220 protein-coding genes and 3 pseudogenes (1 of these 223 cut by a window edge) are annotated in these 230,686 nt (G+C 44.0%); 25 read left to right on the top strand and 198 right to left on the bottom strand.

Annotation, left to right across the window (positions count from 1 at the left end):
* The 23 genes from GT674_RS01100 to GT674_RS00995 all read right to left on the bottom strand — a co-directional run.
* Nucleotides 1-164, bottom strand: partial view of a glycosyltransferase gene (locus GT674_RS01100; RefSeq protein ID WP_161283965.1) — the 5' portion only. 874 nt of this gene lie to the left of the window's left edge; 164 of the gene's 1,038 nt are visible here — the first part of the coding sequence; the start codon lies at nucleotides 162-164; the stop codon falls past the left edge of the window.
* Nucleotides 165-192: 28 nt separating this feature from the next.
* The gene (locus tag GT674_RS01095) at nucleotides 193-1,059 is read right to left on the bottom strand and encodes a DUF6625 family protein (RefSeq protein ID WP_330585431.1); all 867 of its coding nucleotides are present in this window, start codon (nucleotides 1,057-1,059) and stop codon (nucleotides 193-195) included.
* On the bottom strand, nucleotides 962-1,171 hold the full coding sequence (locus GT674_RS18195; protein WP_373091300.1) for a DUF6625 family protein: 210 nt from the start codon (nucleotides 1,169-1,171) through the stop codon (nucleotides 962-964). The genes GT674_RS01095 and GT674_RS18195 overlap by 98 nt, the downstream gene beginning before the upstream one ends.
* A gap of 8 nt (nucleotides 1,172-1,179) precedes the next feature.
* On the bottom strand, nucleotides 1,180-2,430 hold the full coding sequence (locus tag GT674_RS01090) for a nucleotide sugar dehydrogenase (protein WP_161283963.1): 1,251 nt from the start codon (nucleotides 2,428-2,430) through the stop codon (nucleotides 1,180-1,182).
* 21 nt (nucleotides 2,431-2,451) lie between these two features.
* Nucleotides 2,452-3,501: an NAD-dependent epimerase/dehydratase family protein gene (locus GT674_RS01085; RefSeq protein ID WP_161283962.1), complete on the bottom strand. Its 1,050-nt coding sequence runs from the start codon at nucleotides 3,499-3,501 to the stop codon at nucleotides 2,452-2,454.
* A gap of 11 nt (nucleotides 3,502-3,512) precedes the next feature.
* Nucleotides 3,513-3,893, bottom strand: a complete 381-nt coding sequence (locus GT674_RS01080; RefSeq protein WP_161284101.1) for a hypothetical protein — start codon at nucleotides 3,891-3,893, stop codon at nucleotides 3,513-3,515.
* Between the two features lie 47 nt (nucleotides 3,894-3,940).
* Nucleotides 3,941-4,522 carry an acyltransferase family protein gene (locus GT674_RS01075; protein WP_161283961.1) on the bottom strand — a complete coding sequence of 194 codons (582 nt, stop codon included), beginning with the start codon at nucleotides 4,520-4,522 and terminating at the stop codon, nucleotides 3,941-3,943.
* Entirely contained in the window at nucleotides 4,522-5,709 is a 1,188-nt protein-coding gene (locus GT674_RS01070; protein ID WP_055247114.1) for a radical SAM protein, read from the bottom strand. Before GT674_RS01070 ends, GT674_RS01075 begins: the two co-directional genes overlap by 1 nt.
* Nucleotides 5,710-5,734: 25 nt before the next feature.
* A complete protein-coding gene (locus GT674_RS01065) occupies nucleotides 5,735-6,934 on the bottom strand; it encodes a glycosyltransferase (protein ID WP_161283960.1) in 1,200 nt (399 codons plus the stop codon).
* A gap of 323 nt (nucleotides 6,935-7,257) precedes the next feature.
* The gene (locus GT674_RS01060; protein ID WP_243149009.1) at nucleotides 7,258-8,400 is read right to left on the bottom strand and encodes a glycosyltransferase family 4 protein; all 1,143 of its coding nucleotides are present in this window, start codon (nucleotides 8,398-8,400) and stop codon (nucleotides 7,258-7,260) included.
* 285 nt (nucleotides 8,401-8,685) lie between these two features.
* Nucleotides 8,686-9,909, bottom strand: coding sequence for a zinc ribbon domain-containing protein (locus tag GT674_RS01055; protein ID WP_161283959.1), 1,224 nt, complete (start codon nucleotides 9,907-9,909; stop codon nucleotides 8,686-8,688).
* Nucleotides 9,910-10,233: 324 nt separating this feature from the next.
* A complete protein-coding gene (locus tag GT674_RS01050) occupies nucleotides 10,234-12,486 on the bottom strand; it encodes a DUF2298 domain-containing protein (protein ID WP_161283958.1) in 2,253 nt (750 codons plus the stop codon).
* Nucleotides 12,467-14,455: a hypothetical protein gene (locus tag GT674_RS01045; RefSeq protein WP_161283957.1), complete on the bottom strand. Its 1,989-nt coding sequence runs from the start codon at nucleotides 14,453-14,455 to the stop codon at nucleotides 12,467-12,469. Before GT674_RS01045 ends, GT674_RS01050 begins: the two co-directional genes overlap by 20 nt.
* Before the next feature lie 81 nt (nucleotides 14,456-14,536).
* Nucleotides 14,537-15,235: an N-acetylmuramoyl-L-alanine amidase gene (locus GT674_RS01040; RefSeq protein WP_243149008.1), complete on the bottom strand. Its 699-nt coding sequence runs from the start codon at nucleotides 15,233-15,235 to the stop codon at nucleotides 14,537-14,539.
* A 118-nt stretch (nucleotides 15,236-15,353) separates the two neighbouring features.
* Entirely contained in the window at nucleotides 15,354-16,085 is a 732-nt protein-coding gene (gene sigE / locus GT674_RS01035; protein ID WP_161283956.1) for an RNA polymerase sporulation sigma factor SigE, read from the bottom strand.
* 12 nt (nucleotides 16,086-16,097) lie between these two features.
* Complete coding sequence (locus tag GT674_RS01030; RefSeq protein ID WP_161283955.1) at nucleotides 16,098-16,946, bottom strand: sigma-E processing peptidase SpoIIGA; 849 nt, start codon at nucleotides 16,944-16,946, stop codon at nucleotides 16,098-16,100.
* Nucleotides 16,947-17,149: 203 nt separating this feature from the next.
* A complete protein-coding gene (gene thrS, locus GT674_RS01025; protein ID WP_161283954.1) occupies nucleotides 17,150-19,111 on the bottom strand; it encodes a threonine--tRNA ligase in 1,962 nt (653 codons plus the stop codon).
* Between the two features lie 425 nt (nucleotides 19,112-19,536).
* Nucleotides 19,537-21,198 carry an alpha-glucosidase gene (locus tag GT674_RS01020; RefSeq protein WP_161283953.1) on the bottom strand — a complete coding sequence of 554 codons (1,662 nt, stop codon included), beginning with the start codon at nucleotides 21,196-21,198 and terminating at the stop codon, nucleotides 19,537-19,539.
* A 3-nt stretch (nucleotides 21,199-21,201) separates the two neighbouring features.
* A complete protein-coding gene (locus GT674_RS01015; protein WP_161283952.1) occupies nucleotides 21,202-22,038 on the bottom strand; it encodes a carbohydrate ABC transporter permease in 837 nt (278 codons plus the stop codon).
* A complete protein-coding gene (locus GT674_RS01010) occupies nucleotides 22,038-22,934 on the bottom strand; it encodes a carbohydrate ABC transporter permease (RefSeq protein WP_161283951.1) in 897 nt (298 codons plus the stop codon). Before GT674_RS01010 ends, GT674_RS01015 begins: the two co-directional genes overlap by 1 nt.
* Nucleotides 22,935-22,949: 15 nt before the next feature.
* A complete protein-coding gene (locus tag GT674_RS01005; protein ID WP_161283950.1) occupies nucleotides 22,950-24,428 on the bottom strand; it encodes an ABC transporter substrate-binding protein in 1,479 nt (492 codons plus the stop codon).
* Between the two features lie 203 nt (nucleotides 24,429-24,631).
* Nucleotides 24,632-25,612: a LacI family DNA-binding transcriptional regulator gene (locus GT674_RS01000; protein WP_161283949.1), complete on the bottom strand. Its 981-nt coding sequence runs from the start codon at nucleotides 25,610-25,612 to the stop codon at nucleotides 24,632-24,634.
* Between the two features lie 176 nt (nucleotides 25,613-25,788).
* Nucleotides 25,789-29,547, bottom strand: a complete 3,759-nt coding sequence (locus GT674_RS00995) for a phosphoribosylformylglycinamidine synthase (RefSeq protein WP_161283948.1) — start codon at nucleotides 29,545-29,547, stop codon at nucleotides 25,789-25,791.
* Nucleotides 29,548-29,742: 195 nt separating this feature from the next.
* Between GT674_RS00995 and GT674_RS00990 the strand changes: the two genes are divergently transcribed.
* Complete coding sequence (locus tag GT674_RS00990) at nucleotides 29,743-30,609, top strand: LysR family transcriptional regulator (RefSeq protein WP_161283947.1); 867 nt, start codon at nucleotides 29,743-29,745, stop codon at nucleotides 30,607-30,609.
* An 88-nt stretch (nucleotides 30,610-30,697) separates the two neighbouring features.
* Here the strand turns inward: GT674_RS00990 and GT674_RS00985 are convergent, their stop codons facing one another.
* The 5 genes from GT674_RS00985 to yedF all read right to left on the bottom strand — a co-directional run bounded on the left by GT674_RS00985 (nucleotide 30,698) and on the right by yedF (nucleotide 33,084).
* Complete coding sequence (locus GT674_RS00985; RefSeq protein WP_161283946.1) at nucleotides 30,698-31,534, bottom strand: Mrp/NBP35 family ATP-binding protein; 837 nt, start codon at nucleotides 31,532-31,534, stop codon at nucleotides 30,698-30,700.
* Between the two features lie 73 nt (nucleotides 31,535-31,607).
* Nucleotides 31,608-31,955, bottom strand: a complete 348-nt coding sequence (locus GT674_RS00980) for a metal-sensing transcriptional repressor (RefSeq protein WP_161283945.1) — start codon at nucleotides 31,953-31,955, stop codon at nucleotides 31,608-31,610.
* A 54-nt stretch (nucleotides 31,956-32,009) separates the two neighbouring features.
* Nucleotides 32,010-32,237 (bottom strand): hypothetical protein, encoded by a 228-nt coding sequence (locus GT674_RS00975; protein WP_161283944.1) that lies wholly within the window; start codon nucleotides 32,235-32,237, stop codon nucleotides 32,010-32,012.
* Entirely contained in the window at nucleotides 32,234-32,470 is a 237-nt protein-coding gene (locus GT674_RS00970; protein ID WP_161283943.1) for a DUF3343 domain-containing protein, read from the bottom strand. The genes GT674_RS00975 and GT674_RS00970 overlap by 4 nt, the downstream gene beginning before the upstream one ends.
* Nucleotides 32,467-33,084 (bottom strand): sulfurtransferase-like selenium metabolism protein YedF, encoded by a 618-nt coding sequence (gene yedF, locus GT674_RS00965; RefSeq protein WP_161283942.1) that lies wholly within the window; start codon nucleotides 33,082-33,084, stop codon nucleotides 32,467-32,469. The genes GT674_RS00970 and yedF overlap by 4 nt, the downstream gene beginning before the upstream one ends.
* A 300-nt stretch (nucleotides 33,085-33,384) precedes the next feature.
* On the opposite strand from yedF, the gene GT674_RS00960 reads away from it, so the two are divergent.
* Nucleotides 33,385-33,957: a xanthine phosphoribosyltransferase gene (locus GT674_RS00960; RefSeq protein WP_161283941.1), complete on the top strand. Its 573-nt coding sequence runs from the start codon at nucleotides 33,385-33,387 to the stop codon at nucleotides 33,955-33,957.
* 82 nt (nucleotides 33,958-34,039) lie between these two features.
* Here GT674_RS00960 and GT674_RS00955 read toward each other — a convergent pair whose 3' ends face one another.
* The 50 genes from GT674_RS00955 to GT674_RS00710 form a co-directional block, all read right to left on the bottom strand.
* Nucleotides 34,040-35,476, bottom strand: coding sequence for a substrate-binding domain-containing protein (locus tag GT674_RS00955; protein ID WP_161283940.1), 1,437 nt, complete (start codon nucleotides 35,474-35,476; stop codon nucleotides 34,040-34,042).
* A gap of 1 nt (nucleotide 35,477) precedes the next feature.
* Nucleotides 35,478-36,095: a hypothetical protein gene (locus GT674_RS00950; protein ID WP_192925955.1), complete on the bottom strand. Its 618-nt coding sequence runs from the start codon at nucleotides 36,093-36,095 to the stop codon at nucleotides 35,478-35,480.
* 64 nt (nucleotides 36,096-36,159) lie between these two features.
* A complete protein-coding gene (locus GT674_RS00945) occupies nucleotides 36,160-36,879 on the bottom strand; it encodes a type 1 glutamine amidotransferase (protein WP_161283939.1) in 720 nt (239 codons plus the stop codon).
* Nucleotides 36,876-38,213 carry a MurT ligase domain-containing protein gene (locus GT674_RS00940; protein ID WP_161283938.1) on the bottom strand — a complete coding sequence of 446 codons (1,338 nt, stop codon included), beginning with the start codon at nucleotides 38,211-38,213 and terminating at the stop codon, nucleotides 36,876-36,878. The genes GT674_RS00945 and GT674_RS00940 overlap by 4 nt, the downstream gene beginning before the upstream one ends.
* 63 nt (nucleotides 38,214-38,276) lie before the next feature.
* Nucleotides 38,277-38,621: a LytR/AlgR family response regulator transcription factor gene (locus GT674_RS00935; protein ID WP_161283937.1), complete on the bottom strand. Its 345-nt coding sequence runs from the start codon at nucleotides 38,619-38,621 to the stop codon at nucleotides 38,277-38,279.
* A 74-nt stretch (nucleotides 38,622-38,695) separates the two neighbouring features.
* Complete coding sequence (locus GT674_RS00930) at nucleotides 38,696-39,025, bottom strand: LytR/AlgR family response regulator transcription factor (RefSeq protein ID WP_161283936.1); 330 nt, start codon at nucleotides 39,023-39,025, stop codon at nucleotides 38,696-38,698.
* 160 nt (nucleotides 39,026-39,185) lie between these two features.
* A complete protein-coding gene (locus tag GT674_RS00925; protein WP_161283935.1) occupies nucleotides 39,186-39,722 on the bottom strand; it encodes a bL17 family ribosomal protein in 537 nt (178 codons plus the stop codon).
* 93 nt (nucleotides 39,723-39,815) lie between these two features.
* A complete protein-coding gene (locus GT674_RS00920) occupies nucleotides 39,816-40,775 on the bottom strand; it encodes a DNA-directed RNA polymerase subunit alpha (RefSeq protein WP_161283934.1) in 960 nt (319 codons plus the stop codon).
* 99 nt (nucleotides 40,776-40,874) lie between these two features.
* The gene (gene rpsD, locus GT674_RS00915; protein WP_161283933.1) at nucleotides 40,875-41,468 is read right to left on the bottom strand and encodes a 30S ribosomal protein S4; all 594 of its coding nucleotides are present in this window, start codon (nucleotides 41,466-41,468) and stop codon (nucleotides 40,875-40,877) included.
* A gap of 18 nt (nucleotides 41,469-41,486) precedes the next feature.
* Nucleotides 41,487-41,882 (bottom strand): 30S ribosomal protein S11, encoded by a 396-nt coding sequence (gene rpsK, locus GT674_RS00910; protein ID WP_005428565.1) that lies wholly within the window; start codon nucleotides 41,880-41,882, stop codon nucleotides 41,487-41,489.
* A 167-nt stretch (nucleotides 41,883-42,049) separates the two neighbouring features.
* Entirely contained in the window at nucleotides 42,050-42,418 is a 369-nt protein-coding gene (gene rpsM, locus GT674_RS00905; RefSeq protein WP_022214197.1) for a 30S ribosomal protein S13, read from the bottom strand.
* 286 nt (nucleotides 42,419-42,704) lie between these two features.
* Nucleotides 42,705-42,818, bottom strand: coding sequence for a 50S ribosomal protein L36 (gene rpmJ / locus GT674_RS00900; protein WP_003497809.1), 114 nt, complete (start codon nucleotides 42,816-42,818; stop codon nucleotides 42,705-42,707).
* A gap of 126 nt (nucleotides 42,819-42,944) precedes the next feature.
* Entirely contained in the window at nucleotides 42,945-43,571 is a 627-nt protein-coding gene (locus GT674_RS00895) for a response regulator transcription factor (RefSeq protein WP_161283932.1), read from the bottom strand.
* Between the two features lie 39 nt (nucleotides 43,572-43,610).
* The gene (locus GT674_RS00890) at nucleotides 43,611-44,903 is read right to left on the bottom strand and encodes an ATP-binding protein (protein WP_243149007.1); all 1,293 of its coding nucleotides are present in this window, start codon (nucleotides 44,901-44,903) and stop codon (nucleotides 43,611-43,613) included.
* Nucleotides 44,876-46,531, bottom strand: coding sequence for a histidine kinase N-terminal 7TM domain-containing protein (locus GT674_RS00885; RefSeq protein WP_161283931.1), 1,656 nt, complete (start codon nucleotides 46,529-46,531; stop codon nucleotides 44,876-44,878). The genes GT674_RS00890 and GT674_RS00885 overlap by 28 nt, the downstream gene beginning before the upstream one ends.
* A gap of 63 nt (nucleotides 46,532-46,594) precedes the next feature.
* A complete protein-coding gene (locus GT674_RS00880) occupies nucleotides 46,595-47,440 on the bottom strand; it encodes a TPM domain-containing protein (RefSeq protein WP_161283930.1) in 846 nt (281 codons plus the stop codon).
* A gap of 30 nt (nucleotides 47,441-47,470) precedes the next feature.
* Nucleotides 47,471-48,559 carry a hypothetical protein gene (locus GT674_RS00875; protein WP_161283929.1) on the bottom strand — a complete coding sequence of 363 codons (1,089 nt, stop codon included), beginning with the start codon at nucleotides 48,557-48,559 and terminating at the stop codon, nucleotides 47,471-47,473.
* Nucleotides 48,552-49,175, bottom strand: coding sequence for a DUF4428 domain-containing protein (locus tag GT674_RS00870; RefSeq protein ID WP_161283928.1), 624 nt, complete (start codon nucleotides 49,173-49,175; stop codon nucleotides 48,552-48,554). The genes GT674_RS00875 and GT674_RS00870 overlap by 8 nt, the downstream gene beginning before the upstream one ends.
* A gap of 58 nt (nucleotides 49,176-49,233) precedes the next feature.
* Nucleotides 49,234-50,073, bottom strand: a complete 840-nt coding sequence (locus GT674_RS00865) for a hypothetical protein (RefSeq protein ID WP_161283927.1) — start codon at nucleotides 50,071-50,073, stop codon at nucleotides 49,234-49,236.
* Between the two features lie 321 nt (nucleotides 50,074-50,394).
* Nucleotides 50,395-50,613, bottom strand: a complete 219-nt coding sequence (gene infA / locus GT674_RS00860) for a translation initiation factor IF-1 (RefSeq protein ID WP_005428560.1) — start codon at nucleotides 50,611-50,613, stop codon at nucleotides 50,395-50,397.
* A 22-nt stretch (nucleotides 50,614-50,635) separates the two neighbouring features.
* On the bottom strand, nucleotides 50,636-51,391 hold the full coding sequence (gene map, locus GT674_RS00855; protein ID WP_161283926.1) for a type I methionyl aminopeptidase: 756 nt from the start codon (nucleotides 51,389-51,391) through the stop codon (nucleotides 50,636-50,638).
* A gap of 3 nt (nucleotides 51,392-51,394) precedes the next feature.
* Nucleotides 51,395-52,039, bottom strand: coding sequence for an adenylate kinase (locus tag GT674_RS00850; RefSeq protein ID WP_161283925.1), 645 nt, complete (start codon nucleotides 52,037-52,039; stop codon nucleotides 51,395-51,397).
* Between the two features lie 276 nt (nucleotides 52,040-52,315).
* Nucleotides 52,316-53,632 carry a preprotein translocase subunit SecY gene (secY, locus tag GT674_RS00845; protein WP_161283924.1) on the bottom strand — a complete coding sequence of 439 codons (1,317 nt, stop codon included), beginning with the start codon at nucleotides 53,630-53,632 and terminating at the stop codon, nucleotides 52,316-52,318.
* Nucleotides 53,632-54,072, bottom strand: coding sequence for a 50S ribosomal protein L15 (gene rplO / locus GT674_RS00840; RefSeq protein WP_118698077.1), 441 nt, complete (start codon nucleotides 54,070-54,072; stop codon nucleotides 53,632-53,634). Before rplO ends, secY begins: the two co-directional genes overlap by 1 nt.
* A 42-nt stretch (nucleotides 54,073-54,114) precedes the next feature.
* A complete protein-coding gene (gene rpmD, locus GT674_RS00835) occupies nucleotides 54,115-54,297 on the bottom strand; it encodes a 50S ribosomal protein L30 (protein WP_161283923.1) in 183 nt (60 codons plus the stop codon).
* Nucleotides 54,298-54,310: 13 nt separating this feature from the next.
* Entirely contained in the window at nucleotides 54,311-54,820 is a 510-nt protein-coding gene (gene rpsE / locus GT674_RS00830) for a 30S ribosomal protein S5 (RefSeq protein WP_118252533.1), read from the bottom strand.
* Between the two features lie 17 nt (nucleotides 54,821-54,837).
* On the bottom strand, nucleotides 54,838-55,206 hold the full coding sequence (gene rplR, locus GT674_RS00825) for a 50S ribosomal protein L18 (protein WP_161283922.1): 369 nt from the start codon (nucleotides 55,204-55,206) through the stop codon (nucleotides 54,838-54,840).
* A gap of 17 nt (nucleotides 55,207-55,223) precedes the next feature.
* Nucleotides 55,224-55,763, bottom strand: coding sequence for a 50S ribosomal protein L6 (gene rplF / locus GT674_RS00820; protein WP_161283921.1), 540 nt, complete (start codon nucleotides 55,761-55,763; stop codon nucleotides 55,224-55,226).
* A gap of 227 nt (nucleotides 55,764-55,990) precedes the next feature.
* Complete coding sequence (rpsH, locus tag GT674_RS00815; protein WP_161283920.1) at nucleotides 55,991-56,392, bottom strand: 30S ribosomal protein S8; 402 nt, start codon at nucleotides 56,390-56,392, stop codon at nucleotides 55,991-55,993.
* Nucleotides 56,393-56,581: 189 nt separating this feature from the next.
* The gene (locus tag GT674_RS00810) at nucleotides 56,582-56,767 is read right to left on the bottom strand and encodes a type Z 30S ribosomal protein S14 (protein ID WP_005424988.1); all 186 of its coding nucleotides are present in this window, start codon (nucleotides 56,765-56,767) and stop codon (nucleotides 56,582-56,584) included.
* A gap of 14 nt (nucleotides 56,768-56,781) precedes the next feature.
* Nucleotides 56,782-57,321 (bottom strand): 50S ribosomal protein L5, encoded by a 540-nt coding sequence (gene rplE, locus GT674_RS00805; protein WP_044925691.1) that lies wholly within the window; start codon nucleotides 57,319-57,321, stop codon nucleotides 56,782-56,784.
* A gap of 21 nt (nucleotides 57,322-57,342) precedes the next feature.
* On the bottom strand, nucleotides 57,343-57,654 hold the full coding sequence (gene rplX / locus GT674_RS00800) for a 50S ribosomal protein L24 (protein ID WP_161283919.1): 312 nt from the start codon (nucleotides 57,652-57,654) through the stop codon (nucleotides 57,343-57,345).
* A gap of 11 nt (nucleotides 57,655-57,665) precedes the next feature.
* Nucleotides 57,666-58,034 carry a 50S ribosomal protein L14 gene (gene rplN, locus GT674_RS00795; RefSeq protein ID WP_019162495.1) on the bottom strand — a complete coding sequence of 123 codons (369 nt, stop codon included), beginning with the start codon at nucleotides 58,032-58,034 and terminating at the stop codon, nucleotides 57,666-57,668.
* A 13-nt stretch (nucleotides 58,035-58,047) separates the two neighbouring features.
* Entirely contained in the window at nucleotides 58,048-58,302 is a 255-nt protein-coding gene (gene rpsQ, locus GT674_RS00790) for a 30S ribosomal protein S17 (protein ID WP_008707264.1), read from the bottom strand.
* A 22-nt stretch (nucleotides 58,303-58,324) separates the two neighbouring features.
* Nucleotides 58,325-58,534, bottom strand: coding sequence for a 50S ribosomal protein L29 (rpmC, locus tag GT674_RS00785; RefSeq protein WP_118039832.1), 210 nt, complete (start codon nucleotides 58,532-58,534; stop codon nucleotides 58,325-58,327).
* Nucleotides 58,524-58,961, bottom strand: a complete 438-nt coding sequence (rplP, locus tag GT674_RS00780) for a 50S ribosomal protein L16 (RefSeq protein ID WP_019162497.1) — start codon at nucleotides 58,959-58,961, stop codon at nucleotides 58,524-58,526. The genes rpmC and rplP overlap by 11 nt, the downstream gene beginning before the upstream one ends.
* A complete protein-coding gene (gene rpsC / locus GT674_RS00775) occupies nucleotides 58,961-59,617 on the bottom strand; it encodes a 30S ribosomal protein S3 (protein ID WP_005424980.1) in 657 nt (218 codons plus the stop codon). Before rpsC ends, rplP begins: the two co-directional genes overlap by 1 nt.
* A gap of 11 nt (nucleotides 59,618-59,628) precedes the next feature.
* Nucleotides 59,629-60,018 carry a 50S ribosomal protein L22 gene (rplV, locus tag GT674_RS00770; RefSeq protein WP_005424978.1) on the bottom strand — a complete coding sequence of 130 codons (390 nt, stop codon included), beginning with the start codon at nucleotides 60,016-60,018 and terminating at the stop codon, nucleotides 59,629-59,631.
* Between the two features lie 95 nt (nucleotides 60,019-60,113).
* Nucleotides 60,114-60,395, bottom strand: a complete 282-nt coding sequence (gene rpsS, locus GT674_RS00765) for a 30S ribosomal protein S19 (RefSeq protein ID WP_008707255.1) — start codon at nucleotides 60,393-60,395, stop codon at nucleotides 60,114-60,116.
* A 15-nt stretch (nucleotides 60,396-60,410) separates the two neighbouring features.
* Nucleotides 60,411-61,256: a 50S ribosomal protein L2 gene (gene rplB / locus GT674_RS00760; protein WP_161283918.1), complete on the bottom strand. Its 846-nt coding sequence runs from the start codon at nucleotides 61,254-61,256 to the stop codon at nucleotides 60,411-60,413.
* 65 nt (nucleotides 61,257-61,321) lie between these two features.
* A complete protein-coding gene (rplW, locus tag GT674_RS00755; protein ID WP_161283917.1) occupies nucleotides 61,322-61,621 on the bottom strand; it encodes a 50S ribosomal protein L23 in 300 nt (99 codons plus the stop codon).
* Complete coding sequence (rplD, locus tag GT674_RS00750) at nucleotides 61,621-62,241, bottom strand: 50S ribosomal protein L4 (protein WP_161283916.1); 621 nt, start codon at nucleotides 62,239-62,241, stop codon at nucleotides 61,621-61,623. The genes rplW and rplD overlap by 1 nt, the downstream gene beginning before the upstream one ends.
* A gap of 22 nt (nucleotides 62,242-62,263) precedes the next feature.
* Nucleotides 62,264-62,896, bottom strand: coding sequence for a 50S ribosomal protein L3 (rplC, locus tag GT674_RS00745; protein WP_161283915.1), 633 nt, complete (start codon nucleotides 62,894-62,896; stop codon nucleotides 62,264-62,266).
* Nucleotides 62,897-62,982: 86 nt separating this feature from the next.
* Nucleotides 62,983-63,300, bottom strand: coding sequence for a 30S ribosomal protein S10 (gene rpsJ, locus GT674_RS00740; RefSeq protein WP_161283914.1), 318 nt, complete (start codon nucleotides 63,298-63,300; stop codon nucleotides 62,983-62,985).
* Nucleotides 63,301-63,719: 419 nt separating this feature from the next.
* Nucleotides 63,720-64,793 (bottom strand): hypothetical protein, encoded by a 1,074-nt coding sequence (locus tag GT674_RS00735; protein ID WP_161283913.1) that lies wholly within the window; start codon nucleotides 64,791-64,793, stop codon nucleotides 63,720-63,722.
* Nucleotides 64,794-64,957: 164 nt separating this feature from the next.
* The gene (locus tag GT674_RS00730) at nucleotides 64,958-65,212 is read right to left on the bottom strand and encodes an HPr family phosphocarrier protein (RefSeq protein WP_161283912.1); all 255 of its coding nucleotides are present in this window, start codon (nucleotides 65,210-65,212) and stop codon (nucleotides 64,958-64,960) included.
* Nucleotides 65,209-66,156: a DNA-binding protein WhiA gene (whiA, locus tag GT674_RS00725; protein ID WP_161284096.1), complete on the bottom strand. Its 948-nt coding sequence runs from the start codon at nucleotides 66,154-66,156 to the stop codon at nucleotides 65,209-65,211. Before whiA ends, GT674_RS00730 begins: the two co-directional genes overlap by 4 nt.
* 20 nt (nucleotides 66,157-66,176) lie before the next feature.
* Complete coding sequence (gene rapZ, locus GT674_RS00720) at nucleotides 66,177-67,058, bottom strand: RNase adapter RapZ (protein WP_161283911.1); 882 nt, start codon at nucleotides 67,056-67,058, stop codon at nucleotides 66,177-66,179.
* Complete coding sequence (gene murB / locus GT674_RS00715; protein ID WP_161283910.1) at nucleotides 67,046-67,975, bottom strand: UDP-N-acetylmuramate dehydrogenase; 930 nt, start codon at nucleotides 67,973-67,975, stop codon at nucleotides 67,046-67,048. Before murB ends, rapZ begins: the two co-directional genes overlap by 13 nt.
* Before the next feature lie 56 nt (nucleotides 67,976-68,031).
* Complete coding sequence (locus GT674_RS00710; protein WP_161283909.1) at nucleotides 68,032-68,757, bottom strand: tRNA threonylcarbamoyladenosine dehydratase; 726 nt, start codon at nucleotides 68,755-68,757, stop codon at nucleotides 68,032-68,034.
* 207 nt (nucleotides 68,758-68,964) lie between these two features.
* Between GT674_RS00710 and GT674_RS00705 the strand changes: the two genes are divergently transcribed.
* From GT674_RS00705 to GT674_RS00685, 5 genes are read left to right on the top strand one after another with little or no spacing between them, the layout of a single operon-like run.
* Complete coding sequence (locus GT674_RS00705; protein ID WP_161283908.1) at nucleotides 68,965-69,381, top strand: stage V sporulation protein AB; 417 nt, start codon at nucleotides 68,965-68,967, stop codon at nucleotides 69,379-69,381.
* Between the two features lie 59 nt (nucleotides 69,382-69,440).
* Entirely contained in the window at nucleotides 69,441-69,911 is a 471-nt protein-coding gene (locus tag GT674_RS00700) for a SpoVA/SpoVAEb family sporulation membrane protein (RefSeq protein ID WP_161283907.1), read from the top strand.
* A complete protein-coding gene (locus tag GT674_RS00695; protein ID WP_161283906.1) occupies nucleotides 69,908-70,981 on the top strand; it encodes a stage V sporulation protein AD in 1,074 nt (357 codons plus the stop codon). Before GT674_RS00700 ends, GT674_RS00695 begins: the two co-directional genes overlap by 4 nt.
* A 12-nt stretch (nucleotides 70,982-70,993) precedes the next feature.
* Nucleotides 70,994-71,350 (top strand): stage V sporulation protein AE, encoded by a 357-nt coding sequence (gene spoVAE, locus GT674_RS00690; RefSeq protein ID WP_161283905.1) that lies wholly within the window; start codon nucleotides 70,994-70,996, stop codon nucleotides 71,348-71,350.
* A 30-nt stretch (nucleotides 71,351-71,380) separates the two neighbouring features.
* Nucleotides 71,381-72,022 carry a stage V sporulation protein AA gene (locus tag GT674_RS00685; protein WP_161283904.1) on the top strand — a complete coding sequence of 214 codons (642 nt, stop codon included), beginning with the start codon at nucleotides 71,381-71,383 and terminating at the stop codon, nucleotides 72,020-72,022.
* 87 nt (nucleotides 72,023-72,109) lie between these two features.
* On the opposite strand, the gene GT674_RS00680 is transcribed toward GT674_RS00685, so the two are convergent.
* Nucleotides 72,110-72,313, bottom strand: coding sequence for a hypothetical protein (locus GT674_RS00680; protein ID WP_161283903.1), 204 nt, complete (start codon nucleotides 72,311-72,313; stop codon nucleotides 72,110-72,112).
* A gap of 286 nt (nucleotides 72,314-72,599) precedes the next feature.
* On the opposite strand from GT674_RS00680, the gene GT674_RS00675 reads away from it, so the two are divergent.
* Nucleotides 72,600-73,100: a QueT transporter family protein gene (locus GT674_RS00675; protein WP_161283902.1), complete on the top strand. Its 501-nt coding sequence runs from the start codon at nucleotides 72,600-72,602 to the stop codon at nucleotides 73,098-73,100.
* A gap of 63 nt (nucleotides 73,101-73,163) precedes the next feature.
* On the opposite strand, the gene GT674_RS00670 is transcribed toward GT674_RS00675, so the two are convergent.
* The 15 genes from GT674_RS00670 to GT674_RS00605 all read right to left on the bottom strand — a co-directional run bounded on the left by GT674_RS00670 (nucleotide 73,164) and on the right by GT674_RS00605 (nucleotide 90,045).
* Entirely contained in the window at nucleotides 73,164-73,883 is a 720-nt protein-coding gene (locus GT674_RS00670) for a SigF/SigG family RNA polymerase sporulation sigma factor (protein ID WP_161283901.1), read from the bottom strand.
* A 9-nt stretch (nucleotides 73,884-73,892) separates the two neighbouring features.
* Nucleotides 73,893-74,318, bottom strand: coding sequence for an anti-sigma F factor (gene spoIIAB, locus GT674_RS00665; protein ID WP_161283900.1), 426 nt, complete (start codon nucleotides 74,316-74,318; stop codon nucleotides 73,893-73,895).
* Nucleotides 74,302-74,646, bottom strand: coding sequence for an anti-sigma factor antagonist (locus GT674_RS00660; RefSeq protein ID WP_161283899.1), 345 nt, complete (start codon nucleotides 74,644-74,646; stop codon nucleotides 74,302-74,304). The genes spoIIAB and GT674_RS00660 overlap by 17 nt, the downstream gene beginning before the upstream one ends.
* A gap of 312 nt (nucleotides 74,647-74,958) precedes the next feature.
* Nucleotides 74,959-76,176: a hypothetical protein gene (locus tag GT674_RS00655; protein WP_161283898.1), complete on the bottom strand. Its 1,218-nt coding sequence runs from the start codon at nucleotides 76,174-76,176 to the stop codon at nucleotides 74,959-74,961.
* Between the two features lie 32 nt (nucleotides 76,177-76,208).
* A complete protein-coding gene (locus GT674_RS17055; RefSeq protein WP_005424949.1) occupies nucleotides 76,209-76,361 on the bottom strand; it encodes a hypothetical protein in 153 nt (50 codons plus the stop codon).
* A 12-nt stretch (nucleotides 76,362-76,373) separates the two neighbouring features.
* The gene (locus GT674_RS00650; protein WP_161283897.1) at nucleotides 76,374-77,675 is read right to left on the bottom strand and encodes a bifunctional folylpolyglutamate synthase/dihydrofolate synthase; all 1,302 of its coding nucleotides are present in this window, start codon (nucleotides 77,673-77,675) and stop codon (nucleotides 76,374-76,376) included.
* A gap of 130 nt (nucleotides 77,676-77,805) precedes the next feature.
* Nucleotides 77,806-79,824 (bottom strand): LTA synthase family protein, encoded by a 2,019-nt coding sequence (locus tag GT674_RS00645; protein WP_161283896.1) that lies wholly within the window; start codon nucleotides 79,822-79,824, stop codon nucleotides 77,806-77,808.
* A gap of 15 nt (nucleotides 79,825-79,839) precedes the next feature.
* Nucleotides 79,840-82,494, bottom strand: coding sequence for a valine--tRNA ligase (locus GT674_RS00640; protein WP_161283895.1), 2,655 nt, complete (start codon nucleotides 82,492-82,494; stop codon nucleotides 79,840-79,842).
* A gap of 210 nt (nucleotides 82,495-82,704) precedes the next feature.
* Nucleotides 82,705-86,544 (bottom strand): FtsX-like permease family protein, encoded by a 3,840-nt coding sequence (locus tag GT674_RS00635; RefSeq protein WP_161283894.1) that lies wholly within the window; start codon nucleotides 86,542-86,544, stop codon nucleotides 82,705-82,707.
* Nucleotides 86,538-87,251, bottom strand: a complete 714-nt coding sequence (locus tag GT674_RS00630; RefSeq protein WP_161283893.1) for an ABC transporter ATP-binding protein — start codon at nucleotides 87,249-87,251, stop codon at nucleotides 86,538-86,540. Before GT674_RS00630 ends, GT674_RS00635 begins: the two co-directional genes overlap by 7 nt.
* A gap of 310 nt (nucleotides 87,252-87,561) precedes the next feature.
* A complete protein-coding gene (locus GT674_RS00625; protein WP_161283892.1) occupies nucleotides 87,562-87,744 on the bottom strand; it encodes a small, acid-soluble spore protein, alpha/beta type in 183 nt (60 codons plus the stop codon).
* A gap of 82 nt (nucleotides 87,745-87,826) precedes the next feature.
* Complete coding sequence (locus GT674_RS00620) at nucleotides 87,827-88,012, bottom strand: PspC domain-containing protein (RefSeq protein WP_161283891.1); 186 nt, start codon at nucleotides 88,010-88,012, stop codon at nucleotides 87,827-87,829.
* Between the two features lie 145 nt (nucleotides 88,013-88,157).
* Nucleotides 88,158-89,024 (bottom strand): DUF4097 family beta strand repeat-containing protein, encoded by an 867-nt coding sequence (locus GT674_RS00615; RefSeq protein WP_161283890.1) that lies wholly within the window; start codon nucleotides 89,022-89,024, stop codon nucleotides 88,158-88,160.
* Nucleotides 89,021-89,725 carry a DUF1700 domain-containing protein gene (locus GT674_RS00610; RefSeq protein ID WP_161283889.1) on the bottom strand — a complete coding sequence of 235 codons (705 nt, stop codon included), beginning with the start codon at nucleotides 89,723-89,725 and terminating at the stop codon, nucleotides 89,021-89,023. The genes GT674_RS00615 and GT674_RS00610 overlap by 4 nt, the downstream gene beginning before the upstream one ends.
* Nucleotides 89,722-90,045 (bottom strand): PadR family transcriptional regulator, encoded by a 324-nt coding sequence (locus GT674_RS00605; protein WP_161283888.1) that lies wholly within the window; start codon nucleotides 90,043-90,045, stop codon nucleotides 89,722-89,724. Before GT674_RS00605 ends, GT674_RS00610 begins: the two co-directional genes overlap by 4 nt.
* Before the next feature lie 260 nt (nucleotides 90,046-90,305).
* Here GT674_RS00605 and GT674_RS00600 point away from each other — a divergent pair, with 260 nt between their 5' ends.
* Entirely contained in the window at nucleotides 90,306-91,715 is a 1,410-nt protein-coding gene (locus GT674_RS00600; RefSeq protein WP_161283887.1) for an RsmF rRNA methyltransferase first C-terminal domain-containing protein, read from the top strand.
* Nucleotides 91,716-91,750: 35 nt separating this feature from the next.
* Here the strand turns inward: GT674_RS00600 and addA are convergent, their stop codons facing one another.
* Entirely contained in the window at nucleotides 91,751-95,455 is a 3,705-nt protein-coding gene (gene addA, locus GT674_RS00595; RefSeq protein WP_161283886.1) for a helicase-exonuclease AddAB subunit AddA, read from the bottom strand.
* A gap of 1 nt (nucleotide 95,456) precedes the next feature.
* Nucleotides 95,457-98,783, bottom strand: coding sequence for a helicase-exonuclease AddAB subunit AddB (addB, locus tag GT674_RS00590; protein ID WP_161284095.1), 3,327 nt, complete (start codon nucleotides 98,781-98,783; stop codon nucleotides 95,457-95,459).
* Between the two features lie 139 nt (nucleotides 98,784-98,922).
* Here addB and GT674_RS00585 point away from each other — a divergent pair, with 139 nt between their 5' ends.
* The gene (locus tag GT674_RS00585) at nucleotides 98,923-99,360 is read left to right on the top strand and encodes a hypothetical protein (protein ID WP_161283885.1); all 438 of its coding nucleotides are present in this window, start codon (nucleotides 98,923-98,925) and stop codon (nucleotides 99,358-99,360) included.
* Between the two features lie 23 nt (nucleotides 99,361-99,383).
* On the opposite strand, the gene GT674_RS00580 is transcribed toward GT674_RS00585, so the two are convergent.
* The 11 genes and pseudogenes from GT674_RS00580 to GT674_RS00530 form a co-directional block, all read right to left on the bottom strand.
* Nucleotides 99,384-101,486, bottom strand: coding sequence for an NAD(+) synthase (locus GT674_RS00580; RefSeq protein ID WP_161283884.1), 2,103 nt, complete (start codon nucleotides 101,484-101,486; stop codon nucleotides 99,384-99,386).
* A 34-nt stretch (nucleotides 101,487-101,520) separates the two neighbouring features.
* Nucleotides 101,521-102,399, bottom strand: coding sequence for an Hsp33 family molecular chaperone HslO (gene hslO, locus GT674_RS00575; RefSeq protein ID WP_161283883.1), 879 nt, complete (start codon nucleotides 102,397-102,399; stop codon nucleotides 101,521-101,523).
* Between the two features lie 17 nt (nucleotides 102,400-102,416).
* Complete coding sequence (locus GT674_RS00570; RefSeq protein WP_161283882.1) at nucleotides 102,417-103,175, bottom strand: class I SAM-dependent DNA methyltransferase; 759 nt, start codon at nucleotides 103,173-103,175, stop codon at nucleotides 102,417-102,419.
* A 107-nt stretch (nucleotides 103,176-103,282) separates the two neighbouring features.
* Nucleotides 103,283-104,389, bottom strand: a complete 1,107-nt coding sequence (locus tag GT674_RS00565) for a PsbP-related protein (RefSeq protein WP_161283881.1) — start codon at nucleotides 104,387-104,389, stop codon at nucleotides 103,283-103,285.
* Between the two features lie 198 nt (nucleotides 104,390-104,587).
* Nucleotides 104,588-106,651 (bottom strand): HelD family protein, encoded by a 2,064-nt coding sequence (locus GT674_RS00560; protein WP_161284094.1) that lies wholly within the window; start codon nucleotides 106,649-106,651, stop codon nucleotides 104,588-104,590.
* Between the two features lie 222 nt (nucleotides 106,652-106,873).
* Nucleotides 106,874-108,724 (bottom strand): ABC transporter ATP-binding protein, encoded by a 1,851-nt coding sequence (locus GT674_RS00555; protein WP_161283880.1) that lies wholly within the window; start codon nucleotides 108,722-108,724, stop codon nucleotides 106,874-106,876.
* The gene (locus GT674_RS00550; RefSeq protein ID WP_161283879.1) at nucleotides 108,721-110,883 is read right to left on the bottom strand and encodes an ABC transporter ATP-binding protein; all 2,163 of its coding nucleotides are present in this window, start codon (nucleotides 110,881-110,883) and stop codon (nucleotides 108,721-108,723) included. Before GT674_RS00550 ends, GT674_RS00555 begins: the two co-directional genes overlap by 4 nt.
* Nucleotides 110,880-111,386 (bottom strand): MarR family winged helix-turn-helix transcriptional regulator, encoded by a 507-nt coding sequence (locus GT674_RS00545; protein WP_227239370.1) that lies wholly within the window; start codon nucleotides 111,384-111,386, stop codon nucleotides 110,880-110,882. The genes GT674_RS00550 and GT674_RS00545 overlap by 4 nt, the downstream gene beginning before the upstream one ends.
* Nucleotides 111,387-112,190: 804 nt before the next feature.
* Nucleotides 112,191-112,364 (bottom strand): DUF4250 domain-containing protein, encoded by a 174-nt coding sequence (locus GT674_RS00540; RefSeq protein WP_161283878.1) that lies wholly within the window; start codon nucleotides 112,362-112,364, stop codon nucleotides 112,191-112,193.
* Nucleotides 112,365-112,415: 51 nt separating this feature from the next.
* The gene (gene clpB, locus GT674_RS00535) at nucleotides 112,416-114,998 is read right to left on the bottom strand and encodes an ATP-dependent chaperone ClpB (RefSeq protein WP_161283877.1); all 2,583 of its coding nucleotides are present in this window, start codon (nucleotides 114,996-114,998) and stop codon (nucleotides 112,416-112,418) included.
* A gap of 222 nt (nucleotides 114,999-115,220) precedes the next feature.
* Nucleotides 115,221-115,496 (bottom strand): annotated as a pseudogene (locus GT674_RS00530) (TIM-barrel domain-containing protein); the annotation flags it as partial.
* A 743-nt stretch (nucleotides 115,497-116,239) separates the two neighbouring features.
* On the opposite strand from GT674_RS00530, the gene ltrA reads away from it, so the two are divergent.
* Nucleotides 116,240-118,168: a group II intron reverse transcriptase/maturase gene (gene ltrA, locus GT674_RS00525; RefSeq protein ID WP_227163054.1), complete on the top strand. Its 1,929-nt coding sequence runs from the start codon at nucleotides 116,240-116,242 to the stop codon at nucleotides 118,166-118,168.
* 97 nt (nucleotides 118,169-118,265) lie between these two features.
* Here ltrA and GT674_RS00520 read toward each other — a convergent pair whose 3' ends face one another.
* The 5 genes and pseudogenes from GT674_RS00520 to GT674_RS00505 all read right to left on the bottom strand — a co-directional run bounded on the left by GT674_RS00520 (nucleotide 118,266) and on the right by GT674_RS00505 (nucleotide 124,363).
* The gene (locus GT674_RS00520) at nucleotides 118,266-119,990 is read right to left on the bottom strand and encodes a glycoside hydrolase family 31 protein (protein ID WP_243149005.1); all 1,725 of its coding nucleotides are present in this window, start codon (nucleotides 119,988-119,990) and stop codon (nucleotides 118,266-118,268) included.
* 14 nt (nucleotides 119,991-120,004) lie between these two features.
* The gene (locus tag GT674_RS00515) at nucleotides 120,005-121,672 is read right to left on the bottom strand and encodes a glycoside hydrolase family 13 protein (RefSeq protein ID WP_161283876.1); all 1,668 of its coding nucleotides are present in this window, start codon (nucleotides 121,670-121,672) and stop codon (nucleotides 120,005-120,007) included.
* 103 nt (nucleotides 121,673-121,775) lie between these two features.
* Nucleotides 121,776-121,886 (bottom strand): annotated as a pseudogene (locus tag GT674_RS17870) (carbohydrate ABC transporter permease); the annotation flags it as partial.
* Nucleotides 121,887-122,074: 188 nt separating this feature from the next.
* Nucleotides 122,075-123,082 (bottom strand): LacI family DNA-binding transcriptional regulator, encoded by a 1,008-nt coding sequence (locus tag GT674_RS00510; protein WP_161283875.1) that lies wholly within the window; start codon nucleotides 123,080-123,082, stop codon nucleotides 122,075-122,077.
* Nucleotides 123,083-123,130: 48 nt separating this feature from the next.
* Nucleotides 123,131-124,363, bottom strand: coding sequence for an MYG1 family protein (locus GT674_RS00505; protein ID WP_161283874.1), 1,233 nt, complete (start codon nucleotides 124,361-124,363; stop codon nucleotides 123,131-123,133).
* Between the two features lie 233 nt (nucleotides 124,364-124,596).
* Here GT674_RS00505 and GT674_RS00500 point away from each other — a divergent pair, with 233 nt between their 5' ends.
* The gene (locus GT674_RS00500) at nucleotides 124,597-125,046 is read left to right on the top strand and encodes a DUF5684 domain-containing protein (protein WP_161283873.1); all 450 of its coding nucleotides are present in this window, start codon (nucleotides 124,597-124,599) and stop codon (nucleotides 125,044-125,046) included.
* A gap of 177 nt (nucleotides 125,047-125,223) precedes the next feature.
* Entirely contained in the window at nucleotides 125,224-125,349 is a 126-nt protein-coding gene (locus GT674_RS17585; protein ID WP_264475281.1) for a hypothetical protein, read from the top strand.
* A gap of 15 nt (nucleotides 125,350-125,364) precedes the next feature.
* On the opposite strand, the gene GT674_RS00490 is transcribed toward GT674_RS17585, so the two are convergent.
* The 3 genes from GT674_RS00490 to rsmH all read right to left on the bottom strand — a co-directional run bounded on the left by GT674_RS00490 (nucleotide 125,365) and on the right by rsmH (nucleotide 128,642).
* Nucleotides 125,365-125,913: a DUF2318 domain-containing protein gene (locus GT674_RS00490; RefSeq protein WP_161283872.1), complete on the bottom strand. Its 549-nt coding sequence runs from the start codon at nucleotides 125,911-125,913 to the stop codon at nucleotides 125,365-125,367.
* A gap of 10 nt (nucleotides 125,914-125,923) precedes the next feature.
* On the bottom strand, nucleotides 125,924-127,357 hold the full coding sequence (locus GT674_RS00485; RefSeq protein ID WP_161283871.1) for an urease accessory protein UreH domain-containing protein: 1,434 nt from the start codon (nucleotides 127,355-127,357) through the stop codon (nucleotides 125,924-125,926).
* 229 nt (nucleotides 127,358-127,586) lie between these two features.
* Complete coding sequence (gene rsmH, locus GT674_RS00480) at nucleotides 127,587-128,642, bottom strand: 16S rRNA (cytosine(1402)-N(4))-methyltransferase RsmH (RefSeq protein ID WP_161283870.1); 1,056 nt, start codon at nucleotides 128,640-128,642, stop codon at nucleotides 127,587-127,589.
* A gap of 261 nt (nucleotides 128,643-128,903) precedes the next feature.
* On the opposite strand from rsmH, the gene GT674_RS00475 reads away from it, so the two are divergent.
* A complete protein-coding gene (locus GT674_RS00475; protein ID WP_161283869.1) occupies nucleotides 128,904-129,464 on the top strand; it encodes an ECF transporter S component in 561 nt (186 codons plus the stop codon).
* Between the two features lie 23 nt (nucleotides 129,465-129,487).
* Nucleotides 129,488-130,618, top strand: coding sequence for a pyridoxal-phosphate-dependent aminotransferase family protein (locus GT674_RS00470; RefSeq protein WP_161283868.1), 1,131 nt, complete (start codon nucleotides 129,488-129,490; stop codon nucleotides 130,616-130,618).
* Nucleotides 130,619-130,706: 88 nt separating this feature from the next.
* On the opposite strand, the gene GT674_RS00465 is transcribed toward GT674_RS00470, so the two are convergent.
* The 7 genes from GT674_RS00465 to GT674_RS00435 all read right to left on the bottom strand — a co-directional run bounded on the left by GT674_RS00465 (nucleotide 130,707) and on the right by GT674_RS00435 (nucleotide 135,780).
* The gene (locus GT674_RS00465; RefSeq protein ID WP_161283867.1) at nucleotides 130,707-131,327 is read right to left on the bottom strand and encodes a C39 family peptidase; all 621 of its coding nucleotides are present in this window, start codon (nucleotides 131,325-131,327) and stop codon (nucleotides 130,707-130,709) included.
* 40 nt (nucleotides 131,328-131,367) lie between these two features.
* Complete coding sequence (locus GT674_RS00460; RefSeq protein ID WP_161283866.1) at nucleotides 131,368-131,835, bottom strand: PTS sugar transporter subunit IIA; 468 nt, start codon at nucleotides 131,833-131,835, stop codon at nucleotides 131,368-131,370.
* A gap of 32 nt (nucleotides 131,836-131,867) precedes the next feature.
* The gene (locus GT674_RS00455; protein WP_161283865.1) at nucleotides 131,868-132,410 is read right to left on the bottom strand and encodes a TIGR00730 family Rossman fold protein; all 543 of its coding nucleotides are present in this window, start codon (nucleotides 132,408-132,410) and stop codon (nucleotides 131,868-131,870) included.
* Between the two features lie 46 nt (nucleotides 132,411-132,456).
* Nucleotides 132,457-132,738 (bottom strand): hypothetical protein, encoded by a 282-nt coding sequence (locus GT674_RS00450; protein ID WP_161283864.1) that lies wholly within the window; start codon nucleotides 132,736-132,738, stop codon nucleotides 132,457-132,459.
* Nucleotides 132,739-132,770: 32 nt separating this feature from the next.
* On the bottom strand, nucleotides 132,771-133,631 hold the full coding sequence (locus tag GT674_RS00445) for a YitT family protein (protein ID WP_161283863.1): 861 nt from the start codon (nucleotides 133,629-133,631) through the stop codon (nucleotides 132,771-132,773).
* Between the two features lie 171 nt (nucleotides 133,632-133,802).
* On the bottom strand, nucleotides 133,803-134,402 hold the full coding sequence (locus GT674_RS00440; protein WP_161283862.1) for a 50S ribosomal protein L25: 600 nt from the start codon (nucleotides 134,400-134,402) through the stop codon (nucleotides 133,803-133,805).
* Nucleotides 134,403-134,610: 208 nt separating this feature from the next.
* Nucleotides 134,611-135,780: a cation diffusion facilitator family transporter gene (locus GT674_RS00435; RefSeq protein ID WP_161283861.1), complete on the bottom strand. Its 1,170-nt coding sequence runs from the start codon at nucleotides 135,778-135,780 to the stop codon at nucleotides 134,611-134,613.
* A gap of 171 nt (nucleotides 135,781-135,951) precedes the next feature.
* Here GT674_RS00435 and GT674_RS00430 point away from each other — a divergent pair, with 171 nt between their 5' ends.
* On the top strand, nucleotides 135,952-136,728 hold the full coding sequence (locus tag GT674_RS00430; RefSeq protein ID WP_161283860.1) for an NYN domain-containing protein: 777 nt from the start codon (nucleotides 135,952-135,954) through the stop codon (nucleotides 136,726-136,728).
* 151 nt (nucleotides 136,729-136,879) lie between these two features.
* Here the strand turns inward: GT674_RS00430 and GT674_RS00425 are convergent, their stop codons facing one another.
* From GT674_RS00425 to GT674_RS00330, 20 genes and pseudogenes are all read right to left on the bottom strand, one after another.
* A complete protein-coding gene (locus GT674_RS00425) occupies nucleotides 136,880-137,374 on the bottom strand; it encodes a threonine/serine exporter family protein (RefSeq protein WP_161283859.1) in 495 nt (164 codons plus the stop codon).
* Nucleotides 137,335-138,099: a threonine/serine exporter family protein gene (locus tag GT674_RS00420; protein ID WP_161283858.1), complete on the bottom strand. Its 765-nt coding sequence runs from the start codon at nucleotides 138,097-138,099 to the stop codon at nucleotides 137,335-137,337. The genes GT674_RS00425 and GT674_RS00420 overlap by 40 nt, the downstream gene beginning before the upstream one ends.
* Nucleotides 138,100-138,238: 139 nt before the next feature.
* A pseudogene (gene hcp, locus GT674_RS00415) lies at nucleotides 138,239-139,747 on the bottom strand (hydroxylamine reductase); the annotation flags it as partial.
* A 109-nt stretch (nucleotides 139,748-139,856) separates the two neighbouring features.
* Nucleotides 139,857-140,963 (bottom strand): alpha/beta hydrolase-fold protein, encoded by a 1,107-nt coding sequence (locus GT674_RS00410; RefSeq protein WP_161283857.1) that lies wholly within the window; start codon nucleotides 140,961-140,963, stop codon nucleotides 139,857-139,859.
* A gap of 26 nt (nucleotides 140,964-140,989) precedes the next feature.
* The gene (locus tag GT674_RS00405) at nucleotides 140,990-141,796 is read right to left on the bottom strand and encodes an alpha/beta hydrolase (protein WP_161283856.1); all 807 of its coding nucleotides are present in this window, start codon (nucleotides 141,794-141,796) and stop codon (nucleotides 140,990-140,992) included.
* Between the two features lie 28 nt (nucleotides 141,797-141,824).
* Nucleotides 141,825-142,706 (bottom strand): AraC family transcriptional regulator, encoded by an 882-nt coding sequence (locus GT674_RS00400; RefSeq protein WP_161283855.1) that lies wholly within the window; start codon nucleotides 142,704-142,706, stop codon nucleotides 141,825-141,827.
* 73 nt (nucleotides 142,707-142,779) lie between these two features.
* Entirely contained in the window at nucleotides 142,780-143,562 is a 783-nt protein-coding gene (locus GT674_RS00395; protein WP_161283854.1) for an alpha/beta hydrolase, read from the bottom strand.
* 33 nt (nucleotides 143,563-143,595) lie between these two features.
* A complete protein-coding gene (locus GT674_RS00390; protein ID WP_161283853.1) occupies nucleotides 143,596-144,960 on the bottom strand; it encodes an MFS transporter in 1,365 nt (454 codons plus the stop codon).
* Between the two features lie 19 nt (nucleotides 144,961-144,979).
* The gene (locus tag GT674_RS00385) at nucleotides 144,980-146,182 is read right to left on the bottom strand and encodes a GDSL-type esterase/lipase family protein (protein ID WP_161283852.1); all 1,203 of its coding nucleotides are present in this window, start codon (nucleotides 146,180-146,182) and stop codon (nucleotides 144,980-144,982) included.
* Between the two features lie 41 nt (nucleotides 146,183-146,223).
* Nucleotides 146,224-147,120 (bottom strand): Nif3-like dinuclear metal center hexameric protein, encoded by an 897-nt coding sequence (locus GT674_RS00380; protein WP_161283851.1) that lies wholly within the window; start codon nucleotides 147,118-147,120, stop codon nucleotides 146,224-146,226.
* 397 nt (nucleotides 147,121-147,517) lie between these two features.
* Complete coding sequence (gene truA / locus GT674_RS00375) at nucleotides 147,518-148,258, bottom strand: tRNA pseudouridine(38-40) synthase TruA (protein WP_161283850.1); 741 nt, start codon at nucleotides 148,256-148,258, stop codon at nucleotides 147,518-147,520.
* Nucleotides 148,259-148,262: 4 nt separating this feature from the next.
* A complete protein-coding gene (locus GT674_RS00370; protein ID WP_161283849.1) occupies nucleotides 148,263-149,066 on the bottom strand; it encodes an energy-coupling factor transporter transmembrane component T family protein in 804 nt (267 codons plus the stop codon).
* Nucleotides 149,059-149,946, bottom strand: a complete 888-nt coding sequence (locus GT674_RS00365) for an energy-coupling factor transporter ATPase (RefSeq protein WP_161283848.1) — start codon at nucleotides 149,944-149,946, stop codon at nucleotides 149,059-149,061. The genes GT674_RS00370 and GT674_RS00365 overlap by 8 nt, the downstream gene beginning before the upstream one ends.
* Complete coding sequence (locus tag GT674_RS00360) at nucleotides 149,937-150,782, bottom strand: energy-coupling factor transporter ATPase (protein WP_161283847.1); 846 nt, start codon at nucleotides 150,780-150,782, stop codon at nucleotides 149,937-149,939. Before GT674_RS00360 ends, GT674_RS00365 begins: the two co-directional genes overlap by 10 nt.
* 13 nt (nucleotides 150,783-150,795) lie before the next feature.
* Nucleotides 150,796-151,401 carry a ribosome biogenesis GTP-binding protein YihA/YsxC gene (yihA, locus tag GT674_RS00355; RefSeq protein ID WP_161283846.1) on the bottom strand — a complete coding sequence of 202 codons (606 nt, stop codon included), beginning with the start codon at nucleotides 151,399-151,401 and terminating at the stop codon, nucleotides 150,796-150,798.
* Between the two features lie 64 nt (nucleotides 151,402-151,465).
* On the bottom strand, nucleotides 151,466-153,781 hold the full coding sequence (lon, locus tag GT674_RS00350) for an endopeptidase La (protein ID WP_161283845.1): 2,316 nt from the start codon (nucleotides 153,779-153,781) through the stop codon (nucleotides 151,466-151,468).
* Between the two features lie 18 nt (nucleotides 153,782-153,799).
* The gene (gene clpX / locus GT674_RS00345) at nucleotides 153,800-155,104 is read right to left on the bottom strand and encodes an ATP-dependent Clp protease ATP-binding subunit ClpX (protein WP_161283844.1); all 1,305 of its coding nucleotides are present in this window, start codon (nucleotides 155,102-155,104) and stop codon (nucleotides 153,800-153,802) included.
* Between the two features lie 74 nt (nucleotides 155,105-155,178).
* A complete protein-coding gene (gene clpP, locus GT674_RS00340) occupies nucleotides 155,179-155,760 on the bottom strand; it encodes an ATP-dependent Clp endopeptidase proteolytic subunit ClpP (RefSeq protein WP_022214226.1) in 582 nt (193 codons plus the stop codon).
* 50 nt (nucleotides 155,761-155,810) lie between these two features.
* Nucleotides 155,811-157,097, bottom strand: coding sequence for a trigger factor (gene tig, locus GT674_RS00335; RefSeq protein ID WP_161283843.1), 1,287 nt, complete (start codon nucleotides 157,095-157,097; stop codon nucleotides 155,811-155,813).
* 190 nt (nucleotides 157,098-157,287) lie between these two features.
* On the bottom strand, nucleotides 157,288-157,845 hold the full coding sequence (locus GT674_RS00330; protein WP_161283842.1) for a DJ-1 family glyoxalase III: 558 nt from the start codon (nucleotides 157,843-157,845) through the stop codon (nucleotides 157,288-157,290).
* Between the two features lie 130 nt (nucleotides 157,846-157,975).
* Between GT674_RS00330 and GT674_RS00325 the strand changes: the two genes are divergently transcribed.
* Complete coding sequence (locus tag GT674_RS00325; RefSeq protein ID WP_161283841.1) at nucleotides 157,976-158,431, top strand: CYTH domain-containing protein; 456 nt, start codon at nucleotides 157,976-157,978, stop codon at nucleotides 158,429-158,431.
* Here the strand turns inward: GT674_RS00325 and GT674_RS00320 are convergent.
* From GT674_RS00320 to rplM, 7 genes are all read right to left on the bottom strand, one after another.
* The gene (locus GT674_RS00320) at nucleotides 158,428-158,874 is read right to left on the bottom strand and encodes a transporter (protein ID WP_161283840.1); all 447 of its coding nucleotides are present in this window, start codon (nucleotides 158,872-158,874) and stop codon (nucleotides 158,428-158,430) included. The genes GT674_RS00325 and GT674_RS00320 overlap by 4 nt on opposite strands.
* Nucleotides 158,875-158,992: 118 nt before the next feature.
* A complete protein-coding gene (locus tag GT674_RS00315) occupies nucleotides 158,993-160,549 on the bottom strand; it encodes an ABC-F family ATP-binding cassette domain-containing protein (RefSeq protein ID WP_161283839.1) in 1,557 nt (518 codons plus the stop codon).
* A 145-nt stretch (nucleotides 160,550-160,694) separates the two neighbouring features.
* On the bottom strand, nucleotides 160,695-161,993 hold the full coding sequence (locus GT674_RS00310) for a dicarboxylate/amino acid:cation symporter (RefSeq protein WP_161283838.1): 1,299 nt from the start codon (nucleotides 161,991-161,993) through the stop codon (nucleotides 160,695-160,697).
* Between the two features lies 1 nt (nucleotide 161,994).
* Nucleotides 161,995-162,846 (bottom strand): dTDP-4-dehydrorhamnose reductase, encoded by an 852-nt coding sequence (gene rfbD, locus GT674_RS00305; protein ID WP_161283837.1) that lies wholly within the window; start codon nucleotides 162,844-162,846, stop codon nucleotides 161,995-161,997.
* 151 nt (nucleotides 162,847-162,997) lie between these two features.
* A complete protein-coding gene (locus GT674_RS00300) occupies nucleotides 162,998-164,056 on the bottom strand; it encodes an FUSC family protein (RefSeq protein WP_161283836.1) in 1,059 nt (352 codons plus the stop codon).
* A gap of 654 nt (nucleotides 164,057-164,710) precedes the next feature.
* Nucleotides 164,711-165,103, bottom strand: coding sequence for a 30S ribosomal protein S9 (rpsI, locus tag GT674_RS00295; protein WP_161283835.1), 393 nt, complete (start codon nucleotides 165,101-165,103; stop codon nucleotides 164,711-164,713).
* A gap of 16 nt (nucleotides 165,104-165,119) precedes the next feature.
* Nucleotides 165,120-165,548: a 50S ribosomal protein L13 gene (rplM, locus tag GT674_RS00290; protein WP_161283834.1), complete on the bottom strand. Its 429-nt coding sequence runs from the start codon at nucleotides 165,546-165,548 to the stop codon at nucleotides 165,120-165,122.
* A 355-nt stretch (nucleotides 165,549-165,903) separates the two neighbouring features.
* On the opposite strand from rplM, the gene GT674_RS00285 reads away from it, so the two are divergent.
* Complete coding sequence (locus GT674_RS00285) at nucleotides 165,904-166,467, top strand: TetR/AcrR family transcriptional regulator (protein WP_161283833.1); 564 nt, start codon at nucleotides 165,904-165,906, stop codon at nucleotides 166,465-166,467.
* Nucleotides 166,468-166,591: 124 nt separating this feature from the next.
* Nucleotides 166,592-168,559 carry an oleate hydratase gene (locus GT674_RS00280; RefSeq protein ID WP_161283832.1) on the top strand — a complete coding sequence of 656 codons (1,968 nt, stop codon included), beginning with the start codon at nucleotides 166,592-166,594 and terminating at the stop codon, nucleotides 168,557-168,559.
* Between the two features lie 153 nt (nucleotides 168,560-168,712).
* On the opposite strand, the gene GT674_RS00275 is transcribed toward GT674_RS00280, so the two are convergent.
* From GT674_RS00275 to GT674_RS00180, 20 genes are all read right to left on the bottom strand, one after another.
* A complete protein-coding gene (locus GT674_RS00275; RefSeq protein ID WP_161283831.1) occupies nucleotides 168,713-169,435 on the bottom strand; it encodes an FUSC family protein in 723 nt (240 codons plus the stop codon).
* An 18-nt stretch (nucleotides 169,436-169,453) separates the two neighbouring features.
* Nucleotides 169,454-171,730: a formate C-acetyltransferase gene (gene pflB, locus GT674_RS00270; RefSeq protein WP_178637702.1), complete on the bottom strand. Its 2,277-nt coding sequence runs from the start codon at nucleotides 171,728-171,730 to the stop codon at nucleotides 169,454-169,456.
* A gap of 163 nt (nucleotides 171,731-171,893) precedes the next feature.
* Nucleotides 171,894-173,168 (bottom strand): SLC13 family permease, encoded by a 1,275-nt coding sequence (locus GT674_RS00265; protein ID WP_243149004.1) that lies wholly within the window; start codon nucleotides 173,166-173,168, stop codon nucleotides 171,894-171,896.
* A 110-nt stretch (nucleotides 173,169-173,278) separates the two neighbouring features.
* On the bottom strand, nucleotides 173,279-174,187 hold the full coding sequence (locus GT674_RS00260) for a LysR family transcriptional regulator (protein WP_161283829.1): 909 nt from the start codon (nucleotides 174,185-174,187) through the stop codon (nucleotides 173,279-173,281).
* Nucleotides 174,188-174,384: 197 nt separating this feature from the next.
* Entirely contained in the window at nucleotides 174,385-174,915 is a 531-nt protein-coding gene (locus GT674_RS00255) for a EutP/PduV family microcompartment system protein (protein ID WP_161283828.1), read from the bottom strand.
* A gap of 18 nt (nucleotides 174,916-174,933) precedes the next feature.
* Nucleotides 174,934-175,365 carry a BMC domain-containing protein gene (locus tag GT674_RS00250; protein WP_161283827.1) on the bottom strand — a complete coding sequence of 144 codons (432 nt, stop codon included), beginning with the start codon at nucleotides 175,363-175,365 and terminating at the stop codon, nucleotides 174,934-174,936.
* Between the two features lie 10 nt (nucleotides 175,366-175,375).
* On the bottom strand, nucleotides 175,376-175,741 hold the full coding sequence (locus tag GT674_RS00245; RefSeq protein WP_161283826.1) for a BMC domain-containing protein: 366 nt from the start codon (nucleotides 175,739-175,741) through the stop codon (nucleotides 175,376-175,378).
* 244 nt (nucleotides 175,742-175,985) lie between these two features.
* Nucleotides 175,986-176,777: an urease accessory protein UreD gene (locus GT674_RS00240; RefSeq protein WP_161283825.1), complete on the bottom strand. Its 792-nt coding sequence runs from the start codon at nucleotides 176,775-176,777 to the stop codon at nucleotides 175,986-175,988.
* Between the two features lie 3 nt (nucleotides 176,778-176,780).
* The gene (ureG, locus tag GT674_RS00235; protein ID WP_161283824.1) at nucleotides 176,781-177,389 is read right to left on the bottom strand and encodes an urease accessory protein UreG; all 609 of its coding nucleotides are present in this window, start codon (nucleotides 177,387-177,389) and stop codon (nucleotides 176,781-176,783) included.
* A 63-nt stretch (nucleotides 177,390-177,452) separates the two neighbouring features.
* A complete protein-coding gene (locus tag GT674_RS00230) occupies nucleotides 177,453-178,148 on the bottom strand; it encodes an urease accessory protein UreF (RefSeq protein WP_161283823.1) in 696 nt (231 codons plus the stop codon).
* Between the two features lie 11 nt (nucleotides 178,149-178,159).
* The gene (locus tag GT674_RS00225) at nucleotides 178,160-178,639 is read right to left on the bottom strand and encodes an urease accessory protein UreE (protein ID WP_161283822.1); all 480 of its coding nucleotides are present in this window, start codon (nucleotides 178,637-178,639) and stop codon (nucleotides 178,160-178,162) included.
* A 25-nt stretch (nucleotides 178,640-178,664) separates the two neighbouring features.
* A complete protein-coding gene (locus tag GT674_RS00220) occupies nucleotides 178,665-179,171 on the bottom strand; it encodes an AmiS/UreI family transporter (protein ID WP_161283821.1) in 507 nt (168 codons plus the stop codon).
* A gap of 22 nt (nucleotides 179,172-179,193) precedes the next feature.
* Nucleotides 179,194-180,915: an urease subunit beta gene (gene ureB, locus GT674_RS00215; RefSeq protein WP_161283820.1), complete on the bottom strand. Its 1,722-nt coding sequence runs from the start codon at nucleotides 180,913-180,915 to the stop codon at nucleotides 179,194-179,196.
* A 23-nt stretch (nucleotides 180,916-180,938) separates the two neighbouring features.
* Nucleotides 180,939-181,307 carry an urease subunit beta gene (ureB, locus tag GT674_RS00210; protein ID WP_161283819.1) on the bottom strand — a complete coding sequence of 123 codons (369 nt, stop codon included), beginning with the start codon at nucleotides 181,305-181,307 and terminating at the stop codon, nucleotides 180,939-180,941.
* A gap of 12 nt (nucleotides 181,308-181,319) precedes the next feature.
* Complete coding sequence (ureA, locus tag GT674_RS00205) at nucleotides 181,320-181,622, bottom strand: urease subunit gamma (protein ID WP_161283818.1); 303 nt, start codon at nucleotides 181,620-181,622, stop codon at nucleotides 181,320-181,322.
* A gap of 341 nt (nucleotides 181,623-181,963) precedes the next feature.
* A complete protein-coding gene (gene trpS, locus GT674_RS00200) occupies nucleotides 181,964-183,034 on the bottom strand; it encodes a tryptophan--tRNA ligase (RefSeq protein ID WP_161283817.1) in 1,071 nt (356 codons plus the stop codon).
* Nucleotides 183,031-184,545: a citrate/2-methylcitrate synthase gene (locus GT674_RS00195; protein WP_161283816.1), complete on the bottom strand. Its 1,515-nt coding sequence runs from the start codon at nucleotides 184,543-184,545 to the stop codon at nucleotides 183,031-183,033. Before GT674_RS00195 ends, trpS begins: the two co-directional genes overlap by 4 nt.
* Nucleotides 184,546-184,806: 261 nt before the next feature.
* Nucleotides 184,807-185,040, bottom strand: a complete 234-nt coding sequence (locus GT674_RS00190; RefSeq protein WP_161283815.1) for a hypothetical protein — start codon at nucleotides 185,038-185,040, stop codon at nucleotides 184,807-184,809.
* 183 nt (nucleotides 185,041-185,223) lie between these two features.
* Nucleotides 185,224-186,843: an ATP-binding protein gene (locus GT674_RS00185; RefSeq protein WP_243149003.1), complete on the bottom strand. Its 1,620-nt coding sequence runs from the start codon at nucleotides 186,841-186,843 to the stop codon at nucleotides 185,224-185,226.
* On the bottom strand, nucleotides 186,819-187,172 hold the full coding sequence (locus tag GT674_RS00180) for an arsenate reductase family protein (protein ID WP_161283814.1): 354 nt from the start codon (nucleotides 187,170-187,172) through the stop codon (nucleotides 186,819-186,821). The genes GT674_RS00185 and GT674_RS00180 overlap by 25 nt, the downstream gene beginning before the upstream one ends.
* Before the next feature lie 330 nt (nucleotides 187,173-187,502).
* Between GT674_RS00180 and GT674_RS00175 the strand changes: the two genes are divergently transcribed.
* Genes GT674_RS00175 through GT674_RS00165 form a run of 3 tightly spaced genes read left to right on the top strand, consistent with a single transcriptional unit; the run spans nucleotide 187,503 to nucleotide 189,267 of the window.
* Nucleotides 187,503-188,036, top strand: a complete 534-nt coding sequence (locus GT674_RS00175) for a DUF3877 family protein (protein WP_161283813.1) — start codon at nucleotides 187,503-187,505, stop codon at nucleotides 188,034-188,036.
* A gap of 15 nt (nucleotides 188,037-188,051) precedes the next feature.
* Nucleotides 188,052-189,026, top strand: coding sequence for a choloylglycine hydrolase (gene bsh, locus GT674_RS00170; RefSeq protein ID WP_161283812.1), 975 nt, complete (start codon nucleotides 188,052-188,054; stop codon nucleotides 189,024-189,026).
* A 16-nt stretch (nucleotides 189,027-189,042) separates the two neighbouring features.
* Nucleotides 189,043-189,267: a hypothetical protein gene (locus GT674_RS00165; RefSeq protein ID WP_161283811.1), complete on the top strand. Its 225-nt coding sequence runs from the start codon at nucleotides 189,043-189,045 to the stop codon at nucleotides 189,265-189,267.
* 80 nt (nucleotides 189,268-189,347) lie between these two features.
* Here GT674_RS00165 and GT674_RS00160 read toward each other — a convergent pair whose 3' ends face one another.
* The 14 genes from GT674_RS00160 to GT674_RS00095 all read right to left on the bottom strand — a co-directional run bounded on the left by GT674_RS00160 (nucleotide 189,348) and on the right by GT674_RS00095 (nucleotide 206,314).
* Nucleotides 189,348-190,331: an AraC family transcriptional regulator gene (locus tag GT674_RS00160; protein ID WP_161283810.1), complete on the bottom strand. Its 984-nt coding sequence runs from the start codon at nucleotides 190,329-190,331 to the stop codon at nucleotides 189,348-189,350.
* A gap of 14 nt (nucleotides 190,332-190,345) precedes the next feature.
* Nucleotides 190,346-191,764 (bottom strand): arabinose isomerase, encoded by a 1,419-nt coding sequence (locus GT674_RS00155; protein WP_161283809.1) that lies wholly within the window; start codon nucleotides 191,762-191,764, stop codon nucleotides 190,346-190,348.
* A 105-nt stretch (nucleotides 191,765-191,869) separates the two neighbouring features.
* The gene (gene rhaB / locus GT674_RS00150; RefSeq protein ID WP_161283808.1) at nucleotides 191,870-193,273 is read right to left on the bottom strand and encodes a rhamnulokinase; all 1,404 of its coding nucleotides are present in this window, start codon (nucleotides 193,271-193,273) and stop codon (nucleotides 191,870-191,872) included.
* A 161-nt stretch (nucleotides 193,274-193,434) separates the two neighbouring features.
* The gene (locus GT674_RS00145) at nucleotides 193,435-194,130 is read right to left on the bottom strand and encodes an L-ribulose-5-phosphate 4-epimerase (protein ID WP_022214484.1); all 696 of its coding nucleotides are present in this window, start codon (nucleotides 194,128-194,130) and stop codon (nucleotides 193,435-193,437) included.
* Nucleotides 194,131-194,149: 19 nt separating this feature from the next.
* Nucleotides 194,150-194,995, bottom strand: coding sequence for an L-ribulose-5-phosphate 3-epimerase (locus tag GT674_RS00140; protein ID WP_161283807.1), 846 nt, complete (start codon nucleotides 194,993-194,995; stop codon nucleotides 194,150-194,152).
* Nucleotides 194,996-195,014: 19 nt separating this feature from the next.
* Complete coding sequence (locus tag GT674_RS00135) at nucleotides 195,015-196,529, bottom strand: FGGY-family carbohydrate kinase (protein WP_161283806.1); 1,515 nt, start codon at nucleotides 196,527-196,529, stop codon at nucleotides 195,015-195,017.
* 24 nt (nucleotides 196,530-196,553) lie between these two features.
* Complete coding sequence (locus GT674_RS00130; protein ID WP_161283805.1) at nucleotides 196,554-197,948, bottom strand: DUF4340 domain-containing protein; 1,395 nt, start codon at nucleotides 197,946-197,948, stop codon at nucleotides 196,554-196,556.
* Complete coding sequence (locus GT674_RS00125; RefSeq protein ID WP_161283804.1) at nucleotides 197,948-199,384, bottom strand: GldG family protein; 1,437 nt, start codon at nucleotides 199,382-199,384, stop codon at nucleotides 197,948-197,950. Before GT674_RS00125 ends, GT674_RS00130 begins: the two co-directional genes overlap by 1 nt.
* 14 nt (nucleotides 199,385-199,398) lie before the next feature.
* Nucleotides 199,399-200,262, bottom strand: coding sequence for an ABC transporter permease (locus tag GT674_RS00120; RefSeq protein ID WP_161283803.1), 864 nt, complete (start codon nucleotides 200,260-200,262; stop codon nucleotides 199,399-199,401).
* Nucleotides 200,259-201,200, bottom strand: coding sequence for an ABC transporter ATP-binding protein (locus tag GT674_RS00115; RefSeq protein ID WP_022214489.1), 942 nt, complete (start codon nucleotides 201,198-201,200; stop codon nucleotides 200,259-200,261). Before GT674_RS00115 ends, GT674_RS00120 begins: the two co-directional genes overlap by 4 nt.
* A 161-nt stretch (nucleotides 201,201-201,361) precedes the next feature.
* Complete coding sequence (locus tag GT674_RS00110; protein ID WP_161283802.1) at nucleotides 201,362-202,504, bottom strand: substrate-binding domain-containing protein; 1,143 nt, start codon at nucleotides 202,502-202,504, stop codon at nucleotides 201,362-201,364.
* 71 nt (nucleotides 202,505-202,575) lie between these two features.
* Nucleotides 202,576-203,823 carry an ABC transporter permease subunit gene (locus GT674_RS00105; protein WP_161283801.1) on the bottom strand — a complete coding sequence of 416 codons (1,248 nt, stop codon included), beginning with the start codon at nucleotides 203,821-203,823 and terminating at the stop codon, nucleotides 202,576-202,578.
* Nucleotides 203,823-204,809 (bottom strand): ABC transporter permease, encoded by a 987-nt coding sequence (locus GT674_RS00100; RefSeq protein ID WP_161283800.1) that lies wholly within the window; start codon nucleotides 204,807-204,809, stop codon nucleotides 203,823-203,825. The genes GT674_RS00105 and GT674_RS00100 overlap by 1 nt, the downstream gene beginning before the upstream one ends.
* Nucleotides 204,809-206,314 (bottom strand): sugar ABC transporter ATP-binding protein, encoded by a 1,506-nt coding sequence (locus tag GT674_RS00095; protein WP_161283799.1) that lies wholly within the window; start codon nucleotides 206,312-206,314, stop codon nucleotides 204,809-204,811. Before GT674_RS00095 ends, GT674_RS00100 begins: the two co-directional genes overlap by 1 nt.
* 376 nt (nucleotides 206,315-206,690) lie before the next feature.
* Here GT674_RS00095 and GT674_RS00090 point away from each other — a divergent pair, with 376 nt between their 5' ends.
* Nucleotides 206,691-207,557 (top strand): helix-turn-helix transcriptional regulator, encoded by an 867-nt coding sequence (locus GT674_RS00090; protein ID WP_161283798.1) that lies wholly within the window; start codon nucleotides 206,691-206,693, stop codon nucleotides 207,555-207,557.
* Between the two features lie 131 nt (nucleotides 207,558-207,688).
* On the opposite strand, the gene GT674_RS00085 is transcribed toward GT674_RS00090, so the two are convergent.
* The 13 genes from GT674_RS00085 to GT674_RS00025 all read right to left on the bottom strand — a co-directional run bounded on the left by GT674_RS00085 (nucleotide 207,689) and on the right by GT674_RS00025 (nucleotide 224,121).
* Nucleotides 207,689-208,804, bottom strand: a complete 1,116-nt coding sequence (locus GT674_RS00085; protein ID WP_161283797.1) for a substrate-binding domain-containing protein — start codon at nucleotides 208,802-208,804, stop codon at nucleotides 207,689-207,691.
* 110 nt (nucleotides 208,805-208,914) lie between these two features.
* On the bottom strand, nucleotides 208,915-209,895 hold the full coding sequence (locus tag GT674_RS00080; RefSeq protein ID WP_161283796.1) for an ABC transporter permease: 981 nt from the start codon (nucleotides 209,893-209,895) through the stop codon (nucleotides 208,915-208,917).
* An 11-nt stretch (nucleotides 209,896-209,906) separates the two neighbouring features.
* Nucleotides 209,907-211,421: a sugar ABC transporter ATP-binding protein gene (locus GT674_RS00075; protein WP_161283795.1), complete on the bottom strand. Its 1,515-nt coding sequence runs from the start codon at nucleotides 211,419-211,421 to the stop codon at nucleotides 209,907-209,909.
* Between the two features lie 20 nt (nucleotides 211,422-211,441).
* Nucleotides 211,442-212,419, bottom strand: coding sequence for an ABC transporter permease (locus GT674_RS00070; RefSeq protein ID WP_161283794.1), 978 nt, complete (start codon nucleotides 212,417-212,419; stop codon nucleotides 211,442-211,444).
* Nucleotides 212,420-212,575: 156 nt separating this feature from the next.
* Nucleotides 212,576-213,568, bottom strand: a complete 993-nt coding sequence (locus GT674_RS00065) for a substrate-binding domain-containing protein (RefSeq protein ID WP_161283793.1) — start codon at nucleotides 213,566-213,568, stop codon at nucleotides 212,576-212,578.
* Nucleotides 213,568-215,352, bottom strand: coding sequence for a cache domain-containing sensor histidine kinase (locus GT674_RS00060; protein ID WP_161283792.1), 1,785 nt, complete (start codon nucleotides 215,350-215,352; stop codon nucleotides 213,568-213,570). Before GT674_RS00060 ends, GT674_RS00065 begins: the two co-directional genes overlap by 1 nt.
* Nucleotides 215,349-216,968, bottom strand: coding sequence for a response regulator (locus tag GT674_RS00055; protein ID WP_161283791.1), 1,620 nt, complete (start codon nucleotides 216,966-216,968; stop codon nucleotides 215,349-215,351). The genes GT674_RS00060 and GT674_RS00055 overlap by 4 nt, the downstream gene beginning before the upstream one ends.
* Nucleotides 216,969-217,609: 641 nt before the next feature.
* Entirely contained in the window at nucleotides 217,610-218,611 is a 1,002-nt protein-coding gene (locus GT674_RS00050) for an aldo/keto reductase (RefSeq protein WP_161283790.1), read from the bottom strand.
* 42 nt (nucleotides 218,612-218,653) lie between these two features.
* On the bottom strand, nucleotides 218,654-219,583 hold the full coding sequence (gene pfkB / locus GT674_RS00045; RefSeq protein WP_161283789.1) for a 1-phosphofructokinase: 930 nt from the start codon (nucleotides 219,581-219,583) through the stop codon (nucleotides 218,654-218,656).
* 1 nt (nucleotide 219,584) lies between these two features.
* On the bottom strand, nucleotides 219,585-220,637 hold the full coding sequence (locus GT674_RS00040) for a galactitol-1-phosphate 5-dehydrogenase (RefSeq protein ID WP_161283788.1): 1,053 nt from the start codon (nucleotides 220,635-220,637) through the stop codon (nucleotides 219,585-219,587).
* An 18-nt stretch (nucleotides 220,638-220,655) separates the two neighbouring features.
* The gene (gene xylB / locus GT674_RS00035; RefSeq protein WP_161283787.1) at nucleotides 220,656-222,176 is read right to left on the bottom strand and encodes a xylulokinase; all 1,521 of its coding nucleotides are present in this window, start codon (nucleotides 222,174-222,176) and stop codon (nucleotides 220,656-220,658) included.
* Between the two features lie 62 nt (nucleotides 222,177-222,238).
* A complete protein-coding gene (locus GT674_RS00030; protein ID WP_161283786.1) occupies nucleotides 222,239-223,252 on the bottom strand; it encodes a LacI family DNA-binding transcriptional regulator in 1,014 nt (337 codons plus the stop codon).
* Between the two features lie 17 nt (nucleotides 223,253-223,269).
* Entirely contained in the window at nucleotides 223,270-224,121 is an 852-nt protein-coding gene (locus tag GT674_RS00025) for a class II fructose-bisphosphate aldolase (protein ID WP_161283785.1), read from the bottom strand.
* A 296-nt stretch (nucleotides 224,122-224,417) separates the two neighbouring features.
* Here GT674_RS00025 and GT674_RS00020 point away from each other — a divergent pair, with 296 nt between their 5' ends.
* Nucleotides 224,418-224,861, top strand: coding sequence for an RbsD/FucU family protein (locus GT674_RS00020; protein ID WP_161283784.1), 444 nt, complete (start codon nucleotides 224,418-224,420; stop codon nucleotides 224,859-224,861).
* Between the two features lie 107 nt (nucleotides 224,862-224,968).
* Nucleotides 224,969-227,725, top strand: coding sequence for a C1 family peptidase (locus GT674_RS00015; RefSeq protein ID WP_161283783.1), 2,757 nt, complete (start codon nucleotides 224,969-224,971; stop codon nucleotides 227,723-227,725).
* Here GT674_RS00015 and GT674_RS17705 read toward each other — a convergent pair whose 3' ends face one another.
* The gene (locus GT674_RS17705) at nucleotides 227,726-229,855 is read right to left on the bottom strand and encodes a hybrid sensor histidine kinase/response regulator (protein WP_302025099.1); all 2,130 of its coding nucleotides are present in this window, start codon (nucleotides 229,853-229,855) and stop codon (nucleotides 227,726-227,728) included.
* Nucleotides 229,765-230,451 (bottom strand): hypothetical protein, encoded by a 687-nt coding sequence (locus GT674_RS17700; RefSeq protein ID WP_161283782.1) that lies wholly within the window; start codon nucleotides 230,449-230,451, stop codon nucleotides 229,765-229,767. The genes GT674_RS17705 and GT674_RS17700 overlap by 91 nt, the downstream gene beginning before the upstream one ends.
* Between the last annotated feature and the right edge of the window lie 235 nt (nucleotides 230,452-230,686).

Genomic DNA, 230,686 nt, shown 5'->3' with positions numbered 1-230,686 from the left:
TATTTAAAATATCTTACTGCGTTTCCGAGCTTGTTCTTTCGTCCTTTATTCGCCGTATAGACCAAAGCTTTCCATGACAAACCCGTTGACTGTTCAAGTCCCTTTATAAAATCTTCTGCTTCTTCTTTATTGCTATCAAACATTGCAATATTTCTTATTTTCATAATTCCTCCACAAATTGAATAAGTAGCATTACAGTGGTAAGAATTTCCTTTTTCTAATTACTTTTTCCAAATATTTTATAATACCTAATCGAAATGCTCTCTTAACCTTCATCTTTCGGAAATTCCCACTAAACCACTTTTCATATTTTTTCTTTTCTTCAAAACTTATCGCCGGATATTTGTCAGTATAATTTGCATATTGATTCGGAAAGATCTTAAAGTGATTTACATCATCTGTACAAATCGAAAATTTTCGCTTTGCAAAATGAGCATATACAGTTGGAATTCTATTAGTACCTGAGCACAAATAAAGTTTTCCTTTATCATACTCAAAGAATATATCATCCAGTTTTTTATTATCATAACAAAAAGTAAAATCGTATGTGAAAGGTGGTATATCCGCTAAAACACCTTTTTGGATTCCCATCGGCCATATATACATTTTTTCTTTATCGTACTTAATAATCCGCTCAATTCCGCAATGTTCATCAAAAAAACATGGGTGCTTTGTTCTAAAAACAAAACGATAATCAAATGCCTTTCCTTGTGGTAAAACTCTCAAATACAAATCATTCATTGATTTACAATTTCGGTACAGAGATAAATGCCCTTGATTATATATTTTATCATATTTATTCAAAATATCTTCTGTTAGAAAGTATCTTAAGTCTCCGAATACTAAGTCTAAATCTGCATATCCCCAAAAATCATAACCTTCAAAATAATCTTTAAACGCATTCCCATACACCGGTTTATAATCACATAACTTATACGGAGCATCTAGCACAATAGGAAAATCAAACAGCTGCTGAATTCGTTCTCGTATGTTGTCTAGGGTCATATAAACAATCTTCAGATTGTTTGCCCCCCCCCCGTATATTTTTAGCGCTCTCATCCGTAAATAGAACAAAATCAATACTTGAATTATTCCTAATTGAATTAATCCAAAAATCTATTGTATTTGGCAATTTTCCCATATATACAGAACATATACATATCTTTTTCATATTTTTTCTCAATCTCTCTGAAAAATATCTCTAGTGTAAACCTTATCCTTCACATCATCCAAGCACTTGTCATAGCGGTTCGCTATGATGGCCTGACTCTTTTTCTTGAACTCGTCCAAATCATTAACCACTACTGATCCGAAGAACTTCTCGCCATCTTTCAGCGTCGGCTCATAGATGATCACAGTTGCACCCTTAGCCTTGATGCGCTTCATGACCCCCTGAATGGAACTCTGGCGGAAGTTATCACTGTTGCTCTTCATGGTCAGTCGGTATACACCAACAACAACTTCTTTTTCCTTGCTCTCATCCCAGCTGTCGTTTGCTTCATAGGCCCCAGCAATCTCAAGCACACGGTCGGCGATGAAGTCTTTACGGGTTCTATTGCTCTCGACGATAGCTTCAATCAGGTTTTCCGGTACATCGGCGTAGTTCGCCAGCAGCTGCTTGGTGTCTTTCGGCAGGCAGTATCCACCGTAGCCAAAGGACGGATTGTTATAATGAGTACCAATACGAGGATCCAGGCAAACACCGTTGATGATCTGCTGAGTGTTCAGCCCCTTCATCTCAGCATAGGTATCCAGTTCGTTGAAGTAGCTGACACGCAGTGCCAGATAGGTGTTGGCAAACAGCTTAACCGCCTCTGCCTCAGTAAAGCCCATGAACAAAGTATCGATATTCTCCTTAATAGCACCTTCCTGCAGGAGTTCTGCAAAAGTGTGTGCAGCCTTTACCAGTCGAGCATTATCAACATCGGTGCCGACGATGATACGAGAAGGATAAAGGTTATCGTATAGAGCTTTGCTCTCGCGCAGGAACTCCGGACTAAAGATGATGTTGTCGCAGTGGAACTTCTCACGAACACTTGCTGTATAACCAACCGGAATAGTGCTCTTGATAACCATAATGGCTTCCGGATTGTATTCAATGACCAGTTTGATTACAGCTTCAACTGCACTGGTGTCAAAGAAATTTTTCTTGCTGTCGTAGTTTGTCGGTGCAGCGATAACTACAAAATCAGCATCACTATATGCTTCCTTAGCATCCAAAGTCGCCGTCAGATCCAGCTCTTTTTCTGCCAGATACTTTTCGATATATTCGTCCTGAATAGGAGACTTCTTGTTATTAATCAGTTCCACTTTCTCAGGGATGATATCCACAGCAGTCACCTCGTGGTGCTGAGATAACAGCGTAGCAATAGAAAGACCTACGTAACCAGTACCAGCCACAGCAATTTTTAAATCTTTAAACTCTCTCATTTCTCTATCCCTCTAATTCTTTTATTTATAAAACTCAGCGTACCACTCAGCGAACTTCCTCAGACCAGCCCGCAGACTTGTACTCGGCTTGTATCCAAAGTCACGCTCCAGTGCGCTGGTATCTGCATAGGTCACAGGCACATCACCAGGCTGCATCGGAACCAGTTCCTTGTGTGCCTCGAAGTCATAATCTTCCGGTAGCACCTTTGCACGAACCAGTTCTTCACTCAGAATCTGCACGAAATCCAGCAAGTTTTCCGGATTCTGATTGCCAATATTGTAAACGGCATACGGCGGAATCGGCAGACCATCCTCACCATTCTTCTTGTCCGGAGCCTTCTTCATAACACGAACTACGCCCTCGACAATGTCATCTACATAAGTAAAGTCACGCTTACAGTTGCCATAATTGAAGATCTTGATGGTTTCACCCTTCACCAGTTTGTTGGTGAACCCAAAGTAAGCCATATCGGGACGGCCTGCCGGACCATACACGGTGAAGAAACGTAGGCCAGTGGACGGAATATTATAGAGCTTCGAATAGGCATGAGCCATCAACTCATTAGATTTCTTGGTGGCTGCATAAAGGGAAACCGGATTATCAACTTTATCATCCGTACTGTACGGAACCTTCTTGTTGGAACCGTAGACAGAGGAAGAAGAAGCATACACCAAATGCTCCAGACTCTCGCAATGGCGGCAAGCTTCGAGGATATTGAAAAAGCCGACCAAGTTAGATTCCACATAAGCATCCGGGTTGGTGATGGAGTAGCGCACACCAGCCTGTGCCGCAAGATTAACAACCACAGACGGCTTGTACTTCTCAAACAGCTCAGTGATCAGTTCCTTATCGGCGATATTGCCTTTTACAAAAGTAAATGTGGGATACTTGGCCAGCTCATTCAGGCGGAACTCTTTCAGTGCCACATCATAGTAGGCATTCATGTTATCGATGCCGATTACCATCGCAGAAGGAGCTTCCTGATAGATTCGTTTCACAAGGTTAGATCCTATAAAGCCCGCCGCGCCTGTGACTAAAATTGTTTTTTTATCTAAAGTTACTGTGCTCATATTTTTACTCCTCAATTTCTTATCTTCATAAATTTATTCGGATACAGGAAGAACTCTAACCACTTCGTTTTCTTCATAATCCAAGCTGCAATGATTGGACCTAAAAAGCTAATTCCTAGTCCCAGCACCACATGAATCACAGAACTTCCGATATCCAACTTCAGTAAGACTGATCTCATTGGTGCCGCAAACAACGTATGCATCAGAAAAATCGGCATTGTGTATTTTGCAAGAATATCCATGCCTCTGCCAAATCTTCTTTCAACTCCCGCTACCATCAAGATGACCGCTACGCAAGCCAATAATCCCATTGTGAAAGGAATCACGCCACCACTAATTTCCGCCTTATACACCACCACACTCAAAATCATAAACAACAATCCGCATATCATTCCTTGCACTTTTCTGCCCTTCAGCTGCACATTAAATACACAAATGCTCATACCGAGCACAAACCAAATTTCGTTTGAGAGAACTGTTGATACTGCGTAAACGCCGTACCCCCCCCAGTTAAAATTAGACCTTTTGCAGCTAATGCAACTACCAATCCAACTGCGGCTGCTTTCACACTGTTAAAAGTCGGTGTAACAAGAAAGATGAAGAACAATGCGTACAAATACCAGTACGGGGCCGCGGGTTCGAAAATTAAAGTATCAATAAACCCACCAACTCTCCCATTTATGCTACCTGAAAACAATTTCTTCAGCACCCATGTAGCAGTCGTAAAAGTCACATAGGGTACGCCGAGTGCTAACGCCTTTTTCGCCACATTCTTGCACCAGCTACTAACACCGTTTACCTTGCTGTACTTCTGATACAAATATCCGCTACAAATAAAGAACAGCGGCACATGAAAGTAGTAAATCGTCGTTTCAAACCACTCATACAAATCATTTTCAGGCAGAATACTTGCCTTTGTCATACTTTGGAAGAAATGGCCCAGTACAACCAATATACAGGCAATGACTTTTACATCATCGACCCATTTTTCTCTTGTTCTTACCGCTGTCTTTTCACTCATTACTTTGTCTCCATCTGCTGTGCGATATCGGCATCCACAATTTCCTCGCCGGTCTTATGCTTCAGCTGCTCTTTACTCGCCTCACTCAGACCGTTGTTAATCACACAGTTCATATCGCAGGTGCTGCACTTATCCAGATCCTCTTTGGTGACCTTGCCATCACGGTAGTCACGGCAAATCTTCAGCTCATACATGCTGTACGGATGTTTGGTGAACAGAGCCTTGAACTTGTGAACCAGAACCCAAGTAGCGGGCTTCCAGATGTACTTGTGCATCGCAGGACTTACGCTGCCGATCATCCAGCAGTCACGGTCGCAGCAACGAACCTTTGCACGAACTTTCTCTGCTTCCGGGCTGTTCCACAGCTCGTCCCAAGTCTGGTTGTTCAGGTTGCCCATGACCTCTTTGTCCTTGGTGCCATTGCAAGGCATAACATCGCCATACGGATCGATGAAGAAGGTATCGAAACTCATGTCGCAAGGCAGCAGACGCTTCTGGCCGTAGATGTAGTTGATCAGACCGTGATTAAAGTATGCACGGAACCACTTCTTCGGGCTGTTGCTACGGAGCAGTTCGTTGACCAGATTTTCAAAGTTCTTTGCGACCATCGGACGGTCGTGGATGATGTTCTTGGCCTCAACGAAATAGAAGCTGTTGTGCAGGGAAGCGGTTGCAAACTCCATGCCCATCTCGTTGGAAATCTTGTACAGCGGAACCAGGTCAGGAGCATTCTTGTCCTGAACGGTCATACCGAAGCCAACGTCCTTCATACCCATCTCACGCAGTTTTTTCAGTGTGCCGTAACCACGCTGGTAGCCGTTCTGCAGACCACGGATCTCATTGTTGGTCTGCTCCAGACCCTCGATAGAGATTCGAATACCGATCTGCGGGAACTCCTTGCACAGGTCAACGATACGATCTGTGAAGAAACCGTTCGTGGAAATAACGATACGGTCAGACTTCTTGTACAGTTCACGCACGATGTCCTTCAGGTCGGTACGGATGAACGGCTCGCCGCCGGTGATGTTGGTGAAGTACATCTTCGGCAGTTTCTTGATGGTTTCGATGCTGATCTCCTCTTCCGGCTTGGAAGGTGCCTTATAACGGTTGCACATGGAGCAACGAGCATTGCAGCGGTAAGTGACGATAACCGTACCATTCAGTTTCTTTTCGTTATTGTTAGCCATTTTTCTAATACCTCTATCTCTCTTTTTATCTATAAACCTTCATAATTTTCTCGTAATACTCATCGATGGTATCGAAGCTGATGTTCTTACAGTTCGCACTGTACTCCGCACACAGCTTCTTATCACCCCAGAGCTTCTCGATCTTCTTCTTCAGATCTTCGGCATTACCGCTCTCAAACAACTCGCCGGTCTTACCAACCTGAATCAGTTCCGGGATGCCGCCGATGTTCGCTCCCAGCACCGGTGTGCCATACATCTGGGATTCCATTACGGAGAACGGGCAGTTCTCATACCACTCAGACGGGTAAATGGAGAACCGTGCCTCACGGATCAGCTTTTCCAGTGCCTCGCCTTTCTGGAAGCCAACGTTCTTGATGTTCTTAATACCATTTACTGTCTCTTCCAACGGACCAGTGCCGGCGAAGATGAACTGCACATCCGGCAGCTCCTTACAGACCTTGATGAGTGTGCCGATGCCCTTCTCCTCAGAGAAGCGGCCGAAGTAGAGGACGTAATCCTTCTTCGGAGTCTCTTTCCACTCCACCTTGTCGATGAAGTTATGCATTGCCACAGTCTTTGTCGCAAACAGCAGGTTGCTGTCCATCTTGCTCTTCATGAACTCGGAGCAACAGATCATGGTGTCAATGTACTTATAGGTACCTTTCCACTTCCAGAACTCAGCCTCCATCATGCCGATGGCAGATTTTGCCGTGGAACCGTGGATGCACTTGCCTTTCATGCAGTTCACGAAATGGCCGCCGAGGCACTTCTCACAGTTCTGGTGGGTGTTCGGATTGTTCAGCATGTGGTTCGGGCAGACCAGCTGGTAGTCATGTGCCGTGAAGATGATCTTACAATCTCTTCCGGTCTCCTTGCGCCACTTCACGATTTCCAGGATGATGGAAGGTGTCAGCTGGTAGTTAAAATTGTTCAGATGACAGACATCCGGCTTGAAGTCGTCCAGAACTTTTCTCAGCTGTACTCTTGCTTCCTTGCTGTAGATGGTCTTGATCGGGTAGGTCAGCTTGCTCAGTTTGCTGCCGCCGTGGAAGTCCATATCAGATGTATAAGCATTGACACGGTTGCCCACGCAGCGGCCTTCGTGTTCCATACCGAAGTACTGAACCTCGTGTCCATGCTGCTCCAGTGCCTCACCCAATTTGAATATATACGTCTCGCTGCCGCCGTTTCGGTGCAGAAATTTATTCAAAATCAGCGTCCTCACGTTGTATTTCTCCTTATTCTATGTTCTATTTCACTACCTCTGTTCAGATGAAGCACTTCCAATGTGTTATTCATAAACCAGAGTGCTCCATACAAACGCAGGTAGTGATACTGAAAGTCCTTATGATAAAATCATCTGCTGTTTCTGAACCTGGGTAGCGAAATAAAAACCGCTCTCGCAGCTCTACCTATCTCTCAAAAAGTGCCGTAAATACGCTATTTTTCCGGCATTTTCACTATGTACATCTCACCACCTGCGTTCGGTTAGAGGAGATTATTTATCATCAAAATTTTCATTCTTCTCTCATTCCTTCAGCCACTTCCTCATCTCTGATACAGTTTCAATGTCTTCTCTACCACATCATCCCAGTTATATTTTCTGCAGATAAATTCCTCGGCCTGTGCTTTATAGGTTTCTACCATTTCCGGATGGTCGCAGGCGTTCTGTAATTTTGCTTTCAGATCACTGACATCCGATTTTCTGAACAGTAGTGCCTTGTCTTCTACCACCTCTGCGCATTCCGGTATGTCGGATGTCAGGCAGCAGTTTCCGTAACTCATCGCTTCCAGGAGGCTTAACGGCATGCCTTCAAGGTCGGACGGAAGTGTGTAGATATATGGATTGCTGTATAGCTCTTCTAATATCTCTCCCTGAACAAAGCCGGTAAAAATAATCCTGTCATCGTCTTTTGCCAGACTCTTCAATTCATCCATGAATGCCTGTGTGTCGGAGCTTCCTCCGGCGATGACGAGTTTCTTATCTGTCTTCGTCTGTTTAAATGCTTCTATTAAATAGCGCTCACCTTTTTCCGGGACGATTCTTCCTAAGTAAAGAATGTAACTGTCCTTGGTGAGTCCCCATTTCTCGGTGATCTGGCGGGCTTTCCGTGGTTTTGCTTTATTTACACCGTTTGGAATAAACCGGGTGGTCCTTCCATATGTATTTTGAAAATAATCCTGAACGCCTTTGCTGAGTACGATGATCTCATCGGCAAAGCGGACAGCATTTTTTTCTCCGCTTCTGATATACCAGCTTGCAAATTTTCCCCACTTGGCTCTCTGATGATCGAGACCATGCACGGTGACGATCACTTTCTTTCCAAACAGTTTCGGGAGCCAGCACATAAAGGCCGGGCCTTCTGCATGGATATGTACAACGTCATAGTTTCCAAGAGCTGCCCGAAGGCTTGCGGATACGGATGCTGTCATGGCAGCAAGCCCGCGTTTATCTATTGTAAAGACTTCCTGTAAAGTGACGCCTTTGTATGTCTTAAGTTTTGTACCGTCGAATTCGCTTCCGGCTACGTTGTGTCCTTTTCGGTTATAACAGGTTACAGAATGGGATTTCTTCGCCATTCTGGTTGCCAACTCTTCCACAACAATTTCAATCCCGCCTTCTCTAGATGGGATTCTTTTATGTCCCAGCATAGCAATCCGTAAATTTTCTCTGCTATGTTTCTTCTTCATATCTTCTGGTAATTTTCCTGTGTTTCTTTGATGAACAGCAGGATTTTCTCCTCATTGTTGTTTCAAGTCTTTTTTTATATAACTTCGAACACTTTCACCATCTGACAGACGGCGGACTTCCCGGATTCCCCGTGGACTCCGGCGGGCGGTGTTCTGCCCGAAAGCAATATCCTGTAGATATCACTTTCTCTGTGATTTCTCACACACTCTATATGCAGAACGCATCCGACTGGAAGGGTTCTTTGCATACATTTTATACAGACAAATATCTCCGGATTTTCTGTTTTACACACAGGAACCTGGAGTCTTTGAGACTGTCTTCTCTTTGTTTTGCTCAAATCCTTTCAGGCATTTCTTTCCAAGATTTCGAGCTGTATTCAGATAACGGTTTCCTCTGTGTCCATTTGGACAGAAGAATTCGTTTTCTTTGTTTTTGATTTTTTCTCCACAGATACTGCAGACGGAGCTGATCTCATGCTGCTGCAGTTCGACCACCACGATTCCCTCCTGCCACGCTTTGTATTTGATCTTCTCGCGAATCGCAGTGCTTAGATGAATCGGTGAATGGTTTCCTGCCTTTGTCATGATAATTTTGCTGTAATCTCTGTCAAACTCCGGCAGGACGATGATTTTGGCATTGTTATTTTTGCAGTATTCTATAACTTGTCTACTTATGCTGTGAGAATAAAAATCGTTGAGATTTCTTAGTTTTTCCCAGTACCTTGCATTGGCGCGGGGATTATTTCCGGCACCTCCGGACACCTGAGATTTTTTTAGTTTTGCTTCAACTGTTTTACAGCGATGGCTGTATTCTGCACCGCCTCTGATGAAGCGAGTTCCTTCGCTGTTTCCTTCCGAATCCAAAATGCAGCAGACTGTGCAGGCATCCTGATTGCAAAAAACTACTGCACAGATTTTTTCTTTTGCGTTCATCCGTTCTTTGGCGGTTCTTCCGTCTTCGACCGGAGTTTTCCATGGAATATGCATCTCTGTCTGATTTCTCTTAAGAACCAGAGAGGGCGACATCATAACTCCTTTTTCCGGTATGGAATTCCCATGCAGGCGAAGCCTTGTCCATTTCCAGGCTGTTCCATTCCAGATCTTCAGGGTGATTTCCTTATTGTTGAAATCCCTGTACATTCCTTTATAGAAGGTTACGGACTCTGTAAACTGCTGCGTCCGTCTGTTCTGTGCTTCTCTTGTACGGTAGCTTCTGGCTGCTGCAATTGCGGCATTGATTGCTGCCCTGCGAAAATACAGCGGAACTTTTGTCCATGGAAGGGGATTTGGTACAGGCTGTTTATCTCTTCCTATGATCGTCATCTTTTCCAGTGTACGAAGTGCTTCCATTGCTCCCGGAGTACTGTCGATAAACGTATCCAGATACAATTCATAATAAAAGCCTAAAATTTCGTTATAAAGTTCCTGCGTCTGTCTGAGCCAGTCTGTATGTCTGCAGAAAACATTAAATTTCTTTACTGTGATTGAATAACAGGAAGTTTTTTCCATGCAGGTACCTCTGCTGATTTTTCATGAAGTATGTAACTTTGCGAAATAAAAACGAACTCTGAAAAAAGTTTTTGCTAAAAAATGCAAAAAAATTTGGGCAGAATTGCCAAGAAGTGTATCAAAACGACTGACTTTAAGTCATTTCTGTACCTTTACACATGAATTTGTGTATGTTAAAATAAGATGATCTTTGAAAAAAAGACAAAAACTTCGCAAAGTTACATACTTCACGAAGTTTTTTTGTGTGAATTTATCTTTTATTTTCTACAAAAAGCAGGTACCTTTTTCTGTTCGTCACAGAAAAACAGCACCTGCTTTTATATTTTACTTCTCGATTTTTACAATATAGGTTTCATAATTCGGATCCTGGTATACAATTTCGCCAAGGCTCTCCAGTCCTGCATTGTTGAGGTTTTCACCGTATTTTTCTCTTTCGCAGGAACCTACAAAGATATAGGAAATGTCATATTTCTTGATCAGTTCCTGGACTCTCTGGGTATCCGTAGAGGTATAAATGCTCTCGATCTCGGCAGATTTCTCATTCAGATCGGCCACATCATTTCTCCACAGCCATTCGTGTACATACCAGCCCATCACGGTAGAAAGTCCGGTCATTGCGGAAACTCGTTCATAGTTGGAGTAGCTGTCGCCGTTTGCCTCCAGAACCACAGGGGAATCCTGAATGTTTTCTTTCAGCCATCGGATCGCACCGGCATCTTCCACGAAATCTGTTTCCAGAAATGCCGTTGCATTCAAACCTTTGTACTGGGACGGATCCAGAACCTGTCCAAACCAGGAATCCACGCTTCGTCCAAAGTATCCACAGGTCCACAGAAGAAGTACAAGTCCGATCACCCCGACTGCCTTGAGGATTTTTTTGCAGTTTATGAATAACAGCCGGAAGATCACATATGCCATCGTCATTCCAAACATGATATAAGCCTGATAGGTCAGCTTGAACATGGTATTGGCACGGGCATTTCCATTCTCATAGATATCGCGGACATATACCAGCTCCGGGATTACAACCAGTCCGATCGCACACAGTCCCATGATCACCGCAAACAGATCCGGTGTGCGGACTGCCTTCATCAGGCGGTAGAGGGATTTGTGCTCCAGTTTTTTCAGTTTCTCGATAATAAGCGAGATCACAAACACAAGTGTCAGGATCGTCGGAAGTCCCCACAGGATCAGAAGCTGATGTGGCAGGGAATGGTTCTGTGCCAGTCTTACGCCCTGTACCATGGTTGTGAACTGCAGGGTGAACGGCAGAATGATCACCGTTGCGATGGCAAAGATTTCTATTGCCTGTGCTATCGTTACTGCAAGGATCCGTCTGATATCGCCTTTCAGACAGATGATGTTCATAAACAATACTGTTCCGCCGGTCACGACATAGTAGATGACAAAATCCCAGTAGTTTGTCCAGTGGAACATTCCAAGGAGCATTGCTGCCGCCAGGATCTGCGGCATCAGAAGCTGTTTCATCCAGAATTTCCGACGTCCCAGTTTCTCCACAGACGGTGTTGTGTTCCGCACCTTCTTTGTCCATGCATACAGAAGTCCCAGAAGCAGAAGGACAAACATGATGTTTACCACATGTGCATGAAGGTCTCCCAGTACGAAGGAGTAGCACGGAAATTCATGGATCGTCTTGTCCGGCACATCCGGGTTGAATCCGATATAACGAGTAGCATCCGGGAACCAGTATCCGCTCACTTCCTCGCCCTTTAATTTCTGGATGAGTGGGAGGATCTGTGCATAGACCACATAATGCATATTTCCGGCAATGGAAACCGCCAGTCCTGCAAGGAAACCTGCAAGTGTCGGAAGCTGTTTCTTCCAGCCTGTAACTTTCCTGCCCTGTAAGTCTGTTGTCATCTGACGCACCAGGGAAAACGGAAGTACAAAAGCAAAGCCTGCAACAAAGGTACGCATCAGGTTATAGGTAAGCTCCACCTGTGTGCCGGAAAGCTTTGTCAGAAATACTGCAAAGTACTGGCCGCCGTAATAGTAATTGATCTTGCCCTGAGAATACCAGAGGTCGGTTGCCGGAAGTGTCTTGCTGCGCATCATTGCTTCCATAAAGCCATAGTCCATAAACTTCTCTGTTCCATGGGCTGCCGGATGAAATCCTGCCAGATAGGTCCACAGAAGAAATGCCGCAAAAAACAGGATTTCTTCTATATAAACAAGATCCAGTCTGTCGATTGGAAGACATTCGTATCCATTTCTCCGCTGTTTCTCGTATGCAAGGATGCAGATGATTCCATACACCAGTGCAATGCCCACGCAGGCAGCTGTCGTAAATTTCAAAATCTTGACAGATACCAGAAACCAGGTCAGAAAGCCTGTGATCGTAATGGAAACAACCTTCGAAAACATCCATCCTTTGTCTTCAAAGCTTCGAAAAAGTCTTCCTGTAACTGCCATACCCACGCATCCAAGCACGGCGGCAAGGAGATACCATGTCCAGAATGTCCACACATCTCCTTTAAGGAGAAAGGCAGACAACGCGACAAGAAGTACTGCCGGTATGACTTTTATGATTGTTTTTTTAACTGTTTGAGGTTTCATAAATTCTTATTCTCCCATCCTCTGATTGGTACACCAGATGGAATGCTTTTGCAATAACATCTTCTCTGCATTCTGTTTCTTCGAATTTCATTCCATCTTCGAATAAAATATAGGTGATTTTTTCCTGTTTTACAAGTGATTTCACAGTATTTTCATCGGTTGAGCTGTAGATCGTTTTGGCAATCTCTGCCCGGCCGTAGGTATCATATCCGGCAGACCATGCATAGTAAGGCCAGCCCATGTACATCATGACTCCTGCCATCGTCACCTCGTTGATGCTGTACTCCGGTGTCAGGATCAGATCCTTACTTGTGAGGTTGTCTGCAAGCCACTCCGTCAGGGCACTGTTCATATTTACGGTGACTCTTCGACCGGGTCCATTATCGCGTACAATGATCACAAAATCATAGATTCCTGTGATCGTCAGACAGACTGCAAGCAGCACTGCCGCCGCCTTCTGCCAGATACCTCTGCCAAACAGCTGAACCACTGCCCATCCCCAGAACATTGCCACAAACGCATAGGAAATCATGATATATTTATGATTTACTGCGATATCCGGTGTCAGGGACATACAGAATGCAAAAATCAGCGGGAACAGAAAGCTTATGAGGATAACCCGCTGTCTTCGGTCTCTCAGGAAGTACAGAATTACCAGTGCCCCAAGAAAGAAGATTCCGCTCATCTGGAGAAGGTACCACAGTACCCCCGGCAGCGACTTATTCTCTGCCAGGAATCCCCAGTAAAAGGAGGTCTCCACGACATTTCCCCAGATAAACAGTCTTGCCTGAAGCTCTGCAAATATAACTGCTGCCGCCGCTGTTACCAGATAATCGAGTTTTCCATCCGAAAATGCGGCAAATCCAAACAGGATCAGAAGACCTCCGATAACCGCTGCCCCATTCCAGAAAGAGGTCATTCCCAGCAACATTCCGGCAAATAGTGCATTCTCCAGGTTCCGGCTCTTCCAGGCATCTCTGCTGAATACTCTGCCAATAAGCCAGTGCCAGCCTTTTTCCCTGTGTGCACATCCGGCCTCTACCCAGTCCAAAAACATCCACAGCACCAGGGCGACGATCAGAAGTCCGAACGCCAGATGTCTCTGATTCAGATAGACATTGAAATTCCAGAGTCCCCAGTTTTCGTTCGGTGTGTAGCCAATAAAGCTCATATTGGTTTTGAAGGTTTCTGCCAGGTCTCCTGCCACAAGATGCTCGATCACAAACTGAAAAAATGTCAGTGCGCTTCTGAAAAAGAAAAACAGGATCGTACATACGGAGGCTGTCAGGCTTCTGGTAATACGAAGTGCCAGATTGTAAAGCATGATGAGAAATGCCAGCAGTGCCAGGATGCTGACCAGGTTATAGGCCAGATCCAGCCGCAGTCCGAGGAATTCGAGATTTCCTACCAGGAACTGGAACATAAAATGATATTTTACATCCTGCCCTCCAAAATGCGGATACTGAGTCGGGAAATTATTTCCCAGCGAAAAGGAGCGGATCATCGCTGTATGCGGTGCGTAATCTCCGTAAACAGTATAGCCGGAATAAAGGACACCGTCCTTTATGTAAAATACATAAAACATGATCCAGCTGATAAACACGGCAAGGATCACAAAGAAAATTACTTCCACACGAAACTGTTTCGTATCTCTGATCAGTTCACGCTCATATCCAGACAGTATGGTATTGTCTCTCCGATACCTCATGGTATACAGAAAAATCAAAAAGACAAGTGAGAGTGCCATCACGAACACATTCCCGTAAAAGAGCGGTTTCTGTGCTCCGAGTGCACTCGCTGCCCAGGAGATCATATAGGTGCTCCATCCGAATATCAGAATTCCGGTCCCGAATGCGCCACAGCTCAGTATCCAGAATTTATTGTTCTTTCCGTCTCCCGATGCAAAGAACATCCCTGCTGCTTCTTTTCCGATCAGTACTGCCAGCAAACAGTAAATAATTCCTAACATAAATACACCCTCTGTATTTCTTATCTTCTGCATTGTTTCTAATCCAGTATAACAGAATACGAAATTAATAGCAAAAAAATTTTACCACTTCTGTAAATAACTATTGATTCCCTCTGCCAGTGCGGCGGCTACTTTTTCCTGATATTCTTTTGTCTGCAGAAGTTCTGCCTCTTCCGGATTCGTGAGAAATCCGCACTCCGCTATGACCAGGATGCTCTTGCTCCTCTTCAGCAGATAGTAGCTGGTGTTTCCCTTGATTTCCCGCGGCCGTTCCACCTCGAGCATCACATTCAGTCTTTCCTGGAGAACCGCAGCCAGTTCTTTTCCCTCCAGTGAGGTTTCATAGTAAAAAACCTGCGGGCCTTTGACTGTCGGGTCATGATAGCTGTTCTGATGAATGCTGACCGTCAGTACCGGAGCGGTCTCATCGATCAGGGCAATTCTTCGCTGCAGATCCTGTGCCTTTTTGTTCTGTGCAGACTCGTCATAAAGTCCCTTGTCTTCTTCTCTGGTCAGGACGACTGTATATCCCTTTTCTTCCAGTTTTTCTTTGAGAAGAAGTGTCACGGACAGGTTGATATTTTTTTCTTCCAGTCCGTCTATCCCGATCATTCCCGGATCACTTCCCCCGTGCCCCGGATCCAGCACGATTACATTTTCTTTCTTTTCGACTTCTTCAGAATTCATCCACACGGATACTGCGGCAGCCTGCCTGGACAAAAAATAAAAGCTTATCAGCAACAGGCATGCCATGATCAATTCCATCCTATATTTTCGCAAAAAAGGACACATCCTCTCGCATATTCTTTCTATATATATGCCAGGATGTGTCCGCTTATAAACAGAATTCGTAACTGTTCAGTATCCTCTCTATCTTCTGAATAGTTACCAGAATTACTTATTCATATTTTATGATTTCTTTCTTCAAACGTTTCATGATACGTTTTTCAAGTCGGGAGATATACGACTGGGAAATTCCAAGAAGATCTGCAACTTCTTTCTGTGTTTTTTCTTTGCCGTCTGCATTATTGAGTCCGAAGCGAAGCTTGATGATCATCTGCTCCCTCGGAGAAAGTTTATTGATTGCCTTACCGAGAAGGGTGATCTCTACTTCATCCTCCATCTTCCTTGATATCACATCATCCTCTGTCCCCAGAACATCCGAAAGGAGAAGCTCGTTTCCATCCCAGTCCACATTCAGCGGCTCATCAATGGATACCTCCATCCGGGTCTTGCTGTTCCGTCGAAGATACATCAGGATCTCATTCTCAATACATCTGGATGCGTAGGTCGCAAGCTTGATATTCTTGACCGGATTGAAGGTATTGATCGCCTTGATCAGTCCTATAGTCCCAATAGAGATCAGATCCTCCACCCCGACTCCTGTATTGTCAAATTTCTTCGCAATATAGACCACGAGTCTCAGATTATGCTCGATCAGAAGGGATCTTGCCTCCTGGTGCTGGTCGGTTTCCAGCTTACTGATCACATATGCCTCTCTCTTTGGATCCAAAGGTGCCGGAAGTACGTCACTTCCACCTATATAATAGACATCTCTTGATCTTGTCAGTACCAGTCTCTGAAAAAGCTGAAACGGGTTATAATCCACACTTGCTGCTGATCTTCTCATAATATGCTCCTCCTAACGCAATAATCTGGAATTCAACAATAGCCTGTATTCCCTCCCCAAAGCGGTAGATTTCGATGTCAGTGCAAAAACCGGTTCTGCTATATGGATCACATTTCCAGGAGTATGGATGCACAGGTCATCAAGCATCACTGCCAGAAGCATCTGCGGGTCGTTCCCTACTGTCGTAAGTGACAGATAATGTGGTTTCAGAGCTGCGATCTCTGTATTTGTCAGTTCCTTCGGATTCTCATGGAAGCTTCTCAGGATTTCTGCATCCTCCTTTGTCAGAAGCTTATACAGAAGCTCCGGTTCAATGATCGACACTGGTTTGCCATTCAACGGATCTGTAAGAAGGTTTCCACTGTCGTAAAGCCCGTAAGCTGACTGTACTCTTCCCTGACACCCAAGTGTCACAGGATAAATATTCTTCCGGCCCGCCCGGATCGAGTCTGCCGCAAAAAGAAAAGCACTGCTGCCTGTGTATACCACAAAAACACACAGCAGAAATATCCTGAGCGTAAGTGCTCTTTCTCTTGAAACAGCCTCCCAGAAGCCGCCGCACAGAAATGCGGTCAGATATAACATCAGAAACGCTTTGAGAAGAAGCGCTTCCTTCTGGATCTTAAGTCCGATCCGAAGCATCAGAAGTGCACAGAAGCCATGAAGAACAACTGTCAGCACCGGAGTATTTTCCGAAGGGATACAGAGGATCAGGCAGGAACCAAAAGCCCCCAGGATGGCGGCAGCCAGACAACGTCTGTGACTGGTGCGGCATCTTAAGAATCTTGCCACCAGCTCGAGGAGAAGATAATCCATCAAAAGATTTGCTGCAAAAACAACGTCTATGTAGATCTCCTGCATATGATCCTCCCCAAAGAAAATGGCATCCTGTAATATATAAAAAAAGACCCTCTGCACTTATATAAATCCTTCACTTTGGTAAGTGATCTCATTATATAAGACAGAGGGTGCAGATTTTGTCAAAACAGGAACTCAGTTCTGCAGAACTTCTCGCGTCTTATCGACAGCATGAAAGAAGTTTTGCGTTATGAGGAGATTTTTTATTATTTTTTCTCTTCCTGGACTTCGATCTTACGGATTGTTTTGTTTTTGATTTCTTCTTTGATCGCTGCAATGAATTCTCCGAGTTCTTTCATTCCCTCATCGCCAAGGTAACGGCTTCTTACGGAAACTTTGCCCTCTTCCTCTTCTTTTGCACCGACTACGAGCATGTACGGTACTCTCTCAAGACGTGCTTCACGGATTTTGTATCCCATCTTTTCGGAACGTCTGTCAACGGAGCAGCGGATGCCTGCTTCTTTCATCTGTGCTTCTACTTTGTCAGCATAAGCGTTGAATTTCTCGGAGATCGGGATCACACGAACCTGCTCCGGACACAGCCATGTCGGGAACATTCCTGCGTATTTTTCGATCAGCCATGCAAGTGTTCTTTCATAGCATCCCATGGATGTACGATGAATGATACACGGACGTTTTTTGTCACCGTTTTCGTCGATGTAGTACATATCAAACTGTTCAGCAAGAAGTGCATCCCACTGGATTGTGATCATGGTATCTTCTTTGCCATATACGTTCTTTGCGTTGATGTCGACTTTTGGTCCGTAGAAAGCTGCTTCTCCGACATCCTCTGTGAATGGGATGTTCAGTTCTTCGAGCATCTGACGAATATCTTCTTCTGTCTCATTCCATACTTCCGGATCACCGATGTATTTTTCTCTGTTGTTCGGATCCCATTTGGACAGATGGTAGGTTACATCCTCCTCAACTCCAAGTACCTGCAGGCAGTACTGTGCAAGTGCGATACAGTCTTTGAATTCTTTTACCATCTGGTCTGGTCTTACGATCAGATGTCCCTCAGAGATTGTAAACTGACGAACTCGTGTCAGGCCGTGCATCTCACCGGAGTCCTCGTTACGGAACAGTGTGGATGTCTCGCCGTAACGCAGCGGCAGATCACGGTAGCTGTGCTGTTCTGCTTTGTATACATAGTACTGGAACGGGCATGTCATCGGACGAAGTGCAAATACTTCTTTGTCTGTCTCTTCATCACCGAGAACGAACATTCCGTCTTTGTAATGATCCCAGTGTCCGGAGATCTTGTAGAGGTCGCTCTTTGCCATCAGAGGAGTCTTGGTTCTTACATAGCCACGTTTTGTCTCCTCATCTTCGATCCATCTCTGCAGTTCCTGCATCATGATAACACCGTTTGGCATGATAAGCGGAAGTCCCTGGCCGATCACGTCTACTGTTGTGAAGATTTTCATCTCACGGCCAAGTTTGTTGTGGTCACGTTTCTTGGCTTCTTCCATCTGCTCCAGATGTTCTTTGAGCTCGTCTTTTGTTGCATAAGCGGTTCCGTAGATACGTGTCAGCATGGCGTTCTTTTCGCTTCCTCTCCAGTAAGCGCTGGAAGAAGAAAGAAGTTTGAAGGCTTTCACGCCTTTTACACTCATCAAATGCGGGCCTGCACAGAGGTCTGTCCAGTCTCCCTGTGAATAAAAGGAGATTTCTTCTCCCTCCGGAAGATCCTCGATCAGCTCTACCTTGTATGGCTCGTTTTTCTCCTTGAAGTATGCGATCGCATCTTCTCTGGATTTTGTAAAGCGCTCAATCTTTGCACCTTTCTTGATGATCTTCTTCATTTCTTTCTCGATTGCATCGAGGTCCTCGCGGGAGAATGGCTCGTGAGCAAAATCGTAATAAAATCCTGTATCAATAGAAGGTCCGATAGCAACCTTGGCTTCCGGATATAAGTTCTGTACTGCCTGAGCAAGTACATGGGAAGCGGTATGACGAAGAACGGCAAGTCCTTTCTCGTCTTTGGCTGTGAGAATGTTCAGTTCGCAGTCGCTGTCGAGAACGGTACGAAGGTCTACAACCTCTCCGTTTACTTCTCCTGCACAGGCTGCACGTGCCAGTCCTTCGCTGATGTCATAAGCGATGTCGATAACTGATTTTGCTTCGGAATACTCTTTTTTGGATCCGTCTTTCAGTGTGATGATCATAATCTTTGAACTCCTTTTGTAATGAATAAAAATTGTAAGTTTTCCACAGGGACGAGTAAATAATTCTATAAAGTAAAAAAGTCCCTTACAATACATCTCTGTACTGTAAGGGACGAATGATCTACTCGCGGTTCCACCCTGCTTGCTGTATCTGTACCTCATCGGACAGACTCAGCCACTCTTATAAGATGATAACGGAATCACCGGACCGGATTAGGGCCACTCGGAGATGGTCTTCGACTGCTTCCCGCTGAAATACTCTCAGCAAATGTACTTCTCTCTGGAGCCTTCCACAGTTTACTCTTCTCTTCAACGTGTTTCTTTATTCTGTAACCCATTATATCCGCACGTTTTCCGTTTGTCAATGGGTGATTTTGTTTTTTGGTAAGACCAATTGTTGTTGTAACTTCCCACGAGTTTTTCTATCAACGCACCATAACTGCCTGATAAGGCTGCAGGGACGTCCTATTGAATTCACTGTAGTTATTGCAAAGGAGCTCTCCTTCTATAATATCTGCCTTCTGGATTTCATCGGACATATTAATCCAAATCTGGATTTTTTCACCATTTTCTGCGATACGCTCAAAAGCGATCACAGACTCCACCGCATTCTCAATCTCACGGACTTCACCGTAGATCAGGCATTCGCGGTTGGCTTCATCCTTACGGACCTGAATCAGATTTCGATAATAATACAGAAGAGAGTTTTTATCCTGGCTCTGCTTCTCTGCACAGATGGATGCATAGTCATCATTGCATTTAAGCCATGGTGTTCCGGAAGTAAATCCACCATGTTCTTCCTCATTCCACGGGAATGGCATTCTGCTGTTGTCGCGGCTTCTGTCATTGGCAAATTTCAGGGACTGTGCTACATCAAAGCCTGCCCGCAAAGCTCTTTGATACTGATCCCTGGTATTCAGATCGTCGTATTCTTCGATACTGTTGAATGTACCATTTACAGAACCAAGTTCTTCTCCCTGATAAATAAATACAGTTCCGCGAAGTCCCATCAGCAGGGCTGCAAGGGCACTTCCCTGAAGGAATCTTAAATGCAGATCATCTTTCGCAGCAGCTTTTTCACGGAAATATTTATTGAGCGAGCGGGACTGGTCATGGTTTTCCAGATAAACTGCTCCCCAGCCCTGAGTCTGCACACTGCACTGACTTCTGAACAGAAGTTTCTTGAGATCGCCGAAAGTCCACGGTGCCTGATTATACCAGTTTGGACCACAGAGATCAATATCGGCATAGCTGAAGTCAAATACCATAGAAAAATATCCATCTTCGCCTATGAACTCTGCCAGGTTCTCATAAGGGACTCCCGGAGCCTCTGCAACCGTCATGATTTCAGGATCGCTGAGGCACTTACGATTCATCTCACGAAGGAACTTATCAATACCCTTCTGGTTCTGTCCTGTCTTTTCTACTCCGATCAGGCCGTCTGTGTTATCCGGCTCATGTGATTTCAACGAATCTGCCTTTTTAATATAAGTGATCGCATCAAAACGAAATCCACTGACTCCTTTTTCTATCCAGAAATTTAGGATGTTATAAACTTCTTCCCGAAGCTGCGGGTTCTCCCAATTGAGATCAGGCTGGCTCTTGTCAAAGGTGTGATAATACCAGGTATCTTCTCCCACATTCTCCCACACGGAACCGCCGAAGCAGCTTCGTGTGTTGGAAGGACGTTCTTTGGACTGCACAAACATATAATAATCTCTGTACTTTGAATTTGGATCCTTCAATGCCTCCTGAAACCATTTATGCTGGTCAGAGCTGTGGTTCAGCACCATGTCGACAATAACGCGAATACCGGATTCATCTGCTTTTTTGAGAAGAAATTCCATATCTTCCATCGTTCCGAAGCATGGATCTATTCCATAATAATCAGCAACATCATATCCATTATCTTTCATGGGTGACGGGTAAAAAGGACAGATCCAGATAAAATCAATTCCCAGTTCTTTCAGATAAGGGAGTTTTTCCACAATTCCTTTTATGTCTCCGATTCCATCACCGTTTGTATCTTTGAAGCTTTTCGGATAGATCTGATATCCTACTGCTTCTTTCCACCATATTCTTTTCATAAATTACCCCTTTACTGCTCCTGCTGCGATTCCTTCGATGATATTTTTCTGAAGGAAAATGAACACGATCAGGATTGGAATGACACAGATTAATACTGCCGGGAAGATGAGTTCCCATGGATTTCCGTACTGTCCGGAAAGACTCTTTGCATAATACAGGCTTAAGGTCAGTGTCTTGCTGTCATTGTTTCCGATAATCAGAAATGGAAGAAGGTAATCATTCCAGATCCACATAGCATTTGTGATCACAACCGTTGCAGTGATTGGTTTTACCAGTGGAAATACAACATTGAAAAACAGCTGGAAGATATTTGCACCGTCGATAACCGCCGCTTCTTCCAGAGAAAGTGGAACGCTCTTAAAAAATCCGTGATACAAAAAAACAGTCATGCTCAGCCCGAAGCCGCCATACATCAGGATCAGTCCGAAGGTATTCTTAAGCCCCAGTGCTTCCATCAGGTTTACCAGCGGATACATAACGGACTGGAACGGAATCAGCATTGCTGCGGTAAAGCAGAGGAACAGAAAGCTGCTTGCTTTGGTCTTGTTTCTTACCATCATCCAGGCAGTGAGGGATGATATCACAACGATCAGTGCTACTGCTACCACCGTGATGATGAGTGTATTTACTACAGATTCTCCAAGTCTGATCTGTGCCGCCGCATTCTTGAGATAAGAGAAATCAAAAGAAGACGGAACGGAGATTGGAGATCCGACAATTTCTTTCTGACTCTTGAATGAGTTCACGATCAAAAAGTAGATTGGGAATAACGTATAAATACTCAGAAGAATCAGAATTGCATACATTACGCCCTGTTTTATTCTTTTGTTTGCAGTCATTATGCCTCAATCTCCTTTCTCTTAGTAACAATAACCTGAACGATGGACACAACAGCGATCAGGATAAAGAAAATAACCGCCTGTGCCTGTGCCATACCGTAGTTTGGCGGTGTGTTTTCTCTGGTTGTCAGAAGGATCTGCAGAGAAAGCATTCTCGTGCCGAAGTCTCCGCCGGTGAGGGCAAGGTTCTCGTCCAGCATCTTGAAGCTGCTGGAAAGTGTCAGGAAAAATACGATTGTAAATGCCGGCATCAGCATCGGAACTGTGATATGACGGAATTTCTGCCATGCAGTTGCACCGTCGATGGAAGCTGCCTCATAGAGATCTTCCGGAATGTTATTAAGGCCATTCAGATAGATCAGCATCAGATATCCGGCTGTCTGCCAGGTTGCCATGATTGCCATGGCAAAAACTGCTTTATTTGGATCCTGGAGCATATCGCACAGGAATGGAATATGAATCGGTGAATCCTCACCAAACAGCATCAGGGAGTATACATTCTGGAAAATGAAACTCCAGATAAAGCCCATTGCAAGACCTCCCAGAAGGTTCGGGAAGAAAAATACGGTACGGAAAAATCCTTTGCCTTTACCGACTTTTCTTACCATCAGTGCCATTCCAAGGCTTACGATATTTTTGGCCACAACAGCTACTATCGTAAACTTAATGGTATAGATAAAAGAGGTGATAAACTTCTGTGAATGGAACACTTTGATATAGTTTTTGAATCCTACCAGTGCACCATACCAGTGCTCAGAACCTTTGAAATAGGAACCTCTCCATGCTGTAAAGGAATACGCCATACCCATGATAAATGGAACCAGAATAACCACAACGAACAGGATGGCCGCCGGAATATTCAATATCTTGAACCATTTTTTGTAATATTTCTCCATGTTTCTCTCCCTTCCTTACCATTCATCCATGCCGGATTTCCAGTATGAAATACATTCATCCGCAATATCATTTAATTTATCTTCGGACCATGGATCCGGATTTGTAAACAAATCTTCCATGATATATTTTCCGTAGCTTTCCAGCCCCCAGGAAGATGGTGCTGCATCAAACGGGTTTGCCAGAATACAGTTATCACGTTTATAAGTGATCAGATCGTTGGACAGTGGGTTCTCCAGTACTGTGTCCTCGTCAGCATTGAACGGTACAAATGCAAATTTATTTACAATGTAATCCAGGCCTGTCTCTGAGGTATTCAGCCAGAGAAGGAAATCTTCTGCATCTTTCTTTTCCTGCTCGGTAGCTTTCTTGTTAACAATGTAATACTGAGATACGAACTCCGGAACAGAACGGTTCATCTGATCCACTGTCAGCCCGTCCACATGAATATCATCATCAGAGAAATTCAGCTTCATCGGAAACATGACCAGACGTTCCGCAACCTCTGGGGCAATATTCGCAATATTGCTGTAAGTCCAGTTTCCGTTTTTTATAAAGATTGCTTTGCTTTCTGCAAAGGTCTGTACTGCCTGGTCATAACCGGTCACGGTAGAATTGATGAACTGTGATCCTCTCTTTGTTGCCCCTTCCGGTCCTGCTGCATAATTGGAAAGGAAATCCAGTTCCTCTAAGGATTTCACGATGGAGGATTTCATCAGATCTGCTTTGTCCGGGGCGGATTCACGTACATCGTAAACATTCTCATATACGGTACTGATCGGATAGTTTCCGAAATGATTTCCGTATGTCCATTTCTCTGCACCTGCGATGGAAAAGACTCCGTTCAGATTCTCGGTAAGATCTGTTTTATCGGACTGTGTCTTGTAGCTGCTGCCATTCAGAGTAAAGCTCTCAGATCTGCCATCGTTGATGTAATCATTCAACGCCGTAACCATCTGCTGGAATTCTTCATAGTCTGCTTCTTTGTAATCTGCAATAAATGCATCCAGGTCTGTTGTTCCAAGAATATCCTCCAGCATCTGACGATCTGCGATCAGGCCATATCCCTCGATGTTGTATGGGATTCCATAGTTTCCTTCACCCTCAAACTGAAGTTTCAGGGCATCCGGTACACTCTCATACAAGGCCTTGAGTTCTGGATTGGAAATCTCATCGACTCCTTCCGCATATCCTGCCGATTTCCATTCCTCAAAGGCAATCGCATTAGAAGAAAATACCGTCGGATATTTCTTTGATTTCAATTCGGAACGCATAGTCTCAGAACCTTCTGTTGTTCCTACTGTAAACACTTTCACTTTCTTACCGGTCTGTGCTTCGTATTCATCAGCCAGATCGTTCAGACTATCTGCAATCTCTGATTTCTGGTTAAAAAAGTACACATCATAATCCTTATTTACCTTGCCGCAGCCGGTCACGGTGACCGCAGCTGTACCTGCAAGCAGACACACGCCAAGTGCCTTTATGGATCTTTTCATCTCCCGTCCTCCTTTTGTGTTTCGTTTTCTGTTTCTTGAAACATGTTTCATAATAGTTATTTTTTTAGGCACAGTTTCTGTAACTGAACTATGCCTTGTTTTTGAAACATGTTTCATTCGTTGCTATTAAACTACCACATTTTTGATCTGAAGTCAATCCTTTTTATTGTTTTGTTGAGAAACTTTTGGGGACTCCTATAATATCATGTCGTGCTTCCCTTTTTGAGTTCCACCGGGATCGTGATGTATCTTTCCTGTGGCATCTCTCCATCGATCAGCCTGAGTATCGTATCAACAGCCCTGTTTCCTATCTCGTGTAACTGTTGGTGGATCGTGGTGATCTCCATAATATTGGTTCTGGAGACATACGTTCCATCATAGGCGATCACGGCAAACTCCTCCGGGACTTTCTTTCCAATCTTCACAGCAGCCTTGAGAAAAGCACTTGCCGGCATATCTGCTGCCATGATACCATCAATCTCCGGGTTTTCTTTCAGGATCAGACTCGCCATCTCAAAGTAATTCTGGAAGTCAAAGGAGTTCCACTTGATATCCACTTCCCGGGTCTGAATGCCCTCTCTTTCCAGTGTTTCCCTGAGTGCCCGGTGACTCTTGTAGGAAAGAACCCTGTCCGTATCCGCCTCACTTCCGATATGGAGCACGTACCTGCATCCACTTCGAATAAATTCCTCCGCCGCAAGCCGTCCTCCCATCTCATGATCAGACACAACCACCGGTACCTCATCATTTACATAATAGTCCAGCATGACCAGCGGCTTCCCGAATTCTGCATAAGCTTCCGGTTTCTGATTGTTTACACCCATGATCACTCCATCCACGATATTGGAACGGAGTATCTTCATGTATTCTTTTTCTCGCTCCGGATCATCTCCGGTACTGCACAGCATGAGTTTACAATCGTTTTTGTACAGTTCGTCTTCGATATGTCTCGCCAGTGAAGAAAAATACGGATGACGGATATCCGGAACCAACATTGCCACGATTCCTGCCTTCTGCTTGAACATACTCCTTGCCAGTTCATTTGGAATATAATTCAGTTCCTTCATAGCCTGTTCAATCTTCATCCGCGTCTCAGGTGCTACATTTGCTGTCCCATTCAGCACTCTGGAAACCGTACATGCTGCCACATTTGCCCTTTTTGCTACATCACGAATACTTGCCATTTGTTCACTTCCTGTCCTGATTCTTTATATGATCCTGTTTTTTATACTATAAGCATTTTTATATTATGAAACATTTTTCATTCTACCAGTACGATACCGAATTTTTTTATTTTCGTCAAGACACAAATTAAGCCCCCGCCATATAAGCGAGGGCCTGATTGATTTACTAACTCTGATTATTTAAAGTACTCTACACCGGACTCGAAGATCTGGATATCCTGCTCGCCGTAGATGTTAACAGCCACACCGTCACCGCGGCGTTCGCTGTGTGCCATCTTACCGAGGATACGTCCGTCAGGGCTTGTGATACCTTCGATATTCATGTAGGAACCGTTTACGTTCCATTCTTCGTCTGCACTAAGTTCTCCAGTTGGAGTTACATACTGGGTTGCAACCTGTCCGTTTGCAAACAGTTTTGCAAGCCATTCATCGTTGGCAACAAAACGTCCTTCACCGTGGGATGCCGGGTTACAGTATACACCGCCAAGCTGTGCTTTCTGAAGCCATGGAGACTTGTTGCTGACAACCTTGGTGTAAACCATCTTGGAGATATGACGTCCGATGGTGTTGAAGGTCAGTGTCGGAGAATCTTCTTTCTGTCCACAAATCTCACCGTATGGTACAAGACCAAGTTTGATCAGGGCCTGGAAACCATTACAGATACCAAGTGCAAGACCATCTCTCTCATTGATAAGCTTCATGACTGCTTCTTTGATCTTTGCATTCTGGAATGCAGTTGCAAAGAATTTTGCAGAACCATCCGGTTCATCACCAGCGGAGAATCCGCCAGGGAACATGATAATCTGTGCCTGGTCGATCGCTTTGGTGAAGAGTTCCACGGAATCGTGGATGTCTTCTGCTGTCAGGTTCTTGAATACTTTGACATCAACCTCTGCTCCTGCACGTTCGAAAGCACGTGTGCTGTCGTATTCGCAGTTTGTTCCCGGGAATACAGGAATGAATACACGAGGTTTTGCAACTTTATGTTTGCATACATAAATGTTTTCTGCGTGATACAGTTCATCCTTTGCCTGTTTTTCGTTGTCTTCACCGGAAGCTGTCTTGAAGACTCTTTCGAGAGTTCCTTTCCATGCTTCTTCGGCTTCTTTTTCTGTAATCACGGTATTGCCGTAGGAGAATTTACCGTCATCTGTAACTTCACCGATCAGTGTATAGGTAATGGAAAGTTCTCCAACTTTGTCTGCCGGAACTTCCATGATGATATCGCCAAATCCTGGTGCAAAGAAGTCTCTTGGATCCAGATTGTGTTCGATCTTCACTCCGAGTGCGTTACCGAATGCCATCTTGGAAACAGCAGCTGCAATACCATGACGATCCAGCGCGTAAGCGGAAACAACTTTTCCAGCCTGGATATCGTTGTGGAGTTTTTCGTACTGATCCATGATTCCAGCGTAATCCGGAAGATCGTACTGATCACGCGGTGCACGGAGCCATACAAGTTTGTTTCCTGCTTTTTTGAGTTCAGGAGTGATCACATCCTGGATCTTAGCTACATCAACTGCAAAGGAAACAAGTGTCGGAGGTACATCGATCTCGTTAAAGGTACCGGACATACTGTCTTTACCACCGATGGACGGAAGGCCAAATCCCATCTGTGCCGCATAAGCACCAAGGAGTGCAGAGAATGGCTGACTCCATCTCTTTGGATCTTCGGTCATACGACGGAAGTATTCCTGGAATGTGAAGCGGATCTTCTTGTAATCACCACCTGTAGCTACGATTCTTGCTACAGATTCTGTTACTGCATAAGCAGCTCCGTGATATGGACTCCAGGATGAGAGATATGGGTCAAAGCCGTAGCTCATCATGGTAACTGTATCAGTCTTTCCGTTCTGTACCGGAACTTTAGCAACCATACTCTGAGTCTCTGTAAGCTGATACTGACCGCCGTATGGCATAAATACGCTTCCTGCACCGATAGAACCGTCGAACATTTCGACAAGACCTTTCTGGGAGCATACATTGAGGTCAGCAAGTGTCTCCAGCCATTTTGCCTTAACATCGGCAACGTCTGGTCTTTCTTCGAAGAGGTTTCCTTCCTTGTTCGGAATTTCAACCTCTACTGTTGTTTCCTGATGTGCTCCATTAGTGTCAAGGAATGCACGGGAAATATTTACGATTTCTTTGCCTCTCCATGTAAGAACAAGACGTGGCTCCTCAGTAACGACTGCAACCGGGATTGCTTCGAGGTTTTCTTCGTTTGCAAAGCCAAGGAATTTGTCAACATCTTTCGGATCTACAACAACTGCCATACGCTCCTGGGATTCAGAGATTGCGATCTCTGTTCCGTCAAGGCCGGCATATTTCTTCGGAACTTTGTCAAGATCTACGCGAAGTCCGTCTGCAAGCTCACCGATGGCAACGGATACACCGCCTGCACCAAAGTCGTTACATTTTTTGATGATATAGCTGACTTCTTCACGTCTGAACATACGCTGGATCTTACGTTCTGTAGGTGCGTTACCTTTCTGTACTTCTGCACCGCAGACTTCGATGGAAGCTTCTGTATGTACCTTGGAGGAACCTGTTGCACCACCGATACCGTCACGGCCGGTACGTCCGCCAAGAAGGATGATAATATCTCCCGGATCGGAGTTTTCACGGATAACGGCACGTCTTGGAGCTGCACCCATAACGGCACCGATCTCCATACGTTTTGCAACATAATCCGGATGATAGATTTCTTTTACATAGCCTGTAGCCAGACCAATCTGGTTACCATAGGAACTGTAACCATGAGCAGCTCCTCTGACAAGTTTTTTCTGAGGAAGTTTTCCTTTCAGAGTTTCTTTGACAGATACTGTCGGGTCAGCAGCACCGGTTACACGCATTGCCTGATATACATAAGTACGTCCGGAAAGCGGATCACGGATCGCACCGCCAAGACAGGTCGCAGCACCACCAAATGGCTCGATCTCTGTCGGATGGTTATGTGTCTCATTCTTGAAGTTGATGAGCCACTCTTCTTCCTTTCCGTCTACGTCTACCGGAACAACGATACTGCAGGCATTGATCTCATCGGACTCTTCCTGATCAGCCAGTTTGCCTTCGGATTTGAGTTTCTTCATTGCCATAAGAGCAAGATCCATCAGGCAGACAAACTTGTCGTCGCGGCCTTTGTAAAGGACTTCTCTGTCAGCAAGATATTTCTCGTATGTTTTTACGATTGGTTCTTTGTAATCTCCTTCATCAAACTTCACATCGGTAAGCTCTGTGGAGAAGGTTGTATGACGGCAGTGATCGGACCAGTAAGTATCCAGTACACGGATTTCGGTCATGGAAGGATTACGTTTCTCTTCATTTTTGAAGTAGTTCTGGATGTGCTGGAAATCCTTAAATGTCATTGCAAGATTCAGGGAATCGTACAATGCTTTAAGATCTGCTTCTGACATTTCTTTGAATCCGTCAAAAATCTTAACATCTTCCGGTTCCGGGAATACGGCAACGAGTGTCTCAGGTTTCTCAAGTCCTGTCTCACGGGAGTCTACCGGGTTGATGCAGTGATGTTTGATGGCATCAAATTCTTCGTCTGTTATATTTCCTTCTATTACATAAGTAGTTGCAGAACGGATGATCGGCTGTGAATCTCCATCAAGGAACTGTACGCACTGTACAGCAGAATCTGCTCTCTGGTCGAACTGACCCGGAAGATATTCTACAGAAAAGATTCTGGAACCTTCTGCTGCCTCAAATTTCTCAAGATAAAGATCATCTACCGGCGGCTCTGCAAATACGGTTCTGCATGCTTTTTCAAAAACTTCATCTGAAATATTTTCTACGTCATAACGGATCAGCACTCTGACATTGGATGCTGTTTTGATTCCGAGATAGCTGCTGATCTCATGTTTTAATTCTTTTGCCTGTACGGCATAGGCTGGTTTCTTTTCTACATAAACGCGTCTTACGTTACTCATAAGAAACTCCTTTCAGATAATATTCATTCGTTGTTTTGTTACTGTTCGCAAATTTCTTTGCAAACAGTAACTCTGGTGTTTGGGATAGAATAGTTGTTTTTTTACAATATCTATAGTATCATAACAAATATCATTAGTAAAATTAATATATCTTATATTATTTATTAGTTACAATAATCAATAAGGAGAGAATCTATGGATATCAATCTTGAATTATACAAAGTTTTTTATTATGTAGCTACGACCTTAAGCTTCTCGGAGGCCTCCCGTCAGCTTTTTATTTCCCAGTCAGCCGTAAGTCAGTCTGTCAAGACTCTGGAAAAAAAACTTGGACACACCCTCTTCATCCGAAGTACCAAGAAAGTCCTTCTCACACCTGAGGGGGAGCTTCTTCTCCGGCATGTCAAACCTGCCATACAGATGCTGGATGAGGGGGAATCTCTTCTTTCAGGAGATACTCTTAAAGGACAGCTCCGCATCGGAGCCAGTGATACGATCTGCCGTTATTTCCTGATCGAATATTTCCGTAAATTTCACCAGGCTTATCCGGATGTCCGGGTCAAAGTCACAAACAGCACCTCGATCGGCTGTGTGGAACTTCTCGAAAAAGGACAGGTTGACCTGATCGTATGTAATTCGCCCAACTCCCGGCTCGGAAGTCACACCCGCGTCCAGGTATTAAAGGATTTCCATGATATTTTTGTCGCTGATCCAAACTGCTTTGCCTTCAGACATCTGCCCTGTTCGTTCAGTGATCTCATGCAGTATCCGATCCTGATGCTTTCTTCCAAAAGCACCACCAGCGAGTATCTGTATCACACGTTTGCACTCCATGATCTGAAACTGCTACCGGAAGTTGAACTCAACAGCAACGATCTTCTTATGGATCTTGCCCGTATCGGTCTCGGTATTGCCTGTATTCCGGACTATATGCTGAGCCCGGCAGATTCGCTGAAACCGATTCCCATGACAGAGGTACTTCCTTCCCGACAGCTGATTATGGTTCAGAATGACAATCTGCCGGTTTCCCAGGCGGCTGAACGATTTCTTGAGTTATTCTGAAAAACAGAGCCGAGTTTTTTGCACAAAAAATCCCCGATGGTCACCAAAGAAGTTCTCTTCTGTGACTGTCGGGGAGCTTATTGTAACCTTATTTCGGCATTACTTCGATTGCCTTTTCGATATACTCATTATTGATCTGGGCAAATTCTCCAGAATCTGCCTTGGATGCATATTCCATGTCGATCGGCATCTTGCCTACAACCGGAATATTCAGCTCAGCAGCGATCTCATCGATATGACTCTCACCAAAGATCTTGAGTTCTTTGCCGCAGTCCGGGCATTTTACATAACTGTAGTTCTCTACGATTCCAAGTACCGGGATCTTCATCATTCCGGCCATGTTGTATGCCTTCTTCACAATCATCTTGACCAGATCCTGCGGTGAGCTTACAATTACGATTCCGTCGATCGGAAGAGACTGGAATACGGTAAGCGGTACATCGCCTGTTCCTGGCGGCATATCTACAAAGAGATAGTCGATCTTGTCCCATACTACATCTGTCCAGAACTGTTTGACCATGTTTGCAAGAACAGGTCCTCTCCAGATAACCGGAGTGTCCTCTGTCGGAAGCAGGAGGTTGATGGACATAACCTTGATGCCATTTGCAGTTTCCATCGGATAGATTCCATTGTCATCTGCCTGAGCTGCACCGGTAAGTCCATACATCTTCGGAATGGATGGTCCTGTGATATCCGCATCCAGGATACCTACCTTGTAACCCTTTGCTGCCATCGCGTTTGCAAGAGATCCTGTAACGAAAGACTTACCAACGCCGCCCTTACCGCTGACAACACCGATCACGTGTTTTACATCAGAAAAAATATTTGCCGGTACAAGGAAATCCTGTGGATTGCTCTTGCCCTTGCTTGCACATCCTTCACAGCTTGACTTATCGCATGAGCTGTTGTTGCATTCTTTTGCCATTTTGTATACTCCTTTATTTTCCGGTCATGGAGCCTGTCTACCGGGCTGCACGGCCTGTATTTTCCAGTTATCGCTATTTCATAAAACGGTCAATCGCACGTTCCAGTTCCTTAATGGCATCCTTGTCACCGTGCTCTACCGCATCCACAATACAGTGTTCAATATGATCCTGAAGGATGATTTTACCTGTATTATTGATAGCTGATTTGACTGCTGAAAGCTGAATCAATACCTCGGAACAGTCCCTTCCGCTCTCGACCATTCTCTTGATAGATTCCAGATGACCGATTGCTCTGGAAAGCCTATTCAAAACCGATTTTGTCTGTGCATGGCTGTGATGATGACCATGTTCTCCATGGGAATGTTCGACTACAGTCCCATCTTCCAGTACATGCACATGGGTTTCCTTTGTTTCACTCATGTCTGCTCCTCTCAGGTGTAAATATAATCCCAAAACCATATTATAACACAGCCGCTAAATCTCTGTAAAGGAACATCTCTGTTTTATCTGTGATGTTGTGATATCAAAGACGATGGTCCCATCGGCAAGAACCGTCTTGTCATAGGAGACATCCTTTCCCTGAAACTTCTTTCTGATATATTCCTCCGGGTCTTTGATTTCTACTTCCTCTACAAATACGTCACGCATCTGATTTCTGGGACATTTATTAAAAATCTCCCAGATCACCTCATATTCTTTCATAATTCCAGACTCCATTTTCCCTCAATCTCATCTGCAAATTCTGCTTCTACTGCCGCCAGTTCTCCTTTCTGTTCCAGCGGCACAGCCCATGCAAGGCCGCAGCTTGCAGAAATTTCTCTTGGTACGGGAAGCAGTCTTCCTGCGATCCCATTCTGTTTACAGTATTTCTCTACTGCCATAGCACCGCTTGTGCTGTAAAAAGTCAGAAGATATCTCGGAATCTTTCTGATCATGGTTTCACTACTTTGGACGCTTTTGCAAGAGTTTCTACGATATCATACATATTTGTAACTTCTCCGACTTTAAGCTTATCTGTCAGTCCATAATAGTTCAGACAGGTTCCACAGGTTTTGATCTCCACGCCCTGTGCTTCCAGACTCTTTATATCATCAAGAGAATCTGAACCCTCTGTCGTCAGAGTTGCACCGCCATTATAAAAAAGAATGGTCTTTGGAAGCTTTTCAAGCTGAGTCACTGCAAAAATAAATCCCTTCATCAGGACTTTTCCCAGTTCATCATTTCCTCTTCCCATGATTGCGGTATCTACCGCGATCACAAAGTCACCCTTGACATCCGGGATACATTCTGCGGTTTCTTCTCCTCCTTCAGCTGGTTTCCGATCTTTTACACGAATGACAACCTGAAATTCATTGTCGGATTTTTTCTCTGAAAGTACTTCTGCTCCTGCATGTTTCCCCATTCTGGTGAGATTCTGCACTGCGGTCTCATTATCCACCAAAACTGTGATCTCAGCATCTCCCAGAATGCCATCCAGAACCTTCTTGGTTCTGACAACCGGGATCGGACACTGTTCGCCTCTTGCATCTACTGTATATTTCTGTTCCATAAGAGCAACCTCCCTGTATTCATTTTGCGATACTTTCCTGCATTTACATTGTTTTTATTGTACCAGACCTTTTGTTTTTTTGCAAATCTGCCTTCCACACAATCTCCGGCTTTTCTTTCACAAAAGAATACCGCCTGCCACATTCACAGCGAAACATCTTGCGGAATATTATCTGTAAACATTAAACAAACTTTTTATTTCTTTATAAAAATTTGTCGAAAAGAATTGAACTTCTTCCAAGAATAGAGTATCATAAATATAATTTTACATAAACGAGAATTTAGTTAAAGGAGATAAAACATGCAGCTTTTAAAAGACCGTATACTGAAAGACGGAATTGTAAAACCAGGAAATATTCTGAAAGTAGACAGCTTTCTGAATCATCAGATGGATATTGACCTTATCAATGAGATTGGAAAAGAATTCAAAAGACGTTTTGCAGACTGTCCGATCACCAAAATTCTTACAATCGAGGCATCCGGTATCGGAATCGCATGTATCGTAGCACAGTATTTTCATGTACCTGTAGTCTTTGCCAAGAAGGCACAGAGCCTGAATCTCGATGGAGAGATGTACTGTTCCAAGGTAGAATCTTTTACTCACAAGAAGGTTTACGATGTTATCTTATCCAAGAAATTCCTTGGACCGGAAGATCACGTTCTCCTGATCGACGATTTCCTTGCCAACGGATGTGCACTGCTTGGCCTGCTTGATATTGTCAAAGAATCCGGTGCAACTCTTGAGGGTGCCGGAATCGTGATCGAGAAAGGCTTCCAGCATGGTGGCGAGAAGATCCGTGAGATGGGCGTTCGTCTGGAATCTCTTGCGATCATTGATTCTATGACCGATGATTCTCTTACCTTCCGTGACTGATCCTCAACGCAGTTTCCATATCCATGTACAAAAACACAGCCGAAACAGAGTTTGTTCCGGCTGTGTTTTTGTGTATACTATATTATTTTTTTGCTTTTTCTGTCGGGGTCGGAGAAATCTCCTCCGGTGCTTCTGTCGGTTCCGGTGTCTCCGTTGGCGTAATAGCCTCCGGTGTCGGCGTCACTGGTTTCTCAGTTGGTGTCAGTGCTGCCTCCGTCGGTGTGACTGGTTCCGGTGTTGGAGTCTCTGTCGGATCCGGTTCTACTTCCTTCTCTGTATAATAACCATTGTCGATCAGAATTTCATAATTATCTCTGTCTATCATCTGAGGATCACAGAGATAAGTTCCTATGATCTTCACACCGTTATCATACTGCTCGTAGTCATTTACCTCCGGATCATCCTCTCCATGGAGATATACATTTACCATCTCTTCACACTGAGCCGCAAGCTCGCGGGAATCCATAAACACACTGAAAGCCTGTGTACCCATCGCAATTCTCTTGACCGCATCTTCCTTGCAGCCATTTCCCGTGATAAACGGCCAGATATCCGTTCCCGGGACGACTCCTGCCTCCAGAAGTGCCTCCTGTGCTGCTCCTGCCGCATCATCAAATCCGGTACAGATGATATCCGGTGCTGCTCCATCCGGATAAAACTCCTCCAGAATTTCTGCCGCTCTGGACTTTGCGGTGGTTTTACTCCATCTTAAGATACCTGTATCATCAAAGGAAATCTTTCCTGATCTGCATACCAGAGTTCCGTCATCCAGATACTCCTGCAGTACTTCCATCAGTCCATTGTACAAAAACAGTGCCTGTGTGTCATCCAGTGAGCCCATAAAGAATTCTATGGTTCTGGATTCCTTTGCCTCGCGAACCTTATCCAGTTCCTGGGCATCTACGATCTGCTTTCCTATTATCTGACCGACCTGACGTCCGCCAAACGTCACATAATACTTGACTGCACTGGTATTCATGATCAGATCATCGTAGGAAAATACCGGAATGTCAGCCTCCTTCACGGTCTCAAGGACACTCCCAAGACTATAAGGATCTACCGGTGTGATAACAAATGCAGAGACCTCTTCTGCTGTCAGATCCTGAATCTGGGAAACCTGTCTGGATACATCATTCTCTGCATACTCGATCACAGGCTCATATCCGTCCGCCTCCAGTTCACTCTTGAACTTATCTGCATCTCTGCTCCATTTTTCTTCATTCGGAAGGAGAACCGCAATTTTTTCTCTCGGCTCTTCCACAGGAGCACTCTCTTCCTCTGCTTCATTGCTCTGTGTGGATGCCTCTGCATCCTCAGAAGAGTCTGCTTTCTTCTCTGTATCCTTCTCCTCCTCAGGTGTCGGAGTTACCGTCAGTTCTTCCGCCTCACCGGCTCCCTCTTTCTCAGTCTGTGCACTTTCACTTGCTGCTTCTGTTGCCTTGTTTTTGGAACCACAGCCTCCAAGTATGGAAGTGGTCAGAAAAACACCTAATAAAATATATGCTGTCTTTTTTTTCATGTTAAATTCCTTTATATTCCTTTGCCAGAAGTTTAAGATAATCCCGGTACGCCGCTGCCGTTTTCTTTGGCTTGACGATCGTGATATCCCTGCCCATTGCAGTGAGCCATCCAAAAAACTGTGGTCCTGCAATCTGAGGCGCTGTAACAGATATATAGCCGGATTCTTTGTTCTTATAAGTTCCATAAGAGCCAAAATATTCCTGCACTTCTTTCTCTATCGTCTCTCTGCAGAGAAGCTTCATAGGTTTCTCGACATCCTGGATCTCATTCTCATCCAGAGTAAAACGCCTCACCAGTATTTCCTTAATAACCGGTTCTGCCTTCTCTTCTCTCCTGGCCGGTCGAGGCTCCGACTTCGGTACTGTCTCATTCTTTTCGGCAGCAGTCTGTCCGGCAATGTAATAGCCTCCCGGTCTTCCTCTCTTGTATTTGACATCCAGCCCGAAATCTCTCAGTGCATCCAGATCATCATAGATGCTCTTACGCTCTGCATTGATTCCACATTCTGCCAGCTTATCAAGAATTTCCTGCATTGTCACTGCACGATTCTCCCCGGTCTCACACAGAAGATGTTCCAGCACCAGTATTTTTGCTTTCTGATTACGTGATTTCGCCATTTTTATCCCCTTGTCCGCTCTTATATACCTGAATTATATCCTCACCATATGTTGAATACAAGTACTATTTGAGGAATCTGTGACAGATGTAATCGTTAGCTTCTTTTTCCTGACTGTCATCAAGCGGAGTAAGTTCTGTCTGTTCTCCGTATTTTTTCTGCAGGGCATGCAGGATCAGCCAGTCTGCCAGCTGTGGATTCTTAGGGAGCAGTGGCCCGTGAAGGTAAGTTCCGATCACATTTTTGTATACAACGCCCTCATAACCGGATTTCCCATCATTTCCAGAACCATGCAGAACCTTCCCCAGAGGCTTGTTGTTATTGATGCAGGTTCTTCCGCCATGATTCTCAAATCCAACGACCGGCATATCAAACAGCTCACTCTGAAGAATGATATTGCTGATCAGACGTCCCTCTCCCTGTTCTGTATACATATCTACCAGTTCCAGTCCTTTGATCATTCCCTGGTCTGTCTTATAGTAGTTTCCCAGAAGCTGATAGCCTCCGCAGATTGCAATGACTACGCCGTTATTTTCCACATATTCCTTAAAGTCCTTCTGGATCTCCTTCAGTTTCTCACAGACCAGCATCTGCTCTCTGTCAGAACCACCTCCGAGAAGTACAATATCAAGCCTGGAAAAATCAATCTTGTCATCCATCTCATATGCGATGGTTTCTGCTTCGATTCCTCTCCACTGGCATCTCTTCATCAGACACTGGATATTTCCTCTGTCCCCATAGAGATTCAGAAGATCCGGATATAAATGTCCTATCGTCAGTTTCATTTCTGCTCTCCCTCCAGCTTCTTCAGTATATTTCTGGTACTGAACAGTGCGGTATAATTTACCAGCACATACAGATTCCCGGTTCCGTCAGCCACTCGGCTGCGGACTGCCTTCTCAATATCTGCTTCCAGCATGGAAGGAATGTCTACATATTTCAGACGAAGCCGCATATCCTGACAGCGGATTCCACTGACCGTGATCGAACGGATGCTTTCTTCCCTGAAACGGTCAAAATCTACATCCCAGAGCCAGGAAATATCGATTCCATCCTGAGCATTGTCATTGATGGCAATGATTACATCCTTTGGCTCGCTGTCCTGCATGACAGCAGAAATATTCTGGTTAAATCCGGCCGGATTCTTCGCAAGATTCAATGTAACGCTGGTTCCCTGAATACGGAACTGCTCCATACGGCCATTCTCCGGATTAAATTTCTTGAGCATATTCTGGAAGTGCTCTGCCCCGAAACCAGCTGTACGGATTCCTGCATAAGCAGCGAGAATATTGTACACATTATAAAATCCCTTATAATTCGCAATAATCTTTTTATCCTCGACACGGAAAGAAAGCTGATCGCCCACCTGGACATCAGAGGCATCGTATTTCGGAACCGGTCTGGAGAAACCACACTTTGGACATTTATAGTCACCCAACTGACTATAATGATAAAAGCTGTACTGCAGTCTCTCACCACAACGCTTACAGAAACGTCCCTCGCGGATCTCATTTGTCTTGCTTTTCATGACAGGTTTGCTGATTCCATAATAAATACTGTCGTTTCCACTGTCCATGGCAAGGTATGCTGACAGTGCATCATCTCCATTTACTATGAGCTTCATCTTCGGAACCTTGCGGATCATTTCTTCCAGGATGTTCATAGTAATATCAATTTCTCCATAGCGGTCGAGCTGATCACGGAAAAGGTTTGTCATTACCATATAATCCGGTTTAATCTGAGGAAAAATATATCTTGTGGATGCCTCATCTACCTCAATACAGGCATAATCGGCCTTAATATGTCCATTCAGACCTGCTCCAAGGACAAATGCTGCCACAACACCATTCAGCATATTGGAGCCTGTATGGTTACAGATCACCTTCTGTCCTTCTGCCTCCAGTGCCGCACAGAGCATATTATTGGTCGTTGTCTTTCCATTTGTGCCGCAGACTACAAAAATGTCTTTCTTAACCTCTGATGCCAGTTCCTTAAGTACCGGAGGATAAATCTTGAGAGCGATCTTTCCCGCCCAGGTTACCCCCTGACGGCCCATCTTCTTGCAGGCAAATCCAGCTGCCTTGGCAGCCCAGACTGCCAATATTCTTCTAATATTCATATGATCTATTCCTTTTTGCTTTTGCTTTATCGTTCCTACTGATTTTACGACAATTTCAGGAATTTAGCAACCATCTTCCTCCGCAATGTCATTATTCCCCAGATACTTCCTGTACTGCTTCTGTGCTTCTTTCATATAGGTTCTTGAAATTGGAACTGTAAAGTCCTTCATAATAAATCCATCTGTTTTCATTCCTATTACTTTACTGATATTTACAAAAAAGCTCTGATGGCAACGGAGAAACATACTGTCTTTAAGCTGTTCGTCAAAATCACTGAGTTTTCCTCTGCAGTGAATTTCGCTTCCATCATCCAGATAAAAAGTTACGGTATGAAGACTACTGGATATGTACTGAACCTCATTATGTTTGATCGTATAAAGCTGTGAACGATATTTGAAACATATCACACGTTCTTTACGAATAAACTCACTGTATTTTCTGACATTTATATACAGAAACTCAAGAACCTTCTTCAGTTTCTCTACATCGACCGCTTCAGAAGATACTGAAATGCAAATACATCAAAGGCTTCTCTGTAATACTTTTCTGTTCCCGTTACAAAAATAATCCCCGCTGATTTGTTTAACTTCCTGATTTCCGCGGCGATTCGGATTCCATTATCATCTGGAAATTCAGTCTCCATAAAAATAACCTGAAACTGATTTGGATTCTCCACCACCTGGTCAATCAACGACTGTCCCTGTGTGAAGCTTGTGATTTCCGCATCTGGAAATGATTTTCTTATATGTGTTTCAAGAATTTCCATATCTCTTTCATTTCCATCACAAATAGCAATCGAAAGTTGATCCATAAAAGCAATCGTTCTCCTTCTGATAAATATTTTTCTTTTAGAATCTTATTATATCATATTTTTGCTATTACTTTTACCCCCCCGCCCCATTTTTTTTTGCTAATTGTGAAAAAAAAGAGAAGATATCCCGTTACGGATATCTTCTCTGATTTCTGTCAAATTATACTAACTCGATCAGAACTTCCATTGCTGCGTCACCTTTACGCGGTCCGATCTTAACGATTCTTGTGTAACCACCGTTACGACCAACATATTTCGGTGCGATTTCTTCGAACATCTTCTTTGTCATATCGATGTCCTTTGTGTTTTTCTTCTTTCCTGCAGCTTTAGCCGGAACTTCTTTTACAGGGTAGAATACTTTAGCCATCTGACGACGAGCGTGCAGTCTGGACGGAGCATCCTTTGTAATTTCTTTCTGAACTTCGTCATATACGGTAACTTTCTTTCCGTCTACAACTTCTTTTACTCTCTTACCATCAGCATCTTTGCGAGCAACTTTAGCAGTTACAGTAACTGTTTCGAAGTTGTCTTTCTCGCGAACTGCCATAGCAATAAGTCCTTCAGCGATTTTGCGGATTTCTTTAGCTTTTGCTTCAGTAGTAACGATTTTTCCGTTGTAAAGAAGGTTTGTTACCTGGTTTCTTAACAGAGCTTTTCTCTGATCAGCAGTTCTGCTTAATTTTCTATATTTTGCCATGTTGTTTTCCTCCATCTGCGGGACATTTATACACGCTTGTTCGGTCTTACTGTATAAATGCTTAGGCATCCCCGCTCAAATTATAAGAAGTGCTTATTCTTCAGTTGGCTGAAGCTGTAAGCCCAGTTCTTTCAGTTTAGCAAGTACTTCTTCTAATGACTTGCGACCAAGGTTACGAACCTTCATCATATCATCGGAAGTTCTGTTGCACAGTTCTTCTACTGTGTTGATTCCGGCTCTCTTCAGGCAGTTGTAAGAACGAACAGAAAGTTCGAGCTCATCAATGCTCATCTCCAGAACCTTTTCTTTCTCATTGTCTTCTTTTTCGATCATGACTTCTGCAGTCTTAGCGTTCTCAGAAAGATCAATGAACAGGTTCAGATGCTCACTCAGTACCTTAGCAGCAAGGCTGACAGCTTCATCCGGATCCAGTGTTCCATTAGTATATACATCTAATGTAAGTTTATCGAAATCGGTAACCTGACCTACACGAGTATTCTCTACTACCATGTTTACACGGTCAACCGGTGTATAGATTGAATCAACAGCAATCACACCGATCGGCATGTCATCAGTTTTACCCTTATCAGCACTGATATATCCACGGCCACGGGTGATTGTGATCTCCATAGCCAATCTGCAGTCTTTGCCTCCGTTAAGAGTAGCAATAACCTGATCCGGATTCATGATTTCGATATCCTGATCTGCCTGGATGTCTGCAGCTGTTACGACACCGGAACCTTCACACTCAATGTATGCAGTCTTTGGTTCGTTATCTGTGCTGGTATTTTTGATAGCAAGGCTTTTCAGATTCATAATGATTTCTGAAACGTCTTCTTTTACGCCCGGAATTGAGCTGAATTCATGAAGAACACCATCAATCTTAACCTGGCTTACTGCTGCTCCCGGAAGGGAGGACAGCATAATTCTTCTAAGAGAATTACCAAGTGTAGTACCGTATCCTCTTTCAAGAGGCTCTACTACGAATCTGCCAAACTTTTTATCTTCGGAAATTTCCGTAATTTCGATTTTTGGTTTATTAAAATCAAACACTATAAGGTTCCCTCCTTCTGGGTATTCAACATTTGAGGGTATTAACGAATGCTGTAACTGTGAAGATACTCCCCACAGTTACAAATCGTACACTAATTATTATTTAGAATACAGCTCGACGATAAGCATTTCGTTTACCGGAACATCGATAGCTTCTCTTCTTGGAAGTTCTTTTACAGTTCCGCTTAATGTTTCCTGATTAACATCGATCCATTCCGGAACAAGTCTTCCGCCTGTTACTTCCAGGATTCCTTTATATCTCTCAGAACCTTTGCATTTTTCTTTGATTTCAATTGTGTCACCAGCTTTTACAAGGTAAGACGGAATGTTTACACATTTGCCGTTTACAAGTACATGCTTGTGGTCAACGATCTGACGAGCTTCACGTCTGGTTCTTGCAAGACCCATACGGAATACTACGTTGTCAAGTCTGCTCTCCAGGATAACCATAAGGTTTTCACCAGTCTGTCCCGGCATTCTGTCAGCTTTGTTGTAGTAGTTGTGGAAAGGTTTTTCCAGAACTCCGTAGATGAATTTTGCTTTCTGTTTTTCTCTTAACTGTAAACCGTACTCAGACATCTTTCTGTTTGCACGTTTTAACTGTCTTGTGGATTTTTTATCAATTCCTAAATAAATCGGATCCAGGCCAAGGGATCTGCATCTTTTCAGAACAGGAACTCTATTTACTGCCATTTCAAGCTACCTCCTAAATTAGACTCTTCTACGTTTTGGTGGACGGCATCCGTTGTGCGGAACCGGTGTTACGTCACGGATACTTGTTACTTCAAGGCCGCAAGCCTGAAGTGCACGAATTGCAGCTTCACGTCCTGATCCCGGTCCTTTAACCATAACATCAACAGTCTTTAATCCATGAATCAGAGCAGCTTTTGTTGCAGTCTCTGCTGCCATCTGTGCTGCATAAGGGGTAGATTTTCTTGAACCTCTAAATCCCAGACCGCCGGCACTTGCCCATGAAAGAGCATTTCCTTCACTGTCAGTCAGAGTAACAATTGTATTGTTAAAGGAAGACTGGATATGTGCCTGTCCGTGTTCAACGTTTTTCTTAACACGACGTTTTGTAGTCGCTTTTCTGGTTGTCTTTGCCATTTTAAAACTAACCTACACTTTCCTATATATAATCAATTAATTCGTTTCGTAAGGAAGTTCGATTCACTAAATTCAGTCTGCGCTTACGCTTGCCTTCATTAAGTTCCTTCGAACAATATTTACACTAAACTCATGCTGCATTTACATTTGCATTCGTTAAGTATTTATTATTTCTTCTTATTTGCAACAGTTCTCTTAGGACCTTTGCGTGTTCTAGCATTTGTTTTGGTCTTCTGGCCACGAACCGGAAGTCCTTTACGATGACGGATACCACGGTAGCATCCGATTTCCTGCAGTCTCTTGATATTCATAGCGATTTCACGACGAAGATCACCTTCTACTGTCATTGTTTCATCAATTACAGCACTGATTTTCTTTACATCATCGTCTGTCAGATCTCTGACACGGATGTCAGGATTTACTCCTGCCTGTGCAAGAATCTTGTCTGCACTTGTTCTGCCGATACCATAAATATAGGTAAGGCCGATTTCGATACGTTTGTCTCTTGGTAAGTCTACACCAGCTATACGAGCCATGTACTGTTTCCTCCATTTTCTTCTTGAAAGCTATATGAACCGTACCACTTGCAGTTTCGCAAGGTGAAATGGGGTACATCTTCAATACTTTCTGTTTTCTAGTTTCCTAATTGGGGTGCCTCGGTAAAACACCCAGCCGCCTTTGGCGAAAAGCGACCTTTCCGAAAATTTGTTGCCTCTCGGTATTAGGCAATACATGCTTCTTTAATAAGATATTAAAACAGTCCGAACAACCCTTCCGGGTGTATCAAACTGCAGCCGCACGTTTCACAAACTCGGGATTCAATCAACCCTGACGCTGTTTGTGTTTTGGATTTTCACAGATTACTCTGATAGATCCTTTTCTTTTGATGATCTTGCATTTTTCGCAGATCGGCTTTACAGATGATCTTACTTTCACTGGAAATCCTCCTTTTCCGTAATATAGGCTTGATTCTGCAGTTCATACACGCCTCAGCGCGTACAACCAGTATAATAACATTCTATTCCGGAAAATACAACCCCCTAATTTAATTTTTTTATTTTTTTATTTCAGTGTAGTAACGATCAGTTTACTCTCCAGTGCGGCTGCGATCAGATCCTCTTTGCAGCTGTATCCTGCCCTGGCAATCATCTCCTGAAAATTCCATCGTACTCCTGAAGTGGAACAGTTCATTTTTTTTGCAATCTCTGAGTAAGACATCCCACAGATATAAAGACGCAACATTTCCAGCTGCCTTGGACTTATTTCTCCACTGGTGATCCAGTTTAATTCCACATCCGGCGTCATATCCGGAAAAATCCTTTCCCCCTTCAGTGTCCTATTGATCACATCACTGATTTCCTCTTCTCCGTGATCCTTATACCACAGACTGTCTGCACATCCTGCCTTTGCCCGCTCCAGTACTTTAGGATCGATCAGCGAGGTCACAATAAGTATCTTCGTACCCGGATGTTCCTCCTTTATGGTCTTTCCTGCTGTCAGCCCATCATGATTATGAAAGGTCTGCACGTCCATCAATACCAGATCGATCACTGAATAATTACAGATTTTTACTGCTTCCCGGGCATCACTGACCGTACCTGCCAGTTTGAACTCCGGATTTTGTAAAATTATATATTCAAAATATTTCTGCATGATCTTCTGATCTTCCACAATAAGTACCCGTACCATAACCTCATTCCCTTCTCATACTGAAGTCATCTGATATTTTTATGACTTTAACGGAAAATTCAGAAACAGATAAAAAGCAGGTTCAAAAAATGTCTTCATAGACCCCTGCTCTGCTTCTACCGCTTTCCTGAGTGCAGATAATCCACCGCCTTCTTTTGCATTTTTCACTGGCGGTTCACCATCATTGGTAATCTGGATCTGATATCCTTCTCTGTTTTCTTTCATATTTACATAAACTATGCTTCCGTGTGCATGACGGGCACAGTTTGTCACACATTCACGGATTGCCTTATCTGTAAGAAGCCTGTAGATTGACTTCTCCGGATAGCTGCCCCGGATCTGAACTGAAATTCCAAGTTCTTCTGCCTGTTTTTCTGTATCTTTATACTGCTCTTCCTCGTTCTTGACGGTTGTGCCGGTAAGAATGTAGACCAGCTGTTTCAGTGCTTCCAGCTGCTTTTCCATGTTTTCCGGTTCTTCCTTCTTTTCCAGGATTCTGCGGATTGACAGAAGACTTCTGCCGAAGCTGTCATGTATCTTCATTTTCATAGAAAGCGTTTCCTGCTCACGTATTTCATCGCCTATCTTTTCATACATTTCTTCCAGCTTTCGATTTAGAAGTTCCAGCTTTTCATTGTTTCTCCTGATTTCTTCACTGTTGTGATAAATTTCAGATACATCAACTGCCACCGTCTGGATGTATCCTGTAAAAGAAGCCTCTTTCAACTGATACTCCTGAAACAGCCAAACAGAACCATCCGGGAAATAAAACACATTACTGTCCGAGCTTAATTTCCGGACCGGCTTCTTCACAGAATCTGCCTTCAGTACGCTATGTAGCGTATGATAATTCTGCAGACAATTTCCGATAAGCACTCTGCTCAGTTCCTGCATCTTAATGTTACACAGGATAATACGTCCCAGAGGATCTGAAATACAGACACCACAGGGAACATTATTCACTGCCTCATGAACCGACCAGGGAGACAATACATTTCTGTATTCCTTCAGTTCTCTGCAGAGTGCCCGGATAAGATAAACTGCCAGAAAAATTACAAGAACTAACATTATATCTGCCGGAAATAAATAGAACAACGGTCTGTATCTTTTGTCTCCCATGCTGCAGCGGTGATCATTCAAAAGTCCCGTCATAAAAAGAAACGAAAAAAACAATTCGGCAGTGCTCACCAATATCTTCTCTTTCCCCACCAGACTCATAATTCTAAAAATCAACAGGATCAATTCAAGGATCAGACAGATTTCCATGAGGATCATGATAATATCCTGAAGTATTATGCTGCTTTCTACGAAACCGGGCATCGAATAAACCATTCCTGTTCCTCCTCCTGCTGTATCAAGAGCTCCGGCCTCTCTGTCAGATAAATATGAATATCTTCCTGACATGCACATACGACATGGACGGAAATCTGCAGTTTTTTTTCGATCTGAGTCACGCGGAAAAAAACTGAAGTCACAACATCAAACAGTTGCTCTGTCAGCCATTCAAAAAATTCATAACATTTCAGGACATCATCTGCATGGAGTTGTTTTTCTTTGTCCTGCACAAAATAAGCTGCACGGACCTTACATAACTTCAGACTTTCGCAGGATTCTGCCAGACTTTGCTTCAGGTCCTCCATGGTCAGTTCATCCTCCTGTGAACTGTACCTGGTCAGAATCAGATTTTTCCAGCGTTTCAGATACGTTCCCACTACTACTACTTTGCACAGGATCCTGTCATATTCTTCCCTGGTTTTCGCCTGCTCCAGACTTTTCATATATGTTGAAAGCAGTTCATACTGTTTTAAGGTCTGACTCTGTATCATATTTAAAAGCCGGTTCTGTTCTTCTGTCTTTCTCCGCTCAGCCTCTTTTTGATAAGCTTTCTGCAAAAGATGATTTCGTGCAGTCAGTTCTTCCTGCTGCTCCTGGATATCCAGATACTGATCCAGAAGGACAGAGATATCTTCTGCCCAGAACAGGTGTCCGCCTTTGACCGGAATATGCCTGATCTGTGTGCCCTGCTCCTGAACGGTTGATTTTGCAATGATACACTCCCGCATTTCCCTGGACAGTCTGGGAAATTCTCCTGAGTAATAGTAGCGTTGAAAAGAATTGTCCGTTATTTCTGCATGAAGTCCACCCGTTGCCTGAAACAGTTCAAAATAACGACTGTTGACAGGTATCAGCCCGCACAGGATACAGCTCTGAAAAATCGCCACCATAAGCAGACAGCAGACAGCGGTCATATCTCCTGCAATGCTCAGAATAAAAGGTACACGAAGAATATTGCAGATATTCCAGCCGAGGAGGAGAAGCCCTGGAATGATCGGCAGCCAGAACTGTTTCCTTCCGGGAATCCTGCTCTTAAAAACAAGTATTACTTCCATTGCCGCCAGACAAACTATGATCCAAAGCTGGATCACAAAAAAAATCTTTCCATAATGATAGTTTTCATCTGAATACGGCGGTTCCATCAAAAAGCGAAAAACCTGCTGATGCAGATCATTGGTAAGGACACATACAATCAGTACTGCTGCCGGTAACAACAATGCAGTACTGATTTTTTTTATTCTTTTTTCCTCTCTTTCTTCCATCAGCAAAGTGGCTGTCAGTCCCAATGTCGGGATCAATATCATCGGTACATAATACAGATACCAGCATATATGTCCCCCCAGTGGATCCTGAAAAATATGATATTTTATTGTGCGCAGGAAAAACCAGAATACCATCATGCAGCCAATCGCTGTCAGATACTGACGCATACTTTTGTGCACGACATGCTTATTCAGATAAATAACCCAGGCACAGTATATTCCCAGATAAAGGCAGGTACGAAGCTGATCTGCCAGTGTTCGCAGAAGATAACTCTCCGGTCTCAGCATTCTGCATATGTATGCCAGCAGGACACACAGCAGAATTGTCATACAGGATAAGGTTTTCTTTTTTTGGTAAGGCATTTCAATCCCTTTCAGCCAGAATTATTTATTACCATTATACACCAGAGTCTGAATCTTGGGCAATCAGAACTTACCACTGCTTCCACCGTGAGACCTTCCGGAAGAGCTTGTATGTGAAGAACTTCCGCCTGAAGAACCGGAGGAACTGTCCTTCTCATTTTTGATTGTTCTTTGCGTAACAATTCTGTTGACAAAACTGTCCGTCGATCTTCGCAGCGACAAGGAACCACTGCGTTCATATGCTTTCGCTGACTCCTGTTTTTTTACAGATTTCAGATTCCTGGATTTTCCTTTAACGATTCCAAAAGAAATCAAAAAAGCAACAATCAAATCTGTGTATAACCAAAAGGGAGAAACCTTCCCCTTTGGCATATTGTCGACATCATAAGGTTCACCGGTTGCTGCCTGTGTCAGGAAATCATCGCACAGATCTGCAAAACATTCAAATGCCTTTGCATACTCTCCACTGCTGAGTTTGCTTCGAAATTCGCTGCTGATATAATCAAGACCTGCATCTGTAAAAGCTACGGTATGACAGTAGCCATAGGTTGTGATCGCCCACTCTCTTTCTCCCATACTCACCAGAAGCAAAAGGCCATCATCGTTTTTTCCATAGCCATAGCCATTATAATCATAGTAATCATCTGCATATGCCTCGGCTGTTTTACCCTCCAGTGAATTGACTGTAACAACAGCAACCTCATTCTCCTGCCTCTGACTAATCTCTTCAAGCTTATTTATAAGTGTGCTGCTCTCTTCTTCACTAAGCAGACCGGCTTCATCTACAAGAAGCGACTTCTGACGTTCTGTCGGAATATCAGGAATCTCAGAGGCCATCACCGGAAATATCAGAACAAATATCCAGAGAAGCGAAAACAGGCAGCACCATATTTTCTTTTTTGTCTTCATTTCACCTGCTCCTTCCTGCTACAGAAATAGTTAGCTTGCCATAAATAAACACTTCAGGCCGTACAATACGCCCCAGATCAGAAGTGTACGGATACCTACAGATTTCCAGAATCTTGATCTGTCTATTGGAAGATCACCGACCATTTTTCCGGTCTGACCATTCATTGCAAAAATAAATTGCTCTCCCTTCCATGTCGTATTCAGAAGCCATACCGGATACATGGCATACCAGTAACTCGCGTTATGGATCTGCACATTTCTGTCTTTTACACTTACTCCGCCATTATATCCCCGCACGGTCTTCCGAAAAGCCTGTTCAGCGCAGACGCTGATTCTCTCACGGGCTCTGTCTATCCGTTCATCCACATTCACATCATAACGGTCAGCAAGGTAGCCTGCCAGATAGGCCTGCTGAAATGGTACAGCATCCTTAAAATCATAGGGTTCAATAGATTCCATCAATGTATCATCCATTTTTCTGGAACCATCTGCCGGAACATGATCGAAACTTATCGTTCCTTCACGATAAACCTGATAGATCTCACGAGTTGTATACTCCGTGTCACCGCTTCTTGAGACATGGACTTTTTCTGCCTCATATGTTATCCGGGCATCTGCATCTGCATCAAACAGCCAGAATGGGATATATACCCCCTTAATCTCATCTACATGGTTTTCTTTTTTGAATACCTTCGGAAGATATTTCTTGCCTTCCAGATGTTTATAATACTTCTCTTTTGCGGCCTTCTTATCCAGTTTAAACGGAATAATATAGTCCGGCTTCAGATCACCGGCAAACTGACCCTTCATCGTTATTTTATTATTGCAGAACGGGCAGGTCGTGGCTCCTGTCGTTTCATCGGCAACAATTTCACTGCCACAGGACTGACAACTGTAAACACGCATACCATTGATCTCATCATTCTGCCATTCTCCGGTGCTCATAGAATGCCAGTTTTCTTCAGAATCCGTCTGTGTATCTTCAGATTTCTGTGTACGCTGAAATTCTTCGACCGTCATTTCCGTATCACAGTACGGACACTTCATATGTTGAGATTTTGAATCAAATACCATCGCACCACCGCAGGCTGGGCACTTATATTCTATAATATCAGACATATTCTCTTCCTCCATATACCGGTGCAGGAACACCTGTAAGTGCTGACACGATCTGGTTTCCAAGCTGTTCATACTTCATCATTTTGGCACGTTCCCAATCTTCTACAGAAAAAGTATTCAACTGAAAATCCATATCATCAAACCACGGTGTATTGACACTCAGTTTTATCTTATAATCATAGGAATATGTGTACCTAGGCGGCACATAAGATCTTGTTTCTCCGTCCTGATCTGTATATTCCTCTTCCTCCCGCTGCTCATCAATCTCCAGCCGGCATGAGGTTATTGCTGACAATGGCACGATATCCGGGTTATTCTGCTCACTCATGTTAAATGCCACAGCAAACATCCCTTTGTTGTCATCTATAAATACATGATATCTGTCCCCTGAAAACTCACGTGTAATCTTAAAATTTCGTACTGCATTCTTGTTTTCTTCTCTGTAATCCAGCTGCTCTTTGATATCATCTATGGTGCTGTGACGCCTCTCCTCAAACCACGGTGAAAGTTTTCCTGCACACTTCTTGCACAGATTACCATTGTCCAGCTTCCGGTTCCCCAAAATACCAATCTTCTCACCGCAAATGTCACAATTCTTTTTGTCAAATAATCCCATACCCGAACCCCCTTCCATCAGAGAAACATATTACTGTTCACAGCAGCTTGGTCTAAACCTATTCCACCACTAATTTGTCAAAATATACCTTAATCGTCCAGTCCATAGAATCATCATCTTCTTCTGTCTCAGCATCAGCTTCTTCTGCATCCAGACCGTCACCTGTCGTGAAACATAATTTACCATCTTCCAGCAGATAGAATCTCATCGTATCTGTACTGAACAAAGAATAGTCCTCAGAATCATCGTCATCCTCTTTCTCTGTTGTGGCATTTAAAATCAATGCATTTTGATCCAGTTCACCCTCAAGTTCAATTGTCGTTTCCGTTCCGCCCTCTGTTGTTACAAGAGTTGCTTTGCCACCTGAAATAGTAACATCCAGTTTCATGTCAAAAAGTGTTCCTGTGGGTACCTGCATTCCAAAAGCAGACATCAGTGTGCTGTTCCATTCGCCATCAAAATCTTCGAGTTTGACATCCTCAAGTGCTTTCCCAGGTTCATAAGGTACATATTCCTCTTTTTCCTGTCCCAGAGTCATCGTCATCCCGTCCAGATCAATGGATATAGTTCCATCTGAATAAACACCTTCCATAACTTCGTCATCTGAAGTTATAACAATGTTATCACCGTCAATCTTCCACTCAAACTCATCAACGTCCGGTCCTGACTCCTCAGAGGAAGTTGTCACTTCGCCTTTGCCGCCTTCCTTGATCTCCATTGACATCTCCATCATGATCGCACCTGGGTGAAATACATTCAGACCGTCTATGGTAAGACTGTTGGCATACCACGTACCAACCACATCCTTATCGTCCAATGCATAGACATTTACACACACCAGACCCGCCATCATAACACCCAGCACACCCATCATCCAAAATCTCATTCTCTTACTCATAAACACCGCTCCTTTCTCCTTCTTATATTTGTTATCTACTCCTCCATTTTTTTTCAGAAATCTTTCCTTCTTATTTGTTATTATACACAATATTTTCATCTTTTCACTATCACTTCTGACAGTAATCGTGTTTTATTTGAATATTTATTATTGAGAGCTTTTTGCATAAAAAAAGAACCAGAGACTCTATACGAATCTCCAGTTCTTTCGGTTTTATCCAACCAACACACTCCCCCACACCACCACACGCGTGGCCGAGAGGGGGAGTGTGAGGGGGACATGCGGCCTTCGCGTAACTTCGAGCCTGTCCCCCTCACGGTTTTACTTATCTCTCCAAATAATACGTCCCTTGGAAAGATCATACGGAGAAAGTTCAATAGTAACTTTATCTCCAGGAAGAATACGGATAAAGTTCATACGCAGCTTTCCGCTGATATGAGCCAGTACCACATGCTTGTTTTCCAGTTCTACTTTGAACATTGCATTAGGCAGCTTCTCCAATACAGTACCTTCCACTTCAATTACATCTGCTTTAGACATTATAAACCTCCTGTGTCATCTGTCATTTTGTAAGAGTCAGAATTTCCGGTTCTCCATCCGTGATCAGAACAGTATTTTCATAATGTGCTGAAAGAGATCCGTCCATAGTTACAACTGTCCATTCATCATCCTCCCACGCAACATCTGCGCGTCCCAGATTGATCATCGGTTCAATTGCAAGTGTCATACCTGGCATCAGTTTGATGCCTCTGCGCTTCTGCGGGAAATTCGGGATCTGCGGATCTTCATGGAGATGTGTTCCGATTCCATGACCAACCAGGTCACGAACGATACCATAGTTGAATTTCGCTGCATAAGCACCGATTGCCTTGGAAATATCATTCAGATGATTTCCTGCTTTTGCGAATTTTATACCCTCAAAGAAGCTCTGCTTTGTCACTTCCATGAGCTGTCTTGCTTCCGGTGAAACCTCACCTACTGCATAAGTACGTGCAGCATCCGAATGGTAACCCTTGTAGATCAGTCCGGCATCGATCTTGACAAGATCGCCTTCCTGAATGATTTTGTGTCTGGACGGGATTCCATGTACTACTTCATCATTAAGACTGATGCAGAATGATGCGGGAAAGCCCTGATAATTCAAAAAGTTTGGAGTGCAGCCCATAGAGCGAATCATATCCTCACCAATACGGTCCAGTTCTTTTGTGCTGATTCCCGGCTTAATATGAGAAGCCAGTTCATCATGAACCTTTTCCAGTAAATGGCCGGCATGTCTCATAAGCTCAATTTCATGTTCTGACTTAATAGAAACTGACATTTTTTATTCTCCCAAGATCTCGACGATAGCCTGGAAAACTTCATCCAGGGAACGAGTTCCGTCTACTGTCTTTAATACGCCCTGCTCTGTGTAGTAATCGATCAACGGCTGTGTCTGCTCATGGTAAACCTTCAGACGTTTGGAAACAGTTTCCGGCTTGTCATCGTCACGCAGTACCAGTGCTTCGCCACAGGTATCGCATACGTTCTCTGTCTTCGGTGCTGCATATTCGATATGGTAAGTAGCACCGCATTTCAGGCAGGCTCTTCTGCCAGACATACGATTGACAATATTTTCATCCGGAACATCTACATCGATTGCATAGTCGATGCCGCTTCCCAGTTTCTTAAGAGCTTCTGTCAGGCATTCTGCCTGAGGAATAGTTCTCGGGAAACCGTCCAGTACATAACCATTTTTTGCATCGTCCTGCTGAATTCTGTCTACTACAAGATCACAGGTTAATTCATCTGGTACCAAAAGCCCCTGATCCATATATGTTTTTGCTTTTTTTCCTAACTCAGTACCATTTTTGATGTTTGCACGGAAAATATCTCCTGTGGAGATGTGCGGAATCCCATATTTTGCGGCAATTTTCTTTGCCTGAGTTCCTTTTCCTGCACCTGGTGCACCCAACATAATAATTCGCATAACAAATACCTCCTTTTTCTTTATGAAGCCATATATTGCAGGCATCCAGAGGATGCTGCCTGTACAGAAGAAACTTGTTACTGTTCACTCCGTTCACAGTAACTTGGTCAAAATGCATTCCAAATCACCTTCGGTGGTGGCATTTTGCCCCGTATGTCTCGGGATTTTGCCATATCCCTGGCAAAACACCTCGCGGGATATTACCTGTGAACAGTTACAGAAACTTCTCCTGTACCAAATCAAGGCTGTGACGCTTTCGCACCACAACCTTCATTTTTAGTTGTTCAGGAAGCCCTTGTAATTGCGGACAAGCAACTGGGATTCAATCTGTTTCACAGTTTCAAGTACAACACCTACAACGATGATGATAGATGTTCCACCGAAAGAAACATTTGCCCCAAAGACTCCGTTAAAGAAGAACGGAATAACTGCCACAATGATCAGACCTACCGCACCTATAAATATAATATAATTCAGCATTTTAGTCAAATAATCTGATGTAGGTTTTCCCGGACGGATACCCGGAATAAATCCACCCTGCTTTTTGATATTATCTGCAACTTCCAGTGGATTGAATGTAATGGAAGTGTAGAAATATGCAAAGAATACACATAAAACTACGTATACCAGCAGACCCCAGCTGTATTTAATCTGAGATGGATTACACCAGTTACTTGAAGAGAGACCTCTCAGAATTTCACTTCCAATGCCGGTTCCATTTGCTTTTCCAGCAAACTGTGCGATAACACCAGGGAATGACATAATGGAAGAAGCAAAGATGATCGGGATAACGCCGGCAGTGTTGACTTTCAGCGGAATGTTGGTGGACTGACCACCCATCATTTTTCTTCCCACCATCTTTCTGGAATACTGAACAGGAATTCTTCTCTCTGCTCCATTAAGAATAAGGACAAATACTACTACAACAAGAATAATTGCAAAGATAATAAGTCCTGCAAGTGTTCCTTTTGCAATTGTTTTCCCCTTAATAAAGTTCTCATAAAGAGTTGTCATATCACTCGGAATACGAGAAATGATATTTACCGCAAGTACGATAGAAATACCATTTCCAACGCCCTTCTCTGTAATACGTTCACCGATCCACATTAACATTGCAGATCCGGCTGTCAGACTTACGACTACAACAATTCCCTTAAGCACGGTCATATCATGTACGATATTTCCACGGGCAAATCCGATAGTCATGGCAATGGACTCGAACAGTGCAAGTCCGATTGTGACATAACGGGTAATCGCTGTCATCTTCTTTCTTCCCTCTTCACCATCTCTGTGCATCTCCTCCAGAGCAGGAATTGCAATTGTGAGAAGCTGAATGATAATGGAAGAAGTAATGTACGGTGTAATGTTCAATGCGAATACGGACATGCTCTCAAAAGAGCCACCGGTGAATGCATCAAAGAAATTGAATGCATCACCGGTATTACTCCGAAACCACTGTTTGAATACATCACTGTCCACACCCGGAATCGGGAGCTGTGAACCGATACGGATGATCAGGATCATCCATAAGACGTAGAGAAGTTTTCTCCGCATCTCTTTTACTCTAAAAACACTTTTAAGAGTTTCAAACATTAGATCACCTCTACTGTACCACCTGCAGCTTCGATTTTTGCTTTTGCGGTTTCACTGACAGCGTTTACTTTAACTGTAAGTTTCTTTGTCAGTTCACCATTTCCAAGAATCTTAACACCGTCTCCTGCTTTGGAGATTGCACTTGTAGCAAGTAAAGATTCAACTGTAACTTCTGCTCCGTCCTCAAAACGGTTCAGAACGTCAACATTGATTGCAATGATCTCTTTAGAATTTCTGTTCTTGAAGCCTCTCTTAGGAAGACGTCTGTATAAAGGCATCTGTCCACCTTCAAATCCCGGTTTCTTGTGTCCGGAACGAGCTAACTGTCCTTTATGTCCTTTTCCGGCTGTTTTACCGTTTCCAGAACCATGTCCACGGCCTCTTCTGAAGTTATCGCTGTGTTTAGAACCATCTGCTGGTCTTAAATTTGATAATTCCATCTTTGGCACCTCCTTTTATTATTTAAATACTCTCTGGATATCTTATGCTTCTTCTACCTTAACAAGATGCTGAACCTGCTGGATCATTCCTCTGGTTGCTGCATTGTCAGGCATTTCAACTGTTTTGTGCATTTTGGTAAGTCCCATAGCTTCTACAGTCTTTTTGTGTTTCGGAACTGCACCGATAGGAGACTTAACAAGTGTAACTTTTAATGTGTTTGCCATTATTTTGTCCTCCTTATGCCAGAATCTCTTCTACAGATTTTCCGCGAAGTTTTGCAACTTCTTCCGGAGTTTTCAGTTTGCTTAATCCATCGATTGTAGCCAGAACTACGTTCTGTTTATTTCTGGATCCCATACATTTTGTACGGATGTTTTTGATTCCTGCAAGCTCGATGACCGCACGCGCCGGACCACCGGCGATAACTCCAGTACCTTCCGGAGCACGTTTCAGAAGCATCTCAGCACTTCCGAATTTACCTACATAGTCATGAGTGATGGAATTGTTCTCATCTCTTGCAACTGTAACCAGTTTCTTCATAGCATCTTCTTTTCCTTTGCGGATAGCTTCCGGAATTTCAGCTGCCTTTCCTAAACCTGCACCAACATGTCCGTTACCGTCACCTACTACAACTAAAGCTGTGAAACGGAAGTTACGACCACCTTTAACAACCTTGGTAACACGTTTGATTGACACTACTTTATCTTCTAATTCTAACTGACTAGCATCAATAAGATTATGTTTCATGTGTCTTTTCCTCCCTTTTAGAATTTCAGCCCAGCTTCTCTTGCTGCGTCTGCCAGTGCTTTTACTTTACCATGATAGATGTAGCCTCCTCTGTCGAAGACAACGCTCTCGATACCTGCTTCAACTGCTTTCTTACCGATTACAGTTCCAAGGTATGCTGCTGCTTTTACATCATCAGTGTTTTCAAGTTCAGCTTTTACATCTTTCTGAAGAGTAGAAGCTGATACTAAAGTTTTACCTACTGTGTCATCAATGATCTGTGCATACATATGCTTGTTGGAACGGAATACTGCCAGTCTAGGAGTAGTAGCTGTTCCATTGATATGATGACGGAGTCTTCTATGTTTTTTCTCGCGAATTTCCGCTCTGGATGCTTTATTAATCATATTCTCACTCTCCTTATTTATTTCTTACCAGTCTTACCGACTTTACGTCTGATAACTTCATCAGCATACTTGATACCTTTGCCCTTATATGGCTCCGGTCTTCTCTTGTCTCTGATTTCTGCTGCATACTGGCCAACTTTTTCTTTGCTGATACCGGAAACGATGATCTTGTTTCCATCAACTTTGGATTCCAGACCTTCTGGATCTTCCATCTCTACCGGGTGAGAATATCCAAGTGCAAGAACAAGTTTCTTGCCCTGTTTCTGTGCTCTATAACCTACACCGTTAACCTCAAGCTCTTTTGTGTAGCCTTCGCTTACACCAACAACCATGTTGTGGATAAGGCTTCTGGTCAGACCGTGTAATGCTTTCATTTTCTTAAGATCGCTTGGTCTTGTAACTACTACATGACCATCTTCTACTTTGATTTCCATTTCGGTTGGAAGTGCTCTTTCGAGTGTTCCTTTAGGACCTTTAACGGTTACTACGTTGCCTGCAGCTACGTTTACTTCAACGCCTGCCGGGATAGCTACCGGAAGTCTTCCGATTCGTGACATAATATTGTCCTCCTTACTTAAATTGTCGGAGAGAAAAGATTTAATTTCTCTCTGTTTTCAGTGCATTGAACACTTAACAAGTACAGGCATAAGCACTGTACGAGTTTAGTGTGAAAGTACACCTCGACACTTAATGAGAGAGTCGATGCATCGCGTCGGCTGTCGAATTTAGTGACGATGGTGTTTCCTTCATCTATTAAAAATCTGCTCGCAGATTTTTTACCTTATTACCAAACAAATGCAAGAACTTCTCCACCAACCTGAAGTTTACGAGCTTCTTTGTCAGTGATCACACCTTTGTTTGTGGAAAGGATTGCAATTCCAAGTCCGCCAAGAACTCTCGGAAGCTCATCTTTACCAGCGTAGATACGAAGACCTGGTTTGGAGATTCTCTTAAGTCCTGTAATGATCTTGTCGTTCTTTGTCTCACCGTATTTCAGTGTGATGTGGATAGTTTTAAATACACCATCCTCAACCAGATCATATTTTGCAATGTATCCTTCGTCAAGAAGAATGTTTGCGATAGCGATTTTCATTTTGGATGCCGGAACATCTACTGTATCATGTTTTGCAGTGTTAGCGTTACGGATTCTTGTAAGCATATCTGCGATCGGATCTGTCATTGTCATGTTAGTTTCCTCCTAATTATTCACTCTTTTCAGACTTTACATGTACGTTAATTACATTTTTAGATTTGCACCACTTCCCTCAGCTAAATTCAACCTTCGTTTACACTCGGTTTCATTAAGATTCGGGAAGGACCTCGCACTAAATTCACTCTGCGCACAAGTGCTTGAGTTCATTAAGTTGCTTTCGGCCTACCAGCTTGCTTTTTTAACACCCGGGATCTGACCTTTGTAAGCCAGTTCACGGAAGCAGATACGGCAGATACCGTATTTTCTCAGGTATGCATGTGGACGTCCACAGATTCTGCAGCGGCTGTATTCTCTTGTGGAGAATTTCTGTTTGCGCTGCTGTTTGATTTTCATTGCTGTCTTAGCCATTCGAATTCTCCTCCTTATTTAGCAAAAGGCATATTGAACTGAGTTAACAGCTCACGAGCCTCTTCGTCTGTCTTAGCAGTTGTAACGAAGATGATATCCATACCTCTTACTTTGTCTACCTTATCATACTCAACTTCCGGGAAGATAAGCTGTTCTTTGATTCCCAGTGCGTAGTTTCCTCTGCCATCGAAAGCGTTCGGGTTAACACCACGGAAGTCACGTACACGAGGAAGAGCAAGGTTGATAAGACGATCAGCGAATTCATACATCTTCTCGCCTCTTAAGGTAACCTTACAACCGATTGGCATACCCTCTCTGATTTTGAAGTTAGCTACTGATTTTTTAGCTTTTGTAGCGATTGCTTTCTGGCCTGTGATCAGTTCCATATCAGCGATTGCTGCATCAAGAAGCTTAGCATTTTCTTTTGCTTCACCAACACCCATGTTGATAACGATCTTATCGAGTTTTGGCACTTCCATAACGTTTTTATATCCGAATTTCTTGGTCATGGCATCCATAATCTCATTTTTGTAAAGTTCTTTTAATCTACTCACCTGTCATGCCTCCTCTCTTAATTAATCGATTACTTTACCTGTTGCTTTTGCAACACGTACTTTTTTGTCTCCATCCATCTTGAATCCAACTCTTGTTGCTTTTCCGTCTACAACGAGCATTACGTTGGAAACATGAAGAGCAGCTTCTTTTGTTGTGATTCCGCCAGCCTGGTTTGCTGCTGATGGTTTGTTGTGCTTTGTAACCATGTTGATATTCTCAACGATTACAGTGTTGTCTTTTACGTTAACGGCAAGAACTTTTCCTTCTTTACCTTTATCTTTACCAGCGATTACTTTAACAGTGTCGCCTTTTTTAATTTTCATAGCTGACATCAGGCACCCTCCTATAATACTTCCGGAGCTAAGGAAACGATCTTCATGAATTTCTTCTCACGAAGTTCTCTGGCAACTGGTCCAAAGATACGAGTTCCTCTCGGAGTTAAGTCATCTTTAATGATTACGGCTGCGTTTTCATCGAAACGGATGTAAGATCCGTCTTTACGACGAGCGCCTTTTTTGGTACGAACAACAACAGCTTTTACTACATCACCTTTTTTAACAACGCCGCCTGGTGTTGCATCTTTAACAGTAGCAACGATAGTATCACCGATGTTTGCATATCTTCTTGTAGAGCCACCCATAACACGAATACAAAGGATTTCTTTTGCACCAGTGTTGTCGGCAACTTTCAGTCTAGTTTCCTGCTGAATCATACTGGTTTCCTCCTTATTTCACTTTCTCTACGATCTCAACCAGTCTCCATCTCTTGTCCTTGGACAGCGGTCTGGTTTCCATTACTTTAACGGTATCACCGATATTGCACTCATTGTTTTCATCATGAGCTTTGAGTTTATATGTTCTCTTTACGATTTTTTTGTAAAGAGGATGTTTTACATGGTCTTCGATAGCAACAACAATGGTCTTGTCCATCTTATTGCTGACAACCTTACCCACACGGGTCTTTCTCAGATTTCTTTCCACGATTATTTCCTCCTATATATCACTACTTCGCAGCGTTTGTCTGCTCAGTGATTACTGTCTGGATTCTGGCAATATTCTTGCGAACCTCTTTGATTCTGCTTGTATTGTCTAACTGATTGGTTGCATTCTGAAATCTCAGATTGAAAAGTTCTTTTTTAGCAGCTACTAATTCTTCATTTAATTCTGCAGCTGATTTTGCTTTTAAATCTTCTACGAATTTATTAATTTTCACTGTTATCACCGCCTTCTAAGTCTGCACGAGAAACGATTTTACATTTACATGGTAACTTGTGCATTGCAAGACGTAATGCTTCACGAGCGATCTCTTCAGAAACGCCTGCGATTTCGAACATTACACGTCCTGGCTTAACAACTGCTACCCAGTATTCAAGGGTACCTTTTCCGGAACCCATACGTGTTTCTGCTGGTTTCGCTGTTACTGGTTTATCCGGGAAAATCTTAATCCAAACCTGACCACCACGTTTGATGTAACGTGTCATGGCAACACGGGCTGCTTCGATCTGATTAGATCTGATCCAGCAAGGTTCGGTAGCAACAAGACCGAATTCACCATAATTGATTTTATTACCTCTAAGGGCTTTACCTCTCATGGAGCCACGGAACTGTTTACGACGTTTTACTCTTTTTGGCATTAACATTATTTATCGCTCCCTTCCTTATTTCCTTTAGTAGGAAGTACTTCACCATTGTATACCCAAGCTTTTACACCAACTTTTCCGTAAGTTGTGTCAGCTTCTGCAAATCCATAATCAATGTCAGCACGAAGTGTCTGAAGCGGGATTGTTCCTTCGCTGTAGAACTCTGTACGAGCCATATCAGCTCCGCCAAGACGTCCGGATACGGATGTTTTGATTCCCTTTGCTCCTGCTTTCATTGTTCTCTGCATTGTAGATTTCATAGCACGTCTGAAGGAGATACGGTTCTCAAGCTGCAGAGCGATGTTTTCAGCAACAAGCTGAGCATCTCTGTCCGGTCTCTTAACTTCTTTGATATCTACGATGAGTTTCTTATCTGTGTATTTCTGTAATTCAGCTTTAACTTTTTCGATCTCAGATCCGCCCTTACCGATTACGATACCCGGTTTAGCAGTGTAGATGATGATCTTAACTCTGTCAGATGCTCTCTCGATCTCGATCTTGGAAACACCTGCGCTGTAAAGTTTTTTCTTTAAAAATGTTCTGATATTATAGTCTTCAACCAGGTAATCTGCAAAATCTGCTTCTGCATACCATCTGGAATCCCAATCCTTGATAACACCGACTCTAAGGCCATGTGGGTTAACTTTCTGTCCCATGCTTTTCCTCCTTATCTTTCATCCAGCACGATGGTGATATGGCTTGTTCTCTTTTCGATTCTGTAAGCTCTACCCTGTGCTCTTGGCTGAATACGTTTCATTGTAGGTCCTTTGTTTGCATAGCACGCTGCAACGTAGAGGTTATCTGCGCTCATTCCGTTATTGTTTTCTGCGTTTGCAATTGCTGACTCAAGCAGCTTCTTCAGAACGCTTGAAGCGTATCTTGGATTGTATGTGAGGATACCAAGTGCTGTCTGCACATCTTTACCGCGGATTGCATCTAATACATAGCATGCTTTCTGAACAGAAATTCTTGCATAAGATAATTTTGCAGACGGTCTTGTCTCTCTATTACTCTCATTTCTGGCTCTCTTAATCTGGCTTCTATGTCCCTTTGCCATTTTAAAGTGCCTCCTTTCCATTTAATCGATATCTGGTAACACCGCCTTGCTGCCCCCTTGCGGGACAACAGGCAGATTATTTATTTAAATTAATTCTAGCGAACGCCGGATTTCTTTTCGTCTTTTCCGTGTCCTCTGTAAGTTCTTGTTGCTACGAACTCACCAAGTTTATGTCCAACCATATCTTCTGTTACATATACCGGCACATGTTTTCTTCCATCATGTACTGCAATTGTATGTCCTACGAAGGACGGGAAGATAGTGGAACGACGTGACCATGTTTTGATCACAGATTTATCATTTGCAGCATTCAGAGCGTCAACCTTTTTAAGCAGGCTTGCATCTGCGAATGGTCCTTTTTTCAGTGAACGAGACATTCTGTACCCTCCTTATTATTTTGTTAAAGCTTTTCCATCGCGTCTTCTTACGATGAGCTTGTTGGACTGTTTGTTTTTCTTTCTGGTCTTCAGACCAAGAGCAGGTTTGCCCCATGGTGTACACGGACCTGGGCGACCGATTCCGGTCTTTCCTTCACCACCACCATGCGGATGGTCATTCGGGTTCATTACAGAACCACGAACTGTAGGTCTGATTCCCATGTGACGTTTACGTCCAGCTTTACCAACGTTAATAAGGTTATGATCGCCGTTACCAACAACACCGATAGATGCGCGGCATACAAGCGGAACCATTCTCATTTCACCTGACGGTAATCTTAATGTTGCGTATTTTCCTTCTTTAGCCATCAGCTGAGCACCGTTTCCTGCGGAACGAACCATCTGTCCGCCTTTTCCAGGATGAAGCTCAACATTATGAACCATAGTACCAACCGGGATAAGTTCCAGCGGCAGGCAGTTTCCTACACGGATTTCTGCTTCCGGACCGTTCATAACTTTCTGTCCGACTTTCAGTCCTTCCGGTGCAAGAATATATGCTTTCTCGCCGTCTGCATAGCAGATCAGAGCGATGTTAGCTGTTCTGTTCGGATCGTACTCAATTGTCTTAACTGTTGCAACAACATCATCTTTTCTTCTCTTGAAGTCGATGATTCTGTATTTTCTTCTGCTTCCGCCTCCGCGGTGTCTAACAGTGATTTTACCCTGGTTGTTACGTCCAGAGTTTTTCTTCAGAGATACGACTAAGGATTTCTCAGGGGTGCTTGTTGTGATCTCAGAGAAATCAGATCCAGTCATATGTCTTCTGGAAGGTGTATATGGGTTATAGGTTTTGATTCCCATGATGTTTCTCCTTTCGAATATTAGTTATCATGCTTTCCAGCATATATCTTCTGAAAGCTGAGGGATTATAATTCCTCGAAGATCTCGATGTCTTTGCTTTCTTCTGTAAGAGCTACGATCGCTTTTTTGGTTTTAGCTGTCTTTCCAACAACTGCACCACGGCGTTTTTTCTTACCATCCATGTTCATGGTATTTACGCTCTTAACTTTTGTTCCTTCGAACATTTTCTCAACAGCCTCTTTGATCTGAGACTTGTTTGCTTCCGGATGTACCAGGAATGTGTATTTCTTTTCTCCCATGGCGTTCATGGATTTTTCTGTGATAACCGGTTTCAGGATCACATCATAATACTTAATATCTGCCATTATGCGTACACCTCCTCGATGGATGCTACTGCATCTTTGGTAACTACTACTGTATTGTGTTTCATAACATCATATACATTCATAGTACTTACTGTTGCAGTCTGTACATCTGCGATGTTTCTTGCTGCAATAACTACGTTCTGGTCATCAGCTGCTGTGATAACAAGAGCTTTGTCTGCTTTGAGGTTTGTAAGAACCTTCTGCATTTCTTTTGTCTTTGCTTCTGCAAGTGCAAGGCTGTCTACAACAACCAGTTTATTATCCTGAACTTTAGAAGTCAGAGCTGATTTCAGAGCTGCTCTTCTTTCTTTCTTGTTCATTTTTACTTCATAGTCTCTCGGAACCGGAGCGAATACTACACCGCCGCCAGTCCACTGTGGTGCACGGATGGAACCCTGTCTTGCATGACCTGTTCCTTTCTGTCTCCACGGTTTTCTTCCGCCGCCGCTTACTTCAGAACGTGTTTTAGCTTTCTGAGTACCCTGGCGTTTATTTGCAAGCTGACGAACAACTGCGAGATGAACAAGATGCTCGTTGATCTCTACTCCGAACACTGCATCGTTCAGTTCCATTGTTCCAACTTCATTGCCTTCCATATTAAAAACTGTTACGTTTGCCATTCTGATGCTCCTCCTTTCTCAATTATAAAGACTTTACTGTCTCTTTGATGGTAACCATAGATTTCTTAGGTCCTGGAACAGCACCTTTCACTAACAGTAAATTGTTTTCTGTATCTACACGAACGATTTCAAGATTCTGAACAGTTACCTGTACATTTCCCATATGTCCTGGCATGTGTTTTCCTTTGAATACTTTACTCGGATCGGAGCAAGCACCGTTGGAACCTGCATGACGATGATATTTGGAACCGTGAGCCATAGGTCCTCTGGACTGTCCATGTCTCTTGATGGCACCCTGGAAACCTTTACCTTTGGAAACTGCTGTAGCATCGATGTGATCTCCAGCCGCAAAGATATCAGCTTTGATTTCCTGTCCTACTGCATATTCTGCAGCGTTTTCGAATCTGAATTCTTTAACGAATCTCTTAACAGCAACTCCAGCTTTGTCGAAGTGGCCTTTTTCCGGTTTGTTCACCAGTTTTTCTCTGATGTCGCCGTATCCAACCTGAACTGATGCATATCCGTCGTTTTCCTCTGTTTTAACCTGAGTTACAACGCATGGACCAGCCTGTAAAACGGTTACCGGAATTAACTGTCCGTCTTCATTGAAGATCTGAGTCATTCCGACTTTAGTAGCTAAAATAGCTTTCTTCATTTCTTTCTTCCTCCTTATAGCGGATTACCATAAAGGCAATCATATAGTTTTTTGAAATGCCCAATGGACATTTAAAAACGAGTTAATTATTTGTTTTTCATCTTGATATCGATGTGAACACCTGCAGGCATTTCCAGTCTGGAAAGTGCATCTACTGTTTTCTGAGTTGGTGTCATGATATCGATGAGTCTCTTATGAGTTCTCTGTTCGAACTGCTCTCTGGAATCTTTATATTTGTGAACAGCTCTTAAGATTGTAACAACTTCCTTCTTAGTCGGAAGCGGAACTGGTCCGCTAACAGTTGCTCCGTTCTTTTTAACAGTATCGATGATTTTTGCTGCTGATGCATCTACTAACTGATGATCATAAGCCTTTAAAGTGATTCTCATTACCTGATTTGCCATAAAAAAAGTCTCCTCCTATTCGTACTCAATTATGCAGTACGACAAGCGGCGACTGTACACATCTCCGTGTGTGTCATGCGACATTTATCCACACGTCCATCCCGATGATGGTTTCTGAACTTGTACAGTGACTTGTCGTCAGTTTCCTAACTTGACATTCGCTCCACGGAAAACCTGCCGGTAATATGGCAGCAACCTCGCGCTTCATAGCTATCATGTCACAGCAGATATTAGTATATACGATGATTCTTAATTATGCAAGTCTTTTTTTTATTTTTTTGAACAAATTTCTGCACAATATTTTTATCTGTTTTCTTCTTATTATAGTGCAAAATGCAGCGAAAGGTTTCTTTGCCCTTCGCTGCATCTGATTTAGTGATTTTCTTTCTATATATAATAAAGAAACATCATTCAATTATTTATTCCTCTGACTCCTCATCACCACCGATAATATCAGAGTAGTCAAATAATGTAACCTTTGTGATAGAATCTCTGACGATATCCGGAGCATCTCCGGCCTTTCTCGCTTTGTCCGCGAGCTGAGAAGCAGTATAATGCGGGATTGCAAGTTTCTTGATCTCTACCGGTTTCTCTTCAGGCTCTTCTTCAGCCTCCTGGATGTTCGGAATCTCTTCTGTATGGCCGCCGGCACTTCCATATGCATCCTGCTCATCATCGGAAAATTCCTCTGCCGTCGCTGCCGCGATTTCCTTCTTGAGAAGTTCATGCGCCTCGCTGGTTGCAGTCTGCATGTTTCTTACCGGACGAGTCTTCTTCTGTACCGGTGCTTCCTCCTCCAGATCATCCTCGTAAATCTCATCTACGAATCCACCTGTACGGATCTTCTTGCGTTTCTTTTCTTCTTTCTTAGCCTGTTTGCGTCGTGCCTTCTCTCCGTAAAGAAGTTCTCTGTCTTCTTCATCCATTCGTCTCGCACGTGCCTTCTCTTCCATGCGGAGTTCCTTCGCAGTCTTTACATGTCTGCGGTCTCCAAGAAGATCCTCATATTCATCTTCCGGTTCCTTCTTAAGAAGCTCTGCCACAACATAAAGAATGATGAGGAAAAGAACAATCAGTCCAAGAACGATCAGTCCCTCTGTGCTCTCCGTTGCTGTCAGGACATATCCTACAAAAGGAATCGTAACAACAACCTTTGGAACCCAGTTCTTAACAGCTACTGAGATATTGCTCTGCTCAGCCACAGTCGGATCAATAACTGTACCTATGTTATTATCTCCTATGCTTACAAGGTTATAACGATAGGTAGCAGAGTCCTTCTTCACCAGGAGCGGAGTTCCCGGTGCATTCTTTACTTCTTCGGTCCTCACCGGTATCGCATATGTCACAGAACCCATGGGCAGATTGGTAACCTTATCGCTGCTGTCCACGATCACAGTAGAAACCCCAAAAAACGGCGGCAGTGCCATACCGAGTATCAGTATGATCGTACATATGATCACAAAATGTACAATAAATTTCAAAAATTTAGACATTGGTATCTCCTTCGCTTTGGTTTACATTCATTAACATTTTATTATTATACCCTGTTTTTGTTTTATGGTCAACTTATAATCTTGCTTTTTGCCAGATGCAAAAAGCATTGGCCGGACTGGTCTTCTTCCGGTCAATGCTCTTATTACTCCGCTCTTAATTCTTATTATTGATTACTCAAATATTTCTCAATACTTGTCATTGCCGCTTCTTCATCATCACCATTTGCGGAAAGTGTGATCTCTTCACCTGAATCCAGCCCTAATGTCATCATTCCCATAATACTTTTTGCGTTTACCTTTTTTCTTCCAATCTCAACATAGATCTCACTGTTGAACTGGCTTGCAACCTGTACCAGCTGCGCAACCGGACGTGCCTCCAGCCCTGTAGACAGTTGAATAGTGATTGGTTTTTTAATCATAATAAATCCTCCTCGTTCATCCGCAGTCCATCAGCAATCTCGCTGAGCTTTCTCAGGCGGTGATTGACCCCCGACTTTCCTACCTGCGGATTTAACATCATACCTAATTCTTTTAGTGTAGCTTCCGGATACTGCAGTCTCAATTCCGCAATTTCGGCAAGTCCCTCATTCAGGTTGTGAAATCCCATTCTTTCCTCGATCAGCCTGATGTCCTCTGCCTGTTTCACTGCTGCATTCACCGTTTTGTTGATATTTGCTGTTTCACAGTTTACTTTCCGGTTGACGTTGTTTCGCATTTCCTTGACGATCCTTATGTTTTCCAGATTCATCAAAGACACATTTGCCTCCATAACCGCCAACATTTCAACAATCTGTGCGCCCTCCTTCACATAGACCACATATGACTTTTTGCGCGTGACAATTTTGGCATCAATATCAAAGCTGCGGATAAGCTCCTGCAGCTGATCTGCCTTTTTTTCTTCTGAACAGACGATTTCCAGATGATACCCCTTTTCCGGATCGCTGATCGATCCGGATGCCAGAAACGCGCCACGGATAAAAGCCCGCTTGCAGCATACCTGCTGGGTAACGAATCCGTTACCCGCATCCAGCATACCTCCGTTATATTCATCTGCAGAAAGTTTCGTTCCCTGAAGTACAGTTTCTATCTGTTCCGGGTCTGCAATCTCGACGAAATATATCTTTCCTTTTTTCATCTGACAGCTTTCCCGAATAGCTATTGCTGTCTCTATATTAAAGGTTTTTGTCAGCAATGTAAAGTACTTTCTTACAACAGCATAATTTTCGGTCTGAAAATGTAGTATCCCTTCTGCTGTCATTCTTCCACATGCACTCAGAAGTGCCGTAATTTCGGCAAGCCTGCAGTGCCTTGCCATGCTGATCTGTCTGGAAAGTTCTTCTTTCACCATCCCCGAAAAAGACATTTCCATTCTCCTATCTCATATCATTTATTTTTACGCAGTGCATCTTTACCTATATCTCTGTGTTCCAGGCGAATCCCATAACTCCGCTCTGCATGCAGCCGGTCATAGAGCACTCTTGCCAGAGTAACCGAACGATGCTTTCCGCCCGTACATCCGACCGCTATCACAAGGTTTGTCTTCCCTTCCTTTGCGTAGTTCGGAATCAAGAACTTCATCATATCTTCCAGCTTATCTGCAAAATCCTTCGCCGTCTGGTTCTGCATCACATAATTGAACACGCCGTCATCCATTCCTGTCTGCGGACGCAGTTCATCCACATAATAAGGATTCGGAAGGAATCTCACATCAAACACAAGATCCGCATCCTCCGGTATCCCATATTTAAATCCAAAGGATAATACTGAGATCATCATATTGTCGAACTTACCGTTCTCCACAAAGATCTTGTCCAGTTCCTTCTTAAGTTCCCTGGTAAGCAGATGCGTTGTATCTATAATATAGTCTGCACGTTCTTTAAGGAAGTTTAATCTCTTTCGTTCTTCCCGGATTCCCTCATCAACACGCCCTGCCATAGCCAGCGGGTGCGTTCTTCTTGTTTCCTTGTATCTCTTAACAAGTGTACGATCGTCTGCATCAAGAAAAAGGATTTCGAACTTGTGTCCCATTTCTTTAAGCTGATCCAGTACTTCTTCCAGACCTTCCAGATATCTGCCGCTTCGGACATCCAGCCCGATCGCTGCGTTCTGAATATCCTCGCCCTGATTTGCCGACATCAGAGAAACAAACTTTCCAACCAGCTGTATCGGCAGGTTATCTACGCAGAAATACTGTGCATCTTCCAGCATTTTCATTGCTGTGGATTTGCCCGCTCCGGACAATCCTGTAACAATTACCAGTCGCATTTCTTATCAAATTCCCCCAAAAATTTCACTTCCGGTTCCAGAGTTACTCCATACTTCTCACGGACCACTTCTGTCACATGCTTCATCAGGCTCACAACATCCTCTGCTGTCGCATCTCCGGCATTGATCACAAATCCGCAATGCTTATCTGATACTCTGGCACCACCGATCTGACAGCCTCGAAGCCCGCTGTCCATGATCAGCTTACCGGCAAAGTATCCTTCCGGACGCTTGAACGTGCTTCCTGCACTCGGAAACTCAAGCGGCTGTTTTGAAGTACGCTTCTCACGGAGTTCTCTCGTGAGTGTCTTGATTTCTTCCAGGTTTCCCTCCTTAAGAGAAATTGTTGCCCCAAGTACCAGATAACCGGCTTTTTTGATAATGCTGGTACGGTATCCCATCTCAAGTTTTGCTGCCGGGATCACACGAACCTCACCTTCCCCGGTCATTACCGTTACATCCTTGAGTACATCCTTCATCTCTCCGCCATAGGCACCTGCATTCATCACAACAGCTCCGCCAAGCGTTCCCGGAATGCCTCCCGCAAACTCAAATCCCGTAAGGGATGCTCTTCTGGCTGCAACCGCAATAGAAGAAAGGAGTGCTCCCGCTGCTGCACGGATCTCAGTCCCTTCTACAGTGATCTGCTCCATATTGCGATCCATCTGGATGATCACGCCTTTGTAGCCCTGATCACTTACCAGCAGGTTGCTTCCGTTTCCAAGTATAAAATACGAAAGCTTCTCCCTTCTGCATATTTCAAGAGTCTTTTGTATTTCTTCTATTGTTCTCGGCATCACGAAGACCTCTGCCGGTCCGCCAATGCGAAAAGTTGTGTGACGTTTCATAGGCTCTTCAAAGAGCACCTGCTCTTCTCCCAGCTCCTGGCAAAATTTCTGCTTGATCTGCTCGTTCACAAACACTGTCCTCAATCTTTCTATTTATTTATCAGGTTCACAAACTCCTGATTTTGTTATTTTTTGTGTTTTTCAGCAAGAATATCCCTGACTACCTCACCGGCAGTCATAAGACCTGCCACTCCCGCTACAAATGAAATACTTCCCTGGATGTTTTTCTCGACACTTGGTTTGATCTTTCTGAATTCAAATCCTCTGTGTGAATGTTCTCGTGAACAAATCACCTTAAGTCTTCTGACGCCTCTCTTCCGGAGTTCTGCACGCATCTTCTTGGTCGCAGAATCTGCCGCGACACGAGAAATATCCATGATCTCCAGTCTCGAAGGATCTAACTTATCTCCCATACTCAGACATGAGATTACCGGAACCTTATATTTCCCCGCCTGCTCTATCAAGAGTATCTTAGATGAAACCGTGTCCATTGCATCCACGATATAATCGTACATTCTCAGGTCAAACAGTCCCATAGTATCTTCATTATAGCAACTTTCGTATGTGTGTACCAGAATATCCTCATCAATATTACGTATCCGTTCTTTTGCGATCTGCACTTTCTTATGTCCGATCGTAGACTGCAGTGCATAGAGCTGTCTGTTTATATCTGTCACGGATATCTCATCATAATCCACAAGAGTAAGACTTCCTACTCCACAGCGTGCCAGTGCCTCCACTGTATAGGAACCCGCACCGCCAAGTCCGAAAACTGCGATCCTGGCGTTACTCAGGCAGTCTACACCCTTCTGCCCCAATAATATTTCCATTCGAGAATATGCATCATACATGCAAAACCTCCCTATACCATTCTTGTAGTTATTACTGTTCACTCCGCTCACAGCAACCTGGTGAAATGTCACGCACCCTCATTTTTACTAATTATACTATCTCCTCAGATAAAAGTACAGTTTTTCATAGTTTTTTAAGAATTAATGTATGATTCTATCAAATTTTCACATACTAAACATAAAAGTCAACCGAAAAGGAGTTTTTTTATGTGGCAGCAAATTTTTTTAGGTTTTCTTGGACTGTGCTCAGGTATCATCATCGCCGGCGGTGCGGTCGGACTGATGATCGGCCTTTCCATCGTGCCCAGATATGCCGGCATCACACGTACCGCAGATTCTGTCCTTCTTTATGAAGATATGACTCTGCTTGGTTTTGTCTTTGGCAATGTGTTCTGCCTGTTTCACTTTTCGCTGCCTCTCGGCATTCCTTTTCTGATAGTATATGGTGTTTTTTCCGGCATTTTTCTTGGAAGCTGGATCCTGGCTCTGGCAGAGGTAGCCTCTGTCTTTCCTGTCTTTTTCAGGAGGATCCACCTGACGGAAGGATTCCCGGCAGTCATTCTCTCTATCGCCGTCGGGAAATGCATCGGTACACTCATTTTTTACTTTTTTGGCTGGCAATAAGCCTCAATCATTATATGCATAAACCACATAAAAGTCAAACCGAAAGAGAGGAGTTTTTCATGACAAATAAACAACAGCTCCAAAAGCAGAAAAAATACGAACAATATGTCAAGTCCGTTACACCAACTCACAGCCTTCCCATAAATATGGCAAAAGCCTTTCTCACCGGCGGACTCATCTGTCTTCTGGGACAGTTCATCCTGAACACTGCACAATCCATGGGTATCGATCAGGAAAGTGCCGGAAGCTGGTGCTCTCTCCTTCTGATCTTGCTGAGTGTCCTTCTGACAGGGTTCAACCTGTACTCCAAAATCGGAAAATTCGGAGGTGCCGGAAGTCTTGTCCCTATCACTGGATTTGCAAACTCTGTTGCAGCTTCAGCCATAGAATTCCAGGCCGAAGGACAGATTTTTGGAATCGGATGCAAGATTTTTACCATCGCAGGTCCTGTGATCCTGTACGGAATCTTAAGTTCCTGGCTCCTTGGCATCATCTACTACATTCTTAAACTTATGGAGGTGATCGGATGAGCAACACAGTTCAGATGGGAAAAGCAAGCCTTGCATTTCATGAACCAGTTTATATCCAGAGTGCTGCTTCCATCGTAGGAAAAAAAGAAGGCGAAGGACCATTAAAGCACTGCTTCGATATGATCAGTGAGGATCCCCGTTTCGGAACGGACACCTGGGAAAATGCAGAAAGCACACTCCAAAAAGAAACTGCGATCCTGGCAATCGGAAAAGCCGGGCTTAAGCCCTCCGATATCCGCATGGCCTTTGCCGGTGATCTTCTCGCCCAGACAATTGCCTCTTCTTTTGGCATTGCAGAAATAGGCATCCCGTTTTACGGGCTGTACGGTGCCTGCTCCACGATCGGAGAATCTCTCTCCCTCGGTGCCATGTCTGTAGCTGCCGGTTATGGTTCACACATACTCTGTGCTGCTTCCAGTCACTTTGCTACTGCCGAAAAAGAATTTCGTTTTCCACTGGGGTACGGCAACCAGCGTCCCCTGTCCGCAACCTGGACAGTGACCGGAAGCGGAGCCTGCGTTCTCGGAGACAAGCCGCCTCTTTCTGGTGATTTTCCCAATGCATCCCCTCTGCGTCACGAGAACGGATGTGCTGTGATCACCGCTGTCACCACCGGAACCGTGATTGATTTTGGATTTCGTGATTCCCTGAACATGGGCGGATGCATGGCTCCTGCCGCAAGCGACACTATTTCTCGCCATCTGACCGACTTCCGGCGTCAGCCTTCTTATTACGACGCCATCATCACCGGAGACCTCGGCAGAGTCGGACAGCGGATCCTGTTTGATCTTCTCGGCGAAAAAGATATCTCCATCTCTTCCCGCCACTATGACTGCGGGCTTCTGATCTTTGACAATGATGCACAGGATACCCATTCCGGAGGCAGTGGATGCGGATGTGCGGCCGCTGTTCTGGCAGCCTTCATCCTTCCACGCGTTGTCAGCGGACAGTGGAAAAAAGTCCTTTTTGTCCCCACCGGTGCCATGCTCTCCAAAGTCAGCTTTAATGAGGGCGAATCCGTTCCCGGCATCGCCCATGGAATTGTTATTGAACACGTGCAATTATCCTGAAAGGAGTTTCATATGGATTATTTTAATGCCTTCTGGGTCGGCGGCGTCATCTGCGCCCTGGTCCAGATTCTTCTTGACAAAACCAAACTGATGCCCGGCAGGGTTATGGTTCTTCTTGTCTGCTCCGGTGTCCTCTTAAGTGCTGTCGGAATCTATCAGCCATTGGTCGACTATGCCGGTGCAGGTGCTTCGGTCCCCCTTCCCGGATTTGGGCATCTTCTCTGGAAAGGCATGAAGACAGCCATTAACCAGGATGGTCTTCTCGGACTTTTTACAGGCGGCTTCACTGCCTGTGCCGCAGGTGTGTCCGCTTCTCTGATTTTTTCATACCTGGCCAGTCTGATCTTTAAACCTCAAATGAAAGATTGATTATTTCCATCGCATCAAAGGAGTTTTCTTATGAGTGATACTTTATATTTACAGCTTGATACAAATATTCAGGTACAGCATCCGCATATTTATCTTCAGGACATCGCAAAGCTTGCCTGCAGCAACGCAAAAGTCCTGAACCGTCTCCGTGTTCTTCCTGTTGCCAGCCTGGATCACATGAAATCCGGTCAGTATGTCATGTCCGTCATGGATCTGATCGATATGATCCAGAAAAAAGAACCTGATCTCAGCATTTCTCATATAGGAGAACCCGATTTCATTCTTACCTACCACAAAAGCTCTGCATCCGGCACTGTATTTCGCTGGCTCAAAATCTTTTTCGTCTGCCTTGCTACTTTTTTCGGAGCTGCTTTTTCCATCATGACCTTTAATACAGATGTGGATGTTGGCAGGTTATTTCAGCAGGTTTATTTTCAGGTGACGGGAGAAATCTCCAGCGGTTTTACTGTCCTGGAGATTTCCTACTCTATCGGCCTTGCCGTCGGAGTTCTGTTCTTCTTTAATCATTTCAGCCGTCTGAATTTTTCGGCCGATCCTACTCCAATGCAGGTACAGATGCGTAAATACGAGGATGATGTCAACGCAACCATCCTCGAGGATCTCAACAGGAAAAATCTCTGCAAAAATCCAAATGAGAAGAAGGCTTCCTGATCTCTCCCTCAACAACAAAGGACAGAACACGGTCTCCCGTTTCTGTCCTCTGTCTGCCGAATGATTTCTTTCCCTGACTGTAAATGATCAGTCCTCAAAACAACTGATCATGTAGCCGTCATTTTCGATGACTACATCTGAAACATTATCTCTGTCCCAGATTGCATCACTGATGATAGATCGTAAGCTCTCATCCATCTGAATGTTGAAATTTTCTTCAATAATCTGAAATGGAACATTCTCATGTTCCTGTGCATACTCCATGATGAAATCAAGAATCTTCTCTTCCATGTCTATAAATCTGCCTTTCTATAATTAACATCTGTACCATCTTACCTCAACTTTTGAAATATGTCCATGGAAATTTGTGATTTTATTTTAGTACTTATCTTTTTCGTTTCATCCACTTACAGGATCCTTTTTGTCTTGCATTTCTTTCTCTCCTGTGCTATACTCTCTACCGTCAAAGCCCATAAAAACAAGGTCTTACAGGGTTTGACCGGCGGTCACCGCCGTAAAATGTGCTGAGTGTTCGTGACCTTCCACTCATAAAACAAAACTAAAGGAGAATTGAATAATGAAAAACAAAAACACTATGTTCCTTGTGCAGGCAGCTGCCATCGGTGCTATCTATGTAGTTCTGACTCTGCTGTTTGCTCCATTAAGCTATGGTGAAGTTCAGGTCCGCTTCTCTGAGGCACTGACTATTCTGCCATACTTTACACCGGCTGCAATCCCGGGATTATTTGTAGGATGTATTCTTTCCAATCTTCTTGGCGGTGCGATTCCTGTAGATATCATTTTCGGAAGTATTGCAACACTGATCGGTGCAATTTTTACTTACAAGCTGCGCGGCGCCAGCAAATGGCTTGCTCCATTGCCGCCAATCGCCGCCAACACAGTGATCGTACCTTTCGTTCTTTACTACGGATATGGTGTAAATCTTCCGATCCCGCTGATGATGCTGACCGTCGGTGCCGGCGAAGTCATTTCCTGCGGAATCTTCGGAATGATCGTTCTTACCGCACTTTCCAAAGTAAAAGGATCTGTTTTTGGAAAAACAAGTTACAGTAAATAGTGATTTTTTAGGTAGCTGCTGTTTTTTCAGCAGCTACACTTCTTATAAGACTTATTGTTTATTTCATCCCTTATGCGAATTTCTCATCTTCTCCAATATCCTCTTCTCCATCCTCGACACCTGTACCTGTGATATTCCCAGAACTTCAGCCACCTGCGTCTGGGTCATATCCCGGAAGTATCTCATATAGATCAGCCTTCGTTCTTCGCTCTTAAGTTCCCCCAGAAGTTCTTCCAGAAATATCCGGTTCAGTAAATTCTCCTGTTCGTCTTTTTTCTCTGGGATTTTATCGATCAGTGAAATATCTGTTCCCTCTCCTTGATAAACGGTTTTGTAAATAGATTCTACATTTACAGCGGACTCCAGAGCCATGGCAACTTCTTCCGCCGCGATTCCGAGTGTTTCCGAAAGTTCCTGGATCGTCGGCTCCCGCCCGGATTCTCTCTCAATTTTCTCCCGTGCCTGATAGACTCTGTGTCTGCATTCCTTTATAGCCCGGCTTACCTTTATCATCCCGTCATCCCGGAAGAAGCGTTTCATCTCTCCAATGATCATTGGAATAGCATACGTTGAAAACTTTACATCAAATGCCGGATCAAATTTATCCACGGCTTTGAGAAGGCCGATACTGCCAATCTGAAATAAATCTTCCATCTCCACGCCCCTTCCAAGAAATCGCCTGGCAGCACTGTAGATCAGTCCTGTATTTTCTTTAAATAAAGTATCTCTTGCCTCTTTATCTCCCTGGTGTGCACGCCCGATCAGGGCAAGAGTATGCTCCATATCCCCTCCCTATCGACCGATGATTTTTTTCATGCGCACGCGGGTTCCTTCTCCGACCTGTGATTCCACCTTAAGGTCGTCCATAAACGCCTCCATAAAAGTGAACCCCATGCCCGAGCGGTCTTTGTCTGCCTTTGTAGTGTACATAGGCTCCATTGCTTTCTCTACATCTTCAATCCCCTTTCCATGATCCGTGATCTCCACATAGATTTCCTGACCGGTAAGCAGAAGTTTCATTTCTATCTTATGTACTTCTCCTTCATACCCATGGATAATGCTGTTAGTCACCGCTTCTGATACTGCGGTTTTCAGATCCGCCACTTCCTCCAGCGTCGGATTCAGCTGTGTGCAGAAGGATGCAGCTGTGATCCTCGCCAATGCTTCATTCACCGGCAGACTGTCAAAAATAAGTGTTATTTCATTCGTCCTTTCCATAATGTCCTCCCTCTTCGATTTTTTTCTGAATTTCCATGTATCTGTGAACTCCTGACAGGTGAAGCAGTTTATCCATATACCTGTCCACATTGACAGCTGCTATACATTTCTGTCCCATCCCAAGGGCACGGTATCTTCCCATGATCAGACCAATACCGGAGCTGTCCATAAATTCTGTATTCTCAAAATCAAATATTATTTTTTTGATGTAGGCTCTGCTCATGATCCTGTCGGTTTCTTTTCGGATCCTGTCCGACTGCGGATGATCCAGTTCCTGTGGAAGATGAATGGTCAGAACCGCTTCTTTGAATTCAAATATTTCGCTCATTTTGTCCCCCCTTCTCAGATATGTCGAAAGAAAAAAGGAGATGTACTCTATGTACATCCCCTTCTCCGAGGTTTTTCTTATATCGTTTCGCTTATTTCTGTCTTACAGTTATTCATAACTGTTCAGCACCCTCGCGGGATACTGCCTCCTGAATAGTTACTATTATTATAACTGTTCAGTATCCTCACAGTTACGAGTCAAAATGCATTCCAAATCACCTTCGGTGATGGCATTTTGCCTTGTATGTCTCGGGATTTTGGCAAAAAACATGCCAAAACGCCTCGCGGGATACTGCCTCCTGAATAGTTACTATTATTCATAATATTCCGAATCGTCGTATTCTCCGCTGTCATCGCTTCCATCATCTGATGTATCTGATGATCCGGTGTTTCCGGAATTTACAGCCTGACTGATCGTATTATAGATTGTTTTCTGTGAGTCGGAAAGGACATCCTGCTGCACATTCTGCAGTTCCAGGGCCGCATCATCAAAACTCTTCTGCTGATAAGCCGCATATGCCTGGAGCAGTGCCTGATAGCTTTTGCTCTTTGTCTGCTCTGATGTAAGCTGCTGGCTTACCTCATCCGCGGATTCTGTAGCTTCTTTTGCATCACTCTGTGCTTTGGTAAGCTCAGCTGCCTGGCTCGCAAGCGACTCACTGTACTGAACAATCTGCTGATTCGCTTCCTTGTAAATGCCCTGGCGGATTGCCGGTGCTGCAAGAAGCCAGAACGCTCCTACCCCTGCTGCAATTCCTGCCATCAGGATAAAAAAGGCTGAGAGTCCTGAACGTTCCTTATAAACCGGCTGCTGCACAACCTGCTCCGATGCAAAAATATCCGTATCCTGTTTCGAAGCCTTATTGGAATGAAAAAGTCCTTTTTTGCTTTTTTCCAGATTGGTCGTTACACCGGTCTGCTCATCCACCTCTCGCAGGAAGCGAAGCGTTGTCGTATTTGTCTTGTCAATGCGTGCAGCTTTTTTGAGGGTTCTTCTCGCCTTGTTCCATTCGCGATTCTTCATCTGGATCAATGCCAGAAGATGATATCCCTTGATCAGTTTCGGATTCTGAGACAGAATCCTGCGAAGCTTAATCGCCGCCATATCTTCATGTCCTTCACGACACAGCATCAGCGCGTTGTTGTATTTCCTGATTGTTTCATTGATCGCATTCAGACGGTTTCTGTTTGCCTGAAGCTTATTGATATATTCTGTTGCAAGATTTCTGGCTGGCTGCAGATTCTTACTGATGACCCATTCACTGAGTGCGGAAACCACTTCTCCTGTCTCAAAATACACAAGTCCAAGAAGGTTTCTCGCTTTGATGTTTCTTTTATCATAGATCAGACTCTGTTTCAGACATGCAATTGCACCGGAAAGATCACGAATACTTGCTTTTTCCAGCCCCTGATTATAAAAACTCTTTGACAGGTAATCCACTTTTTTCTGAATCAGAACATTGTATCCGCAGTTCGGACAGTAGTCCAGATCCATGTCTGTAAGAAATGCCCCACAGTTCACACAATTCATTCAATGTTTCTCCCTTTGTGTATTGATTTGTCTTATTTTACACGTCTATTGCTTTTTGCTTCTCTTAAGACCTCCTGAAGGACATCCAGAATGTCTGTCAGTTCTCTGTCATAAATTGCACCCTCTGCGTCTGTAACATCCAGACAGGGTTCAAATTTCTTCAGTTCCTCTTCATAATCGATCATAATAATTTCTCCTTATTTGCCGATTCCCTTAAGAATGGCGGTTTTAATCTCACCCACCAGATAAAGGGAACCTACACAAAACAGCAGTCCATCGTCTCCTTTTTCCGAGAGTGCTTTCCTGAATGCTTCTTCTGCATCTTCACAGACCTCTGCCGAAGTACATCCATTCTCCTTAAAAATCTCCGCCAGCTGCTCAGCCGGTACTTTACGATAGCCGCCTACCTGAGTGACCACTACATGTCTGAACTGGATCTTGTCCAGGATGGTGCGGATCATATCCGTATAATCCTTATCATCCACAGCAGAAAACAGCAGAGTAAGCGGATAGTCCTTCTGAAAATGTGCTGCCGTTTCTACGAATCGTGCAACTCCATCCTCATTATGGGCCCCGTCTACAATGACTCCCGGCAATACAGTTTCCATTCTTCCCTGCCAGCGTGTCTCAATAAGTCCTTTCCTCACAGCTTCTGCCGATACCGGAATCTCCTCCTTAAGGACCTCCATCGTCTTGAGAGCAAGAGAACTGTTCATCACCTGATACAGTGCAATGAACGGAATGGAAAATACTGTGTTACCATAATACTCATTCTTAAATGAAAAATCAATGCCGGAACAGGTATTTCGTATAATTTCCGTATCTTCCCTCGTAACTTCATAGCATGGACTGTTCAGCTCCTGTGCCCGTTCTCTGATGACCTTTGCCGCCTTTTGATCGTTTCCGTCATAGATCACAGGTACGCCCGGAACAATGATCCCTGCTTTCTCTCCCGCAATTTCTTCGATCGTATTGCCGAGATACTGCATATGATCAAAGCTGATCGAAGTGATCACACAGGCTACAGGATTTTCTACCGCTGTTGTTGCATCAAGTCTTCCGCCAAGTCCTGTCTCCAGTACTACATAGTCCACGCCTGCATCTGCAAAGATCACCATTCCCATCAGGAATAAAAACTCAAAATAGGTAGGATGATAGTTTCCTTCCTTTACCAGTTCATCTGCCAGTTCTTTCACCTTGCAGAATGCATCCAGAAACACTTCATCACTGATATTCTTCTCATTGATCTGGAAACGTTCATTGATCACAACCAGATGCGGCGAGGTAAAAAGTCCGCAGGAGTATCCTGCTTCTCTCAAAATGGAAGTCAGGAATGCACAGGTACTTCCCTTACCATTCGTACCGGCCACATGGATCACACGGAATTTATCCTGTGGATTTCCAAGGCGTTTCAGACATTCCTTTGTGTGTTCCATTTTATTTTTGGTCGTAAATTTCGGAGTTTCTTCAATATAAGCAACTGCTTCTTCGTAATTCATAAAAAAATTCACCACTTATCCTATAATGTATTCGCAGCAGCAGGAAAAAATTCCCCTGCTACTACGATATCCATTATATATGAGTGGTGAAAGATGTCCAGTACCAATCGTAATCTTTTATTCGTCAGAATTATGAATCTTCTGACGGAATTTTCCATTTATTCTCATTATACAGCATATAGGCAGAACGGTCATAGCTCTTGCTCAGTGCTTTTCTGGTAGAACTGTTGCTTCTCTGAACAACGGAAAGACGGTCAAAATCGTTGATCTCTGTTCCGGAGATTATCAGCGTCGTCGGATTTACATATACTGTATCATACCAGTCTCCATTCAGTTTAACCTGACTGGATGGCGTAAAGTTTGTTCCTTTGAGGCGATAGGTGTAATCTGCCGTCGAAACCATCTCCATTGAATCCAGTGTCACGTCATAAAGTCCCATACGCATCTTGGTCCTCTGAAACGGATTCTCACCATCATAAGAATATTGTTTTCCGTAAAGCACATCATACTGAAGGGTTTCCAGATCCACCTGATAATTTCTTGTGTTTCTTCTTGCCTGATGATAACGAAAAACAGTACCCTCATGGATTCCTGCACGGTCCATAACCTCTGCCGCCATCTGATATGCTGCCAGGTTCTCGTCCTTTTTCTTAAGCCCAAAATTGTCCCACATAACATACTGTGTCTGGAAAAGATATTTGTTCTTAAGATCTTCTACGGTGAGTCCCATAGTCGGAAGATGATCTCCATACATAACAAGAATCACATCTTCCGGATAGTCAGCAAGCGCATCTGTCAGTTCCTTGACAAACTGGTCCATCTCATGAATCTCATTGCAGTAGTATTCCCACTGGTTATTCTGGTTTTCGGTAGCTGCACCTGTAACGGTGATCTCCGGATCATCCAGCACGGATTCTTCCGGATAACCGCCGTGCCCCTGCACCGAAATTGTATATACATAATCCGGTTCTTCTGTGGAGTCCAGGCATTTGATGATCTCATCTGTCAGAACCTCATCCTTTGTCCAGCCAAGTGGATTTTTGTCCTCTTCCTCCGGCATATATTCCGCAGAGGTAAAGGTGTCAAATCCGAGATTCGGGAAGATACTTCTTCTTCCATAGAAGTTTGCCTCATTGTTATGTACTGCGTGAGTCACATATCCCAGATTCTTAAGTACATATGGTGCACTCTCGCAGGTGGTTTCCTTGAGGATACTCTTGTAAGGATACTCTCCCGGTCCGAAATAGTGAAGGCTCATCCCTGTGATGGACTCAAATTCTGTGTTGGCAGTTCCTGCTCCTACAGAAGGCACCTTATAATATCCTGAACTGTATTCTTTCATCAATTTACGGAAGTTCGGGATTGGATCCTCTGAAATATTAAGATAGTTTACCAGTGTCGGATCAAAAAACGACTCCAACTGCAGAAAGAGAATATTCGGTTTGCTGTCTTCCTTTGTGGCAGGAAGATTATCTTCTGTCTTCTCGATCCGTGTAATCTCCTGTTCTGAGTAATCTCTCGGACAACTGATTCCTGTATCAAAGATCGTAACCGCCAGACAGTATGGGTAGCCATAGTCCTCGTATGCGAATGCAATGTTTCCAAAGTAGTTGGACAATACTCTTTTTTCCAGTGCCAGCTGCGTGGCTCCGGCAAAAAGTGCTGCTCCGACAACGACAAGCAGAAGGTCATAACGAAACTTCACCTTTCGTTTATAGCTCGGTGCTTTAATCAGAAGTACGAGAAGAAGAAGTACAAAAAATCCCAGTATGATCAGTGCCACTACAACTCCCCAGGACGGAAGATATTTATTCAACACTGCCATTCCATCTGTCAGAAGATGAAGGTCCGGTCCGGTAAACGGAGTAACCCTGTTTAACAGAATCACTCCATTGACAATGCCCAGCAAAAGCCACAGAATTGCTATCAGCACACGCCAGAAACATCTCTTGCGAAAAAGATACACCAGCAATGACGTTGTAAAGATCAGTGCGGCATTATATGCAAAGATAAGTGGTTTTGTGGTCATGTATGTCCATGCCGCCGAAAATGAATGACGGCTGATCGCCTCGATCAGAAAATATCCTGCCGTACTGCACAGTGCATGAAGCAGCAGTGAGATCCGGTTACACACTTTATACCATTTCATCCGAATACTCCTTTATTAATTCTCCATCTGTTTAAGCTGTACGTTTACCTTTTCCATCATTTCTTCGTATTTCTGAAGCTTTTCTTTTTCGGCATTTACCTTTGCTTCCGGTGCTTTGTTGACAAAGTTCGGATTATTCAGCATGCCCTGGCATCTTGCGATTTCCTTTGTGAGACGTTCCTGTTCTTTCTTGAGACGTTCCATCTCTTTTTCTCTGTCTACAAGATCTTCCAGAGGCATATATACAACTGCATCAGATACAACAACGGATACTGCATCTTCACCGATTCCGTCTTTGTTCTCCTGTACATGGATTTCTTTTGCAAATGCAAGGTTTACAAAAGATTTCTTGCATGCTTCGTATCTTGCACAGGTTTCTGCATCCTTGCCAACAACGTAGAGATGAGTCTTACGGTTCATCGGTACGTTCATCTCTGTACGTGTATTACGGATTCCGCGGATTGCTTCCTTGAAGCTCTCAACTGCTTTTTCTGCCTCCGGGAATACCCATGCCTCCTGATATACCGGCCAGTCAGAAATCATGATGGACTCTTCTTCCGGAAGAAGTGTACAGTAGATTTCTTCTGTAATAAACGGCATATATGGGTGAAGCAGTTTCAGGCCTTCTGTCAGTGCTGTGCGCAGTGTCCAGAGTGCATCGTTTGCAGCTTTCGGATCCTCATCTGCCTTCCAGAGACGTACTTTTGCCATTTCGATGTACCAGTCACAGAGTTCATCCCACAGGAAATCATAAACCTTCTGAACAGCGATTCCCAGCTCGTATTTGTCCATGTTGTCAGTTACATCACGGATCACTGCATTCAGCTTAGAAAGGATCCATTTGTCCTCAAAGCAGAGCTCGTTCAGATTTTCTGGTTCTGTTACTGTTTTGCCTTCCAGGTTCATCATAATGAAACGGGATGCATTCCAGATCTTGTTTGCAAAGTTACGGCTGGACTCTACACGCTCCCAGTAAAAACGCATGTCGTTTCCAGGTGCATTTCCTGTGATCAGTGTCAGACGAAGTGCGTCTGCACCATATTTATCAATAACCTCCAGTGGATCGATACCATTTCCAAGAGATTTACTCATCTTACGTCCCTGAGAGTCACGTACCAGACCATGGATCAGTACATGATGGAACGGTACTTCTCCTGTCTGCTCCAGAGCAGAGAATACCATACGGATAACCCAGAAAAAGATGATATCATATCCTGTTACAAGAACGTCTGTCGGATAGAAGTATTCCAGCTCCGGTGTTTTGTCCGGCCATCCAAGTGTGGAGAACGGCCACAGGGCTGAGCTGAACCAGGTATCCAGAGTATCCTCATCCTGATGGAAATGTGTACATCCGCATTTCGGGCATTTTTCCGGCATTTCTCTTGCCACGACCACTTCACCACACTCATCACAGTAGTACGCCGGGATTCTGTGTCCCCACCAGAGCTGACGGGAAATACACCAGTCACGGATATTTTCCAGCCAGTGCAGATATGTCTTTCCGAAGCTTGCCGGAACAAATTCCAGTTCTCCTGGTTTCAGAGCATTGATTGCAGCCTTTGCCATTTCATCCATGCGTACAAACCACTGTGGTTTGATCATCGGCTCTACGGTTGTGCCGCAACGGTCATGTGTGCCGACACTGTGGCTGTGCGGAACAACCTTAACGAGAAGTCCCTGTGCCTCAAGGTCTGCTACCATTGCCTTACGTGCCTCGTAGCGGTCCATGCCTGCATATTTACCGCCAAGAGAATTGATGGTTGCATCGTCATTCATGATATTGATTTCTTCAAGGTTGTGGCGCTTGCCTACCTCGAAGTCATTCGGGTCATGTGCCGGTGTGATCTTAACGCATCCTGTTCCGAATTCCTTGTCAACATATTCATCTGCGATAACCGGGATCTCACGGTCAGTCAGCGGCAGTTTCAGCATCTTGCCGATCAGGTCTTTGTATCTTTCATCCTCCGGGTTTACTGCAACTGCAGTATCTCCAAGAAGTGTTTCCGGACGGGTAGTTGCAATCTCTACAAATCTTCCCTCTTCTCCCACGATCGGGTAATTGATGTGCCAGAAAAATCCGTCCTGATCCTCATGCTCTACTTCTGCATCTGAAATAGAAGTCTGGCATACCGGACACCAGTTAATGATTCTGGAACCCTTGTAAATATATCCTTTTTCGTATAAGCGGATGAACACTTCCTGTACAGCCTTTGAACAGCCCTCATCCATGGTAAAGCGTTCTCTTTCCCAGTCAGCGGATGCTCCAAGCTTCTTAAGCTGGTTGATGATCTTTCCGCCATATTCTTCTTTCCATGCCCATGCATGTTTAAGAAATTCCTCACGTCCGATGTCGTGCTTGTCGATGCCTTCTTTTTTGAGCTTGTCGATAACCTTGACCTCAGTTGCGATTGCCGCATGGTCGGTTCCCGGCTGCCACAGTGCTTCATATCCCTGCATTCTCTTGAAACGGATCAGGATATCCTGCATGGTCTCATCGAGTGCATGTCCCATGTGGAGCTGTCCGGTTACGTTCGGCGGCGGCATAACGATTGTAAATGGTTTTTTATCTGGATTTACCTTTGCATGGAAGTATCCGTTATCCATCCATTTCTGATAAAGACGTTCTTCCAGCCCTTTCGGGTCATAAGTCTTTGCAAGTTCTTTGCTCATAATATCCTCCTGATTATATAGGCTATTTCCTTTATTGTATATAGGCTATTTCCTTTATTGAAAAAACAGCCCCTCACACTGCTTGTGTGAAGGGCAGTTTGCCTGACTCTGAAAACTACTATAATTGCATTTTGGAACCTTGTCAAGAAGGATTGATGAAATTTCACAGATATTCTCTTCCATTTTTGATCTCAGATTCCAGGATCTGTCCTATTCTACAGATTTCAGAGATTCTACCATATTTATCTTTTTGAGTTTTTTGTGCATGAACAGATTCACTATGGCTGAGAAAACACAGGTGAGCAGTGCGCAGTATACGAAGCTCACCGGCCGGATATTTCTTCCAAACATAACTGCATCCACTTCAACTGTCACAATGATATACCTATGCAGACCAATACCGAAGACCGCTCCGAAAAGAATCCCGACTGCAGTAAGGATAATGTTTTCTCTCAGCACATACTGCGAAACCTCTTTGTCAAAAAATCCCAGTACTTTAAGCGTTGCCAGTTCCCTCTGCCTCTCTGTGATATTGATATTATTGAGGTTATACAGCACGACAAACGCCAGCATTCCAGCTGATACGATCAGGACTACAACAACGATTCCCAGAGTGCTGAGCATACGGTTTACCATCTCCATTGTGCTGGCTGTATAACTGATACTCAGTACAGCTGGAGACTCCATGATCTTCTGACCGATTTCTTCCGTCTGATCTTTATACTCATCCCTGACCAAGAATACAATATCTTCATAATCGGGTTCTTCTCCAAAGACATCTTCATATACCTTCGGTGTCATATAAACATAATGACCGGCATAGTTCTCTGTGATCACGGCTATTTTTGTCCGATATTCCCTGTCGTCTTTTTTGAGAATCAGTTCGTCTCCTGCCTTAAGATCCAGAAGTGCTGCTGTTTTTTCGCTGACTGCCGCCCCCTCATCTGTCAGTTCGTACTGTTCCTTTGTTATGCGGTTTCGAAGGGTAACATCCTTTTGGAAATTCTTAAGATTCTCCGGAACATAGACATATACACTTAAATTTGCCTTTCCATTCGGTGCAGTGAGCTTGGAAAGCTGGATTTTGGTATAATGATCCAGTTTTGAGTTCTGATCCAGTTCCTTTATAAGTGCCTTCTTATCCGTCTCAGCCGCGTCACCATCAGCAATGATCGTTCCATCATAATGCTGCAGATTTTTGTACTGCAGATTCACAATATCTGAGATGGAATCCTGGATCCCATAACCTACCAGCATCAGTGCCATGCTGCCTGCGATGCCGAAAACTGTCATAAAAAGTCGTTTCTTGTAGCGGAAAAGATTTCGAAGCGATGACTTCCAGGTAAAGTTCAGATGCTTCCACAAAATCGGAATGCGTTCCAGAAAAATTCGCTTTCCCTCTTTCGGTGCCGGCGGACGCATCAGAGCCGCCGGTGTTTCTGCCAGTGCCTGCCGGCAGGAAATAATGGTTGCTCCCACCGTACAGATCAGTGCTGCTATCGAAGCGGTCAGTGCATATTTCCACTCGTAATGAATCTGAAGATTATTGGAAACATTGTGGTACATCATTCCATATGCCTTGATGACTATATATGGAAGCATTTTTTCGCCAATCAGAATTCCTGCCACGCTTCCTCCGGCTGTTGCCAGGAATGCATAATTCAGATATTTGGAGGCGATATCCATCTTTTTATATCCGAGTGCCTTAATCGTTCCGATCTGGGTCCTCTGCTCTTCTACCATTCTTGTCATGGTTGTGAGACTGATCAGTGCCGCTACCAGGAAAAAAATGACAGGAAAAACCTCACCAATACTCTTGATACGGTCTGCATTATCACCATAGTCCGAATATTCCGGAAGGCTGTTCCTGTCTGTAATGATCCATTCAGGCTCTTTGATGTCGTTCAGTTCTTCCTTCGCATCGTTGATCTTCTGTTCTCCGTCACGGATCTCATCCTCTGCTTCTTTCTTGCCATCCTGATACTCTTTCTTTCCATCTTCTAATTCTTTCTCTGCATCCTTAAGTTTCTTCTCAGAATCCTTGAGCTTCTGCTCATTTTCCCGGATCTCTTTTTCACCATCACTAAGCTTCTTCTCATTTGCAGCGATTTCTGCCTCACCGGAAGAAAGTTTCTGTTCATTTGCTGCAATTTCCGCCTGTGCCGCCTCAAGTCTTGCCCGGTTTGCGTCCAGCTCAGCCTGACCGCTCTGAAGCTTTTGAAGGCTTGCATCCAGTTTCTTCCGACTCGCCGTCAGAGTTTTTTCGTTTGACGCAAGTTCCTTCTCTCCTGCTGCAAGCTTTGCCGATTCGCTGTCCATCTGAGTGCGGCTCTGATCAATGGTAGTCTGTCCGGCCTTCAGGCTCTCCAGTGCAGCTGCCAGTTCTGTTTTACTGGACTGAGCCTGTGAAAGCCCGCCCTGAGCCGCACTCAGATTGTTCTCAAGCTCTGCCTTCTGGCTGACTGCCTGCTGACAGGCATCCACAGCTGCCTGCGCCTCGTTTAAGGCACTGTCCGCTGCCGACAGTTGTCCCTGTGCCTCATTCAAAGCCTGTTCATAGACTGCAAGTTCTTCTTCCGAAAGTTCTCCTGCTTCAGCTTTTTGCTGTGCTTCGTCATAGGCTGTCTGCGCACTGTTTACATTTTCCTGTGCTGCCTGAACTGCCCCGAGAGCCTGTTCCTTCGCCGCCTGTGCCGCTCCCAACTGTTCTTCGACCCCTGCAAGCTGTTCAAGCCCGGCCTGAATCTGTGCAATCTGCCCTTCCAGCTGTGTGATCTGTGCATCCACCGCTGCCTGCCCGGATGTCACCTGTGCAATTCCATCAGTCAGTTCTTTTTGCTTCTGCTCAAGCCCAGCACGTCCATCTGCGATTTTTTGTTTTCCTGCTTCTATCTGTTGTTTTGCCTTGTCAAATTCAGCCTTGCCTTCCTCATATTGTTTCTTTCCGGCATTGTACTGTGACCATCCGTCATCCAGTTTCTCCTGGGCTGTTTCCAGCTGTGCCTGTCCGTCGGCAACCTGTTCTCTGGCTGAAGAGATCTGGGTTCTCCCGTCAGCCAGCTGGGCTCTGGCATCCTCCAGCTGTTTTTTGCCATCGGCAAGTTCTTCTTTTGCATCGGCAAGTTTCTTCCTGCCATCTTCTAATTCTTTCTTTCCGTCACGGATTTCTTTCTCACCGTCAGAAAGCTTTTTGCTGGCATCGGCAAGCTCTTTATCTGCTTCCTTTCTTCCATCGGCAAGTTCTTTTTCTGCATCGGCTATCTTATCCTGTGCTTCTGACATTATTTCATTATAACGAAGTTGACAGCGTTCTTTCTCAATTCCTTCAACCCGCTTCTGAAGTTTCTCGACCAGATTATCATAGGCATCCGTGTAACTGATCACCTTATCCGTCCCATGTGCCAGGATATAGATCTGGGTAAAAACCTCCTGATCAAAATCTTCCGGAAGAACATATGCAAAGCCATTTACCTCCCCGGAGCCAACCGTTGTATTTCCCCTGTTGAAGGAAATATACAGAGGACTTTTGCCCAGCCCGACGACCGTATAGGTCTCTGTATTCAGAAGCCTGCTGTCTTTATCCTGACGCATCTTTATCGTGCTCCCGATCTCATATCCCTGCCCTGATGCAAAAGCCGAATCCAGAAAACATTCTCCACTCTTTTGAGGAAGCCGTCCCTCTGTCACAGTGAGCTGGTTCACATTCTGATCCACAGATTCTATATGAAGAACCTTCTGCCTTTCCTCGCCGCAGATCACATCTGTACAATAAGCACCTTCTGCACTCTCTACACCGTCAACTGCCCGGACTGCTTCTATATCATCCTCCGTCAGCCCAAGAGTTCCCACGATCTTGAGATCCATAAGCTGTACTTCATTATAATAATCATCTCCTGATAATCTCATATCCGGCGATGATGCCTGGATCCCGGAAAAAAATGCAACTCCCAGTGCCACGATACAGAATATCGAAATAAAACGTGCCCTGCTCTTTCGGATCTCCTGCCAGAAATCTTTGTGCAATGCTTTTTTTCTGCGTTTTCCTACCATTCAATCTCCTCCACCGGTGTCGGATGATCATTCTGTTCCATCGAAGAAACCGTTCCGTTCTTGATATGGATCACCCGGTCTGCCATAGGGGTCAGTGCCGAATTGTGCGTGATGACGATCACTGTCATATTCTTCTCCCTGCACATATCCTGAAGAAGCTTCAGAATCGCCTTACCTGTCTGATAATCCAGTGCACCTGTCGGCTCATCACAGAGAAGAAGCTTCGGATTCTTTGCAAGTGCTCTCGCTATGGAGACGCGCTGCTGTTCCCCACCGGAAAGCTGTGCCGGGAAATTTCCCATCCTCTTCTCAAGTCCGACCTCTCGCAGGACCTCCTTTGCATCCAACGGATTTTTGCAGATCTGCATGGCAAGTTCTACGTTTTCCAGGGCAGTCAGATTTGGCACCAGATTATAAAACTGAAACACAAAACCGATATCATCTCTTCGATATGCGGTAAGCTGTCTGCTGTTGTAGTCTGTGATATTTCTTCCGTCCACCTGAACAAGACCTCTGGATGCGGTGTCCATACCTCCGAGAATATTGAGGACGGTCGTCTTTCCGGCACCGCTCGGTCCTACAATGACCACAAATTCGCCTTTGGCAATTTCAAAGCTGATCTCATCAACTGCACGGATCTCAACCTCACCCATCTTATATATTTTGGAAACTTTATCTAATTTCACGTATGCTTCTTCCCTGTTCATTCACATCTCCCTGTTGTTTTCTCTGTTTTTACAGTTTCTTCATAACTATTTACAGACAAACCCTTTTATTTCGTAACTGTTCAGCACCCTCACAGTTACGAGTCAAAATGCATTCCAAATCACCTTCGGTGATGGCATTTTGCCTTGTATGTCTCGGGATTTTGGCAAAAAACATGCCAAAACGCCTCGCGGAATACTACCTTCTGAATAATTACTTTATTTCTTAGTATACCACAAAAAGCACTGACCGGAACAGTGTCCGTTCAATGCTTTTGTGAATTTTCTGACTCAGCTGCCAGATACAATATTATTATTTTTTACGTCCCGTCATCAGTCCGCCGATCCTGCCGGTTTCCTTTGCAGAAAGACTTTTCCACCCATTCTCAAGAACTTTGTCGAGAATTCCGAGTTCTTCTGCGATCTCGTACTTGATCCTTTCTTCTTCCGGAAGTTCGCCTCTAAGATAGGCTTCTACCTCTTTCTCCTTATTCATGTCCGTTCACTCCTTTATTATGACTGTCAGTTACGTCTTTTGGAAAGTATGGACAGTTTTGAAGAAATTTATTCATCCGGTATCAGTCTTTTGGGATTACAATTGCCGCAATGATATATGCCCAGATTCCGGCTCCTCCAAAGCAGGTAAAGATGATCCACGCCAGACGTACCAGTGTCGGGTCAATATTAAAATATTCTGCGATACCTCCACACACACCGCACAGCATATAATTTACAGAGGATTTGTAAAGTCGTTTGTTATTCATAGAAATCTGCCTTCTTTCTTAAAATCTTAACTGTTCAGTACCCTCACAGTTGCGAGTCAAAATGCATTCCAAAACGCCTCGCGGGATACTACCTTCTGAATAGTTACTTAAAATCTTAATATTTATAGTTTCAGCATACTATCTCTTATTCTGTAAATGTAACCGTGATGTTACCCACACCGCAGTTCAGTTCCATATCACCCTTTGCATTCGGGTTTGTAATTTCTTTACTGTGTCCGATACCGCTGTAGGAACTGCCGCCGATTTCCACCTCACCGGCCGCACAGGAAATCTCATAATTATAATCTGTTTCTCTGCCTGAAATATTCAGTTCGATATTTCCCACTCCACAGTCAGCCTCCAGTTCCTTCGTATCCAGTTCTGACAGTTCTACGTTTCCTGCTCCAACTTCAATACTCACTTCTCTGGCTGTAAGCCTGCCTGTATTGGTAAATTCTCCGGCTGCCACGGAAACATCCAGCTCACCGGTGTTAAATCCATCCTTCAGAGTGACAGTGCCTGCGGCGATCTCTATGGATGTCTCATCAAATGTATAACCCTGAGGATAAGATACCAGGATCTTTCTGTCCTGTGTTCTTCCGGTTGTCTCAAGGACCAGACTGCCGTCATCCTTACCAACCCTTACCTTATCCTTCTTCGCACCGGATACTTCTATAAGGATCCTGTCTCCGTCATAAGGCTGAAAACTAAGTTCTCCTGCACTTAAAGAGAATTCCAGATCAGCAGACGGATCTGTCTCAAAAACTTCTTTGTCCTTATCTGTTTCTGTCGGTTCAATGCGGGATATTTCATCCCAGTCCTCATCCCAGACATCACTGCCCGTTGTCCAGGCTGAATTTGCAACCTTCTTAATGGTCGTATTAACTCCGTACCTTGAAAGATCAAAGCCTGTGATCGTAGCTCCCATAACTACACCTCCTATACAAAGACCTATACCGGCAACTCCCAGACCCAATGCTGTTTTTAAAAGAACTCTGGAAATTTTTCTCATAATCCCGCCTCCTTTTTCATATTTCTGTTAACAAGCCGACTACAAAAATCTACAAACTTCCGAAGCAGCATCGGCAGAACCCTGGTAGCCGTCCAAATCAGAAATACCAGACCTGCCAGTGCCACCGCAAGAACTATGCAGCCGATTCCGGCTCCCAGAATGCCAAATCCTACGCTGCCGGAAAAGCATGCTCCGATACCGGCACCAAAAGCTGTGATTCCGACTGCAAAAAGCACCAGTACCGCTGCACCGATTCCAAACACAATCAGAAACGGAAGAAGTGCCAGGGTGACAATAACTCCAAGAATTCCGCCAACCGCTCCCTTGATAAGCGGAGAAACAAACACCAGAAGGATCAGTGCCAGGATCACACCTGCATTGCCTCCCTTACGTTCAGCGTGATAGCCACGCTCTGCACGGCCGCCTCTCTTCTGCATCATCTCCGGCTCCGGTCTGACACGCTCATCCTCAAAACCCTTCTCTGTGTATTCTCCGTAATCCTGCGAGCTGTCCTTAAGATCAGCCTTGATGATCGCGGCCACCTTACCCGGACTTCCCAGTTCCCTGATCACATTTGCTTCCTGGTCTTCCCCGGCGTCATCAAAATAACTCTCATAATAGTCAAGAGCCTCCTGGCGTTCCTCCTCCGAGATATCAGAAAGCAGTTTCTTCAGTTGCTCCATAAACTGCGCTCTGTTCATAACTCTATGCCTCCCTCAAACAATTTCGAAATCTTCGTTGAATAATTCTTCCACTCAACTCTGTAAAGATTCAACTGTGCTGTTCCCTTCTCTGTGATCTTATAGTATCTGCGATTCCTGCCCGCATATGCCATATCATATGTCTCCAGACATTCATCCTTCTGAAGTCTGCGAAGAACCGGATATAGTGTGGACTCAGATACCTCCAGCACGCTCCGCACATCCTGGGTGATCTTGTAACCGTAGGTTCCTTCCTCCTCCTTGGAAACTACCGCCAGTACGATTGCATCCAGAAGTGCTGCACCTGTATTAAATACCATGTTCTCACTTCCTGTTCATATATTCTATAATATTATTGTTATGTATAATATTATTTTGTTACTAATACTATATAATATATAATATAGTTTTGTCAATAGTATTTTCTATTTGGTCGGCCTGATTTATACTTTTATCGTAGTTTGATAGCTATTCAGAAGGTAGTATCTCGCGAGGTGTTTTGACATGTTTAGCTGTAAACAGTTACAATTGTTCCACAGGATACAATCCTTCCGATACTTTAATAAAACAGGAGATTCTTATGTCAGAACAGAATATTACAGAACTTCTTCATCCTGCCTTTCTTGCACGAATGAGAGAAATGCTCGGCGATGAATACGATTCTTTTATCAGAAGCTATGATTTACCAAGAACCTACGGCCTTCGCGTCAACACTTCCAAGATCAGCTGCGAGGAATTTGAAAAACTCGTTCCGTTCCCGGTAACGCCGATTCCCTGGATTCCAAACGGTTATTTTTATCCGGAGGATGTGCGCCCGTCTTACTGTCCGTTTTATCAGGCAGGGCTTTATTATCTTCAGGAACCCAGCGCCATGACTCCTGCATCCTGCCTGCCGGTCCTCCCCGGCGAAAATGTGCTGGATCTCTGTGCCGCCCCGGGTGGTAAAACAACAGAGCTTGGCGCACGGCAAAACGGCGAAGGACTTCTGGTCGCCAATGACATCAGTGCTTCTCGTACCCGTGCCCTGCTTCGCAATGTAGAACTTTTTGGCTTCACCAACACCTTTGTCGCCAACGAGACACCTGCCCGCCTCAGGGAACGCTTCCCGGAATTTTTCCATAAAATCCTTCTGGATGCCCCCTGCTCCGGCGAAGGAATGTTCCGCAAGGAAGAAGCTCTTGCCAGAGACTGGTCTCCTGAGAAATCCAGGGAGCTTGCCGGTATACAGCGGGAACTGATCCTTCAGGCTGCCGATATGCTCCGTCCCGGTGGACAGCTTCTTTATTCCACCTGTACCTTCGCGCCGGAGGAGGATGAGGGCGTTGTCTCCTGGCTTCTTGAAAATCGCCCGGAAATGGAACTGATCGAACTCCCATCCCATGAAGGATTCACTCCAGGCGTTCCGGACTGGGGCAACAAAGATCCTCGTCTCAGCCGCTGTGTACACCTTTTTCCACACAAAACGCAGGGAGAGGGACACTTCATGGCACTGTTTCAAAAGGAAGGCCGCACAGATCTGATCGCCTCCCCGTCCTTAGCAAAGCCAAATCCGGAAACTCGGAAATGGCTGGAACTTTTCCTGAAAGAAATCGGCCTTAAGATGCTCGGCGGAAAGCCTTTTGACTGGAACCGGGTGGAGACGCGAAAGGACAAGGTGTATTATCTTCCGCCGCTCACCGGCGATTTCCGCGGACTGACCTTTCTTCGAAACGGACTTTATCTCGGTGATCTCAAGAAGAACCGCTTCGAGCCGTCAGAACCTTTTGCACTGGCTCTGCATAAAGGTGATGCCGAAGCAGTCATTTCCCTCTCCGTGTCGGATGAGCGTCTGACACGTTATCTGAAAGGCGAAACCCTGAATATCGAACCGGAAGAAGCAGCCCATGCAAAGGGGTGGCATCTTCTCTGTGCAGACGGCTATCCCATCGGATTCGGCAAGCTGGTCGGCCAGACCCTCAAAAACAAATATCCCGCAGGCTGGAGAGTTTGATACTCTCCAGACGCAGGATATTTCCATCTCATGCCTTACAGCAGCAATTCCTTACGAAGTGCAAAGGAATAAATATATTTCTGTTTTACTTTTTTGTGGAGCATCCGTTCCAGTGCCGAGGCATAATCCTCCAGCTGTGTCTTATATCGTTCGATCAGCTTATTTTCTTCTCCCCGGGCAATCCGGTCAGTCTTATAGTCCACCAGCACAATGTCCTCACCTTCCAGGAAATACGCATCTATGATTCCCTGTACAAGAACCGTCTCATCGCCGCTCCAGGAAGCGTCCAGCTCCTTCCTGTCTACTTTCATCACAAACGGCTGCTCCCGGTAAAGTTTCTTATCCTGTGCCGCCCGCTTCATTCTCTGTCCCAGTTCTGACTCTGCGAAACCAAGGATATCTCTTCTGTAGATGCATTCGCCCTCCTGCGGTGACATCTTGTGCCCTTCCACCAGGGTTCTGATCTGTCCGTCAATCTCCCGGATTCCATCCAGACGGGTATAGTCCAGACATTCCATCACCCGGTGATAGGCTGTTCCACGAGCTGCTCCCTGCGTCACTTCTCTCTCGCCGGAAATAAATCCCGGTACGATCCGAACCATCTCCGGCTCCGGATAAAGAGCAGATTCTTTTTCTTCCTCGTCTGCATATTTTCGTTTTTTCAGTTCTGAAACACTTACCTTCACCGGCAGTTCTCTGAGGTATGCATACGGATAACTGAAGTCAAATTTCTCTTTCAGCACCTGCCGGATGTTTTCATCGTAAATTTTTTCACTGTCCCATTCCCTGAAAAACGCTTCCCGAAGCTGTGCATCTGTCTGATCCAGTATCTCTCCCTGTACCAGTTCTCCAAGTGTCACCTTGCTAATCAGAAAATCTGCATTTTCTTCACAGATCTTTTCCGGCTTCCCAAAAATCCCGTACTCCGCCAGAAGTTCTTTCATTGCCGGATGACGGACCAGTGCCGGAAGGATATAGGACCAGTAGCTTCTGGCTTCCGAACGCACGCCCAGTGGAAGCAGGGTTTCTTCACTGTGCATATAACGGGACACGCTTCTTAATGCAGCCTCTATATTCCCCATCGAACCGGTGATAATAAGTTTTTCTTTTGCTCTGGTCAGTGCCACATAGAGAACTCTCAGCTCCTCTCCCAGGCTCTCTCTTTTCAGTTCCCTTCTGATGATCTGCTTCTGCATTGCCGATACGATCAGTCTCTTTTCCGGAAAGATCGCATCCACCCCAAAGCCAAGCTCCGGATGAATCAGAAATTTCGCATTGATGTCCTGGAAATTAAACTGTTTTCCCATCCCTGCCGCAAACACGACCGGGAACTCCAGTCCCTTGCTTTTGTGGATTGTCATGATCTGCACAGCACCGCTGCCTGCATCTGCCAGATTGACTTCACCGAAATCCACCTCATATTTCTGAAGCTTTTCGATATAACGGATAAAGTTAAACAGTCCCCTGTAACTGGTTTTTTCATAATCCATTGCCTTTTCGACCAGCATATGCAGATTTGCTCCTCTCTGTGCACCTCCCGGAATTGCCCTTGCATATCTGCCATATCCCGTGTCTTTGAGAATGTACAGGATAAGCTCATGGATCGGTGTATAAGCCGCCATATCACGAAATTTTGTGAGCTGGCTCAAAAACAGTTTCAACTTCTGCACAAGTCGGAGTTTTTCCACGTTTTCTTCGGATATTTCCTCTGCCTTTTCCACGTAAGCGCAGATACTGTCATATACTCTTCCATCCGGACATTCACTTCGAAGCATCGCAAGCTCCTGTGCTGTACAGCCTACGATCGGGGAATGCAGTACGCCTGTCAGCGGAATATCCTGCAGCGGATTGTCACAGACTCTCAGATAGTTAAGAAGTGTTACCACCTCCTGTGCAGAAAAATATCCTGTTCTCGACGCAGAGTACACCGGAATCCCTCTGGAACTTAAAACCTGGCTGAAGGTTTCTGACCAGCCCGTGGCACTTCGCAGAAGAATTACAATATCTCCATACCTTATCTCGCGATATTCTCCGGTTTCTTTATCCAGGATCCTGTCCTTTCCGATCATCCTGTGGATGCGCTGTGCGATTGCCAGGGCTTCCATCTCTCTCGCATTTTTCTGCTCCTGCTCATCCTGTGCTTCCTCGCCGTCTTTTTCTACAATGAGAACCTCTGTGCGGACAAACTCCGGATCTTCTCCTTCCAGAAAGGATGCTCCCGGATACAGAGCATTATCGTCATCATAAGTGATTCCTCCAAGATCCTCTCCCATGATCTGACGGAATATATAGTTGACAGAATTCAGTACCTCTGCACGGCTTCGGAAATTTTTGTGCAGGTCGATTCTCTGTTCCTCGCTGTCTTCCAGAGAATAACTATGATATTTCTCCATAAAAAGCTCCGGCCTTGCCAGACGAAAACGGTAGATGCTCTGCTTGACATCACCTACCATAAAAATATTTTTGCGCTTTGACACCCAGCCGGATACCATCGTTGTGATAAGCTCCTGCACAAAGTTACTGTCCTGATATTCATCCACCATGACCTCTTCATACTTTTCGGATAATTCACGGGCCGCCTGTGTGGGTATCAGTTCTTCATCCACTTTTTCGACAAGTATCCGAAGTGCAAAGTGCTCCATATCCGTAAAATCCAAAAGATTTTTTTCTCTTTTCTTCCTGGAAAAAGCCTCCTTAAACTGACGTGTAAGCTCTGTCAGTCCTTCCAGCGGCTCTCTTGCACAGGCGATCAGTTCCAGAAGGATTTCTTCCTTCTGATTAAAAAACTTCGTCGAAAGCTCTTTACAGATTTCTTTTTCTTCATCCCGAAGTTCCTTCGCCTGCTCTTTTTTGAACGGATCTATGGAACTGTCCCTCTTTGCTGAAAGTTTCGCAAACGTATGACCTGCGAGAGTCTCTGCCACCTTGTCATAATCTCTGGTATCCTTAAGCCGTCTTATCTCTCTCCAGAAATTCAGATCGTCTGCCAGTGCTTCCTCATAGATATAGGGACCGTCCGGCTCTTCACACAGTCTTCTGGCACTCTCTGCCAGTGCTTCTGCCTGTATGACCTTTTCATCCAGCGTTTCCCAGAGAAGACGGATCCAGTTTGTTTTGCGGAGATCTTCTATGTTTTCCACCTGATAGACATTCAGACATTCTTCCAGCCACTCTTCCGGAAAAGGATGACTCATCGCCGCATTATAAAGCTTATAAACCATCTCTCTGATCTCATCATCGGATTTTCCTGATGCATAGCACTCAACCAGACTCAGAAATTTCGGATCTGCTTTCTCATATGCCTCTTCCAGAAGATCCTTCATGACATCTTCCTTGAGAAGCTTCAGTTCTCCCTCTTCTGCAGTACGATATCCCGGATCAAGATCCACCATATGAAAGTAATTCCGGATGATATAGGAACAAAATCCATCGATCGTCGTGATCTGGGCATTATGGATCAGTGTTGCCTGCTTCTGCAGATGTTCATTGTCCGGATTTTCGTACAATGCCTGATCGATCGCATTGGAGATTCTCTCTTTCATTTCTCCTGCCGCCGCTCTTGTAAATGTCATGATCAGAAGCCGGTCGATATCCACCGGCCTTTTTGGATCCATGATCTTACTTAAGATCCTCTGTACCAGGACGGCTGTCTTTCCGGAGCCGGCTGCCGCACTAACCAGAATATTTCTGTCACGCAGAGTGATAACCTTCCTCTGCTCCTCGGTCCACTTCATTCCCATCTCACTCTGCCTCCTGTTCAAAATTCTTCCAGACTTCCTCGTCTGCAAACTGCTTCAGTCTCCGGAATTCATAGCCCGGGATCTTACGGTCAAATCCACAGCTGCCCTGGTATGCACAGTAGGTACAGGCATTTTTGTTTCCTATCTCATATGGAGAGGCATCTGCCTTTCCTGTCAGGATAGAATCCTGTACTTCTGTAATCTTTTTCTTCACATAGGCATTCAAAAGCCGGAATCTCTGAGGACTTGCCACAGAAGAACCCTTACGCAGTGCCCCCTTTGTCGTATAGGACAGAGGAAGTGAGGCAACCGATGCATCCAGCTTCTGGATCACATCCGGATCAGAGGATACCAGCCCATTCATCTTCAGTTTTTTCATAATCTCCGGATCCAGTTCATCCAGATCTTCCTGAAGCGTTTTCTGTATCATAGGATCCTTGACATTGTAATAAAAAATTCCTGCCGGCTCTACTTCACACTCCGGGTAGAGCCTCTTTTCTGCCTGCATGGCCGCATCCATATAGACCACCAGCTGCAGCTGCAGTCCATAATAAATACTCACCAGGTCAAAAGAAGTGTTTCCTGTCTTATAGTCAATGATCTTCACATAAACCCGGTTGTCCTCTTTCAGAGTATCCAGTCGGTCGATCCTTCCTCCACCTATGGAAACCTCAAATCCTTCCGGCTTAAACTTACCGTTTTTGAGCTGCTCCTGCAGTGCCCATACCGTCCTTCTCAAGATTCTTCTGGTACGTTCGATCATATAGTGGTTTCTGAAACTGCTCTGAAGGATCGTATTTCCATAATCTGCCGCAACCTTGTCCAGACACTCATCCGCGATCTCATCCCTCACTTTATCATCCAGACTGCTCCAGTCCAGTTTCTTCCTTCTCAACTCCACTGCAAAATTTTCCAGGGCCTGATGAATGACATTTCCCATATCCATCGCCTTGAATTCATATTCCACTCGTTCTGTCACGGCAAGTCCATATTTCAGGAAATGTGCAAATGCACATGCCGAAAAACGTTCCAGCCTTGTCGCTCCGTGCGGAGAAACTTCCCCATACAGTGCCTTCGCCACACTCTCGCTGATTTTATCCTCCGGTTTTCGCAAAAACACTGCATCCGTCAGTTTTTCAGCCAGTGGTCTGTACTTTGGACTTCTCAGATACCAGCTGTACAGTTCCCGAAAAACAGGACTCAGTTCATCTGTGTTTTCCTCTGTAAGTCCTTCCAGAAGATATTCTATCGAGGTTTCCGGTGTCTCCAGAAGCTCCATCTGACTCTCCGGCTGATCCGCCCGCACTTCGTTAAGCTTTGGGAACATTCTTTTGATCGTATGGAGCAGAAAAGCCGGACTGCTGGCTTCTCCTCTTCCATTCGACTGACTGTAAGAAAGACACAGCTGTTCCTTTGGCTTTGTCAGGTTCAGATACAGATAAAACCGCTGCATGTTCATAAGCTCTTTTGGTCCCGGTGCAAGCTCCATACCCTGGTCCTTAAAGAACTCTCTGTCCATCTCTGTCAGGATTCCTCCTGTCTGTGTGTTTTTTGGAATATTTCCCTCATTCACTCCGACAAAAAACAAGGCTCTTACATCCTTCAGTCGTGTACGCTCCATATCACCAACCAGAACCTGATCCATGCTTGGAGGAATCAGTGCAACCTTTGCCTGTGTCATTCCCGTTTCCAGAATCTGCAGAAACTCCTCCGGAGAAACCATCTCATCACCAAGAATCTCTGCCATCTTATCCAGAAGTTCCATCATGATCCCAAAAATCTGGGCATATTCCTTCTCCATCGACTTGTTTCCAAGATCACCAAAGTAAAGCTCCTGTGTCAGAAGTTTTTCCTGTATCCTGCTCTGTACGATAAATTCATACAGACACCGGCAATATTCTTCCACCGTTTTCTTTCTTCCGGAAAAACCTTCAGCAAGAAGTCCCACTTCTTCTGCAAATTTCTCACGGATCTCATTGATCTCTTCCATCTGTTCCGGATCCATGCCCCGATAGACACGCACCCATTTCTCCTGCCACTTCCGGATTCCCCGGATTCCAAGTGCGATCACATAATTCTCCAGTATATCTGCTTCTTTGCGGGAAATATCAGACATTCCACAGCGCAGATAACGGAATACACTCTCATAGCTGAATCCCTGAACCACCATCTCCAGTGCCGCCCTGAGATATTCTACAAATGGATTCATAAGAATGGAATGTTTTTCATCAATAAAATATGGAATTCCGGCATCCTCAAAGACCTGCCCTGCCACACTTCCATATTCCTCAAGATTTCCGGTGATCACTGCGATCTGACCATAATGATAATCCTTCTCTCTGACAAGCCGCAGAATTCTTCTGGCTGTTTCTTCCATTTCCTTCTCCGGATCCCGTGCAGAAAAAATCTGAATCTCCTGCTGCTCTTTCTCATAGACACTCCTGTGATAACGGAACAGATGCTGCTCCAGAAAATCCAGGGCCGGAGAATCTGCAAATCGAGACTGTTTTCCCGGTGCGATCCAGACAGGTTCTTCCATATCTTTTGTGAGCTCTGCAAGAGACCGGATCATCTTATGACTCATATAAAACAATTCATGCGGTTTTCCCATCGCCAGAAACTGTTCTCTGACATCCATGGTCACTGTCACAGAAACCTTTGAACAGACTGCCAGAAGTTCCCGGAGAACTTCCATCTGGACCGGCGTGAATCCTGTATAACCATCCAGCAGAACGACACTTCCCTTCAGTTTCTCGGAAAACGGGATTTCTTTTGCCAGAACCTCCAGCACTTCCTCCGCCGTCATAAAATGCCCGGAAAGATATTCCCGGAAAGCCTGATACAAAACCTTTACATCCTTGAGTTTCATCTGGAGAAGCGTTTTGTCCTCACTCTCACGTATCATCTCATCCAGTTCTTCTTCCCTGATCTCATACTGCATAAACTCTGAGATCAAAGATTTTATTTCATCCAGATAACCTGGTTTTTTCATCTGGTTCTTCAGATATCCCAGTTCCTTCTGATTCATCTGCACCAGCTTCTGAAGTACCATATTTTTGCCGGTTTCCTCCATAAGCCTGCGTGTATCACCGCCTACCTCTTCAAACACGCGATAGGCAAGGCGGTCAAAGCTCAGGATATCAATGTTCAGAATGCCGCCGTCCGGGTGCATTTCCACCAGTGTCTTCTGCGTCTGCATGGTGAACTGCTCCGGAACGATCACATAATAAAGCCTGTCCGGATTCATCCTGGCATCCCGGATAATATTTCTATATGCGGTGCTGGATTTTCCCGCACCGGAATTTCCTATAATAAACTGCAGGGACATATTTTCCACCCTTTCCTGTTGACAAAAGTAACATAAATTCAGACAGAGCCTAATAGGATATATAAAAAGCATCCCTCAATGTGCTCTGCAGATTTAGCTATACCGGGGTACCGCAGCCGCGAATCAGGAGGCGCAGACTATGAGCTCCAAAACAAAAATCATCGTCTTACATATGAAAGAGGTCATCTACACCTGTATCTTTCTTCTTCTCCTCATCATCCTGGGTGTACTGGTATTTTTTATGTTCGGTCCCGGAAAAGCAGCGAACACTTCAAAAAAGACCGATTCCAGATATACCCCCGGCATTTATCGTACTTCCATACAGTTAAATAATAACTCCTTTGATCTGGAAGTAGCTGTGGATGCTGACCGCATCCGTTCCATTCATCTGGCAAATTTAAGTGAAAGCACCTCCGCTATGTTTCCTCTTGTAGAACCGGTTCTGGATTCTCTTGCCAGCCAGATCTATTCTACACAGTCACTGGAGAATCTTGATTATGCCAGTGACCAGAAATACACCGCGCAGATGCTTATCCATGCGATCGAAGAGACTGTCCAGAAGGCAGCTTCTTCCTGAAAAACACATTGAGGTGTGATAAATCACACCTCAAGTTCCTCAATCTGTTTCATCCAGAGTTTTGCACATGCATCACTCGGCATTCTTAAGTCTCCCCTCGGAGAAACTGCTACACTTCCTACTTTCGGGCCATCCGGAAGACAGGAACGCTTGAACTGCTGCATAAAAAATCTCCGATAGAAGGTTTTCAGCCATTTCAGGATCACAGCATCATCATATTCTCCCTCAAATGCAATCTTTGCCATACGGAAGATCTTCTTCGGTGGAAATGTCCAGCGAAGCATATAATAGAGGAAGAAATCATGAAGTTCATACGGTCCCACGAGATCCTCTGTTTTCTGTGAAATCACACCATCTTTTGGCGGAAGAAGCTCCGGACTCACCGGAGTATCCAGAATGTCCAGAAGAATCTCTGCAAGCTTTGCATCCTCACAGGTATCTGCATAATATCTTACCAGATGACGGACCAGGGTCTTTGGTACGGATGCGTTCACTGCATACATGGACATGTGGTCTCCGTTATAGGTCGCCCATCCAAGAGCAAGCTCGGAGAGGTCTCCTGTTCCGATCACAATACCGCCGGACTGGTTTGCAATGTCCATCAGAATCTGTGTACGTTCGCGTGCCTGTCCGTTCTCATAGGTGACATCATGTACCTCAGGATCATGTCCGATATCGCGGAAATGAAGATTTACCGCCTCACGGATATTTACCTCCTTAAGCGATGCTCCAAGGCATTTACTTAACTGGCAGGCATTGTTATATGTCCGGTCTGTGGTTCCAAAGCACGGCATGGTTACTGCCGTGATCTTCTCTCTTGACATTCCAAGCATGTCAAATGCACGGACAGTCACCAGAAGTGCCAGAGTAGAATCCAGTCCGCCGGAGAGACCGATCACTGCATTCTGGCAGTGGATATGTGCAAGACGTTTCTTAAGTCCCATCGCCTGAATGTTCAGGATCTCATCGCAGCGACGTTCTCTTTCTTCTCTGACTCCCGGTACGAATGGTCTGGAATCAAATTTCCGTGTAAGTTCTGTGGTTCCTCTGCTGATATTAAAATAAACTTCATTATAGAATACATCCTGTCCTTCCGGAGCCAGATCCGGTGCAAAACGACAGGTTGTCATTCTTCTTCTCTCATTCTCCAGTCTGTGGATATCCAGATCTGCATAGAGTGCACCGTTTACAAAACGTCTGCTCTCTGCAAGAATTGTGCCATTTTCTGCAATCAGATTATGTCCTCCATAGACAACATCCTGTGTGGATTCTCCCTCACCTGCAGTCGCATAGATGTAGCCGCAGAGGAGTCTTGCAGACTGTGCACTTACCAGACTTCTGCGGTAGGAATCCTTACCGACAACCTCATCGCTTGCAGACAGATTTACGATCAGGTTTGCTCCATGATAGGCGTGTGCCACACTTGGCGGATTCAAAACCCAGAGATCTTCGCATATTTCTGCTGCGATCCTGAGCTTTGGCATATCCGGACAGGTAAACAGTACGTTGGATGAAATCGGGATATCCTGTTCCATCAGTTCTTCTTCATCTTCATCAATATAATCCGGGTCGTCCTCAACCTCTTCCAGTTCCTCGAATTCCGCTTCCTCCAGTGCTTCGATCTCTGCCTCAAGATCAAATTCCACATCGTCATTATCGTCAAGTTCATCCATATGGCAGAATCCATAATCTTCTGTGCGGACAGTCACTGTTCCGTCCACATTCTCTCCGGAAGTAAAATATCTTGCCTCATAGAATTCATTATAGTTCGGAATATGGATCTTCGGTACGAAACCGAGCACCTCTCCATGATTCAGACCAGCTGCCACATTATAAAGCTTGCCCTTGTATTCCAGCGGAAGTCCTACGAAAATCAGCGCCTCTACATCTTTTGTCTCTTCTGCAATGCGGACTAACTGTTTCTTTGCTTCCTCCAGAAGGTTTTCCTGCCAGAAAAGATCCCCGCAGGTATACGCTGTGATACATAATTCCGGGAACACCATGACCTTTGCTCCCTCTGCTTCCATCTCATGAACCATCTTGATGATTTCCGATGCATTGAATTCACAGTCTGCCACCTGTACATCCGGTGTTCCTGCTGCTACCTTGATAAAACCGTCCTTCATGTCCCTGTTCCTCCTTTATGTGAACAATTACCTTTTATTTACATTTTCTGAGGATTTCTTTAAGTTCTTCTACGCTGAATTCATAATTTGTGTTGCAGAAATGACAGTTCAGTTCTATACTCTTACCTTCCTGGATCATCTCATTTAAATCTTTTCTTCCAATGCTGATCAGTGCTTTTTCCACACGCTCTTTGCTGCAGTTGCAGTAGAATTCTGTCGGGATTCTGTCGTTGATCTCAATATCGAAGCCCTCAAGCACCTGCTCCAGAAGACTCTCCGGAGTATGTCCCTGCTCCAGAAGTGTTGTGACAGACTGAATCTTCTGTACGTTTTCTTCCAGCTTTGCAATGGTGGCTTCCTCTGCAAAAGGCATGACCTGAACGATAAATCCTCCTGCCTGACGTACCGTATTATCTTTATTCATCAGAACACCAAGACCTACCGCAGACGGAACCTGCTCACTTGCTGCGAAATAGTAGGTCAGATCCTCTGCGATTTCTCCGGTCTGAAGTCCTACCTGTCCAACATATGGTTCTTTGAGCCCCATATCCTTTATGACCTGAAGGAATCCGTTTCCGACTGCTCCTGATACATCCAGTTTACCGTTGGCATTTGCCGGAATGATCACATCCGGATTTCCCACATATCCTTTTACTCTTCCTTTGGAATCTGCTGTTACTGTAATTCCCTCGATCGGACCGTCACCCTTTACCTGAAGAGTCAGGATATCCTTGTCACCCTTCATCATAATTCCCATCATGGCCCCGCCTGTCAGAAGACGGCCAAGTGCTGCTGTTGCAACCGGGCTGGTGTTATGATCCTTCCTTGCTGTCTCTACTGTCTCTGTTGTAACCGCCGCAAACGCACGTATCTGACTGTCTGCTGCAATTGCTCTTACTATATAATCACTCATGAATCTTACCTCGTTTCTTATTTTGCTTTTCCTTTTTCTCTTGCGATAAAGAATAATCTCTCACTGTCGTCGGCTGCCGGTCTGCCTGTATATGCATCGTACACTTCCAGAAGCTCCATTCCCGCCTCACGGATCAGTTCTTCTATCTCCTCCTGCGAGTAAGCCTTCTGGCAGTGAACCTCCTCTGCCTTCTCATAAAGGCCGTCCTCTCTCGGAAGAAAGACTGCCAGTTCATAGATATTCAGTCCATTTTCCGGGTCATAGCTGTTGTCCCAGATAAAGCTCCCTTCATCCCGATTCTCCGCAATGGTGGTATCTCCAAGAATATCTCTGTATTTATGTATTGTGTTCATATCAAACAGAAAAAGTCCTTCCGGATCCAGATAATTATTGACCAGACGGAAAACCTGAAGAAGTTCCTCTCTCTCCGTAATGTAATTCAGACTGTCACAGACACTGACTATGGCACGGACAGTTCCATACAATTCAAACTCCTGCATATCCTGCTGAAGATACAGAATATCCTGTCCGGACTCCATCCGTTTCTCCATAGCCTCTGCAAGCATCTCTCCGGAATTGTCCACTCCAATCATATCATACCCCCTGTCTGCAAGCAATCCCGTCATCGTTCCGGTGCCGCAGCCAAGTTCCAGTACCAGACCATCCTCGATGCCATATTTCTTAAGATGATCTGTAATATAGTCTGCCCATTCTTCGTAATCGATATTGTCCATGAACAGATCGTAAACCTGTGCAAATTTCTCGTATGCGCCCATAGTCGTCTCCCCTGCTTTTATTTTATGAGGAAAAAGGCAGATGATCGCTCACCTGCCTTTTTGTTCTCAGCCGCTGAAGCGGCAGCTGATTCTGTTCTCTTTGTGAATTATTGCGGAACAGGCATATAATATACGTCTGCACCCTCACCGTGCCAGTAATAGCTTGTGCCGTTCTCATCATATGCATCTTCATCACTGGTGAAATTATAAGTATTTCCATCAAAGTCAACCCAGCTTCCGTTTCCATCCGGTGTGATTACAAGCGGATGTCCGTCAGAGTTACGATAGATGGTTCTTGTCTCATCTGTGTTGGAAAGCTGTTCATCTGTAAATCCTGCAGAATTGGAGATTGTTGAACCAGAATCACCGGAGCCATCGTCATAGCTTTCGGATCCGTCACTGCTTCCATCAGTACTTCCTGTAGTATCCGCTGCACTGCTGTCAGCTGCGGCTGCAGAAGCATCTGCTCCGGCTGCATTGCTGTCAGTTCCTGCAGCTGCATTTGCATCAGAAGAAGCTTTCGCATTATCTGTCTTGGTCTGAGCTGCTGCCTGCTTTGGTGCAGCTTCTTTCAGAGAAGAATCTCCAAGGATCTGGAAAGAATCTACAGCTGCTTTCACTTCAGAAAGAACATCTTCCTTCTTAACAGATGCCTCGATGCTGTAGTATTCTGTGTCATTTGCAATGACTTTATGGAGTACATACAGACTTCCATTGCTCTTCTCAGTATTCAGCATCTTGGTTGTATAGGTGTAAACACCAATGCCGTTGACATCCTTGGAATTATACTCCTGGATCTCAAAGTCAGTTCCCTCTGTCTTGTCTCCGTCTGCCTGCTCAAGAGAAGTGGCCATATCCTGTGAACTCGGGATCACAGTTGCCGCCATTGTATCCTCTCCCTGTCCATGGAGGATCAGGATGTTGCCTTCGTCCGGAGATTCAAAGCTGAGTGTATTCGTCTCATCTGTCTTATTTGCCCAGGTTGCATTCGGCAGATTGATCGCTACGGATTTGTCTGCTGATGTATAGGTAGTAGCCTGTACATTCGGAGCGATCGTCGGTGTCGGTGCCGGTGTCTCGGTTGCAACCGGTGTAGGTGTTACACTTACTGCAACAGATTCATCCGGATCTGCTCCGCCAAAGCCGCAGGCAGCCATGAAAACAGATGCTGATATGGCAATTGCTGAAATCGCAAGTATTCTTTTGTTTCTCATAATACCCTCCTTATGTCGGTTATGATTATAGTTCTTTTTAAGACCTTTGTGCTATATTTTACAGTTTTATTACAGACATGTCAATAAATTTTCCCTGGTGGATTATGAATTTCCTATAAATTAATGTGAATTTTCTGTGTCGCTTTCTGTTTTTTCTATAACTTTCCTACTGTGTTTTTTGCTGAAAATATGCAAATCTTACTGTCCCTGATATTCATACATATGAAGCTCATGCAGTGCCCTTGTTGCTGCAATATACTTTGCCTGTCTGATAAGTCCGTCATCTGCATTTTCCGCAAAAACGCCAAATACCTGGTCAAATTCCAGACCCTTTGCAAGATAAAAGGTGGTGACTGTCAGACCCTTTTTGAAACTCTGGCTGTCACGATTCATATAATTCAGCTGATATTCTCCGTCCGGATCCAGACTTTTCAGTTTTTCTTCTATATACAGATATGCCCGCTCTGCCTCCCTCTCTGTAAAAAGAATCAGTACTTCGGTTTCATAATCTGCCTTCTTTGCTTCCCACCGCCGGATCACTTCATCCAGGGCTTCTTTTTGCTGTGCAAACATCCTCTCTTCAACCGGAGCTCCGTGACGCTCAAACAGTTCCATATCCTGAATACCGGTGAGTTTATTTGCATACTCTGCAATCTCCATCGTATTTCGGTAACTTCTGTTCATGATGATCTTACGGATATCTCTGCCAAAAATCTTCGGAAGAAATTTCAGGACATCCTGCTGCTGTTCTTCCATCGTCTGCGCCTTGTCTCCGAGGATCGTCATTCTGCACGGAAACAGTTTCTTGAGAAGTACATACTGGATCCAGGAATAATCCTGCATCTCATCCACTACAACATGCTTGATGCCGTGGTGATTTTTGCAGCGGAAAAGAGAGTACTTCAGATAAAGGATTGGATACACATCCTCAAACTTCAGTTTTCTTTTTTCCAGAGGAACTCTCGGAAGAGGATCATATCCCTCCTGCTCAAGGAAACGACTGTACAGTATATAGCAGTCCCTGGTTTCGTACATGCGGTTAAACCGTCCAAGGAGTTCTTCCTTTTCTTCGTCCACAAGGTCTCTGTCCCTCAGTGTCTCCACCTGATCAATAAAATATTCTGCCACTGCTTCCATTCTTGAGAGAAGCGGGATATCCAGAAATTTAAAGTAAAACAGATCAATGATCTCTTTCTCAGAAAGTGTACTGCCCCTGTATTCTATATCCCGGAAATTCATCAGCTCGTCTTCCAGACCAAGCATATATCCATCCAGCCTTCCAGCAAACTCTGCGGACTGCTTTTCTCTGCACAGTTCCTGGGACTTTGGCAGCAGAACTGCTCTTTCGATCTGATCGTATCTGTCCTCACAGTCCGAAACAATTCCCTTCAGTTCCCGGTAGGCAAACAGATCAAAGCTCATCTCCCGGATGTTCTCCTCACCCAGTTCCGGAAGAATATGTGAAATATAATCCGCAAACACACCATTTGGTGAAAGTACCAGGATATTTGAGGACTTGAGATTCTCCCTGTCATGATAAAGAAGATATGCGATCCTGTGCAGTGCAACCGAGGTCTTACCGCTTCCTGCCGCTCCCTGGATTACCATGATTTTATCACTTGTGTTTCGAATGATTGTATTCTGCTCTTTCTGGATCGTGCGGACAATGTTCTTGAGCTGAACCTCTCCCTTACTTCCAAGCTCCGCACCAAGGATCTCATCATCGATTTTGACATCGCTCTCAAACTCATAGAGCATCTGACCATTGCGGATCTTGTACTGCCATTTGGATGTGATCTCTCCTTCAAATATACCGGAGGGTGCTTCATAAGCTGCAGGTCCTTTGTCATAATCATAAAAAAGTCCGCTGACCGGTGCTCTCCAGTCATAGACCAGAGGGCGGCTTCCTGCTGTCTCGGAAAGATTTCCGATTCCTATATAAAAAAGTTCCGGCTCCTCATCTCCGTCATACTGAAAATCCACTCTTCCAAAAAACGGAGAATCCATCATTTTCCTGAATCGTTTACGCAAAAGAAACTGCTCTTCATTTGCATTCATCTGACGGAACAGTGCCTGCTGGTTATCATAATTTTCATAACCATACTCGTCCATCTCTGTATAGTTTTCCCAGTAATATTCATGCATATCCTCGATTTCTTTCTCTCCTTCAAGGATTGCCGTATCGGTCTGGGCAAGACGTTTCTTCAGACATTCCATCACATACTGCAGGTACTCTCTGCCACTTTCTATACTGCCGTTCATCATAATACCTCCCTTTCCTGCCAGACTTAATAATAGTTGTAACTGTTCAGTACCCTCACAGTTACTTAATTTTTTCATTATACTCAAAAAGACAGCAGTTGACAAGAGTTGTCTCCTGTCAGGAGCTGTCTTTTCAGGACGGTTGTTACTGTTTGTTTCATTCGCAGTAACTCTGGTCGTCAGACGGATATTTGCTATCCGCTATATTGGGATTTTTCTTTTTTATGAGCAAAGTTCAGAGGATTCATTGTCAAACTGGCTGTTATAAAGATCTGCATAGAAGCCTTTCGCTGCCAGCAGTTCTTCGTGGCTGCCCTGCTCGATGATATCTCCATCTTTCATGACAAGGATCAGATCTGCATCCTTGATCGTAGAAAGTCTGTGGGCGATAACGAAGCTTGTTCTTCCCTTCATCAGATTGTCCATCGCTTTCTGGATCTGCATCTCTGTTCTGGTATCTACAGAAGAGGTCGCCTCATCGAGGATCAGAATCTTATTGTCTGCAAGAATAGCTCTTGCGATCGTGAGAAGCTGTTTCTGACCCTGAGAGATATTGCTTGTTTCCTCATCCAGTACCATCTGGTATCCACCCGGCTGCTGCATGATAAAGTTGTGGATATGTGCGGCTTTTGCTGCTGCAATAACCTCCTCATCTGTTGCATCCAGGCGTCCGTAACGGATATTTTCCATAATTGTCCCGGAAAACAGCCAGGTATCCTGAAGCACCATTCCAAACATCTCATGAAGTTCGCTTCTGTTAAAGTTCTTAACATCATGACCGTCTACCTTGATTGCACCCTTGTTTACATCATAGAAGCGCATCAGAAGTTTTACCATGGTGGTCTTACCTGCTCCGGTCGGACCTACAATGGCAATTTTTTGTCCGTCCTGTACATCTGCAGAAAAATCATGGATAATGATCTTATCCGGGTTATAGCCAAACTCTACATGTTCGAACTGAACATTTCCATTTAGTCCTTCGATGGAATCCGGATTCTCCGGCTGCTGTACTTCTTCCTCCTCATCGAGGAATTCAAAGACTCTCTCAGATGCAGCTGCGGAAGACTGCAGCAGGTTTGTAACCTGTGCGATCTGCTGGATCGGCTGGGTAAAGTTACGGATATACTGGAAGAAGGACTGAATATCACCGACCTCGATGGAACCTTTGATAACAAAAATGCCGCCGAGAAGTGCAACCATAACATATCCAAGGTTTCCTACAAACTGCATGATCGGCATCATCATTCCTGAGAAGAACTGTGATTTCCATGCAGATTCGTAGAGATGCCTGTTGTCTTTTTCAAATTCTTCCAGAACATCGTTTTCTTTATTGAATACTCTTACTACATCGTGACCACCGAAGTTCTCCTCGATCTGTCCATTGACTGCACCGAGATATTTCTGCTGTGCCTGGAAATATTTCTGGGAGTGCTTCATCACTGCCTGAATGATGAACATGGAAACCGGCAGGATCAGAAGAGCAGCCAGTGTCATCCATACATTAATGGACAGCATCATGATAAATACACCGATCAGGGTTGTTACAGATGTGATGAGCTGTGTCAGGCTCTGGTTGAGGCTCATCTGCAGTGTATCCACATCGTTCGTTACTCTGGAAAGGATTTCGCCGTTGGTTCTGCTCTCAAAGTAGTTGAGTGGAAGTCTGTTGATTTTCTTTGAAATATCTTTTCTTAAATTATAGGTTACATCATTGGAGATTCCTGTCATGATCCATCCCTGAATGAAAGAAAAGCAGGCACTTGCCAGATACAGGCCCAGTGTCCACAGAAGGATCATCCCAATCTTCCCGAAATTGATGCCTCCTATTCCGTTTACTTTTGCAACAAGACCTGTATAAAGTTCTGTCGTTGCTTTACCAAGGATCTTCGGTCCTGCGATGTTAAAAACGGTTCCTGCGACTGCAAATATAAATACCATTACAAAGCGAAGTTTATAACGGCTCATATAACTGAAAAGCTTTCCCATTGAACCTCTGAAGTCTTTTGCTTTTTCTGTCGGGCGCATTCCCGGTCCATGACCGCCCATCGGTCCACGTCGTTTCTGTTCACTCATGCCAATTCCTCCTCTGACAGCTGGCTCATTGCAATCTGACGGTAAACCTCGCAGTTCTCCATCAGTTCTTTATGAGAGCCGATTCCTGCCATATGTCCGTCATCCAGAACAATGATCTTATCTGCATTCAGGATTGTGCTGATACGCTGTGCAACAATGATCGTTGTTGCATCTTTTGTATGTGTTTTCAGTGCCTTACGCAGGGTACTGTCTGTCTTGAAGTCCAGAGCTGAAAAGCTGTCGTCAAAAATAAATATCTCAGGTTTTTTGGCAATTGCTCTTGCAATAGAAAGTCTCTGTTTCTGTCCGCCGGAAACGTTGGTACCTCCCTGTGCGATCGGAGAGGCGTATCTTTCTGGTTTTGTCTCAATAAATTCTGCTGCCTGAGCAACCTCTGCGGCTTCTTTTACTTTCTCTTCAGAAATATCGGTCTTGCCGTATCGGATGTTGGAATCGATCGTACCTGAGAAAAGGACTCCTTTCTGTGGTACATATCCCAGTCTGTCTCTGACATCTTTCTGTGTCATATCACGGACATCTACACCATCTACAAGAACACGTCCCTCTGTCACATCATAGAAACGTGGAATCAGATTGACCAGGGTACTCTTACCGCTTCCGGTACTTCCGATCACAGCGATCGTCTCGCCTTTTTCAGCCTTGAAGGAAATATCTGTCAGGACATTTTCTCCTGCTTCCGGATAAGCAAAGCTTACATGATCAAATTCAACAGTTCCTTTGACATCTTTTGCCGGCTGAACTGGATTTTCCGGATCTGTGACGCTTACTTTTGTCTTAAGTACATCATTGATACGAAGTGCTGCCACATTTGCTCTCGGGAGCATGATGGACATGGCTGTGATCATCAGGAAGGACATGATGATCTGCATTGCGTACTGGATAAATGCCATAACGTTTCCGACCTGCATGGTTCCATTGTCTACGGCATAGGCTCCGCTGTAGATGATCAGTACGGAAATTCCATTCATGATCAGCATCATGGTAGGCATCATAAAGGTCATGCATCTGTTGACAAAGAGGTTTGTTTTTGTCAGTCTTGCATTTGCCTCTTCGAAACGTTCTTCTTCATGTTTCTCGCGGCTGAATGCACGGATGACTGGAATACCTGTCAGAATTTCTCGTGTTACCAGGTTCAGTTTATCAACTAATGTCTGTAATACTGTGAATTTTGGCATAGCCACCTGAAACAGAACAATGATCACAACAAGAATCAGTCCTACTGCAAGACCAAGAATCCATGTCATGGAAGAATCTGTCTGTAATACACGGATCACACCGCCGATGCCAAGGATCGGGGCGTAGAGTACGATACGGAAAAGCATTGCCATTACCTGCTGTACCTGCTGAATATCATTCGTGCATCGTGTGATCAGGGATGCTGTGGAAAACTTATGGTATTCGCGGCTTGAGAAGGTGATAACCTTACGGTACACTGCATTTCTCAGATCATGGCCGAGTGCTGCTGCCACTCTGGAGGAAAGGAACACTACGCAGATTGCACAGAGCATGGTGATAAGTGCCATACCGAGCATCTTGACACCTGACATCTTGATATAATGCATCTGGATCGCATCTACATCTTCCCCTATTGCTTCATATTCACTCTTTACATAAGATACACCAGCCTGGGTGATGATAGAATCCTGCATACTGTCGATCTTCTCGCTGATTTTCTCCGTCATCGCATCAAGTGCTTCTTTTGGCATCATAGTGATTGCCTGCATCGGATCTGTTCCTTCCGGAACTCCCATCTGGGAGAGCATGGCTGTAACTTCATCACTTCCGGATAAAAAGCTTGCGGCGATCATCATCGGTTTTGCCAGAATATCATTTAGTTTATCACGTTCTTCAGATGTCACATCATTTTTCAGTACGAGATTATCTCCGTCTTCCTCATAAAAGGAATCTACGGTTTCTTTATCATTTTCATCCATAAACAGCTTAAGACTGTCCATTGAGGTCTTTCTGATTTTTTCGGGTACACTGTCTTCGATACCGCTCTGCTGGATTCCTACATTGACAATTTTGGATGTGTAATCCGGAAGAGAGAGATCACAGTATGCCTGAAGAAACAGAAGTGCTATGATCAGAATTACATAGCCGGCTGATTTTTTGAGATATTTCATCAGTTTGATCACTTTTGCTGTCCTTCTTTCTCTGTATTATTTTTTCCAGAGGATACTGGTATTTTTTCGATATTTTCTGTAATCTGTTCCAGGAATCTTCTCAGAAGACAAAGTTCAGTATCGTTGAAACCGTCCAGAAGAATTTTTTCGTTTTCTTCTACTTTTTTCATACCGTTTTCTTTTGCCTGTCGTCCCTTTTCAGTGAGGTAGATTCTGGATATTCTCTGATCTTTTTCATCTGCTTTTCTGCACAGGAATCCTGCTTTTTCCAGTCGTTGAACAGTTACATTGACCGTTGGCGGTTTGATTCTCAATTTTTCTGCGATCTCGCGCTGGCTGAGTCCATCTTTATATGCCAGAAGTCCAAGTACCGGAATCTGTCCTGGATAAATGCCCAGTTCCTGCATCTGTCCAAAGCACTTGCCCATAAAGCGGCGGTCGATTCTCATCAGCATGGACAGATAACTTGTCTTATGCTCTGCAGAGCAAAACTCTGGTTCTCCTTCTGTAAACAATTCTTCACCTCCGTATAGTCTTTTTTCGTTAGTTGGTTATTCATTAGCTGACTAATTATTTATTATATGTATTTGCACAAAAAATGCAACTGTTTTTTGTGTATTTCACATAATTTTTATATTTTATTCCCAATAAACATTTTGCCCGGCTAATCATATATCCCACGCCATATATAGAAACTCCTGAATTGGAAACGGCTTCAGAGTTTGGTGCTGATATTATATATCCCACGCCATATATAAAAGCTCCTGAATTGGAAACGGCTTCAGAGTTCAGAAATACTAAGAATATACCCTGTCTGCTAAGATCATGGATAGAAAGTGCATAACTCGCTTACGCTCAGACAATGCACTTTTTATCCATAACACAGCCAGGGTATCTTCAAGTATTTCTATGAACTCTTGCAGATGTTTCCTGCTCAGGAGTTTTTATATATTGGCTGTTAATCTATATGTTATCAGCTCACGGTGGGGACCACACCCCCGAACACGCTAACGGGTATAAAGTACGGTGATAGGAAAGAAAAAAAGACTTCTGTCCGGGACGCACGTGATTATCTTCTGCTTTTGTTTCGCCTGAAGAACTTCGTTTAGATACCGGATCATACAGGTTTTTGCGTTAATTCAGAAAATGCTGCTGTCTGAGCATCTATGATGCGAGTTCAGCATTTTCTGAATTGTACTTAGCAAAATTCTGTATATCCTGGTATCTCAGAAGTTCTGAAACGAAACACACACAGAAGATAATTCACAGGGTGTCCACTAAACAGAGTCTTTCTTAAATTTCCCATCACCGGGAATTCTTTATACAAACTGATTGAGTTCCGCATCGTACTCATAATCGATCGACGCGAGTTTCTTTATCAGGCTCTCTCCTGACAATTCCTTATCCTTAAGGAAATCATCAAGAGAGTCATAATAATCTCTGAGCTGTGTATTAACGTAACTCAACAGCATCACCGGATCCTTTGGTATCATAGCTGCCTCCTGCAATTTTCCTGTGACTGTCAGTTACATCCACAGTCACATCTATTTTGTATTGATCACAAACTCACCGTCTTTGACATCCAGCACAAGCGTATCGCCCTGATGTACATCACCGGAAAGAATCTTCTTGGCTGCAAGTGTTTCCACATAGTTCTGCAGATAACGTTTCAGCGGACGTGCTCCATATACCGGATCATATCCATTTTCAATTACCTGAGTTCTTGCCGCATCAGTCAGTTCCAGGGAAAGCTCCTGATCTGCCAGACGGTCGCTGAGTTCTTTGACCATAAGGTCGACTATGCCACCAATGTTCTCTTTTGTCAATGGTTTGAACATAATAATTTCATCCAGACGGTTCAGAAACTCCGGACGGAAATGTCCACGCAGGTCATTCATAACCTGCTCCTGAGCCTCCGGTTTGATCTCACCCTTCTCATCAATACCATCAAGAAGATATGGCGAACCAATATTGGAAGTCATGATCAGAATCGTGTTCTTGAAGTCTACCGTTCTGCCCTGAGAATCTGTGATACGTCCGTCATCCAACACCTGAAGAAGTACATTAAATACATCCGGATGCGCCTTCTCAATCTCATCAAACAGAACAACGCTGTATGGTTTACGACGAACAGCCTCTGTAAGCTGACCGCCTTCTTCGTATCCTACATATCCCGGAGGCGCTCCGATCAGACGAGATACAGAATATTTCTCCATGTACTCACTCATATCGATTCGTACCATATTCTGCTCATCATCAAACAGAGTTGCTGCCAGTGTCTTGGCAAGTTCTGTCTTACCAACACCGGTAGGTCCAAGGAACAGGAAAGATCCAATCGGTTTGGACGGGTCTTTGATTCCTGCTTTGGAACGAAGGATTGCATCTGTAACAAGACGTACACCTTCATCCTGTCCGATCACACGTTTATGCAGTTCATCCTCCAGACCAAGAAGTTTCGTTCTCTCACCTTCAGTCAGTTTCGTTACCGGAATACCTGTCCAACGGGAGATAATCCTTGCAATCTCATCATCTGTGACAGCTTCATGTACCAGACTGCGGTCACTTTCTTTGACCTGTCTTTCCTCTATCTCCAGCTGTTTCTGGAGTTTCGGCAGTTCACCATACTGCAGCTCAGCTGCTTTTTCCAGATCGTAATTCTGTTTTGCTTTCTGGATCTGTTTATTGATATCCTCGATCTGCTCACGTAATTTCTGGAGTTTCTCTACGGAATGTTTCTCATTGTCCCACTGTGCTTTCTGAGTATTAAAGGTATCACGCATCTCTGCAAGCTCTTTCTGCAGATCTGCAAGACGCTCCTTGCTCAGATTGTCTGTTTCTTTCTTAAGAGCAGATTCCTCAATCTCAAGCTGCATGATCTTACGTCTCTGCTCATCCAGTTCTGTCGGCATGGAATCCAGTTCGGTCTTGATCAGGGCACAAGCCTCATCTACCAGGTCGATTGCCTTATCCGGCAGGAACCTGTCTGTGATATATCTGTGTGAAAGTGTAGCTGCTGCTACCAGTGCGCTGTCTGTAATCTTGACACCATGGAAGACTTCATATCTTTCCTTCAGTCCACGAAGGATGGAAATCGTATCTTCTACCGTTGGCTCATCGACCATAACCGGCTGGAAACGACGTGCCAGTGCGGCATCTTTCTCGATGTACTGCCGGTACTCGTCCAGTGTGGTTGCACCAATACAATGCAGTTCACCTCTGGCAAGCATAGGTTTCAGCATATTACCTGCATCCATCGCACCGTCTGTCTTACCGGCTCCGACGATCAGGTGAAGCTCATCGATGAAGAGGATAATCTCTCCTTCACTTTTCTTCACTTCTTCGAGGACTGCTTTGAGACGTTCCTCAAATTCACCACGATACTTGGCACCTGCAACCAGTGCTCCCATATCCAACGCAAAAATTTTCTTATTCTTAAGGCCTTCCGGAACATCGCCGGCAACGATTCGCTGTGCCAGTCCTTCGATGGCTGCTGTCTTACCAACACCAGGTTCACCGATCAGCACCGGGTTATTCTTGGTCTTACGAGAAAGGATACGGATGATATTGCGAATCTCCGCATCTCGTCCGATGACCGGATCCAGTTTCTGGTTTCTCGCCTTCTCGACAAGATCTTCACCGTATTTGTTCAGGGTATCGTAAGTTGCTTCCGGGTTGTCGCTGACAACTCTCTGGTTGCCTCTCACGGTAGAAAGTGCCTGAAGAAATCTTTCTCTGGTGATACCGAATTCATTAAAGATCTTCTTCATACTCGGACTCGGCTGTGTCAGAAGAGACAGAAACAGATGCTCAACAGAAACATATTCATCTCCCATTGCCTTCGCTTCGTTCTCTGCATTTACAAGAGATTTGTTCAGATACTGTCCAAATCTCAGATCACCGCCGGATACTTTTACCTTAGCATCCAATGCTTTCTTTACTACGTTGATAAAATATTCTTTATTGATATCCATCTTCTCAATCAGTTTGAGAATCAGGCTGTCCTCCTGTGTTAACAGTGCATACAAAAGATGCTCCTGCTCTACTTCCTGGTTGCCATACTCATAAGCAACCTTCTCAAGGTCCTGAACAGCCTGTACAGATTTCTGAGTAAATTTACTGATATTCATAGGCTCTCCTCCTCTATATCGTAGGAAAAGGATACCGAAATTTCTTTCCGTACCCTTTGGGTTATCTTTGTTATGCTTGTACTATAACACATATTGTTAGCACTGTAAAGAGGTGAGTGCTAATTATTTGTGAATATTTTGTGAACACAAAAACAGAGCCGACAATCCCTAACAGACTGTCAGCCCTACTTTCATCTACGCATATTCACATTAACTATTACCTTATTTCGTCAGAATCCTGTAATTCTCTTCCTTGTCATAATCCTTATGGATTCCGTCATCTTCATACAGAGTATAGCTGCTGCCTTCGTATCCAAGCATCTTAAGGTGCTCTGTATCAATATCCTTCACGCACTCTGCCACTTCTGCGATTGGGATGCATTTGCCACTTCGGATGAAGAGCGGTACTTCGTTGAGTGCCACGTCTACATAGTGAACTCCTTTTGCGAGGATTTCTTCGGAAATGGTTCCGTCTGGCAGGAACTTGATGAATTTCATTGGACGAGACGTTCCGCTTGTTGAATAGACAGCGGGGTCAGTAGCCGTCCGTAAAAAGAAAAAGCTACTGATACAACTGATATGGTGTTGTTCAAATGAAGGGGTAACGCCCTGAAGGGACACACGTAAACTCCCTACAGCGTGATAGTTGTGCAAAAGCTATCGGGTTGTCAAAAGTTAGGGTGAAGAGCAAAAAGCAGGTCCTAACAGGTAAGGCTGAGGAAAGATTCACAGAGGTGTGGGTTGCCTGTGATTATGTAGTGAAGCTGTATATGGTGAGTATCCACGGAAGTGGGGACGAACTGACGATTTAAAGAGTCTAAAATTCGAATGCGTTGAAAAGCGCATGCCAACGGTTTGGCGCTGATTACCGAAAAGTAACTGGGTGGAAGTGAAAGTCGGAGCATTGTTACAGGCAATGGAAATTAGCAGGCTCAAAGGAGGCACCTAAGTACAGTATATTGCACCATATTGGAACGTCGAAAGCAACGAACAGTGAGCAGTTGCACATGCTATGACCTGTTGGTAAGGAAAGCACACTGTATAACTTACCTTTATCGTTGTGAGAGCGGAGGCACGAGCGATGAAGCTCCTGTAATGGGAGTGGAGCAATAGCCTCTAGTGGGACGACTGGTCTGTCTGCCAGTCGACAAAACAAGTTTAATAAAGTAATGCAGTTAATATTCATAGGTTCGAGTATGACTAAGAGAAACAAGTCTTGCGAGAGTGAGGTGATGTTGACTATGCAAAGAAAGGAATTGTTAAAGAAAAGTGCTATCCGTCATGCTGAGTATTACGGCATGGTCGAAGTACAGGATGCATTATATGCGGATAGTGCGAACAAAAAGATTTTCACGGATCTGATAAGTATTATCGGTTCAGATGCCAATATCAAAATGGCATATCGTAATCTCAAATCAAACAAAGGAAGCAACACGCCCGGTGTCGACGGTAAGACCTTTAAGGACTTAGCTGAGATGTCAGAGGAAGCATTGGTTCGATGCGTTAGGGACAAAATCCTTAACTATCAACCCAAAGCGGTCAGAAGGGTGTATATCCCAAAGCCGAATGGAAAAATGCGACCATTAGGAATTCCTACTGTAATAGATAGGATTGTACAACAAAGCGTATTGCAGGTTATGGAGCCTATATGCGAAGCCAAGTTTTATCGGCACAGCTATGGTTTCAGACCGAATCGTAGCACTAAGAATGCCGTTGCCGTGTGTTACAAACTGGCGCAGGTGGACGGATTCCACTATGTAGTTGATGTAGATATCAAGGGATTCTTTGATAACGTTGACCATGGGAAGCTACTGAAACAGATATGGACGTTGGGAATTCGGGATAAAAGGCTGATTTCCTTGATAGGAAAGATGCTGAAAGCCCCCATTGAAGAAAACGGGGTTAGAACGGTACCCGATAAAGGCACGCCTCAGGGTGGTGTACTTAGTCCATTACTGGCAAATATTGTTCTGAATGAGCTTGACTGGTGGATAGCCAGTCAATGGGAGGAAATGCCTGCAAAGCATCCTCTGAAAAGCGATATTTATATGAACAAAAATGGCACTCCGAATAAAGGAAACCTGTACAAGAAGTTGCGACAGTCCCGCTTGAAAGAGTGTCACATAGTGAGATATGCGGATGATTTCAAGATATTTTGCAAGTCGTATTCTGACGCTGTCAAGCTGAAGCATGCGGTCGAGCAATGGCTGATGGACAGACTAAAGCTGGAAACCTCTCCAGATAAGTCACGAATTACGAATCTTACCAAAGGCTACAGCGACTTCCTCGGCATAAAATTTAAGCTTTACAAGAAGGGAAAGAAATGGTCTATCAAGTCTCATATGACCGACAAAGCCATCAATTCTCAACAAGCGAAGTTGAAAAATGCCATGGCTCAAGCCTGTAAATCTCATGAGAGTGAACAATCACAGCACGATGACCTCATCAGATACAACCAAGCAGTTATTGGTATGCACCAGTACTATAACATGGCTACCATGATAAATGCGGATGTTCACAGACTGTTCCCGTCGATTGATATAACCATGAAGACGAGACTGAACAGTCGTGCAGACCTCTCCAAGGAAAGACCACCGACATTGAAAGGTGCAATGGACGAATATTTCTATCAGAAGTATGGGGAGTCGAAGCAGGTTAGATATATCAATGGAATGATTGTTGTTCCTGTAGCTTACTGCAGAACGCAGAATCCGATGTTCTTCCAAGTGGACACCAATCGTTACACCCCACAGGGACGTGAACGTATTCACCGCATGCTTGCTAAATCTAAATACGGAGAAACGCTGTTGAAGTTAAGCAGAGACAACGATACGAAACATAGTATCGAATTTTGTGATAACCGCCTGTCACGATTTGTGGCATCTAAAGGTAAGTGTGAACTCTCAAAGGTGTCCCTTGCGTTTGAGGATGTGGAGTGCATATATCTTAATCCACCAAGCCAAGGTGGTACGGATGAATATGCCAACCTCAGAATCGTTCACAAGGATATAAAGCGCCTTATCTATTCTACTGACGTGAAAATCATCAAGTCCCTCATTGATTTATTCGATTGCAGGGCACCTGCCAAGATTGCCAAGCTTAACAAATGGAGAGCCAAAGCAGGATTGGAAGCAGTTAACCTTATAACAATTAACCAGACTTTGAAGTAACTGTATTAGCAATAAAGACTTATCCCATGGAACGCCGTGTGCAATGAAAGTTGCTTGCACGGTGTGGGCCGGGGCGAAAGACCCGCAAGGGTCTGACCTATCGGCATTCTTCCGGCAGGTAAACGTAGCGTCCTCTTGCATTCTGCTCGTAGACCGGTGCGATCATGATCTCGTTTCCGAGGATGAGCTGGTCTTCTACGCGAATCGCCATCTTGTCATCCGGATAAACGAAGCCGAGCGGTTTGAAGTACATGTCATCGTTCAGTGCAGCTTTCATGTACTCGCTGTACAGATACGGTACGAGACGGTATCTGGTATTAATGACATTTCGGAAATCCTCGATGTTTTCGAACTGGTAGCATTCCTGCTCTCTGGTTCCTTCTGCCGCATGATTACGCATTAACGGGGTGAATACACCCAAAGCAAGGAAACGGAGCACCAGATCTCTGGTTGTATCTGCGCCAAATCCGCCAAGGTCGGCACCTGTGTACATGAATCCACACATATTCAGAGATGGCATCATCTTCAGATTAAGAAGGATGTGTGACCACCAGGATTTATTGTCACCGGTCCAGATTCCACCGTAACGGTGCATTCCGATATAGGAAGATCTGGAGAACATCAGGAAACGTTTTTCCGGATCAATACGCTCAAAGGCTTCCCCTGCTGCTCTTGTCATGTTGTAGCCAAAAAGGTTATGCACTTTGTCGTGACGGATTTTTTTGCCATCCACATTGTGGTAAAATCTTCTGTAATCCTCCGGATTGTTTGCAATGCCCTTCATCTTTGCCTGCATATCCCACGGATGGACCCTGCCTTCTGTGTCTTTTGCAAACTCTCCGGCAAGTTCTTTTGCTTCTTTAAGTCCTTCAGAGGAATAAAAGATTGCCGGCTCGTTCATATCGTTCCAGAAGCCTTCAATTCCCTGTTCAATAAGGAAACGATATTTGTCTCCGAACCACTTTCTGGCATCCTTATTCAGCATATCCGGGAAGTGGGTATCTCCCGGCCACACGGCTGCAACGAAATCACTTCCGTCCTCTCTCTTGCAGAAATAGTTGTTTCTGACGCCTTCCTCGTAAACATCGTATCCCGGTTCGACCTTGACTCCGGCATCGATGATTGGAATCAGACGAAGATCCTGGTCCTTCATTTCCTGTACAAATTCCGGAAAATCCGGGAAGTTTTCTTCGCTCAGTGTGAAATCCTTAAAAGACTGCATATAATCAATATCCATGTAGATCATATCGATCGGGATGTGATTCTCGCGATATCCTTTTGCAACAGTGCGGAAATCTTCCTTTGTGGTGTAACCCCAGCGGCTCTGTCCGAAACCAAAAGCAAACTTTGGCGGGATGTAGCTGCGCCCGATCACATGACGAAACTGTTTTACGATATCATAAGCATTTTCGCCCTCGATCACGTAAATATCCAGATCTACATTTTCGCAGGATACTTTAAGGGTATCCATTCTGGTATATCCGATGTCAAAGGTCAGTTTTGACGGATAGTCAAAAAATAATCCAAACGTCGTCTTGCCGCTCACGATAATGAAGTTGTGAGCTCCGTACAGAGAACGCTTGTCCTCTGTATGCTCCGGATCATCTGTGCAGTTGCTGATGTAGCAGTAGCCTCTTTTGTTAATTCCGCGGTTGGATTCACCCAGGCCATAGACGATATCATCTTCGTCCATGATATAAGTAAAAGCAAATCCCTCTTCCTGACTGATTTCTCCATATGGAAAAACGCCCTCAGTTGTTTCAATTTTTTCGGTCAGTGCCTCCGTGTCAAACGGAGTTCCATATCTGTATTTTCTGATCATCTCTGTGTTACCTCTTATTTATATAATACAAATGCCTCATATGGTTTCAAAACAATTTTACCTTCAAATACAGTTCTGTCAAGATTTGTGATCAGGCATTCTGCACCTTTGAATTCTTCCGGAATCTCCATCTCTGCATTTCTTTCACTGAAATTGCAGACTGTCAGAAGTTTTTCCTGATCCAGTTTTCTTGTGTAAACAAAAATCTGCTCGTCGTCACGGTAGAGCGGTTCAAACTCACCATAAACGATGATGTCTTTTTCTTTACGCAGGCTGATCAGTTTCTGATAGTAATGGAAAATAGAGTTCGGATCTTTGAGCTGCTGCGCCGCATTGATCTCTTTATAGTTCGGGTTCACTTTGATCCAGGACTCGCCATCTGTAAATCCGGCCTGTTCTGAATCATCCCACTGCATAGGGGTTCTCGCATTGTCACGGCTTCTCAGCATCAGACATTTCATCATGTATTCCGGAGTCATAAGTCCTGATTCCGTAAGTTCTGTAAAGAAATTGATACTCTCAATATCACGATAGTCTTCCAGTTTATCGAAGTAGACATTTGTCATACCAAGCTCTTCACCCTGATATACATACGGCGTTCCCTGCATCATATGAAGACAGGTTGCCAGCATTTTTGCGGAAGTCTCTCTGTATGCCGGATTGTCATTTCCAAATCGGCTGACACTTCTCGGCTGATCATGATTTCCAAGAAACAGGCTGTTCCATGCTTTGCCCTGAAGTTCTTCCTGCCATTTGATCATGATGCGCTTGAACTCTTTGAAATCATATTTCTCAGTTGTCCACTTTCCGTAATCACCGCTTCCATTATCCACATGCTCAAACTGAAATACCATATTCAGTTCTTTTCCGGCTTCTCCCGCATATTTCTGTGCCTCTTCGATAGTAACTCCTGAAGTTTCACCAACTGTCATGATATCATATCTGGAAAGTACTTCTCTGTTCATTTCCTGAAGAAATTCATGAACCCTCGGACCATGTACGCAATATGGTCCAAAATCGCCATAGAGGCTATTGTTCATTTCTCCGTCCGGAAATGCCTGATCTTTGGAAATCATACTGATAACATCCATACGGAAGCCATCGATTCCTTTTTCACACCAAAATGTCATCATATCATAAACTTCCTGACGTACTTTCTCGTTTTCCCAGTTGAGATCCGGCTGTTTCTTTGAGAACAGATGCAGGTAATACATCTGGGTCTGCGCATCATATTCCCATGCAGAACCGCCAAATGCACCGCCCCAGTTGTTTGGTTCTTTTCCATTGACAGGATCTTTCCAGATATAATAATCACGGTACGGATTGTCTTTGGACTTGCGACTCTCAATGAACCAGTTGTGTTCATCAGAAGTGTGGTTGACTACGAGATCCATCAGGATCTTGATGCCACGTTTATGTGCCTCGGCAAGCAGTTCTTCGTAATCCTCCATTGTTCCGTAGTCTTTATAAATCTTCTGATAATCTGAAATATCGTAACCATTGTCATCCTGTGGAGACTCAAGCATAGGAGAAATCCACAGCACATTTACGCCAAGTTCTTTCAGATAATCAAGTTTCTGTATGATTCCTCTGATATCTCCAATGCCATCTCCATTGCTGTCATTAAAACTTTTCGGATATATTTGATATACGACGCTTTCTTTCCACCATTTTTTCTCCATGCTATTTGAGCCTCCTGTTTCTTATGATTTTATTCACCAATATTTTAGAATTACTTCGCTGTGGCACAAATCCTGTAACTCTGAACATTTACTCCTTACATCATCATTTGACTGCTCCGGCAACAACACCGTTCATGATCCATTTCTGACAGAAAAGATATACAAGCAGTACAGGAATAAGTACCAGCAGGTAAGACGCGAACGCCAGGTTGAAACACTACCCTGGACACGTCTGTCCTGTTCCCTTTTGGTGACTTTATCATAACTCCTGTATCACTGGAAAATCAACAGGTTTCTCGAGAAACTTAAATTTTATCCAAAGTTTGCGAGGCGTTTTTATGCATTTTACACAAAGCTTTTCTCTTTACTTTCTATCTATGAGTGAAAAAAAGAAAGATCCTGTCATTCCCTGACAGAATCCCTCTTTACCAGATAAACCGGACTTTTTATATTTAATTCTTCCAGCCTTTCTCCCTGGATCAGTTTCATCAGACATTTCAATGCCACATGTGCTTTTTGTCGGACATCCTGATGAACAGTTGTCAGTTTCGGGCGAACCATGCTCGCATATATGCTGTCATCATAACCTGTAATAGATATCTGATCCGGAATCCTGATTCCCTTATCAAAAAAGAAATTCATCGCCTCAATTGCATCATAATCTGAAGAAAAAGCCAGTGCTCTGGCTTCAAGAAATCGCGGAAGAAGTTCTCCGTATTTCCTGAGACGTAAATGTTTTTCACCCGGAACAACTATATATCGGGAACGACTGCAGAATTTTCCCCGCTTTTCCATCGCCTGTTTGAATCCCATCCATCGATAGTAATCAGTATCTTTATCTGTCTCCGCAACAAACAGAGCTTTCTCATATCCACGGGAATAGAGATATTCTCCTATCTGATATCCTCCCGAGTAATCATCTACACCGACATTTGGAAAGGTATAGGCACCTTCGGGGTAAGTATCGATCATAATCATCTTTTTATTCAGCTTCCGGGAAAGTCTGCGATACTGTTCTTCATTATATCCAAGGATGATCAGCCCCTCGACATTCCATTTTGAAGCAATGTCCACTACGTTCTGGATATTTTCGCCGCCGATGAGCATAACGTAATAACCTTTTTCTTCAGTTTCCATCTGAATGGTTCCAACGAGTTCGCCCACAAACGGATCCTGAAGGGACTGCATGCCATGTGCATAATGAAATCCAAGTACTACACCTATGATTCTGGAGCCATGACCGGATAGCATCACGGATCCCATATGAGGAACATAGTTCTGTTCTTTAAGGATTGCCGTGATTTTATCAATCGTTTCCTGGGAAACTCTCTTGGTATTGCCGTTTATCACATTTGATACGGTGGTGCGGCTGACGCCTGCCATTTCTGCGATATCCTGAAGACGAATCATCTGTTGTTCAAACTCCTTTTATATCTTATATACTACGATATTATCAGTTTAGGATCCCGATGGAATGCGTACGATCAACTTCTGCCCATCTTTTTCTGCCGACACCAGCACCGGGATATGCTTTTTACGCAGTGCATGTACAATTGGATATGCTGCAAACAGATTTTCTCCGACAAAAACGGCTTCTGGTTTGTATTTCAGAATCTGTTTTACCTGCTCCTTGATTCTGGATTTCCACTCCTGTTTTTCCATGGCTGCCTCAGCGTAAATTCCCTGGATTTCAAGTTCAGGAATATCCGGGAAATCTATGCAAATAATTTCTGCTGCCTGCAATTTAGGGAGCTGATGGAGCAGTTCATCATATTCGATATCTCCGCCAAAGCTTACGATCACTGGTTTTTCCTGAAATTGTTCCATGCTGAGCTTACATGCCTGTACTGCATCCGCAAGTTCTCCGGTTGTCATAAGAAATCCGCCTTTGTGGCAGAAATTTGCTGTTTTAAGACCGGTCACTGCTTTAAGTTCTTCATTTTCGAGACCAAGCCATTCTGATGGGAAACTGCATTTATAATTCATGGCGTATTCTTTTTTCTGCGGCTGGATGCAGTAACCGCCTCTGTTGGACGGGAATACCACAAATGCAATTGGTGTCTCAGATAAGAATTTCTGGCAGGGAACAAACTCTGGAAGAATCAGAATTCGTGCATCCTCGCAGTGTTTTTCTCTGTCATGAAATGCCTGCATATGTCTTTCGTAGATTTCTTCTACTCGTTTGTCTGCACGCTCGTTTCCTCTATAACGGTCGAATTTGTTTTCCAGGATCATTCCGGCAACACTGACTGCCTGGAAAAAGGCTTCGTCGTTGCTTCCTTCGGCATCCCAGGTTGGATTAAAGTTCCCGATCAGTGAAGCTAGCTCGTTTTTCTCACCGGTGTTATCGTTGTTATCCAGTGGCTGCACAAAGGATTCATCAAATTTCTGTGCCAGTTCTTTGCCAAGGATTTCTACTCCAAGTTCCTCCCAGAGAAGGCCAAATGCAGCATATACAATACCGTTCTCTCGAACTCTGCTGTCCTTCTGGTGATGATCGTATCTGCCTCTGCCGATATCAAATACGATACCGTCAAAATCTTCTGGCACGCGGTTGCCGCGTATGATCGTGATCTCCGGGTTTAAATATAATAATAACGCAGCAGAAAACACATCATCTGCGTGGAATTTACCGCTGTGGGTAAAAGCAGTGGCGTTTTGCTGATGGATTTTATCTAGTAAGTTGTTCATGTAAGTACTCCTTTAATACATCCAATATCTATTTTTAAGCTGCCAATGCATTGGCTGTGAACTGTTCTTTTCCCACAGGGCTTTCCATTACAAATCCCCGTGAAACTTCATTTTGAACAGTATAGCACGATAAGGTAAACATGTCATGAATTTTTCTGCCCACCTCCCCCATTTGACAGCCCACCCGTATTGTGCTTTAATAGAATTATCAAAAAAATCCGGAGGTGTTGCATATGGGACTTATTATGATGAGCTACATGATGGTATTAGGCGGTATCTATCTGATCTTTGCACTTGCCTGGTGGATATTGCAGATCATAGCAAACTGGAATATTTTTACCAAGGCCGGGGAGGCCGGATGGAAAAGCATTATTCCGATCTACGGTGATTATGTTTCTTACAAGATCGCATGGCAGACATCTTATTTCTGGCTGAGCTTTATCCTTGGGATTGTGGTTTCCTGTATATCAGAAGCCGATCCAGCTGGAGATAATATGCTTCTTATGCTGATTGTTGCACTGCTCAGAATTATAATCGCCGTTATCAGCATCATGTATTGTGTAAAACTGTCAAGAGCCTTTGGCCGCGGGATTGGTTTTGCAATTGGTCTTATTTTTTTACAGCCGATTTTTTTACTGATTCTTGGCTTCGGTGCTGACCAGTACTACGGTGCTGATAAATAACTCATATAAATGAATGAAGATATCTATGGTTTCTCCCAGATGTCTTCATTTTTTATTTGCTCAGAATTCGCTCTGCTTTTATCGTCCAGCACATCTTGGTCAATCTGGCACGTCCGTTCTGGGCACATTCCTGTGCAGATGGACGTACGACATCTCTGGCATAAAGGAATTATCATCATGGCAAACAATGCGACTTTCTATAATGTACGCGAAGTTTTTGCCGTTCTGGACGGAACTCTTGCCAGACTCGGCGTTCCGCTTAAAGCAAGTATGGAAAAAATCTTCTGTGAGAACATGAGATAATAATTTCCGTAAATTCTATTTTCTTTTCCAGTTTGTAAAAATATCTGAGGATTCTTTCAGGAAATCATAGGAAATCTGTATTTCATCCTCTGCCACGGTTTTGTCATCATCCATGATCGGGGATGGGTTGCAGCCTCCTGCTGTCTGTCCGACCTGATCCATCGTAAAGGAATTACCGCAGTTCTGGCAGACCAGCGTATCGCCTTCCTGCTTGTAATAGCCATTGCCGGAATCATAACAGATCTGGCAGGTATTGAATGCGGTACGGATGTTCCCCTCTGAATCCTTTACCGCGATCACTTCCATCTCTGTTCCATCTACTTCAATTGGATAAAACGCTGCATCTTCGGAAAGATCATCTGTTTTAATGACCAGACTGTCACCTTTTTCTATTTTTGCTGTTTCTTCTTTGTTTTCTTTATTCCCTGTTGTTTTTGTTGTCTTTTTCTCTGCTTTCTTTGTGGTACTGGAGGCTGCTGCCATTACATTTACTACGCTTCCATATTCTGCTGCTGTTGTTATTAACATAGCTGCCATTACTGCTGTTATCATAAATTTTTTCATCGTTTTTTCCTCAACTTTCTACATAAATCTTTCCTGTGATCATTCCCATCCAGCAGGTGTAGGTGTAAGTTCCTGCTTTTTCCGGTGTAAATTCGATTACATTTTCGCCCTCGTCAAAAGCATACTGGATTCCCAGATCCTGCTGTATGATCATGTAATTGCATCCGTTGACACTTCCATCCGGAGCATCGACCGTCCATTTTACAGGCTCTCCTGCTTTAACCGTAATGTCCGGATAACTTCTACCCGGCTGTAAGGTACTGGTGACGTACTGCATTTCGTCTGTATTTGCGGATGCGTCTTCTGATGCTGTAGTTGTATCTGCTGCAGTTGTCGTCTCAGTTGTCTGATCTGGGTTCACAGTTGCTTCACTTGTTGTGGTATCTGCATCTGTATTCGTATTTTCTGCTATAAGTGTACCTGTAACTTTACCGTTCAGACCTGATAAGTTACCGCCCTGCACCATCATAGATAGTCCCATAACTACCACCAGAATCGCACCGACTTTCAGAACCTGCCTTGTGAACCGTTTTCCAAGTATGGATACTGCTGAACCGAATCCAAGCATCAGCGGGACAGTTCCCAGGCTGAAACAGAACATAGACAAAGCTCCTGCCATCGGATTTCCGGATGCCAGCGCAACGACCTGCATGGACTGCAGCGGGCCGCATGGCATGAAACCATTGCAAATCCCAATGAAAAATGGAGTTCTAGGCTTTCTGCCTGGTTTTTGTTTTGTGTTTTTATTGAAATTCGGGATGTGTATCGTCAGCTTTCTAAGCCCTGGAAAAATCCCGAGCATATTTATGCCCATCACTACCATGATAATTCCTGCAAATAATTTGAGCATTCCCTGAAAAAATGTGGATGTCTGTAAGCTGCTTCCAATCCCGGCCAATGCCCCGATTTCTCCCAGCACACCACCGATTACTGTATACGCGATCACACGCCCGGTGTTATATTCCAGGGTATTTCGGAACATGGCTCTTGAAATTTCTGTCGACGTATCTTTCCGTAATGTCTGAGACAAGTTGATTCCGCCGCACATGGCAATGCAATGGATGGAAGTGATTAGTCCGATCACAAACAGCATCCCATATCCCATCTCACTGTCCGCAAGAGAATCCGGCACAAGCCGGTTCAAAATCCCGAATCTCTGCAGCAGTAAAAACAGCACCGCAATAATTGCAATTTCCCGCACAGTATTCAGTATGACTTTCTTTTTTGAAATGTTCTGTGCCGATGCTTCGTAACCGAGATTTCCTATGATTTCTATGATCTGCTCCAGAGAAATCTTCGACGGGTCATAGGAAAATTCTGCCGTATCGGTTTCGTAACTGACGGAAATTTCTGTAATTCCACTTCGAGCATTCAATGCTGAGGCTATTCTGGTCTGGCAGTTGGTACAGGTCATTCCGCTGACATATAGTTTCTCATGTTTCATGATTTGTTTCCTTTCTGCAGCAGTATTACTGCTACCTTCAGTTACAACGCGTGAATTTGAATGAACTCCATAGCAGCAAAACAAAAGACTGTCACAATAAATTTTAGTTCTACTGTAACAGTCTCATTCAACATACTTTTATGATAGGTTAATTGTAATAATTATTCTCTTCGCTGTCAATGCTTTTAAAAAGCATTTCACAGAATCTTCATTTTTTATGTATAGAAAACTATTCTGCTTTCACTGCCCAGCGCATCTTGGTCGATCTGGCACGTCCGTTCTGAGCGCATTCCTGTGCGGATGGACGTACGACATCTCTGGCATAATCAGAATAGATTCCTGCCTTGTATCCGGCCTTGAGGGCTTTTTTGACCAGTTTATCCTCTCCGGAGTGAAATGTCAGGATTGCAACACGTCCGCCCGGATTAAGGGCATCCGGAAGTTTTTCCATAAATTCATAGAGCACTTCAAATTCACGGTTTACATCGATACGAAGTGCCTGGAAAACACGCTGGCAGGTCTTGCGGACGGTATCCTTCTTTTCTTTTTCCGGAAGGAAAAAAAGCGTCTTCTCTATGATCTCACGCAGTTTCGTAGTCGTATCTACACGATTCCCCTTGCGTATCTCATCTGTGATTGCTTTGGCGATTTCCTCACAGTATGGCTCATCGGAATTCTCATACAGCATTCCGGCAAGCTCTTCCCTGCTGATCTTGTCCAGCCGCTCCGCTGCACTGATTCCCTTTTCCTGATTCAGACGAAGATCCAGCGGTCCATCTGCACGGAATGAAAAACCTCTCTTTGGATTGTCGATCTGCATGGAAGACACGCCAAGGTCCGCGAGTATAAAATCAAAACCGCCTGCTTCTTTCGCAATCTCATCAATCGTGCAGAAATTCTGAAGCTTCACGGTCAGGATATCCTCCCCAAATCCCTGCTCCGCCAGACGCCTGCGGGTTTTGGCTGATTCTTCCGGATCTACATCCGTCGCATACATATGTCCCTCTCCATGCAGGCACTCCATCATTGCCTTCGTATGTCCGCCATATCCGAGAGTTGCATCAAATCCTGTCTCTCCAGGCTGGATTTTGAGGAAGTCCAGAATTTCCTGTACCATAATAGAAATGTGCATTCCGACCGGTGTATTTCCCTTACTGATGACATGCTCAATGGTATCCTTATATTTCTCCGGATTCAGTTCTTTGTATTTTTCCTCAAATTTGCGTGGATATTTTCCTTTATATCGTACTCTTCGTTTGTGTGTGGTCTGTGTTTCCTGTTCCATTAAAAATCATTCTCCTTATCTCTACAACTCCTGTTTATCATACCATGCAGTCTGAACCATCACAACCTGAAAATCTGTTTCCTCTGCATGGATATTGCTGTAATTTAAACTGTCCCCTTATTTTTTATCAAAACTGCCTCTTTATTCATGTACAGTTCTGTTGTAAAGTATACCCATCAAAAACATAGTTAAACGGGAGGTTTTATATCTGTTTCATAAAACAGATTCAGACTCTTACCTTCCAGGAAAGGAATTATCATCATGGCAAACACAAATGTACAGACAGCAGCAGGTGAACGGGAATTTTCTTCTTCCGTTCAGTTTCTTACCGTAACAGCAGTCTTCGTAGCACTGACTTACATCTTTACGGCATTCATCAACGTCCGTCTTCCGATTGCAGCAAACGGCGGACTGATCCATCTCGGAAACGTTCCCCTTTTCATTGGTGCGATCATCTTCGGTAAAAAGACCGGTGCGATTGCAGGTGGTGTCGGAATGGGACTTTTTGATCTGCTCTCCGGCTGGACTTTATGGGCTCCATTTACCCTTGTTATCGTCGGACTGATGGGATTTACTGTAGGTAAGCTTACCGAAGATGAAAAACATCAGAATTTCAAATGGTATGTGATCGCAATCGCAGCTGCATGTGTGATCAAGGTTGTTGGTTACTACATCGCAGAAGTTGTTATTTACGGGAACCCACTCTCACCGGTTGCTTCTATTCCGGGTAACCTGGTACAGATCGGTGTTGCAGCCGTAATTACACTCATCGTAATCGCACCACTGAATGTTGCAGCCAAAAAATCTGGTTTAAAAAAATAAAAATTTAAAAAGGATCTGATCTCATGTATAAAATTATGACCCCTGGGCCGACACAGGTTGCCGAAAATGTGCGCCTGGCCCGCAGCAGAGAATGCACCAACCCTGATCTTGATACAGATTTTGTAGAATTTTATAAGGAAACCTGTGAAGAGATCAGCCGTCTTCTTCACACAGAAAACGAAACCCTCATCCTTGGCGGAGAGGGGATTCTCGGACTGGAAGCCGCCTGTGCTTCCATGACTGAACCTGGTGACCGTGTCCTCGTTCTGGACAATGGTATTTACGGCAGAGGATTCGCTGATTTTGTTTCCATGTACGGTGGAAAACCGGAACTCTATTCCAGAGATTACCGCGAGACTCTCGATGTGCAGGAACTGGAAAATTTCCTCAAGGATCATCATAATTACAAATATGCAACGGTTGTCCATGGAGATACACCTAGCGGTATGCTTAATGATATTTCCGCTATCTGTCCATTGCTCAAAAAATATGGCATTATGACAGTAGTAGATTCTGTTTCTGCTTCCTTCGGCGAGCCGATGCGGATTTCTGACTGGAAGGTTGACATTATGTGCGGCGGTTCCCAGAAGGTCGTTTCTGCCCCTCCGGGACTTACCTTCGTAGTCATCAGTGATGATGCCAAAAAAGCTATGGCGGAGCGTAAGACACCAATTGCTTCTTTCTATGCAAACCTGACTACTTTTGCACATTATTATGAAGAAAAATGGTTCCCGTACACCATGCCGATCAGTGACATCTACGGACTGCGTGCAGCAATCGACAATATTGCTGCTGACCCGGATATTCTGGATCGTCATGAAAAAATTGCCATGGCAGCACGCAAAGCAGTCACCGGTGCAGGTCTGAAGCTTTACCTCAAGAGTGGATTTTCCAGCACGGTAACTGTATTCGAGGTTCCAGAGGAAACGACTGCCGATGCGATCCTGGATGGCGTCAAAAAGGACTATAACATCATGCTTGCCGGCTCTTTTGATGTTCTGGCAGGTAAGGTCATCCGCATCGGCCATATGGGAAACAATGCGACTTTCTATAATGTACGCGAAGTTTTTGCCGCTCTGGATGGAACTCTTGCCAAGCTCGGTGTTCCGCTTAAAGCAAGTATGGAAAAAATCTTCTGCGAGAACATGAGATAAATTATTTAAAGAAAAGAGAAAAATAGCCTAACCCAAAAAAGGATTTCAATTCTGAAAATCTGGAATTGAAATCCTTTTTCTATTATGATCAGATAAAATACTCGATAACTTCCTCCGGTACTGTCTTTGTCTTCTCATTGAAGATAAGGACTGCTTCCCTCTCTTCTACCGGTCCGAGAGAGTAAATTTCCTCGTTTTCCTGATTAAAGTATTTAAACGGAATCACCCGATTGTAACTTCTCGGGTGATTCCAGTCCATCAGGATATCCTTCTGTTCATACGGTTTATCCCAGTAATAGGGATCAAAGAGAAGAATATTTCCATTCTCCACTCCAGTCATCAAAACATAGTGCTCCTCCTCAAGATACAGACGCACAACAGCCGCCCCACCATGATTCAGTGCATGGTTGATGCGGCTTTCTTTATTTATGTAGACACTTCGCCCCGACAGATATTCACTGCTCACAGACATAATCCCCAGTTCACCGTATTCATTGAGCCAGTTACTCAGAAACATCATAGCTGCCCTGGAAGTTCCCCGCTTACCCGGGATACCCTCTTTGCTGTGGCAGTCCAGACAGTAAAGCATCATATTTCGAATCGCTTCCGGCGGGATTTCCTCCCGTTCAAAAAGATATGCCAGTGCATTCATCATAGATGTCGGTCCACAATCATATTCTGATAATTGGTAGTGTAATGGATTTTTCATCGCAAAATCTCTCTCTTCGGTAAAAATTACGGAAACTTCGTCAGAAGGCCTGTTCCCGTTTCTGTATTGCTGTTCGAATTTCTTCTTTGCTTTGTGCACTGAGAAGACCCTTGAGAATCTCTTCATCTCTGAGCACATTCAAAATCTGCAGCAGACGGTCTATCTGCTTTCCGGATCCTGCTACTGTGAACATGATTACAATCTTAACGGAAATCATACTCTTTTGCTCGCCCATTGCTCCAAACTCCACCGGATCCTTCAAAATCGAGATCGCAATGCCCTCTTTTTTGACGTGATCTGCATCCGCATGCGGAATTGCTACTCCGATTCCGTCAATATCCAGTCCCGTCGGATAGTCCTTTTCTCTCTCCAGTACGGCTTCTGTAAAACCTTCTTCCCCATATCCTGCCTGAATCATAGCATCTCCCATGCTCTGCAGGACCTCTTTATAATCCACCGCCTGCAGATCATAAAAAATCAGATCATCTCTCAGTTCTTCCCATATCATGTTGAACCCCTCCTATATAGTTTCTGTTATTTTCATTTCCCATATTTTTCTATGTACGCAAGTATCTCTCCCGGATCATCCATAAACTCACAGAGCTTCAGATTGGATTCATCCATAAATTTCTCATCTGCTGTGTGCTGGAGCAGTGCCTTCATCCCATCATAATATCCGTTGATATTGTACAATACAATCGGGCGATCCAGTCTGTGCAGGCTTTTGAGTGTCAGAATCTCAAAAAATTCTTCATAAGTTCCGATCCCACCAGGTGTCACGATGGTTGCATCGGAGCGTTCTTCAAGAAGTTTCTTGCGTTCCCGCATGGTTTCTGTAAAAATAAATTCACTGCAGTTCTCATACAGGACACCCGGGTTGTCAAAGAAACGCGGTGCAATGCCGAGGATATATCCCTTTTCGGCATCGACACCTCTCGCTGCCGCGCCCATCATTCCGGTCGCTCCGCCACCAAAGACAAGACCATGGCCACGCTTTGCCATCATCCTTCCAAGTTCTTCTGTCCTGTCATAATAACTCTGCTCCAGCTGTGCACTGGATGCTCCATAAACACATATGTTCATAAAAATTCCGCCTTATTTTTCGACTTTCTGCTGCCGTATTATTACTTTATTCCAGTCCGGCAAAGAACAGTTCATAAAAATCATCTTCGCCTTCCAGCATCGGAGAGTTCTCGCCTCCTCCGTTTGTACTCCTTCTCATAGTAGCATAAAACTCTTCGCCTGCTGTAATCAGATCCATATCATAGACTTCATATCCCAGTTCTCTGCATTTCTGACAGAATGCACTGAGCGGCTGTGCAGCCTTACGTGTCTGGAGAAGTTCTGCCCGAAGCGCCGGGTCACGGAGAGCTTTCTGTTTCAGTTCATCAAGCATTTCTGTAATTTCCATGTTGTCATCCTCCTGTATACTCATAGATTAGCTTATTCTGCCGGTTTCTGATAAAATCTTCCGGAAACCTGCTCTGTTCGGATCGCATTGATAAATGCCTGTGGGTCTGTCTCCCTGACAGCTTTGATGACTTTCTCGCTTTCTGCACTGGAAACAACCGAATAAACAACATAGCGCTCACAATGTTCGTAGGAACCCTCCCCTTCCAGTATCGTTGCTCCATGGTTTGACACTTCTGCTATCGCATTACTGATCTCCTGCGGATGATTCGTCACCACAAAAAGTGTCTTCTGCTGATACTTCTTGTACAGTACATGCAGAACCTGCGTTGATGCATACTGAAAAATAATAGAATACAGTGCTTTGTCCCAACCAAAGAGGATTCCCGCCGCCACAAGGATTACGGCGTTCAGGCCCAGCACGATATTGAAGGAATCAACCCCCTTCTTATCCGACAGATAAATGGCAATAAAATCCGTTCCTCCTGTTGTTGCATTCATCATAAGACAGATGCTGATGACCAGTCCATTGATCATTCCTCCGAAAATACTGATCAGCAATGTATCATATGTGATCGTCCAGCCTGGAATGATATCGGTAAAGAAACCGGTAAGAAAAATCATCAAACAGGAATACAGGGTAAATTTCTTGCCAATAAAACGGAACCCGATATAAACCGGAACAGCATTCAGAATCACATTGACCAGCGTATAGGGAATTGCCACATGAAGAAACATCTCGGCAATACGCTGGATCAGGATCGTCAGGCCGGTTGCCCCGCCTGGATAAAGACCTCCTGTCCTGACAAAAGATTTGATATTGAGTGCCATCAAAAGTGAGGCCAGGAAGATCACCAGGATTCTTTTTCCATCTTCTTTCACACTAAACTTCATAGCTTGATTTCCTCCGCTGTGATTTATACAATCATCATACCAGACCAAAGCGAACAAGTCCACTTCAAAGTCCCTGAATCCCTCAATTAAAGAAAAAAAAATCCCTCCTGTGAACGAACTCTACAGAAGGGATCTTTTATCATATTATATTAGGTGTGAGTCCGAAACAGCTTATTTCTCTTCTTCTGCTGTTTCTTCCTCAGGTGCTACTGTTTCCGGTACAGCTCCGTTGTGGACTGCAACGACTGTCAGTACAACCGCTTCCGGATCATCCTTAATGTCAATGTCTTTATCCTTCGCAATGCTCAGGTCTTTGATACGGATGGTATCGCCGACTTTAAGTCCGGATACATCTACTTCTACTTTGTCAACCAGTGCGGACGGATAAGCTCTGTAGTTTACTTCTTCCATGTTTTCCTGAAGAACACCTTCCAGAACTTTGTCGTGATTTACGATCACGATCTCAGCTACGGAATGTACCTTCTCATTGCTTACCAGTGCCTGGAAATCAATCTCGTCAACTCTGCCTGCCAGTGGGTTAAAATCAACCTCCTTGATCAGTGCATCGTATGTCTGACCATCTATCTCCAGCATAACCTGGCTTCCTTTGTGGTCAGTCTTTAACAGTTTATCAACCTCTGTCTTCAGCATCTTTACCGGAATGGATCCTTCAATCTCACGGCCGAATACGTTACCTGTAACATATCCTTCTCTTCTCAGTCTTTTTGCTTTGACGTCCATGCTTCTTTTTTCAGCTTTTAAAGTATTCATTTGTCTTTTCCTCCAAAAATCTGATGCTTAGCAGCCTTCAACTTTGTTTTGTGAAAGGAGGTTTTGTTAAGTTCTGTCTTCTTTTTACGGTTAGAAGTATAGCACTGAGCTTCAAAACAGATTAACCAAATATTATTTTTTTTGTGCTTTAATTTTGTTGAAATTTGAAGCCGGTATCATGAACAGACCGAAGAAAAATCCCCTCCTGTCAATAATATTCATGATCTATCTGGATCACTGCAAAATATCTGCTTCCCGACAGTTTATGTATCTGCTCCTTCAGGGAATTCATAATCTCATTGTCTGTATAAGAGGTCTTTCTTGGAACTTCTACATCAAAGATAAGATTTGTTCTGGTTGTTCCTTTGACCATACGAAAATCATGAATGCTGAATGTCGCATCCAGGTTATGGACAATTTTTTCCACCTTGTCCTTCATCGCCAGGACTTCCCTGTCATCTGTTACGATCGGATCCATATGGATGGTCGCGGAACAATGAAGCTTCTCCTGCAGTTCATGCTCAATGTGGTCAATCTGCTCGTGAATATCCTGGATATCTCCATCCACGGCAACCTCGGCATGAAGAGAGATCATAACCCGTCCCGGACCATAGTCGTGAACGATCAGGTCATGAACTCCATAGACCAGAGAATGTCCAAGTACGATTTCTTTGATCTCATCGATAAATTCCTGTTTCGGCGGCTGGCCCAGAAGAAGATCGATGGTTTCTTTCAGTGTGGAACCGCCTGTATAGACAATAAATAATCCAACCAGAATACCAAACCATCCATCCAGGATCAAGCCTGTGTATTTACTGATGAGTGTCGCCGCCAGAACCAGAGTTGTTGCCACGGTATCACTGAGGCTGTCTGCGGATGTCGCCTTCATCGCTGCACTTTCAAGCTTTTTACTCAGAGAACGGTTGTAATAAAACATGTACAACTTTACCAGAATCGATGCAATCAGGATCACAAATACCACGGTACTGCTCTCGATAGGTTCCGGATCTCTCAGCTTCCCGATGGATGTCACGATCAGTTCAAATCCCATAACCAGAATCGCAACTGAAACCAGAAGTCCTGAAATATATTCCATTCGGCCATGTCCAAACGGATGCTCCGGATCGGGTGCCTGTCCGGAAAGCCGGAATCCGATCAGCGTAATGATCGAAGAGCCTGCATCTGACAGGTTATTGAAGGCATCTGCCGTGATTGCAATGGAACCGCTCAGCATACCTGCGATCCATTTGCCGAAAAACAGAAAAATATTTAAGCCGATTCCTACTGCTCCACTCAAAACCCCATATGCCTGCCGGACTTCCGGTGATTTATAGTTACGGCTGTCTCTGATAAAAAATGACGCCAGAAATTGAATCATACCTATCCCTCCTGAATAGTTTCATACATTGCTCCTGTAACAATTTTCCCTCGATAATACCACAATCTTATTCGAAAATCCAGAATAATTTGGAATCAATCTGGAAAAATTTTTACGAAGATGATATAGTTCTAGTAATGATGTTTTTTTATCATAAGGAGAATAAGTCGAATGAAAAATCTTAAAAATATAGCAATGTTGATTGATGCAGACAACACCCAGCTGTCCAAGCTGGAGTCTGTGATCCAGGAAATTTCTGCCAATGGGCGCATCGTTGTAAAGCGTGCCTACGGCAACTGGCGTAAGGGTTCTCTTAAGAACTGGGAGAACGAGCTGAAGCGTCTGGCGATCAAAGCTGAACAGCAGTTTGATTATGTTGCCGGCAAGAATGCTACAGATATGGCACTCGTGATAGATACCCTGGATCTTCTTCACAGCGGAATCTACGATGCCTTCGTCATTGTTGCCAGCGACAGCGACTATACACCTCTGGCGATCAAGCTTCACGAATCCGGCGTCTATGTCATGGGTGTCGGTGAAAAGAAAACCCCGGAGCCTTTCCGAAATGCCTGCGATGAATTTGTATACCTTGAGAATCTGAGCAAGGATACGGACACTCCGGAGCCACAGCCTGCCCCTGTTTCTTCCAGGAAGTCGCACAGCAGCAGACGCAGCCAGGAGAACGCCGAGGAACGTCGTAAGGCAAAGGAGTTAAAAGAAATCCACAAGCTTCTCCGTATTGCCTGGGACAAGTACCAGGATGATGACCGCTATGTCAACGTCAGCTCTGCCGGTCAGTACATCAAGCGTGCAAAACCGGATTTTGATGCCCGTACCTATGGTTTTCTGAAGCTCCCGGATCTGATCGAAGCTTATCCAAATAAATATGCAATGAAGCGCTACCCCGGCAAGGGAACGGTAACGATCATTGCATATAAATGTATCTGATTATTTTGTTACTGTTCACTTCGTTCGCAGTAACCTGGTCAAAATGCATTCCAAATCACCTTCGGCGATGGCATTTTGCCCCGTATGTCTCGGGATTTTGCCATATTCATGGCAAAACACCTCGCGGGATATTACCTGTGAACAGTTACGATTATTTTCCTTTATTTGTCTGTAAGACATAATATCTTCTGAAAATTGATAACAGCGTCCATACGATACAGATTCCGCCTGCAATGGACAATGCATACTGAAGTGTCAGACTGCCATAGTGTGACACTTCTTCTGTATTTCCCTGTACAGCCGCACTCATTGTATAGTACAGAGTACTTCCCGGAATCAGTGGGACAACAGATGGAATCAGAAACAGCGGGACCGGAGCTCTTTTTCTGGCCGCAAGGAGTTCCGCATAAACTGCCGCCAGTGCTGCTGCTGCCAGTCCGGAAGTAAATATCTGACCATCACTGAAATACATCACAAGAAGATATCCTCCCCAGCAGAAAACTCCTCCCAGAGATGCTGATATCCATAATGCTCTCCTTAAACGAAACAGCATGGCAAAGCCCAGAGAGCCGACAAATGCCATGACCAGCTGCAAGATCACATTCTTCATACTCTCACCATCCATATCGCTGCCATAAATCCACATGCAAGTGCTCCTGCCCACAGAATACTCTCAATCAGTCGCATCATTCCGGAGATCGTATCGCCCATCAGCATATCACGGATCGAGTTTGTCGCCGCAATTCCCGGGATCAGAAGCATGATATCACCTATCATGATCTTATCAAGATTCAGAAACGGAAAAAGCTTTACTGTCAGACAGATAACAATTCCCACAACAAAAGACCCAAACAGATTGAACATGATCGTATTTACAAAAAGCTTTGTCATTTTTTCCTGAATAAAGCAGATCAGAACTGCTACCAGTGCAGCTGCAATCCCGTCCGCAAACGTTCCGCCAAAAAATACTGCAAAACTGCCTCCAGCCAGAATACTGCCAATATAAAGTTCGCGTCGTCCCTTGGGCTCTGCGATCTCATGAAGTCTTCTCTGAAACTGATCCATCGGAATCGGATTCATGCAGCAGTTCCTGCTGAGGGCATTCAGCTGTTCCAGTGCAGTAAAGTCTGTACTGCCCGTATAATTTACCCTTTTGGTATGCGTAAGCAGTTCTCCGTTCATTTTTTCCATTGTTATCACGATACTGGATGTAATAACAAACACATTCATCCTGGCTGCGCCATAAGCACATCCAATCCTCTGCAGCGTATCTTCAACACGCTTGATCTCCGCTCCGGAGTCAAGGAGCATTTCTCCCATATCCAGAAGCAGGTGCAGAAGCCTGTTCTCATCATAATTTCCAGTTTTCATCTTTGTTTCCATCCCTGATTTCTATATATTCTGTAAAAAAATATCCACTGCAATACGTTAATTATCTAACATATGCAGTGGATTTGCAACCGGTTTTTAATTAAATCAAAGAGACTTGTTACATCTCAAAAACAGTTTTTTATCCGATCAGATCAGCAATGTCTTCTTCAACAGAACGGATTCCGCCGATCCCGAAATTATCTACCAGGATCTTTGCCACGTTCGGAGAAAGGAATGCTGGCAGAGTCGGTCCCAGGTGGATATTTCTCACTCCGAGGGAAAGCAGAGCCAGGAGTACGATCACTGCTTTCTGCTCATACCAGGCAATATTGTATACGATCGGAAGGTCGTTGATATCTTCCAGTTCAAATATTTCCTTTAGTTTCAGTGCGATCACAGCCAGTGAATAGGAATCATTACACTGTCCTGCGTCAAGTACTCTCGGAATGCCGTTGATATCTCCCAGATTCAGTTTATTATACTTGTATTTTGCACAGCCGGCAGTCAGGATCACCGTATCTTTCGGAAGTGCCTTTGCAAAATCTGTGTAGTAATTTCTGGTCTTTGCACGGCCATCACAGCCTGCCATTACAACAAACTTGCGGATGGCTCCAGTCTTAACCGCCTCTACGATCTGATCTGCCAGTGCAAGAACCTGTGCATGGGCGAAACCTCCGACAATCTCTCCACTTTCAATCTCCTGTGGCGGTGCACATTTCTTTGCATGCTCGATCACAGCAGAAAAGTCTTTCTCTTCCCCCTCTGCTCCCGGAATATGTTTGCATCCCGGATATCTGACTGCTCCGGTCGTATAGATCCGGTCTTTGTAGCTTTCCTTCGGCGGTACGATACAGTTTGTGGTCATCACGATCGGACCATGAAAGCTCTCAAACTCTTCTTTCTGTTTCCACCACGCATTCCCGTAATTTCCTGCAAAGTTCGGATATTTTTTGAATGCTGGATAGTAATGTGCCGGAAGCATCTCAGAATGTGTATAGACATCCACACCTGTTCCTTTCGTCTGTTCCAGAAGCATTTCCAGATCACGGAGATCGTGTCCGGAAATCAGGATTCCCGGATTGTTTCGAACCCCAATATTTACTTTTGTGATCTCCGGATTTCCATAAGTTTCTGTATTTGCCTTATCAAGAAGTGCCATCACCTGTACACCATATTTTCCGGTTTCCAGCGTCAGAGCTGTCAGTTCTTCCTCACTGAGAGTATCATTCAGTGTTGCGGCAAGTGCTCTCTGAAGAAAAGCATCCAGTTCTTCCTCATTATGAAGAAGTGCAAGTGCATGTTTCTCATAGGCAGCAAGACCTTTTAACCCATAAGTGATCAGTTCTCTTAAGCTTCGGATGTCCTCATTTTCGGTAGAAAGAATTCCAACCTTTGATGCTTTTTCTTCAAATTCCTTCTCTTTTCCATTCCAAACTGCTGCCTCCGGAAGCTGATCTTTGTCTTCCACTTCTGAAAGCAATCTTTCCTTTGCCTTCAATGTTTCTGTAATACGTTCTGTAATGGATTCTCTGTCAAAATTTACATTTGTAATGGTTGTAAAAAGATTCATCACCACCAGATGATCAATCTCATCCGGAATCTCTTTTCCTTCTTTTCGAAGTTCTGTTGTAACTGCAGAAAGCCCCTTTATATGTGGTCATAACCACGGATATAAAATATCGCAGAAAAAAAGACGGATTTTTATCATCCGTCCTTTTCTGTCGTTTCTTTTATTGTCTTACATTACAATCCATTTTTCAGAATAACAGTTTCGCAAAATCTCGAATACAACGTCTCCATACATTCCAGTTATGCCCGCCCTCATAAATGATTCTGATGCATGAAATATCTTTTTTACTTAAAAGTTCATCTTCCTCCAGAAACTTCTGGATAAAAATATCATTCTCTCCCATTGCACGAAAAAAGATCTTAAGATTATTTTTAAATGTTTCTTTACTGTCCAGAATTCTCAGATGTTTATCAGAGACCTTTCCTCTCTGGACCATGTCCATAATTTTATCTCCCTGAATAAAATCACGAAGAAATCCACTGAATAATCCAATATAGGAAAAATATTCCGGATATTCAAATGCCGTGATACTCGTCTGAATAGACCCCATGGACAGACCTGCCATTGCCCGGCTGTCCTTGTTTTTAATTGTACGATATTTCTTTTCTATGTATGGAATCACATCTTTTATCAGATATTCAGGAAATATCGTATGATCTACTATTCGCTTTCCTTCTGCATTTTTCGTTTGAACCATTCCATTATTCATCACAATGATAAATGGCTTTGCTTCTTTCGCCTGAATCAGATTATCCATAATGAAATGGACTTTTCCTTCTTCGATCCATCCGGTTTCATTTTCTCCATGTCCATGCTGCAAATACAAAACCGGATATCTCTTTTCCGGACACTCCTCATATTCCACCGGTGTATAAACAAAACAGCGTTCCCATTCTCCGGTTATATCAGAATAAAAATATTCCTGTCTCACAGTTCCATGTGGTACATTTTTCAGATAATAGAACTCTTCTTCTGTTTCTATTGAAACATAATTATATGGTCTACTATATCCATAACATATCGGAAGGTAGGGGGTAAGTACATTCATTCCATCAATCTGCAATTGTACAAGAGTTATTCCATCCTTTCCCGGATATTTCAACTTCCATATTCCTTCTTCTTTAATAAACGGAAATTTTTGCTCGTAGATGATCAGACTGACATCTGAAGCATGATCTGCCTTAATCTGAATCCATACATTGCCTTCTGCATCTCTGATCTGTCCTTCTGGTTCATCAGCTGCCGGTATAACCGGACAAAATGAAAGAGCCTGTGACGTTATCGCCTGATTCATGACGTTTTCCTCTCTTTGCAATTTATTTAATTATGATTTTCGAGTATTAACCTTGTTTTTGTGCCCGGCTCGATCTCTGCCAGAAAAGAAAAGACCGGATCCATCTGATCTTCCCAATACGCCATTTCATGATTTCCCTGACCCATTCTGTCAATAAAAGGTATCTCCAGTTCCTTAAGCTTTTCACGGAAATCTTTTACTCCCTTTCCAACCAGATCATCCTGCTCTCCACAGGCAATAAAAAGTTCCGGAATCTCTTCTTTTGGAACCTCTGAGTAAAATTTACAGAGATTTGTATCATTCTCATAATACTTTTCTTCGCTGCCAAATACATTTTCAAATAATTCCCGGTCAAACATCTCTTCATGTCCACAAATCAGATCATAACAATCTGCACTTGGAGATAATGCTGCTATTTTTGAAAAATACGAACGAAATCTGAGTCCATTTAATAATGCCCCATATCCACCCATTGAAATTCCACCTATAAATGTGTCTTCTCTTCTTGTTGAAAGGGGCAGAAGTTTCCTTGTCATATCCACCGTTTCTTTTATAAATGCAGAGTAATTGGAAAGCCTTCTGGAATGATCTACATAAAAAGAATTATCTCCATCTACCACTACTACTGCGATTCCTTTTAACTCACATTCCCGTCTGAATCCCAGATAGGTCATAAGCGTTGTTGCATCATTACTGAAACCAGGAAGAAAATATAAGGTTTTATACGGGGGCTCAAAATTTTTTCCACTCATTCCGTCTGTAGGCAGATAAGCTTTAACCGTTGTAAATTTAGTAATTGTTGATGACAAATATTGTAATTCTATGTATGCCATAATAAAATCCCTTCTATTAATACAATCCTCATCTTTTCTTTTTCATCCATGCAGATGGAGTACATCCATAAAATCGTTTAAAAGTTTCGATAAAAGATTTTATATTTGGAAACCCATTATTCAGTGCTATAACCGTAAGCTGCATTTCCGGATGTATTTTCATCATTTCCACACAATTCATAAGACGAAGATACTGTAAATGATCATGAAAATTAATTCCTATATGCTTTTTAAATAACCGTGATAAATGTGCAGATGTGTAATGAAATTGTTCTGCAACAGCAGCAAGTGTCAGATTTTCTGTATAATGTTTGTCAAGATAATTCGTGATTTCCTTAATTTTATTAATGCTGTCTTCTCTGTTACGCCTGTTTTCTGTTGGTTTCTTCACACAGGACATACGAAGAACTCCAAGTAACCGAAACAACAGTTCCATTGCCCGGATTCTTGACAGATCATTTTCAACAGCTCCATCCAGATTTTCTCCAAAACCAGCATAACCATTCTGTTCTTTCTTCTGCTTCAGTTTTCCAAATTGCAGCAGAACATTTATCATCTGCTGCATATCTTCCGCTTTCTCAGGTATACTCAAATAAAAATCTCCTCCAAGCCAGCGTTCCATAAAACTTTTGGAAATCTGAACAGTAATACCCTCAAAATGATCTGTCTCATCAATCCAGTGATCCGCATGAATTTCTCCACTGTTAACTATGAAAATATCTCCTTCCGTCTGACCATACTGTATTCCATCTACAATCCGACGGATTCTTCCACAGGTCACAAGATTAAATTCAATATTACGATGCCAGTGAGTAGGTGTAAAAATCTCTATTCCATCAAAGCAATGATTAAAAATACGAATAGGTATCCTGTTATAAATAAAATCTTCACTTTCGTATAATTCTGACATAAACACCTCCGGCAAAATATTGTTTTACCTCATTATAGCATACCTTCTGACAATCTCACACAACGCCACGCTTTTATTTCAGCAGCCATTCCACCGCTTCTGGCAAATATTTATTCCAGAACGACCAGTCATGAATTCCCTCTGCCTCGTGATACGTCACTTTTACTCCTTCTTTTTCCAGATATTTTTTCATCATACGATTTTCTTCGATCAAAAAGTCTTCTGTCCCTACTGCCTGATAAACCTCCGGCATATTTTTTTGTAAAACTGCTTTTTTTACACAATACATCGGATCTTTTTCAGAATCTTTTAAACAATCCAGATTTCCAAACGTACGCACATAATAATCATAATCTGCAATGCTGTCTGAATATCCGGCCTTCTGACCAGAAATCTTGTCAATGATAAACGCACCTGATAAGGTAAACAGCTTTCCAAATGTTTCATGATAAAGACTTCCCAGTCTCAATGCACCAAAACCACCCATGGAAAGTCCACCAATGTAAGTGTCCTCTCTCCGTTCAGAAAGAGGAAACATTCTTCTGGTAAAATCAACAATTTCTTTCCCTGTAAAATCACTGTAACGACCTGCAATGCTGTTCATATTTTCATAAAAACTATTTTCCCCGGAAGGAAGAACAATCGCAAGATTATACTTTTCGGATATTGCTCTCAAATTGCTATAATCCATCCAGTCATCCTGACTTCCGCCAAATCCATGAAGCAGATAAAGAGTCTTAAATTTTTCTGGTTTTTTTACGTCAGTTCTTCCATAAGTTTCTATAGGCACAATAACATTTAAATTAACTGTGCGAAATAAAGTCTCAGATGCAAATGCAATTCTAAAAACCGCCATAGTTCATTTCCTCTCTCTGTTTTCTATATAAAATTAATTTTCTGTTACCATAGCATCTCTTTTTTTATTAAGATCTGCACGAATCTGAGGGTAGATTTTGTCAAGCTTATAAAATCCATTTATTATAAATACGATAACAAACAAAATTACAGGAATCCAGACGTAACAGAATTCAATCGCGTTTACAGCTGATGCAGTCTGCACTTCTGCCGCTCCGTTATAACCACCTGCATTCAGAATGGCTGTAGTTATCATCTGAACAATAGAGTTCGCAATTTTTACTGCAAATCCGATAAATGCCATCAAAAATCCCTGAACTCTGATACCGCTCTTCCATTCTCCATAATCAATACTTTCTGCACACATAACATATATAATTCCGTTCACGAATGCAGTTCCCACAGACGCAATGACCGCACAGGCAATTACTGCAATATTATTAAATTTCAAGAAATAAATACCAATATTTCCTAATACACCAAATACAGATCCAACCCATACAATGTTTCTGTTTCCAATTTTTGCTGCAATAACAGGAATAATCAGTGTGATCGGAATTCCAATAATATTTGCAACAGAAAGCAAGCTGGAAGACATCCCGGCATTCTGTAAAACATTGGTGGAATAATAAACAGTTGTAGAAGATTTGACAACTACCTGGGCAATAATAAACAGCGTAGTAACAGTACATATGATCCAAGGGGTATTTTTCATGGATCTAATGGTATCAGCTGCTGATATTTTCTGCTGTGCGGCAGTTCCCATATTCATTCGTTCTCTTGTATTAAATCCATCTACCATAGTTAATGCTGCACCACAAATACCAAAGATCAGTATCGTTATATTGTATCCACGGTACTCAGAACCATGCCCCAGCACAGAAACAAGTGTCAACGCAAATGCACCTGTAATCAGCTGTCCAATATTTGTTCCAAGAGTTCCAAACATATTTGTTGCAAGTCGATCCTGTGTATCATCTGTAATTGCAGAGATCAATACATTTTGTGGGATCAGTACAGTTGTATATGCTAATGTATAGATAACATATGTAATCAAAGCATAAATATATTTTACTGTGGCACTTGCATCCGGAACATGAAGCACAAAGAAACAGGCTGCTGCCATAGGTATCGCTCCAAAAATAAGATACGGCCGGCATTTTCCCCAGCGGGTATTTGTATGATCTACAATGATTCCCATTACCGCATCTGACACAGCATCTGCAATTCCACCGATCAACATGATCGTTCCAACCTGAAGTACACTGATCTTAACAACATCTGTATAGAAATACATAATAAATGTAGTGATAAGTGTAGTACACAGACATATTCCCATATTTCCCGATCCATAACTGATTTTTTCCAGCAAAGACATCTTTTTGTTAATCTGATTCATATTTTTTCTCCTCGTATTTTTAATCATCCAACCCTGTAAGCATACTCAAATCCACACATTCCGCAAGGATTTTTCCACCCATTGTATTTGGATGTAATCCATCTCCAATATGAACTTCTTCTTTGAGATAAGCCGGAACTGTATCATTTTTTAATATATCATCAAAATCAAAATATCCATCATAAACACTTTGTGTTCTGATCCATTGATTCACATCTCTTCTTGTTTTTTCAAACGCCTGCATCCATTTCTCTGAATACTCTGTATTTCCACACGGCATAATAGTTGCACCATAAATTCTGCTTCCATGATCGTGTGCTTTTTTTGCAAGATAACTGAAGCCCTGCTCCAGATATTCAGCGGAAACAGATTCTTCTGCTTTTTCAAACTGAAGAGGATGCATAATATCATTAATGCCCATCAGGCAAAAAATACTGTCAACTTTGTCCCTCCCAAATACATCCTTCTCGAATCTTCTCACCCCTGCTTCTCCAAAAAGCCCTCCTTCTGCAGGAGCATCTGGTATCCATGTAGCATCATGAAGCAGTCTGTTCCCTCCGATTCCTGCATTAAGCAAGGTTACCTGCCCCGGATATTTTTTATACAGTCTTTTCTGAAGTGCATTTGTGAAAAACGCCATTGCTGTAATAGAATCCCCAAAAGCTGTTATTACTTTGACGTCATCTTCTGTCCAAACCTGAACAGCCGAAAAGCCAAAGAAAAACTGACCTTTTACCGATGAAGGATCTTCTTTTACAAATTTATAGATTTCCTCCATAGATGTACTTGAAAAAGCGTTTCCTCTCGTATCATCTCCTTCAATATTACATCTGACTTCTGATCCGCCTTCTGCCCAGTATCCACATAAATTCTGAATTTTCTGCTGCTGGTCAATATAAATATTTACTGCGATCCGATCTCCGGCTTTCACTGTAACTTCAACTTCATCACTGTAAACTTCTGCTCCTGCCGGAAGTACGATCTCTTTTGTTCCTCGAAGTGTTACTTCCCTTATTCTTTCCACTGCTCCTTCATTTTCAATCCCAATGGTTACCTTTTTTAAGTTCAATGTTTCTTTTGCGTATTTATTTGAAAATAAAATACGCACTTTATTTCCATTTAAATTATTATCAAACAGAACTCTCTGGGTTTTGTCTGACAATGTTGCCAGTGTCATTCCGTAATTAATCGGAAGATATTTAAAACTGCTTGTCCATTTCATTTGTTGTACTCCTTAACTTACAGACATCGGATAGTTGCTGTTTACTCCGATTTCTGTTCAAACAAACTCTTTTTTGTCTGATACTTCCACATATCACCAGTTGGAACATAAAAAACTGATACTTTATTTTCAGTTAATTCCATAAGCCAGTCTTTTGCATATCGGGCACCAAGTTCTTCCCAGTTAAAATGTCCTGGATTGATACATGCAAGATTTTTTCCCAGAGAAATTCCATCGCGGATATACGATAATACCGTCCACTCGATCACTTCCCCCGGAATAATACATTCAACCCCATCCTGCTCCATTTCACGAATAATCTCCGTCGCATAATCACTCCAGCTTCCGTCTTCGTTAAAATGCTGCGGAATAAACGCATCCGGATAAATATGTCCTGTAAATGCTATTTTTTTTAATTCTGCTTCTGGATTTCCTATAAAGCGAAGTCCTTGCATTCCAATTTTTTCTATCAATTCCTGATTGATCTCTCTAAGCTTTTTTGCCTTTGGAAAACATACTGTATAACCAAACGGAATCTTCTGCTCTTCTGTAAGATATTCCATCCAGCCCAGGTATTTCAGCACTCCTGTAAAAATGCTGTCAGGTTTATGGGCATGCATATGATCATGATCCCGAACAAGCACAATCTTATTCTCTTTTAGTAATTTTAATTTTTCATCATAAATTCTGCATTTATAATCTGCCTTCCACTCAGGCCAGTCAGGGGTCAAATAGGATACCGGCTCATGAACATACAGAAGATTTGCTTTAAGTTCAACCGCCCTTCTGATCACATCAACTGTCGGAACCAATGCAGAAACAATTCCTGTGCATTCCTGTGAGCAATCACCAAACTTTACTTCATCACATCCATGGTAATCTTCTCCCAGATCAGGATGATATTCAGAAACCCGATCTAATATTTCCTGAATTGTCATTTGTTCTCCTTTTCCTTTTGTGATATTTTTCTTTTTTTATTATGATAGCAGTAAAAAAGAGCTTTTTCTTTTCCTTTTTTTTCTATATAATTGTCATTTTTTGATATTTTCATTTTCAGACAAACTAAGGGAGGGTATAACTCTTCCTGAGCTATACCCTCCCTGTTTTTATGCTGTCCATTTCCAGACAGTCGCTTTTATTGTTTCAACCCACAGTCGGTAATTTCACAGAGTCTGACTTATCAGCAGAATGCTGACTGTGGTTTGCCTCATGTCAGTGGGGGATACCGATTTCTCTCCGCCCTCCACTGCCGTTAATTTTTTTATTTGCAATTCATCTCACCACCTATAGAGGTGGGGAGAATCCTTGCCATTATTTGTTAAATAAGACTGCTTTTCAGTCAAAAAATTCAATTCCCATCAACGTCAGTCCATGAGCCGGTGCTGTCGGCCCGGATACAGATCTGTCGCAGGCATCCAGGATCTTTTTGACACGTTCCGGCGGATATTGTCCATTCCCTACCTGTATCAGCGTTCCTGCGATAATACGTACCATATTGTAGAGGAATCCCTCTCCTCTGACCTGTATCGTCACGATATCTCCATCTCGCCAGATATCGATTCCTGTCAGTGTACGGACCGTTGACTTCACCTGTGCTCCTGTTCCGCAGAAGCTGGCAAAATCATGCCGTCCGATCAGATAGGAGGTTGCCTCTCGCATTTTGTCTATATCCAGCTTATAGTGATAGAAATACGAATACAATCTCTCTGTCGGCACTGGAAACTTCCTGTTCAGGATGCGGTATTCGTAGGTTTTTTCACTGTCACAGTAGCGCGGATGAAAATCCGGCTCCACTTCCTCAGAAAGCTGAATACGGATGTCCTCCGGCAGACGCTGGTTCAGTGCGTAGGATATTTTTTCTCCGGGAATGCGTGTGTTCGTATCAAAAACGGCTACATTTCCCAGGGCATGCACACCGGCATCTGTACGGCTCGCACCCATGATCTCGATTTTTTCTCCGAGTAATTCTGTCAGTGTATCATTCAACACACCCTGGATGGTGACTCCATTCGGCTGAATCTGCCATCCGCTGTAATTGGTTCCATCATATGCAACCACAAGTCCGATTCTCTTCATTCCATCACCATCCCATCACGCGAAATCCAATTGCAACAGCAAGATATACAAATAATACCACATAAGCAATATGATCTCTTCTGGTATAGTGCAGCGGCTTCATCTGTGTACGGTTATCACCACCATGATAGCATCTTGCCTCCATCGCCATTGCAAGATCATTGGCACGGCGAAATGCTGAGATAAACAGAGGCACAAGAAGCGGAACCATGTTTTTGACCTTCTGGATCAGATTTCCACTCTCAAAATCTGCACCTCTGGCAATCTGTGCTTTCATGATCTTATCTGTTTCCTCCAGAAGGATCGGTATAAATCTCAGGGCGATTGACATCATCATAGCAATCTCATGTACCGGAATATGAATCTTATTTAATGGACGAAGACTTTTTTCCAGACCGTCTGTGAGCTGGTTCGGTGTCGTTGTCAGTGTCATAAGAGAAGAACCGATCACCAGATAAACCAGTCGGATCGCCATCCGGACTGCCATGGAAATTCCCTCTCTGGTGATCTTAAAGATTCCTATCTTCCAGAGTACCTCTCCCGGCGTCAGCAGAATATTGAACACCATTGTGATCATAAGGATCATAAAGATCGCCTTCAGTCCTTTGAAGATAAACTTCACAGGCACCTGGGAGATGATGATCATTCCCGCCAGAAACAGCGTTGCCACGGCATATCCTGCCACACTGTGAAACAAAAATACAGAAATGATGAATATCAGAGTTCCAAATAATTTCGTTCTCGGATCCATTCTGTGGATTGGAGACTTGGCCGGATAATACTGACCGATCGTGATATCTCTAATCATTCTTAACCCCTCCTTTCAGTAAAGGAGAGTTTATTTTCTTAAGTGCCTCCAGGATGTCCTGCTTTGCCTCTTCAACCGTAGTATCAGAAGGGTCTACATCGAGTCCTTTTTCCTTCAGTGCGTGCATGATATAGGTGATCTGCGGAGCTGCCAGTCCCATAGGTTCCATTTCTCTGAAATGAGCAAAAACCTTCTTTGGGGTGTCATCAAAGGCAATCTCTCCATGATTGACTACAATCAGACGCTGTGCATATTTGGCTACATCCTCCATGCTGTGAGATACCAGCACGATCGTGATTCCGCGTACTTTGTGAAGCTGAGCGATCTGATCAAGAATCTCATCCCTGCCCTTCGGATCAAGACCTGCTGTTGGCTCATCCAGGATCAGGATTTTCGGATTCATGGCAAGTACACCCGCAATGGCAACCCGTTTCTTCTGACCACCGGAAAGTTCAAACGGTGATTTGTCAAAATTTTCTTCTTTGAAGCCGACGTGATGAAGTGCTTTGCGTGCCTCTTCCTCTGCCTGCTCTCTTGTCATTCCCTGATTCATAGGTCCAAAGCACACATCAGAAAGAACATCACTCTCAAACAGCTGATGCTCCGGATACTGAAAGACCAGTCCTACTTCGCTTCGAAGCTTCCGGCGGTCATATTTTTCCGCCCATACATCCTCGCCGTTGTAGGATACCGTTCCTGATGTTGGCTGGATCAGTGCATTAAAATGCTGGATCAGTGTAGATTTGCCGCTTCCGGTATGTCCGATCACACCGATAAACTGACCATCCGGGATTTCCAGATTGATGTCTTTAAGTGCATGGATCTGATAAGAGGTTCCCGGGCTGTATGTGTATGTTACGTTTTTTAATTCTATTGACATAAGGCATTTACCAGTTCTTCCGTAGTAAGAATTCCATCCGGAATCTCTACTCCGGACTGTTTGAGTTCATGTGCCAGCAGAGTGACCTGCGGTACATCAAGACGATATTTCTTAAGCGTTTCTACCTGAGAAAAGATTTCTCTCGGTGTTCCCTCCATGACTACATGTCCGTCATCCATGACAATAACATGATCTGCATCTATGACTTCCTCCATGTAATGTGTGATCAGCACCACTGTAACGTTTTCCTGCTTATTCAGCTGGTGAACTGCGGCCAGAACTTCCTTACGTCCGTTCGGGTCCAGCATGGCGGTCGGCTCATCCAATACAATGCATTTCGGCCGCATCGCCATAACTCCTGCGATGGCAACACGCTGTTTCTGTCCACCGGAGAGCTTATTCGGTGAATGATGTCTGTACGCTGTCATTCCTGTCTTTTCAAGGCTCTCATTGACCCGCTTCCATATGTCCATTGTGGGAACTCCCATATTCTCAGGGCCAAATCCGACATCCTCCTCCACAACGCTTCCAATGATCTGATTATCCGGATTCTGAAAAACCATTCCGGCCTTCTGGCGTACCTTCCACAGCTCCGGTTCCTCCAGAGTATTGATGCCATCGATCCAGATTGTTCCGTCCGACGGCAGAAGAAGTGCATTGATATGCTTTGCAAATGTAGATTTACCGGAACCATTATGTCCCAGGATCGCTACAAACTGGCCTTCCCTGATATCAACATCCACACCGTCTACTGCTCTCTGTGTTTCCTGAACATTGCCGTCTTCATCATATTTCAAGTAATCGAATGCAAGTTTTACTGCTTTGATGATTCCCATCTTTTTAATCCTTTCAGGCTTCTTCTGTCGGTGTCAGACCGGTCAGAGAATCCATCAGTTCCCATATCTCTTCTCTTCCCTGCTTTGTTTCCGCAGAATACGGAATGATCTTCGTACCTTTTGTCAGTTTAAGTTCTTCACGGATAACTTTGAGGCATTTCTGAACCTGGCTTCGTTTGATCTTGTCAAGCTTGGTCGCTATGATGATCGGTTCATAACCATTATGCAGGATCCAGTCATACATCTGACAGTCATTTGCAGATGGTTTATGTCGGATATCGATAAGGAGGAACACCGCCTTGAGATTTTTGGAACTGTGAAGATAACGCTCGATCATCTTTCCCCATTTTTCTTTTTCGGCAGGTGTGACCTTTGCATATCCATAACCCGGAAGATCCACCAGAAACATCTCATCATTTATCTTATAAAAGTTGATCGTCTGTGTCTTCCCCGGCTGAGCACTGGTGCGCGCCAGTGCTTTGCGATTCATAAGACCATTGATCAGAGAAGATTTTCCTACATTTGATTTTCCTGCAAAAGCCACCTCCGGCATCCCTGTATCAGGAAGTGTGCTGGTGACTCCGCAGACTATATCCAAAACTGCATTTTTTATAACCATAAATTCCTCTTTTGATAACTGTTCAGTCCCTTCATGGTGACGCTCTGCTGAAAAGCTATCTTTCTTATTTTGCCAGTGCTTCGTGAAGCACTTCCTTCATGTTATCTACATAGGAAATTTTCAGTCCATCCAGGATCTCAGCATCAATTTCCTGGATATCCGGTTTATTTTCCTTCGGTACAAGTACCTGTTTGATCCGGGCATATTTGGCTGCCAGAAGTTTCTCCTTAAGTCCTCCGATCGGAAGAACTCTGCCGCGGAGAGTAATTTCTCCTGTCATGGCTACATCTGCTCTTACTTTCCTGTCGATGATCGCAGAGAGCATAGCTGTCGCCATGGTGATACCCGCAGACGGGCCATCCTTTGGAACGGCTCCCTCAGGGATATGTACATGGATATCATTCTCCTGGAAGAACTCCTGCTTGATATCATACTGATCTGCCACAGAACGGATATAAGAAATACCTGCCATCGCAGACTCCTTCATGACATCTCCAAGCTGACCGGTCAGTACCAGTTCTCCCTTACCCGGCATCACATTTACTTCTATCTGGAGAGTATCTCCTCCAACCTGCGTCCAGGCAAGTCCTCTTGCGATACCAACCTCATCCTTTTTGTTTGCCATCAGATAGCTGTATCTGGACTTTCCAAGGAAGGTGTCGAGATTTTTTGTATTTACTACAACCTTATCCTGTCCGTTTTCCATGATCTCACGGGCAGCTTTGCGGCATATTCTGCCAATAGTCCTCTCAAGCCCTCTTACTCCCGCCTCTCTGGTGTAGAGAGTGATCATCTTGCGGAGTGCCGCCGGCTGTATGGTCAGTTTTCCCTTCGGGATTCCATTTACTTCAAGCTGCTTTGGTATCAGGTGTTCTCTGGCAATGTGTTCTTTCTCATTTTCAGTATACCCGGAAACCTCGATCACTTCCATACGATCCAGAAGAGGTCTCGGGATTCCTTCCATGTCATTTGCAGTGGCAATGAAAAGTACCTCTGAGAGATCCTGCGGAACTTCTACATAATGATCGTTAAAACGACTGTTCTGCTCCGGATCCAGCACCTCAAGAAGTGCAGCCGAAGTATCACCCTTATAATCACTGCTGGTCTTGTCAATCTCATCCAGAAGCATCAGCGGATTGCTTACTCCCGCCTGCTGCAGTGCAACCGTGATACGTCCCGGCATTGCTCCCACATAAGTCTTACGATGTCCGCGGATCTCAGCCTCATCCCGTACACCGCCAAGGCAGATCCGTACATATTTCTTATGAAGGGCCTCTGCCACAGATTTCGCGATAGATGTTTTGCCGGTTCCCGGAGGACCTACAAGACAGAGGATCGGGCTCTTGCCGCCGGAAGTCAGTTTGCGAACAGCAAGGAATTCCATGATACGCTCCTTGACATCCTTAAGACCGTAATGTCCCTCTTCCAGGATTTTCCATGCTTCCTCAAGATCCATGGAATCTTCGGATTTCTTATCCCATGGCAGATCCAGCAGAGTCTCAATATACGTGCTCAGCACACTGCTTTCTGCCGCACTGCTGTTCATGCTCTTAAACCTGTCGATTTCCTTGCTGATCTTGTCCCTGACTTCTTTGGAAGCCTGAAGCTCTTTGAGTTTATCCCGATATTCTTCTGCCGTGTCAGCCGTATTATCCTCTCCAAGCTCCTCACGTATCAGCTTAAGCTGTTCTCTCAGAATATATTCTCTCTGATTCTTGTCCACCCGGGCTTTGAGTTTATGCTGCAGATCGTGTCCGATCTGCAGCACCTCGATCTCATTTGTCAGGATTGCTGCAAGAACTTCATACTGTTCTTCCAGAGTTAATGCCTCCAGAATCTTCTGCTGATTCTGATAGGACAGAGGTACATTCACGGAAATCTGGGAAACTAATTCTTCGAGATTCTGGATATTAAGGATTTTGGCTGCAAGATCTTTGCTGATTCTGCCGCTCTCCAGGCAATATTTCTGGAACAGTTCCCGGATGCCCCGATACATTGCCTCTCTGAGAGACCGGCCATATTGGGCACCATCTTCTTCCACTCCTACGGTTTCTGCCATAAGAAATGGATCCTCCTGTTCCAGTCCGACAAGCTCAGATCGCTCCAGACCTTCAACCAGAACGCGCAGCAGATCGTGTGGTAATTTTACCACCTGCTTGATATAGGCTACCGTACCCACCTTATATAAATCCTTGATCTCCGGTGTTTCTATTTCCGGATCCTTCTGTGTGACCAGAAAAATCTTCTCATCCTGAAGCATTGCAGCTTCAATTGCCTTCATAGAACGTTCTCTGCTTACATCGAAGTGAACAATCATATCTGGAAGGATCGTTGTTCCCCGAAGTGCCAGTGCAGGAAGAATGCTGATTGGCTGTTTCATGTGTCTTCAGTCCCTTCTTTATGCCGTTTCCGGTTTGCCTTTCTTTCTTGAACGGGAAGCTTTCTTTCCTGCCGCAGGTACGCTTTCTCCATGGATCACTTCCGGCTCTGCGGTTCCCTCCACTGCATCCTTTGTGAGGATACATTTCTGGATCGTCTTGTCAGAAGGTGTGCGGTACATCAGATCCATAAGAGATTTCTCCATGATAGATCTTAATCCTCTGGCTCCTGTTCTGCGCTCCAGTGATTTACGTGCAACTGCTTCCAGTGCTTCCTCCTGGAATTCCAGTTCTACTCCATCCAGCTCAAACAGCTTATGATACTGTCTGGTCAGCGCGTTCTTTGGCTCTTTGAGGATACGGATCAGTGCTTCCTCATCCAGTCCGTCAAGAGTCACAACGATCGGAACTCGTCCGATAAATTCCGGGATCAGACCGAATTTGACAAAATCCTCCGGCATAACATCTTTGATGATCTCGCCGATGTTTCGTTCTTTCCTGATCTCTATTTCCGCACCGAAACCAATGGATTTGGTGTTCTGTCTTGCTTCGATTGCTTTCTCGATTCCGTCAAAAGCACCTCCGCAGATAAACAGGATATTGGTTGTATCAATCTGAAGGAATTCCTGATGCGGATGCTTACGTCCACCCTGCGGCGGTACATTCGCAACCGTTCCCTCAAGGATCTTGAGGAGTGCCTGCTGAACGCCCTCACCAGATACATCACGGGTGATCGACGCATTCTCAGACTTTCTGGTGATCTTGTCAATCTCATCAATATAAATAATTCCATACTGTGCACGTTCAATATCATAATCTGCTGCCTGAATCAGCTTCAGAAGGATATTTTCTACGTCTTCACCGACATAACCAGCCTCTGTAAGAGTTGTTGCATCTGCGATCGCAAACGGAACATTCAAAAGACGGGCAAGTGTCTGTGCAAGCAGTGTCTTACCGGAGCCGGTCGGTCCAAGCATCAGAATATTACTCTTCTGCAGTTCCACATCCATGTTCCTGGATGCCGTGATCCTCTTGTAATGATTATAGACAGCTACAGAAAGAGCTTTCTTGGCCTCATCCTGTCCAATAACATAGTCATCCAGAATCTTATGGATCTCTTCCGGCTTCAGCAGATTGATGTCTGTATCATAGATATCCTCCTGCTCATAATCTCCCAGTTCCTCTTCCATAATCTCTGAACAGATACCTATACACTCGTCACAAATAAATACCCCTTCCGGGCCTGCGATCAGCTTGCGAACCTGATCCTCAGATTTGTGGCAAAAAGAGCATCTGACTTTTCCATCTCTTATTTTTTCTGCCATAGATAATTCTCGTTTCCTTTCAGTTTGATATGGCACAAAAGGAACCCCCTGAAAAGAGGTTCCTTTTGTCTGCTTTATTTATGCTCGACAACACCATCGATCAGTCCGTATGCCTTTGCTTCTTCAGCAGTCATATAATTGTCGCGGTCTGTGTCTTTTTCCACTACTTCATAAGGCTGTCCTGTGTTTTCTGCCAGGATCTCATTCAGAGTCCGCTTTGTCTGTGCAATATGATCTGCAACAATCTGAATCTCTGTTGCCTGACCCTGTGCACCGCCGGACGGCTGATGGATCATAATGGTAGAATGCGGCAGGGCAAATCTCTTGCCTTTGGTTCCTCCTGCCAGAAGGAATGCACCCATGCTGGCTGCCATTCCGAGACAAATGGTAGATACATCACATTTGATATACTTCATTGTATCGTAGATTGCCATACCAGCTGTTACAGATCCTCCCGGACTGTTGATATATAACTGAATGTCTTTACCAGGATCTTCTGCTTCCAGAAACAGGAGCTGTGCCACGATAATGCTGGCACTTACATCATTTACTTCCTCCCCGAGAAAGATAATACGGTCTTTCAGAAGACGGGAATAAATGTCATAACTTCTTTCGCCTCTGCTTGTCTGCTCAATGACATAAGGTACTAAACTCATATAAATATGCCTCCATTCGTCGCCTGACTGTGGATCATAATCGTTCTTGCTTAGGCTTCTTTTGCTTCGTCAGCTACGAGAGTTACAGCTTTCTGTACAGCCATATCTTTCTTCATCTGCTCTAATTCACGCTCGCCAAGCAGTTCTTTGATCTTGTCAGCTTCCATCTTGTATGCTTCAGCCATCTTGCTGATCTCTTCGTCAACTTCTTCCTGTGTCGGCTGAATGTTCTCAACTTCTGCAATTTTCTCAAGAACCAGTCTTGTCTGGATTCTCTTAAGAGCCTGCGGTTTCATTTCTTCCATCATCTTCTCAGCTGTCATTCCTGTAAACTGGAAGTACTGTTCCATTGTAAGTCCCTGAGACTGCATTCTTCTTGCAAAGTCATCCAGCATCTGACGTGTCTGAGTATCAACCATTGCATCCGGGATTTCCATCTCAGCGTTCTCGATTGCTTTGTCCACTGCTGCGTTTTCTTTTGCTGCACGTGCTTCTTTTTCTTTCTTTTCTGTCAGGTTCTTCTTGATGTCTTCTTTGTACTCTGCAAGAGTATCGAACTCAGAAGCATCCTGTGCAAAATCATCATCCAGTTCCGGAAGTTCTTTTGCTTCTACTTTCTTAACGTCACACTGGAATACAGCTTCCTTGCCAGCCAGTTCTTTAGCCTGGTATTCTTCCGGGAATGTAACCTTAACTTCTACGTGGTCTCCTTCTTTGGCACCAACGAGCTGATCTTCAAATCCCGGGATGAAGGATCCGGATCCAAGTGTCAGCGGATAGTCTGTTCCTTTGCCGCCTTCAAATGCTTCACCGTCAACAAATCCTTCGAAGTCGATGGTTGTGATGTCACCGTTCTCTGCTCCACGGTCTTCTACTGTAACTGTTCTGGAGTTTTTCTCCTGCTCTTTCTTAAGCTCAGCTTCAACATCCTCATCTGTTACTTCTGTCTCAGACTTCGGAACCTCTACACCTTTGTACTCACCAAGAGTAACTTCCGGTTTAACAGCTACTTCTGCTGTGAAGATGAAAGCTTTTCCAGGCTCAGCCTGTGTTACATCGATCTGCGGCTGAGATACGATCTCAAGTTCGCATTCCTCAAGAGCTTTGCTGTAGTGCTCCGGAATCAGAGCGTTTGCAGCATCCTCAAGGAAAATTCCCTTGCCGTACATCTGCTCGATCATTTTTCTTGGTGCTTTTCCTTTACGGAAGCCCGGAAGAGTGATTCTTCCTTTTGCTTTCTGGTATGCAGCCTGCATAGCCTTCTCTAAATCTTCAGCAGAAACTTCGATTGTAAGTTTTGCCATGTTTTTTTCCAGTTTTTCAACCTGTAAACTCATGTTTCCTGTTCCTCCTTAATTTGCGGGTAAAACCACTGATTATTCTATCTATTGCTTATCCCTGTCTGCAGATAATGCATACAGGAAGCTGTATCCCAATATCAAGAGATACAATTACAGTCATTATCGTAGTATAGCACAACAGGTATAAAAACACCAGTATTTTTTTGCAGAAAAGTCCTGTTTTGCCTTATTTCCGGGAATATACCACGGATTCTGCGATCTCGTCTGCCTTTTCGTCTCCGAGAAGCTGTCCGATGAGGCTTAAAGCAAAGTCTATAGCAGTTCCAAGCCCTCTGCTTGTCGTCACATTGCCATCGATGACAACACTCTCAAGTGATGGCTTCGCACCAGCCAGTCCTTCCATACAGGACGGATATGCGGTTGCATTTCTTCCTTCAAGGAAACCAAGGGAGGCAAGAACTGTCGGTGCCGCGCAGATTGCTGCTACTTTACCGCCCCTTCCGTAAAAATCTCTCAGAAGATCACAGAGCGGCTGATATTCTCCGAGATATTTGGTTCCCGGCATTCCTCCCGGAAGCACAAGCATATCTGCATCCGAAAAATCTGTTTCTTTGAACACTCTGTCTGTTTTCATCTCGATTCCATGGGATGTTGTGATCTCTCTGCTTTCCCTGATTGAGACAGTCTCTATGTCAATCCCCGCACGGCGCATCAGATCTACCACTGTCAGTCCTTCAATATCTTCAAATCCGTCTGCAAGAAAAATATAAACTTTTTTACTCATGAGAACCTCCGATTCTATACGTATTTTTTTCTGATATCATTTGTTAAGTATAGCATTTTTGAGAAAAAAGATATATACTAATCTACAAATTCTAATGAATATTTTTCCCAGATTTAAAGGAGAATCTAGTATGGAAATCGAAAGAAAATTTCTTATAAAAAAAGAACTGCTTCCGGCAGAGCTTGAAAGCTATCCATTTCACGAGATCGAGCAAGGCTATCTCTGCACAAATCCGGTCGTGCGGATCCGAAGACAGGATGACGAATATTATCTGACCTACAAATCAAAAGGCCTCCTGTCCAGGGAAGAATACAATCTTCCGCTGACCCAGGAAGCCTATGAACATCTCAGACCTAAGGCAGATGGAATTGTCATCTCCAAGACCCGCTATCTGATCCCGGAAAAAGACGGTCTGACAATCGAACTTGATATCTTTCACAAAGACTATGACGGTCTTTTTCTTGCTGAAGTTGAATTTTGTTCAGAAGAACAGGCCAACGCCTATGTTCCGCCGACATGGTTCGGTGAGGATGTCACCTACTCTTCTAAATATCACAACAGCACTCTGAGCAAAGGAAAATCCTAATCCTGCTCTTCTTCATCGCATTTCTTAAATGGTGAATGAGCCATATCGCTGTCCTCTGTCATCAGAAACTTCCTGATGGCAAAGAGGATGGCAATAGCGATGACACCGATCAGTGTCTGTGTCGTTTTCATATGCTCTACCACCATCTGTCTCGCCGTCGCAAACATCAGGACCTCAACCACCGTCTGTGCCGAATGCTGACAGAGCATCTTGACAAACTCGACTCCGACTACCAGCGACAGTGCATTTGCAAGAAACTGTGTAAAAAAGTCGATATCCATATCCATAATGGGTATCTCTGTGAGTTCGTAAATCAGCCGGACACCGGCCAGTGCGATTACGATCAGAATGACAATGGAAAGCACAATCTCTGTATAACGTGCAGCATTGTAGATCCACTCATTAAAGTGCTTCCGTATCCTGTGATTTACATTTTTGTTCATAAACCCTCCATAATATAATGCTCTGTTGAACAACTACAGTTTTAGCTTATCATGAGGATATATGCCCTGTCATGTCCTTTTATCCGTACATTCATTTTTATTTATAATGAACTTACGTTTAAAAAACCTTTGTGGTCCATTTGCTCATATCCCAGACTTCATTTACCACATCCTGATAAAATTCCGGTTCATGGCAGATCAGAAGAATACTTCCTCTGTATTCCCGGAGTGCACTTTTTAATGCTTCCTTTGCGTCCACATCCAGATGGTTTGTCGGCTCATCCAGAAGAAGAACATTGGTATCTCGATTAACCAGCTTGCAGAGACGGACCTTTGCCTGTTCTCCACCGCTCAGTACCCGTACCTGACTCTCAATATGCTTCGTGGTAAGACCGCATTTTGCAAGTGCTGAACGTACTTCATACTGTGTATAGGACGGGAATTCCTGCCACAATTCCTCGATACAGGTAGTCTTATTATCTCCCTTGACCTCCTGCTCAAAATATCCGAGCTGGAGATTTTCTCCTCTCTCACAGCTTCCCTTGAGTGACGGGATCAGTCCCAGGATACTCTTGAGCAGTGTTGTTTTTCCAATTCCGTTGGTTCCGACCAGAGCGATCTTCTGTCCGCGTTCCATGGTGAAGTTCAGAGGTTTTGATAATGGCTCATCATAGCCGATCACCAGATCATGCGTCTCAAAAAGCAGCTTACCCGGGGTACGTCCATAGCGGAAATGGAATTCCGGCTTCGGCTTCTCCGCCGCCAGTTCGATCACATCCATCTTGTCCAGCTTTTTCTGCCTGGACATTGCCATATTTCTTGTAGATACACGGGCCTTGTTTCTCGCCACAAAATCCTTCAGTTCACTGATCTCCTGCTGCTGACGGCGGTACGCAGCCTCAAGCTGTGCTTTCTTCACTGCATAGACCTCCTGGAAATGATCATAATCACCCACATAACGGTTCAGTTCCTGGTTTTCCATATGATAGATGATGTTGACCACCTCATTTAGAAATGGAATGTCATGAGAAATAAGAATAAAAGCGTTCTCATAATCGAGAAGATAACGTTTCAGCCATGCGATATGCTCTTCGTCGAGATAATTGGTTGGCTCATCCAGAAGAAGAATATCCGGTTTCTCCAACAGCAGCTTGCCGAGGAGCACCTTGGTCCTCTGACCACCGCTCAAGTCTGTCACATCCCGTTCAAGTCCCAGGTCCAGAAGCCCAAGTGCTCTGGCAACCTCCTCTACTTTTGCATCGATCACATAAAAATCATGCAGTGTCAGTTCATCCTGGATCGTCCCGAGTTCTTCCATAAGTGTATTCATCTCTTCTTCATCTACACTGCCCAAAAGGTCACAGATTTCATTCATCCTCTGCTCTTTCTGAAGAAGCGGGTCAAACGCAGATTTCAGAACTTCCTGGATCGTCATCCCTTTCTCAAGGACAGCATGCTGATCCAGATATCCTGCATGAACATTCTTTGCCCATTCTACCTTGCCCTCATCCGGCATCAGTTTCCCTGTAACAATACTCATAAAAGTAGACTTACCTTCGCCGTTGGCCCCAACAAGTCCGATATGCTCTCCTTTCAGGAGTCTGAAAGAAACATCTGCAAAAATGGCCCTGTCGCCAAACCCATGTGTCAGATGTTCTACATTTAATATGCTCATAGTTCATTCTCTCTTTCATTCATACTGATATCTCGTATTATAGCCGAAGCCCGACAGCAAATGCAACCTGTTTTGCATCTCTTATATTGAGACAGAAAAAACGACCATACTTTTGCGTACAGCCGTTTTCTGTATATTGATCTTTTTATTCAGTTTCGTTAAATACTTTCTTATCGAGTGCACCATTCTGATGAGCAACGATCGTTGTGCAGACCGCATCACCTGTGATGTTGACTGCTGTTCTTGTCATATCAAGAATTCGGTCGATACCCATGATCAGACCGATGGCTTCAACCGGAAGTCCGACAGAATTAAATACCATGGTCAGTGTTACAAGACCAACACTTGGAACACCTGCTGTACCGATAGAAGCGAGGGTTGCTGTTCCGACAACGGTCACGTAATCCATCGGTGTCAGATGAATACCAAATGCCTGTGCCGCAAACACAACCGCAACACCCTGCATGATGGAGGTACCATCCATATTGATGGTCGCACCAAGCGGAATGGTAAAGGAAGAAATCTTCTTTGATACACCGATTTTCTTGGAAAGTGTATCAATAGAAAGCGGAATGGTCGCATTGGATGTCGCTGTTGAGAATGCGAATGCCATAACCGGGAAGAACTTCTTGATAAATCGGATCGGATTCAGCCCTGTAAATATCTTCAGCAGAATCTGATATACACCGAAACACTGGATTGCCAGTGCAAGCAGTACACCGATCATATATTTTGCCAGCGGAATAAAAGCACTGAAACCGATGTTTGCAAAGGTACGGCTGATCAGGCAGAAAACTCCGATCGGAGCAAGGCTCATGATCATCATGGTCATTTCCATCATAATATCATTGAACTGACTGAAAAAGTTTGCTACTGTCTCGGCACGTTCTCCCATCTTTGCAAGGATCACACCAATGATCAGTGCAAATACAATTACCTGCAGCATGGTTCCGCTTGCCAGAGAATTGATCGGATTATCCGGAATGATATTCAGGATCGTATCTGTCAGAGATGTAGCCTCCATCGTCTCCACAGAAGCTGCGGAGGTCTGGATCGCACTCATATCGAGTCCAACGCCAGGATTAAGCAGATTACCTACAGAAAGTGCGACAACAACTGCCAGCGCTGTCGTAAACAGATAAAATACCAGTGTTCTTACACCAACGGTTCCAAGCTTCTTGGTATCTCCGATTGCCATACTTCCGCAGACCAGAGAGCAGAATACCAGCGGTACAACCAGCATCTTCATCAGACGGATAAAGCCCTGTCCGATCACATACAGAATACCTTCTACGATCACATCTTTCTTAAAGCTGCTGTCCGGAACCAGATAGCAGAGTACAATACCCAGGATCGCACCTGCAAGCAGGGCAATAAAGATCTTGGTAGTCAGGCCAAGTGCCTTTTTGTTCGGAGTTTTTGTTTTTACGTTTTTTTCTTTCATCTCAGTCCTCCGTTCTTTCATCCATGTATACCTTCAGTGACTCTTTCCAGTCAGGCATATTGTACATTTCAATAATACGAAGGATAAAGTTATCCAAAACTGCATACGGAGGTCTTACAGAAGAAAGATCTGACTGTTCCGTTGGAACGGCTTTAAGCTTCATACTTTTTCCTGCAAGCTTCAGAATTTCCTGTGCAAACTCATATCGGCTGCATACTCCTGTGCAGGTCACATGGTAGGTTCCATACTCGTTGGTGCTGATCAGATACAGGATCATCTTTGCCAGATCCTCTGCGCTTGTCGGAGATCCAAACTGATCAGATGCAACGGATAACGGGTTTCCCTTATCTGCCGCTTCCAGAACACGGTTTACAAAGTTATTGCCTTTATGGCCATACACCCAGTTGCTTCGAATGATAAAGTGCTTATGTGTAAATTCTTTGACATAATTCTCACCGGCTCTCTTAGATCTTCCATAAACAGTCAGCGGATTTGTATCATCAAATTCCGTATAAGGTTTCTTACTCTTTCCATCAAACACATCGTCTGTGGAAATCTGTACGATCTTTGAGCCACATTTACGGGCTACGATACTTAAGTTTCTTGCACCAAGTGCGTTGACACGATATGCGTGTTCCGGATTTTTTTCACATTCATCCGTATTTGTGATACCTGTACAGTTGATGATCACATCCGGGCGGTTGATCGTACCGAAATTAAGGACTTCATCCGTATCGGTAATGTCCAGCTCATCAATATCTGTATTCAGAGCCTCGATTTCCATCGGATCAAGCATGTCATTCAGTGCACGGCCAATCTGTCCATTTGCACCTGCAATCCAGACTTTTAACATCTCTCTGTTTCCTCCTCATAATAAATTACGGTGCTGATTCAGATCAAATCAGCACCGCTTCAATCTACATTCGCAAATATTTTATCAATTGTGTATATCCATGTCAAGAAAAAACATATTTTTCCTGTCATTTTGGACATATACAAATTCTTCAGACTCTGGCCTCTTTTCTTACAGACTGCATGGCTGCAAGCCTGTCGATCGTCTTGTTGCAGATGATCGTATAGACAGCACCAAATACATTGGCTCCGATACGAAGTGCTACTGCCGCCGGCATTCCGAATAATCCCGCCGCAATGGACAGTGCACCAAACGTATTGAACGCTGTCTGCCATGCATAACCTGCTGAATATCCGACACCAATTCCCCCGATCATTCCAATATACGGATACATGGATTCCGGAAGAATCAGGTACAGTACAACAAACAGGGCACATCCCACGATGTTGAACATTCCTCTCTTTCCGACACGTCCCATACAGTCTTCCGTAAACGGAAGACATACAGACATACAGGCAATTCCTGCCCACATTGCTCTCGGCAGTCCAAGAAGATTCATAAAGAGCATCGCACTGGAAACAATAAGGGTCAGTTTGAGATACCATCTGCCCCGCGCAGAATGCAGGTCAAATTCACGAAACAGATCCAGAAAGGTTCTTCTGTACGGACGGTTTTTCTGGTTTTTGTAAAAAATGATCATACACAGGATCATTCCCACTGCAAGCCCTTCTACTCGCCTGATATATTCTGCTCCTGTCACATCGTAACCAAGCAACAGCAGATATCCAAGAACAAAGGTAGAATGGTTATACATAATCACATTATGACATCCCAGAATCATCAAAAGAAGGATTGCGGCCACATTTACGACAAATGCCGGCAGCGGTGACAGCATATTGGAAACTCTCGGCGCAATCATCAGAATCCCGTAGATGCCTGCTATGGAAAGCAGTCCATGTGAGGTCCTGATTCCAAAATCTGCCTGTCTGAGAACAAGAACTGCGAGCAGCACGGTAACTCCTACAACACTGTTTGCACTTCCGGTCAGCTTGCTGTACAGAGAAACTACTGCGACGCAAAATGCCATCACAAGGTAAACTTTGAAATTATAGATCAGAATGTGTCTTCGTTTTTCTTTTGGATCTGTGGTGTTTTTGATCAGCTGCTTCGACCCGGCCGAGCTCAGCTGAAGTTCCTGATAAAAAGTCATAATTCTCGCTCCTTACTTTGAAAAGTGTAGAGAACTATACCGCAAAATGCCACAAAGGTCAAGTGGAAATTTGTAAATCCAATCCTTATACGCCACTATCTTGGATTCAATCATTTCCAGATAAAGGTTATAACCATCTCCGCCCCAAAGGGAAGTATTAGTTGCATTGACAATTTTCACTTATCTGAAGTCCGATATTCTCGTACGCATTGTTCTATGATATAATGCTTATGTTGTCCAACCGATACCCGGCAACGGGAGGAGGTGAACCGCATGGATATTATAATCTCGTTTCTTGTCTCCTGTACGGCAAGCATAATTGCCTACTATGTTTGCAAATGGCTAGATGGCGGCAAGTAGGACAGCTCTAACCTAGTGGTTTCTTATCCACTATAATAAAATAAGAAGAAAGCCCAAGAAGCTGCAACTTCGAGGGCTTTCACTCTTTTGTCCGCATGGACTTATAATCTCTTTTGCCTATGGCAATTATATCATATGCATTTTTTGTTTGCAATATCTCAATATATTTTTTCAATGTGCTACGCTTCAAAATCCACCACTTTTTTAGAAAATTTCAGTAATCTCAGATATAAGAAAAACCCCGGAAAATCAAGGCTTTCCGAGGTTTTAATAGTTTTCTGTATTCGATTGAAATTATCGTTTAGAGAACTGCGGTGCTCTACGAGCTGCTTTGAGACCGTATTTCTTACGTTCTTTCATACGTGGATCACGAGTAAGGAATCCAGCTGCTTTGAGAACTGGTCTGTACTCTGCGTCTGCCTCAAGAAGGGCTCTTGCAACACCATGTCTGATGGCACCAGCCTGTCCTGTGTATCCGCCACCTTTAACGTTAACGAGAACGTCAAATTTACCATCTGTTTCTGTTGCAGCCAGTGGCTGACGAACGATAACTTTCAGAGTCTCTAATCCGAAGTACTCATCGATATCTCTTTTATTGATTGTGATTTTGCCTGTACCAGGTGTAAGGTAAACTCTTGCGATTGATTTCTTTCTTCTTCCTGTTCCGTAGAATTTTGCGCTAGCCAATGTCTCCTACCTCCTATTAAAATGTTAAGGTTTCCGGTTTCTGAGCTTCATGCTTGTGCTCTGGTCCGGCATAAACGAAAAGTTTCTTGTACATGGTTCTTCCCAGAGGTCCTTTTGGAAGCATACCTTTAACAGCCAGCTCGATAACCTTCTCCGGTTTCTTAGCCATCATTTCTTTTAATGTGGTTTCTTTCATTCCACCAACATAGTCGGAGTGATGATAGTAAATCTTCTGATCCATTTTCTTACCTGTAACTTTGATCTTGTCAGCGTTAACAACGATCACATAGTCACCTGTATCTACGTGTGGTGTAAACTGAGGTTTGTTCTTTCCTCTTAATACGCTTGCAACACCAGATGCCAGACGGCCCAGTGTACAGCCTTCAGCGTCAACTACATACCATTTTCTTTCGATTTTATCTGGATTAGCCATATAAGTCTGCATGGTTTTACCTCCTGTTATTTATCAACGATAGTTTGTTTAATCACGTTCATCCGTGATGTCATATATAATTCCTGGTGATCAGTGCAAATATATACTGCGGAAATGTCCGAAACCGCTGATAAAAAACACCTTTGCCGGGGCTTTGGCTCAGGAGTCATCGCACTACGTCACATTGGGTAATTCTACTATAACGTTCTTCATCTGTCAACAGTTTTTTCCCAGTTTTTCGATATTTTTTTCAATAGACACCGCTGCCCTCTTCTCATGCTTGTATCATCGCTGTTTTGCACTTATAATGAAAGAAAAAAGCTGCAGCCGTATAACATATCCACAAAAAGAAACGGAGGAATTGCACTTGTCCAATATAACCAAACATGCTCTGGAAGAATCCCTCAAAAGACTTCTTCTCAAAAAACCCCTGACAAAAATTACGATTAACGATCTCACTACAGACTGTGGAATCAGCAGAATGACTTTTTATTATCATTTTAAGGACATCTATGATCTGGTCGAATGGGCCTGCCTCGAAGAATCCACACGGGCTCTCCAGGGTAAAAAGACATACAGCACCTGGGAGGAAGGACTTCTGCAGATTTTTGAGGCCGTTTATGAAAACAAAGCTTTTATTATGAATGCCTATAATTCTCTGAGCCGCGAACAGATCGAAAACTTCCTTTTTCGTCTGACCCACGATCTGATCATGGGCGTGGTGGAGGAACGCTCTGTCGGGACTTCCATCACGGAAGCTCAGAAGAATTTCATTGCAGATTTTTATAAGTACAGTTTTGTCGGAATCCTGCTCGACTGGATCCATCAGGGAATGAAGGCTGATTACACTTCTATCTGTACAGATATGTGTACGACTCTGCATGGAAATATCTCAAATTCCATCAAAAACTTTACAAATTCGACAGAATGATAAGTTTTTGCTCATTTCGCTTTTTTTGTAAATTGAAAATTATCCAAAATGGCAATACTATGTAGACAGAAACAAACAATACCGTTCACAGATCATTATAAACACATGAAAGGTGGTTTTTTATATGTCTAAAAAAGGATTAAAACTTGGTGTTGCACTCGCAGCAGGAGCCGGAGCAGCTGCCATGCTTGCAAAGACTTCTCAGGAAAACAAGGAGATCAAAGAAACCAAAGCAAAAAAGGCCAAAGCTGCAAGAGCTGATTACCGCAATACAGAACGCGGCAAATACGAAAAGAACAGCAAAGGCATCTACTATACCAACGGTAACTATGAGGCATTTGCCCGCCCGGAGAAACCGGAAGGCGTAGATGACAAACACGCATATATCGTAGGAAGCGGTCTTGCTTCTCTCGCTGCTGCCTGCTTCCTCGTTCGTGATGCCCAGATGCCAGGCTCCCATATCCATATTCTGGAGGCTATGGACATTGCCGGCGGTGCCTGCGACGGCATCTTCGATCCGACCCGCGGCTATGTCATGAGAGGCGGACGTGAAATGGAAAACCATTTCGAATGTCTCTGGGATCTGTTCCGCAGTATTCCTTCCATTGAAACACCTGCTGTTTCCGTACTGGATGAATATTACTGGCTGAACAAACATGACCCTAACTATTCTCTCTGCCGTGCGACTGTAAACCGCGGAGAGGATGCTCACACAGATGGTAAATTTAACCTCAGCCAGAAAGGCTGTATGGAAATCATGAAACTCTTCATGACAAAAGACGAAGACCTCTACGATAAGACCATCGAAGATGTTTTCGACGACGAAGTATTTGATTCCACTTTCTGGCTGTACTGGAGAACCATGTTCGCATTTGAAAACTGGCACAGTGCCCTGGAGATGAAGCTTTATTTCCAGCGTTTCATCCATCACATTGCTGGACTTCCGGATTTCAGTGCTCTGAAATTCACCAAATATAATCAGTATGATTCCCTGATTCTTCCTATGCAGAAATATCTGGAAGATGCTGGTGTTGATTTCCAGTTCAACACAGAAGTTACCAATGTTATCTTTGATTTCAAGGATGACAAGAAGATTGCCTCTGCGATCGAATGCAAAGTAAATGGTGTAGAAAAAGGCATTGTCCTTACCGAAAATGACCTCGTATTTGTTACCAACGGAAGCTGTACAGAAGGCACGATCTATGGTGATCAGAACCATGCACCAAACGGTGATGCCGAGGTTCGTACAAGCGGCTGCTGGTCCCTCTGGAAAAATATCGCAGTGCAGGATCCGTCCTTCGGACATCCAGAAAAATTCTGCTCCGATATCAGCAAGACCAACTGGGAATCTGCAACAGTCACAACTCTGGATGACAAGATCATTCCATATATCACCGATATCTGCAAACGTGATCCTCGTACCGGCAAGGTTGTTACCGGCGGTATTGTAAGCTGCCAAGATTCCAAGTGGCTCTTAAGCTGGACCATCAACCGTCAGGGACAGTTCAAGGATCAGGATAAAGATAAAGTCTGCGTATGGGTTTATGGTCTGTTCACAGACGTACCTGGAGACTATATCAAGAAACCTATGAAGGATTGTACCGGTAAAGAGATCACCGCAGAATGGCTGTATCACCTTGGTGTTCCAGAAGATCAGATTGATGAACTCGCTGAGCACAGTGCAGTGTGTGTACCGACCATGATGCCTTATATCACCGCATTCTTCATGCCAAGAACCAAGGGTGACCGCCCGGATGTAATCCCGGATGGCTGTGTAAACTTCGCTTTCCTCGGCCAGTTCGCAGATACACCTCGTGACACTGTATTTACCACAGAGTACTCTGTCAGAACTGCTATGGAAGCTGTTTACGGACTTCTCGGTGTTGACCGTGGTGTACCGGAAGTATGGGGAAGCGTTTACGATATCCGTGAGCTCTTAAGTAGCAGCGTCAAACTGATGGATGGCAAATCCCCACTGGAGCTCGACATTCCTGGAGCAAACCTTATCCTGAAACCAGTACTTCATTTCATCAAGGGAACTGTGATCGAGAAAGTCTTAAGAGACTACGATGTACTGAAGGATGATATGTAACATCTTTCTCTGTTTCGTACAAACATTAAAAATTGCAATATTTCTATAATATATGTTACTGCATCTGGATCTTATCTATGATATCCTAATAATACACACATATTCAAAAAATCCTGGAACAGGTCAGAAGACCTGCTCCAGGATTTTTTAATATCACTTATGTCTATCTTTTATTTTAGAGATTATAGTAGAAAATTTTTCACCTTCCACCCCGAAATTTTCACGCTCTTTCTTTCGGGATGTGCGGTTTTTGTTTATGTAAGATTTAAAAGCATATTTTGTTTCAGCCCAGAAGGTTAGTAAAGAAACACCTTTTTCTCTGTCGTGCTTTGAGGGAAACAGCACATACAGCAGAAGTGTGATCAGCACACCTCCACCAGTATCAAGGATGCGGGCTATTGTGTATGGGAGTACCCGCTCCGTACCTACTGTATAGATCACGACAAAATAAATAACACTTCCAGGCTGAATCGCTGAGTCTGCACCCAGTGCAAAATTGCACCAGATCACAAGACACAGACCGGAAACAAGCCATATCCAGTCAGGAACCCCGAAGGGCTGACTGGTATACAATTCATAGAAAGGAATCACCAGGAGACCTCCAACCAAAGTACCGATCACCCGATTGATTCCGTTGTGGAAGCCCTCTTCAAACTGGCTTCCTACCGCGTAGACTGCACCGATTAATGCAAAACACGGATTTCGTTCGCTTAGGAGGTATTCGTAAACTATGGCAGTGATCAATACTGCCAGAGCAGTACGCCACATCCTCGCCCGAACCCGGGGAGATTTGAAATTTTTAAGTGGCGTAAGCTGCCATTTGTCTGGCACCTGTGCTCTGTCCAGCATTTCCTGCGGTCCAAATCCAAATGCCATATCTATATCTTTCCCTTATTAAAGTCTCTTATGGCAGGTACGTGCGATAACATCAAGCTGCTGTTTCTTTGTCAGGGAAATAAACTTAACGGCGTATCCAGAAACACGGATTGTAAAGTTCTGATACTCTTCTTTTTCCGGATGTTCCATTGCATCGATCAGTTTCTCGGTTCCAAACACATTGACATTCAGATGATGAGCATCCTGTGAGAAGTATCCGTCAAGGATGTTTACCAGATTTTCTTTGCGCTCTTTTTCTTCATGTCCCAGTGCATCCGGGTTGATCGTCTGTGTATTGGAAATACCATCCAGTGCCCAGTGATACGGAATCTTTGCAACAGAGTTCAGGGAAGCAAGAAGTCCGTTCTGCTCTGCGCCATAAGACGGTGAAGCTCCTGGTGCAAAGGAAGTGTATGCTTTACGTCCGTCCGGTGTAGCTCCTGTAGCCTCTCCATATACTACATTGGAAGTAATGGTCAGTATAGAAGTACTCGGTTTGGAGTCACGGTATGTGTGACGACGGCGGATTTTGTCAAAGAAGGTACGCAGAAGCCAGGTTGCAATCTCATCTGCACGCGGATCATCATTTCCGTAGCGTGGGAAGTCTCCCTCAATCTCGAAGTCTTTTGTGATGCCTTCTTCGTCACGGATAATCTTAACTTTGGCATATTTAATCGCACTGAGGGAATCTACAACGTGTGAGAATCCTGCAATACCTGTTGCAAAGGAACGTTCACAGTCATTATCGATCAGAGCCATCTCTGCTGCTTCATAGTAGTATTTATCATGCATGTAGTGGATCAGATTGAGCACATTTACATAAATGTCTGCGAGCCAGTCCATCCACCAGTCAAATTTCTCAACCACTTCATCATAATCAGCATATTCAGAAGTAATTTTTGCCATTGCCGGTCCACACTGGATTCTGTGTTTCTCGTCGAAACCACCATTGAATGCGTACAGCAGTGTTTTTGCAAGGTTTGCACGGGCACCGAAGAGCTGGATCTCTTTACCTGTCTTTGTTGCGGAAACACAGCAGCAGATAGAATAGTCATCTCCCCATTCCGGTTTCATAACTTCGTCATTCTCATACTGGATGGAACTTGTATCAACGGAGATCTTAGCCGCATATTCTTTGAAAGCTCTCGGAAGGTTCGGGCTGTAAAGAACGGTAAGGTTCGGTTCCGGGCTTGGTCCCATGTTTTCCAGAGTATGAAGGAAACGATAGTCTGTCTTTGTTACCATATGGCGTCCGTCCAGACTTGTTCCGCCAACTTCCAGGGTTACCCAGGTCGGGTCACCTGAGAATAACTGGTTGTATTCCGGAATACGTGCGAATTTTACCATTCTGAACTTCATGGTCATGTGGTCGATCAGTTCCTGTGCCTCATCTTCTGTGAGGATTCCTTTTTCGATATCACGCTGAATGTAAATATCCAGGAATGTGGAAATACGTCCGACACTCATTGCTGCTCCGTTCTGTGTCTTGACTGCTGCCAGATATCCGAAATACAGCCACTGAACTGCTTCGCGGGCATTTTTTGCCGGTCTGGAGATATCGTATCCATAGATCTCAGCCATCTTCTTCATCTCATTGAGAGCTTTGAGCTGCTGGCTGATTTCCTCACGCATACGGATGACATCATCGTACATGTTTCCGCAGCCTGCACGGTAATGAGCTACTTTTTTTGCCTCGATCAGACGATCGATTCCGTAAAGAGCCACTCGACGATAGTCACCTACGATACGTCCGCGTCCGTAAGTATCCGGAAGACCTGTTACAACGTGTGTCTTTCTTGCAAGACGCATTTCCGGAGTGTATGCACCAAAAACAGCATCGTTATGAGTTGTCACATAAGTTGTAAAGATTTTTTTGAGTTCCGGATTAATCTCATATCCGTAAGTCTCGGCAGCCTGAACCGCCATGCGGATACCACCATACGGCATGAATGCACGTTTCAGAGGTTTGTCTGTCTGTAAACCTACGATCTGCTCCAGGTCTTTCAGTTCTTCACTGATATATCCAGGTCCATACGCGGTCAGACCGGAAACAACCTCTGTTTCACACTCCAGAACACCGCCTTTTTCTCTCTCTTCTTTCTGCAGCTTCTGAACATGGTCCCATAATTTTTCAGTTTTCTCAGTCGCATCTGCCAGAAAACTCTCATCTCCATCATATGGTGTATAGTTTTTCTGAATGAAATCACGAACGTTGATTTCTTCCTGCCAGATTTCTCCGCGGAAACCGTCCCATGCTCCTTTGCTGTCAAACTTTCCAGGTTTTGTCATTGGCATTGCCTGTATCCTCCTTCTTTGCTTTGCGTTTCCTTTGATGCACTTATTATATCCACATATTTTCGATAATAACAAATCATTGATACGTATGGTACTATAGAAAAAACTTATGGACTTTTAAAGAAACAATATTACTGCGAACAGTTACCAAACAATCCGTGTTTTAATAAAACGGAAACATCAGCGGCATCAGAAAGATTGTCATTAATGCAAGGATCAGTGCCAGCGGCGTTCCGCATTTCAGATAATCTTTAAATGTATACCCGCCTGGTTCAATGATCATGATCTGACACGGAGCTGCCATCGGAGTCATAATTGAAATGCAGCTTGCAGTAAGGACACCGACAACTGCCGCACGTGGATCCACACCAATCTTAAGGCAGGCAGATGTGACCAGCGGAATAAAAATCGTCAGCGTTGCAAGGTTTGACATTACCTGTGTAAGCAAGAACGGAATCATGAAAAATACGGTCATCATAATATATGGATTTGCTGTATCACCAAGGATCCGGATCATCAGATCAGCCACAAGGTCACCGGCTCCGGTCACTTTGATCGCATCAGAAAGAGACAGCACCCCTGCAAACAAAAAGATCGTCGGCTGATGAATCGAATTCAGTGCTTCCTTTTCGGAAAGAACACCAGTAAGTACTAAAAGAACAGCTCCAATACATGCGATAAGATACATTTTTACGCCAATCACATTTTCAAACAGCATCAGGACAATTGTGCCAAGAACAATGATCAGAGCGAGTTTTTCTTTAAAGGGACTCAGTTTTTCAGATGTCTCTGCTCCGTGTACGCTGTCATCAAATTTGCTGTTGTCAATATCCGGCATCAGTTTATGACCAATAAAAACCATGTAGGCAATTGCAACAGCAAGCAGTGGAATTCGTGCGATGGTAAAATCCCATACATGCAGTGCATGTGGTGCGCCGCCTTCCATCATGATATCGTTCCAGGTCATGTTGCTGGCACCCTGTCCCAGAAAAGTCATGGAAGTAGCAACATTTGCACATGCCATAGCCGGAAAAAGAAGTTTACTGCGGCTGGTTCCAATATCATTGGCAATTCCAACAAGAAGCGGAATCATAATGGCAGCAGTTGCTGTTGCATTTGTGATACACGCCATAAGAGATGCAGCCAGACAGGATAACAGGATCAGCATACGTGGATTCTCTTTATAACGGATAACAAGATTCTGTGCATGATCGATCAGCTTTGTCTTGGTAAGTCCCGCACCGATCACAAACATCGCAACAAACATAACAACATTTGTGTTAACAAATCCGCTGAATGCTTCTTCGGGGGTTCTGACTCCTGTCAGGATAAGTGCGATCATGATTCCGGATGAAATAACTGCAATCGGAATTTTACCTGACGCAAAAGCAATGATCGTTACCAGCAGGATCACTAAGGTAATTTGTAAGGGTGTCATACTTTTCTCCTTTGCATATGATAATATTTTAACAATAAATACAATCATATCTCAGGGTTTACTCAAAGTACAGTTCGCTTTTTTCAAGATATCTTTCGTTTCACTCAAGATTATCTGACTTGTTTACAAATAATTTTATACAATTTCTGAATTTCTTTTCGGAAAACCGTGTCTTTCATAAAAACCAGATTCAGTTCTGTATGCAGCGGCTTTTCACCGACAGAAAGCGGAAGAATCCTGTCTGAAAAAAGGCTGTTGAAAATCATATGATCCAGCGTGATCATAACTGCCTGATTGCAGGCAACGCAGGCAAGTCCTGTGCGGGTTCCGCTGATTTGATAACCGATATTTGGAATTAACTCATTACGAGCATAAAGTTCATCAGCTTCCTGACGAAATGTCGTACCCGGGAGCTGCATTACGTTTTCTTCTTCTGCACATTTCGACAGGTCAATCCACGGATATCGAAATCCTTCACGTAATACAGCCTGTGTTATGAGTGGATGATTCTTTTCTACAGCAATAACAGTTTCGCAGGATTTTACCAGTTGATATTCATAGTCAGAATTTCTTTTATCCGTTGTAGCAAGAATCACATCCACTTCCTGTCTGCGAAGCATTTCCATAAGGTTTGTTGCCGAATATTCCTGAAGAACTATTTTCATATCCGGATAAGTCTTCCTGAACACAGGAAGGACTTTATCCAGGACTACTGTAGAAAATGAAGGCTGTACACCTATCTGAATTACTTTATTACTGATATTGGCAAAATGCTGCATCTGCTGATTCAGTTCCAGTTGAAGCTGTTCTATTTCCCGACATTTCTGAATGTAGTATTTTCCGGCTTCTGTCGGAACAAAACGTTTCCCGACCCGATGAAACAAAAGAACATTCAACTCATTTTCTCTTGCCTGCACAAATCTGCTCAGTGCTGAAGGAGTAATGTAAAGTTTATTAGCAGCTTTCGTAATCCCACCGCATCGGGCAACTTCCAGAATATATTGTATATTTTTATCCATAAGCAATCTCCTCCTAACAGATTTTCCGTTAATTCTCTTTTTTTCTTTTTACCTGCTGCATCGCCAATTGTCAATCCGTCATTACCAGATAATATCGATGAACTGAAAAAAGAACAAAAAAAGAGACACACATTCCTGTATGTCCCTCTGCATAAATTCATATATTCATAAGATTCCTGTTTCTGATCTCTTCCAGCTTATCGAATGCTCTCCGGATATTCCACACCCTCCGGAAGCGGCTGCCATTCGTTCAGACCGAGACTCTGCTTGAACTTCGCCTGCTCAAGAGTGATCTTCGGAAGATCATCCTTAAGGTAATCCAAAAGTTCTGCGATTCCCTCTCTCGTCACGTTGTTGACCTCGAAGATCCGCTCACATCCCATGTTCTCCATCCACTGACGTACCATTGGAAGATTGGCATTCGGTGAATCTACCTTCGTGATGATTCCAATCAACGGTCTCAAAAGGAAACATCTGCTTCCGTCACTGAAAAGGTTAAAGGGTTCGTTCGCAGCCTGCACGATCGCGATCACATCTGCCTCGAAGGAAAAACAGGCAAGTCCAACGCTGAAATGCTTTGACTCCGCATATTCTCCCGGGGAATCGATCGTATCTTCATTTGAGTTTGTATACTGGGTTTTGTGATAATGAAGCTCTTCGCCTTTCAACGCCTGTGTCAGAGAAGTCTTACCTGCCTCACTCCGTCCCATCAAGAAAATTTTTTTCATTTTATGTCCTGTCCTGTATCAGCTTTTGTGTATCTCACATACATCAAAGTTCAGCTCATCACGGAAAAATCTCACAACTTCCTCTATTGCAGTCAGTACCTGGGATAATCCACCCAATATAATAAGTGCACCACCAAAACGATCCATAAATCCGACTTCAACATCTGCCGCCTTGACAGCCACATCCGTGGCAACCACAACAGCCTCCCACGGTGTCATACGGATGATGCCGATAGACTGTCCTGTATGATCCTCGCCCTCATGTACGCCTATGTCCAATGCAAGATTCTTATAAACAACTGAGTCCGAAGGAGTAAATACATGTGCAAAATCAATCGACTTGCCAGGAACCCGCACTCGAGTCATACGCAGCTTTCTGCCCTTCAGATTCTCATAGTCGTCATGAAAAAGTCTCTCAAGAAGTTCCTCTCGCGTTATTCGTTCTTCCATGCCTTACTTCCTATCTCTTGGTAATCTTACAAACCACATAGCCCAGAGTATCACGGAAATAATCCACAACCTCTGTCATTGCTGACATAACATCGGAAATCTCCCCTGTGATGATCATAGTTCCTGTGAAACGATCTGCAAATCCAAGATATACGTTACCACTCTTTACTGCAATGTCAGATGCGATAACCGCTGACTCTGATGGTGTCATATTCATAATTCCAATTGCAGATGAACGATAGTCAACCTGCGGATTCAGTCCGAGTTTCTGATATATGATAGGAGCCGGCCCCCCCATTACATGTGCAAAGGTAATCTCCTTACCAGCTACCGTTTCCTGTACGATTCTGATCTGATCGTTATGTTCATTTGCCATTGACAGTTCCTCACTTTCAGATAATACGTAAAATTTCACGAAATATTCTCTACCTAGTATTTCTACTATACTATTTAAGCATCCTGATGTCAAGGTGATTTTCCAAAAACTCAGCAAAAAACAACTTATTTCAAAAACTAAATCCACATAAAACAACATTATATTTTCTTTACTTCTTTTAAAACTAACAAAAAACAACTGCTCCGGATTTCTCCAGAACAGCTGCCTCTGCTGGTTTCTTTATTCAGTTCATTTCCTGTATCTTTTCTGATATCTTAAGAAGAGGTTCTGCCCCTCTTCCCAGGATACGGACCGCCGCATCTCCACTTGCTATCCGGGTGACACCTCCCTCTACATCCGGTGTTTCGTCCAGAAGTTCCCGAACCGCACTGATCCAGGATTCTGATTTTTCGATATTAAAAAAGACCAGGTTCAGAAGATGGGTAAATCCCTCATACATCCCCATTCCGCTCATCTCAAAGAATTCCGGATCATATCTGGTATTATCCAGATAGATCAGTTTTCCTTCTTCACGGACTGCAACATGATTATGATATAAACGGTAAGCAAATGCCTCACCGCAGGCTGCTCTTCCGCAGGAGAGAATTTCCTGAAACAAAAGTCGGGAGGTTTTTTCCTTCAATTCTATTTCAAGATGGTTCTCAAATGCCGAGTCCCTAAATGGAATTGTCGGAAGCGGTGCATATTTCAGGAATGCCTCCGGCTCTACAACAATCTTTGTTTCGCGTCTTGCCATTCCCTCTTTCATTTTGTGGATCTTTTCATATGCCTGTGACAGATATTCCAGACTGGTGCCGGGATTCACATGGATATCGAATTTCTGTACATCCCCCTCCATGATTCCGGCCGATGCCGAAAGAACCATCACCTGCATATAATCCTCTCGAAGATAAAAAGGAAGCATCACCTTGAAAGGCGCTGTAAAAAACACATCGCTCAATACGGCTTTTCCGTCTCTAAGTTCTGTTTCCAGTCTTACCTCCGATGTCTTTCCAAATTTATTCTCTGCTGTCACTCTTTAACATCCTTCCAGAAGTACATTTTTTTTGATCCATTCGATCACGGCATCTGTGCCGTCCAGTCCACGGATATTGGTAAAGAGAAATGGTCTATCACCGCGCATTTTTCTGGAATCCCTGTCCATAACAGAAAGATCAGCCCCGACATACGGTGCAAGATCAATCTTATTAATGACAAGAAGATCTGATTTGGTGATTCCAGGACCGCCTTTACGCGGGATCTTGTCACCTTCTGCAACATCAATAACAAAAATCGTCGCATCTACCAGTTCCGGACTGAAGGTTGCAGAAAGATTGTCTCCTCCACTTTCAATAAACAGAATCTGAATATCCGGGAATTTTTCCATCATTTCCTCAACTGCTTCCAGGTTCATGGAAGCATCTTCACGAATCGCAGTATGAGGACAGCCGCCGGTTTCCACACCTGTGATTCTTTCTCTCGGAAGAACGGAGTTTTTGCTTAAAAATTCCGCATCTTCCTTTGTATAGATATCATTGGTTATAACGCCAATGCTGTATTCAGAAGCCATCTGTCTTGTAAGACATTCGATCAGGGCAGTTTTGCCGGAACCAACCGGTCCTGCCACACCAATTTTTACATATGACATTTTTCCTCATCCTCTCATTTTTGAAGTTTTATCGTAACTATTCAGAAGGTAGTAGCCCTGGTATCAGGACATATAAATCCTTGAATACAAACCTTCATGCTGCATACAGCGAAGATCAAATCCCGGTCCTGAAAGTCCGAGCCATTCTTCTCCTAGTTCTGTCACTTTTTTTGTCAGTTCCTGCAGAAGTGGATAGCATCCGCTTAAGAGCTTCTGACCGGAAGACTGACTTAATGGAATCGTTTTTACGCAGTTTGTGACCATCGCAGAGGTCTGTGCATAGATAAAATGTTCCAGTGCTTCGTTTTCGGCGATTCCTGCCGCTCCACAGAAGACACCATAGGCCACCGCGTGATGCACGCTTTTTCCCTTTCGTGCCTCTCTGTATTTATCAAAAATACTGTTCTGTACAGGAAGCTCCAGTGCCGACAGGGTCTTGATAAATCTGGATCCCAGTTTTCTGCTTGCCTCTCTTGTCTCACGCGGGATCTTCCCGGCTTCCATGATCTCTTCCAGACGGGAAATTGCTTCCAGATCCTCTCTGAGGGCATATTCAAAGGCAAGTCTCACTGCCATAAATTCATTGTACGAAAAATTATATTTCAGACGCTTGTGGATAAATTCCTGTGCACTGTCCTCATCGTGGACAATCCCCTTCTGGATATAGGTTTCCAGACCATAGGAATGTGAATATCCGCCGATTGGAAATAATGCATCATTTACCTGAAGCAGAAAAAATTTCGCTGTTCCTTCTGTCATAGACGTACCTCCTAGTGGGTATGAGAATGTACGGAAGCTGAAATTCTTCTGTCAAAATCCAGTTTGGATTCTTTTACCTCTGTGGAAACACCGTGAAGTTTATCCAGCATCACTTTCATCGGTTCATTGTAAGGAGTGATAAAGGTTCCCTCTTCTGCTCCCCAGAACAGTGGTGCATGACGATTTCCGATCTCATAGCACACCTTTGCAACCATATGTGGATGATGTTTGTCTACTGTGACAACAATAACCTCACAGGGAGGGATATTTACCGCATACACGGTATCACCCTCCACTGCAAGAACATCATCCTGATTCAGACCCCTGGTCAGCACAGAATCATCCAGACGGATGCCGAGTTCTGTGCCTCCCTGACTTGTTTTTCTGTGAAGCTTCTTAAACGCTTCATCCCAGTGGATATCCACGTAATCTACTTTTTTTCCGGAGAACTCCTCATCTGTCAGTTTTCCCAGAATTTTTTCACAAATCATTGTATGTTCCTCCTCGCGGATTTTTTTACCATTTTCCGATCAGCATCAGTACACCTGGAATCCAGGCTGTCACAATACCTTCAAACACCTGAAGTGCCGGAACGAATTTGCCAAGCTTTTTGCCCATGATGTCTTCTACAAAAGAAGTTCCCCAGAGAATCGCCCAGAGATACCAGATCGCTGCCCAGCGGATATCCGGCTGGATTCCAAGAGCTGAGCTTCCGACAAAGCCTTCCAGTGTTCCAAATACCACTGCATTAATCGCTACAAATGTAGAGAACCATGCAAATGGAATACTGCTCAGTTTAAAGATATTGTTGATTGCTACAAACAGGTAGGTAAAGCAGAACAGAAGTCCTGTTCCTGCCGCATAATAGTTTCCCTGCACAAGATTTACAAAGTTGATGAACAGGGATAAGCCTCCCGTAAAAATATTCATCACTGCGAGGGATTTTCCATCGACTTTATAAAAGTTGCAGATACCGTTGTTGATCAGGACAATTCCTACAAATAATAAACAAACACCTAACATTTATGCCCTCCTCAGTAAGTTATCAGAATAAGTTATACAGCTGTGTCAGCGGAAGTTTTGTGGCCGGTTTTGATGTGATGCTGACACCATCGGCTTTTACCTCGTAAGTTTCCGGATCCACTGTGATCTCCGGTGTCTTATCATTAAATACCATATCTTTCTTTCCGATGTTTCGGCAGTTCTCTACCGGAACAACTGTTTTTTCCAGGCCGTATTTTGCCTTGACATCCTCTTCCATGGCTGCCTTTGATACGAAGGTCAGGCAGGAAGCATATTTTGCTTTTCCATGTGCTGCAAACATAGGCTGATAGAATACCGGCTGAGTGGTTGGGATAGAAGCATTGGCATCACCCATCTTGGATGCGATGATCATACCGCCCTTGATGACCATATCTGGTTTTGCTCCAAAGAATGCCGGATTCCAGAGAACAAGGTCTGCAAATTTTCCTGGCTCTACAGATCCAACATATTCAGAAATACCATGTGTGATCGCCGGGTTGATCGTGTATTTGGAGATATATCTCTTTACACGGAAGTTGTCATTTCCATGGCCTTCATCTTCCGGAAGAGGACCTCTTTCCCCTTTCATCTTACTTGCAGTCTGCCAGGTACGGGTGATAACCTCTCCGATACGTCCCATGGCCTGGGAATCAGAACTCATCATACTGAACACACCCATGTCGTGAAGCACATCCTCTGCTGCGATGGTTTCCGGACGGATACGGGAATCTGCAAAAGCAACATCCTCCGGGATCTTTTTGTCAAGGTGATGGCACACCATCAGCATATCCAGATGCTCGTCCAGAGTATTTACAGTAAATGGCATTGTCGGGTTTGTGGAAGAAGGAAGGATATTCGGTGTTGCTGCCGCCTTGATGATGTCCGGTGCATGTCCGCCGCCGGCACCCTCCGTATGGTATGTATGGATGGTTCTTCCACCGATGGCATTGATGGTATCCTCAACACATCCACCCTCATTCAGAGTATCTGTATGGATGGCCACCTGCACATCATATTCATCTGCTACATTCAGACAATGATCGATAACTGCCGGAGTTGCACCCCAGTCCTCATGGATCTTAAGTCCCATAGCACCTGCTTTGACCTGTTCGATCAGCGGCTTCTCATCGGAGCAGTTTCCTTTTCCAAGGAATCCAAGGTTCATCGGATATTCCTCTGCTGCCTTAAGCATCATTTCCATGTTCCATGGTCCAGGAGTACAGGTTGTCGCATTCGTTCCATCTGCCGGACCGGTTCCTCCACCGATCATTGTTGTCACGCCGGAATACAGTGCACAGTCGATCTGCTGCGGGCAGATAAAGTGGATATGCGTATCAATACCACCAGCTGTCACAATCATACCTTCTCCTGCAAGAGCCTCCGTAGAAGCACCTACCGTCATACCCGGTGTCACACCGTCCATCACGCTTGGGTTTCCTGCCTTACCGATTCCTTTGATCTTGCCGTCCTTGATACCGATATCTGCTTTGACGATTCCTGTACTGTCCACGATCAGAGCGTTTGTGATAACGAGATCAAGATCTCCGTCTGCACTGGTTGTCTTAACAGACTGTCCCATACCGTCACGGATGGTCTTACCGCCTCCGAATTTAATTTCATCACCATAAGTGGTATAGTCTTTTTCTACCTCAATGATCAGATCTGTATCCGCCAGACGTACCTTATCTCCAGCTGTCGGGCCATACATCATTGCATATTTTTCACCGGAAATTTTTACACTCATGAATCTGTTTCCTCCTTTTAGAATTACGCTTTTGGCATAAAGCCTTTTGTGCGGGCGTTATTAAGAGCTGCTTCTTTGTTGACTTCTGAAATCTGTGCACAGGTCAGGTCGTTCAGACCAAATACCCTCTTCGTTCCGCCAATTGCAGTAAGCTGGACTTCTTTTTCTTCACCCGGTTCAAAACGTACAGAAGTTCCTGACGGAATGTCCAGATGAAAACCATATGCTTTTTCTCTGTCAAATTTGAGATAACGGTTTACCTCAAAGAAATGGAAATGTGAGCCTACCTGAATCGGACGGTCTCCAGTGTTTGCTACCTTGATCGTAACCACAGGTTTTCCCTCGTTTAAAGTAATTTCTCTGTCCAATGGAATGATTTCACCAATTTTCATCGTTGTCCTCCTTTACTGAATCGGATTATGTACTGTCACAAGTTTGGTTCCATCCGGAAATGTCGCCTCTACCTGTACTTCATGCACCATGTCTGCAACGCCGTCCATAACATCGGCCTTTGTCAGCATTTTGGTTCCAAGCTGCATCAGTTCCACTACTTCTTTGCCGTCTCTTGCCAGTTCAAGAAGCTCGGAGCTGATATAGGCAACTGCTTCCACATAATTCAATTTCACGCCTCGTTCCTTCCGCTCTTTTGCCAGATTTCCTGCCATATGGAGCATAAGCTTTTCCTGTTCCTTTGGATTTAAACGCATTACATTTCCTCCTTTTGAGTATTTAGAAAATAAAAAAAGCAGGCAAAGAAATCCTCTATAGACTTCTTTGTCTGCTTAGTTCCTCTCGGAATAGAACACATTATAGCATTCCCATTTGGAATATGTCAATGAGTTTTTGTAATATCAATTTTCGTTCATAGAACTATATATTCTTATAACCGTTATACATTTATTGTAACTGTTCAGTACCCTCACAGTTACGAGTCAAAATGCATTCCAAATCACCTTCGGTGATGGCATTTTGCCTTGTATGTCTCGGGATTTTGGCAAAAAACATACCAAAACGCCTCGCGGGATACTACCTTCTGAATAGTTACCATTTATTTCTGATACATATCAGACTGGTCACTGTCAAAGTAGTTGATTCTCATGGATGCCTTGACATCGTTCAGAGTCTCAGCTGCTTTGGCTTGGGCTACCCTGCTTCCCTCTTTCAGGATATCCAGAACATCCGGAATTCTCTGCTCCCATTCTTTTCTTCTTGCGCGAATCGGTCCCAGTTCTGCCTGCATAACCTTATTCAGGAACTTCTTAACCTTGACATCGCCAAGACCGCCTCTGCGGTAATGATCCTCAAGTTCCTCAAGATTCTGGTATTCCGGAAGGAATTCCGGGAAATACTCCGGTTTGCAGAATGCTTCCAGATAGATAAATACCGGGTTGCCCTCTACACGTCCCGGATCCTCTACACGAAGATGGTTCGGATCTGTAAACATGGACATGATCTTCTTCTTAACATCTGCTTCCTCGTCAGAGAGATAGATACAGTTTCCAAGAGACTTGCTCATTTTGGCCTTGCCATCGATGCCCGGCAGACGTAAGCATGCCTTGTTGGATGGCAGAACGATCTTAGGATCGGTCAGTGTCTCACCATAAACCGTATTGAACTTGTGCACGATCTCCTTACACTGCTCGATCATTGGCATCTGATCCTCACCAACCGGCACATGCGTTGCACGGAAAGCAGTGATATCTGCAGCCTGGCTGATCGGATAACAGAAAAATCCAACTGGAATGCTGGCCTCAAAGTTTCTCATCTGAATCTCAGCCTTAACTGTAGGGTTACGCTGTACACGTGCTACCGTTACAAGGTTCATATAATAAAATGTCAGTTCTGTCAGTTCCGGTACCATAGACTGGATAAAGATCGTGGACTTCGCCGGATCAATTCCACATGCAAGATAATCCAGTGCGACCTGGATGATATTCTGGCGTACCTTCTCCGGATGCTCAGCATTGTCTGTCAGTGCCTGTGCATCTGCGATCATAATAAAAATCTCATCATAATCTCCGGAATTCTGGAGTCTGACACGCTCCTTCAATGATCCTACATAATGTCCTACATGAAGTTTACCGGTAGGACGGTCACCTGTTAAAATAACCTGTTTCATTTAGCCTTCTCCTCAGGGCACTTGTCTGAATCCTGCGGTGCCGCTTTTTCTATAGTTTCTGCTTTTTGTTCCGGCTGTTCCGCTTCCTCATGCTTTAATTCTCTTAAGACTTCCTCGCAACCTTCTTCTGGTTCTCTCTCATCAAAGGGAACGAATTCTGCATGATGACCAACATATTTATATGCCGGACGGATGATCTTGCTTGCGTTGAGTATTTCTTCAAGACGATGAGCACTCCATCCCGGAATACGTGCGATCGCAAAAATCGGTGTGAACAGCTCTTTAGGGATTCCAAGCATAGTATATACGAAACCACTGTAAAAGTCTACGTTTGCGCAGACATTTTTGAAAAGTCTTCTCTGTTCCATGACAAGTCTTCCGCCAAGGCGTTCCACCAGTTCATAAAGAGCAAATTCTTTCATCATGTCCTTTTCTCTGGCAAGATCTCTTGCAAATCTCTTAAGGATCACCTCACGCGGGTCAGACAATGTATAAACTGCATGTCCCATACCATAGATCAGTCCGGAATGGTCAAAGGCTTCTTTATTCAGGATCTTGCGGAGATATTCTTCTACTTCCTTCTCATCTGTCCAGTCCTTGACATTTGCCTTGATATCTTCAAACATGTTCTGAACCTTAAGGTTGGCTCCACCATGACGTGGTCCCTTCAGTGAACCGATGGAGGCTGCGATTGAAGAATAGGTATCTGTTCCGGAAGAAGTAACTACATGTGTTGTAAAGGTTGAGTTGTTACCGCCGCCATGCTCTGCATGAAGGATCAGTGCAATATCAAGAACCTTGGCTTCCAGCTCTGTGTATTTTCCGTCAGGTCTGAGCATCAGAAGAATGTTTTCTGCAAGTGAGAGATCCTTCTCCGGATTACGGATAAACAGCATCTCATCTTTACGAAAATGTCTGTATGCGTGATAAGAATATACTGCGATCAGCGGCAGCTTCGCGATCATTTCCAGGCTCTGACGAAGAACATTCTCTGCGGAGATATCTTCCGGTCTGGAATCATAGGTATACAGAGTGAGGATACATCTCTGCATGGCATTCATAATGTCACTATTGGATGCTTTCATGACAACGTCACGGACAAAACGTCCGGACAGCGTTTCGAAACTTGCCATGATGTTCTTGAATATTTCCATATCTTTGTCAGATGGAAGTCTTCCGAACATCAGAAGATAGATGGTTTCCTCAAATCCGAATTTACGTCCCTTAAGTCCATCTACAATATCATTTACATTATATCCCTGATAATACAGTCTGCCGTGTGCAGGAATCTTACGTCCGTTGATCAGGTCATAACCTGTAACATCAGAGATCTCGGTAAGTCCGGTCAGGACACCCTTACCTGCTGAGTCACGCAGTCCTCTTTTTACATCGTATTCTACATAAAGATTCGGGTTGATCCGATGGCCATTCATCAGTTCTTCCCCGAGCAGCTCCATACTGTCTCTGAGTCTGCCCATCTCGTCAAGATTCATCATTTCATGATCTGCCATTTGTTCTCTCTCCTTCATCTGTATATTTCTCGTCCTGGTATGCGTTTGACCTGTATACCTCAAAATATGACCGGCAAAATGGTCACAATGCATCTGACCTGAATGTTTCTGCCGTCCGGCATACATATTCGTGCTTTACCAAGCTAAATTGTAATCTATTTTACACGAATGCCTGCTAAAATACAATAGATAAATGAAGAAAACTTTCACAGATGAAAATTTTACAGTGTAAAATGGTGGATGGATAGATAGACAGGAGAGTTAGTCCTGTGGTGGGGTGTAGTTTTCTGGGAGTTTATTTATTGAAACACTATTTATAGTATCACCGTCACCGATAGCCTTTCCGATCAGATACTTTCCTGCAAGAATGGTAAATGGTCTCATATGGTGCCGCGGAAGTTCAAAGGTTTCTACGTTGAATTCACAAAATCCGCAGATTCCGCCAGGTTCTTTCATTTCCCGCATACAGTTTATACACAGGTTTTCTATTTTCATACGCTTTTCCTCTGATTTTCTCAAATTTGTATAAATTTATTATATAATCCCCTGTCCAAAACTCAATCTGCTTTGCGTGCCAGATGCAGTCTGCTTTAGCAGACATATTCCTCTTGCATCTGGTCACATAAAGTAAAAAACACCGGCCAGTGTTTCCACCGCCGGTATTTATAAAAAACTCTGTCAGGATATCAGTCTGTAAATTTTATTTTTTGTCTTTCCTTCGCTTTCCAGAAAGTTATTTTTTTCTGCCTTTGCCAGAAGCCTGGAAGCAGTCTTCTGCTGAATATCAAGAATATCCGCTGCCCTGGCGCTGTTGATATTCTGAAATTTTATCATATACTGCTGCAATCGCAGGAGACGTTCTTTTTCCAGATTTGTAAATGCAGTGGATTCCACAAGAAACTTCGTTCTTCCATCTTCCCCGTCTACGATAAGATCTCTCGAACTCAACATCTTTTCGGACATCTTTTCGGACATCTTTTCGGACATCATCGTTTGTTCGAAACCTTCTCTGATAAAAATGGTTGTCTCAAGATAGTTCCTGTCCTCATCCATTTCAAACAGCGGAGCGGGCGAACCGTTTCTTTCCAGCTCTCTTAATATCTTGGTTATGCCGGTTCCCTGTTTCTCCGAAAGATCAATTTCTTTGAACAGTTCCCCGATTCTTCGATTGCGGTATTTCCTTGCTCTTGCTTTTCCTGTTCGAAATTTTTCCTGACTGATATACTTATCTACTCCCGGATAATTGATGAGCATGATTCTGTCCACATAAATTCGAACTTCAACCGGTTCCGGTTCTCTGTATGATTTATGAAAAACCGCATTTACAACAGCTTCTTCCAGTGCATTATACGGGTAGTTGAAATACCGTTCTGATTCAGCCCGTCCCTGGATCTTGACAACTTTTTCTTCGATTATATTTGTATTGATATAATCAAGAACATCCCTGACCTGTTTCCAGATCGGTCCATAAAAAGTTTTTTCAAAAAAATCATCGGAACCTTCTGCCTCTTCTGTATTAAACTTTACAAGATCAATCTGTGCTCCCGGAATAAATCTGTCCGGTCTGTCCGTAAACATCAGAACACCTATATTCCGTATGCTCAACTCCGTATCCGTTTCATCCGCCACTTCCAGAGAGAGCAGAAGATCTTCCATGGAACTCTTGTTGATCTCGTCTGCCAGCGAACTCCGGCTGTCTCTCAGGAAATCCTCCAGGTAGCCACGTCTTATATCCTGAACAGAGGCTTTACGATTGATACGATCATCAAACGGTATGGAATTAAATTTATCAAACAGTTCTGCAATTTCTTCGCGGTCTGCCGCTGCCGTAGGTGAAGACGGCCTTATCCAGTACTGCATCCGGCGGTCTTTCTTCTTTCCTTTCTCTGCATACACATCCACCGGAGCCTGATACGGTCCACTGTCTCCTGCACTGCACCACAAATAGAGAAGATAAACCCCTGTATTTTTGTAATTAATCACTTCAATTCTTGGAATATATCTCGGTGTGATCAGATTGCAATACTGAAAAATCTCCTGCTGCACAGAATCCAGGATATTCATCGGAAGACCTTTAGGTGGAAGAACCGGAATTCCATCTTCGGCACGGATTCCGATTACAAGATATCCACCGTTTACATTATGAAGATCATTTGCAAATGCACAGATCGTATGGATAATGTCATTAGGATTCCATCCTTCTTTATATTCAACTCTGTTCTGCTCAACCGTCCGTCCTGCAAGTAATGTTTCTAATTTTAACGGAATCATACCTACCCCCGTATTTTCTCTTCCCATTCCTTCTCACGAAATCCGGTCAGGACAAAATCTTCTCCGACTACAAGAGGGCGTTTTACTAACATGCCATTGGTTGCGAGCAGTTTCAGCTGTTCGTCCTCTGTCATCTGCGGAAGTTTTTCTTTCAGATCCATCTGCTTGTAGAGCATACCGCTTGTGTTAAAAAATTTCTTAAGCGGCATCCCGCTTCTTTCGTACCATTCCTTCAGTTCTTCATATGTGGGATTCTCCTCTACGATCGCTCGCTCCTCAAAAAAAATCTTGTGCTCCTCGAGCCATTTAAGTGCTTTCTGACAGGTGCTGCATTTTCGATATACCAGAACTAACATTTTATTCCCTCCCTTGATCCGGCAAGCAAAATTTTTTGTATGCTCCTGGCACTGCCTTATCTTTTCTTTCTTAATTTCAATGAAACTATCGGCGATGTGCCAGAATTGCTAATAAAAAAATCTGTATATAGAATATTTCTTTAGAACTTTTGATTTCATCATACTCTACATCCCCCACACTGTCAACGAACATTTTTTATAACATTTTGTCAGATCTGTATTGCCATTTTGGACATAGATTGAACCATTTTTCCGCGTCCCCACTGGCATTTTCACGGGAAATCTGGTACAATGTGTTGCAGTGATTTAACTTGTAAAGGAGGTCCCATTATGGGTTATGATAAACTTGAAAAGAATCTGATTGACATCATCAAAGAAGAGCAGGCGAAGCTTGGATTTTTTAAAGAAGATATCCGTCTGTATTATCCGCTTTCTTCTCTGAATCATTTTTTCGCCGCCACTGACACTGCTGATGAAATGCAGGCACGTCTTAGCACGCTTCCGGCTTCTCTCACAGATAAACTCGGAGACATCAGGGTTTCCCACAAGGGAGACCGTTTCTGTTTCCATATTCCACCGCAGGGAACTGTCTATGTACACGACAACACTGCCGGAAATGAATTTATTAAGGAACTTGTCAATCTGGTCGGCAGACATGGCTGTACCATGAATGAAATCCTGGATTTATTCCATACTTATTCTGAGAATATCATTACGGAAGAAATGGATAACGGCGAGTTCGACCGCCTGATCCGCTTTGCAGATAATCCGGATGATACCTATTACTACTGTTTCAAAGACGAAGGATGCCACATCATCTACCATCGTTTCCTTCCAGAAGACTATACCGATTTCGATTTTTGATAAGGAGGCTTTTTTATGTGTACCGCAGCAACTTACAAAACCAGAGATTTTTATTTCGGAAGAACTCTTGATTATGAATTTTCCTATGGGGATCAGATCACCATTTCTCCCCGAAACTACCCATTCCATTTCCGTCACATGGGAGTTATCGATCAGCATTTTGCGATCATCGGGATGGCTCATGTCGCCGAAAACTATCCTTTATATTATGATGCCATCAACGAAAAGGGGCTTGGCATGGCCGGTCTGAATTTCGTAGGAAACGCAGCCTATGCAGATGTGAAACCAGGTGCTGACAATGTCGCACAGTTTGAATTCATTCCATGGATTCTCTGCCAGTGTGCTTCTGTCGATGAAGCCCGTGCACTTCTGTCCGGAATAAACCTTGCCAACACACCATTCAGCGAACAGTTTCCTCTGGCACAGCTTCACTGGATCATTGCTGACAAAGACAGTTCCATCACTGTAGAGTCCATGTCCGACGGTCTTCATATTTATGACAATCCGGCAGGAGTTCTTACCAATAACCCGCCGTTTCCACAGCAGATGTTCCAGTTAAACAACTATATGCACCTGTCTCCAAAGCAGCCTGCAAATACATTTTCTGATGACCTCGGGCTTGCTGCTTACAGCCGCGGCATGGGTGCTCTCGGACTTCCGGGTGATCTTTCTTCCGCATCCCGCTTCGTTCGTGTGGCTTTTACCAAAATGAACGCAAAATCCGGTGATTCCGAGCTTGAAAGCATCAGCCAATTTTTCCACATCCTTGGCTCTGTCGATCAGCAGAGAGGCTGCTGTGAGGTCGCAGACGGCAAATATGAGATCACACTCTATACCTCCTGCTGCAATACCGCAAAGGGAATTTACTATTATACTACCTACGAAAATCATCAGATCAGTGCTGTTGATATGCACAGAGAAAATCTGGACAGTGATGCTCTGATCTGTTATCCTGTCCTTCAGGGTGAAAAAATCAATTTCCAGAACTGAAAAGAGAGGTACTCATATGAATCTTGGAAACTTAATGCAGTTAAAAAATTCCTGGGCCACATTTACCCGGAATCATCCCAAATTCCCCAAATTTCTTCAGGCTGCCGGAAGTGCAATCCGACCTGATACGATCATCGAGATCAAGGTCACCACACCTGAGGGCAAAACCATCGAAACAAATCTTAAGGTCAGAGAATCTGATATCGAGCTTGTAAGAAACCTTGCCGGAAGTGCGAGATAAGCTGTATCATCCAAAAAGACACCATTGGCTGTATATTCGTACATCCTTTGGTGTCTTTTTATCTCTTTATTCTGTGTATCTTATAGTCTTATCCGCTCTTCTTTGCTGTTTGCAATCCGAAAGGCCCTCGGTGTCATATGGTAATGTTCTTTAAAAACCCGGTGGAAGTAACTTCCGTTCTCATATCCGACCGCCGCGATCACATCACTGACCGGAAGGTCTGTCTCACACATCAGCTCCGCTGCTTTATTCAGGCGTTTACGCTGAAGCAGTTCTTTAAAATTAAATCCTGTGTTTTTTCGGATCATTTTGCTCAACACATGCATCGGAAGGTGCAGTTTCTCGCAAAGCTCCGTAAGTGTAGCTGTCCTGTACTGCTGCTCAATATAATCCAGGGTGGTCATTGCGATCATATTCTCATACTGGTTTGGAAGACGCATCTCTGCATATTGCACCGACTCCAGAAGATACAGAAAGATAAGTCCCATCGTTGTCTGATTGATACGATTCTGGTCTCCCTTCCCCGTTACCAGAGAGTAGATGATATTTTCAAGCAGATTCTGGATCTGCAACACCTCTGCCACTTTAAAATGAAGATATTCTCCCCTCTCCTCATCCTGACGCAGAACATTTACAAGAAAATCCGCAAGCACATTGTTATTCCCTGCCATCGTATATGCCACATCAAAAAACTCGGGAAGGATCATAAAATTGATCGCTATATCCTCTTCTCCCGCTGGCAGGATCTCATGCCGCGTAAACTGATTCAGAAAGAGCAGTTCTCCCTTCTGTATCACAACTTCCTTCCCGCCAATAATATTGACAAGTCGTCCCTGGCAGACATAAAGCACCTCGATAAAATTGTGCCTGTGCGACGGAAAATGTACAAACCGTGTGTGTGTACGCACCGCGATCAGCTTGCCCTCGCTGAGCATCTTGGCGCTGTCCACGGTAAAATCCTGACCGGATGTGTAGAGATCCTTATCTACCTCTGCCACCCCGTCCAGAATGCGCTGTTCTTCTTCTGTGATTTTTCTTAAATGCTCTAATAAAACCTGCTGCATATGGGGTATGGTTATTATCTTGTAACGATATCAACCGGAATATTAAAGATCTTTGCAACCTTCAGGATGGTGTCGATATGTCTTCCTGTAGCAGCAGCCATATGATGTGTCGGACCAGCTTCGCTCCAGCGGTTTACAAACTCTCTTGCACCACAGGTGAAACGTGTTCTCATGTTGGTATCACCAAAGGAAAGGATTGGTCCTTCTTCGTTTACGCCCTCAGCAACAACGAATTTGAAGTGTCCGTCAGCATCCTGTGTGATTGCAAGATAAGTAACCGGACCTGTGTATGGATAGAACTGTGTCAGATATCCACCGCCTGTTTTGCCGTGGAATACCGGTACAATCTTCATGGTAGGTTTCTTATCAGAGATATCCGCATCTCCACTTCCGGAATGTCCGATAATGCAGATATCATCGTTAAAGTCGATGGAGTACATCTCAGAAAGCTGGCCTGTACCGGAAATGGTCTTGAGGATACTCATTGCCATGGCAACCTTCATATCACCCTCAACGGCACATGCTGTACCCTGTTTGATCAGCATAGAGAATGCCGGGATCAGCATACTGTCAAGGACACCTGCCTTACCCTGTGCAAATCCGTCATAATGGGAAGCAACCATGCTGAGATGTTCATCTTTTACCCATTTCTCGAATGCAACAACGTATTTTGCCATATCCCATACTTTTTCGATCGTGCCGCCATCCTCAATATCAAAAGTATCAAGAATATCCTGTGCTTTTGCACGGATCACTTCTTCATCTGTGATATCGTCAGCGATCGCCCACATTTTTTCCCAATCAAACTGTTTGGTGTACAGGAACATTCTGTTGTACAGGTTTGTCTCATCGATGTAAAGGTCCATCATACCCGGATAAGGTCTTCCGATCTGAGCGATATTGGTATCGCGGAATCTTCTTCTTACCTGTGCAGCCTTGCACCAGTCTTCGATCTCTGCCTGAACAGCCGGATCTCCACCCTCAACTACACCTGTAATAACAGCATGTCTCTTGCCTGCTCTTTCCAGATCGGCAACTGCTTCACCTACAGCACCGCATGCATATCCTTCGCCAAGCCATGTAGCGATATCTGTGTGATCATAATCCAGTGCTTTAAGCTTCTGAACGTTCACAAGAACAACCGGAACATCAAGATCACGGATTGCAGGGAGCATATTGTAGGATGTCGCATAGGTCAGCATCTGAAGAAATACGATATCAACGTCTGCAGCACGGAATTTATCTCCAGCTTCCATAGACTGCTCTTTTGTTGTTACCATTCCTCCATCGATGATCTCTACTGTATCAGGGATTGTTTTTTTGAATGCCTCATACTGAGCTTCAAACTCAGGTACCAGTGACGGGAACTGAGGCAGGTATGCTCCTAAAGCAATAGAAAATACGCCGACTCTTGCTTTTGTGTTTACTAACATAATAAAACCTCCAATTTATTTTATTAATGTATATACTCACCTTATTCCAGGTGCATATAGCTCAATAACAGGATGATTGGGTAAAAAGCCTCCAGCTATGATCTCTCAGGCTTTGAAAATCTTGATTCCGAAAGACTCATGAATGGTTGTACGAGCCTCTTCAACAGATTTAAATTCGCCTTCCTTGATCATCTGTGCAGTGATATTTCCAATCGCAGTTGCTTCTCCAGGACCTGCATGAACTTCTTTACCTGTTGCCTTTGCTGTAAGTTCATTCAGATATCCCGCATTGGAACCACCGCCAACTACATGGATACGGCTGTAAGTTCTTCCTGTAAGTTCTTCCAGTTCTTTTGCTGCTTTTGCATAGCACTCAGCAAGACTGGTATAGATAACAGTTGCGATCTCGCCCATTGTCTCCGGAACCTGCTGTCCGGTTCTGCGGCAGTAATCCTTTACTTCTTCTGTCATGTTTTCCGGGGAAAGGAAGCACTCATCATTTGCATCTACTCTGGATGGGAAATCCTTTGCTTCTTCTGCCATAGCACAGATTTCTGCAAAACTGTATTTATCATTTACTTCATGACGAACTGACTGGATCATCCACAGTCCCATGATGTTCTTGATATAACGGAAGCGTCCTTCATAACCGCCTTCATTTGTGAAGTTCAGTTCGCAGCTCTTTGGTGAACAGTCCGGAGTCTTTCTTTCGATTCCCATCAGGGACCATGTTCCGGAACTGATATAGATAAAGTCATCATCGTTTGCCGGTACTGCAAGGACTGCAGATCCTGTATCATGTGTTGCCGGTGCGACAACTTCTACGTCAAAGCCGACTTCTTTCTGAAGTTCTTCTGTCAGATGTCCTACACTTGTGCCAGGCATGATCAGTTTCTGGAAAATTCTTCTCGGATATCCCAGTTTGTCAATGATCTCATAATCCCAGTCTTTTGTCTGTGCATTTACCATCTGGCCTGTTGTAGCCTCTGTATACTCACAGGTCTTCTGTCCTGTCAGAAGGAAGTGGAAGTAATCCGGCACATGAAGAAGAGTCTCTGCCTGCTCCAGATATTCCGGATGTTTTGTCTTAACTGCCATCAGCTGATATATCGTATTGTAAATAGCTTTCTGGATACCTGTTCTTGCATACAGTTCTTCAAATGGAATGATCTTGTAAACTTCTTCATCCATTCCCTCTGTACGATGGTCGCGATATCCGACTGTGTTACCAAGTACCTTGTCATCTTTATCAAGAAGAACGAAGTCAACACCCCAGGTATCAACGCCCATGCTTACCGGAATCTTGCCGATCTCTTTACATTTCTTAAGACCTGCAACGATTTCTTTAAAAATACGGTCAAATTCCCAGCAGAGTTCTCCATCCTTCTTTACCATACCATTCTCAAAACGATGAATCTCCTCGAGCTCCATTCTGCCATTCTCCATGTGTCCAAGGATCAGACGTCCACTGGATGCTCCCATGTCTACTGCTGCGTAATACTTAGTCATTGTAAAAACCTCCTAAATGTTTTTCTTTTATACAGCAAATTTCTTTGTGCAAACTGCTGTATATTCCTTCTCGTTTTCTTCTTAATAATAACATAATACAACAAGGTTCTTCAAGTGTGAAGAACCTTGTTTGTTTAAAAAAGTGTCTTTATTTGCAATTGTTATTTTACAATCTGTCCGTAATAAGCGTTTGCACCGTGTTTTCTGTAATAATGTTTATCCTGAAGTTCCTGTGGTGCCGGTTTTACCTGCGGATTGATAAGTTCACAGCGAGATGCCATTTTGGCAACTTCCTCAAGTACAACTGCATTATGTACTGCCTCATGAGCATCTTTGCCCCAGGTGAATGGTCCGTGGTTTTTGCAGAGTACTGCAGGAACTGCCTCGTAATCTTTGTCCTTAAAGTAATCAGCGATCAGCACTCCTGTATTTTTCTCATATGCCTCGTCGATTTCTTCTTTTGTGAGGTTTCGCACACAAGGTACTTCTCCATAGATGTAGTCTGCATGTGTGGTTCCATAGCACGGAATGCCTCTTCCTGCCTGTGCCCAGCTTGTTGCCCAGGAAGAATGTGTATGTACGATTCCACCGATGTTCGGGAATGCATTGTACAGCACAACATGTGTTGCGGTGTCAGAGGACGGATTGTATTCGCCTTCTACTTTGTTTCCCTGAAGGTCAACAACAACCATATCTTCTGGTTTGAGCTTATCGTAATCCACACCGCTTGGTTTAATTACAAAAAGTCCTTTCTCACGGTCGATGCCACTGACATTTCCCCAGGTGAATGTCACCAGCCCATATTTCGGCAGGTCCATATTTGCTTTGTAAACTTCTTCTTTTAATTTTTCTAACATTGTTCTTTCCTCCTGAATTTTATTTCTGAACATCCAGTATCGGACACATCATTTTTACTGCATCATTAAGATCTTTTTTCCATTCCGGATTTCCTGTGTACCAGAATTCCGTCACAAATCTGCGTACTCCCAGATCCCAGGCCTTCTTTATTGCCGCCTCAAAATCCACATGTCCGGTTCCATACGGAATTTCTCTGAATTTTCCAGGGACAGTCTCCTTAAGATGAAGAGAAGTCAGATTTCCTCTGCCCAGTTCCATATCCTCCAGTACATCTGACTTGTAAAGAACCGCTGCATTAGTGAGATTTCCGATATCCGGATAGACTTTAAGATAATTGGAGCCACACAGTGTTACATATTTCATGGCTTTCTCAACCGTATTCATAAATTCATTTTCCATCGTCTCAAGTCCGATGAGCACGCCGGTCTTTTCTGCCAGTCTTGCAGCCTTTCTCAGATTTTCAAGAAATCTGTGTTTTGTATCCAGTGTTGATTCTTCATAATAAACATCATATCCCGGAATCATCACAACACGGATTCCAAGATCATCTGCCAGCTGAAGTGATTTTTCCAGAATCGCCATTCCTCTTGCACAGCATGCTTCATCACTGCTTCCGATCGCATATTTGGTAAGTGCACTGACACACATTGTCCGGATCGGAATTCCGGTCTCATACATGGTTTTTACAAGTTCCAGGCGTGATTCTCTGTCCATATCCAGCCGGGCGATTTTTTCTTCTGTTGCATCAATACTGATTTCAACATAATCATAGCCTGCTGCCTTTGCCGCCTCCAGTCGTTCTTTCCATGTCAGCGTACCCGGCATTGCCTTTTCATACAGTCCAAGCTCATATGCCTTACTCATTCTGTGGTTTCTCCTTTTCCTAGTTTCTGAAATACTTCCACGCACCATTCAGTCCGTCGATCACCGCACGGTATGCCGCATATTTTTCTTTGTAGATATCTGCATATTCCGGTCTTGGCTGTATTGTCTTGGTGATCTTCACTGTACGTCTCATTGCATCCTGATAATCTTTGTAAATTCCCGCTGCAATGCCGGCTGCCATCGCTGCACCCTGTGCACCGAGTTCCTTATCCTCGATCACATCGATCGGAAGCTGAAGCGCGTCTGCAAAAATCTGTACCCATACATCTGAATTTGCAGCGCCTCCGGAAAGTCGTACACTCTTCGGACGTTCACGGTTTCTCAGCAGTTTGTTGACATGGGTCACATGGGAGAAAACAATTCCCTCATAAACTGCACGAAGCATATGTTTCTTATTATGGTAAGCAGTCAGGCCTACAAAGGTTCCCTTTGCCAGTGGATCTTCATTGGAGCCGTTCAGGAATGGAAGGAAGATGATATTGTTGTCCTGCGGCTCGATAGAAGCTACCCACTCATTGGTGATATCGTATACGGAGCCTCCGTTTTCTTTCGCTTCTGCTTTTTCATAACTCATAAGATTGCGGATGAACCACTCCATATTTCCGGCAGATGTCGGGCTGCTCTCCTCGATCAGATAATATCCCGGCATACAGAACAGAGAATTCAGTGCAACTGTGCCGTTTGTCACAGGTTCTTTCGAAATATACTCGTTGATACTCCAGGTTCCGGCCACCATACACATCTGTTCTTCATCAGAAAGTCCGGATGCGATTCCGCATGCGTTGATATCAAACATACCTGCAGCTACCGGGATTCCCTCCGGAAGACCGGTCTTCTCACTCGCTTCTTTTGTCACATGTCCACAGATATCGGCTGCGTTGCGAAGCGGTGGAAGCTTGTCGTAGCATTCTTCCAGATCAAAAAGCTTCATCAGTTCACGGTCATGTTCGTGTGTGATCATATTGACAAGATTTGATCCGGAACAGTCTGTGTATTCACTGTATGCCTCTCCTGTCAGCATGTAACGGATATAATCTTTTACTGCAAAGATATACTGTGTTCTCTCAATGACTTCCGGCATATTTTCTTTGAACCATGCCAGGATGCTTACCGGCTGTACTGCCAGAATGTCCTGCAGAGTTTTCTCATAAACCTTTTTGTCAGTGCCATCCTCATGCCATCTTTTGACCTGTGCCCAGGCTCTTGTATCCGTAGAAATGATTCCGTTATAGGAAGGCTTTCCATCATAGCCTACCATGTACAGACCTTTTCCATGTCCTGAGAAAGAAACCCCTGCAATGTCCTTTGGATCGATATTACTCTTCTCGATCGCATTACGTACAGCCTGTGCATTTACCTCCCAGAGTTCATCCATATCCCTTTCTGTATAACCTGGCTTCGGAGTAATCGTCACAGTCGGTACACTGGCCACAGAAATCTGCTTTCCGTCTTCATCAAAGAGCGCTGCCTTTGAAAAAGTACCCCCATTGTCAATCCCCATTAAGTATTTCATGCCATACCTCCTCTTTGTATTTTTTTATTTTAGTGTTTCCATAAGTCTGTCCAGTTTCTCTGTCATCGTCTTTACATACAGTTTATTTGTATGTGCTGCCTTTGTGCCATCCTCATAGATGACCGTGTAGAAATTCTGGTCTTCTTCATAATATGTAATTTCTTTCTTTGAACCATCCGTCAGTGTATATACAAGCTTCAAAGCCTCATCCCCGGTTTCTTCCGGCACGCTCTCCAGACGTTCCTGGGCGGTCACACTGACACATGCATAGTAGAAATCTGTAAATAATTTTTCATCCACTTCCTGCTCATCTACAAGCCATTTTACTGACTCCAGACCACCCTTTGTCGTCTGTGTTTCTTTTCTGAGCACATGCGTTGCACCATCTCTTGTAACTTCAAGTTTATCAAGATCCCCAATCGAAACAAAGCTGTATGTCAGACTCCAGTAAGAAGCCGCACTGGATTTCAGAAGGTCTGTCAGATACTCTCCACGAATCGTATGAATCTCCGGAAGTTCATTCAGCCTTGCATAATAGTTGCCATTTTCATCCTCATCGCCTACGGAGAGTTCAAACTCTTTTGCTTCTTCTCCGTCTTTGTATTTTACGGTGAGTACCATCTGCGGATCGTCCAATCCATATTTTACATAATCGGAACAATTGTATTCAAGATCCTGATACCAGATAATATTGGACACATTATCCTGGACCATGCCGACCAGATTCAGGTTTGCAAGCTGGCTTTCTCCCTCTTCATCCTCCACCGTACACTGGTCATCCCCCGTCATGATAAGAACATAAGAATCTTCTTCCTTGTCCACATCAAACTCTGTCATCGTTTCCGGTTTTACCTTCGGGAAGTCCGTATAGGCTGCAAAATCCTGCAGCTTACCTGCGAAATCCGAGTCAAAAGCAGTTTTTGTCATATAAACCTTATCTGATTTTTCTTCTGTCTGGAAGTACAGTTCATGCGTGGACGTATTCTTATCTCCGATATACAAATCCTTCTCTGTTCCGTCAGAAAGTGATATCTGAATCGTATTTGCCGGTTCTTCCAGTCCGAACTGCGCCAGATCCCCCCTTGCGTCCAGCTCTCTGGTACAGCTCACAGAAGAAATATCTGCAAGCAGCTTCTGGATCTTATTTTCATTCATCTGAAATACAGAGTCATCCGGACAGATCCAGGTGTCATTCTTTTTTTCAAAGGTCAGTATCCCGTCGTCACCGCTGAAAGAAATACTGCTCACTTCATCCGTGTCTGTCTCAAACACAACAGATGCCGCAGCCTCTTCCTGCTCTTTCTGGCTCTCTGCCTCTTTTTGTTTATCTGAGTAACGCAGAAGAAACAGATAGGCCAGTCCTGCAAGGATGACCAGGATCAGTGCAATGACCAGTTTTTTTATTTTTTTTCCATCCATCAGCGTTTTCTCCTTGATGCCCAGACTGCCAGTCCTGCAATAATAAACAGAAGTGGAAGTGTAAATACACAGATCGCTGTCCATATATTTGCTGCCCGGTCTGTCAGTGTCAGATATTTGACCTGAAGGCTCTTGGTCTGTACTGCCGCTGAAGTTTTTTCTCCATTGCAAAGGTAATTTACAGTTCCGCCGAGAAGCTGTGCATTGCTTCCGGATACAGCCTGATTATAATTGGATTCCAGCAAATATCCTGTACTGTAATAGACGATCTCCGTATCAGCCTCATCATCGTTGTTCGTATCTTCCTGGATCAGCATACCGATCGTAAACGGACCGCTCTTATCTCCCTTTTCCTTCTCAGAGGTTGTCATGTTTTCCACATCTTCTTTGCTGTAGGATGCATCAGAAGTCGTCAGAAGCGGCTGATAGGTGATGGAATCTCTGTGTGAATCCGAAGTAAGGATTCCCTGGCTCATCGGTGCCAGAACAGAACCATTGCCATATACATTTTCGGTAATTGCCGAATAACTGATATCCGGAACCAGACAATACTGATAAGACATATATTTATCAGAGTCGCCTTCCAGGATGATTCCTTTTTCTCTTTCAACTCCATAATTTGCGAGGATGGAGTCAAAATTCGGCATATCCTCTACGGTATAATTTGAGAAGATGATCGCTTTACCTCCGTCTTCCAGATAGTCAATGATCTTCTGTGCTTCTTCCTCAGAATAATCTACTGTCGGCGTATTGATAAGAATTGCATCTGCATCATCCGGAACCTTATCTGTGGTCATCAAATTCAGCGTCAGTGGATTTACATTATCCTTGGAGATCACATCTCCAAATGCACTTCCAAGTGCTGTCTCTCCATTTCCGCTTAAGATATACAGATTCGGGATGTCTTTGGCTGTCACATAATCTACAGCACTTGTTATCATTCCCTCACCGTCAAATCCGGTCTTTACATAACTGTAAGTATTATAGTTCATGCTCTCCACATACATGGAATCCGCATTCACTACTTTACTCACATCACCGCTGACTGCGATCACACTGTTATTTGCAACATCTTCCTGGGTATATTTGGAAGTAAATCCCGGATACAGTGCCGGATCGATCTGCTCTACCTTAATGTGGGAGGATGCAGACTCATAACGGTCCAGAAGCTTCTGGATCGTGTCGTCTTCTTTTCCGCCTTCACAGATATAATAAAGCTCCACATCCTGATCCAGATTTTTGAGTATTCCTGTCGTAGTATCGGTCAGTGTATACAGTTTTGCGTTGCTGAAATCAAACTGGGTTACTTTGACCGGAAGATGATTCACGATCAGATTCATTATGATCAGTCCTGCCAGAAGCAGTACGGTAAGCAAAATACTGTAAGAACCGTTTATCAGAATTTTGCTGTTCTGTTTGTTGTCTTTATTCTTCATGTCGTCCCTACCTCCTAGTTCCAGCGTCTTTTTGCAATCGTCTGAACTGTCAGGAACAAAAAGAAAACAATAACAGATACATAGTACACGATCGCGGATATATCCAGAATACCGTCAAAGAAATTTGTCAGCCTTCCATTCATATAAAATACAGACAGAACCTTGCGGAAGCTTCCTTCAAGAAGAGATACTTTTGCAAAATAAACCACCTGGAGTGCCACCTCCAGAAGCACGCCTGCTCCGATCACGACCTTGAGATTTCCGATCATATTATAGACCAGGGCCATCACAAGAACGATCACTACCGTAAATGCACTCACAGATGCGATTGCAGTATTGGGAACCATTTTGCCGATCGTATTCATCAGATAGCAGACCAGCAGAGTTCCGAATGTCATAACCGCTGAGATCACCGGGTTTTCTGTGACCGATGAGAAAAATACTCCGATTGCAATATTGGCACATCCGAGGAGATAGAATCCAAGGATTGAAAAATATGCTGCCGGAAGGTTTACTGTTCCAAACATAGTAAGGATCAGAGGATAAATACAGATGATCAGCATCGGAATGGTAAACAGAACTACAACTGCCAGATATTTACCGATCACAATGTCTTTTACTGTCATTGGCAATGTAAGTAATAACTGATCTGTTTTCTGTTTTTTCTCCTCTGCCAGAACACGCATTGTCAGGATTGGAACAAATACCAGAAAAATAAACTGAACATTCTGGAGTACCAGTTCAAATCTTGGCGAAGCAAGATTCAGATTCTGATATGCAAAATACAGGCTTACGACTGCCAGCATAAATGCAACAAACACATATCCGATCATTGAGATCCGATAACTTCTTAATTCTTTTCTACATACAGCGATCATGCTCTTCCCTCCTCAGTAATTTCAAGAAAGATGTCTTCCAGCGACATTCCTGCCCTGCTGATCTCAAGAAGCGGGATTCCTGCCTCTGCAAAACGGAAGAATAACTGTTTTCTGTAATCCGCCTGATCCTGTACTTTCAGCTGGAACCTGTATGTCTCAGCTTCTTCTGCTTCTTTCATATCAGCGATACTGAGTGCCGGGAATTCACGCAGGATATTCTGGATCTTCTCCAGTTCTCCCTGTGCACTCAGACACAGGATATCCTGTCCCTTAAACAGTTTTTCCAGATTTTCTGTACTGTCACTCACTACCAGATGTCCCTTGTTGATAATAACTACATGGTCACACACTGCCCCAATCTCAGAAAGAATATGCGAGCTTATCAGAACGGTGTGATCTTCTCCCAGCTGCTTTATCAGTGTGCGGATCTCTATGATCTGCTTCGGATCCAGTCCGACGGTAGGCTCATCAAGAATAATGATATCCGGATTTCCAATCAGTGTCTGTGCAATTCCGACTCTCTGCTTATATCCTTTGGAAAGATTTTTGATCAGCCGATCCTTCATATTGGTGATCATCACTTTTTCCATGACATCTCCTATCATGGACTTTCGTTCTGATTTCGGCACGCCTTTGAGATCTGCCACTGTGAACAGATACTCCCAGACTGTCATGTCCATATACAACGGGGGAATTTCCGGAAGATATCCAATATGCTTCTTGGCCTCTTCTGCCTCTTTAAAAATATCATGTCCTTCAATAATGACTTCCCCTGATGTCGCGGCAATGTAGCCGGTCATTATATTCATTGTAGTTGATTTTCCGGCACCATTTGGTCCTAACAGTCCATAGATTTTTCCTTTTTCAAGTGAAAAACTGATGTCCTGTACGGCAAAATGATCTCCGTATTTCTTTGTAAGATTTCTAACTTCAATCAAGATATTCCCTCCTGTTGATCAAACTCTTCCCCAATTATAATACATTATCAGAAAATATGCCACTGTTGTCCCTGATATGTATGAAAGAAAAGGCGTCCGCCCGCGGGCGAACGCCTTCGTTATCGCATTTCTAATTTATTTAAACAGAACTGCAATACAGATTAAAGTTTGTCAACCCACTCTGCCATGTTGTCTTTGTAGAATACATAAGGCTGACCTGTGAGAACGCCTGTGCCACCATCGCCATTGTCTTCAGCGGTGAATGTCTCAGCTTCATATTCGCCCCAAGCTTCCATATCAACAGTTGATCCTGCGGATCCGTCGAATCCATCGTTCTGAACTGCCATCTGGATAGCTGCTGTAGAAGCTCCAAGATGAGATACATCCCACAGCATCATGTATGGGCAAACAAATGAGAACTCATCATCATCTGCTGTAGCCGGCATATAGTTCTTCATTTCTGAAGGAAGTCCAAGACCTGTCAGTTTGATATCAGATTTAGCCTGTGTAAGAACTTCACCTGCTGCTGCGATACCAACTGTTGTTGGGGAGATGATTGCATCTACATTGTTTTCAGCCAGGAATGCCTGAGCCTGTGTAGTAGATTTTGTTGCTTCGTCATCACCATATTTCTTGTTGAGTTCTGGGCTTACTTTGCCTTTGTAGATGTCTTTCTGAAGTTCCTGCTCCATAACTGCGATCCATCCATTCTGTACAGGTGTATCGATACCAGCGGAAAGAACACCAAGTCTGATTTCATCTCCGTCATAATCAGCAAGAGCTGCCTCTACAGTTTTTTCCATTGTTACGTCTTCCGGATCATAAGCTACGCCAAGAACCTGAAGAACTGCTGCACGAACCTGCATAGCTCCGATATCTTCTGTGGATGCCTGATTGTTGTGAGTTACACGATAATCAGCAGATGCAGAAGAGTCAACGGATACGATCGGAACACCCTTTTCCTGAGCTTTTGCAAATACTTCATCAAATCCTGTGTCACCATTTGTAGAAATGGAGATGGATTTGCATCCCTGAGTAATTGCTTCGTCAATGAGCTGTACCTGAGCTGCTACAGTTGTCTCAGCCGGTGATTTCTCTGTGCAGTTTTCCCCAACCTGCTCCATATAAGATGAGAAACCTTCATACATGATAACACCAAATGCGTTACCTACGGATTTGAACATAAATACGTGGGAACCAGATACATCTGATGTGTTACCAGCTGCTGAAACTGCTGCCGGAGCTGCCAACGCCATTGTTGTTGCAAGGCCCATAGCCATTGCCTTTTTGAGATTTTTCTTCATGAAACACTTCCTCCTTTTTTTATATATATAAACATCTTTGTGTTTATATTTCGTAGTTCAGACAGCTAAGATTATTTGAAACGCTCTTTTGCTTTCTTTGCGTTTTCCTGCTGTTCTGCCCACCACTGAGCAGATTTCTCTTTACATTCTTTCTGAGCTGCTTCGATCTTCTTATTGAGTTTCTCGATCTGAGCTGCCTTGTCAGATGCATTGCCTTTTTCAAGTTCTTTGATCTGTTTCTTCATATCTTTAACAGCAGCTGCTGTTCTGTCATTGATTGCTTCAATGTTCTTATTGTTATGATAGAACAGTCTCAGTTTGATATCTTTGATCATCTGTTTGTTGATCGTGGAGATCAGGATCGTTACGATAAGGATAACACCGATAACGATTTTCTTTGTGTTCGGGTCGATACCCATAAGTCCCAGTGCATATGTAAGGAAAGCCATGATAAAGGTTGCAATGATAGGTCCCCACATTTTACCTTTACCACCATTGGTAGAAACACCACCTAATACCGCACAGGCGATCGCTGTCATTTCATATCCTGTACCCATGGAAGAGGAAAGACCTCCACCCATACGTCCGATAAAGAAGATAGAACCGATACCTGCCATGAATCCCATGAGGATAAATACCTGCATTTTGACTTTCTTAACACTGATACCTGAATAATTTGCACATGTCGGGTTGTTACCAACAATGTAAACTTTACGTCCAAATGGTGACTTGTGAAGAACAAAAATGAAGATAGCACCCATGATAAGGAAAAGCACCATACTCAGCGGAATGATTCCACCAATGTTCATCCATCCGATCTTGTTGTACCACTTCGGGAAATTCTTCAGAGAATTCTCACCCAGAACGATTTCCACAATACCTCTGAATAACATGGATGTAGAAATTGTAGTGATAACCGCCGGCATTTCAAGGAAAGCAACACAGAATCCATTGAATGCTCCACAGAGCATACAAACAATGATTCCGACGATAACACAGATGAATGACGGAAGTCCTTTATCCATCAGAAGTCCTGTTACCATTCCACCCAGGATCATCTGTGCTGCTACTGATACGTCAATGTCACCCAGCAGAAGGATGAATACCATACCAAGTACAAGCGGAGAAACATCCAGACCTGCATTGATCATTGACTGAACTGTACCGTGGGTAAAATAAAGATCCGGTTTTATAACCGCCAACAGTACATTAATTAAAACCATGATATATACAAGAATCATTTCCCATTTGACAAGGAATTTCTTTAATACAAATCCTTCCTTGACACTGAGGTCTCTGTCGTAATTACTTCCTGGCATTAGATCAACGCACTCCTTTCTTTGAGAGCCTGTCTCTTAGCGGACTGCTCGGTAAAGTAGTTAATTGCAACGGCAACAATGATAATTCCGCCCTGGAGTGATTTCTGCCATACACTCATACCAGGAATCATACTAATGAAATATGTAATCACAGACATGATAAGTGCACCGATTGCCACACCATCCATACGTCCTTTACCACCGGTGATAGATACTCCACCGAGAACGCAGATTGCGATCGCAGTCATTTCAAAACCGTCTGCCATTCCATAATAACCAATTGCATAGTTTGCAGTATAAAGCATACCTGCCAGACCTGTCACTGCACCACAGATCACGAAAGAATAAAATGTTACCTTTGGTTCTTTGATACCTGCAACTGCTGCAGATTCACGAGATGTACCAATTGCATAGATTCTTCTTCCTGCGGAAGTATATCCAAGGAACAGTCCTGCTACAACCAGCAAAATGATCGTGATCCAGAGGATGATCGGCAGTCCTAAGAATTGTCCGATCGCAAACGTACGGTATCCGTTCAGTTCTTCGTACTGTGCAGCGAACCACCACTGTCCGCCTGAAACAACAAACGCAAGACCACGGAAGATGTACATCGTACCCAGAGTACAGATCATCGGAACCATGTGAAGGTATCCAACCAGGAAACCATTCAGTGCACCACAGAGTGCGCCGAGAACAATTGCAAATAATACCCATACGATTCCAGGGATTCCCGGATGGCTGCATGCAAGAGTGGTACAGGAAATACCAACAAATGCAAGCTGGGAAGCGATGGAAATATCAATACCACCAGTAAGAATAACCATCATCTCAGCAATCGCAAGGAGTGCATAGATTGTATTGTTCTGAAGCATACTTACCAGAGATGTGGCAGTAAACATACCCGGTGTAAGGAAACGGGCGATCACCAGCAAAATGATCAGAACTGCGATCAATCCGGTATTTCTGGATTTTAATAAATTTTTCATTATTTATGCCCCTCTCTTTCTTTCAGAGATGCTTCAAGCAGCATTTCCTGGGTTACAGTTTCCATATCGCCAAACTCACCTGTCACACGGCCGCTCTTCATTACAACGACTCTGTCTGCAACACCAAGAACCTCCGGCATTTCAGAGGAAACCATAATGATTCCGTATCCTTTGCATGCCAGACTGTTCATAATCTCATAAATAGAATATTTTGCACCAACGTCGATACCCTTTGTAGGCTCGTCCATGATCAGAACCTTCTGATCGGAACTCAGCATCTTGGCAACAACGACTTTCTGCTGGTTACCACCTGACAGAGATGACGGCGGTGCTGTAATATCGTTTGCTTTCAATTGGATCTTCTTGCACAGGACAATCGCATTTTCCATTTCTTTATCTACATCCATCTGTCCGCTCTTTACAAACTGCTTCATGGAAGCGGAAGATACATTCTGATAAATAGGAAGTTCATTTACAAGCCCCTGTGTCTGTCTGTTCTCCGGAAGAAGTCCGATTCCAAGATTCAGAGCATCAATCGGACTCTTGATATCTACTTTCTTTCCTTCCAGACGGATCTCACCGCTGTCCGGATGCATTATACCATAAATTGTCTGACATACCTCAGTACGTCCTGCTCCTACCAGACCTGTCAGTGCAAGGATCTCACCTTTACGTACATTGAAGGAAATATTCTTGAAATATCCTTCTTTGCTGATATTATCAACCTCAAGTACCACATCACCGATCTTGGCTGTTTTCTCAGGATACATGGAATTCAGTTCACGACCAACCATTGCCTTTACAAGATCTGCATTTGTGATCTTGTCAACATCCCAGGAACCAACATATGTAGAATCACGGAATACGGTAACACGAGTAGCCAGCTCATACATATCTTCAAATCTGTGCGTGATAAAGATAATAGAAACGCCTTTGTCTCTCAGATCCTTTGCGATACGATATAACTGAAGACATTCATTTCTTGTAAGAGAAGCTGTCGGCTCATCCATGATCAGGATTCTTGCGTCACAGGAAAGTGCCTTTGCGATCTCAACCAGCTGCTGCTCTGCAACAGATAAGTTGCCCATCGGTTTGTTTACATCGATCTCTGCACTTAAAGGCTGAATCAGTTCTTTCGCACGCTGTCTCATTGTCTTCCAGTCATAGAAGCCAAATTTATTCTTAATTTCCCGTCCCATAAAAATATTCTCTGTGACAGTCAGATCAGGGAACGCTGTTACATGCTGATAAATAGCAGCAATTCCAAGTTTTGCTGAGTCTGTAGTGTTTCTTAATGTTACCTGCTCACCATCCAACAGCATAATTCCGCTGTCCGGCTGATGTACACCGGTAATGACCTTAATGAAAGTTGATTTACCTGCTCCATTTTCTCCCATCAGAGCATGAATCTCGCCTCTTTTTAACTGAAAGTGAACTCCATTCAGAGCTTTAACTCCACCAAATGTTTTTACTACATCTTTCAGTTCCAAGATATACTCACTCATTTTGTGTCTTACTCCTCCCTTTCCTTCGTTGTGATTGAACTGCGTTGCGTTCTTTATGTATCTGATTTTATACAAATCATAGAGTTTTTCAATATATAAAATTGCTTTACAGGTATCAAAAATTACGTTTTTGGCACTTTTTTATATTTTACAACAAAAAACATCTTATCTTTTAACAATCTTCACATCAGTTACATGTACCTGTCAGATTTTGTTTATCTATATTGCCAATGACAGTTTTTACATAAATTTTCTCCTTTATTTTGGTTCTTTGTACACTTTTTTTTCTTCTGTATTATTGATATAATAAAAAGCATTACCAGTTACGGGTCCCTTCGTGCACAGTAACTGACTATCATTTCTTGCGGAGGTTTTTATGCGACTGCCAAAACACATTATGCCTGATGACTATTTTTCAGTCACCCCCAAAACAGATGTCCAGATCACAGCCCTTCCCTTCTATATAAAGGAAGTCGGATACTGCAATGACCGTAAATTTATCCGTGGTGCCTGCAACAATTATTCAGACTACTTATTCGTCTACTCCCTGTGTACCATGAAGTTCAAAAAAAACGATGAGAAACATCCTGTTCATTCCCATGATATCATTGTATCTGCCTGCAATACACCGTTGACCTTCTCTCTTCCTATTTCTTATGGAAAGACACAACGTGAATACCTGTATTTTATCATCGGTGGATCACACGCACAGCAGTTTTACAATTATATCAGACGGCATGACTGTACGTTTCATTTCAACAAGCTTCACCATATGCTGGATCTTTTTCTTGAGATTCTTGAGATTGACTATAAATCAGACCCTATGTCGGCACAGATGCATGCCAGTTCTGTAGTGCATCAGATCTACCTGGAACTGTACATTCTCTCCCAGAATATTCTGAACGCCAAAAAACAGACTCCTGTTCAGGACAGTGCCGTAAACACAGCACTTAAGTATATCCAAACGCATTATCAGAGTGATCTGAGTATCGATGCAGTCTGCAACAGCGTCAGTTTCTCAAAATATTACTTCTGCAAGCTGTTTAAGGAGCATATGGGAATCTCAATCCACCAGTATGTCACTGAATTCCGTATTAATAAGTCCAAGGAACTTCTGAGTTACTCCAAACTCTCCATTTCTGCGATTGCAACCTCTGTCGGATTCAAAAATGCACTTACCTACACGCGAAACTTCGAGAAGCTGGAGCATATGACACCTTCGGAATACAGGGAATTATACTAAATCTTTCATCATGGTACTTTTCCCAGAAAAATCCGACAGATTTACAGAAAAAAGACATAAAAAAGAAACCCCGGATTTTCCGGGGTTTCTTTTTATGTCTTCAGAACACTGCTTCAAAAGCTGTATTCAGATTAGTCATAAAGGTTTGGAGCGATCTCTTCGTCATCCATGTTTGTGGAATCATACCAGTATCCATCTGTAGGAACATCTTCAAGTTCCTGTCCGTTTGCTGCTGCTGTAAGAGCGTATACTGCGTAGTATCCCATCATCAGAGGAGACTGTGTAACTGCTCCGAGGAATGTTCCGTCCTGAACAGCTGCTTTGATGATAGAACCAGCGTCGAAACCAACACCGATAACGTCGCCTGCTGCTGCGTCAGATCCAAGAACGTTCAGGTTTGCGTTAGCTGCAAGAACACCTTCTGCGGCTGTCTGGTTGGAACCGAAGATAGCGATGCAGTTTTCTTTGGAAAGGATAGCCTGTGCTTCATTGGAGCAAAGCTCTACAGTTGTCTGTGCCGGAACTGCAACCTGGATAACAACGTCTGCGTCTGCTTCTGTTGCATCAGCGCCTTTTGCTGCGTTTACATAGAATTCGTTTCCTGCAACTGCTACTGTTTTGCCATCAGCCTGAAGAAGTTCGATCATTTTGTCGATAAATCCGCCGCCACGCTGCTGAATGTTCTGAGCTGTAGCATCCTGGTTAACTTCACCGATAACAACCTGTCCGTCTGCATTAGCTACTACGTCTTTGATCGCATCGTACATATGAGTTGCTGCTTCTGCACCAGCCTGTGCGTTGTCTGTGCAGACTTCACATACTACAGATCCTTCCGGAGCATCTGCGATACCTGTATCAAATGTTACAACCGGGATTCCTTTGTCAGCACATGTCTGCAGTGCATCCAGAACAGAAGATGTATCGCATGCTGCAATACCGATTCCTTTCGGGTTGGAAGCGATTGCTGTGTTGATCATGTTAACCTGGTCAGCGATATCGGACTCACTGTTCGGTCCCTGTGGTGTGTAAGTAACACCAAGTTCTTCAGCAGCTTTCTTCATACCTTCCTGAGCTGCATCCCAGTAGGTAGACTGGAAAGATTTAACCATCATCGGGAATTCATATGCTTCGTTTGCTTTCAGATCTTTGAACTGATCCGGGAGATCAGCTGCCATAACTGTTGACATAGACATTCCTGCTACCATTGCTGCACAGATGCTTAATGCTACCACTTTCTTGAAATTCATAACTTATTTCCTCCTTAAATAATATATTATATAGTTTTTATTTTATGATACGCCGGAAGGAAGTTCCGGCGCCCCTCATACCTTAACCAAATATATATCCCAAATTGCTGTTACATAGCTGCTTTTTTCTTTTCTTTTACGATATCGATCAGAACCGCACCGATCAGGACAAGACCTGTGATAATCTGCTGCCAGTTTGCCTGAAGTCCTACATATGGAAGACCAGTCTTCAGAAGCATGATGACAAAGATACCGACAAATGTACCGATTACGGAACCGTAACCACCAGTTGCTGCAACACCACCGACGAATACACCACCGATCGCGTCCATCTCAAGTCCGGCACCTGTACCAGGCTGTACTGTAGGTGTTACTGCTGCATAAGCGATAGCTGCAAGTCCTGTAAACAGACCACATACTACGTATACCATTACATGGTAGAATTTAACGTTGATTCCTGAAAGAGCTGCTGCTTCTTTGTTGGATCCGATTGCGATGGTGTAACGTCCGAATTTTGTGTGATTCAGAACGAATTCCATCAGAAGAACCAGAAGAACCATCCACAGGAAACCGATCGGATAACGAGAAGCACTTCTTCCTGTTCCTATTGTAAGCTTAAAGATGGAGTGGAACCATCCACCATCCTGTGTAAGTCCCGGCCATGGTGTTGCACTGCAGAGAGAGCCTGCACCACGGGTAATCATACATGTACAAAGAGTTGCAAGGAACGGCGGCAGGTTCATTACACCAATAAGCACACCATTCAGTGCTCCGACAGCGATTCCAAGTACCAGGCAGAGCAGCATAGCCGCTGCTACCGGCAATCCATGGCTTCTTACCATTGTTCCGGCGATCAGTGCGTAACACACCATACCGGTTCCGATTGACAGGTCTACACCACCAGTAATAAGAGGGAATGTAACACCAATTGCCATCAGAAGATCATAGTAGGAGAAATCAAGCATACTTAAGAGTGTTGTATACTGTCTGAACTCCTTACTCATGATAGAGAATACCGCACTTAATGCGATAATAACCAGCAAAACAATAAATCTCTGATCACTTATAATACTTTTTTTCTTCTTAGTCATGACTTTCCTCCTTAATCAATATTCCTTGTAGCCTTATCCATGATGTGTTCCTGTGTTGCTTCGGAAATATCGATATTTCCTGTTACTTTACCTTCACACATAACGATGATACGGTCACTCAGACGGAGAATTTCTGTCATTTCAGAAGAGATCATGATGATGGATTTGCCTTCTGCTGCCAGTTTACTCATTAACTTGTAAATTTCGTTCTTGGCACCAACGTCGATACCTCTGGTCGGCTCATCGAAGATCAGGATATCACTGTCACGGGTAAGCCATTTCGCGATTACGACCTTCTGCTGGTTACCACCGGAAAGGTTTACAACCAGCTGATCTCCGCTCGGAGTCTTGGTAGCAAGTTCTTTGATATATTTCTCACTGACTGATTTCTCTTTTGCTTTGTTGATGAAGAGTCCATTGGTGAAATCTTCCATTGTAGCCAGTGTGGTATTTTCATTTACGGATTTCTGAACAACAACTCCGTATCTTCTTCTGTCCTCTGACAGATAACCGATACCATATTTAACAGCATCCTGTGGTGTGTTGATCGTTACTTCACGAAGCTGTCCGCTCTGTTTGTCCATAATAGAGATTTTGCCGCTCTGTTTCGGGTCTGCACCAAACAGTGCTCTCGCTGTCTCAGTACGTCCTGCACCCATCAGTCCGGAGAAACCAAGAATCTCACCTTTATGAAGTTCAAAGCTTACATTCTGAACCATCTTTCCTGCATTCAGGTTCTCTACCTTAAGAACAACCGGCGCATCCGGTGCAACCATGCTGTGTTCCTTAGGATCTTCATAGATAACACGACCAACCATCATGTTGATGATATCTTCTTTTGTACTGTCTTTTGTGATCAGAGTTCCTACATAACCACCATCTCGCATAACAGTTACACGGTCTGTGATCATCTTGATCTCATCCATACGGTGTGAGATATATACAATACCGTAATTCTTCGCACGAAGATCACGAATAATTACGAACAGGTCAGCGATTTCTTTCTCTGTAAGAGCTGCTGACGGCTCATCGAAGATGATGATCTCTGCTTTGTGGGAAATTGCTTTTGCAATCTCGCACATCTGCTGTTTACCAACAGTAAGGTTGCTCATCTTCTCTCGCGGATCGATCTCGATATTCAGATCCTTGAATAATTTCCTGGAGTCTTCAATCATCTTCTTGTCGTCTACACGGAATCCCTTCTTCGGCTCACGTCCGATGAAGATGTTCTGTGCGACAGTAAGGTCTCCGACCATGTTCAATTCCTGATGTACGATTACAACACCGGCATCCTGTGCTTCACGAGTATTGTGGAAAGCAATTTCCTGACCTTTGTATGTAATAGAACCGGAATCTTTCTGATAAATACCGGTAAGAACTTTCATAAGTGTAGATTTACCGGCACCGTTCTCTCCCATAAGTGCATGTACTTCACCGCGTCTCACTTCGAAGTTAACGTGATCCAGGGCATGAACACCAGGAAAGGACTTATCAATATCCTTCATTGTTAAAATAACGTCACCCATTGTTTCATCCTCCCTTTCGATCAGTTCTTTCTACGTCTTGCAGAAACGTCGGCATATACAGCTACGATTACGATGATACCTGTAATAATCATCTGCTGTCCTTTACCAAGACCAAATGCCATGATTCCCTGCTGCAGAAGAGAGATAATAAATACACCGATTACAGTACCGCCGATGGAAGCAAGTCCACCAACCATGGATGTACCACCCATTACACAGCCTGCGATTGCTTCGTTGTTGTACTGATCACCATAACCAGGCTGAACGGTTGTATATGTAGCTACGAAGAACAGTGCTGCGATTCCTACCAGGAAACCACAGATCATGTATGCAAGCATGTTCCATTTCTTGGTGTTAACACCGGAAAGACGAACTGCTTCTTTGTTGGAACCAAGGCAGAGGATATAACGTCCAGGTTTTGTATTGTAGAGAACAATTCCACATACAACTGCCATTCCAAGGAAAATCACCAGGCCTACCGGGAATCCCTTGTAGGATACAATATTACGGAACCATCCGTTTACCGGGTCACTTCCCAGCGGCCAGCTTACGGACTGTGTCTTTGTAAATACGGAAGCAATACCTTTTGCAATGTTCATGGAAGCCATGGAAACGATGAATGCTGGAACTGACAGGTAAGAAACCAGCCATCCGTTAAAGGTACCAAATGCAAGACCGATCAGGATACAGATCACGATAGCTGCTGCACAAGGAAGACCATAAGATGTCATGCAGTAACCTGCTACCAGTGCACAACAGAACATTACCGGTCCGATAGAGAAATCAATTCCTCCAGTTGCAATTACAAATGTAACACCCAGTGACAAAAAGCCCAGGAAGTATACATAGTTTAAAGTAGACTTGATACTGTCACCAACAGGGAATTTACTTCCCAGAACTACTTTAAAAACCACGAACATAAGAACAAGAATACAGACAAGCAGGATTCTGTTCAAGCCGAGCTTTTTTACGATTGGATTTTGTTTAAGCTTTTCCAATTTTTCACCCTCCTTAAAAGTTTTTTATATCTGCGTTTTCTATATAATAACGTGAATTCTGCACAATTGTAATGGAATATCTTCCAAAAAAAGGTTAAATATTTACGGTTCGTACATAAATATTTAACCTTTTTTATAATAATTTCATTATTTAATTCATGAAAATTTCAACGTATTAAACGGAAACAACAGTTTTTCAATCTCACTGTTGTACATATTGTCCGGTGTTACCAGTTCGCAGCCGGAATTTACATTCTTCTCATAGCTTTTGCCCCGCAGCATAAGAACCGTTTCTTTCACACCCATGTAGCCCATCTTAAAGGCCTTCTGCACGACCAGTCCCCTGAAAACTCCATTTTCCATCAGCTGAACTGCTTCCTGGGAACTGTCCACACCTACAACCTGGATACTGTCCTTTGCCCCTGCTGCCTTTACTGCCCTGGCCGCACCGACCGAAGAATACTCATTCATTCCCGCGATCATCTTGAGATCCGGATATTTCTGCATCAGTTCAATAGTAAGCTTGCGAGACTTCTCATACTGTGAATCACAGTAAACTACATCCACAATATTATCCGCCAGTTCACCCAGACCTTTTCGAAATCCCTCTTCTCTCTCTACTGCAGTAGATACGCCTTTCACATGAGCCACGATTGCAATCTGATCATCCGGTCCAAGAAGGGTGGCTGCAAATTTCCCCAGTTTCTCTCCTGCCTCCAGATTATCTGTAGAGACCGTCAGATCCTGGATTTCTTCTTTTGTATAGGAATCAATAAAACTGATCCTGATTCCCATATCTTTTGCCTTTTTGAGAAGTTCATCTGAATCAGTGAAGCTTGAAGGTGAAAAAAGAATGGCATCCGGTTCACTTTGGATTGCTTCTTCCAGCAGTTCATTCTGACGCTTAACATCGTTTTCTTCGGACGGTGCAAGAACGCTTATCTCTGCGTTGTATTCCTTTGCTGCCATTTTGGCACCGAGGATCACGGATTTCCAGAAATCATTCGTACCATCCACTACCTTCGGAATATAGATCAGTGAAAGCTTCCTTTCTTCTATCTTCTTATTTCTATACCAGATGCCTCCGCCCAGTCCTCCGATCAGGCAGATCACCAGGCAGATGCTCAGCCATTTTCTGTGTTTTGTCATCAAATTGCCTCCTGACTGCCAGGAATCGTGATCGTTGCCGTTGTTCCCTCGCCTTTTTTGCTCTCGTAGGTAATTCCATAATCATCCCCATAATAAAGTTTGAGACGTTTCTGTACATTATAAACGCCAACCCCATTGGAATGATAGTTCACCTTGTGCTTATCATAAATATGTGCAAGTGTTTCCTCATCCATTCCCACACCGTCATCAATTACCTGAAGAACCGCATTTCCATCCTTCATAAAGCCCTTTACAATAAGAAGTCCTTTGCTTTCTTTGTACTTCAGGCCATGATAGATTGCATTCTCAATAACAGGCTGAAGAACCAGCTTGATCAGTGGTATATATAATATAGAAGAATCTACATCAATCTGAAATTCCAGTTTGTCTTTGTAACGCATTTTCTGGATCGTAAGATAGCTTTTGGCATATTCCACCTCATTTATGATTGGAACCACCTCATCCTCATTGCTGATACTCTGTCTCAGAAGGCGGGCAAGCGATGCCGTCATCAGCACAACCTCCTCATTTTTCTTACCCTCTGCCATCCAGATGATGGAATCCAGAGTATTGTACAGAAAATGCGGGTTGATCTGTGACTGCAGTGCCTTGAGCTCACTTTTGCGCTTCTGCTCCTGCTCGTAGACATTCTGTTCCATCAGTTCCTGTATGCGGTGGGTCATTGCATCAAATGATTTCGTAAGACTTCCTATTTCATTCTCTGAATCCACAACAACATCCGAAACACTGAAATCTCCCTCCTGAACCTTTTTCATGGAATCACGGAGTTTCTGGATTGGAAGTGTGATGCTTCTCGCCATAAATCTGGAAAATAAAAGTGCAACGATCACCAGAAGAACAGCAGTAAGTACATAAACACTCTGTGCCTGATGGCTCTTGCTCAGAAGTTCACGGACACTGGTACAGTCTACAACCGTCCAGCCCGTCTTTTCGGAACGCGAGATAGAATAAAGCTTTCCGTCTTTCCCTGTTCCTGTCAGAACCGTATCGTCATCCGTCTTCATGATCAGATCGATGTTCTCTGTCTGCAGTTCATTGTAGAGCTGCTGCTGCTGCGGATGATAGACAATATTCCCCTTCGCATCCATGATAAATGCATATCCCTTGGTTCCCACTGTACTCTGATCACACAGTCCGCTGATCGCACTGTAGTTCAGATCGATAAAGAAGACTCCCTCTTTCTCGCCGCTTCCCTCACGGTCACGGATTCCACGACTCAGCGTGATCACCCACGGACGTTCCCCACTGATGATATGCTGCACATGAGAGGATGTGAGCTTCGGTCCCTCCGGACTGTCCAGTGCCTGTGTATACCATTCCTGCGTATTCAGATCCAGATCACTGTTTACTGATTTCTTGCCATGATTGATCAGCATTCTGCCGCTTTTACTGATAATTCCGACATTTCGGATATCACTCCGGCTGTCCAGGATCGTCTCAAACTGATTCAGGATACGGTATCTCGCCTCATTATTGATCTCATCGTCAAAAAGATAATCCTGAACATCCTCACTGCTGGAGATCAGATAGGCAATATTCTCCATGTAATCTATATAGGAGTCTATATTCTGGTTCATCTGCTTGATGATCGTATGCGTATATTCCGAAGAATTCTCAAAAATAGAAGTATTGGTAAAACGCATGGATACTGCTGTCACGATCACAACTGCAATGAGAACCAGAAATGCAACCGTCGAAAAAATAACACTCTGAATACTCTTGAATTTCCCAACGATCACAGTTGCAAGTCCTTTTTTGTTCATCTGCGATTCTCCCTTGCATACTCTGTCGGTGTACAGCCGGTCATCTTCTTGAAGGAAATTCCAAAGTAATGTGCATCTGCAAATCCGACCTTCTCCGCAATCTCATAGTTTTTCAGGGTTGTATTTTCCAACAATTCCTTTGCCTTTTCCATTCGGGTACGTATCAGGACTTCTGTAAAAGTTTCTCCTGTCATTTCTTTAAATATAGAACTGAAATAACTGGTACTGATATTCAGATATGAGCAGATGTCATTAAGACTGAGATTAGGATCCATATAATTTTTCTGGATATAATCCAGGGCCATTCTTGCCTGACGCTCTCCACTTGATGTATTTAGCTCTGCCATGGCATCGTATACTCGCAGGATATATTTTCGCACGATCTCACATGCCTGACTGAAGGATTTCTGTTCTGTTATCTGACAGAGCAGTTCTGCTCCATCCTCATGAATTTCTGATATATCTGCCGAAACCTCCTCAGCCGCCATGTCCGCAGCACGGATCACCTGCTGCAGATACATACATGCACGACTTTTATCTGCGAGTGATTGTTTGATCTGCTCTTCGATAAACTGAAGTTCCGTTTCCATCTCTTCTGTTTTTCCGGATTTCAGTGACTCTTTCAGTTTATCCAGTGATTCTCTGAGATCAATCTCCTGAACAGGATATGTTTCCTCCATATCGATCAGAAGGCTGCCTCCCTGAAGGTAACGGTACTGAAGCGCCTGCTCTGCCATATCATGAGAGGCACTGAGGTTTTCGAGATTTTTCACCCATTTACCGATTGCCATCGAGACATCTGTTCCCATGACCTTCTTGATTTCTGTCTGAATCTCATGACAGATGCTCTTGATTTTCCCGTCAAAATTGCGGCTCCATTTTGTCTGAAACAGAACACAAACCCGATTATTTCCTTCCTGATAAGCAATACCGGTCTTTTCACGCTTTACGATCTCATCCGTGATATTAAAAAGTACAAATGCCATCAACGCACTTTCCTGACGCTTCTCCACATCCAGCTGGTACATTCCGGAATAGAGATCGATATCAAAAACCGCCACACGGTATCCGCAGCCGGAAAGAGTAATCCCCATCTTCTGTAGTCTGTTCAGGCTTTTCTGGATATCTGTGGTGCAGTTCACCAGGGCTTCCATCGCCTTCGAACGGATAACCTGTACATTCTCTCGATAGTTTTCGGATGTTCTTGTCAGTGATTCCATTTTCTTTTTTTCTTTGCGGAGCTGATCTACTTTTTCTTTCATTTTTTCAATCACACCAGTAAGCTCCAGTGCTGTTACAGGCTTGAGCAGATATTCGCTGACTCCATACTGGATTGCCTTCTTGGCATATTCAAACTCTCCGAATCCACTAAACACTACGATCACAATATCCGGGTAGTTGTCATGCAGAAAATGGCTCAGTTCCATGCCATCCATATATGGCATAAGAATATCTGTCAGTACGATGTCCACAGGATGTTCCTGCACAAATTCTGCTGCCTGTTTGCCATTCTCGCAGTCTCCTACCAATTCACAGTCAATACTTTTCCAGTCGATGTTCTCTTTTATTGCGTCCCTGACGAGGATCTCGTCATCTACCAACAGTATTCGATACATGTATATAATTCCCCCATCATAATTTTTACGAGTTTGATTATTTTTTGTCAGTATTTTATTTTAACACGAATCAAGGGATTTTTGTACAAAAAAAAGAGAAGATTTTAAAAAAAATTAGAGGATTTTTATGTTTTACAGGATGCTGAATATGAGAGGTTCCCCTGTCTGGTGACACGCTGCGTTTCCGGATTTTTTTCGTGCGCTTATTTGCCCCTTCCTTTTGTTAACTCGCTTCGCTCAGACAGAACAACGGAAGGGACAGCTAGCACTCACAAAATCTCGGAAGCCTCGCTGAGTCACTGGACAGGGGAACTTCTCACGTTACTGTTCACTCCGTTCGCAGTAACTTGGTCAAAATGCATTCCAAATCACCTTCGGTGATGGCATTTTGCCCCGTATGTCTCGGGATTTTGCCATATTCATGGCAAAACACCTCGCGGGATATTACCTGTGAACAGTTACCTTCTCACTCCAACCTGACTGTGAAAATATGAAAAATCTCCACCCGCGTAGACCAAGATTGAGCCGCAAGCCTCTTCCGCGTGGCCAGGTGGGGTGCGCGAGGGGAGAGCGGCCTTCGCAACTGTGAGCACCCTCCCCTCGCATATTTTTTACAAAAATTCTCAGGGGATATAAGGGGATTATTGTATAATAAATCCCTCTTCGTCCCACAGATCATGCCAGTCCTTGGCACCTTCCCAGAGGAACACCTGGCCTTTGACCAGTCTGTTTCCTTTTTCCAGTGTTCCGATCTTAGCCATTTCTTCATCGGTCAGTGGATCTTCGGTTACGCATTTCAGGTTGCTGACATAATTATGTACAGAGAATGGAATAGAAATCTCTCCTCTCTGATGAGCCCATTTCAGTGCGATCAATGCTGGATGCACACCGTGTGCTTTGGCGATCTCCTGCATTTCAGGTGTCTGCATATCGGCAACATCCTCCGGGCAGATGTCTCTTTCCGGTCTTCTCGGTGAGCCAAGCGGCATATATCCTACCGGCTGGATGTTATGTGCCACCAGATAATCATACTGCTCCTGCTGCTGGAAGCACGGATGCAGCTCCAGTTCACATGCCGCAGGTTTAATCTTCATTAATGGAAGGACTGCTTCCAGTTTCGGGATTGTCATATTGGAAATACCGATGTAACGGATCTTGCCCTTTTCAACAAGTTCTTCACACTGACGGTAGGTATCCATGAATTCTTCCACACTGAATGGTCTGGATTCCGGGTTTCTGGAATCTACATCACAGAATGGTGCATGGTAGTTCGGAAATGGCCAGTGGATAAAGTAAAGATCCACATAATCGCACTGAAGATCATGAATGCTCTTTGTGCAGGCTTCTTCTACTTTTCGGTGCATATCATTCCAGACCTTAGTCATAATGAAAAGATCTTTTCGCTCCACTACACCTTCATCAAAGGCGGTTTTGAAAACTTCTCCGATCTGAGTCTCGTTTCCATAGCATGCTGCACAGTCAAACATACGGTATCCACAGCGAATCGCACCTGCAACTGCCTCAGACACTTCTTCTGCACTTACACGGTCAGAACCAAAGGTTCCCATACCCATACAGGGTACTTCTTCTCCTGAAGGAAGGGTTACTTTCGGCACGATTGCCGGATCAATAAATTCTGCCATTTTTGTTTCCTCCTAAATTCTACATTATATAATTTTTGATTTTTAAAGTTTTTCGATTTTGATCAGCGGAAGGAGTTTTTCCATATCTTCCATCACAAAGAATCCAGTCTCCTCACGCATGGCTGATGCAGCGGAGATCGCACTTGCTCTTCTTAAAGTCTCTTCCAGTGACAGTCCCTCGCTCAGTCCAAGTGCAAAACCTGCGATCATGGAATCTCCGCATCCTACGGTGTTTACTGCATCAATCTTTGGCACCACTGCACGGAAGATTCCTTCCTCTCCTACTGCCAGAGAACCGTCTGCTCCAAGTGAAACCACTACGATATCAATCCCTTTTGCATGGATTGCTTTTGCTGCTTCCATAATATCCTGCATATTGTCGCACTGCTTTCCTGTCAGCATCCGTATCTCATCAATGTTCGGTTTGATCAGTGTAGGGCAGGCTTCGATTCCAAGCACCAGCAGTTTCCCGCTGGTGTCAAGGATTACCGGTTTGCCGGCTTCTTTCACAATTCTGACCAGGCTCTGGTATGCTGTTCCATCCAGACCTTTTGGAACGCTTCCCGACATGGAAACAACATCTGCGTTCTGTACAAGTTCCCTGAATTTCTTTTTAAATCCCTGGAAATCCTCTTCTGTCAGAGTAAATCCCGGCTCAAGAAATTCTGTCTGCACATGATTGATTTCATCCCAGATATTGATGCAGGATCTGCTCTCTGCATCCACATGGTAAAAATCTCCTCTGATTCCAAATGGCTTCAGGGCATCTTCAATATAATTTCCCGCATGACCTCCGACAAATCCAGTAGCCACTACTTCTGCTCCATAAATAGAGGCCGGTTTGGATACGTTGAGACCTTTTCCTCCCGGAACATAGGAACATTCCTTTACCCGGTTTACTTCTCCAACTTTAAAATCATCCACCACATATCTCTTATCGATTGCGGCATTTAAGGTTACTGTGAGTATCATCTTATTCTTCCTCGTTTGATAAAAGAATCTTTCCTTTTACAAGTCCCGGTGTCTTAAATAACTGAAATGCTTCCTGTGCCTGACTCATCGGGATTTTTTTGTAAATGAATCCCGGATCAAATTTCAGCTGTCCTGTTGCAAAATAATGTGCGGTCAGATCCCATTCACGTCCCGGGAACGGTGCACTGTAGGACATCCAGGAACCAGTCAGTTTGAATTCTTTGCGGTTCATATTTTCCCACTGTGCCGGTGTAAATGTCAGATTCTCGTGAGGAGTTCCGATAAAGCAGACGTGTGCTTTGTTTGCAGCCAGTTCAAATGCCATATGCATTGTCGGAACCTGTCCCGCTGTCTCAAATACGAAACCATACCCCTTACCACCAGTGATCGCCATGGCTTTTTCCATGTAGTCATCTTCTTTTGTGTTGATGACTTCGTCCGCACCAAGACGTTTTGCAAGTTCCAGACGTTCATTGCTGATATCAAAGACAACTACCTTTTTGGCGCCAAAGATCTTCGTCCACTGCATGGTAAACATTCCCACGGTGCCACCGCCGAGGATCGCCACATACTCTCCTCCGTGATAATCATTCTGGAACACTCCATGGATTGCAACCGTTGCAGGCTCAAACATGGCACCCTGTTCGTACGGAACACTGCTATCAAAAGGAACTGCATTCTGTTCCGGAACTACCACATAGTCTGCATTACTTCCCTGCTGTCTGGATCCGATGAAGCTGTAATGCTTGCAGAGGGAAAAATTGCCCTGCTGGCAGTCATCACATTTCATGCATGGGAGAAGCGGTGCGCCTGACACACGATCACCAACCTTCACCTTGGTCACGCCTTCGCCAACTTCTACTACATCACCGGAGAATTCATGTCCGAGTACGATCGGATAAAAATGAACTCCATGATTCAGGACACGAGGGATGTCAGATCCGCAGATGCCGGAATATCTGACTTTGATCTTAACGGTTCCTCTGGTCACCTCTGGTTCTTCTATTTCCTGATATTGTACGTCCTCATTTGCAACTACTACTGCTGCTTTCATAATCTATATTTTCTCCTTTCATATATTCTGTTTTGCTGTCATCATATGGGCCAGAGACTTGTAAAGTTCAAGGTAGGTCTGATAAGTCTGGTCGTAGATGACTTTGTTCTCCGGGTCTGGTTCATGGCGGCGGGTTTCTTTTACAGTAAGTGAAACTGCTTCATCATAGTCTTTGTAGAACCCAACTCCGACTCCTGCAAGGAGAGCCGCTCCAAGTGTGGTTGCCGTATCAGATGCTGGCACTATCATCGGTTTTCCTGTGATGTCGGATTTGATCTGCGTCCAGAGAAAAGAGTTCGCAGAGCCACCCATAGCTCTTAAGACTTCCACCTCTGCCCCAGCTTCTTTCGCCACTTCCAGGTTATGTCTCAGAGAAAGCGCGACACCTTCCATGCAGGCACGGACCATGTGTCCTTTGGTCTTGGCAAAGTCAAGCCCGTAAAAAACTCCCTTGGCGTATGGATTCCAGATTGGAGATCGTTCCCCGGACATATATGGAAGGAATACCATTCCATCACAGCCCGGTGATACTTTTGCGGCAATCTCGTTCAGCTGACTGAGGGAGGACATTCCTGTCTGTTCCTTCATTATCCGCTCATAATCCGCAAATTCACGCTCGAACCAGCGCATAACACCACCGCCTCCGGTGGTTCCTCCCTGAAGGAGCCATTTACCCGGGACAACATGAAAACTTAATATCAGTCGCGGGTCGGCTTTGTACGCATCCATACAGATGCTCATTCCACCTGCCTGACCACCCTGCTCCTGCGTTTCTCCCGGATGGATAACTCCTGCACCAAGTGTTCCACAGGCTGCATCCAGACCACCGGCAACTACCGGTGTGCCCTCCGAAAGTCCACATTCTGCCGCTGCCTTTGCAGTGACACTGCCAACCACATGGTCGCAGTCACAGATTTCCGGAAGAAACTCCATGGGAATTCCCAGAAGTTCACACATTTCCTCATCCCAGCAGGCTTTTTTCATGTCGAAGCAGTGAAGCCCGTATCCCTGCGATACATCCTGCGAGATCACACCTGTCAGTTTATATGCGATATAGCTGTTCGACTGAAGAATCTTGTCGATCTTTGCATATACCTCCGGAAGATTTTCTTTGTACCAGAGAATCTTCGCGGTAGAATAAGACGGCTGAATAGAATTTCCTGCCACCTCAAAAATCTTCTCTGCACCAATCTCCTGATTCAGTCTGTCACAGACAGACTGTGCTCTGGTATCCATCCAGATCGGTGTATTAGTCAGTACTTTTCCCTCTTTATCAATCGCAATCGCAGACCAGCTCTGCCCATCGATTCCAATTCCCGCGATCTCATCCGGCTTAATATCTGCTTTCTGTATTGTTTCTTTCGATGCCCGGCAGACAGCATCCCACCATTCTTCCGGATTCTGTTCCGCCCATCCTTCCTGCGGATAATATACCGGATAGTCACCACTGGCTGCTGCAAGAACTTTTCCGTTTCTGTCAAACACAGCCACCTTACATGCGCTTGTTCCGATATCAATTCCCAATAAATATGATTTCATCCTTTTGCTGCTCCCATTTTTTGTAAAAACCCTGTTTTTCCTGTATTACAGCATTTATAAATCTATCTGCTCAGAACACACACGGATTTTCCTTCCATGATCTCTGTCTGAAGTTTCTCCATAAAAGGCTCTTCTGATCCTGCTTCTCTCTTTTCAAGACGTTCCAGCATGATCCTTGCAACCTCTCTGGCAATTCCGTCCGTCGGCTGTGATACGATCGTAAGCTTCGGACGACACGCCCTTGCAAACGGAAGATTATCAAATCCTATCATGGAAAGCTGTCCCGGAACCTGTATTCCCAACTCGTTAACTCCAATCATCGCTCCCATTGTCATTTCATAGTTGGTCACAAAAACCGCAGTCATATCCGGATTGTTCCGGACAAGCTCTTCCAGACCTCTGACACCGCCCCTGATCGTATAATCCCCACGATAAACCAGCGAATTCTTTATTGAGATCCCGGCTTTTTCAAGTGCGGTACAATATCCTGTCAGACGTTCCTCTGCTGTAAAAATCCCCTCAGGTCCGCCGATGATCCCAATATTTCTGTGTCCTTTTTCTATAAAAAGCTCCACTGCTTCCTCGGCAGCTTTCTGGTTATCTACTAGAACACTATCACACGGAATTCCCTGGATCCTGCGGTCGATCAGCACGATCGGCCGGCCCGTCTTCTGGAATCTCTTTAAATGTGCACCCGTTTCATCCACCGGCATATTGATGATTCCATCTACCCGGCGGCGGATCAGAAATTCCACCGCTTCCCGCTCCAGTTTCTTATCTGTACGACAGTCACACACGATCGTAGCATAGCCATGACTTCTGAGAATATCCTCCATCCCCGTTATGATCTCAGCACAGAATATATTATTCAGCTCCGGAATCACAACACCGATCGTCTTTGTCGCATTGGTCTTAAGTCCTCTTGCAACTTCGTTGACCTCGTAATGGAGTTCCTCGATGGCCTCTTCAATCTTTATTCTGTTTTTTTCTCTGACATTTCCTCCGTTAAAATAAGAGGAAATCGTAGCCAGGCCAAGTCCTGTCCGCCTGGCTATGTCTTTCATTGTCGCTGCCATTTTGTCTCTCTGCTTTCTTATTCTGCTTTGCCGTCACAGCCGCAGACTTTCATTCTTGCCATTACAAGTTCTTTCACTGCTGCGATAGCCGTCTTTCCATATGCTTTCGGATCAATGGTATCCGGTTTTTCTTTGAGAAGCTCTTTGACTGCCTTAGAATATGCTGCACGAAGCTCGGTAGCAAAATTCACTTTGCAGATTCCACGTTTTACGCAGTCCATAACATCCTCATCACTCAAACCGGAGGCACCATGGAGTACAAGCGGAATATCTACCACTTCACGGATCTCGCTGAGACGTTCTTTGTCAAGCACCGGTGTACCTACATAGAATCCATGTGCAGTTCCGATGGCAACTGCAAGAGAAGTAACTCCTGTACGCTCAACGAACTCTTTCGCTTCCTGCGGATCTGTATTGGTATCTGCTTCTGCCTCCAGATCGTCCTCTTTGCCGCCAACCTTGCCAAGCTCAGCTTCACATGGGATATTGAGTGCCCGTGCAACATCTGCCACACGCTTTGTCTCTGCAATATTTCCCTCGAAATCCAGTTTGGATCCATCGATCATGACGGAAGTATACCCTGCGTGCATTGCCTGCATCGCCAGTTCAAAGCTGCTGCCGTGATCCAGATGAAGGCATACCGGAACAGCTGCTTTCTCAGCCTCCGCTGCAACGATCGCTGCATAAGTCTCTACGGTTCCATATTTGATCGTAGATGGTGTTGTCTGGATCATAACCGGTGCTTTGAGTTCTTCTGCTGCCTGGATGATCGCCTTTACCATCTCCATATTCTCCGCATTAAATGCACCTACTGCATAACCGCCTTCCTGGGCTTTGGACAGCATTTCTTCTGATGTAACAAGTGGCATAATGATTTTCCTCCTCATAATGTGTGTATGTTTTCCTGTTATAAATACCTCAGTGACAGGAAACATTTCCAAAACCGAAACGTTTCCGTTTGAGTTAATCATACATCCCTAAGGCTCTTCTGTCAATCGTAAAAATATTATTTCACTTTATCCTTAGCAGTGTAAAATTTTCATCTTTTATCGGAAAATATTCTCTTGAAAAGTAACCGGAATACAGTTACATTCATTATATACAAGTTGTTTCAGAGTGAGACATGACATGATTCAGTAAAATTAATAAACGGAGGCATAAAGATATGTTAAAAGGAATTCCTGAAATCTTATCACCAGAATTATTAAAGGTATTATGTGAAATGGGTCACAGTGACCGTCTTGTAATCGCAGACGGCAACTTCCCGGTTGAATCCATGGGCAAGAATGCGATCACCATCCGCTGTGACGGACACGGCGTACCGGAGATCCTGGAAGCCATCCTCAAGGTTTTCCCGCTGGATACTTATGTAGAGCATCCTGTAAATCTTATGGAGGTTATGCCTGGTGATACTGTTGAGACACCGATCTGGGATACCTACAAAGAAATCATTCGTAAATATGATGACAGAGGAGACGCAGTTGTTGGAAATATCGAGCGTTTTGCATTCTATGATGAAGCCAAAACCGCTTACTGCATCATCTCCACAAGCGAAAAAGCACTGTATGCAAACGTTATGCTGCAGAAGGGTGTTGTCATCAACAATTAAATCACGGCCATCTTTTCTATAAAAAGCCCCGAACTTTTATTGTTCGGAGCTTTTTTTCATGTTATGATGAAAACAGAGTCAGAAATTAATTTCACGGAGGACATGATATGAATAAGAAAACACCCAACTTACTGCGCAGTCTGTCAGTCATTCTTTGTGCCGCCGTTCTTGCCGGAAGCTTTCCTTCCGATATGCAGACGGTTTCTGCTGAATCTGCGGACATTGATTTTGTCTCCTCTCCTGAAGAAGAGACTTCACCAGATGTAGAATTCACCGAAGAAACCATCGATGATACTCAGGGATCTGAGCCTGCTTCTGATAATACAGAATCTGCTTCCGATATCTCTTTGAGCACCGAAGATGGACTTTTTTCCTCAGAAGAAGATTCCCTTTTTACCTCCGGCGATTCTTCCGTTTCGGCAGATGATGATCTAGACTATATTCTCGGACGTCCTATGACAGAGGAAGAACGTCAGGCACAGCTGGCGCCACTGCAGAACCTCAAGCCTATGACACCCCTGGACGATGTCGACAGTGATCTTTCTTCCGATATCGCCACATACGCCGTCCTTCCTGAAGTATACGATTCCAGAGATGAGAACCTTGTAACTCCTGTCAAATTTCAGAATCCCTTCGGTATCTGCTGGGCTTTCAGCCTTATTTCCAATGCAGAGACCAGCCTTCTTTCTCAGGGACTGGGATGCTGGGATCTTTCTGAGGAACATCTTGCCTATTTCTTTGCTCACCGCACGGATGATCCACTTGGAAACACCCCAAATGACAAATATATCCACAAAGGAAGTGATTATCACGACAGTGGAAATGGTATGATCGCGTCCTTTTTCTTAAGCACCTGGTCCGGCATGACTACCGAAGATAAGGTTCCACTCCCTACTGACAGCACCCATACACGGGATTTTTCGGCATCCATGATTCCGGACAGCAGCCTTGCCTATGATACCTCTGTCTATATGGAAAACGCTGTTTTTTCGCAGTATGAGGAAGAACGGACCAAACTGCTCCTTTCACAGTATGGATCTGTTTCTGCCATGATCTATATGGACAGCAGCGGCAGATATTACAATCCGGATACTGCCGCCTCCTGTTATCCCTCATCAGGCTCCGTAAATCACGCTGTCACCCTTGTCGGATGGAATGATCATTATTCAAAGGAAAATTTCACCTCCGCTTCCGGTGTCCAGAATAATGGTGCCTGGATCGTCAAAAACAGCTACGATACTGACTGGGGAGATAATGGATATTTCTATATTTCCTATGAGGATCAGTCCTTAAGAAACCTTATATGCAACACGGCTACCACAGCTCCGGCATATCCGAATAATTATTTTTATGACGGGGCAAATTCAAGTACAACAACTTTCACTTTAAAGACTGGCTATTCGATCGCTAATATTTTTACCGCAAAGGCCGGAAAAGGAAACTACGAACAGCTCGGTGAGATCGTGACTGCTTCCAAAACTGACAACGCTTCCTATCAGATCCAAATCTATACAGACCTTACGGATCCAAAAGATCCTGCCAGCGGAGTTCCTGCTTATGCAGCCCCCTTTAAGTACACACAAGCACTCGCCGGAATTGATACCGTAACTCTCCCGGAACCAGTCATGCTGACTCCCGGTTCTCAGTTTTCGGTTGTACTGACTCTGGCAGATTCACAGATCAGTTATTATGTGGAAGCATCCAGGGATCTGGACTGGCTGGAAACTGTTGCCGGAACTACTCCCGGACAGAGTTTCTATTCCAGAGATTCCAAGACCTGGAAGGATGTCGCAACCCTGGACAGCCCCTATTGCTTCTCCATTAAAGCACACACCAGAACCCTTGACCAGGCACCAACCGCTACGCCAACTGTTGCACCGACACCGACCGTAACTCCGACTGCGACTCCGACACCAACTCCGACTGCGACTCCTACCGCAACTCCAACTGCGACTCCGACACCAACAGTTACTGCGACGCCTACTCCTACCGTGACTCCGACTGTCACTGTGACACCTACTCCGACCGTAACGCCAACTCCAACCGTTACTGCGACCCCGACCGCTACACCGACTCCAACAGTTACTGCGACTCCGACCGCTACACCGACTCCAACAGTTACTGCGACTCCGACTGCTACACCGACTCCGAAGCCGCGCACTTATCAGATAAAGTATGTCAGGAACACCAGGCTCAATGTAAGCGGTCTTCCTTCCGACAAAACCCGCTATGCTTCCGGCAAAACTGCCAAAGTTAAGAATGCGCCTTACTGTACTTCCCGCTTCTTTGCCGGCTGGAATACCAGAGCCGACGGAAAGGGAACCCGCTATTTGCCGGGCCAGAATATCAAGATCAAAGGAAATGTTACCCTGTACGCTCAATGGCAGATAAGTCATACCACTTCCTCTCTGATCTATCGTGTGACCGGAAAGCAGACCGTCACCTGCTATGGAACTTCCAACAACCGTCTTGGCAAGGCTGTCATACCGCTCACTATCAAATATGCAGGTGCCACCTACAAGGTAACTTCTGTATGGAGCAAGGCCTTTTCCAACAAAAAGAAGCTTTCCAGTGTTGTAATCGGACATAATGTTTCTGCCATCGGAAGCCAGGCCTTCTATAACTGCCGGAATCTTAAGACCGTCACGATCGGTACCGGACTGACACGCATCGGTTCCCAGGCATTCCGGAATGTAAAAACAAAATGCGTCATTACGATCAAAAGCACCCGCCTTACCACCGTTTCCTCTAAGATCGATCAGGGTGTAAAAAAGATGACCGTCCGCGTTCCAAAGGCAAAATATTCAGCCTATAACCGCCTGCTGCGAAAGCACTCCAAAACAGTCCTTGTGAAACGATTCTGATCAGTCCACCACCGGTGGCTGAACCAGTTTTGCCACTGCCTGAAGTACAAGTTCCGTATTCAGCGGCTTCGCAATGTGTTCGTTCATCCCAGCTTCTTTTGACCTTATTTTATCTTCCGTAAAAGCATTTGCAGTCATTGCAATGATGGGAATTGTTCTGGCATCTTTTCTGTTCAATCTGCGGATTCTTTCGGTTGCTTCATAACCATCCATCTCCGGCATCATGACATCCATCAGGATCGCATCGAAGCAGCCTTCCGCAGATCTTTCAAAAATTTCAAAGGCTTCCCGGCCATTCCATGCCTTTGTCACAACCGCCCCCGCATTCTGTGTGATAAATTCCACGATTTCCATATTCAGTTCATTGTCCTCAACCAGAAGGATATTCATCCCGGCAATGGAACATACAGATTTCTTTGCTTTCTGTTCTGCCTCTCTTTTTTCCGTATCAATTTTGAACGGTATCGTGATCACAAATGTAGTCCCTTTGTCCTTCTCACTCTCAAAAGTAATATCTCCGCCCATTCTTTTTACAAGCCCCATCGTAATCGACATTCCAAGTCCCGTACTGCCATATTTGCTGTAACCGCCGACCCTCTCCTGCGTGAACGGTTCAAAAAGATGCTCCTGGAATTCCCGGCTCATGCCAATTCCCGTATCTCTGCAGGTAAATTCGAACACTGCAGTATCACCTTCTGCAGAAATTTCTCTGCATCTCAGCATAATCTTGCCATGCTCCTTATTATACTTGACTGCGTTACTTATAAAATTCATCATGATACGTTTTACATGAACCGGACTGCCGATCAGATTCCAGTGGGCAACTCCAATGTTGTCCTGGGTGATTTCTATTTTTCGTTCCTCCGCCATTTTTTCGATTATCTTAAGAACATTCTGCCCTATATCATAAAGGTTAAACGGAACCTCCTCCAGCATAATCTCACCGGATTCCAGTTTTCCCATATCAAGGACCTCATTGATCAGCTCCAGCAGAAGGTGAGAGGCATCCCTGATCTTTTCTCTGCATTCTGCCAGTTTATTTATATCATTATGGTAATAATCCGCGACCTCGAGCATCCCGCAGATTCCATTGATCGGTGTGCGGATATCATGACTCATTCTCCTGAGGAAATTTGTCTTGGCTTCATTGGCACGCTCTGCAGTATCCAGTGCTTCTTTCAGAAGCTTCTGCTGTCGGATTTCAGCCTCCACAACATCATCTACATTCAGAAATCCCAGCACAATAATCCCTGAATCCTCGTTTCTGATAACGCGGAACTGATAATAATGAACCTCATCTCCGTTTTTTACCCGGTAGTTGCCCTTGTACTCTTCTTTTTTCCTGATCCTCTTACGCACATTGCGAAGCCTCAGTACTTCATGCAGCATATCGCGGTCATCCGGATGCACCCGCTCTTCAATGTATTTTGCAAGAAACTTCTTATAAGAATAGCTGCCGTCCTCTTTCTTCTTCAGGCCATCTTCATTTCCCTCTTCCTCTTTGATGATCGAGAGCGTTTTTTCTCGGAGATTCAGAAGATATACATCCCTGTAATTGCTGCTGAGTGTACGGACAATACTGACCTGCGTCTCATATTCCTCCTGTGACCGGGTAATATCCACTCCATACAAAAGTCCCTCCAGATGATTATTCGACGGATTTATCAAAAGCCGTACCACGTACTTTGAAATACGTGCAATATTGTCATCATAATAGCATCTCGAAATTCTTGTTATCTCCACCTGTCCCGCATTGTAGTTCTCAAGCATGGAATTTCGACAGAAAGCATCAATGAAATCCTGTCTGTCCTGCTCCTTCGGAATATACTGTGCCGTATCCCGGACAAACGCATCAATCGTACAATCCGACTCCAGTATATCCACGATCGCAGATGTTCCACCGGTTTTGAGTATCTTATCATCCGTGATATCCAGATGAAAATATCCCGCAGCATGAGAAATGGAACCAATCAGGGAATTCAGTTGATTTTCATATATTTTGCGTGCATTTACATCATTATCCTCGCATGCGGCAGCGATTATAAAATCCTGCTCATCCTCCGTTTCACCGTTTCTGGTAACCAGAAGATAGTAATAATGCGTCTCTTCTCCTGCACTCCTGAAATGCACCCTGAAACTCGATGAATTTGCAAGTTTCTGTTCCAGATAATCCAGTTCCATTTTTTTAGGACGTAGCTGCGGTCATCCGGATGGATATAGCGGGTAAGATATTCCCTCACTGTATCATAATCCGCATTATCTTTCACAATACTGTCGTCCGGATCATTTGTAAATTCAGAGCGGTAAACAGAAATTGTTTTCTGCTGACGGTTGACAGAATAAACTGCCACATAGTCCGAAGCAAGCCGATTGACTGCACCCAGAAGACGCAGAGATTTCTCTCCTGTAGGAATCGCACTTGACATTCTCTCTCCCTCTGCAACGGTACTGAAAACCAGTGCATGCCCTCTGCTGCCGTCCAGAAGGATGGTATCCACCGCATCCACAGTCTCGTAAATATGACGAATGGGATCCAGATACGTCTTTGGACCGCAGATTCCATTGACCACCGGACACGGCGGACATGGTGCATCCAGTCCCATCAGTGCTTTGTAACATTTCATTCCCATCTGAAGGCTCGGATAGATTTCCTTCGCTGTCTCGTTAAACCCAATAATATTGTAATCCCCGTCAATACTATAATATCCTGATGAATGTGCCCCCATAAAGTCCCCTTTCCTGTTCCATTCTATTTCGTAACTGTTCAGCACCCTCACAGTCACGAGTCAAAATGCCTCGCGGGATACTGCTTTCTGAATAATTACCTAACTAAGTTAGCAACCACCAGTTCAACTGGTGGTTTATCCTTGGCCCTCCAAAGGGTCATTGTTACTGCTCGCCCCAAAGGGCGGTATCGCAAGCACTTTTACTGGCCCGCTATAAAGCGGTACTACTGGAATC

This window comes from Blautia sp. BIOML-A1, from assembly GCF_009883055.1.
Lineage (GTDB): Bacteria > Bacillota > Clostridia > Lachnospirales > Lachnospiraceae > Blautia_A.
Note: the sequence above shows the minus strand (reverse complement) of the source record. Positions and strands in the feature narration are given on the sequence as shown.

Bases quoted from the DNA above. Each gene is read 5' to 3' on its own strand.
- GT674_RS00370 (WP_161283849.1), bottom strand. From the start codon at position 149,066: ATGATTAGAGATATCACGATCGGTCAGTATTATCCGGCCAAGTCTCCA.
- spoIIAB (WP_161283900.1), bottom strand. From the start codon at position 74,318: ATGGAAAGGACGAATGAAATAACACTTATTTTTGACAGTCTGCCGGTG.
- GT674_RS00325 (WP_161283841.1), top strand. From the start codon at position 157,976: ATGGAAATCGAAAGAAAATTTCTTATAAAAAAAGAACTGCTTCCGGCA.
- GT674_RS01055 (WP_161283959.1), bottom strand. From the start codon at position 9,909: ATGGAAAAAACTTCCTGTTATTCAATCACAGTAAAGAAATTTAATGTT.
- GT674_RS00515 (WP_161283876.1), bottom strand. From the start codon at position 121,672: ATGGAGAAAAAATGGTGGAAAGAAAGCGTCGTATATCAAATATATCCG.
- xylB (WP_161283787.1), bottom strand. From the start codon at position 222,176: ATGAAATCATATTTATTGGGAATTGATATCGGAACAAGCGCATGTAAG.
- tig (WP_161283843.1), bottom strand. From the start codon at position 157,097: ATGAGTTTACAGGTTGAAAAACTGGAAAAAAACATGGCAAAACTTACA.
- GT674_RS00980 (WP_161283945.1), bottom strand. From the start codon at position 31,955: ATGAGTGAAACAAAGGAAACCCATGTGCATGTACTGGAAGATGGGACT.
- GT674_RS01045 (WP_161283957.1), bottom strand. From the start codon at position 14,455: ATGTTAGGAATTATTTACTGTTTGCTGGCAGTACTGATCGGAAAAGAA.
- GT674_RS00670 (WP_161283901.1), bottom strand. From the start codon at position 73,883: ATGGAGCATACTCTTGCCCTGATCGGGCGTGCACACCAGGGAGATAAA.
- GT674_RS00500 (WP_161283873.1), top strand. From the start codon at position 124,597: ATGGGACTTATTATGATGAGCTACATGATGGTATTAGGCGGTATCTAT.
- rplM (WP_161283834.1), bottom strand. From the start codon at position 165,548: ATGCAGACTTATATGGCTAATCCAGATAAAATCGAAAGAAAATGGTAT.
- GT674_RS00395 (WP_161283854.1), bottom strand. From the start codon at position 143,562: ATGGCGGTTTTTAGAATTGCATTTGCATCTGAGACTTTATTTCGCACA.
- rpsH (WP_161283920.1), bottom strand. From the start codon at position 56,392: ATGACAATGACAGATCCGATCGCAGATATGCTTACAAGAATCCGTAAC.
- GT674_RS00865 (WP_161283927.1), bottom strand. From the start codon at position 50,073: ATGAGTAAGAGAATGAGATTTTGGATGATGGGTGTGCTGGGTGTTATG.
- GT674_RS00490 (WP_161283872.1), bottom strand. From the start codon at position 125,913: ATGAAAAAATTTATGATAACAGCAGTAATGGCAGCTATGTTAATAACA.
- GT674_RS00410 (WP_161283857.1), bottom strand. From the start codon at position 140,963: ATGAATCAGGCGATAACGTCACAGGCTCTTTCATTTTGTCCGGTTATA.
- GT674_RS00565 (WP_161283881.1), bottom strand. From the start codon at position 104,389: ATGAGAAACAAAAGAATACTTGCGATTTCAGCAATTGCCATATCAGCA.
- rpsE (WP_118252533.1), bottom strand. From the start codon at position 54,820: ATGAAACATAATCTTATTGATGCTAGTCAGTTAGAATTAGAAGATAAA.
- GT674_RS00220 (WP_161283821.1), bottom strand. From the start codon at position 179,171: ATGTTAGGTGTTTGTTTATTATTTGTAGGAATTGTCCTGATCAACAAC.
- GT674_RS00655 (WP_161283898.1), bottom strand. From the start codon at position 76,176: ATGAATTGTGTGAACTGTGGGGCATTTCTTACAGACATGGATCTGGAC.
- GT674_RS00610 (WP_161283889.1), bottom strand. From the start codon at position 89,725: ATGAACAGAGCGCAGTTTATGGAGCAACTGAAGAAACTGCTTTCTGAT.
- GT674_RS00230 (WP_161283823.1), bottom strand. From the start codon at position 178,148: ATGACAGAAGGAACAGCGAAATTTTTTCTGCTTCAGGTAAATGATGCA.
- rapZ (WP_161283911.1), bottom strand. From the start codon at position 67,058: ATGCGACTGGTAATTGTTACAGGATTGTCCGGAGCGGGCAAATCCACA.
- GT674_RS00695 (WP_161283906.1), top strand. From the start codon at position 69,908: ATGAGCAACACAGTTCAGATGGGAAAAGCAAGCCTTGCATTTCATGAA.
- rplB (WP_161283918.1), bottom strand. From the start codon at position 61,256: ATGGGAATCAAAACCTATAACCCATATACACCTTCCAGAAGACATATG.
- truA (WP_161283850.1), bottom strand. From the start codon at position 148,258: ATGAAGAGAATCGGACTTGTGGTTGCATATGATGGAACCAATTACAGC.
- GT674_RS00890 (WP_243149007.1), bottom strand. From the start codon at position 44,903: ATGGTTTATTCGATGCCCGGTTTCGTAGAAAGCAGCATAATACTTCAG.
- GT674_RS00330 (WP_161283842.1), bottom strand. From the start codon at position 157,845: ATGAGTAAAAAAGTTTATATTTTTCTTGCAGACGGATTTGAAGATATT.
- pflB (WP_178637702.1), bottom strand. From the start codon at position 171,730: ATGCCAATGACAAAACCTGGAAAGTTTGACAGCAAAGGAGCATGGGAC.
- secY (WP_161283924.1), bottom strand. From the start codon at position 53,632: ATGTTTGAAACTCTTAAAAGTGTTTTTAGAGTAAAAGAGATGCGGAGA.
- rplO (WP_118698077.1), bottom strand. From the start codon at position 54,072: ATGGAATTATCAAATTTAAGACCAGCAGATGGTTCTAAACACAGCGAT.
- GT674_RS00810 (WP_005424988.1), bottom strand. From the start codon at position 56,767: ATGGCTAAGACAGCAATGAAAATCAAACAGCAGCGCAAACAGAAATTC.
- GT674_RS00130 (WP_161283805.1), bottom strand. From the start codon at position 197,948: ATGGATGGAAAAAAAATAAAAAAACTGGTCATTGCACTGATCCTGGTC.
- GT674_RS00925 (WP_161283935.1), bottom strand. From the start codon at position 39,722: ATGGCAAAATATAGAAAATTAAGCAGAACTGCTGATCAGAGAAAAGCT.
- GT674_RS00280 (WP_161283832.1), top strand. From the start codon at position 166,592: ATGTCTAAAAAAGGATTAAAACTTGGTGTTGCACTCGCAGCAGGAGCC.
- GT674_RS00255 (WP_161283828.1), bottom strand. From the start codon at position 174,915: ATGAAAAAAATTTTCTTGATGGGACGGAGTGAGGCAGGTAAGACTTCT.
- GT674_RS00365 (WP_161283848.1), bottom strand. From the start codon at position 149,946: ATGTCAATAGAATTAAAAAACGTAACATACACATACAGCCCGGGAACC.
- rpmD (WP_161283923.1), bottom strand. From the start codon at position 54,297: ATGGCAAACACATTAAAAGTTACACTTGTTAAGTCTCCTATCGGTGCA.
- rplN (WP_019162495.1), bottom strand. From the start codon at position 58,034: ATGATTCAGCAGGAAACTAGACTGAAAGTTGCCGACAACACTGGTGCA.
- GT674_RS01095 (WP_330585431.1), bottom strand. From the start codon at position 1,059: ATGAGAGCGCTAAAAATATACGGGGGGGGGGCAAACAATCTGAAGATT.
- GT674_RS00625 (WP_161283892.1), bottom strand. From the start codon at position 87,744: ATGAATAAGGAGAAAGAGGTAGAAGCCTATCTTAGAGGCGAACTTCCG.
- GT674_RS01070 (WP_055247114.1), bottom strand. From the start codon at position 5,709: ATGGCTAACAATAACGAAAAGAAACTGAATGGTACGGTTATCGTCACT.
- GT674_RS18195 (WP_373091300.1), bottom strand. From the start codon at position 1,171: ATGAAAAAGATATGTATATGTTCTGTATATATGGGAAAATTGCCAAAT.
- GT674_RS01020 (WP_161283953.1), bottom strand. From the start codon at position 21,198: ATGAAAAGAATATGGTGGAAAGAAGCAGTAGGATATCAGATCTATCCG.
- GT674_RS00660 (WP_161283899.1), bottom strand. From the start codon at position 74,646: ATGAGCGAAATATTTGAATTCAAAGAAGCGGTTCTGACCATTCATCTT.
- GT674_RS00995 (WP_161283948.1), bottom strand. From the start codon at position 29,547: ATGAGTAACGTAAGACGCGTTTATGTAGAAAAGAAACCAGCCTATGCC.
- GT674_RS00630 (WP_161283893.1), bottom strand. From the start codon at position 87,251: ATGAACAGGGAAGAAGCATACGTGAAATTAGATAAAGTTTCCAAAATA.
- GT674_RS00585 (WP_161283885.1), top strand. From the start codon at position 98,923: ATGAGCTCCAAAACAAAAATCATCGTCTTACATATGAAAGAGGTCATC.
- GT674_RS00125 (WP_161283804.1), bottom strand. From the start codon at position 199,384: ATGAAGAATAAAGACAACAAACAGAACAGCAAAATTCTGATAAACGGT.
- GT674_RS00095 (WP_161283799.1), bottom strand. From the start codon at position 206,314: ATGAGTGAGTATATCTTGGAACTGAAAGATGTAGTAAAAACATTTGGT.
- GT674_RS00675 (WP_161283902.1), top strand. From the start codon at position 72,600: ATGAAAAACAAAAACACTATGTTCCTTGTGCAGGCAGCTGCCATCGGT.
- GT674_RS00945 (WP_161283939.1), bottom strand. From the start codon at position 36,879: ATGAAACTGACGATAGGACATTTATATCCGGATCTTCTGAATCTCTAT.
- GT674_RS00645 (WP_161283896.1), bottom strand. From the start codon at position 79,824: ATGAAATGGTATAAAGTGTGTAACCGGATCTCACTGCTGCTTCATGCA.
- GT674_RS00680 (WP_161283903.1), bottom strand. From the start codon at position 72,313: ATGGAAGAGAAGATTCTTGATTTCATCATGGAGTATGCACAGGAACAT.
- infA (WP_005428560.1), bottom strand. From the start codon at position 50,613: ATGTCTAAAGCAGATGTAATTGAAGTGGAAGGTACTGTATTGGAGAAG.
- GT674_RS00560 (WP_161284094.1), bottom strand. From the start codon at position 106,651: ATGAACGGCAGTATAGAAAGTGGCAGAGAGTACCTGCAGTATGTGATG.
- GT674_RS00405 (WP_161283856.1), bottom strand. From the start codon at position 141,796: ATGGCATACATAGAATTACAATATTTGTCATCAACAATTACTAAATTT.
- rpsJ (WP_161283914.1), bottom strand. From the start codon at position 63,300: ATGGCAAATCAGGTAATGAGAATCACTTTAAAGGCTTATGATCATCAG.
- GT674_RS01080 (WP_161284101.1), bottom strand. From the start codon at position 3,893: ATGATATGCGGATTGTTGTTTATGATTTTGAGTGTGGTGGTGTATAAG.
- GT674_RS00040 (WP_161283788.1), bottom strand. From the start codon at position 220,637: ATGAAAGCAGCAGTAGTAGTTGCAAATGAGGACGTACAATATCAGGAA.
- GT674_RS00080 (WP_161283796.1), bottom strand. From the start codon at position 209,895: ATGACTAAGAAGAAAAAAAGTATTATAAGTGATCAGAGATTTATTGTT.
- GT674_RS00265 (WP_243149004.1), bottom strand. From the start codon at position 173,168: ATGACACCCTTACAAATTACCTTAGTGATCCTGCTGGTAACGATCATT.
- yedF (WP_161283942.1), bottom strand. From the start codon at position 33,084: ATGGAACAGAAATATACAGTAGATGCAAGAGGCGAACAGTGTCCGATC.
- GT674_RS01010 (WP_161283951.1), bottom strand. From the start codon at position 22,934: ATGGAGAAATATTACAAAAAATGGTTCAAGATATTGAATATTCCGGCG.
- bsh (WP_161283812.1), top strand. From the start codon at position 188,052: ATGTGTACCGCAGCAACTTACAAAACCAGAGATTTTTATTTCGGAAGA.
- GT674_RS00700 (WP_161283907.1), top strand. From the start codon at position 69,441: ATGACAAATAAACAACAGCTCCAAAAGCAGAAAAAATACGAACAATAT.
- GT674_RS00705 (WP_161283908.1), top strand. From the start codon at position 68,965: ATGTGGCAGCAAATTTTTTTAGGTTTTCTTGGACTGTGCTCAGGTATC.
- GT674_RS00020 (WP_161283784.1), top strand. From the start codon at position 224,418: ATGTTAAAAGGAATTCCTGAAATCTTATCACCAGAATTATTAAAGGTA.
- GT674_RS01000 (WP_161283949.1), bottom strand. From the start codon at position 25,612: ATGGCAAGTATTCGTGATGTAGCAAAAAGGGCAAATGTGGCAGCATGT.
- map (WP_161283926.1), bottom strand. From the start codon at position 51,391: ATGTCAGTTTCTATTAAGTCAGAACATGAAATTGAGCTTATGAGACAT.
- GT674_RS00300 (WP_161283836.1), bottom strand. From the start codon at position 164,056: ATGACTTTTTATCAGGAACTTCAGCTGAGCTCGGCCGGGTCGAAGCAG.
- GT674_RS00730 (WP_161283912.1), bottom strand. From the start codon at position 65,212: ATGATTAAAAAACCAATCACTATTCAACTGTCTACAGGGCTGGAGGCA.
- GT674_RS00955 (WP_161283940.1), bottom strand. From the start codon at position 35,476: ATGAAAAAAAAGACAGCATATATTTTATTAGGTGTTTTTCTGACCACT.
- GT674_RS00225 (WP_161283822.1), bottom strand. From the start codon at position 178,639: ATGATTTGTGAAAAAATTCTGGGAAAACTGACAGATGAGGAGTTCTCC.
- clpP (WP_022214226.1), bottom strand. From the start codon at position 155,760: ATGAGTTTAGTACCTTATGTCATTGAGCAGACAAGCAGAGGCGAAAGA.
- GT674_RS01005 (WP_161283950.1), bottom strand. From the start codon at position 24,428: ATGAAAAGATCCATAAAGGCACTTGGCGTGTGTCTGCTTGCAGGTACA.
- GT674_RS00175 (WP_161283813.1), top strand. From the start codon at position 187,503: ATGGGTTATGATAAACTTGAAAAGAATCTGATTGACATCATCAAAGAA.
- GT674_RS00060 (WP_161283792.1), bottom strand. From the start codon at position 215,352: ATGAACAAAAAAGGACTTGCAACTGTGATCGTTGGGAAATTCAAGAGT.
- trpS (WP_161283817.1), bottom strand. From the start codon at position 183,034: ATGAAACAGGTTATTTTAACAGGTGACCGTCCTACCGGTAAACTTCAT.
- GT674_RS00315 (WP_161283839.1), bottom strand. From the start codon at position 160,549: ATGAGCATATTAAATGTAGAACATCTGACACATGGGTTTGGCGACAGG.
- GT674_RS00885 (WP_161283931.1), bottom strand. From the start codon at position 46,531: ATGCCTTACCAAAAAAAGAAAACCTTATCCTGTATGACAATTCTGCTG.
- GT674_RS00015 (WP_161283783.1), top strand. From the start codon at position 224,969: ATGAATAAGAAAACACCCAACTTACTGCGCAGTCTGTCAGTCATTCTT.
- hslO (WP_161283883.1), bottom strand. From the start codon at position 102,399: ATGAGTGATTATATAGTAAGAGCAATTGCAGCAGACAGTCAGATACGT.
- GT674_RS00075 (WP_161283795.1), bottom strand. From the start codon at position 211,421: ATGGGTGACGTTATTTTAACAATGAAGGATATTGATAAGTCCTTTCCT.
- GT674_RS00870 (WP_161283928.1), bottom strand. From the start codon at position 49,175: ATGGGATTATTTGACAAAAAGAATTGTGACATTTGCGGTGAGAAGATT.
- addB (WP_161284095.1), bottom strand. From the start codon at position 98,783: ATGTCCCTGCAGTTTATTATAGGAAATTCCGGTGCGGGAAAATCCAGC.
- GT674_RS00440 (WP_161283862.1), bottom strand. From the start codon at position 134,402: ATGAATACTTTAAAAGCTGAAAAAAGAAGCATGGACGTCAAAGCAAAA.
- spoVAE (WP_161283905.1), top strand. From the start codon at position 70,994: ATGGATTATTTTAATGCCTTCTGGGTCGGCGGCGTCATCTGCGCCCTG.
- GT674_RS00190 (WP_161283815.1), bottom strand. From the start codon at position 185,040: ATGAAAATAGAAAACCTGTGTATAAACTGTATGCGGGAAATGAAAGAA.
- GT674_RS00735 (WP_161283913.1), bottom strand. From the start codon at position 64,793: ATGTCTAAATTTTTGAAATTTATTGTACATTTTGTGATCATATGTACG.
- GT674_RS00650 (WP_161283897.1), bottom strand. From the start codon at position 77,675: ATGAATTACGAAGAAGCAGTTGCTTATATTGAAGAAACTCCGAAATTT.
- GT674_RS00245 (WP_161283826.1), bottom strand. From the start codon at position 175,741: ATGGCAAATGAACATAACGATCAGATCAGAATCGTACAGGAAACGGTA.
- GT674_RS00485 (WP_161283871.1), bottom strand. From the start codon at position 127,357: ATGAAACATGAGAAACTATATGTCAGCGGAATGACCTGTACCAACTGC.
- GT674_RS00420 (WP_161283858.1), bottom strand. From the start codon at position 138,099: ATGAAAACTGGAAATTATGATGAGAACAGGCTTCTGCACCTGCTTCTG.
- clpB (WP_161283877.1), bottom strand. From the start codon at position 114,998: ATGAATATCAGTAAATTTACTCAGAAATCTGTACAGGCTGTTCAGGAC.
- rplX (WP_161283919.1), bottom strand. From the start codon at position 57,654: ATGTCAGCTATGAAAATTAAAAAAGGCGACACTGTTAAAGTAATCGCT.
- GT674_RS17700 (WP_161283782.1), bottom strand. From the start codon at position 230,451: ATGGGGGCACATTCATCAGGATATTATAGTATTGACGGGGATTACAAT.
- GT674_RS00385 (WP_161283852.1), bottom strand. From the start codon at position 146,182: ATGAAATGGACAAGCAGTTTTAAATATCTTCCGATTAATTACGGAATG.
- GT674_RS00505 (WP_161283874.1), bottom strand. From the start codon at position 124,363: ATGAACAACTTACTAGATAAAATCCATCAGCAAAACGCCACTGCTTTT.
- rplW (WP_161283917.1), bottom strand. From the start codon at position 61,621: ATGGCAGATATTAAGTATTATGATGTGATCCTGAAACCGGTTATCACA.
- GT674_RS00425 (WP_161283859.1), bottom strand. From the start codon at position 137,374: ATGTGGATTTATGGCAGCGATATGGATGGTGAGAGTATGAAGAATGTG.
- rplD (WP_161283916.1), bottom strand. From the start codon at position 62,241: ATGGCAAACGTAACAGTTTTTAATATGGAAGGCAATGAAGTTGGAACA.
- GT674_RS00275 (WP_161283831.1), bottom strand. From the start codon at position 169,435: ATGGCATTTGGATTTGGACCGCAGGAAATGCTGGACAGAGCACAGGTG.
- rpsM (WP_022214197.1), bottom strand. From the start codon at position 42,418: ATGGCTCGTATAGCTGGTGTAGACTTACCAAGAGACAAACGTATCGAA.
- GT674_RS01050 (WP_161283958.1), bottom strand. From the start codon at position 12,486: ATGAAACCTCAAACAGTTAAAAAAACAATCATAAAAGTCATACCGGCA.
- GT674_RS00635 (WP_161283894.1), bottom strand. From the start codon at position 86,544: ATGGTAGGAAAACGCAGAAAAAAAGCATTGCACAAAGATTTCTGGCAG.
- GT674_RS00100 (WP_161283800.1), bottom strand. From the start codon at position 204,809: ATGAAAAATTTATTAAAATCCAGAAATACCGGATTGATCGCAGTTCTG.
- rplC (WP_161283915.1), bottom strand. From the start codon at position 62,896: ATGAAGAAAGCTATTTTAGCTACTAAAGTCGGAATGACTCAGATCTTC.
- GT674_RS00445 (WP_161283863.1), bottom strand. From the start codon at position 133,631: ATGAAGTTTAGTGTGAAAGAAGATGGAAAAAGAATCCTGGTGATCTTC.
- GT674_RS00090 (WP_161283798.1), top strand. From the start codon at position 206,691: ATGCGACTGCCAAAACACATTATGCCTGATGACTATTTTTCAGTCACC.
- GT674_RS00025 (WP_161283785.1), bottom strand. From the start codon at position 224,121: ATGCCACTTGTTACATCAGAAGAAATGCTGTCCAAAGCCCAGGAAGGC.
- GT674_RS00155 (WP_161283809.1), bottom strand. From the start codon at position 191,764: ATGTTAGTAAACACAAAAGCAAGAGTCGGCGTATTTTCTATTGCTTTA.
- rplP (WP_019162497.1), bottom strand. From the start codon at position 58,961: ATGTTAATGCCAAAAAGAGTAAAACGTCGTAAACAGTTCCGTGGCTCC.
- GT674_RS00895 (WP_161283932.1), bottom strand. From the start codon at position 43,571: ATGGTACGGGTACTTATTGTGGAAGATCAGAAGATCATGCAGAAATAT.
- GT674_RS00120 (WP_161283803.1), bottom strand. From the start codon at position 200,262: ATGATCGCTGTATGTAGAAAAGAATTAAGAAGTTATCGGATCTCAATG.
- rhaB (WP_161283808.1), bottom strand. From the start codon at position 193,273: ATGACTAAGTATTACGCAGCAGTAGACATGGGAGCATCCAGTGGACGT.
- GT674_RS00970 (WP_161283943.1), bottom strand. From the start codon at position 32,470: ATGATCAGAAAGATTCCGAGATATCTTCTGACTTTTTACAGCACAAGC.
- GT674_RS17055 (WP_005424949.1), bottom strand. From the start codon at position 76,361: ATGATCGATTATGAAGAGGAACTGAAGAAATTTGAACCCTGTCTGGAT.
- GT674_RS00055 (WP_161283791.1), bottom strand. From the start codon at position 216,968: ATGTATCGAATACTGTTGGTAGATGACGAGATCCTCGTCAGGGACGCA.
- GT674_RS00950 (WP_192925955.1), bottom strand. From the start codon at position 36,095: ATGGCGAAATCACGTAATCAGAAAGCAAAAATACTGGTGCTGGAACAT.
- GT674_RS00360 (WP_161283847.1), bottom strand. From the start codon at position 150,782: ATGGGAATCATCAAAGCAGTAAAACTTGCATTCGATTACTTGAAATAT.
- rplR (WP_161283922.1), bottom strand. From the start codon at position 55,206: ATGATTAATAAAGCATCCAGAGCGGAAATTCGCGAGAAAAAACATAGA.
- addA (WP_161283886.1), bottom strand. From the start codon at position 95,455: ATGGGAATGAAGTGGACCGAGGAGCAGAGGAAGGTTATCACTCTGCGT.
- GT674_RS00555 (WP_161283880.1), bottom strand. From the start codon at position 108,724: ATGAGTGAACAGAAACGACGTGGACCGATGGGCGGTCATGGACCGGGA.
- ureB (WP_161283819.1), bottom strand. From the start codon at position 181,307: ATGAAAATTGGTGAAATCATTCCATTGGACAGAGAAATTACTTTAAAC.
- GT674_RS00140 (WP_161283807.1), bottom strand. From the start codon at position 194,995: ATGAGTAAGGCATATGAGCTTGGACTGTATGAAAAGGCAATGCCGGGT.
- GT674_RS00850 (WP_161283925.1), bottom strand. From the start codon at position 52,039: ATGCGAATTATTATGTTGGGTGCACCAGGTGCAGGAAAAGGAACTCAG.
- GT674_RS00435 (WP_161283861.1), bottom strand. From the start codon at position 135,780: ATGATTCAATTTCTGGCGTCATTTTTTATCAGAGACAGCCGTAACTAT.
- GT674_RS00540 (WP_161283878.1), bottom strand. From the start codon at position 112,364: ATGATACCAAAGGATCCGGTGATGCTGTTGAGTTACGTTAATACACAG.
- GT674_RS00160 (WP_161283810.1), bottom strand. From the start codon at position 190,331: ATGCAGCAGGTTTTATTAGAGCATTTAAGAAAAATCACAGAAGAAGAA.
- GT674_RS00400 (WP_161283855.1), bottom strand. From the start codon at position 142,706: ATGTCAGAATTATACGAAAGTGAAGATTTTATTTATAACAGGATACCT.
- GT674_RS00455 (WP_161283865.1), bottom strand. From the start codon at position 132,410: ATGAACATATGTGTTTATGGAGCATCCAGTGCACAGCTGGAGCAGAGT.
- GT674_RS00960 (WP_161283941.1), top strand. From the start codon at position 33,385: ATGCAGCTTTTAAAAGACCGTATACTGAAAGACGGAATTGTAAAACCA.
- GT674_RS00620 (WP_161283891.1), bottom strand. From the start codon at position 88,012: ATGAATAACAAACGACTTTACAAATCCTCTGTAAATTATATGCTGTGC.
- GT674_RS00975 (WP_161283944.1), bottom strand. From the start codon at position 32,237: ATGAAAGAATATGAGGTGATCTGGGAGATTTTTAATAAATGTCCCAGA.
- GT674_RS00580 (WP_161283884.1), bottom strand. From the start codon at position 101,486: ATGAAGGACGGTTTTATCAAGGTAGCAGCAGGAACACCGGATGTACAG.
- GT674_RS00085 (WP_161283797.1), bottom strand. From the start codon at position 208,804: ATGAATTTCAAGAAAGTGGTAGCATTAAGCATCTGTGCAGCAATGGTA.
- GT674_RS00510 (WP_161283875.1), bottom strand. From the start codon at position 123,082: ATGATTCGTCTTCAGGATATCGCAGAAATGGCAGGCGTCAGCCGCACC.
- yihA (WP_161283846.1), bottom strand. From the start codon at position 151,401: ATGGTTATAAAAAATGCAGTTTTGGATATAGTCTGCGGAGTCACCAGC.
- rplV (WP_005424978.1), bottom strand. From the start codon at position 60,018: ATGGCAAAGGGACATAGAAGCCAGATTAAGAGAGCCAGAAATGAGAGT.
- ltrA (WP_227163054.1), top strand. From the start codon at position 116,240: ATGCAAAGAAAGGAATTGTTAAAGAAAAGTGCTATCCGTCATGCTGAG.
- ureG (WP_161283824.1), bottom strand. From the start codon at position 177,389: ATGTCATATGTAAAAATTGGTGTGGCAGGACCGGTTGGTTCCGGCAAA.
- GT674_RS01015 (WP_161283952.1), bottom strand. From the start codon at position 22,038: ATGACTGCAAACAAAAGAATAAAACAGGGCGTAATGTATGCAATTCTG.
- ureA (WP_161283818.1), bottom strand. From the start codon at position 181,622: ATGCGTTTAAATCCAAAGGAACAGGAAAAGCTTATGCTCCATATGGCA.
- rpsC (WP_005424980.1), bottom strand. From the start codon at position 59,617: ATGGGACAGAAAGTTAACCCACATGGCCTTAGAGTCGGTGTTATCAAG.
- GT674_RS00640 (WP_161283895.1), bottom strand. From the start codon at position 82,494: ATGAGCAAAGAACTTGCAAAGACTTATGACCCGAAAGGGCTGGAAGAA.
- sigE (WP_161283956.1), bottom strand. From the start codon at position 16,085: ATGAGAAGATCAGCAGCAAGTGTGGATTATAACCCGTTTCAGCTTTTT.
- rsmH (WP_161283870.1), bottom strand. From the start codon at position 128,642: ATGGAACAGGAAACACAGACCACACACAAACGAAGAGTACGATATAAA.
- GT674_RS00465 (WP_161283867.1), bottom strand. From the start codon at position 131,327: ATGAAAAATCCATTACACTACCAATTATCAGAATATGATTGTGGACCG.
- rpsS (WP_008707255.1), bottom strand. From the start codon at position 60,395: ATGTCTCGTTCACTGAAAAAAGGACCATTCGCAGATGCAAGCCTGCTT.
- GT674_RS00250 (WP_161283827.1), bottom strand. From the start codon at position 175,365: ATGGAAGAACGAATAACGCGAGAGGAACTTCTTGAGAGACTTTTTCAT.
- GT674_RS00450 (WP_161283864.1), bottom strand. From the start codon at position 132,738: ATGGAAATTACAGAAATGCTTGATGAACTGAAACAGAAAGCTCTCCGT.
- rpsD (WP_161283933.1), bottom strand. From the start codon at position 41,468: ATGGCAGTAAATAGAGTTCCTGTTCTGAAAAGATGCAGATCCCTTGGC.
- rplF (WP_161283921.1), bottom strand. From the start codon at position 55,763: ATGTCACGAATCGGAAGACTTCCGGTAGCTATCCCGGCAGGCGTTGAA.
- GT674_RS01090 (WP_161283963.1), bottom strand. From the start codon at position 2,430: ATGAGAGAGTTTAAAGATTTAAAAATTGCTGTGGCTGGTACTGGTTAC.
- GT674_RS01030 (WP_161283955.1), bottom strand. From the start codon at position 16,946: ATGCAGGAGATCTACATAGACGTTGTTTTTGCAGCAAATCTTTTGATG.
- GT674_RS00310 (WP_161283838.1), bottom strand. From the start codon at position 161,993: ATGAAAGAAAAAAACGTAAAAACAAAAACTCCGAACAAAAAGGCACTT.
- GT674_RS00600 (WP_161283887.1), top strand. From the start codon at position 90,306: ATGTCAGAACAGAATATTACAGAACTTCTTCATCCTGCCTTTCTTGCA.
- ureB (WP_161283820.1), bottom strand. From the start codon at position 180,915: ATGAGTGTAAAAATTTCCGGTGAAAAATATGCAATGATGTATGGCCCG.
- pfkB (WP_161283789.1), bottom strand. From the start codon at position 219,583: ATGATACTCACAGTAACCTTAAATGCCGCAATCGATAAGAGATATGTG.
- GT674_RS00195 (WP_161283816.1), bottom strand. From the start codon at position 184,545: ATGGCAGATCATGAAATGATGAATCTTGACGAGATGGGCAGACTCAGA.
- GT674_RS00520 (WP_243149005.1), bottom strand. From the start codon at position 119,990: ATGATCAGAAAATACAGATATGGAACTCCGTTTGACACGGAGGCACTG.
- GT674_RS00990 (WP_161283947.1), top strand. From the start codon at position 29,743: ATGGATATCAATCTTGAATTATACAAAGTTTTTTATTATGTAGCTACG.
- GT674_RS00260 (WP_161283829.1), bottom strand. From the start codon at position 174,187: ATGGATAAAAATATACAATATATTCTGGAAGTTGCCCGATGCGGTGGG.
- thrS (WP_161283954.1), bottom strand. From the start codon at position 19,111: ATGATCATCACACTGAAAGACGGATCCAAAAAAGAGTATTCCGAAGCA.
- GT674_RS00940 (WP_161283938.1), bottom strand. From the start codon at position 38,213: ATGAATATTAGAAGAATATTGGCAGTCTGGGCTGCCAAGGCAGCTGGA.
- GT674_RS00030 (WP_161283786.1), bottom strand. From the start codon at position 223,252: ATGGCAGCGACAATGAAAGACATAGCCAGGCGGACAGGACTTGGCCTG.
- GT674_RS00135 (WP_161283806.1), bottom strand. From the start codon at position 196,529: ATGAAATACTTAATGGGGATTGACAATGGGGGTACTTTTTCAAAGGCA.
- GT674_RS01060 (WP_243149009.1), bottom strand. From the start codon at position 8,400: ATGAAGAAGAAACATAGCAGAGAAAATTTACGGATTGCTATGCTGGGA.
- GT674_RS00050 (WP_161283790.1), bottom strand. From the start codon at position 218,611: ATGGCAGAATTTATTGATCCGGCAATCGTGCCGAAAGTAACCCTTCCT.
- GT674_RS00145 (WP_022214484.1), bottom strand. From the start codon at position 194,130: ATGTTAGAAAAATTAAAAGAAGAAGTTTACAAAGCAAATATGGACCTG.
- GT674_RS00390 (WP_161283853.1), bottom strand. From the start codon at position 144,960: ATGAATCAGATTAACAAAAAGATGTCTTTGCTGGAAAAAATCAGTTAT.
- GT674_RS17585 (WP_264475281.1), top strand. From the start codon at position 125,224: ATGGCAAACAATGCGACTTTCTATAATGTACGCGAAGTTTTTGCCGTT.
- GT674_RS00065 (WP_161283793.1), bottom strand. From the start codon at position 213,568: ATGACAAAACACAGAAAATGGCTGAGCATCTGCCTGGTGATCTGCCTG.
- GT674_RS01075 (WP_161283961.1), bottom strand. From the start codon at position 4,522: ATGAGTGAAAAGACAGCGGTAAGAACAAGAGAAAAATGGGTCGATGAT.
- GT674_RS00105 (WP_161283801.1), bottom strand. From the start codon at position 203,823: ATGCCAGGAAGTAATTACGACAGAGACCTCAGTGTCAAGGAAGGATTT.
- GT674_RS00110 (WP_161283802.1), bottom strand. From the start codon at position 202,504: ATGAAGAAAAATCTCAAAAAGGCAATGGCTATGGGCCTTGCAACAACA.
- GT674_RS00430 (WP_161283860.1), top strand. From the start codon at position 135,952: ATGAAAAATCTTAAAAATATAGCAATGTTGATTGATGCAGACAACACC.
- GT674_RS00930 (WP_161283936.1), bottom strand. From the start codon at position 39,025: ATGGATCAACTTTCGATTGCTATTTGTGATGGAAATGAAAGAGATATG.
- GT674_RS00985 (WP_161283946.1), bottom strand. From the start codon at position 31,534: ATGGCAAAAGAATGCAACAACAGCTCATGCGATAAGTCAAGCTGTGAA.
- GT674_RS00605 (WP_161283888.1), bottom strand. From the start codon at position 90,045: ATGGTATTTAATACAGGTGCAGCACTTCTGGATGCAATCGTACTGGCG.
- GT674_RS00180 (WP_161283814.1), bottom strand. From the start codon at position 187,172: ATGTTAGTTCTGGTATATCGAAAATGCAGCACCTGTCAGAAAGCACTT.
- clpX (WP_161283844.1), bottom strand. From the start codon at position 155,104: ATGGCAGAAAAAATAAGAGATGGAAAAGTCAGATGCTCTTTTTGCCAC.
- GT674_RS00185 (WP_243149003.1), bottom strand. From the start codon at position 186,843: ATGGGAAGAGAAAATACGGGGGTAGGTATGATTCCGTTAAAATTAGAA.
- GT674_RS00685 (WP_161283904.1), top strand. From the start codon at position 71,381: ATGAGTGATACTTTATATTTACAGCTTGATACAAATATTCAGGTACAG.
- GT674_RS00570 (WP_161283882.1), bottom strand. From the start codon at position 103,175: ATGGGCGCATACGAGAAATTTGCACAGGTTTACGATCTGTTCATGGAC.
- lon (WP_161283845.1), bottom strand. From the start codon at position 153,781: ATGAAACAGCCAATCAGCATTCTTCCTGCACTGGCACTTCGGGGAACA.
- GT674_RS00380 (WP_161283851.1), bottom strand. From the start codon at position 147,120: ATGACAATTCAGGAAATATTAGATCGGGTTTCTGAATATCATCCTGAT.
- whiA (WP_161284096.1), bottom strand. From the start codon at position 66,156: ATGTCTTTTTCGGGGATGGTGAAAGAAGAACTTTCCAGACAGATCAGC.
- GT674_RS00460 (WP_161283866.1), bottom strand. From the start codon at position 131,835: ATGATATGGGAAGAACTGAGAGATGATCTGATTTTTTATGATCTGCAG.
- GT674_RS00710 (WP_161283909.1), bottom strand. From the start codon at position 68,757: ATGTATGATGCATATTCTCGAATGGAAATATTATTGGGGCAGAAGGGT.
- rpsK (WP_005428565.1), bottom strand. From the start codon at position 41,882: ATGGCAAAGACAACCAGAAAAGCGACTACAAAACGTCGTGTTAAGAAA.
- GT674_RS00475 (WP_161283869.1), top strand. From the start codon at position 128,904: ATGGCAAACACAAATGTACAGACAGCAGCAGGTGAACGGGAATTTTCT.
- GT674_RS00875 (WP_161283929.1), bottom strand. From the start codon at position 48,559: ATGTCTGATATTATAGAATATAAGTGCCCAGCCTGCGGTGGTGCGATG.
- GT674_RS00165 (WP_161283811.1), top strand. From the start codon at position 189,043: ATGAATCTTGGAAACTTAATGCAGTTAAAAAATTCCTGGGCCACATTT.
- rfbD (WP_161283837.1), bottom strand. From the start codon at position 162,846: ATGTTAAAAGTCTGGATTGCAGGTGCAAATGGACAGATTGGCCGTGCA.
- GT674_RS00320 (WP_161283840.1), bottom strand. From the start codon at position 158,874: ATGAACAAAAATGTAAATCACAGGATACGGAAGCACTTTAATGAGTGG.
- GT674_RS00615 (WP_161283890.1), bottom strand. From the start codon at position 89,024: ATGAGAAAAATTTCCAGAGTTCTTTTAAAAACAGCATTGGGTCTGGGA.
- GT674_RS01085 (WP_161283962.1), bottom strand. From the start codon at position 3,501: ATGAGCACAGTAACTTTAGATAAAAAAACAATTTTAGTCACAGGCGCG.
- GT674_RS00880 (WP_161283930.1), bottom strand. From the start codon at position 47,440: ATGAAGACAAAAAAGAAAATATGGTGCTGCCTGTTTTCGCTTCTCTGG.
- GT674_RS00470 (WP_161283868.1), top strand. From the start codon at position 129,488: ATGTATAAAATTATGACCCCTGGGCCGACACAGGTTGCCGAAAATGTG.